This is a genomic window from Aeromonas sp. FDAARGOS 1415 (assembly GCF_019048365.1).
GTDB lineage: Bacteria > Pseudomonadota > Gammaproteobacteria > Enterobacterales > Aeromonadaceae > Aeromonas > Aeromonas taiwanensis.
The window spans coordinates 3,291,395-3,522,080 of sequence record NZ_CP077363.1 but is presented as its reverse complement, the minus strand read 5'-3'; the positions used below and the strand labels follow the sequence as shown (position 1 = coordinate 3,522,080).

The 230,686-nt window shown below is 63.3% G+C and carries 199 protein-coding genes, 5 tRNA genes, 1 other RNA gene, 1 pseudogene and 1 other annotated feature (2 of these 207 cut by a window edge); of the genes and pseudogenes, 109 read left to right on the top strand and 97 right to left on the bottom strand.

Annotation, left to right across the window (positions count from 1 at the left end; translation table 11 throughout):
- Positions 1–250: the 3' end of an acyltransferase gene (locus I6L45_RS16480; protein WP_216982658.1), read on the top strand. It extends 941 nt beyond the left edge of the window; only the last 250 of its 1,191 coding nucleotides appear in the window; its start codon lies off the left edge, out of view; it ends in the stop codon at positions 248–250.
- A gap of 83 nt (positions 251–333) precedes the next feature.
- On the opposite strand, the gene I6L45_RS16475 is transcribed toward I6L45_RS16480, so the two are convergent.
- Both I6L45_RS16475 and I6L45_RS16470 read right to left on the bottom strand, forming a co-directional pair.
- Positions 334–978, bottom strand: coding sequence for a glutathione S-transferase family protein (locus I6L45_RS16475; protein ID WP_216982657.1), 645 nt, complete (start codon positions 976–978; stop codon positions 334–336).
- Positions 979–1,077: 99 nt separating this feature from the next.
- A complete protein-coding gene (locus I6L45_RS16470) occupies positions 1,078–1,527 on the bottom strand; it encodes an EamA family transporter (protein ID WP_134694338.1) in 450 nt (149 codons plus the stop codon).
- A gap of 304 nt (positions 1,528–1,831) precedes the next feature.
- Here I6L45_RS16470 and selD point away from each other — a divergent pair, with 304 nt between their 5' ends.
- From selD to I6L45_RS16455, 3 genes are read left to right on the top strand one after another with little or no spacing between them, the layout of a single operon-like run.
- Positions 1,832–2,869 (top strand): selenide, water dikinase SelD, encoded by a 1,038-nt coding sequence (selD, locus tag I6L45_RS16465; RefSeq protein ID WP_216982656.1) that lies wholly within the window; start codon positions 1,832–1,834, stop codon positions 2,867–2,869.
- The gene (gene mnmH, locus I6L45_RS16460) at positions 2,866–3,996 is read left to right on the top strand and encodes a tRNA 2-selenouridine(34) synthase MnmH (protein WP_216982655.1); all 1,131 of its coding nucleotides are present in this window, start codon (positions 2,866–2,868) and stop codon (positions 3,994–3,996) included. Before selD ends, mnmH begins: the two co-directional genes overlap by 4 nt.
- On the top strand, positions 3,990–4,634 hold the full coding sequence (locus I6L45_RS16455; RefSeq protein ID WP_216982654.1) for an MBL fold metallo-hydrolase: 645 nt from the start codon (positions 3,990–3,992) through the stop codon (positions 4,632–4,634). The genes mnmH and I6L45_RS16455 overlap by 7 nt, the downstream gene beginning before the upstream one ends.
- Here I6L45_RS16455 and I6L45_RS16450 read toward each other — a convergent pair.
- The 7 genes from I6L45_RS16450 to I6L45_RS16420 all read right to left on the bottom strand — a co-directional run bounded on the left by I6L45_RS16450 (position 4,610) and on the right by I6L45_RS16420 (position 16,010).
- A complete protein-coding gene (locus tag I6L45_RS16450) occupies positions 4,610–5,626 on the bottom strand; it encodes an HD domain-containing phosphohydrolase (protein ID WP_043760556.1) in 1,017 nt (338 codons plus the stop codon). The genes I6L45_RS16455 and I6L45_RS16450 overlap by 25 nt on opposite strands.
- On the bottom strand, positions 5,623–8,787 hold the full coding sequence (locus I6L45_RS16445) for a response regulator (RefSeq protein WP_216982653.1): 3,165 nt from the start codon (positions 8,785–8,787) through the stop codon (positions 5,623–5,625). Before I6L45_RS16445 ends, I6L45_RS16450 begins: the two co-directional genes overlap by 4 nt.
- Positions 8,788–8,992: 205 nt before the next feature.
- Positions 8,993–9,280: a 50S ribosomal protein L25 gene (gene rplY / locus I6L45_RS16440; RefSeq protein WP_043760559.1), complete on the bottom strand. Its 288-nt coding sequence runs from the start codon at positions 9,278–9,280 to the stop codon at positions 8,993–8,995.
- Between the two features lie 162 nt (positions 9,281–9,442).
- Entirely contained in the window at positions 9,443–10,270 is an 828-nt protein-coding gene (locus I6L45_RS16435) for a hypothetical protein (RefSeq protein WP_216982652.1), read from the bottom strand.
- A 70-nt stretch (positions 10,271–10,340) separates the two neighbouring features.
- A complete protein-coding gene (gene hrpA, locus I6L45_RS16430) occupies positions 10,341–14,255 on the bottom strand; it encodes an ATP-dependent RNA helicase HrpA (protein ID WP_216982651.1) in 3,915 nt (1,304 codons plus the stop codon).
- A 178-nt stretch (positions 14,256–14,433) separates the two neighbouring features.
- Positions 14,434–14,856, bottom strand: coding sequence for a CBS domain-containing protein (locus I6L45_RS16425; RefSeq protein WP_043760572.1), 423 nt, complete (start codon positions 14,854–14,856; stop codon positions 14,434–14,436).
- A gap of 83 nt (positions 14,857–14,939) precedes the next feature.
- The gene (locus tag I6L45_RS16420) at positions 14,940–16,010 is read right to left on the bottom strand and encodes a helix-turn-helix transcriptional regulator (RefSeq protein WP_134694330.1); all 1,071 of its coding nucleotides are present in this window, start codon (positions 16,008–16,010) and stop codon (positions 14,940–14,942) included.
- 441 nt (positions 16,011–16,451) lie between these two features.
- On the opposite strand from I6L45_RS16420, the gene I6L45_RS16415 reads away from it, so the two are divergent.
- Complete coding sequence (locus I6L45_RS16415; RefSeq protein WP_210548713.1) at positions 16,452–17,774, top strand: YjiH family protein; 1,323 nt, start codon at positions 16,452–16,454, stop codon at positions 17,772–17,774.
- A 64-nt stretch (positions 17,775–17,838) separates the two neighbouring features.
- On the opposite strand, the gene I6L45_RS16410 is transcribed toward I6L45_RS16415, so the two are convergent.
- Positions 17,839–18,729: a LysR family transcriptional regulator gene (locus I6L45_RS16410; protein ID WP_216982650.1), complete on the bottom strand. Its 891-nt coding sequence runs from the start codon at positions 18,727–18,729 to the stop codon at positions 17,839–17,841.
- A gap of 97 nt (positions 18,730–18,826) precedes the next feature.
- On the opposite strand from I6L45_RS16410, the gene I6L45_RS16405 reads away from it, so the two are divergent.
- On the top strand, positions 18,827–19,693 hold the full coding sequence (locus I6L45_RS16405) for a pirin family protein (RefSeq protein WP_216982649.1): 867 nt from the start codon (positions 18,827–18,829) through the stop codon (positions 19,691–19,693).
- Between the two features lie 670 nt (positions 19,694–20,363).
- Here I6L45_RS16405 and I6L45_RS16400 read toward each other — a convergent pair.
- The 4 genes from I6L45_RS16400 to I6L45_RS16385 all read right to left on the bottom strand — a co-directional run bounded on the left by I6L45_RS16400 (position 20,364) and on the right by I6L45_RS16385 (position 24,524).
- Positions 20,364–20,693, bottom strand: coding sequence for a YbaB/EbfC family nucleoid-associated protein (locus I6L45_RS16400; RefSeq protein ID WP_005301028.1), 330 nt, complete (start codon positions 20,691–20,693; stop codon positions 20,364–20,366).
- Between the two features lie 125 nt (positions 20,694–20,818).
- Positions 20,819–23,287: a DNA polymerase III subunit gamma/tau gene (gene dnaX, locus I6L45_RS16395; protein ID WP_216982648.1), complete on the bottom strand. Its 2,469-nt coding sequence runs from the start codon at positions 23,285–23,287 to the stop codon at positions 20,819–20,821.
- Positions 23,288–23,468: 181 nt separating this feature from the next.
- The gene (gene apt, locus I6L45_RS16390) at positions 23,469–24,014 is read right to left on the bottom strand and encodes an adenine phosphoribosyltransferase (protein WP_043760588.1); all 546 of its coding nucleotides are present in this window, start codon (positions 24,012–24,014) and stop codon (positions 23,469–23,471) included.
- A 132-nt stretch (positions 24,015–24,146) separates the two neighbouring features.
- A complete protein-coding gene (locus I6L45_RS16385; RefSeq protein WP_043760591.1) occupies positions 24,147–24,524 on the bottom strand; it encodes a YbaN family protein in 378 nt (125 codons plus the stop codon).
- Positions 24,525–24,702: 178 nt separating this feature from the next.
- Between I6L45_RS16385 and dusC the strand changes: the two genes are divergently transcribed.
- From dusC to I6L45_RS16365, 4 genes are all read left to right on the top strand, one after another.
- The gene (gene dusC / locus I6L45_RS16380; protein WP_216982647.1) at positions 24,703–25,647 is read left to right on the top strand and encodes a tRNA dihydrouridine(16) synthase DusC; all 945 of its coding nucleotides are present in this window, start codon (positions 24,703–24,705) and stop codon (positions 25,645–25,647) included.
- A gap of 56 nt (positions 25,648–25,703) precedes the next feature.
- Positions 25,704–26,531 (top strand): AraC family transcriptional regulator, encoded by an 828-nt coding sequence (locus tag I6L45_RS16375; RefSeq protein ID WP_216982646.1) that lies wholly within the window; start codon positions 25,704–25,706, stop codon positions 26,529–26,531.
- A 75-nt stretch (positions 26,532–26,606) separates the two neighbouring features.
- Positions 26,607–27,572 carry a DMT family transporter gene (locus I6L45_RS16370; protein WP_216982645.1) on the top strand — a complete coding sequence of 322 codons (966 nt, stop codon included), beginning with the start codon at positions 26,607–26,609 and terminating at the stop codon, positions 27,570–27,572.
- An 81-nt stretch (positions 27,573–27,653) separates the two neighbouring features.
- The gene (locus I6L45_RS16365) at positions 27,654–28,022 is read left to right on the top strand and encodes an RNA polymerase-binding protein DksA (protein ID WP_043760602.1); all 369 of its coding nucleotides are present in this window, start codon (positions 27,654–27,656) and stop codon (positions 28,020–28,022) included.
- A gap of 163 nt (positions 28,023–28,185) precedes the next feature.
- Here the strand turns inward: I6L45_RS16365 and I6L45_RS16360 are convergent, their stop codons facing one another.
- Positions 28,186–28,839: a response regulator transcription factor gene (locus I6L45_RS16360; protein ID WP_216982644.1), complete on the bottom strand. Its 654-nt coding sequence runs from the start codon at positions 28,837–28,839 to the stop codon at positions 28,186–28,188.
- Positions 28,840–29,017: 178 nt separating this feature from the next.
- Here I6L45_RS16360 and I6L45_RS16355 point away from each other — a divergent pair, with 178 nt between their 5' ends.
- Both I6L45_RS16355 and I6L45_RS16350 read left to right on the top strand, forming a co-directional pair.
- Positions 29,018–29,311, top strand: a complete 294-nt coding sequence (locus I6L45_RS16355; RefSeq protein ID WP_216982643.1) for a PilZ domain-containing protein — start codon at positions 29,018–29,020, stop codon at positions 29,309–29,311.
- A 112-nt stretch (positions 29,312–29,423) separates the two neighbouring features.
- The gene (locus tag I6L45_RS16350) at positions 29,424–34,919 is read left to right on the top strand and encodes a cadherin domain-containing protein (protein ID WP_216982642.1); all 5,496 of its coding nucleotides are present in this window, start codon (positions 29,424–29,426) and stop codon (positions 34,917–34,919) included.
- Between the two features lie 266 nt (positions 34,920–35,185).
- Here the strand turns inward: I6L45_RS16350 and rnd are convergent, their stop codons facing one another.
- The 7 genes from rnd to I6L45_RS16315 all read right to left on the bottom strand — a co-directional run bounded on the left by rnd (position 35,186) and on the right by I6L45_RS16315 (position 42,698).
- On the bottom strand, positions 35,186–36,298 hold the full coding sequence (gene rnd / locus I6L45_RS16345) for a ribonuclease D (RefSeq protein WP_216982641.1): 1,113 nt from the start codon (positions 36,296–36,298) through the stop codon (positions 35,186–35,188).
- A gap of 98 nt (positions 36,299–36,396) precedes the next feature.
- Positions 36,397–38,073 carry a long-chain-fatty-acid--CoA ligase FadD gene (gene fadD, locus I6L45_RS16340; RefSeq protein ID WP_134695746.1) on the bottom strand — a complete coding sequence of 559 codons (1,677 nt, stop codon included), beginning with the start codon at positions 38,071–38,073 and terminating at the stop codon, positions 36,397–36,399.
- Between the two features lie 196 nt (positions 38,074–38,269).
- Positions 38,270–39,112, bottom strand: a complete 843-nt coding sequence (locus I6L45_RS16335) for an alpha/beta fold hydrolase (protein ID WP_216982640.1) — start codon at positions 39,110–39,112, stop codon at positions 38,270–38,272.
- The gene (locus tag I6L45_RS16330) at positions 39,112–39,630 is read right to left on the bottom strand and encodes a Slp family lipoprotein (RefSeq protein WP_043760612.1); all 519 of its coding nucleotides are present in this window, start codon (positions 39,628–39,630) and stop codon (positions 39,112–39,114) included. Before I6L45_RS16330 ends, I6L45_RS16335 begins: the two co-directional genes overlap by 1 nt.
- 54 nt (positions 39,631–39,684) lie before the next feature.
- Entirely contained in the window at positions 39,685–40,386 is a 702-nt protein-coding gene (gene tsaB, locus I6L45_RS16325) for a tRNA (adenosine(37)-N6)-threonylcarbamoyltransferase complex dimerization subunit type 1 TsaB (protein ID WP_043760613.1), read from the bottom strand.
- A gap of 92 nt (positions 40,387–40,478) precedes the next feature.
- Positions 40,479–42,389: an ATP-dependent DNA helicase gene (locus tag I6L45_RS16320; RefSeq protein WP_216982639.1), complete on the bottom strand. Its 1,911-nt coding sequence runs from the start codon at positions 42,387–42,389 to the stop codon at positions 40,479–40,481.
- A 66-nt stretch (positions 42,390–42,455) separates the two neighbouring features.
- Entirely contained in the window at positions 42,456–42,698 is a 243-nt protein-coding gene (locus I6L45_RS16315; protein WP_043760617.1) for a hypothetical protein, read from the bottom strand.
- Positions 42,699–42,888: 190 nt separating this feature from the next.
- Positions 42,889–43,013 (top strand) — a sequence feature (His leader region).
- A gap of 28 nt (positions 43,014–43,041) precedes the next feature.
- Between I6L45_RS16315 and hisG the strand changes: the two genes are divergently transcribed.
- From hisG to hisIE, 8 genes are read left to right on the top strand one after another with little or no spacing between them, the layout of a single operon-like run.
- A complete protein-coding gene (hisG, locus tag I6L45_RS16310) occupies positions 43,042–43,938 on the top strand; it encodes an ATP phosphoribosyltransferase (protein WP_043760619.1) in 897 nt (298 codons plus the stop codon).
- 12 nt (positions 43,939–43,950) lie between these two features.
- The gene (gene hisD, locus I6L45_RS16305) at positions 43,951–45,276 is read left to right on the top strand and encodes a histidinol dehydrogenase (protein ID WP_216982638.1); all 1,326 of its coding nucleotides are present in this window, start codon (positions 43,951–43,953) and stop codon (positions 45,274–45,276) included.
- Entirely contained in the window at positions 45,273–46,358 is a 1,086-nt protein-coding gene (gene hisC, locus I6L45_RS16300) for a histidinol-phosphate transaminase (RefSeq protein WP_210548680.1), read from the top strand. The genes hisD and hisC overlap by 4 nt, the downstream gene beginning before the upstream one ends.
- Before the next feature lie 12 nt (positions 46,359–46,370).
- Positions 46,371–47,504 (top strand): bifunctional histidinol-phosphatase/imidazoleglycerol-phosphate dehydratase HisB, encoded by a 1,134-nt coding sequence (gene hisB / locus I6L45_RS16295; protein WP_216982637.1) that lies wholly within the window; start codon positions 46,371–46,373, stop codon positions 47,502–47,504.
- Positions 47,504–48,124 carry an imidazole glycerol phosphate synthase subunit HisH gene (hisH, locus tag I6L45_RS16290; RefSeq protein WP_216982636.1) on the top strand — a complete coding sequence of 207 codons (621 nt, stop codon included), beginning with the start codon at positions 47,504–47,506 and terminating at the stop codon, positions 48,122–48,124. The genes hisB and hisH overlap by 1 nt, the downstream gene beginning before the upstream one ends.
- A 5-nt stretch (positions 48,125–48,129) precedes the next feature.
- Positions 48,130–48,897, top strand: coding sequence for a 1-(5-phosphoribosyl)-5-[(5-phosphoribosylamino)methylideneamino]imidazole-4-carboxamide isomerase (gene hisA / locus I6L45_RS16285; protein WP_216982635.1), 768 nt, complete (start codon positions 48,130–48,132; stop codon positions 48,895–48,897).
- A complete protein-coding gene (gene hisF / locus I6L45_RS16280) occupies positions 48,897–49,670 on the top strand; it encodes an imidazole glycerol phosphate synthase subunit HisF (RefSeq protein WP_134695755.1) in 774 nt (257 codons plus the stop codon). The genes hisA and hisF overlap by 1 nt, the downstream gene beginning before the upstream one ends.
- Positions 49,663–50,298, top strand: a complete 636-nt coding sequence (gene hisIE, locus I6L45_RS16275; protein WP_134695756.1) for a bifunctional phosphoribosyl-AMP cyclohydrolase/phosphoribosyl-ATP diphosphatase HisIE — start codon at positions 49,663–49,665, stop codon at positions 50,296–50,298. Before hisF ends, hisIE begins: the two co-directional genes overlap by 8 nt.
- A 173-nt stretch (positions 50,299–50,471) precedes the next feature.
- Here the strand turns inward: hisIE and I6L45_RS16270 are convergent, their stop codons facing one another.
- Positions 50,472–52,097: an acyl-CoA synthetase gene (locus I6L45_RS16270; protein WP_216982634.1), complete on the bottom strand. Its 1,626-nt coding sequence runs from the start codon at positions 52,095–52,097 to the stop codon at positions 50,472–50,474.
- 324 nt (positions 52,098–52,421) lie between these two features.
- Between I6L45_RS16270 and I6L45_RS16265 the strand changes: the two genes are divergently transcribed.
- A complete protein-coding gene (locus I6L45_RS16265) occupies positions 52,422–52,961 on the top strand; it encodes a glycine zipper 2TM domain-containing protein (protein ID WP_216982633.1) in 540 nt (179 codons plus the stop codon).
- A gap of 203 nt (positions 52,962–53,164) precedes the next feature.
- Here I6L45_RS16265 and I6L45_RS16260 read toward each other — a convergent pair whose 3' ends face one another.
- Positions 53,165–56,383 (bottom strand): ExeM/NucH family extracellular endonuclease, encoded by a 3,219-nt coding sequence (locus tag I6L45_RS16260; protein ID WP_254204338.1) that lies wholly within the window; start codon positions 56,381–56,383, stop codon positions 53,165–53,167.
- Positions 56,384–56,904: 521 nt separating this feature from the next.
- On the opposite strand from I6L45_RS16260, the gene I6L45_RS16255 reads away from it, so the two are divergent.
- The 4 genes from I6L45_RS16255 to I6L45_RS16240 all read left to right on the top strand — a co-directional run bounded on the left by I6L45_RS16255 (position 56,905) and on the right by I6L45_RS16240 (position 61,241).
- The gene (locus I6L45_RS16255) at positions 56,905–58,026 is read left to right on the top strand and encodes an ABC transporter substrate-binding protein (RefSeq protein ID WP_043760644.1); all 1,122 of its coding nucleotides are present in this window, start codon (positions 56,905–56,907) and stop codon (positions 58,024–58,026) included.
- 102 nt (positions 58,027–58,128) lie between these two features.
- Positions 58,129–59,181: an iron ABC transporter permease gene (locus I6L45_RS16250; RefSeq protein WP_043807981.1), complete on the top strand. Its 1,053-nt coding sequence runs from the start codon at positions 58,129–58,131 to the stop codon at positions 59,179–59,181.
- Positions 59,174–59,947 carry an ABC transporter ATP-binding protein gene (locus I6L45_RS16245; protein WP_216982632.1) on the top strand — a complete coding sequence of 258 codons (774 nt, stop codon included), beginning with the start codon at positions 59,174–59,176 and terminating at the stop codon, positions 59,945–59,947. The genes I6L45_RS16250 and I6L45_RS16245 overlap by 8 nt, the downstream gene beginning before the upstream one ends.
- Before the next feature lie 64 nt (positions 59,948–60,011).
- Positions 60,012–61,241 (top strand): MFS transporter, encoded by a 1,230-nt coding sequence (locus I6L45_RS16240; RefSeq protein ID WP_216982631.1) that lies wholly within the window; start codon positions 60,012–60,014, stop codon positions 61,239–61,241.
- 176 nt (positions 61,242–61,417) lie between these two features.
- On the opposite strand, the gene I6L45_RS16235 is transcribed toward I6L45_RS16240, so the two are convergent.
- The 5 genes from I6L45_RS16235 to fadI form a co-directional block, all read right to left on the bottom strand.
- Complete coding sequence (locus tag I6L45_RS16235) at positions 61,418–62,302, bottom strand: AEC family transporter (RefSeq protein WP_216982630.1); 885 nt, start codon at positions 62,300–62,302, stop codon at positions 61,418–61,420.
- 12 nt (positions 62,303–62,314) lie between these two features.
- On the bottom strand, positions 62,315–62,872 hold the full coding sequence (locus I6L45_RS16230; RefSeq protein WP_010674671.1) for a YaeQ family protein: 558 nt from the start codon (positions 62,870–62,872) through the stop codon (positions 62,315–62,317).
- A gap of 192 nt (positions 62,873–63,064) precedes the next feature.
- A complete protein-coding gene (locus I6L45_RS16225) occupies positions 63,065–63,205 on the bottom strand; it encodes a TIGR02808 family protein (protein ID WP_005301193.1) in 141 nt (46 codons plus the stop codon).
- A 250-nt stretch (positions 63,206–63,455) separates the two neighbouring features.
- The gene (gene fadJ, locus I6L45_RS16220; protein ID WP_216982629.1) at positions 63,456–65,603 is read right to left on the bottom strand and encodes a fatty acid oxidation complex subunit alpha FadJ; all 2,148 of its coding nucleotides are present in this window, start codon (positions 65,601–65,603) and stop codon (positions 63,456–63,458) included.
- Positions 65,603–66,913: an acetyl-CoA C-acyltransferase FadI gene (fadI, locus tag I6L45_RS16215; protein ID WP_134695766.1), complete on the bottom strand. Its 1,311-nt coding sequence runs from the start codon at positions 66,911–66,913 to the stop codon at positions 65,603–65,605. The genes fadJ and fadI overlap by 1 nt, the downstream gene beginning before the upstream one ends.
- A 183-nt stretch (positions 66,914–67,096) precedes the next feature.
- Here fadI and I6L45_RS16210 point away from each other — a divergent pair, with 183 nt between their 5' ends.
- The 11 genes from I6L45_RS16210 (at position 67,097) to I6L45_RS16160 (ending at position 79,434) form a co-directional block, all read left to right on the top strand.
- A complete protein-coding gene (locus I6L45_RS16210) occupies positions 67,097–68,047 on the top strand; it encodes a MoxR family ATPase (RefSeq protein WP_216982628.1) in 951 nt (316 codons plus the stop codon).
- A gap of 46 nt (positions 68,048–68,093) precedes the next feature.
- On the top strand, positions 68,094–68,984 hold the full coding sequence (locus I6L45_RS16205; protein WP_216982627.1) for a DUF58 domain-containing protein: 891 nt from the start codon (positions 68,094–68,096) through the stop codon (positions 68,982–68,984).
- Positions 68,969–69,514 (top strand): DUF4381 family protein, encoded by a 546-nt coding sequence (locus I6L45_RS16200; protein ID WP_216982626.1) that lies wholly within the window; start codon positions 68,969–68,971, stop codon positions 69,512–69,514. The genes I6L45_RS16205 and I6L45_RS16200 overlap by 16 nt, the downstream gene beginning before the upstream one ends.
- Positions 69,511–70,485: a VWA domain-containing protein gene (locus I6L45_RS16195; RefSeq protein ID WP_216982625.1), complete on the top strand. Its 975-nt coding sequence runs from the start codon at positions 69,511–69,513 to the stop codon at positions 70,483–70,485. Before I6L45_RS16200 ends, I6L45_RS16195 begins: the two co-directional genes overlap by 4 nt.
- Before the next feature lie 18 nt (positions 70,486–70,503).
- Positions 70,504–71,961 (top strand): VWA domain-containing protein, encoded by a 1,458-nt coding sequence (locus tag I6L45_RS16190; RefSeq protein WP_216982624.1) that lies wholly within the window; start codon positions 70,504–70,506, stop codon positions 71,959–71,961.
- Between the two features lie 50 nt (positions 71,962–72,011).
- Positions 72,012–73,529 carry a hypothetical protein gene (locus I6L45_RS16185; protein WP_254204395.1) on the top strand — a complete coding sequence of 506 codons (1,518 nt, stop codon included), beginning with the start codon at positions 72,012–72,014 and terminating at the stop codon, positions 73,527–73,529.
- 39 nt (positions 73,530–73,568) lie between these two features.
- Positions 73,569–74,159, top strand: coding sequence for a sigma-70 family RNA polymerase sigma factor (locus I6L45_RS16180; protein WP_216982623.1), 591 nt, complete (start codon positions 73,569–73,571; stop codon positions 74,157–74,159).
- Positions 74,152–74,895: a DUF3379 domain-containing protein gene (locus I6L45_RS16175; protein ID WP_216982622.1), complete on the top strand. Its 744-nt coding sequence runs from the start codon at positions 74,152–74,154 to the stop codon at positions 74,893–74,895. The genes I6L45_RS16180 and I6L45_RS16175 overlap by 8 nt, the downstream gene beginning before the upstream one ends.
- A 410-nt stretch (positions 74,896–75,305) precedes the next feature.
- A complete protein-coding gene (locus I6L45_RS16170) occupies positions 75,306–76,577 on the top strand; it encodes an outer membrane protein transport protein (RefSeq protein WP_216982621.1) in 1,272 nt (423 codons plus the stop codon).
- A gap of 251 nt (positions 76,578–76,828) precedes the next feature.
- A complete protein-coding gene (locus tag I6L45_RS16165; RefSeq protein WP_216982620.1) occupies positions 76,829–78,085 on the top strand; it encodes an outer membrane protein transport protein in 1,257 nt (418 codons plus the stop codon).
- A 116-nt stretch (positions 78,086–78,201) separates the two neighbouring features.
- Positions 78,202–79,434, top strand: a complete 1,233-nt coding sequence (locus I6L45_RS16160) for an EAL and HDOD domain-containing protein (RefSeq protein ID WP_210548648.1) — start codon at positions 78,202–78,204, stop codon at positions 79,432–79,434.
- Positions 79,435–79,493: 59 nt separating this feature from the next.
- On the opposite strand, the gene I6L45_RS16155 is transcribed toward I6L45_RS16160, so the two are convergent.
- Positions 79,494–80,657, bottom strand: a complete 1,164-nt coding sequence (locus I6L45_RS16155) for an acetyl-CoA C-acyltransferase (RefSeq protein ID WP_043760706.1) — start codon at positions 80,655–80,657, stop codon at positions 79,494–79,496.
- A 132-nt stretch (positions 80,658–80,789) separates the two neighbouring features.
- Between I6L45_RS16155 and I6L45_RS16150 the strand changes: the two genes are divergently transcribed.
- Positions 80,790–81,188: a MerR family DNA-binding transcriptional regulator gene (locus I6L45_RS16150; RefSeq protein ID WP_043760708.1), complete on the top strand. Its 399-nt coding sequence runs from the start codon at positions 80,790–80,792 to the stop codon at positions 81,186–81,188.
- A gap of 82 nt (positions 81,189–81,270) precedes the next feature.
- Here the strand turns inward: I6L45_RS16150 and I6L45_RS16145 are convergent, their stop codons facing one another.
- Positions 81,271–82,515 (bottom strand): dicarboxylate/amino acid:cation symporter, encoded by a 1,245-nt coding sequence (locus I6L45_RS16145; protein ID WP_210548645.1) that lies wholly within the window; start codon positions 82,513–82,515, stop codon positions 81,271–81,273.
- 268 nt (positions 82,516–82,783) lie between these two features.
- On the opposite strand from I6L45_RS16145, the gene I6L45_RS16140 reads away from it, so the two are divergent.
- The 3 genes from I6L45_RS16140 to I6L45_RS16130 all read left to right on the top strand — a co-directional run bounded on the left by I6L45_RS16140 (position 82,784) and on the right by I6L45_RS16130 (position 86,264).
- Positions 82,784–83,068 (top strand): pyrimidine/purine nucleoside phosphorylase, encoded by a 285-nt coding sequence (locus I6L45_RS16140; RefSeq protein ID WP_167576694.1) that lies wholly within the window; start codon positions 82,784–82,786, stop codon positions 83,066–83,068.
- Between the two features lie 159 nt (positions 83,069–83,227).
- Entirely contained in the window at positions 83,228–84,610 is a 1,383-nt protein-coding gene (locus I6L45_RS16135) for an L-serine ammonia-lyase (RefSeq protein ID WP_216982619.1), read from the top strand.
- A gap of 283 nt (positions 84,611–84,893) precedes the next feature.
- Positions 84,894–86,264 carry an L-serine ammonia-lyase gene (locus I6L45_RS16130; protein WP_134695780.1) on the top strand — a complete coding sequence of 457 codons (1,371 nt, stop codon included), beginning with the start codon at positions 84,894–84,896 and terminating at the stop codon, positions 86,262–86,264.
- A gap of 188 nt (positions 86,265–86,452) precedes the next feature.
- Here the strand turns inward: I6L45_RS16130 and I6L45_RS16125 are convergent, their stop codons facing one another.
- Positions 86,453–87,412 carry a lytic transglycosylase domain-containing protein gene (locus tag I6L45_RS16125; RefSeq protein WP_216982618.1) on the bottom strand — a complete coding sequence of 320 codons (960 nt, stop codon included), beginning with the start codon at positions 87,410–87,412 and terminating at the stop codon, positions 86,453–86,455.
- Positions 87,412–87,690, bottom strand: coding sequence for a YcgL domain-containing protein (locus I6L45_RS16120; protein ID WP_134695782.1), 279 nt, complete (start codon positions 87,688–87,690; stop codon positions 87,412–87,414). Before I6L45_RS16120 ends, I6L45_RS16125 begins: the two co-directional genes overlap by 1 nt.
- Positions 87,691–87,796: 106 nt before the next feature.
- On the opposite strand from I6L45_RS16120, the gene minC reads away from it, so the two are divergent.
- From minC to I6L45_RS16090, 6 genes are all read left to right on the top strand, one after another.
- Positions 87,797–88,522 carry a septum site-determining protein MinC gene (gene minC, locus I6L45_RS16115; RefSeq protein ID WP_216982617.1) on the top strand — a complete coding sequence of 242 codons (726 nt, stop codon included), beginning with the start codon at positions 87,797–87,799 and terminating at the stop codon, positions 88,520–88,522.
- A gap of 18 nt (positions 88,523–88,540) precedes the next feature.
- The gene (gene minD / locus I6L45_RS16110) at positions 88,541–89,353 is read left to right on the top strand and encodes a septum site-determining protein MinD (RefSeq protein WP_010674647.1); all 813 of its coding nucleotides are present in this window, start codon (positions 88,541–88,543) and stop codon (positions 89,351–89,353) included.
- A gap of 2 nt (positions 89,354–89,355) precedes the next feature.
- Positions 89,356–89,622 (top strand): cell division topological specificity factor MinE, encoded by a 267-nt coding sequence (gene minE / locus I6L45_RS16105; RefSeq protein ID WP_005301252.1) that lies wholly within the window; start codon positions 89,356–89,358, stop codon positions 89,620–89,622.
- Between the two features lie 172 nt (positions 89,623–89,794).
- Positions 89,795–90,121, top strand: a complete 327-nt coding sequence (locus tag I6L45_RS16100) for an HI1450 family dsDNA-mimic protein (protein ID WP_043760726.1) — start codon at positions 89,795–89,797, stop codon at positions 90,119–90,121.
- A gap of 53 nt (positions 90,122–90,174) precedes the next feature.
- A complete protein-coding gene (mtgA, locus tag I6L45_RS16095; protein ID WP_216984229.1) occupies positions 90,175–90,882 on the top strand; it encodes a monofunctional biosynthetic peptidoglycan transglycosylase in 708 nt (235 codons plus the stop codon).
- Positions 90,883–91,165: 283 nt separating this feature from the next.
- Positions 91,166–91,489 carry an HI1450 family dsDNA-mimic protein gene (locus I6L45_RS16090; RefSeq protein WP_134695784.1) on the top strand — a complete coding sequence of 108 codons (324 nt, stop codon included), beginning with the start codon at positions 91,166–91,168 and terminating at the stop codon, positions 91,487–91,489.
- Between the two features lie 46 nt (positions 91,490–91,535).
- Here I6L45_RS16090 and I6L45_RS16085 read toward each other — a convergent pair whose 3' ends face one another.
- Positions 91,536–91,847, bottom strand: coding sequence for a DUF1289 domain-containing protein (locus tag I6L45_RS16085; protein ID WP_216982616.1), 312 nt, complete (start codon positions 91,845–91,847; stop codon positions 91,536–91,538).
- Position 91,848: 1 nt separating this feature from the next.
- Positions 91,849–92,718, bottom strand: a complete 870-nt coding sequence (locus tag I6L45_RS16080; RefSeq protein ID WP_216982615.1) for a S1 RNA-binding domain-containing protein — start codon at positions 92,716–92,718, stop codon at positions 91,849–91,851.
- Positions 92,719–92,982: 264 nt separating this feature from the next.
- Here I6L45_RS16080 and I6L45_RS16075 point away from each other — a divergent pair, with 264 nt between their 5' ends.
- The 4 genes from I6L45_RS16075 (at position 92,983) to I6L45_RS16060 (ending at position 95,363) form a co-directional block, all read left to right on the top strand.
- On the top strand, positions 92,983–94,215 hold the full coding sequence (locus tag I6L45_RS16075) for a UPF0149 family protein (RefSeq protein ID WP_216982614.1): 1,233 nt from the start codon (positions 92,983–92,985) through the stop codon (positions 94,213–94,215).
- 151 nt (positions 94,216–94,366) lie between these two features.
- A complete protein-coding gene (locus I6L45_RS16070) occupies positions 94,367–94,837 on the top strand; it encodes a MarR family winged helix-turn-helix transcriptional regulator (RefSeq protein ID WP_043760742.1) in 471 nt (156 codons plus the stop codon).
- Complete coding sequence (locus I6L45_RS16065) at positions 94,834–95,022, top strand: DUF4250 domain-containing protein (RefSeq protein ID WP_134695789.1); 189 nt, start codon at positions 94,834–94,836, stop codon at positions 95,020–95,022. Before I6L45_RS16070 ends, I6L45_RS16065 begins: the two co-directional genes overlap by 4 nt.
- A 161-nt stretch (positions 95,023–95,183) precedes the next feature.
- On the top strand, positions 95,184–95,363 hold the full coding sequence (locus I6L45_RS16060) for a hypothetical protein (protein ID WP_043760749.1): 180 nt from the start codon (positions 95,184–95,186) through the stop codon (positions 95,361–95,363).
- A gap of 108 nt (positions 95,364–95,471) precedes the next feature.
- Here I6L45_RS16060 and I6L45_RS16055 read toward each other — a convergent pair whose 3' ends face one another.
- Entirely contained in the window at positions 95,472–96,059 is a 588-nt protein-coding gene (locus tag I6L45_RS16055; protein ID WP_216982613.1) for an FMN-dependent NADH-azoreductase, read from the bottom strand.
- A gap of 227 nt (positions 96,060–96,286) precedes the next feature.
- Here I6L45_RS16055 and I6L45_RS16050 point away from each other — a divergent pair, with 227 nt between their 5' ends.
- From I6L45_RS16050 to I6L45_RS16035, 4 genes are all read left to right on the top strand, one after another.
- Entirely contained in the window at positions 96,287–97,177 is an 891-nt protein-coding gene (locus I6L45_RS16050; RefSeq protein ID WP_216982612.1) for a DMT family transporter, read from the top strand.
- Positions 97,178–97,250: 73 nt separating this feature from the next.
- Positions 97,251–98,429 carry a formate-dependent phosphoribosylglycinamide formyltransferase gene (gene purT / locus I6L45_RS16045; protein ID WP_216982611.1) on the top strand — a complete coding sequence of 393 codons (1,179 nt, stop codon included), beginning with the start codon at positions 97,251–97,253 and terminating at the stop codon, positions 98,427–98,429.
- Positions 98,430–98,556: 127 nt separating this feature from the next.
- Positions 98,557–99,216: a hexitol phosphatase HxpB gene (gene hxpB / locus I6L45_RS16040; protein ID WP_216982610.1), complete on the top strand. Its 660-nt coding sequence runs from the start codon at positions 98,557–98,559 to the stop codon at positions 99,214–99,216.
- A 246-nt stretch (positions 99,217–99,462) separates the two neighbouring features.
- Positions 99,463–99,666: a CPXCG motif-containing cysteine-rich protein gene (locus I6L45_RS16035; RefSeq protein ID WP_005301298.1), complete on the top strand. Its 204-nt coding sequence runs from the start codon at positions 99,463–99,465 to the stop codon at positions 99,664–99,666.
- 94 nt (positions 99,667–99,760) lie between these two features.
- On the opposite strand, the gene I6L45_RS16030 is transcribed toward I6L45_RS16035, so the two are convergent.
- A complete protein-coding gene (locus tag I6L45_RS16030) occupies positions 99,761–100,372 on the bottom strand; it encodes a riboflavin synthase subunit alpha (protein WP_216982609.1) in 612 nt (203 codons plus the stop codon).
- 135 nt (positions 100,373–100,507) lie between these two features.
- On the opposite strand from I6L45_RS16030, the gene I6L45_RS16025 reads away from it, so the two are divergent.
- From I6L45_RS16025 to I6L45_RS15995, 7 genes are all read left to right on the top strand, one after another.
- The gene (locus I6L45_RS16025; RefSeq protein WP_005301307.1) at positions 100,508–100,714 is read left to right on the top strand and encodes a YaeP family protein; all 207 of its coding nucleotides are present in this window, start codon (positions 100,508–100,510) and stop codon (positions 100,712–100,714) included.
- Positions 100,715–100,866: 152 nt separating this feature from the next.
- Positions 100,867–102,246, top strand: a complete 1,380-nt coding sequence (locus tag I6L45_RS16020) for an MATE family efflux transporter (protein ID WP_216982608.1) — start codon at positions 100,867–100,869, stop codon at positions 102,244–102,246.
- 183 nt (positions 102,247–102,429) lie between these two features.
- Positions 102,430–102,506: transfer RNA gene (locus I6L45_RS16015), tRNA-Val, on the top strand.
- A gap of 11 nt (positions 102,507–102,517) precedes the next feature.
- Positions 102,518–102,594: transfer RNA gene (locus tag I6L45_RS16010), tRNA-Val, on the top strand.
- A gap of 17 nt (positions 102,595–102,611) precedes the next feature.
- Positions 102,612–102,688 (top strand) — tRNA-Val (locus I6L45_RS16005).
- Positions 102,689–102,725: 37 nt separating this feature from the next.
- Positions 102,726–102,802: transfer RNA gene (locus tag I6L45_RS16000), tRNA-Val, on the top strand.
- 39 nt (positions 102,803–102,841) lie between these two features.
- A tRNA-Val gene (locus I6L45_RS15995) sits at positions 102,842–102,918 on the top strand.
- 133 nt (positions 102,919–103,051) lie between these two features.
- Here I6L45_RS15995 and I6L45_RS15990 read toward each other — a convergent pair.
- On the bottom strand, positions 103,052–105,466 hold the full coding sequence (locus I6L45_RS15990; RefSeq protein ID WP_216982607.1) for a DNA polymerase II: 2,415 nt from the start codon (positions 105,464–105,466) through the stop codon (positions 103,052–103,054).
- 230 nt (positions 105,467–105,696) lie between these two features.
- Here I6L45_RS15990 and I6L45_RS15985 point away from each other — a divergent pair, with 230 nt between their 5' ends.
- Positions 105,697–106,575, top strand: coding sequence for a pirin family protein (locus tag I6L45_RS15985; RefSeq protein WP_216982606.1), 879 nt, complete (start codon positions 105,697–105,699; stop codon positions 106,573–106,575).
- 278 nt (positions 106,576–106,853) lie between these two features.
- Positions 106,854–107,162 (top strand): hypothetical protein, encoded by a 309-nt coding sequence (locus tag I6L45_RS15980; RefSeq protein ID WP_216982605.1) that lies wholly within the window; start codon positions 106,854–106,856, stop codon positions 107,160–107,162.
- Between the two features lie 150 nt (positions 107,163–107,312).
- Here the strand turns inward: I6L45_RS15980 and I6L45_RS15975 are convergent, their stop codons facing one another.
- From I6L45_RS15975 to I6L45_RS15960, 4 genes are all read right to left on the bottom strand, one after another.
- Positions 107,313–108,173, bottom strand: coding sequence for a PA4780 family RIO1-like protein kinase (locus I6L45_RS15975; RefSeq protein ID WP_043760776.1), 861 nt, complete (start codon positions 108,171–108,173; stop codon positions 107,313–107,315).
- 135 nt (positions 108,174–108,308) lie between these two features.
- A complete protein-coding gene (locus I6L45_RS15970; protein WP_043760779.1) occupies positions 108,309–109,304 on the bottom strand; it encodes a lipid A biosynthesis acyltransferase in 996 nt (331 codons plus the stop codon).
- Positions 109,305–109,445: 141 nt separating this feature from the next.
- Entirely contained in the window at positions 109,446–110,435 is a 990-nt protein-coding gene (locus tag I6L45_RS15965) for a lipid A biosynthesis (KDO)2-(lauroyl)-lipid IVA acyltransferase (protein WP_216982604.1), read from the bottom strand.
- Positions 110,436–110,656: 221 nt separating this feature from the next.
- Positions 110,657–111,637, bottom strand: a complete 981-nt coding sequence (locus I6L45_RS15960; RefSeq protein ID WP_216982603.1) for a TDT family transporter — start codon at positions 111,635–111,637, stop codon at positions 110,657–110,659.
- 104 nt (positions 111,638–111,741) lie between these two features.
- Between I6L45_RS15960 and I6L45_RS15955 the strand changes: the two genes are divergently transcribed.
- Complete coding sequence (locus tag I6L45_RS15955; RefSeq protein WP_216982602.1) at positions 111,742–112,626, top strand: LysR substrate-binding domain-containing protein; 885 nt, start codon at positions 111,742–111,744, stop codon at positions 112,624–112,626.
- An 81-nt stretch (positions 112,627–112,707) separates the two neighbouring features.
- On the opposite strand, the gene I6L45_RS15950 is transcribed toward I6L45_RS15955, so the two are convergent.
- The 4 genes from I6L45_RS15950 to I6L45_RS15935 all read right to left on the bottom strand — a co-directional run bounded on the left by I6L45_RS15950 (position 112,708) and on the right by I6L45_RS15935 (position 118,227).
- Positions 112,708–113,691: a Gfo/Idh/MocA family protein gene (locus I6L45_RS15950; RefSeq protein ID WP_216982601.1), complete on the bottom strand. Its 984-nt coding sequence runs from the start codon at positions 113,689–113,691 to the stop codon at positions 112,708–112,710.
- 61 nt (positions 113,692–113,752) lie between these two features.
- Positions 113,753–114,610 carry a deoxyribonuclease IV gene (nfo, locus tag I6L45_RS15945; protein ID WP_210548624.1) on the bottom strand — a complete coding sequence of 286 codons (858 nt, stop codon included), beginning with the start codon at positions 114,608–114,610 and terminating at the stop codon, positions 113,753–113,755.
- 226 nt (positions 114,611–114,836) lie between these two features.
- Entirely contained in the window at positions 114,837–115,877 is a 1,041-nt protein-coding gene (locus tag I6L45_RS15940) for a sensor domain-containing diguanylate cyclase (protein ID WP_216982600.1), read from the bottom strand.
- Between the two features lie 313 nt (positions 115,878–116,190).
- Positions 116,191–118,227, bottom strand: a complete 2,037-nt coding sequence (locus I6L45_RS15935) for a glycoside hydrolase family 3 protein (RefSeq protein WP_216982599.1) — start codon at positions 118,225–118,227, stop codon at positions 116,191–116,193.
- A 231-nt stretch (positions 118,228–118,458) separates the two neighbouring features.
- Between I6L45_RS15935 and I6L45_RS15930 the strand changes: the two genes are divergently transcribed.
- Entirely contained in the window at positions 118,459–119,469 is a 1,011-nt protein-coding gene (locus I6L45_RS15930) for an AraC family transcriptional regulator (protein ID WP_216982598.1), read from the top strand.
- Here the strand turns inward: I6L45_RS15930 and I6L45_RS15925 are convergent.
- Complete coding sequence (locus I6L45_RS15925) at positions 119,449–120,384, bottom strand: LysR family transcriptional regulator (RefSeq protein ID WP_216982597.1); 936 nt, start codon at positions 120,382–120,384, stop codon at positions 119,449–119,451. The two genes, I6L45_RS15930 and I6L45_RS15925, sit on opposite strands and share 21 nt — an antisense overlap.
- Before the next feature lie 118 nt (positions 120,385–120,502).
- Between I6L45_RS15925 and I6L45_RS15920 the strand changes: the two genes are divergently transcribed.
- The gene (locus I6L45_RS15920) at positions 120,503–121,261 is read left to right on the top strand and encodes an SDR family NAD(P)-dependent oxidoreductase (protein WP_216982596.1); all 759 of its coding nucleotides are present in this window, start codon (positions 120,503–120,505) and stop codon (positions 121,259–121,261) included.
- A gap of 116 nt (positions 121,262–121,377) precedes the next feature.
- Here I6L45_RS15920 and I6L45_RS15915 read toward each other — a convergent pair whose 3' ends face one another.
- Positions 121,378–122,811, bottom strand: coding sequence for a glycoside hydrolase family 1 protein (locus I6L45_RS15915; protein ID WP_216982595.1), 1,434 nt, complete (start codon positions 122,809–122,811; stop codon positions 121,378–121,380).
- Between the two features lie 160 nt (positions 122,812–122,971).
- On the opposite strand from I6L45_RS15915, the gene I6L45_RS15910 reads away from it, so the two are divergent.
- Both I6L45_RS15910 and I6L45_RS15905 read left to right on the top strand, forming a co-directional pair.
- Complete coding sequence (locus tag I6L45_RS15910) at positions 122,972–123,880, top strand: LysR family transcriptional regulator (protein ID WP_216982594.1); 909 nt, start codon at positions 122,972–122,974, stop codon at positions 123,878–123,880.
- 88 nt (positions 123,881–123,968) lie between these two features.
- On the top strand, positions 123,969–125,543 hold the full coding sequence (locus I6L45_RS15905; RefSeq protein ID WP_216982593.1) for a sensor domain-containing diguanylate cyclase: 1,575 nt from the start codon (positions 123,969–123,971) through the stop codon (positions 125,541–125,543).
- Between the two features lie 99 nt (positions 125,544–125,642).
- Here the strand turns inward: I6L45_RS15905 and I6L45_RS15900 are convergent, their stop codons facing one another.
- Both I6L45_RS15900 and fdhD read right to left on the bottom strand, forming a co-directional pair.
- A complete protein-coding gene (locus I6L45_RS15900) occupies positions 125,643–127,940 on the bottom strand; it encodes an FdhF/YdeP family oxidoreductase (RefSeq protein WP_216982592.1) in 2,298 nt (765 codons plus the stop codon).
- On the bottom strand, positions 127,924–128,709 hold the full coding sequence (gene fdhD, locus I6L45_RS15895) for a formate dehydrogenase accessory sulfurtransferase FdhD (protein ID WP_216982591.1): 786 nt from the start codon (positions 128,707–128,709) through the stop codon (positions 127,924–127,926). The genes I6L45_RS15900 and fdhD overlap by 17 nt, the downstream gene beginning before the upstream one ends.
- A 157-nt stretch (positions 128,710–128,866) precedes the next feature.
- Here fdhD and I6L45_RS15890 point away from each other — a divergent pair, with 157 nt between their 5' ends.
- The 15 genes from I6L45_RS15890 to I6L45_RS15820 all read left to right on the top strand — a co-directional run bounded on the left by I6L45_RS15890 (position 128,867) and on the right by I6L45_RS15820 (position 141,775).
- On the top strand, positions 128,867–129,745 hold the full coding sequence (locus tag I6L45_RS15890; protein ID WP_216982590.1) for a LysR family transcriptional regulator: 879 nt from the start codon (positions 128,867–128,869) through the stop codon (positions 129,743–129,745).
- 428 nt (positions 129,746–130,173) lie between these two features.
- The gene (ytfQ, locus tag I6L45_RS15885) at positions 130,174–131,133 is read left to right on the top strand and encodes a galactofuranose ABC transporter, galactofuranose-binding protein YtfQ (protein ID WP_043760823.1); all 960 of its coding nucleotides are present in this window, start codon (positions 130,174–130,176) and stop codon (positions 131,131–131,133) included.
- 90 nt (positions 131,134–131,223) lie between these two features.
- Positions 131,224–132,732, top strand: a complete 1,509-nt coding sequence (ytfR, locus tag I6L45_RS15880; protein ID WP_216982589.1) for a galactofuranose ABC transporter, ATP-binding protein YtfR — start codon at positions 131,224–131,226, stop codon at positions 132,730–132,732.
- A 1-nt stretch (position 132,733) separates the two neighbouring features.
- On the top strand, positions 132,734–133,756 hold the full coding sequence (ytfT, locus tag I6L45_RS15875) for a galactofuranose ABC transporter, ATP-binding protein YtfT (protein ID WP_216982588.1): 1,023 nt from the start codon (positions 132,734–132,736) through the stop codon (positions 133,754–133,756).
- Positions 133,749–134,756, top strand: a complete 1,008-nt coding sequence (gene yjfF / locus I6L45_RS15870; RefSeq protein ID WP_216982587.1) for a galactofuranose ABC transporter, permease protein YjfF — start codon at positions 133,749–133,751, stop codon at positions 134,754–134,756. Before ytfT ends, yjfF begins: the two co-directional genes overlap by 8 nt.
- 302 nt (positions 134,757–135,058) lie before the next feature.
- Positions 135,059–135,760: a winged helix-turn-helix domain-containing protein gene (locus I6L45_RS15865; RefSeq protein ID WP_216982586.1), complete on the top strand. Its 702-nt coding sequence runs from the start codon at positions 135,059–135,061 to the stop codon at positions 135,758–135,760.
- The gene (locus I6L45_RS15860; RefSeq protein ID WP_216982585.1) at positions 135,744–136,235 is read left to right on the top strand and encodes a hypothetical protein; all 492 of its coding nucleotides are present in this window, start codon (positions 135,744–135,746) and stop codon (positions 136,233–136,235) included. Before I6L45_RS15865 ends, I6L45_RS15860 begins: the two co-directional genes overlap by 17 nt.
- A 989-nt stretch (positions 136,236–137,224) precedes the next feature.
- On the top strand, positions 137,225–137,596 hold the full coding sequence (locus tag I6L45_RS15855) for a hypothetical protein (protein WP_216982584.1): 372 nt from the start codon (positions 137,225–137,227) through the stop codon (positions 137,594–137,596).
- Between the two features lie 61 nt (positions 137,597–137,657).
- Positions 137,658–137,960, top strand: a complete 303-nt coding sequence (locus I6L45_RS15850; protein ID WP_216982583.1) for a hypothetical protein — start codon at positions 137,658–137,660, stop codon at positions 137,958–137,960.
- A gap of 61 nt (positions 137,961–138,021) precedes the next feature.
- Positions 138,022–138,411: a hypothetical protein gene (locus I6L45_RS15845; protein WP_216982582.1), complete on the top strand. Its 390-nt coding sequence runs from the start codon at positions 138,022–138,024 to the stop codon at positions 138,409–138,411.
- A 24-nt stretch (positions 138,412–138,435) separates the two neighbouring features.
- Positions 138,436–138,942 carry an outer membrane beta-barrel protein gene (locus tag I6L45_RS15840; protein ID WP_216982581.1) on the top strand — a complete coding sequence of 169 codons (507 nt, stop codon included), beginning with the start codon at positions 138,436–138,438 and terminating at the stop codon, positions 138,940–138,942.
- Positions 138,943–138,959: 17 nt separating this feature from the next.
- Positions 138,960–139,343, top strand: coding sequence for a hypothetical protein (locus tag I6L45_RS15835; protein WP_210548604.1), 384 nt, complete (start codon positions 138,960–138,962; stop codon positions 139,341–139,343).
- A gap of 25 nt (positions 139,344–139,368) precedes the next feature.
- A complete protein-coding gene (locus I6L45_RS15830; protein WP_216982580.1) occupies positions 139,369–139,854 on the top strand; it encodes a hypothetical protein in 486 nt (161 codons plus the stop codon).
- Positions 139,855–139,930: 76 nt separating this feature from the next.
- Positions 139,931–140,365 (top strand): hypothetical protein, encoded by a 435-nt coding sequence (locus tag I6L45_RS15825; protein ID WP_216982579.1) that lies wholly within the window; start codon positions 139,931–139,933, stop codon positions 140,363–140,365.
- A 256-nt stretch (positions 140,366–140,621) separates the two neighbouring features.
- Positions 140,622–141,775 (top strand): IS3 family transposase gene (locus I6L45_RS15820; protein WP_216982260.1). Its coding sequence is split into 2 segments (ribosomal slippage): positions 140,622–140,859 and positions 140,859–141,775, totalling 1,155 coding nucleotides; the frame shifts between segments, so codons are not numbered across the junction.
- Between the two features lie 139 nt (positions 141,776–141,914).
- On the opposite strand, the gene I6L45_RS15815 is transcribed toward I6L45_RS15820, so the two are convergent.
- From I6L45_RS15815 to I6L45_RS15765, 11 genes are all read right to left on the bottom strand, one after another.
- Positions 141,915–142,640, bottom strand: coding sequence for a helix-hairpin-helix domain-containing protein (locus tag I6L45_RS15815; RefSeq protein ID WP_254204337.1), 726 nt, complete (start codon positions 142,638–142,640; stop codon positions 141,915–141,917).
- Between the two features lie 92 nt (positions 142,641–142,732).
- Complete coding sequence (locus I6L45_RS15810) at positions 142,733–143,893, bottom strand: site-specific integrase (protein ID WP_216982578.1); 1,161 nt, start codon at positions 143,891–143,893, stop codon at positions 142,733–142,735.
- Between the two features lie 97 nt (positions 143,894–143,990).
- Positions 143,991–144,087, bottom strand: an RNA gene (gene ffs / locus I6L45_RS15805) — signal recognition particle sRNA small type.
- Positions 144,088–144,189: 102 nt separating this feature from the next.
- The gene (locus tag I6L45_RS15800; RefSeq protein WP_043760931.1) at positions 144,190–144,978 is read right to left on the bottom strand and encodes a sulfite exporter TauE/SafE family protein; all 789 of its coding nucleotides are present in this window, start codon (positions 144,976–144,978) and stop codon (positions 144,190–144,192) included.
- A 92-nt stretch (positions 144,979–145,070) separates the two neighbouring features.
- On the bottom strand, positions 145,071–146,507 hold the full coding sequence (gene arcD / locus I6L45_RS15795; RefSeq protein WP_043760933.1) for an arginine-ornithine antiporter: 1,437 nt from the start codon (positions 146,505–146,507) through the stop codon (positions 145,071–145,073).
- Positions 146,508–146,875: 368 nt separating this feature from the next.
- Positions 146,876–147,634 (bottom strand): SDR family oxidoreductase, encoded by a 759-nt coding sequence (locus I6L45_RS15790; RefSeq protein WP_043760935.1) that lies wholly within the window; start codon positions 147,632–147,634, stop codon positions 146,876–146,878.
- A gap of 61 nt (positions 147,635–147,695) precedes the next feature.
- Positions 147,696–148,628 carry a 3-hydroxyisobutyrate dehydrogenase gene (mmsB, locus tag I6L45_RS15785; protein WP_216982577.1) on the bottom strand — a complete coding sequence of 311 codons (933 nt, stop codon included), beginning with the start codon at positions 148,626–148,628 and terminating at the stop codon, positions 147,696–147,698.
- A 40-nt stretch (positions 148,629–148,668) separates the two neighbouring features.
- Positions 148,669–149,769, bottom strand: a complete 1,101-nt coding sequence (locus tag I6L45_RS15780) for an enoyl-CoA hydratase/isomerase family protein (protein WP_216982576.1) — start codon at positions 149,767–149,769, stop codon at positions 148,669–148,671.
- Positions 149,762–150,559, bottom strand: coding sequence for an enoyl-CoA hydratase (locus I6L45_RS15775; protein WP_216982575.1), 798 nt, complete (start codon positions 150,557–150,559; stop codon positions 149,762–149,764). The genes I6L45_RS15780 and I6L45_RS15775 overlap by 8 nt, the downstream gene beginning before the upstream one ends.
- A gap of 134 nt (positions 150,560–150,693) precedes the next feature.
- Complete coding sequence (locus tag I6L45_RS15770; RefSeq protein WP_216982574.1) at positions 150,694–151,851, bottom strand: acyl-CoA dehydrogenase family protein; 1,158 nt, start codon at positions 151,849–151,851, stop codon at positions 150,694–150,696.
- Between the two features lie 38 nt (positions 151,852–151,889).
- Complete coding sequence (locus I6L45_RS15765) at positions 151,890–153,401, bottom strand: CoA-acylating methylmalonate-semialdehyde dehydrogenase (protein ID WP_216982573.1); 1,512 nt, start codon at positions 153,399–153,401, stop codon at positions 151,890–151,892.
- A 269-nt stretch (positions 153,402–153,670) separates the two neighbouring features.
- Between I6L45_RS15765 and I6L45_RS15760 the strand changes: the two genes are divergently transcribed.
- The 8 genes from I6L45_RS15760 to I6L45_RS15725 all read left to right on the top strand — a co-directional run bounded on the left by I6L45_RS15760 (position 153,671) and on the right by I6L45_RS15725 (position 165,161).
- Positions 153,671–154,819 (top strand): isovaleryl-CoA dehydrogenase, encoded by a 1,149-nt coding sequence (locus I6L45_RS15760; protein WP_216982572.1) that lies wholly within the window; start codon positions 153,671–153,673, stop codon positions 154,817–154,819.
- Positions 154,816–156,417 carry a carboxyl transferase domain-containing protein gene (locus I6L45_RS15755; RefSeq protein WP_216982571.1) on the top strand — a complete coding sequence of 534 codons (1,602 nt, stop codon included), beginning with the start codon at positions 154,816–154,818 and terminating at the stop codon, positions 156,415–156,417. The genes I6L45_RS15760 and I6L45_RS15755 overlap by 4 nt, the downstream gene beginning before the upstream one ends.
- A 10-nt stretch (positions 156,418–156,427) precedes the next feature.
- Complete coding sequence (locus I6L45_RS15750; RefSeq protein WP_043760949.1) at positions 156,428–157,282, top strand: enoyl-CoA hydratase-related protein; 855 nt, start codon at positions 156,428–156,430, stop codon at positions 157,280–157,282.
- Between the two features lie 109 nt (positions 157,283–157,391).
- On the top strand, positions 157,392–159,374 hold the full coding sequence (locus I6L45_RS15745; protein WP_216982570.1) for a biotin carboxylase N-terminal domain-containing protein: 1,983 nt from the start codon (positions 157,392–157,394) through the stop codon (positions 159,372–159,374).
- Positions 159,371–160,342, top strand: a complete 972-nt coding sequence (locus I6L45_RS15740; protein WP_216982569.1) for a hydroxymethylglutaryl-CoA lyase — start codon at positions 159,371–159,373, stop codon at positions 160,340–160,342. The genes I6L45_RS15745 and I6L45_RS15740 overlap by 4 nt, the downstream gene beginning before the upstream one ends.
- 75 nt (positions 160,343–160,417) lie before the next feature.
- A complete protein-coding gene (locus I6L45_RS15735; RefSeq protein WP_280634126.1) occupies positions 160,418–160,846 on the top strand; it encodes a MerR family DNA-binding transcriptional regulator in 429 nt (142 codons plus the stop codon).
- A 240-nt stretch (positions 160,847–161,086) separates the two neighbouring features.
- Positions 161,087–164,014: a DUF748 domain-containing protein gene (locus I6L45_RS15730; protein ID WP_254204336.1), complete on the top strand. Its 2,928-nt coding sequence runs from the start codon at positions 161,087–161,089 to the stop codon at positions 164,012–164,014.
- Positions 164,015–164,564: 550 nt separating this feature from the next.
- On the top strand, positions 164,565–165,161 hold the full coding sequence (locus tag I6L45_RS15725; protein ID WP_043760958.1) for a GPR1/FUN34/YaaH family transporter: 597 nt from the start codon (positions 164,565–164,567) through the stop codon (positions 165,159–165,161).
- A 66-nt stretch (positions 165,162–165,227) separates the two neighbouring features.
- Here the strand turns inward: I6L45_RS15725 and I6L45_RS15720 are convergent, their stop codons facing one another.
- On the bottom strand, positions 165,228–166,043 hold the full coding sequence (locus I6L45_RS15720; protein ID WP_216982567.1) for a zinc-dependent peptidase: 816 nt from the start codon (positions 166,041–166,043) through the stop codon (positions 165,228–165,230).
- Between the two features lie 18 nt (positions 166,044–166,061).
- Positions 166,062–166,499, bottom strand: coding sequence for a GNAT family N-acetyltransferase (locus I6L45_RS15715; protein ID WP_216982566.1), 438 nt, complete (start codon positions 166,497–166,499; stop codon positions 166,062–166,064).
- A 329-nt stretch (positions 166,500–166,828) separates the two neighbouring features.
- Between I6L45_RS15715 and I6L45_RS15710 the strand changes: the two genes are divergently transcribed.
- Positions 166,829–168,322, top strand: a complete 1,494-nt coding sequence (locus I6L45_RS15710) for a sodium:alanine symporter family protein (RefSeq protein WP_043760961.1) — start codon at positions 166,829–166,831, stop codon at positions 168,320–168,322.
- A gap of 91 nt (positions 168,323–168,413) precedes the next feature.
- Here I6L45_RS15710 and I6L45_RS15705 read toward each other — a convergent pair whose 3' ends face one another.
- Positions 168,414–169,220, bottom strand: a complete 807-nt coding sequence (locus I6L45_RS15705; RefSeq protein ID WP_216982565.1) for a crotonase/enoyl-CoA hydratase family protein — start codon at positions 169,218–169,220, stop codon at positions 168,414–168,416.
- A 158-nt stretch (positions 169,221–169,378) separates the two neighbouring features.
- Here I6L45_RS15705 and I6L45_RS15700 point away from each other — a divergent pair, with 158 nt between their 5' ends.
- The 5 genes from I6L45_RS15700 (at position 169,379) to I6L45_RS15680 (ending at position 175,677) form a co-directional block, all read left to right on the top strand.
- Positions 169,379–171,166 (top strand): putative nucleotidyltransferase substrate binding domain-containing protein, encoded by a 1,788-nt coding sequence (locus tag I6L45_RS15700; protein WP_216982564.1) that lies wholly within the window; start codon positions 169,379–169,381, stop codon positions 171,164–171,166.
- 13 nt (positions 171,167–171,179) lie between these two features.
- The gene (locus I6L45_RS15695; protein WP_216984228.1) at positions 171,180–171,806 is read left to right on the top strand and encodes a 3'-5' exonuclease; all 627 of its coding nucleotides are present in this window, start codon (positions 171,180–171,182) and stop codon (positions 171,804–171,806) included.
- 106 nt (positions 171,807–171,912) lie between these two features.
- On the top strand, positions 171,913–172,224 hold the full coding sequence (locus tag I6L45_RS15690; RefSeq protein WP_043760964.1) for a DUF485 domain-containing protein: 312 nt from the start codon (positions 171,913–171,915) through the stop codon (positions 172,222–172,224).
- Positions 172,221–173,876, top strand: coding sequence for a cation acetate symporter (locus I6L45_RS15685; RefSeq protein ID WP_043760965.1), 1,656 nt, complete (start codon positions 172,221–172,223; stop codon positions 173,874–173,876). Before I6L45_RS15690 ends, I6L45_RS15685 begins: the two co-directional genes overlap by 4 nt.
- Positions 173,877–174,084: 208 nt before the next feature.
- Positions 174,085–175,677, top strand: a complete 1,593-nt coding sequence (locus I6L45_RS15680; protein ID WP_210548562.1) for an ABC-F family ATPase — start codon at positions 174,085–174,087, stop codon at positions 175,675–175,677.
- 214 nt (positions 175,678–175,891) lie between these two features.
- Here the strand turns inward: I6L45_RS15680 and ppiD are convergent, their stop codons facing one another.
- The 6 genes from ppiD to tig all read right to left on the bottom strand — a co-directional run bounded on the left by ppiD (position 175,892) and on the right by tig (position 184,329).
- Positions 175,892–177,805, bottom strand: coding sequence for a peptidylprolyl isomerase (gene ppiD, locus I6L45_RS15675; RefSeq protein WP_216982563.1), 1,914 nt, complete (start codon positions 177,803–177,805; stop codon positions 175,892–175,894).
- A gap of 150 nt (positions 177,806–177,955) precedes the next feature.
- Complete coding sequence (gene hupB / locus I6L45_RS15670; RefSeq protein WP_005315375.1) at positions 177,956–178,228, bottom strand: nucleoid-associated protein HU-beta; 273 nt, start codon at positions 178,226–178,228, stop codon at positions 177,956–177,958.
- Positions 178,229–178,468: 240 nt separating this feature from the next.
- The gene (lon, locus tag I6L45_RS15665) at positions 178,469–180,823 is read right to left on the bottom strand and encodes an endopeptidase La (RefSeq protein WP_134694946.1); all 2,355 of its coding nucleotides are present in this window, start codon (positions 180,821–180,823) and stop codon (positions 178,469–178,471) included.
- Positions 180,824–180,963: 140 nt separating this feature from the next.
- Entirely contained in the window at positions 180,964–182,238 is a 1,275-nt protein-coding gene (clpX, locus tag I6L45_RS15660) for an ATP-dependent protease ATP-binding subunit ClpX (protein ID WP_043760970.1), read from the bottom strand.
- Positions 182,239–182,308: 70 nt separating this feature from the next.
- The gene (clpP, locus tag I6L45_RS15655; RefSeq protein ID WP_005324106.1) at positions 182,309–182,932 is read right to left on the bottom strand and encodes an ATP-dependent Clp endopeptidase proteolytic subunit ClpP; all 624 of its coding nucleotides are present in this window, start codon (positions 182,930–182,932) and stop codon (positions 182,309–182,311) included.
- Between the two features lie 86 nt (positions 182,933–183,018).
- Positions 183,019–184,329: a trigger factor gene (gene tig, locus I6L45_RS15650; protein WP_043760971.1), complete on the bottom strand. Its 1,311-nt coding sequence runs from the start codon at positions 184,327–184,329 to the stop codon at positions 183,019–183,021.
- 430 nt (positions 184,330–184,759) lie between these two features.
- Here tig and I6L45_RS15645 point away from each other — a divergent pair, with 430 nt between their 5' ends.
- Both I6L45_RS15645 and yfbR read left to right on the top strand, forming a co-directional pair.
- Positions 184,760–185,194 carry a YccF domain-containing protein gene (locus I6L45_RS15645; protein ID WP_043760972.1) on the top strand — a complete coding sequence of 145 codons (435 nt, stop codon included), beginning with the start codon at positions 184,760–184,762 and terminating at the stop codon, positions 185,192–185,194.
- A gap of 89 nt (positions 185,195–185,283) precedes the next feature.
- The gene (yfbR, locus tag I6L45_RS15640) at positions 185,284–185,874 is read left to right on the top strand and encodes a 5'-deoxynucleotidase (protein ID WP_216982562.1); all 591 of its coding nucleotides are present in this window, start codon (positions 185,284–185,286) and stop codon (positions 185,872–185,874) included.
- Between the two features lie 76 nt (positions 185,875–185,950).
- Here the strand turns inward: yfbR and lolE are convergent, their stop codons facing one another.
- From lolE to I6L45_RS15625, 3 genes are all read right to left on the bottom strand, one after another.
- A complete protein-coding gene (gene lolE / locus I6L45_RS15635; protein WP_134694949.1) occupies positions 185,951–187,192 on the bottom strand; it encodes a lipoprotein-releasing ABC transporter permease subunit LolE in 1,242 nt (413 codons plus the stop codon).
- The gene (gene lolD, locus I6L45_RS15630; RefSeq protein WP_167576576.1) at positions 187,192–187,890 is read right to left on the bottom strand and encodes a lipoprotein-releasing ABC transporter ATP-binding protein LolD; all 699 of its coding nucleotides are present in this window, start codon (positions 187,888–187,890) and stop codon (positions 187,192–187,194) included. The genes lolE and lolD overlap by 1 nt, the downstream gene beginning before the upstream one ends.
- A 79-nt stretch (positions 187,891–187,969) precedes the next feature.
- Positions 187,970–189,205, bottom strand: coding sequence for a lipoprotein-releasing ABC transporter permease subunit (locus tag I6L45_RS15625; protein WP_216982561.1), 1,236 nt, complete (start codon positions 189,203–189,205; stop codon positions 187,970–187,972).
- Positions 189,206–189,281: 76 nt separating this feature from the next.
- Between I6L45_RS15625 and I6L45_RS15620 the strand changes: the two genes are divergently transcribed.
- Both I6L45_RS15620 and mfd read left to right on the top strand, forming a co-directional pair.
- Complete coding sequence (locus I6L45_RS15620) at positions 189,282–189,857, top strand: hypothetical protein (RefSeq protein ID WP_043760977.1); 576 nt, start codon at positions 189,282–189,284, stop codon at positions 189,855–189,857.
- 48 nt (positions 189,858–189,905) lie between these two features.
- On the top strand, positions 189,906–193,367 hold the full coding sequence (mfd, locus tag I6L45_RS15615) for a transcription-repair coupling factor (RefSeq protein ID WP_216982560.1): 3,462 nt from the start codon (positions 189,906–189,908) through the stop codon (positions 193,365–193,367).
- A gap of 69 nt (positions 193,368–193,436) precedes the next feature.
- On the opposite strand, the gene fbp is transcribed toward mfd, so the two are convergent.
- Both fbp and I6L45_RS15605 read right to left on the bottom strand, forming a co-directional pair.
- Entirely contained in the window at positions 193,437–194,471 is a 1,035-nt protein-coding gene (gene fbp / locus I6L45_RS15610) for a class 1 fructose-bisphosphatase (RefSeq protein ID WP_043760979.1), read from the bottom strand.
- A complete protein-coding gene (locus tag I6L45_RS15605) occupies positions 194,459–194,677 on the bottom strand; it encodes a hypothetical protein (protein WP_216982559.1) in 219 nt (72 codons plus the stop codon). Before I6L45_RS15605 ends, fbp begins: the two co-directional genes overlap by 13 nt.
- Before the next feature lie 166 nt (positions 194,678–194,843).
- Here I6L45_RS15605 and I6L45_RS15600 point away from each other — a divergent pair, with 166 nt between their 5' ends.
- The gene (locus tag I6L45_RS15600) at positions 194,844–196,460 is read left to right on the top strand and encodes a peptide ABC transporter substrate-binding protein (protein WP_043760980.1); all 1,617 of its coding nucleotides are present in this window, start codon (positions 194,844–194,846) and stop codon (positions 196,458–196,460) included.
- Positions 196,461–196,509: 49 nt separating this feature from the next.
- On the opposite strand, the gene I6L45_RS15595 is transcribed toward I6L45_RS15600, so the two are convergent.
- The 3 genes from I6L45_RS15595 to sixA form a co-directional block, all read right to left on the bottom strand.
- The gene (locus I6L45_RS15595; RefSeq protein WP_216982558.1) at positions 196,510–197,430 is read right to left on the bottom strand and encodes a DMT family transporter; all 921 of its coding nucleotides are present in this window, start codon (positions 197,428–197,430) and stop codon (positions 196,510–196,512) included.
- 198 nt (positions 197,431–197,628) lie between these two features.
- Entirely contained in the window at positions 197,629–197,835 is a 207-nt protein-coding gene (locus I6L45_RS15590) for a DUF1107 domain-containing protein (protein WP_005324080.1), read from the bottom strand.
- A 133-nt stretch (positions 197,836–197,968) separates the two neighbouring features.
- Positions 197,969–198,436 carry a phosphohistidine phosphatase SixA gene (gene sixA, locus I6L45_RS15585; RefSeq protein WP_043760982.1) on the bottom strand — a complete coding sequence of 156 codons (468 nt, stop codon included), beginning with the start codon at positions 198,434–198,436 and terminating at the stop codon, positions 197,969–197,971.
- 162 nt (positions 198,437–198,598) lie between these two features.
- Between sixA and I6L45_RS15580 the strand changes: the two genes are divergently transcribed.
- Complete coding sequence (locus I6L45_RS15580; RefSeq protein ID WP_216982557.1) at positions 198,599–201,373, top strand: insulinase family protein; 2,775 nt, start codon at positions 198,599–198,601, stop codon at positions 201,371–201,373.
- Between the two features lie 322 nt (positions 201,374–201,695).
- On the opposite strand, the gene I6L45_RS15575 is transcribed toward I6L45_RS15580, so the two are convergent.
- Both I6L45_RS15575 and I6L45_RS15570 read right to left on the bottom strand, forming a co-directional pair.
- Complete coding sequence (locus tag I6L45_RS15575) at positions 201,696–202,343, bottom strand: thiopurine S-methyltransferase (RefSeq protein WP_216982556.1); 648 nt, start codon at positions 202,341–202,343, stop codon at positions 201,696–201,698.
- A 160-nt stretch (positions 202,344–202,503) separates the two neighbouring features.
- Positions 202,504–203,877, bottom strand: a complete 1,374-nt coding sequence (locus I6L45_RS15570; RefSeq protein WP_216982555.1) for a leucine-rich repeat-containing protein kinase family protein — start codon at positions 203,875–203,877, stop codon at positions 202,504–202,506.
- Positions 203,878–203,989: 112 nt separating this feature from the next.
- Between I6L45_RS15570 and I6L45_RS15565 the strand changes: the two are divergent.
- Positions 203,990–204,216 (top strand): annotated as a pseudogene (locus I6L45_RS15565) (methylated-DNA--[protein]-cysteine S-methyltransferase); the annotation flags it as partial.
- 256 nt (positions 204,217–204,472) lie between these two features.
- On the opposite strand, the gene I6L45_RS15560 reads toward I6L45_RS15565, so the two are convergent.
- The 5 genes from I6L45_RS15560 to I6L45_RS15540 form a co-directional block, all read right to left on the bottom strand.
- Complete coding sequence (locus I6L45_RS15560; RefSeq protein ID WP_043760986.1) at positions 204,473–205,054, bottom strand: GNAT family N-acetyltransferase; 582 nt, start codon at positions 205,052–205,054, stop codon at positions 204,473–204,475.
- A 670-nt stretch (positions 205,055–205,724) separates the two neighbouring features.
- Positions 205,725–207,314, bottom strand: coding sequence for a glutamine-hydrolyzing GMP synthase (gene guaA, locus I6L45_RS15555; protein WP_216982554.1), 1,590 nt, complete (start codon positions 207,312–207,314; stop codon positions 205,725–205,727).
- 84 nt (positions 207,315–207,398) lie between these two features.
- Positions 207,399–208,862 carry an IMP dehydrogenase gene (gene guaB / locus I6L45_RS15550; protein WP_216982553.1) on the bottom strand — a complete coding sequence of 488 codons (1,464 nt, stop codon included), beginning with the start codon at positions 208,860–208,862 and terminating at the stop codon, positions 207,399–207,401.
- Between the two features lie 252 nt (positions 208,863–209,114).
- Complete coding sequence (locus I6L45_RS15545) at positions 209,115–209,729, bottom strand: YitT family protein (RefSeq protein WP_254204335.1); 615 nt, start codon at positions 209,727–209,729, stop codon at positions 209,115–209,117.
- Positions 209,730–210,423: 694 nt separating this feature from the next.
- Positions 210,424–213,630, bottom strand: a complete 3,207-nt coding sequence (locus I6L45_RS15540) for an alpha-amylase family glycosyl hydrolase (RefSeq protein ID WP_254204334.1) — start codon at positions 213,628–213,630, stop codon at positions 210,424–210,426.
- A gap of 365 nt (positions 213,631–213,995) precedes the next feature.
- On the opposite strand from I6L45_RS15540, the gene I6L45_RS15535 reads away from it, so the two are divergent.
- Positions 213,996–214,904, top strand: a complete 909-nt coding sequence (locus I6L45_RS15535) for a DMT family transporter (RefSeq protein ID WP_216982551.1) — start codon at positions 213,996–213,998, stop codon at positions 214,902–214,904.
- A 107-nt stretch (positions 214,905–215,011) separates the two neighbouring features.
- On the top strand, positions 215,012–216,373 hold the full coding sequence (xseA, locus tag I6L45_RS15530) for an exodeoxyribonuclease VII large subunit (protein ID WP_216984226.1): 1,362 nt from the start codon (positions 215,012–215,014) through the stop codon (positions 216,371–216,373).
- A 59-nt stretch (positions 216,374–216,432) separates the two neighbouring features.
- On the opposite strand, the gene hutW is transcribed toward xseA, so the two are convergent.
- The 12 genes from hutW to pspA all read right to left on the bottom strand — a co-directional run bounded on the left by hutW (position 216,433) and on the right by pspA (position 227,491).
- Positions 216,433–217,806 carry a heme anaerobic degradation radical SAM methyltransferase ChuW/HutW gene (hutW, locus tag I6L45_RS15525; RefSeq protein WP_216982550.1) on the bottom strand — a complete coding sequence of 458 codons (1,374 nt, stop codon included), beginning with the start codon at positions 217,804–217,806 and terminating at the stop codon, positions 216,433–216,435.
- Positions 217,807–218,088: 282 nt separating this feature from the next.
- A complete protein-coding gene (locus I6L45_RS15520) occupies positions 218,089–218,577 on the bottom strand; it encodes an OmpA family protein (RefSeq protein WP_216982549.1) in 489 nt (162 codons plus the stop codon).
- Between the two features lie 33 nt (positions 218,578–218,610).
- Entirely contained in the window at positions 218,611–219,840 is a 1,230-nt protein-coding gene (locus I6L45_RS15515) for a diguanylate cyclase (protein WP_216982548.1), read from the bottom strand.
- Positions 219,837–220,385 (bottom strand): YfiR family protein, encoded by a 549-nt coding sequence (locus tag I6L45_RS15510; RefSeq protein WP_216982547.1) that lies wholly within the window; start codon positions 220,383–220,385, stop codon positions 219,837–219,839. The genes I6L45_RS15515 and I6L45_RS15510 overlap by 4 nt, the downstream gene beginning before the upstream one ends.
- 189 nt (positions 220,386–220,574) lie before the next feature.
- Positions 220,575–222,122, bottom strand: coding sequence for a transcriptional regulator TyrR (tyrR, locus tag I6L45_RS15505; RefSeq protein ID WP_043760995.1), 1,548 nt, complete (start codon positions 222,120–222,122; stop codon positions 220,575–220,577).
- A 142-nt stretch (positions 222,123–222,264) separates the two neighbouring features.
- The gene (locus I6L45_RS15500) at positions 222,265–222,603 is read right to left on the bottom strand and encodes a 4a-hydroxytetrahydrobiopterin dehydratase (protein ID WP_043760996.1); all 339 of its coding nucleotides are present in this window, start codon (positions 222,601–222,603) and stop codon (positions 222,265–222,267) included.
- A gap of 45 nt (positions 222,604–222,648) precedes the next feature.
- A complete protein-coding gene (phhA, locus tag I6L45_RS15495) occupies positions 222,649–223,443 on the bottom strand; it encodes a phenylalanine 4-monooxygenase (RefSeq protein ID WP_216982546.1) in 795 nt (264 codons plus the stop codon).
- Between the two features lie 168 nt (positions 223,444–223,611).
- Positions 223,612–224,634 (bottom strand): YcjF family protein, encoded by a 1,023-nt coding sequence (locus tag I6L45_RS15490; protein ID WP_216982545.1) that lies wholly within the window; start codon positions 224,632–224,634, stop codon positions 223,612–223,614.
- A 30-nt stretch (positions 224,635–224,664) separates the two neighbouring features.
- Positions 224,665–226,071, bottom strand: coding sequence for a YcjX family protein (locus tag I6L45_RS15485; protein ID WP_216982544.1), 1,407 nt, complete (start codon positions 226,069–226,071; stop codon positions 224,665–224,667).
- A 104-nt stretch (positions 226,072–226,175) separates the two neighbouring features.
- Positions 226,176–226,580: an envelope stress response membrane protein PspC gene (gene pspC / locus I6L45_RS15480; protein WP_043761000.1), complete on the bottom strand. Its 405-nt coding sequence runs from the start codon at positions 226,578–226,580 to the stop codon at positions 226,176–226,178.
- Positions 226,577–226,813, bottom strand: a complete 237-nt coding sequence (gene pspB, locus I6L45_RS15475; RefSeq protein ID WP_042075503.1) for an envelope stress response membrane protein PspB — start codon at positions 226,811–226,813, stop codon at positions 226,577–226,579. The genes pspC and pspB overlap by 4 nt, the downstream gene beginning before the upstream one ends.
- Before the next feature lie 3 nt (positions 226,814–226,816).
- Positions 226,817–227,491, bottom strand: coding sequence for a phage shock protein PspA (gene pspA / locus I6L45_RS15470; protein WP_043761001.1), 675 nt, complete (start codon positions 227,489–227,491; stop codon positions 226,817–226,819).
- A 196-nt stretch (positions 227,492–227,687) separates the two neighbouring features.
- On the opposite strand from pspA, the gene pspF reads away from it, so the two are divergent.
- The 3 genes from pspF to I6L45_RS15455 all read left to right on the top strand — a co-directional run.
- Complete coding sequence (pspF, locus tag I6L45_RS15465) at positions 227,688–228,734, top strand: phage shock protein operon transcriptional activator (protein WP_216982543.1); 1,047 nt, start codon at positions 227,688–227,690, stop codon at positions 228,732–228,734.
- Positions 228,735–228,864: 130 nt separating this feature from the next.
- Complete coding sequence (gene sapA / locus I6L45_RS15460) at positions 228,865–230,460, top strand: ABC transporter substrate-binding protein SapA (RefSeq protein WP_216984225.1); 1,596 nt, start codon at positions 228,865–228,867, stop codon at positions 230,458–230,460.
- 67 nt (positions 230,461–230,527) lie between these two features.
- Positions 230,528–230,686 carry the 5' portion of an ABC transporter permease subunit gene (locus I6L45_RS15455; protein ID WP_043761004.1) on the top strand. 801 nt of this gene lie beyond the right edge of the window, so the window shows 159 of its 960 coding nt (coding positions 1–159); the start codon lies at positions 230,528–230,530; its stop codon lies beyond the right edge, outside the window.

Genomic DNA, 230,686 nt, shown 5'->3' with positions numbered 1-230,686 from the left:
CTACCTGCTCCATGCCCTGGTGCTGCTCACCGGCTGCGAGCTTGTCCATTATCTGGCGCCCGAGTTCACCGCATGGTGGTATGCCCAGACCAATCCACTGTTGGGGTTGGCGGCGACCCTGTTGATGCTGGGGGTGTTGATCGCGCTCTCGGCGGTGAGCTATCACCTCTTTGAGCGGCCGCTACAGCGCAGGCTACGTCGCTGGCATCGCCCCGAGGGGTGGCCACGACCGGTGAAGCAGGAGGATTAACGGGAGGAATAGACAGACGCATAACGCTCTCTTACACAAAACAGGCCCGCGATGCGGGCCTTTTTATGCAAGAGGCAGCGATATCAATCTCGCTGTGGCACTCCCAAGGGGAAGTAGTGACGATAAGGCCTCGCCTCGTCCACCACCCGGACGATGCTGGGATGGGCCAGCAACCGGGCACGATAGCCCCGCAGCACGGCACAATCAGCCGGGATAGGGTGGGCCCAGTCGGCGTAAAAGAGCGAGGGGGCGGCAGCGCAATCGGCCAGGGTAAATCGCTCTCCCGCCGCCCAGCGGCGATCGGCGAGATGCTTGTCTAGCCAGGGGTAGATCCTGTCCAGCATGGCCCGCGCCTCGGCAACCCCGAGGCCGTCGCGCTCGGCCGCAGGTCGCAGCCGGTCCATCACCACCTTCTGCATGGGGGTCATCACATAGTTGTCGAACAGGCGATCCAGCATATGCACTTCTATGCCCGCCTCCCCCGCCGGCACCAGGGTGTTGGGGCCGGGATGGCGCAACTGCAGGTATTCGATGATGGTGCTGCTCTCGAGCAGGGTGCGCCCCTCATCCACCAGCACGGGGAAACGCTTGAGGGGCCAGAGGCTGGCGAGCTCGGCCTTCACCGAGGGGGCCTCCAGATTATGGTACTCGAATGACAGTGCATTCTCGTAGAGGGCGATCAACACCTTCTGGCTGTAGGACGAGAAGGGATGGGCATAGAGTTTCATCTCACCGGCTCCTTGTATTGTATTCCCTTGGTTGATGTCACCTTCACTTGAGCCATTCACCGTGGCGGTCATGACTCTTGTCGCGATGATGGCCCGCCGCTATGGCTCCTTGAGAGCGAGCACCATGACCCCGCTGGCGATGAGGGCGATGCCGAGCCACTCCCGCAGGGAGGGGCGCTCCCCCAGAAACAGGACGGCGAAGATCACCACCAGCACCAGGCTGAACTTGTCGATGGGGGCCACCTGGGCGGCGGTGCCCAGTTGCAGGGCCCGAAAATAGCAGAGCCAGGACGCACCGGTTGCGAGCCCCGACAGGCCGAGGAACAGCCAGCTGTGGGCCGGGAGCGTCAGCGGGTTGCTCCACTGCCGGGTGGCGGTCACATAGAGGCAGAGCAGCAGGAAGATGAGTCCGGTTCTGATCAGGGTGGCCAGATCCGCGTTGATCTGCGCTACCCCGACCTTGGCAAAGATGGCGGTCAGGGCGGCGAAGAAGGCAGAGAGCAGGGCCCAGCCAAACCAGTTCAGGGTGACAATGGATGAGTCGCTCATGATGATGCCTTGCAATAGGGGGTGAGCTAGTTGTAGCAGAGCCGGGAGATAACGAGGATATGGATACTCCTGCCTCGGACCAGGCCTCTTCCCCCTCTTAATTGCGAGTCGGATCCCTCATCCTCTTTGTGGCATAATGCCCCGTCCCGTGGCCTTTGGTGGCGCGGTCTGGGCCATCCCCACGCGGCATGCCCAGCCGATTTGTCATGCCACCAGGCTCACCCGTTTTCTGCGATTATCCGCGATACGATGACCGCACCCATATCGCACGCATCACGCGATGCTTGAACCAAGAGGGGTCAGTATGTCTGCCATTCGTCTCACCCAGTACAGCCACGGCGCCGGCTGTGGCTGCAAGATTTCCCCCAAGGTGCTCGACACCATCTTGAAGAGCCAGATCCCGGGCTTTGACGATCCCACCCTGATCGTCGGCAACAGCAGCAAGGATGACGCCGCCGTGGTGGACATCGGCAACGGCCAGGGCATCGTCTCCACCACCGACTTCTTCATGCCCATCGTCGATGATCCCTTTACTTTCGGCCGTATCGCCGCCACCAACGCCATCAGCGACATCTACGCCATGGGCGGCAAGCCCATCGTCGCCATCGCGATCCTCGGCTGGCCCATCAACACGCTGGCCCCCGAGGTTGCCCAGCAGGTGATCGACGGCGGTCGTCAGGTGTGTCACGAAGCGGGTATCTCCCTCGCAGGTGGCCACAGCATCGACGCCCCGGAACCCATCTTCGGCCTGGCGGTGACAGGCATAGTGCCGCTCAACGCCATCAAACAGAACGACACCGCCCAGGTGGGTGATACCCTCTATCTGACCAAACCCCTTGGCATCGGTATCCTCACCACAGCCCAGAAGAAGGGCAAGCTCAAGCCCGAGCACGAGCAACTGGCCCCCGAGGCCATGTGTACCCTCAACAAGATTGGCCAGCATTTCGCCGCACTGCCGGGCGTACACGCCATGACGGACGTGACCGGCTTTGGTCTGGCCGGCCACCTGCTGGAGATGTGCGAGGGTTCCGATGTATGCGCCCGCCTCGACTTCACGGCGCTGCCGCTCCTGCCCGAGGTGGATCACTACCTGGCAGAGGGGTGCGTGCCGGGCGGTACCCTCCGCAATCACGACTCCTACGGCCACAAGCTTGACGCCATGGATGAGCGTACCCGCAACATTCTTTGCGATCCCCAGACCAGCGGCGGCCTCCTGGTCGCCGTCGGCAAGGAGAGTGAAAACGAGTTTCTCGCCATTGCAGAGCAGGCCGGGCTGAGCCTCTCCCCCATCGGCCAGCTGCAGGCCCGCACCGGCAACCAGTTCATCGAGGTTGTCCTATGAGTGACCTGCCCCTGGTCAGCGATTACACCCGTATTTTCCTGGAGGACGTTCCCCTCATCGATCTGCGCGCCCCCGTCGAGTTCAAGGAGGGGGCCTTTCCCACCGCCGTCAGCCTGCCACTGATGACGGACGAGGAGCGTGCCCGGGTCGGGACCTGCTACAAACAGGAGGGGCAGGCTGCCGCCATCAGACTCGGCCATCAGCTGGTGGGGGGCGCGGTGCGCGCCGCGCGTCTGGATGCCTGGCTGACTCAGCTGCGCCAGCAGCCAGATGCCCTGCTCTACTGCTTCCGGGGTGGCCTGCGCTCGCAAACCGTTCAGCAGTGGCTGGCCGAGGCCGGTGTCACCCGACCCCGGGTGGCTGGCGGCTACAAGGAGCTGCGCCGCTTTCTCATCGACACCCAGGAGAGCGCCGCCGCCCAGTGCGGCTGGACCGTGCTGACCGGCATGACCGGCTCCGGCAAGACCCATATGCTGGCGCACATTGCCCAGGCGGTGGACCTGGAGGGCCATGCCCATCACAGGGGCTCCTCCTTTGGCCAGCTGCCGGGGGGCCAGCCCAGCAACATCAACTTCGAGAACCGCATCGCCATCGAGCTGCTCAAGCGCCGCCATCGGGGTGAAGCCCATTTCGTGGTCGAAGACGAGAGCCGCCTCATCGGCCGCTGCGCCCTGCCCCTGAGCCTCTATGAGGCCATGTGCCAGGCGCCTCTGGTGGTGGTGGAAGTTTCTCAGGAGGAGCGGGCCGAGCAGATCCGCATCGATTACGTGCAGGATCTCTGGCTGCGCTATCTGGAGATGTATGGCCAGGAGGCGGGCTGGCCGCTCTTTGCCGGCTACCTCACCGACGCCATGGCCCGCCTCAAGCGTCGCCTCGGCGACAAGGATCACCGCGAGCTGGACGGCCTGTTGCAAGCCGCCCTCACCGAGCAGGCCGAGACCGGGCAAACCGCCGCCCACCTGGTCTGGATCCAGCTGCTGCTGACCCGTTACTATGACCCCATGTACCGCTACCAGCTGGACAACAAGCGCGAGCGGATCCTGTTTCGCGGCGACCGGCAGGCCTGCCTCGCCTTCTTTGCCGAGCAACACGCCCTTCAACCTCACCAGGAGAGTCCCACATGTTGAAGTTCGAGGTGATCCCGGTCACCCAGTTCGCCCAGAATTGTTCCCTCATCTGGTGCGACGAGACCCACCAGGCGGCGCTCGTCGATCCCGGTGGCGAGGCGGACAAGCTGCTGGCTGCCGTCGCCAGGCGCGGGCTGACTCTGACCCATATCCTGCTGACCCACGGTCATCTCGATCATGTGGGTGCTGCGGCCCAGTTGCGCGAACGGACAGGCGTTCCCATCACGGGTCCCCACAAGGAAGACGCCTTCTGGCTCGACATGCTGCCCCAGCAGAGCCAGATGTTCGGCTTTGCCCATACCCCGTCTTTCACCCCGGATAGCTGGCTCACCCAGGGGGACAAGGTGCAACTCGGGCACTGCGAGCTGGAAGTCTATTTCTGCCCGGGCCATACACCGGGTCATGTCGTGCTGATCAGCCAGGCCGAACGCCTCGCCTGGGTGGGGGACGTGCTCTTTGCCGGCAGCATAGGCCGCACCGACTTCCCGCGCGGTGATCACGCCACCCTGATCCGCTCGATCAGCGAAACCCTGTTGCCGCTTGGGGATGACATTGTCTTCATCCCGGGCCACGGCCCCAGCTCCACCTTCGGGCACGAGAAGGCGAGCAATCCCTACCTGACGCAATCCATCTGGTAATCCCCCCGCGCTTCGCGGGCATCCCACTGGATCTTGAGGCGCAAGATCTCCGGCATGATCTCGAGAAAACGTGCGAGCAGCCGGGGATCGAAGTGCTGGCCGGCACCGTCACGCATGGTGGCCAGCACCCGCTCCAGGGGCCAGGGCTCCTTGTAGGGACGACGCACGCTCAGGGCGTCAAACACGTCGGCGATGGCCACGATCCGCGACGCCTCGGGGATCCCCTCGCCGCTTGTTCCTGCGGGGTAACCCGTGCCGTCCCACTTTTCGTGGTGATGCAGGGCAATCTCCGCCGCCATGCGGAAGATGGGTCCGTCCGAACGCTTCAAGATCTCGTAACCGATGCGCGGATGGGTACGCATGATGGCCCACTCCTCTTCGGTAAGAGGCCCGGGCTTCTTGAGGATGTGATCAGGGATCCCAATCTTGCCCATGTCATGCATGGGGGCCGCCAGCTCCAGCAGATCCGACTGTTCAGGGCTCCAGCCGACCGCGTCGGCCAGGGCCCGGGCATAGGCGGCCATGCGCCAGATATGCACCCCGGTGTCGGTGTCGTTGTAGTGACCCGCCTCGCTCAACATCACGATGGCGGTGCGGTAGCTGCGCTCGAGCTGCTCGAGGCGTACCAGAGAGAGATGGTTGCGCACCCGGGCACGCACCGTGCTCGGGCAGACCGGCTTGTAGATGTAATCCACCCCCCCCGCTTCGAACCCCTGGCTCTCGCTGTCTGCATTGTCACTCGCCGTGATAAAGAGCACCGGGATCCCGGCGTGAGCCGGATCGGCCTTGAGTCGGCGGCACACCTCGTAGCCGTCCATGTCGGGCATGCGCACGTCAAGCAGGATCAGCGCAGGCTCGTGGCGCTCGACGGCAGCCAGCCCCTCCTCGCCCCCCTTGGCGAAGAAGAGGTTGTACTCCTCCTTGAGGATTTGCCGCAGCAGTCCGAGATTGCTCGGCTCGTCGTCGATGATCAGCACGCGCGGTCTATTCATGGTGCAGACTCCTCCCGATCCCCCAGATACTCTTCCAGCGTGCGGGTCGCAAGCGGGATATCGAACAGCTCCAGCGCCGCACTGATCTCGTTCACCAGCTTGCAAGGCAGGTAACTCCTGGCCTGGCCCAGCGCAGGCTCTATCAGCTCCAGATCCTCGCTCACCAGGGCCTGATGCAAGGCGTGCAGGTACACCTCCTGCACCTCACCCTGAACCAGCGGGGAGTTGATGGCCCCCGGTTCGCGACCGGCATAGGTGTCGATGGCTTGCTGCGCCCGCTCCAGCGCCTCGAGGAAGGGGGGAATGAGCTGGCTGGTGTCGCCCCCCTGCTCGATGGCTTCGTTCAGTTCGGCGCTGATGCGTGCCACATCGGTGAGCGACAGGCTGCCTGCCACCCCCTTGATCTTGTGAGTCAGGCTCGCGGCCGCGTCAATCTCGTGCTGAGCGATGTAGTCCGGCAGCACGGTGCCGACCGCCATGTAGTCATCACGAAAGCGCCGCAGGTATTTGAGATAAACGGACGCTTCACCCCAGTTTCGCAGTCCGGTATCGATATCGATGCCAGCCACCGACTCCCGGGCAAAGTCGTTCACGGTGAGCGGTGCCACGCTGTCCGGCAGGTAGCGCAGCAGCGTCGCGATGAGCTGCTCCACATCGAGCGGCTTGGCGATGAAGTCGTTCATGCCAGAGGCCAGCGCCGCCTCGCGCTGATCCTTGAAGACACCGGCGGTGAGTGCCAGCACGGGGGTCTCCTCGCGTCCCGGCAGCTGGCGCAGGCGGCGGGTCGCCTCGTAGCCATCCATCACCGGCATCTGCACGTCCATGAGCACCAGATCGATGCGCCGCGCCGGATCGGCAAGACAGGCCAGGGCCCGCTCTCCGTCGATGGCGGTGATCACCTCGGCCCCCTCTCGCTGCAGCAGGCGGGTCGCCACTTCCAGGTTGATGTCGCTGTCATCGACCAGCAGTACGTGCACACCCGGCAGGCGCAGACGGCGCTGGCCGCTCTCCAGCGGTGCCACGTGTTCGCGCTTCTCGTGGATGAGGCGCGCCACCGCGTTGTAGAGACTGGAGCCGGTGACGGGCTTGTGCAACACCAGATCCACCTGATCCGAGCCGGGGCGGCGCATCAGCTCGTCCTGGGAGTAGGCGGTCGCCATGATGATGATGGGCGAGTGATCCTGCCGCTCGAAAGCACGGCGAATGGCGATGCTGGTCTCGAGTCCGTCCATGCCAGGCATCATCCAGTCGAGCAGGATCACGTCGAAACGCTCCCCCTGACCCAGCAAATGGTGCAGGGCCTGCTCACCGGACTCCACTACCCGTGACTGCCAGCCGAGGGAGCCCACTGTCATCGACAGGGTGTCGCGAGTCACCTGGTTGTCGTCGGCAATGAGCAGCGAAACGTGTTGCAGCCGCTCGTTGAAGGCCTCGGGCTGCCTCACCAGCGCCAGACGGACACGGAACCAGAACTCGCTCCCCTTGCCCAGTTCGCTGGTGACGCCGATATCCCCCCCCATCAGGCTCACCAGGCGGCGGCTAATGGTCAGGCCAAGCCCGGTCCCCCCGAAACGACGACTGGTGGAGGAGTCGGCCTGGGAGAAGGCATTGAAGATGTTGGCCTGTTGTTCTGGTGGAATGCCGATCCCGGTGTCGCGCACCCGAAACAGCAAGGTGGCCATGCCGTCCTGCTCGGCCTCCAGCTCGACCTTGACCTCCACTTCCCCACGTTCGGTGAACTTGATGGCATTGCCGGTCAGGTTGAGCAGCACCTGCTCGAGGCGAAGGGCGTCCCCAATCAGATGGCCGGCCTGCTCGGGGGCACTGCCCACCACCAGCTCGAGGTGCTTGTCGCCAACGCAGGTGGACATGATGGCCGCCACGTGATCCAGTACCTCCTCCAGGCTGAATGGCACCTGCTCGAGCTCGAGCCGGCCCGACTCAATCTTGGAAAAATCGAGGATGTCGTTGATGATCCCGAGCAGCGCATGCCCTGCCTGGTGGATCTTGCGAACCAGCGCACGCTGGCCATCGTCAAGCACTCCCTGCTCGAGCAGGTAGGTCACCCCCATGATGGCGTTCATGGGAGTACGGATCTCGTGGCTCATGTTAGCGATGAAATCCCCTTTGACCCGCGCCAGCCTGGCTGCCTCCTGCTGTGCCTGCTGCTCCCGACGCCAGCTGCGCACCAGCGAGGCCACTCCGATACCGAACAGCAGCAGCAAGGTGGCGCAGGTAGCCGAAATGCTCATCCAGATGTGAGTACGAATGGCCAGCAGCTCGCTGCGCGGCACCATGGAGGCGGCCTTCCAGATCAGCTGATCATGATTCAGTGCCGGGTACAGGGTGGTCCAGCTCCACAGCCCGTCGGCAGACTCGACCTGGCCGTTTGAGGCTCCCCAGAGCGTCTGCCAGGCCTGGGGAGAGGTCAGCCTCAGGGTAAGATCCGGGCGCTCGAGCATAAAACCCCACTCTTGTGCCGGATCGGGGCTGCGCAGCCAATACCCGTCCTGATTGAGCAGCATGGTATGGGCGGCAGCCTTGCCGCTGCTGTTGGCGAACTCCTTGAGCATACGGCCTGCCTGCACGTTGATAAGCAGCAAGCCCAGATCACGGTCCCCCAGGCGCAGGCGCTTGGCGATGCGGATCATGGGATTGAAGGGGCGATCGATCACCCCGTGTTCGACGTTGAGATCGAGCGGAGAGACGTAGATCCGCTCCCAGGGCAGTGCCATGGCATCGCGGAAATAGTAACGCTCTCCCTTGTTCTGCAACTGGTCGTCAGCCACACGCCGTAGATGCGGCCCCTGACGGTTGATGCGCACCAGCTCCATGCCATCCGGCGCCAGCCAGCGCACCTGGGCATAATCGGGATTACGGTTCATCAGAATGGTGAACTGGGCAGCCATGGTGTCACGTTCATTGCGACCCGCCGCCTCGAGCAGGAGGGGTTCTTCAGACATGCTGCGCACATGGCGTAGCGGCACTGCCAGCTCATCCTCGAGACGACCGCTGGCGAGTGCCAGGAAGGTGCTCTCATCGCTGCGAAGACGATAAAGTTCGCGCTCGATCAGTGCGTTTCCCAACAGATACCCCCCCACCAGGACCAGCACCATAATGGGTGAGAACAGCAGGAAATATCCCCGTATGATTCCCTTCATGACGGTCAACATTACCCCGTAGATGGACTTGTTCGAATACTTTATATGTGTCAGAGCACCACAACCGGTGTCCTGCTGTCAATCATGCCTACAAGTAAAGACCAATAGAGCTATTTGAGTATTTTATTTTTTGTCGGTAAAAATACAGCAAAAACAAAGAGGCCACCCGATTGGGTGGCCTCTTTACAGGAACGTTCGTTGCCGATTAGACGCGAACGAAGTCCAGGTGAACCAGCTTGTAACGTACCGGGTGACGCTGGATCGCCTTGACGTTAACTTTGACTTCTTCACCGTTGATGACCAGGGTCAGCTCGGAGGAGTAGAACTCCGGCTTCTCTTGGGCCAGGATCAGCTTTTTGTGGTCCAGGGTGATGGACACGGCTTCTTTGCCTGCACCGTAAACGATGGCAGGAACTTGGTCAGCATGACGCAGGCGGCGGCTCGCACCTTTCCCCAGGTCAGAACGGACTTCAGCTTGGAATACGAAAGACATAGTAAGTATCTCTTATAGATGAATGTATGGTGTTGACTGCGACCGGTCAGCACCTCGCAAAACGAGCGCGAATACTAGCATGGGCTCGGGGTGGATACAAGGGACGAACCGCGTGCCATCGTACTGGCGGATGCAGAGGCGTTCCCCTGCCCCGCACACACCTCAGCGCCCCTGCTCCAGGCGGGCAAACTGCTGCTGGCGCTGGGCCGGGCTCAGGGCGTCGAACTGCGCCAGGGTCTCCGCTTTCGGGCAATAGAGTCGCTGGCCGGTCTGCACCTTGATCCCCTTGCCCATGGCGGGACGGTTCTCCGCCACCAGCGCCAGTAGATAGCTGTAGGTGTCGGATCCGCTGCCCGCCTGTGCCTGCAACTGGCTCGCGATGCGCCAGAGGGTCTCCCCCGCCGCCACCTGATGGCAGACCCGCCCATCCCCCCCTGCCGCCGTGGCGGAGAGAGTCAACGTGGCGCCTTCTGGCGCCGGACTCGCCGTGGCAAGCTGTCCACTCCCGCCCGCCCTAGACAATGACGGCACCGCCAGCCTCGCCAGCAAGGGCTCCCCTTGCGCCATCCGCCCCCAGCCCCTCGTCGGGCCAGGCAGGGAGAATTCGGCGATAAAGGCACTGCTCCCTGACGCCTCGAAGGAGGGTTGATGCACTGCTGTCACGCTCTGCACCGGTTGGTGGGGCGCCATGCCATAGGCCATCTCGTCGATGCGTTTGAGCCTGGCCAGGTAGGCCTTGGAGAGCTGTGCCTCCCCCTCGAACAGATCGAAGGGGGGCACCAGACGGGCGGGAAACAGGATCTGCCAGTGGCCGTTCTTCTTCTTCGTCGCCAGCGGCGGGAACTGATTGCCCCGCCAGGCGGCGAAGATGGGCGGCACGGCGCGGTGCAGCGGATAGAATTCCGGATTGAGCTGCACCCAGGTTTGCTCCGCAATGGGCTGATAACCGCTGATGTTGACCAGCGCCACTCCCAACCAGATCCCCAGCATATGACGGTCTCCCTTGCCCGTTAATCCGTTCTGTTCTTATTACTATCCAATAAAACAGATAGATAGCAGCTTAGCACTGGGCGATGGCGCTCTGCACACGTTTATCCGAGATGGGATAAGGCGTCCCGAGCTGCTGGGCGAAGAAGGAGACTCTCAGCTCCTCGATCATCCAGCGGATATTGGCCACCTCGGGAGGGATCGGCTGAGATTTGGGGATCTTGGCCAGCAGCGCCTTGTATTCAGACTCCACACTCTGCACCTTGAGCATGTGGACCCTGTCCCGGTTCGGGTCGATGGCGAGCTTCTCCAGGCGCCGCTCGATGGCGCGCAGGTAGCGCAAGAGATCCGGCAGTCGCTGCCAACCGGTTTCGGTCACGAAGCCCTTGTGGATCAGCTTGTCGAGCTGCAGCTGGATGTCCGACATGGCGAAGGCGGTGTCGAGCTGCATCTTGCCCTTGAGCCGCTTCTTGATATCAAAGGAGAGGGTCAGCACTGCTTCCACTTGGCTTGCCACTTCCACCACGGCGTCGTTGAGCTCGGCGCGGACATACTCCTTGAGCGCCTCGAAGCCGGCTTCATCCCAGGCGAGCCCGCCATGCTGCTCGATGAGCTTGTCACAGCCGCAGGCGATGCAGTCGTCAATCAGCTCGGCCACCTTGCCAAAGGGGTTGAAGTAAAGACCCAGCTTCGCCTTGTTGGGCAGCTTCTCCTGCAGGTACTTGATGGGAGATGGCACCCCCAGCAGCACCAGCCGGCGCTGACCCGCCCACATCAGCTGCTGCTGGGCCACCGGACTCTCCACCAGCTGGATGGCGACCGAATCCTTCTGATCCACCAACGCCGGATAGGCCTTCACCTCGAATCCGCCGCGCTTCTGGCTGTACTCCTTCGGCAGCTCGCCAAAGCTCCAGAGGGTGAGGCCGGACTGCTCGATATCATCGTCCGCTACTTGCGACAGGGTCTCCTGCACCTTGCCGCGCAGGGACTCTTTCAATGCCTCCAGATCTTTCCCTTCCGCCACCTTCTTGTGCCTGTCGTCCACCACCCGGAAGGTGAGTTTCAGGTGATCGGGCACCGCGGTCCAATCCCAGGATTCGCGGGGAACAGCCACGCCGGTCATGCGACGCAGCTGGCGCTCCATTTCGTCCAGCAGCGGCCCCTGCTCGGGGTTGATGCTGGCGAGCAGGGCATCGGCATAATTGGGGGCCGGCACGAAGTTCTTGCGCATCGGCTTTGGCATCGACTTGATGAGGGCCACCAAGAGCTCGTGACGCAGCCCCGGGATCAGCCACTCGAATCCTTTCACCTCCACCTGGTTGAGCAGCGGCAGCGGAATATGCAGGGTCACGCCATCGGCGGCCTCCCCCGGCTCGAACTGGTAGGTCAGTTTCAGCTTGAGGCGCCCCTGCTGCCAGAAGTTGGGGTAGTCGAGATCGCTGATGTGGGCCGCATCCCCCTTCATCAGCATCTCTTTTTCGAAGTTGAGCAGCTCGGCGTCCTGCTTCTGCGCCTCTTTCCACCACTTGTCGAAGTGGCGGCTTGATATCACCTCCTCTGGCAAGCGAGCATCGTAGAAGCGGAACAGATCCTCGTCATCCACCAGGATATCGCGCCGACGGGATTTGTGCTCCAGCGCCTCCACCTCCGCCAGCAGCTTGCGGTTGTCGCTGAAGAAGCGATGACGGGTCTCGAAATCCCCCTCCACCAGGGCGCGGCGGATAAACAGCTCGCGGCACAGGGCCGGATCGATGCGGCTGAAGTTGATGGTACGCTCGTTGACCAGGGTCAGGCCGTAGAGGGTCACCTTCTCCTTGGCCATGACGGCGCCATTTTTCTTCGACCAGTGGGGGTCGCTGTGGTGCAGCTTGATGAGGTGGCCCGCCAGCGGCTCCACCCACTCGGGTTCAATCTTGGCGTTGATGCGGGCGTAGAGGCGGGAGGTCTCCATCAATTCGGCGGCCATCACCCACTTGGGCGGCTTCTTGAACAGACCCGAGGCCGGGAAGAGGTGGAAGCGGCCATTGCGGGCCCCCAGGAACTCCGGCTTCTCCAGATCCTTGTTGCCGATATGGCTGAGCAGCCCGGTCAGCAGGGCACAATGCACCGTCTTGAAATCCGCCGGCTCTGCATTGGCCTTGAAGCCGAGCTCCTTCACCGTCTGGCGCAGCTGGAAGTGAATGTCCTGCCACTCGCGCACCCTCAGATAGGAGAGAAACTCCTTCTGGCACATACGGCGGAACGGGTTGCTGCCAAGGGCATCCTGCTGATCTTTCAGGTAGTTCCAGAGATTCACAAAGGTGAGGAAGTCGGAATCCTTGTCCTCGAAGCGTCTGTGCTGCTCGTCGGCGGCCTGCTTCTTCTCCATGGGCCGCTCGCGGGGATCCTGAATGCTGAGGGCGGCGGTGATCACCATTACCTCGCTCAGGCAGCCGGTCTGCGCCGCACTGATCACCATCTTCGCCAGCCGTGGATCAAGGGGGATACGGGAGAGCTGGCGACCGGTGTCGGTCAGCTGCAGCTTGGCTTCGCGATCGCCGGTGGCTGGCAGCTCGCGCACCGCCTCCAGCTCTTTGAGCAGGGTCAAACCGTCCTTGATATGGCGCGACTCCGGCGGCTCCACGAAGGGGAACGCCTCCATATTGCCAAGGCCGAGCGCCAGCATCTGCAGGATGACGGACGCCAGGTTGGTGCGCAGTATCTCGGGGTCGGTAAAGGCCGGACGGCCGTTGAAATCCTCCTCGGAGTAGAGACGGATACAGATACCGTCCGCCACCCGACCGCAGCGGCCTTTACGCTGGTTGGCGCTGGCCTGGGAGACCGGCTCGATGGGCAGACGCTGCACCTTGGTGCGCCAGGAGTAGCGGCTGATACGGGCAGTACCCGGATCAATCACGTAACGGATACCTGGCACGGTGAGAGAGGTCTCCGCCACGTTAGTGGCCAGCACGATGCGCCGTCCGGCGTGGGGCTGGAACACCTTGTTCTGCTCGGCGTTGGAGAGACGGGCATAGAGCGGCAGCACCTCGGTGTCACGCAGGTTGAGCTTGCGCAGGGCATCGGCTGTATCGCGGATCTCCCGCTCGCCATTCATGAAGATAAGGATGTCTCCTAAACCTTCTCTAGCCAGCTCTTCCACCGCATCGAAGATCCCCTGCAGCTCGTCCCGCTCCTCCAGCCCTTCACTTTTATCACTGCTTTTTTTATCAACAAACAGTGGGCGGTAGCGCACCTCCACCGGGTAGGTGCGGCCGGACACCTCGATCACCGGCGCCTTGTTGAAATGGCGGGAGAAGCGCTGCGGGTCTATGGTGGCCGAGGTGATGATGACCTTCAGATCGGGGCGCCTTGGCAGCAGCTGCTTCAAGTAACCCAGGATGAAGTCGATGTTGAGGCTGCGCTCGTGGGCCTCGTCGATGATGATGGTGTCGTACTGGGTGAGCATCCGGTCGTTCTGGATCTCCGCCAGCAGGATACCGTCAGTCATGAGCTTGATGTGGGTCTGCTCGCTCACCTGATCGGTAAAGCGCACCTTGTAGCCCACGTAGTGACCGAGCTCGGACTCCATCTCTTCTGCGATGCGGGCCGCCACGGTACGGGCCGCGAGACGCCGCGGCTGGGTGTGGCCGATGAAGCCCTTCACCCCGCGCCCCAGCGCAAGGCAGATCTTGGGGATCTGGGTGGTCTTGCCCGAGCCGGTTTCCCCGGCGATGATCACCACCTGGTGCTCTTCAATGGCTTTGGCGATCTCCGCCTGCTTCTGGCTGACCGGCAGGTTGTCCGGATAGGTGACCCTGGGGACGCCCGCCAGACGGGACTGGTAGCGCGCCTGGGCCGCATCCAGATCGGCGGCGATGGTCTCGAGCACCGCACCCTGCTTGCCCTCGGGCAACTTCTTGACCCCGTGCAGACGGCTGGAAAGACGACGGGCGTCGAGGTTCATGCAGGCAGATAGACGGCGGCGCAGCGCCTCGATAGAGAGAGACAAGGTACGAATTCCTTAAAAGAGTGCCCATCAAGGGCATATCGATAGCTGGGGGAGATCCTAAAGAGCGAGGCTGGGCGGTGCAAGCCTTAAAGCGGGAGTGAGGGCATAACGGGTAGCGAGCCTGAATTCCGGCCATAAAAAGAGCAGGCACCTGCCTGCTCCTTACATACAACCGGTGTCAACCGTTGGCCTGGTGCACGAAGCAGGTGCCAAGCTGGGCGTGAATGGCCTGCATCACGTTGTGGCGGCTGATCACCCCGAGCAGGCGCCCCTCCTCCACCACCGGATAGATCTTGGGTTTTTGGCCCATCATCATCTCGGCCAGATCCAGGATGCTGGTGTCGGGGCCCACCGCCAGCACCTCCTTGCGCATCACATCCCTGACCTGGGCAACCTGTTCACAGTGATAGGCCTCTTTCAGCATGACGGCGATGCAATCCTGCTCGGATACCCAGCCAATCAGATGCCCCTGACTGTCCACCACGGGGCCGCCCAGCTGATGGCTGTTGAGAAACTTGGTGACTGCGCTTTGCACCATCATGTCCGCGCTGAACGTGATGGGCTTGGTCTGCATGTAGTCCCTTGCTTTGAGTGATTCCATGACGCTTCCCCCAACAGGCCTCCCCCGAGGGAGGCAAGAGCCGGACACTATGCCTGGCTCCCTCCAAGCATAGCTCGCAGCCGTCAGGAGATGGATTGCAGCAAGAGCAGCAGCTCGTTCTGGCTGTGACAATCGGTCTTCTTGAACACCCCCTTGAGGGTGGAGCGCACGGTTTCCACCTTGACCCCGCGCAGTTCGGCGATGTCGTTGCTGCTGTAGCCCTTGCTCATCAGCACCAGCAGCTCCTTCTCACCGATGGTGAGGGGGTACAGGCTAGCCAGCGCCTCGATATCGGGGTTGAAGGAGTGCTCGGGGTCTCGCAGCACCACCTCCACATAGCGCTCGAACCGGCTCAGACCGCTCATCAGGGAACACTGGATCAGCAGCGGCCTGAGATTGGCCTGACGGGGAATGGACATATAGGCGCTTGCTCCCGGCAACAAATAGGCAAAACCACTCAGGATCTCCTTGAGCTGGCGTTGCTGCTCTTTATTTTGCAAAGAGAAAATGCCATTGATGGCGCGCAGCTCCACATTTTCATCGGCGATGCGATTGAATGCCACATTGGAATAATGGATATGTCCCTTGTCATCTATGATGGCGCTGGGCTTATTATGGTTTTTCACCAGCTGCTGCAGCTGGTAGTTCTGGGTTTCCAGGGCCAGCAGATTCCAATAATGGTGGCTCCAGGCGGCGAGACCGGAATAGATTTCGGAGAGGGACGTGAGTTCCTGACTGCTGAAATCCTCCTGCGCCGCACCGCGGTAGCTGCACAGACTGCTAAGCCCCCGACCCTTGACCTGACAGACCCCCCCCGCCGCGAACTGGGCGCCGAAACTGGCCAGCAGCCCCACCGAGTTCGAGAGGGTATTGGCACTGACGATCCCCTGGCAGCCCTTGTCCAGATAATGATTGAACCACACATCCTGGCGATGGTGTTGCACATAGAACTGCTGCTGGGCCTCGGTCAGACCGCTGGAAAAAAGCTTTATTCCGTCGCTCTTGTCATCGTCCCGCAATAAAAACAGGGACGAACTGCAGGACACATCCGCACGAAATTGGTCGACGACCAGCTTAATGTCAGAATCATTAATACCGCACTCATATAACTGGCTGATATAGGGCGATATCCTTTCTTTCTCTAATGCCTTCACACCCGAACTCCTAATTCTTATTTTTATTGAAGGGGCATCTTACTCTGCAATGAGAAACTCGAAAAGTAGTCAAATGAATAAAGCCTTTATGACCAATTGATTAATGGTTATGAATAACGTCCATTCATGAAAAGAGTGAAAAAAGACGTGTCATGGCTCAGGTTTTCCCTGGAACCGGTCGCTTTAGGGCTCTTTACTTGTGATACCCGCCAGCTACCGCACATGCTGTCACGCACTTGAATGCGTGATTGATAAGTCTGCCACCTGCTTACACGCTGCCGACATCCCCCCTCCTCCTTACCCTGGATTCATATGAATTAAATGTTTCCGCCATGTTTGGTTTTTGTTTCTTTCCTATTTCCATTCCCGATGGCACTCGCTATTGTATATACAAATTCAGCCATCAACGGAGTTGAACCATGTGGACCACAAGGAGAGGAAATGGAACCTGAACGCGTACTCACGGCCCCGGCAGGTGCCGGGGCCGGCCTCAAGCTGCTGCTGACCAGTCTGCTCGGCATCGCCATCTTTTTCGTGCCCTTCGAACTGGGGGGCCGCAGCACCATACTGGTGGATCACCTGGCCGGCGCCCTGATAGCGCAGCGCCCTGTTGCCCTTGGCATCATTCTGCTGATCATCGCCTACGGCGCCATCACCCCCCTGCTGGATGGCCGCTGGCGCGCCCGCCCCATCGACCGGGTGCTGAGCCTGTTCAAGGTGCTCGGCCTGGTACTGGCCATCATGTACGTGGCAAACATCGGGCCCGCCTGGCTGATGACGCCGGACAGGCTGCCCTTCCTGTTCGACAAGCTCGCCATGTCGGTGGGCCTCATCGTGCCCATCGGGGCCATGGCGCTGACCTTCCTGCTCGGCTTTGGCCTGCTTGAGCTCATCGGCGTGCTGATGCAGCCCGTGATGCGCCCCCTGTGGCGCACGCCCGGCCACTCTGCCATCGATGCGGTCGCCTCCTTCGTGGGTAGCTACTCGGTGGGTCTGCTCATTACCAACCGTGTCTTCCTGGCGGGCAAGTACACGGTGCGGGAAGCCGTCATCATCGCCACCGGTTTCTCCACCGTCTCCGCCGCCTTCATGATCATCGTGGCCAAGACCCTCAACCTGATGGGTCACTGGAACTTCTACTTCTGGTCCACCCTGGTGATCACTTTCGTCATCACTGCCATCCTGGCCCGCATTCCCCCCATCAGCACCATGAACGATGAGGGGGAAACCGACGAGCCGCTACCTGTCGGCCAGAGTCGCTTGCAAGCCGCCCTCGCCTGCGGTCTGGCCCAGTCCAGCCAGGCGGATCCCGTGCTCAAACAGCTGAGGGACAACCTCAAAGACGGGCTGCAGATGGCCGCCGCCGTGGTGCCCACCATACTATCGGTCGGCCTGCTGGGCCTGCTGCTGGCGCAGCACACCCCGCTGTTCGATCTGCTGGGCTGGCTGCTGTGGCCCCTGACCTGGCTGCTGGCCCTCGGTGAGCCCCTGGAGACGGCGCGGGCTCTCTCGGCCGGGCTGGCGGAGATGTTCCTGCCCGCCATCCTGCTCAAGGATGCGGACTTGCTGGTGCGCTATGTGACCGCCGTGGTTTCGGTGAGCTCGGTGCTCTTCTTCTCCGCCTCCATCCCCTGCATCCTGGCGACCCGGATCCCGGTGAGCGTGGGGCAGCTGGTGGTGATCTGGCTGCTGCGCACCCTGCTTGGCATCTTCCTCGCCGCCCTGTGCGGACGACTCGCCCTGGCCATCGGCTGGCTTGGCTAAGCAATCAGACCCAAAACAACAAAGCGCCATCAGGCGCTTTGTTGTTAACGGGCAAGTTAAGCATTCACTCGAGCCATTTTCGCAACGTGATCGTGGCGAGAGCCACAAAGGCACGTAATCTGGGCGGCATGAAACGCTGCCTTGGATAGACGATATGGATAGGATCGGCCTTCCCCTGCCATTGGGGAAGAACAGCCACCAGTCTCCCCTCATCGCAAGCCTGGCGGCACAGATATGACGGCAAGAGTGCCACCCCCTCTGCGGCCAGCACCATGGTCATGATCAAACCGACATCGTTGATCAGTGTCTGCCGTGACAAAGGGACGGTCACGCTGTTGGCGGCCTCGTCCTGAAGATCCCAGGACTCTTTGCCCAGGGAGGTGAACTGCAGGCAGGCATGATGTCGCAGCGCCTGAGGTGCCTCTATCGCCGCCGCACTGGCAAGATAATCCGGGCTCGCGAACAGTGCCCAACGTGCAACGCCCACCGGCTTGGCGATCAGCGTCGAGTCCTTGAGAGGGCCGGTGCGGATGGCGACATCGACGCCTTCCGCGACCAGATCCACGTAGCGGTTCACCAGCACCAGTTCCACGTCGACCTTTGGCCACTGGCTGCGCATCTGCCCCAGAAGTGACGACAGGATCTGATCGCCGATATCAACGGGGGCCGTGATCCGCAGCAATCCGCAGGGCTCCTCCCGCGACTCGGTCATGGCAGCCTCGGCATCGAACACATGCACCAACCCGGCCGACGCGTGCTCGAAATAGATCTGTCCGGCCTCGGTCAGATGCAGACGACGAGTCGTCCGTTGCAAGAGCGTGACGCCCAGGCGCGCCTCCAGCATGGCCACCCGATGGCTGACCGTTGAGGTCGGCAACCCCAGCAGACGTGCTGCGGCACTGAAGCTGCCGGCCTGCACGACTTTGACGAATACAACGACCTGATTGAAGTCCATCTTCCAACTCAATAGAAAGTGTTTTCTGATTTAACCATCTAGTTGGACAGATGACCACTTCCTACACTGGTGCCATCGCTTCAACGGAGACACCGAGATGAAAGAACTGGCATTTATCAAGCGCAGCAATGGACAGCACTGGGTGGGTGACGGCTTCCCTGTGAGAAACATCTTCTCCTACCACGACATCGCCGAAGAGATCTCCCCCTTCCTGATGATGGACTACGCGGGCCCGGCCACGTTTCCGGCCACGTCTCATCGGCTCGGGGTCGGCCAGCATCCTCACCGCGGGTTCGAAACGGTGACCATCGTCTATGACGGCGGCGTCTCGCACAGAGACTCCTCGGGAGGTGGCGGCACCATAGGGCCGGGGGACGTGCAGTGGATGACGGCCGCATCCGGCCTCATCCACGAGGAATACCACAGCCCGGACTTTGCCAGGACTGGCGGCACCTTCGAGATGGTACAGCTGTGGGTGAACCTGCCCGCCCGTGACAAGATGGCGCCCCCCGGCTACCAGGGCATCACCGCAGGTGAGATCCCTCAGGTAACTTTACCGGATGGTGCTGGCGAAGTGCGCATCATCGCCGGGCATTTCGGCGAGGCCGCTGGCCCAGCCCGTACCTTCACCCCGATGAACGTCTGGGACCTGCGCCTGCACGCCCATCACAGGGTCACACTCTCCTTGCCACAGGGGCATACCACCGCCTTGTTCGTGCTCAAAGGGGCCATTCGTCTAGGCGACCGCCACCCGGTTCGCACCACCGAACTGGCGGTCATGGAACGCCGCGGCACAGAACTCGTGATGGAGGTCGAGGAGGAGACGACGCTGTTGCTGCTCAATGGCGCCCCCCTCAATGAACCCATCGTCGGTCATGGTCCCTTCGTCATGAATACCCAGGAAGAGATCGTGCAAGCCATCAATGATTTCAACAGCGGCCGTTTCGGCCAGATCGGGCGCTGAACCCTGAGTCCGGCAACAGAGGAACAGTGATCAGCCCCGTCCATGTCGGCGGTGCCAGACCCGGCATAGCCAAGATGACACGGACACCACACTGGCGCCTGTGCTGGCTGGCCTGCCCCTCGATAACGCGTCGGAAACGATCGAACGGCCAAGTACAGAGTGTGCTGCAACCACTATGAAATACTGGATCCCCAGCGTGAAGCAGCCTGACACCGGCCCCGGGAAACCGGGGCCTCTTGTTGGGCCACGGCTCGGTTACCCCCCTACTCCCGAGGCGTCAGCAAGAGACCCACTGTGAATGAAGACTTTCTCCCACCAGGTGTGCATGAGCGGGACGGGAGTGTGCTTACGCTCCCCTCTGGACCAGGTGAGTCAGGCCCCCTCAGACCAGCGCGCAAGAGAGTGAAACATGCTCGCGGGGTGCAAGGCACAGGACAAGTCAGCAGGAGCAGCGATACACGAAGCACATTCGGGAAGGGACGTTTGCCGTGCAGAGGCGAGCTCAGTCACAGTCCGGGCAGGATGGGGTAAAAACAAAACGCAGCGGGGACGGGGCAAACCGTATCCGCTGCGTCATGACGAGGCTCGACTACCCCTGATGTGGGGCGCGTACCTCTCTATCCGACAGAGCCATGAGGCATAGCCTCTTGACTCAACAGAAATGAGATCCTCAGAACGGCATCTTGAAGCCCGGGGGCAGTTGCATGCCGCCGGTCAGCTCGCCCATCTTGGCCTTGTTCTGCTCTTCCACCCGGCGCACGGCATCGTTGACGGCCGCGGCGACCAGATCTTCCAGCATCTCCTTGTCATCTTCCATCAGGCTGGGATCGATCTCGATACGACGCACGCTGTGGCTGCCCGCCATGGTCACCTTGACCATGCCGGCGCCGGCTTCGCCAACCACTTCCATCTGGGCCAGCTGCTCTTGCATTTTCTGCATGCGCTCTTGCATCTGTTGGGCCTGTTTCATCAGGTTACCCATTCCACCTTTACCAAACATAGATCGTCTCTCGTCTTGAAATCCGGCATCCAGCGCCGGGCTGTGGGTTCATCTGCCCTAAGTGGGGGCAGCCAAAGATCTTTTCAACCGGGGGGCTGCCCCCGGCACGGTTTTTTCATCGCCGCTCAGCGGCTCAGGGGCTCGATGCTCTCGGGATGGAGCACGGCGCCGAAGCGCTGCTGCAAGAATTGTACGTTGGGATCGGCCGCCAGATCCCGGCTCACCTGCTCGCGCACCCCGAGATAGAGGCGGTGTTCTATCTCGAGCGGCGTCTCCCGCTCGGGATCCGTGCCAAGAGTCACCTCGATCTGCACGGCCCCACCCAGTTCGGAGCCGATGATCTCGGCCAGATCGGCGCGGGCCTTGTCACTCACCAGATGGCGCTGCTCGGGTTTGAGCAGGAGCGATACCCGATCCCCCTCGCGGGTCATCACGGCGTTGATGGCCAGTTGACGCAGCCGGCCGCCCACCCCGGTACGGGCGATGAGTTCGGCCCAGGGGTCGCCGCAGTTGACCAGCAAGGAAGACGGGATCAGGCGGGCGACCTCCCCCTCCTCCTCGGGCTGCTCGTCACTCTCCAGCGCATCCCAGTCGATGGTCTCCATCACAGGGGCAGGCTGCGGCTCGGGTTCGCCCGGCAGCTCGGGGCCTCTCGGCAACTCGGGTACCACGGGCTGCGGCGCCGGCGCCACCCGCTGAGCCGGCGCACCGTCCAGATCCCAGGGGGGCAGATCATCTCCCAGGGGAGACGTCTCCGCGGGACGCATCGAGGCTGGCGTCACTGCCGGTGCACTTGGCTCGCCAAAGCCCTGGGCCAGGTACTCTTCATAGTCGTTGCCCCCCTCGTCATAGGCATCGAGAGGGGGAAGATCGTCATAACCACCCAAAGGCGCAGGTTGAGCTGCTGAGGCCGGCGTCACCTGGGGCGCCGGTGGCACCTCGGCCTGGCGCTGGGGAGCCGGCTTGACCGGTGCCACCCGAGAAGGGGTCGATGGCGCCGCCGCGGCCTCACCTCGCAGCCGGCTGCGCAGCAGATTGCGCTTGCCGAGCAGGCTCTGCATGCTGGAGATCCCCTGGGGCTCGGCAGACTCGACCGGTGCGGTGGTCTCGGGCACAGCCTGTGCTGCGGGGATTTGCTCGGGACGCTCTACCTGGGGCTGCGGGGCTGCGCCGACCGGCTCGCGAATGGCGGCCCCATAGCCCATGCCCGCTGCCTCCTGCATCAGCTCTTCCTGCTCGGCAAACAGGCGTGCGCTCTCCTCGTCGGCGTCGACAATAGCGGGCTCCGCCTCGGTCGTCTCCACGGCGAGCGCTGGCGCAGAGACAACGTCGGCCTGTGGCGTCGGCATCACGACCTCAGCCGGCGGCAGGCCCCCTACAAGCGGGGCCGGCTCAGCCCCTTGAGGCTTTCCCGGCAGGGTCGATACTGCCTCCCTCCCCGCCGCTGAGGGGACTTGCCCGGCCATGGCTGGCGGCAAGGCCGTCAGGTTGGCAGGGTGCATCACCTCACGGCGCGGCGAGAAGGCGAGCATCCGCAGGCAGGTCATCTCCAGCGCGGTACGCCCATCGGGAGCCCAGGGCAGATCCTTGCGCCCCCCCAGCACGATTTGATAGCAGAGCTGTACCTCTTCCGGGCTCATGGCCCCGGCCAGTTGCAGCAGGGCATCGGCATCCGCCCCCTGCTCCTGCACGCTGGCAGGCAGCAGCTGCGCCATGGCCACCCGGTGAAGCAGGGCTTCCAGCTCGGCGTGGAGCTGGTCGAAATCCGGCCCCAGGGTGGCAATCTCGGTGATCTTGGCCATGGTGGCCGGCGCATCCTGGCGCAGGATGGCCTCCAGCAGCTGGTGCAGGTGGTGATGATCGAGGGTGCCCAGCATGGTGAGCACGCTGTCCAGCCGCACGCTGCCGTTGCCGTGGGCCAGGGCCTGATCCGTCAGGCTCAGGGCATCGCGCATGCTGCCGTCCGCCGCCTTGGCCAGGGCCAGCAGGGCGCGTGGCTCGAAGGGTTGACCCTCCTGGTCCAGCACCCATTCGAGCTGCTTGGCGATCTGGGTCTGATCAAGACTCTTCAGATGAAACTGCAGGCAGCGCGACAGTATGGTAATGGGCAGCTTCTGGGGGTCCGTGGTCGCCAGCAGAAACTTCACATAGGGGGGTGGCTCTTCCAGAGTCTTGAGCAGGGCGTTGAAGCTGTGGCGCGACAACATGTGCACTTCGTCGATGAGGTACACCTTGAAGCGGCCACGGGCCGGGCGGTACTGGACGTTGTCCAGCAGCTCGCGGGTATCTTCCACCTTGGTTCGGGACGCCGCGTCGATCTCCAGCAAGTCGACGAAGTTGCCCTGATCGATCTCGCGACAGGTGTCGCACACGCCGCACGGGTGGCTGCTGATCCCCTGCTCGCAGTTGAGGCTCTTGGCCAGGATGCGGGCGATGGTGGTCTTGCCCACCCCGCGGGTCCCGCTCAGCAGATAGGCGTGATGAAGCCGACCCTGATCCAGGGCGTTGGTCAAGGCGGTCAGCACATGCTGCTGGCCTACCACTTGTTCAAACGTATGGGGGCGCCATTTACGCGCCAGAACCTGATAGCTCATAGATCTCGATGCTGGAAAACGAGGCATTGAGGCAGGATGCTAACACAAATGGGGGGCTGGCTGTATGGCCTATCGGCCGCCTTGGGAGGGATCGCTTGATTTTCAAACCGGTGCCCGTTCAGGCACCGGTTATCGGCAGATGGCAGCGTGACGAAGCCTGCCTGTCACGCACCTTCGCGGCTCAGGCGCCCGCGAGTTCCACCAGAGAGACCACCTTGACGCCAGCGGCGGTCAGGCGGGCATCACCACCGAGGGACGGCAGGGAGATGATGAAGGCGGCATCCGCCACTTCCCCGCCTGCACGGCGGATCAACTTGACGGTGGCATCGACGGTACCGCCGGTGGCCAGCAGATCGTCCACGACCAGCACCTTGTCACCGGGCACGATGGCATCGGTGTGCAGCTGCAGGGTGTCAGTACCGTACTCGAGGGCATAGGACTCCTCGATGACGCTGCGGGGCAGCTTGCCCGGCTTGCGTACCGGCACGAACCCCAGCCCCATGGCGTAGGCGACCGGTGCGCCAAAGATGAAGCCGCGGGCCTCGGTGCCGACAATCTTAGTGATCCCTTGATCACGATAATGGTCGGCCAGCAGATCGATGGTGGCCTTGAAGGCCTCGGCGTTCTCGATCAGGCTGGTGATGTCGCGAAACAGGATGCCCGGCTTCGGATAGTCGGGGATGGTCTTGATGCTCGCTTCGATAAACTTCAGGGTATCCGGATTCATTATTTGACCGCTTATTTTTGCGCCCAGACGTGGCGGCTATTGCAATGCCCGCCAGCGGGCAATAAAAAGGCCCGTCATGCAAACAATGACAGGCCGACTCCATAGCATTATTGCCGCAATAGCTTAGGGATTTCACTTCTTCATTGCAACTGGCTCCAGCACCGGCACGCGCATCAACCAGGTGAGCAGGATCACCATTATGACAACGAGCAGCAGCCTCACCCAGGGCAGCGGCACGACCAGCAGCGACACCGAGAAGGAGAGCAGGATGAAGATGATGGCCCGACGTCTGGCATGGCGGCGAATGCCGCGATACAGCTGCCAGTCCTCAATGGGGGGCCCGAACCAGGGATGGGCCAGCAGCCAGCGGTGAAACCGGGGAGACGAGCGGGCAAAGAGTGCCGCCGCCAGCAGCATGAAGGGGGTGGTCGGCAACAGGGGCAGGACTATCCCGAGTATCCCGGTGGCGAAGGCGAGCCAGCCCAGGGCCATCAGACACCAGCGTTTCATGGGTACTCCTCTGAAATGTATCTCTGCCTTTAGCCTAACAGAGTTGGCCCAAAAGCTGACAGCCTGGCCCAGGCAACGGCAGTCGATTGGGCTTATCGAGTGGGCAGACGGCTGACAACACCCGCCATTGTCACTACAATCTGCGCTCTTTTTTCTCCCCTTGTCTTCGGAAGCAGCTATGCGCGTTATTTTGGCCCCCATGCAGGGGGTGCTGGATCACCTGATGCGGGAGGTGCTCACCTCCGTCAACGATTACGACCTCTGCGTCAGCGAATTCATCCGGGTGGTCGATCAGCTGCTGCCCGCCAAGGTCTTCCATCGGCTCTGCCCCGAGCTCAAGCAGGATGGCAAGACCCGAGCCGGCACCCCGGTGCGGGTGCAACTGCTGGGCCAGCATCCAGAGTGGCTTGCGGAAAACGCGGTGCGCGCCATCGAGCTCGGCTCTCCCGGGGTCGATCTCAACTTCGGCTGCCCCGCCCCCACGGTCAACAAGAGCAAGGGGGGCGCCGTGCTGCTCAAGGAGCCCGAGACCGTCTATCGCATCGTCAAGGCGGTGCGTGAGGCGGTACCCGCCCACTTGCCGGTGAGCGCCAAGATCCGCCTGGGGTACGATGACAAGGCGCTCTATCTGGACAATGCCCAGGCCGTCTATCAGGGGGGGGCCGACGAGCTGGCCGTCCATGCCCGCACCAAGCGGGAAGGCTACAAGGCACCTGCCCACTGGGAGTACGTGGACGCCATTCGCCGCGCCCTGCCCATCCCCGTCACCGCCAACGGCGAGATCTGGAACCATTCCGATGCCCTGACCTGCGCCCGGGTCTCCGGTTGCGATGCCCTGATGGTGGGCCGGGGTGCCATCTCCCTGCCCAACCTCGCCAACGTGATGAAAACGGGGTGTGCCCACATGAGCTGGGACGAGGTCTTGCAGCTGATGGTGACCTATACCGAGCAGGATCTGGCGAGCGACAAGGCCGACTACTATCCGAGTCGCATCAAGCAGTGGTTCTCCTACATAGTGCGGGAATACCCCCAGGCCGACGAGCTGTTTCGCCGCATCCGCACCATCAAGACCGCAGACGAGATCCGCGCCGCCCTCGAGCGCGAGTGCGCCGCCCGGACCTAGTCTTGGCCGCCGCCACGCGGCGGCTTATGATATCGGCACTGTGACAGGAGGTCAGGATGCAGGGCGTACCGGTCAAGTTTACCCATCAGCACGACAGAGCCGATTTTCGCGCCCTGCCGGGACAGCCGGCGATTGAGCTCTACCGCGCCCACATCCAGCACCACACCTTCGACCCCCACAGCCACGAGGGATTTGGCCTCGGTGTCATCGAGTGCGGTGCCGAGCGCTTTCGCTATCGCGGCAGCCAGCTCCTGGCGGGCCCCGGCAGCCTGGTGCTGATGAACCCCGATGAACTGCACACCGGCGAGGCCGCCTGCGAGCAGGGGTGGCGCTATCGCATGCTCTATCTGCCCGCCGATCGGCTCGAGGCCATCAGCGGCGAGCGCGGCTGGTATTTCGCCGAGGCAGTGCGCAGCGCCCCCCAGGCCGCGCCCGTCCTGCAGGCGGCCCTCGACGCCCTCTGGCACTGCGACAGCGGGCTCGCCGCCGACGGCCTGCTGCTCAACGTGTGCGAGATCCTGCGTCCCCACGCCCGTACCCTGGCGGCCCCGCGCGAAGCGGCCCACCCCCTGGGCCGAGCCATCGACTATATGCAGGCCTGTTTCGCCCGCCCCATTACCCTGGCCGAGCTGGCCGGTGCGGTGAACCTCAGTCCCTACCACTTCCAGCGCAGCTTCAAGGCCCGCTTTCACGTCACTCCCCAGCAGATGCTGATGGCCATCCGCCTGCAGCGCGCCAAGGGGTGGCTGGCCGCCGGTCTGCCCGCCGCCGAAGTGGCCGCCGCCTGCGGCCTGGCCGATCAGTCCCACCTCAACCGCGCCTTCCTGCGCCGCTATGGCACCACCCCGGTACGCTACCAGAAACAGGTGCAGGCCGGCCGCTAAAGCGCAATCTGGTTCAATACGCCCCCTTCGCCGCCTGCTAGGCTGACCTCCTTCTTCTTCATTGGATATGTGATCATGTTGCTCGGAGTCTTGTTTGCCCTGCTGGCTGGCCTGATGTGGGGGCTCATTTTCGTCGCCCCCCTGCTGGTGGACGGCTACCCTCCCGCCCTGCTCGCCAGCGGCCGCTACCTCGCCTTCGGCCTTATCGTGCTGCCGCTCGCCTGGCGGGCCCGCAAACGCCTCGCAGCCCTCTCGCCCAGCGACTGGCGCGAGGCCCTCGCCCTCACCCTGGTGGGCAACCTTGTCTATTACTTCTGCCTGTCGGGGGCCATCTTGCGCATCGGCTCGCCCCTGGCGGCCATGATCATCGGCACCCTGCCTGTGGTCACCGCCCTGGCAGCCAACCACCTCTATGGCGAACGCGACGGGCGCCTCTCCCGTGCCCGCCTCTACCCGGCTCTGCTGCTGATGGGGGCCGGCCTCTATCTGGTCAACCGCGCCGAGCTGACCTGGCACGCCGAAGCGCGCACCGAGCAACTGTTCGGGCTCGCCCTGGCGGTGACCGCCGTGCTCTGCTGGACCTGGTATCCCCTGCGCAACGCCCGCTGGCTACGCGCACACCCGGGCCGCAGCCCGGCCGTATGGGCTACCGCACAGGGGCTGGTTACCCTGCCGGTGGCGCTCATCGCCTACCTCGGCAGCCTCGGTCACCTGGCCCTGAGTGCGCCGGAGTTCCCCCTGCCCTTCGGGCCGACGCCTTTGCGCTTCGTGCTGCTCATGGGGGCGGTGGGGCTCTTTTGCTCCTGGCTCGGCACCCTGTGCTGGAACGAGGCGAGCCAGCGCCTGCCGACCGTGCTGGTCGGGCCGCTCATCGTGTTCGAGACTCTGGCGGGGCTGCTCTACGCCTTCATGCTGCGCGGAGCCATGCCCCCCATGAGTACCCTGGTCGGTGTCGTCTGCCTGGTGGCGGGGGTGCTCTACGTGCTCGCCGGCAAGCCACAACCGCAGCCGGAAAAACGCGCCAAAGCACGGTTAACTTGACTCATGTCATCTTGATAAACTGCTTCTTTCCCTATACTGGCCGGGTTTTATGACTCGTCTTTGGGGGCTGCAGTGTGTGAAGTGACGCAAGCCCGGTTGGCCGAATGGCATGAGCGCCTTCTGACCGACTGGGCGCAAACAAGAGAAGAGCTGATGGGTCAGCTCAAGGCCTGTCGACAAGACGACTGGGCACAGAAGGTGGAGAATTGCGAGCGGGATCAACTGGTGGATCTGACCAGTCGCCTCGATCTGCCCAAGGTGGCGCAGAGCGTGGCGCGCCTCAAGCGGCTCGACGCCGCGCTTTGCCAGATGGATCTCGGACTCTACGGGCTCTGCTCCGACTGCGAGGAGCCGCTCGACATCGACCAGCTTGATCTGGATCCCACCCTGCAGCGCTGCCCGCGCTGTGAAGCCCGCTATCGCAAGGGATTTCACGCCCACGAACTCTGAGGGGGGATACCTCTCCCCTCGTTCATCCCCAGATTGCCCTCCTTGCCAAGACCCTGCCCGGCAGCCCGCAATGCAGGGAACAACCTCCTTTGCACAGTCCAGATCAGAGTGCGGCGGCTACCGTGAGCCGTGCGACCTTGACGGGTCTCCCGGGCCAGCGCTCCTATTCCGTCAGCGCATGTTTCTGCGCATAGGCATAGAGCCCCATGCGATTGCGCACCCCCAGCTTGGTGTAGATGGAGGTCAGGTGGTTGCGCAGGGTGTGCTCACTGATGTTCAGACGCGCGGCGATCTCCAGCGTGCTCGCATCCAGGCCCAGAGTGATGGCGACGATGGTCTGCCTCTCCTTGCGGGTCAGCCGCGCAATCTTTGCCTGTTCGGCATGACTCGCCCCCCTCTCCCGCGCAATGGTCATCAAAATGCGCTCGGTCGCGGCGCGATCCACCCAGTATTCTCCTCCATGCACCTTGCGGATGGCCTTGCACAGCACCTCGACCGACTCCCGCTTGCTGATGGCACCGCAGGCTCCGGCCAATACCGCTCTGTCCTGCAGATCCATGTCCTCCGTGGTGGCAATGGTCAGCACGCGCACCTGGGTGCCAGAGAGCAAGGAGGAGATCTGCTCCATGCCATTGTTGCCGTCCAGATCGAACAAAACGACATAGGTCTTGCCAGGCGCTATCCACTGCGCCGCCTCGGCGGGATCGGCCACACAGGCGATCACCTTCATCTCGCCGGGCATCGTATTGATCGCCCCGCACAACCCCCATGCGACTATCGGCAAGTCGCAGACCAAGATCACCTCGATGGCGTCCATACCCAGCTCTCCAAGCGCTGACAACGATGTGACAGGCATCCAGCCTGACAACAGTTTTCCCCCTCTTAAACTAGTCGAAATATCCTGGTTTTGTCCTAAGTCGAACAGCACTTTGTCCCGTATAAATCGGTCGGATTTTTCCATGTTTCGGCGCAAGCCCCTGACCTAGGCTATCTGCATGACAACGCCAACCCACACCAATGCTCGTCGACATGAGCGCGTCTCGGCGGTGCTGCCAATCCGGCTCTCGGGCCAGACGGGCTACACCCGGGACATCAGCATCGGCGGCTGTTACCTGCAACTCGAGGCCGCGGCCATGACTGACTGCGACGTCTGCTTCGAACTCGACATGGGCATGACACACGGCGCCATGACGATGCGCTGCTGCGGGCAGGTGGTGAGACGGGAGCAAGAGGGCTGTCTGACCGGGATAGCGGTCAAGATCAAGGAAATGCAACTCCTGGTGAGATAACCACGGGCAGTTGCTGTGAATGAAAGAGTGGCACGGTGCGCGTGCAGTTCGCCATTGACGGCAATCTTGCATCCATACCGAAGGATATTTCCGTTTCTGAAGGAACAGAACCATGGCTGACACCAACAAAAATGACTCTCTCTTTGGCAGCATCGGAGCCGACACCATCGATGGGGGCAATGGCAGTGACTTGCTCGATGGTGGCAGCGGGAATGATACCCTGCTGGGCGGCAACGGCGAGGATACCCTCTACGGAGGACTCGGTGACGACACCCTCTCCGGCGGAAACGGCCAGGATCTGATCTACGGCGGTTCTGGTAACGACCTCATCGGCACATCGCTGATCAACAGCGAGAACGGCAACGACGTCATTTACGGTGACGGCTGGGACGACTACCGGCAGCAGAGTCGAGCCGTTGCCGGCAACGATATCATCTACGGCGGTAATGGCTCGGAAACCATCTACGGCGATAACGGCGATGGCGGTGCTATTGGCGGCAACGACATTATCTATGCCGGCAATGGCAACGACACCGTCTATGGTGAAGGCGGCGACGATATTATCCAGGGCGGCAACGGCGCCGATATGTTGAGCGGCGGTAGCGGCAATGACATCTTCGTCTACCAGAGCGCCAACGAGTCCAGCACCAGCACCATGGATACCATTCGCGACTTTTCCGGTATCCGCGACAGTAACCCGGACAACGACAAGATCGATCTCCGCCCGCTGCTCGGCACCACCGACTTGAAGTGGGGCGACACCACGGCAACGGTCAATGGCGTGTGGTACGAACAGAACGCCGGACAGAATGCCACCTACGTCAAGGCCGATACCAACGGTGACGGCCAGGCCGATCAGGTGATCAAGCTCGACGGCCTCAAGGCGTTGAGCAATACCGACTTCCTCGGCGTACAGAACAACGGTCCCACCATCACCTCCAACGGTGGTGGTATCTTAGCCGCCCTAGCTATCGACGAAAACACCACTGCGGTCACTACAGTCACGGCCAGCGACCTGGATTCCGGGGCACTGCTGACCTACACCATAATCGGCGGTGTGGACGCAGGGCTATTCACCATAGATCCAAGCACTGGTGTCTTGTCGTTTATCAACGCGCCAGACAGGGAAAGCCCAAACGACAGCAACGGCGACAGCACCTATGAAGTGGTGGTGCGTGTTTCCGATGGCAGTGCCTTCGACGATCAGAACCTAAGCATCACCATCAACGATGTCGACGAGTTCGATGTCACCATACCGACCGACACCAACGCGGCCGCCAATGTCGTCGACGAGAACATTCCCATCGGCACCCTGGTCGGCATCACCGCCTTTGCCAGCGACGCCGACGCCACCAACAACGCCGTCACCTACAGCCTGTCCGGTAATCCCGGCAACCTGTTCACCATCAATGCCAATACCGGCGAGATCACCACCGCCGCCGCCATCGACCGTGAAGTCCTCGGGGCCAGCGTGAATATCCAGGTCACTGCCACCAGTGCCGATGGCTCCAGCAAGGCGCAGACCTTCACCATCGCCATCAACGATGTCGACGAGTTCGATGTCACCACACCGACCGACACCAACGCCGCCGCCAATGCCGTCGACGAGAACATCGCCATCGGCACCCTGGTCGGTATCACCGCCTTTGCCAGCGACGCCGACGCCACCAACAACGCCGTCACCTACAGCCTGTCCGGCAATCCCGGCGGCCTGTTCACCATCAATGCCAATACCGGCGAGATCACCACCGCCGCCGCCATCGACCGTGAAGCCCTCGGTGCCAGCGTGAATATCCAGGTCACTGCCACCAGTGCCGATGGCTCCAGCAAGGCGCAGACCTTCACCATCGCCATCAACGATGTCGACGAGTTCGATGTCACCACACCGACCGACACCAACGCCGCCGCCAATGTCGTCGACGAGAACATTGCCATCGGCACCCTGGTCGGTATCACCGCCTTTGCCAGCGACGCCGACGCCACCAACAACGCCGTCACCTACAGCCTGTCCGGCAATCCCGGCGGCCTGTTCACCATCAATGCCAATACCGGCGAGATCACCACCGCCGCCGCCATCGACCGTGAAGTCCTCGGGGCCAGCGTGAATATCCAGGTCACTGCCACCAGTGCCGATGGCTCCAGCAAGGCGCAGACCTTCACCATCGCCATCAACGATGTCGACGAGTTCGATGTCACCACACCGACCGACACCAACGCCGCCGCCAATGCCGTCGACGAGAACATCGCCATCGGCACCCTGGTCGGTATCACCGCCTTTGCCAGCGACGCCGACGCCACCAACAACGCCGTCACCTACAGCCTGTCCGGCAATCCCGGCGGCCTGTTCACCATCAATGCCAATACCGGCGAGATCACCACCGCCGCCGCCATCGACCGTGAAGTCCTCGGGGCCAGCGTGAATATCCAGGTCACTGCCACCAGTGCCGATGGCTCCAGCAAGGCGCAGACCTTCACCATCGCCATCAACGATGTCGACGAGTTCGATGTCACCATACCGACCGACACCAACGCGGCCGCCAATGTTGTCGACGAGAACATCGCCATCGGCACCCTGGTCGGTATCACCGCCTTTGCCAGCGACGCCGACGCCACCAACAACGCCGTCACCTACAGCCTGTCCGGTAATCCCGGCAACCTGTTCACCATCAATGCCAATACCGGCGAGATCACCACCGCCGCCGCCATCGACCGTGAAGTCCTCGGGGCCAGCGTGAATATCCAGGTCACTGCCACCAGTGCCGATGGCTCCAGCAAGGCGCAGACCTTCACCATCGCCATCAACGATGTCGACGAGTTCGATGTCACCACACCGACCGACACCAACGCCGCCGCCAATGCCGTCGACGAGAACATCGCCATCGGCACCCTGGTCGGTATCACCGCCTTTGCCAGCGACGCCGACGCCACCAACAACGCCGTCACCTACAGCCTGTCCGGCAATCCCGGCGGCCTGTTCACCATCAATGCCAATACCGGCGAGATCACCACCGCCGCCGCCATCGACCGTGAAGTCCTCGGGGCCAGCGTGAATATCCAGGTCACTGCCACCAGTGCCGATGGCTCCAGCAAGGCGCAGACCTTCACCATCGCCATCAACGATGTCGACGAGTTCGATGTCACCACACCGACCGACACCAACGCCGCCGCCAATGCCGTCGACGAGAACATCGCCATCGGTACCCTGGTCGGTATCACCGCCTTTGCCAGCGACGCCGACGCCACCAACAACGCCGTCACCTACAGCCTGTCCGGCAATCCCGGCGGCCTGTTCACCATCAATGCCAATACCGGCGAGATCACCACCGCCGCCATCGACCGTGAAGTCCTCGGGGCCAGCGTGAATATCCAGGTCACTGCCACCAGTGCCGATGGCTCCAGCAAGGCGCAGACCTTCACCATCGCCATCAACGATGTCGACGAGTTCGATGTCATCACACCGACCGACACCAACGCGGCCGCCAATGTCGTCGACGAGAACATCGCCATCGGCACCCTGGTCGGTATCACCGCCTTTGCCAGCGACGCCGACGCCACCAACAACGCCGTCACCTACAGCCTGTCCGGCAATCCCGGCGGCCTGTTTGCCATCGACCCTGCCACCGGCGTGGTCACCGTTGCCGCCGCCATCGACCGTGAAGTCCTCGGGGCCAGCGTGAATATCCAGGTCACTGCCACCAGTGCCGATGGCTCCAGCAAGGCGCAGACCTTCACCATCGCCATCAACGATGTCGACGAGTTCGATGTCATCACACCGACCGACACCAACGCGGCCGCCAATGTCGTCGACGAGAACATCGCCATCGGCACCCTGGTCGGTATCACCGCCTTTGCCAGCGACGCCGACGCCACCAACAACGCCGTCACCTACAGCCTGTCCGGCAATCCCGGCGGCCTGTTTGCCATCGACCCTGCCACCGGCGTGGTCACCGTTGCCGCCGCCATCGACCGTGAAGTCCTCGGGGCCAGCGTGAATATCCAGGTCACTGCCACCAGTGCCGATGGCTCCAGCAAGGCGCAGTCCTTCACCATCGCCATCAATGATCTCAACGACAACCTGGTACTTGGCCCGGCCGATAGCAATGGCGCCGCCAACTGGGTGGCAGAAAATGCCGCCATCGGCACCGAGGTCGGCATTACTGCCCAGGCTAGCGACGCCGATGCTGGCGGCCAGACCATCACCTACTCGCTAAGCAACGACGCTGACGGACGCTTCGCCATCAACAGCAGCACCGGCGTGATCACCGTGGCCGGCACCCTCGACTACGAAACCGCCACCAGCCACTCCATCACCGTGCTGGCCACCAGTGCCGACGGTTCGAGCAACAGCGCAGCCTTCATCATCGGCGTAACCGATGCAAGTGAGCCACCGACCACCGCGACCGACAACGTGATCACCAGCATCGCGCTGGGTACCGCCATCCTGATCCCGGAGTGGTCGCTGTTACTGAACGACAGCAGCAGCGGATATGGCTCGCTGGATGTTGTCAATGTTGGCACAGCCTCAGACGGCACAGTCACTCACTCCGCGGGCTCGGGAAGCGATGGCAGCGTCAGCTTCATCGATAATTCACCTGCCGGGGGTTCATTCAGCTATGCGGCCACCAATGGCACGCTGACCGGCGCAGCGGCAACAGTATCCATACTCCGAGACGGCTTAGGCAGCCTGGATGGCACGGAGGGTAACGAGATACTGATCGGCAGCAACAGCGCCAGCGAGACCTTGGTCGGAGGCCAGGGCAATGACGTGCTGCTCGGCGGCAGCAGCAACGGCGATATCTACCTTTTCGGTCTCGCCGATGGCACGGACATAGTCTGGGACAGTGACGGCAACAACGACGCCCTGCGGATCAACACCGGCTCACCAACCGACAGCACAGCATTGACAGCCCTCCACATCGAACGGGTCGGCAACAATATGCTACTCGAGATCAATGACACCCACATCACAGTTCAGAATCAGTTTGCCGGCGCACAAGTCGAAACCCTCACCTTTAGCAATGGCGGCACCATCAATGGTTACGCTCTGGGCACCGCTGCCTACACCCTGGTCGCCGACAACAGCACACCTCTGGACGGCAGCAACGGTGACAACGATCTGATCGCTTCTTCCTCAGGTGCTGAAACCCTGAACGGCCTGAACAAGAACGACTTGCTGTTCGGAAACAACGGGGCGGACGTTCTCAATGGTGGTGGCGGCAACGACCTCTTGCTCGCGGGCGGAGACAACGATGTGCTGAGCGGTGGGGATGGAAACGACGTGCTGGGCGGCGGTTCCGGCTCAGACCGTTTCGTGTTCATCAATACCGGAGCAAGCCATCTGGACTCTATCTTCGACTACAACTTCGCTGAGGGCGATAGCATCGACCTATCGGCCCTGCTGGATGCTAATTTCACCGCAGGGAGCCAAGAGTCGGATTTTGTTCGCCTGACGCAGTCAGGCAACTCGGTTACCGTGCAGGTGGATACCAACGGCGCCAGCGGCGGCGCCAACTTCGTGGACGTCGCTTCGCTGACCAATTACGGCACCAGCGGTAGTGACGTCGTGAAGATCCTATTCGAGGGGAATGACCATCTGCTGAGCATATAGCGGCACCATCGGGGGAGTCAGAATATAGTGCTGACGAATTCCACCAGTGACCCACTGACGGTCGATGGGAATAATACAGCAACCAACTTATAGGCTGACGCTGACCAAGCACAGGTTGAACATCGTATAAATACTCAGCATTGAGCTGAACGATACTGCGGGGGGACCGGCTTCCAGGATCTGGTCCTGTTGCAGGGCATCCTGATAAGCAAAAGCCCCGGCAGCACGGACTGCCGGGGCTTTTCTTCATCAAAGAAGAGGTGCCGTTACTGCGCCAGCAGGTGGCCTACCAGCTCATGGCGCCAGCCTTGCAGCAGCATGGGCTTGTCCGCCCGGGCCCGCTCTTCCTCGTTCATGCGCCAGCTCCAGGTGAAGTACTGGTGGATGATCTTCTTGCTCGCCACCAGCTCCGGCGGAATGTTACTGGCCTTGGCCTTCTCCTCCACCATGGCCTTGATGCGCTTGAGCTCGGCCTTGTACTGGGGGAAGTCCACCAGCCGGCGGATGGGCTCTGGCCAGCTCTCGGGGTCGCTCTGCTGGGCGGCGGCGACGATGTCCAGCATCCGCTTGCCGTGGATCTTGATCTCGATGGGAGAGAGCCCCAGCTCGTTGAGATCTCGCAGCGACCCGGGCCTGCGCTCTGCCACCTTGAACAGGTGCAGCTCCTTGACCACGAAGTTGAGGGCGAGATCCCGGCGCACCGCCTCTTGCTGGCGCCAGGCGGCCAGCTCACGCAGGATGGCCAGCTCGCGGCGACCCAGTTGCCAGGCGTTGACGATCTCGAGATAAGCCTGGCGGGGATCGCTCCCCTGGGTCTTGCGGGCGGAGTGGTTCTGGCACTCCTGCTCGAACCAGGCGAACTTGCCGCTCTCGCGCAGCTTGCTCATCACCTTGGCGTAGAGGGGCAGCAGATAGAAGACGTCGGCGGCTGCGTATTCCAGCTGACGAGGGGTGAGCGGGCGAGCCAGCCAGTCGGTTCGAGCCTGATCTTTCTCAAGCTCGACCCCGAGGAATTCGTTGACCAAGGCGCCAAAACCGACCGAGACGCCATGGCCCAGGAAGGCTGCCGCCAGCTGGGTGTCGTGCATCTGGTTTGGCAGATGACCCGCCTGATGCTGGATAAGCTCCAGATCCTCGCCGGAGGCGTGCAAAATGGCGATCTGCCCTGCCCGGCCGAGACGTTGCCACAAAGCGGAGAGATCGAGCGTCAGGGGATCCAGCAGGGCGAGGCGCTCGCCGTCATAGATCTGGAACAGACCGAGCTGGGGATAGTAGGTACGGGTGCGAACGAATTCGGTATCGATGGCCAGGGGAACGTCGGCCAGAGAAGCGAGATACTGATCCAGTTCGGCTTGCTGTGAAATGAGTTGATATTGCATCGTTGCCTGCACGTTGGTCGGACCCAGAAAGAAAAAACCGTGGATGCCCCACGGTTTTGCATAACGACAGCGCTCGTCTGCAGAGCAGTGCATGCCGGTTATTGCTTGGCAATCTCCTCGTCGCGCAGCACGCGTCGCAGGATCTTGCCCACATTGGTCTTGGGAAGTTCGTCGCGAAATTCTACCAGTTTCGGCACCTTATAGGCAGTCAGATGTTTACGGCAGTGGGCAATTATCTCTTCTTGCGCCAGCGTCGCGTCTTTCTTGACCACGAAGATCTTCACCTGTTCCCCCGACACCGTGTTCGGTACGCCGACGGCCGCCACTTCCAGCACCTTGGGATGGAGCGCGACCACGTCTTCGATCTCGTTCGGGTAGACGTTGAAGCCGGAGACCAGGATCATGTCCTTCTTGCGATCGACGATCTTGAAGAACCCCTGCTCGTCGCACACGGCGATGTCACCGGTGCAGAGCCAGCCATCCTGCATCACCTCGGCGGTGGCTTCGGGACGCTGCCAGTAACCGGTCATCACCTGCGGGCCGCGCACCTGCATCTCACCCGGAGCACCGCTCTGGGTGATGAGGTTCCCCTCGTCATCCACCAGGCGGATCTCGGTGGAGCAGACCGGCAGGCCGATGGAACCGTTGTAGTCCACCAGATCGTAGGGACAGACGCTCACCAGGGGCGAACATTCGGTCAGGCCATAGCCTTCCAGCAGCGGGGTGCGGGTCAGCGCCTTCCACTGCTCGGCCACCGCCCGTTGTACCGCCATGCCACCGCCGATGGTGAGCTTGAGCTTGGCAAAATCCATCTCCTGGAACTCGTCGTTGTTGACCAGGGCGTTGAACAAGGTGTTGACCCCGGTAATGCAGGTGAAGGGGTACTTCTTGATCTCTTTGACGAAGCCCGGGATGTCGCGGGGATTGCTGATGAGCAGGTTGTAGCCCCCAAGACGCATGAACAGCAGGCAGTTCACGGTGAGGGCAAAGACGTGGTAGAGCGGCAGGGCCGTGACCACGAACTCCTTGCCCCGCTCCAGCACAGGGCCATAGACGCCGAGGCACTGCTCGACGTTGGCGATCATGTTGCGGTGGGTCAGCATGGCCCCCTTGGAGAGACCCGTGGTCCCCCCGGTGTATTGCAGGAAGGCGATGTCCTGGTTGCTGATCTCCGGCTTGATGTACTGCAGGTAGCGCCCCTTGGCGAGGGCCTGGCGCATGGTGCTGGCGTGGGGCAGGTTGTACTTGGGCACCAGCTTCTTGACGTATTTCACCACGAAGTTGACGAGGGTCCCCTTGGCAAGCCCCAGGTTGTCCCCCATCCGGGTCAAAATCACGTGCTTGACCGGAGTCTCATAGACCACCTTCTCCAGGGTATGGGCGAAGTTGGAGACGATGACGATGGCCTTGGCGCCGGAGTCTTTCAGCTGGTGTTCCAGCTCGCGCGGGGTGTAGAGGGGGTTGACGTTGACCACCGTCATGCCGGCCCGCAGGATGCCGAATACCGCGATGGGGTATTGCAGCAGGTTCGGCATCATTACCGCCACCCTGTCACCCTTGCCGAGCTTGAGCTCGTTTTGCAGATAGGCGGCGAAGGCGCGGGACTGCTCTTCCAGCCGGCGATAGGTAATGGTTTGCCCCATGTTGACGAAGGCGGGCTGATCGGCGAACTGGCTCACCGACTCTTCAAACATCTCGACCAGAGAGCCGTATTGGTCTGGATTGATCTCGGCGGGCACCCCTTCTGGATAACGCTTCAGCCAGACTTTTTCCACGAACTTCTCCTGCATAACTCGCACCTGTGCGCTCACTGTGTTGCCTCCGTCCCTGTCACATCCAATTCAATCAATTGTTTTAAGTTAATGTTCTAATGCCGCCCATATTTACACAAGGCAACATCGATTAACAGCAAATTAACAACGAGAACTGTGAGGTAGAAGGCAAACCTGACATGATTCAAAGCCGACGATCCTACCGGATTTGACCGAACTTTTCGATATAAACGGCGGTTTCTGACGAATTTTCCATATGGAAATGGTGATTTCCCGCCACCTGCACCATCTCGATCTGCGCAAAGGCCCCTGCCCGCTGCCGCCACTGCTCCAGCAGCCAGGGGAAGCCCTGCTGGCCCCGGATAAAGAGCACCGGGCAGGCAATGGCCCGGATCAGCGCCTGGGCCTGCCCCTCGCTCATGCGAAGGGGGGAGAGATCGCGAAGACGGGGATCGCTGCGCCAGTACCAGCGCCCTGCCCGCGCCTCCAGCTGCCGCTCGCAGATAAGGCGCGCTGCTGCCGGGCTGATGTCTGCCACCTTGCAACGGGCCGCCACCGCCTCCTCGAGGGAGGCAAACCCGCTGGCGGCACGCTCGCGGGTGCGACTGCGATTGAGAATGGCCCTGCGAAGCTGCCCCGGCACCTCCTCGTCAGGCTGGCTCAAGGGCCCGAGTCCCTCCATCAGGATGAGTCGCTCCACCTGCTCGGGGAAGACCCCGGCATAGGCAGAGGCGATCAGCGCCCCGAGGGAGTGACCAAGCAAGGTGAACCTGGTCCAGCCCGCAGCCTGCACGATCTGGTGGAGATCATCCAGCCAGTCGACGAAGACATAGGGAGTGTGCTTGTGATCGGAGTGGCCATGGCCCGGCAGATCGAGGCAGACGAGATGAAATGCCTCAAGATGAGGGGCCAGGGGCAAAAAGCTGGCCCCGTTGTCGAGCCAGCCATGCAGGGCGACGAGCAGCGGTTGGCCCTGCCGACCGTTGTCCAGCAAGGCGACGCGGCGCCCGTCCGCCAGGGTGATGACGCGCTCTTCCATCATCACCAGCGGGAGTGGTGGCGCCTTGGCCAGAAGGGATCATAGAAGGGGTCGTAGAAGTAGGGGTCCACGTAGCGGATCTCCACCTCCTTCACCGGCGGCCACAGCTTGCTGGCGGTCACCTTGAGCACGGAGAAGCGATACTTGTGCTCCCCTATCTGGCTGTCCACCGGCTTGTCGATGGTGCCGAGCACCGTCAGACTGCGCCCCTTGGCGTAGAGGGTCGGGTCGATAAAGCCCTTCATGATGGCGAGGAAGCGCCCCGGACTCTGCTCGGTCTGGGTCGGCACACCGTTGGCCTTGAGGGGCAGATAGACCACCTCGACCACGCTCTGATCCTGCTCGTTGTGCACCGCCGAGATGACGCCGCTCCAGCGCGCAGGCTTGCCTTCCATCCCCTGCAGGGCGGGCTGATAGGCCACCAGCTGATCCGCCGGCTCATAGGCCAGCTCGTCGGGCACAGTGCTGCAGCCACCCAGCAGCAGCCCCACCAATCCCAGCACCATCACGGGTTTCATCATTTGCCTCTCCTTGATCCGCCTGCATCCGCCTCGGAGGGCGGGCAGCAGGTCACCTTATTCGCGACCCGGCAGTTTCTTCCAGGTCACCTTGTCGCGCAGATAGACGGGGGTCGCCTGCTCCACCGGCACCGCCTCGCCCGCCAACCAGGCAACCCGGGCCAGGGGCAGCATGTCCACCGCCGCTGGGAAGCGCACCTGGCTGGTCACCAGCTCATCGGCCAGCCCCTTCAGGCTCTCGCCATAGGTCTCAAACCCGGTGCCGACGCAGGTAACGCGCCCGGCCTGCTTGCCTCTGGCCTCGACCAGTGCGTCGGGGTGGCTCACCACCTCCTCGCCTACCAGTTGCATCTGCCCCGCGACTCGCTCGTAATGGCCGAAGTAGACCTCGTCCATGCGTGCATCGATGGCCGCCAGCACCCGCTCGGCCCCATCCAGACGGTGGGCGCCCTGGGCCATGGCTGCCAGGGTGGAGATGCCGATGAGCGGCACACCGGCGCCAAAGGCGAGCCCCTGGGCCACGCTGATCCCGATCCGCACCCCGGTGAAGGAGCCCGGACCCCGCCCGAAGGCAATGGCATCGAGTTGCTCCAACGATAGACCGGCCTCCTCCAACACAGCCTGAACCATGGGCAGGATTTTGCGGGTGTGATCCCGCGGCGCCTCCTCCCAGCGGGAGAAGACCTTGTCACCCACCATCAAGGCGGCAGAGCAGGCTTCGGTGGCGGTATCAACGGCCAGGATCTTCAACTCATCCATTCTTTTTATTCTCTTCACATCTATCGGTTAAATCGTCAGCATGGCCGTGGCCTGCCGTAAAATTTGTTCAGCATCGCTCAGATACTGCGGGCTCACTCCCGTGGCCCAAAGAAATCTCCCAGGGTCGCCAGCTCCCGTGTCCGTGGAATGGCGGGCAGGCTCTTGATGAAGGTGGCGCCGTAGGGTTTGTTGACCACCCGCGGATCACAGATGACCAGCACGCCGTGATCACTGCGATCACGAATGAGCCGCCCCACCCCCTGCTTGAGGGCGATCACCGCCTTGGGCAGCTGCAGCTCGGCGAAGGGATCCCCCCCCTTGAGCTTGCAGTCCTCCACCCGCGCCTTGAGCTGGGGATCGTCCGGGCTCGCAAAGGGCAGCTTGTCGATGATAACACAGGACAATGCAGCCCCCCGCACGTCTATCCCCTCCCAGAAGCTGCTGGTCGCCACCAGCACGGCACGGCCATTCTCGACGAAGGTCTTGAGCAGGCGCTGCTTGTTGTCCTCTCCCTGTAACAAGACGGTGCGACCTATCTCCCGGCGCAGCACCTCGGCCACCTGGCGCATCACCTGATGGCTGGTGCAGAGGAAGAAACAGCCCCCCGGCGTCTTGTTGATGAGGGGGATCATCAGGTTGGCGAGCTGCTCCCCCCGCCCGAAGGCATTGGGCTCGGGCAGGAAGCGCGGCACGCACAGGCGCGCCTGCTCGACGTAATCGAACGGGCTGTCGAGAACCAGCTCGGCGCTGCCGGCCAGCCCCATCTCGGCTACGAAGTGGGCGAAGCGATTGTCCACCGTGAGCGTCGCGGAGGTGAAGACCCAGGCCACCTCGGGACGCTGCACCTCGGCGCCAAAGCGCTCCGCCACCGAGAGCGGCGTCAGGTTGAGAGTGAAGTGCAGTCGCGAGCAGTCATACCAGTAGGAGAAGCCGGTCTGGTTGATGGCCAGCACCTCCCCCAGCCGGGTACGCAGCTCGCTGATCCGCTCGAAACAGTGGTCGAGCTGCTCGCCCCGCCCGAGCGCCAGTTTCAGCACCTCGTAACAGAGGCCGAGGGCGTCGTTGAGGCGGGCCAGTGCCTGACCCCAGAGCGGTTGGCGCAGCATATCCCGGGTGTTGCCACGCCCCCCTTCAACCCCGAAGGCGAGGCGAAGATCCTGACTGGCAATGGCGAGTCTGTCCGCCGCCTTGCCGAGCTGGGCCATGTCGTGGGCCTCGGCCCGGTAGGCAAGCTGGATATCCTGGGCCAGATCCTGGATGGTGCGGCTGCCCACCGACTTGCCGAAGTAGTTGCTGGCGATTTCGGGCAGCTGGTGCGCCTCGTCGAACACATAGACCTGCGCCTCGGGCACCAGCTCGCCAAAGCCGGTGTCCTTGACCGCCATGTCGGCGAAGAAGAGGTGATGGTTGATCACCACCACCTGGGCATCCATGGCGCGGCGCCGGGCAATGACCAGATGGCAGTCGTCGTAATAGGGGCAGTCGCGTCCCAGGCAGTTCTCGTTGGTGCTGGTGACGTGGGGCAGGATCTCGGCATTCTCCTGCAAGCCCGGAATGTCCCCCACGTCGCCGTTGTCGGTGGTGGTGGACCAGGACTTGACCTTGACCAGATCGCTCAGGATTTCCGGCTTTTGCAGGTGGGATTCGCTCAGGAGGCGGTTCATCCGCTCGATGCAAAGATAGTTGCTGCGCCCCTTGAGCAGGGCCACCGGCGGCGTGTAGTCGAGGGCCCCTGCGATGGTGGGCAGATCCCGGTAGAAGAGCTGCTCCTGCAGGTTCTTGGAGCCGGTGCTGATCACAACCCGCTTGCCGGACGCCAGGGCCGGCACCAGATAGGCATAGGTCTTGCCCGTACCTGTACCAGCCTCCACCAGCAATCGGCCGGCACTCTTGATGGCGCGCGCCACCGCCTCGGCCATCTCCAGTTGCGGCGCACGGGCCTTGAAGCCTTCGATGTGGCTGGCCAGAGGGCCGTCTGGCGTGAACAGGGTCTGGATGGTCAAAGGCGTATCCCGCAGCAAAAGCGGCATTATGCCAAAAGCGCGGAAAAAGCGGGACTGCTAATGCGGTCAGACGAAGAGATCGATCTGGTGATCCGGGTCCGGCTTGTGATCATCCTCCTGTGTCTTCGGCTGATCACGCTTCCCGGGATGATACCCCTGCTGGCGCGACTGGCCGCCATCACTGTCGGTGCCGATCTTGCGCAGCTGATGCTTCTGGCTGATCTGGGTCACCTCCCGCTTGATGTCCTCCGGGCTCGGCGTCGAGGGTGCGCGAGGCAAGATGGGGAATAACAGGTCCTGACTGGGCATGATGTCGCCTCCTCCGGTACGTCATTGTCTAGTTATCGACCAGAAAACCGTTTTCTCAACTTTAATCGCCCTGATCACATTTTTCGGTTGCTTTTTCTGTCAAGGCAGGTAGTTTAAATCGGGCGTCAACAACGACATCTGCATTGTAAAGGATTGATTACATCATGAAGTTCACCACCCTGAAGACTCATCATCACCACCATCATCCCGAATAGTCTTTCAGGAGGTTGACTGCTGGAAGACACTTAACTGGTGACTTCCAAAAGGACCGCAAGATTCATGAACCCTCGGAAGCACCCACTTCCGAGGGTTTTTTCGTTTTTGACTAGAAGGAAATCGAGCAATGGAAACACAACGTCTGCGCATCGCCATGCAAAAATCCGGTCGCCTGAGCCAGGACTCCCAGGCCCTGTTCAAGAGCTGCGGCCTCAAGATCAACCTGCGAGAGCAGCGCCTCATCGCCCATGTCGAGAACATGCCCATCGACATCCTGCGGGTGCGTGATGACGACATCCCGGGCCTGGTGATGGAAGGGGTGGTCGACCTTGGCATCATCGGCGAGAACGTGCTGGAAGAGGTGCAGCTCATCCGCGCAGCCCAGGGACAACCCTTCGCGGTCAAGACTCTCAAGCAGCTGGACTTCGGCGGCTGCCGCCTGTCACTGGCGGTCCCGGAAGATGTCAACTACACCGGACCCGAGTGCCTCGCCGGCAAGCGCATCGCCACCTCCTACCCGGGGTTGCTCAAGCGCTTCTTCGACGAGAAGGGCCTGGGCTTCAAGAGCGTCATGCTGGGCGGCTCGGTGGAAGTGGCCCCCCGAGCTGGCCTGGCCGATGCCATCTGCGATCTGGTCTCCACCGGCGCCACCCTGGAGGCCAACGGCCTGAAAGAGGTGGAGGTGATCTACCGCTCCAAGGCGGTGCTGGTGCAGGCCCCCAACCCCCTGTCGGACGCCAAGCAGAAACTCATCGACAAGCTGCTGCCCCGCATCCAGGGTATGCAGCAGGCCCGCGAGAGCAAGTACATCATGCTGCACGCGCCGAAAGACAAGCTCGAGGCCATCACCTCCCTGCTGCCCGGTGCCGAGCGCCCCACCATCATGCAGCTCGCCGGTGACACCAACCAGGTCGCCCTGCACGTCGTCTCCAGCGAGACCCTGTTCTGGGAGACCATGGAACGGCTCAAGGCCCTGGGTGCCAGCTCCATTCTGGTGCTGCCCATCGAAAAAATGATGGAATAAGGAAGGAACATCATGCAGACCCTGATCTGGAAGAGTCTTTCCCCCGCACGTCAGGCCGAGGCGCTGACCCGGCCGGCCTTGAGTGACGAGGCCGACATCGGCACCGTGGTGCGGGAGATCATCGCCTCCGTGCGCGCCCGGGGCGATGAGGCCCTGCGCGAACTGAGCCAACGCTTCGAACGCGCTCCCCGCGAGCAGTTGCGGGTGAGCGAAGCCGAGATCGACGCGGCCTGCGCCCGACTGGACGATGACATCAAGGGCGCCATCGCGGCAGCCATCGCCAACATCCGCACCTTCCACGCCGCACAGGTGCAGCCGGTGGTGCGGGTCGAGACCCAGCCCGGGGTCCTGTGCGAGTTGCGCACCCAGCCCATCAACCGGGTCGGTCTCTATGTGCCTGGGGGTAGCGCGCCGCTCCCCTCCACCGTGATGATGCTGGCCATTCCGGCCGCCATCGCCGGTTGCCGCGAGGTGGTGCTCTGCACCCCGTCGCCCGCCAGCGACGAGATCCTCTTTGCCGCCCGCGCCTGTGGCGTGCGACAAGTCTTCGCCATCGGCGGGGCCCAGGCCATCGCCGCCATGGCCTATGGCACCGAGACGATCCCCAAGGTGGACAAGATCTTCGGCCCGGGCAATGCCTACGTGACTGAAGCCAAGGGACAGGTCTCCCGTGACTGGCGCGGCGCGGCCATCGACATGCCCGCCGGCCCCTCCGAGGTGCTGGTCATCGCCGACGAGAGCGCCAACCCCGCCTTCGTGGCATCGGATCTGCTTTCCCAGGCCGAGCACGGCCCCGACAGCCAGGTGGTGCTGGTGACCACCTCCCCCCGTCTGGCCGATGCCATCAGCGACGAGCTCAAGGCGCAGCTGGCGCTGCTCAGCCGCCGCGACATCGCCGAGCAGGCTCTGAAGGCAAGCCTGGTGATCCTCTGCGACGATTTGGAGGAGGCCTGCGCCATCTCCAACGCCTACGCCCCCGAGCACCTCATCGTGCAAACCGAGGCGCCGCGCGCTCTGCTGGACAGGCTCGAGAACGCCGGCTCCATCTTCCTGGGGGCCTGGACGCCGGAGTCCGTGGGGGATTACGCCAGCGGCACCAACCACACCCTGCCGACCTACGGCTACGCCCGCACCTGTTCAAGCCTCGGGCTCGCCGATTACCAGCGCCGCTACACGGTGCAGGAGCTCACTGCAGAGGGCATCCGGGGCCTTGGCCCCATCGTCGAACGCATCGCCCAGGCCGAGGGGCTCGATGCCCACAAGAACGCCGTTACTCTGAGACTGCAGGCCCTCGCCGGCACGGCCCAAACCGGTACACAGCAGAAGGATTTGTCATGAGCATCGCCAATCTGGCCCGCCGCGTGGTGCGGGCCCTCACCCCCTATCAGTCCGCCCGTCGCATCGGCGGCAACGGCCACGTCTGGCTCAACGCCAACGAGGCCCCGCTGGCCTATCCCTTCACCGTCGAGGGGAGCCGCCTCAACCGCTATCCCGAGTGCCAGCCTGCCGAGGTGGTGAACGGCTATGCCGCCTATGCCGGGGTCAACCCGAACCAGGTGCTGGTGAGCCGCGGGGCCGACGAGGCCATCGAACTCCTGATCCGCACCTTCTGCGAAGCGGGGGAGGATCAGATCCTCATCTGCCCCCCCACCTACGGCATGTACGCCATCAGCGCAGAGACCTGTGGCGTCGGCATCGTGGAGCAGCCGCTCACGGCAAGCCGCCAGCCAGACTGGCCCGCCATCGCCGATCGCCTCTCTGACGTGAAGCTGGTCTTCCTCTGCTCCCCCAACAACCCCACCGGGGATCTGGTGGGCCGCAAGGGGCTCGTCGCCCTGCTGGAGAAGGCCCGGGATCGCACCATCATCGTCGTGGACGAAGCCTACATCGAGTTCTGCCCGGAGGCTTCCGTGGCGGATCTGCTCGCCCAGTACCCCAATCTGGTGGTCACCCGCACCCTCTCCAAGGCCTTTGCCCTGGCGGGGATCCGCTGCGGCTTCACCCTGGGGGATCCCGAGGTCATCGCCATGCTGGCCAAGGTGATCGCCCCCTACCCCATTCCGGAGCCCATCGCCCAGATTGCGGCCCAGGCGCTCTCCCCCATGGGGCTGGAGCTGATGCGGGAGCGGGTCCTGGAGCTCAACAAGCAGAAGGCCCTCATCAAGGCCGAGCTGACCCGCCTCCCCTGCGTCAGGGAGGTGTTCGAGGACAAGGGCAACTTCGTGCTGGTGCGCTTCATTGACGGCGCCGCCGTGTTCGCCGCCATGAAGGCTGCCGGCATCATTTTGCGAGATTTTTCCAGCAAGCCGGGCCTGGACAACAGCATCCGCATCACCATCGGGTATCAGGGCGAGATGGACGCCGTGCTCCAGGTGCTGCGCGAGCTCTGTGTCAACACCCCGTCTGCCGCCAGCGTATAAGGATGTAGAGAGATGAAGACCCCCTTTTTGTTTATCGACCGTGACGGCACCCTGATTGAAGAGCCGGTCACCGACAAGCAGGTGGACAGCCTGGGCAAGCTGCGCTTCGAGCCCATGGTGATCCCGGTGCTGCGGGAGCTCCAGGCCGCCGGTTTCGTGCTGGTGATGGTGACCAACCAGGACGGGCTGGGCACCGCCAGCCTGCCGCTGGAGAACTTCCAGCCTCCCCATGACCTGATGATGCACCTCTTCGAGTCCCAGGGCGTCACCTGGGAGCAGGTGCTGATCTGCCCCCACTTCCCCACCGACGGCTGCAGCTGCCGCAAGCCCCACCTCGGCCTGGTGAAAGAGTACCTGGCCTCGGGTCGCATCGACTTTGCCAACTCCTTCGTCATTGGCGACAGACAGACCGATCTGCAGCTCGCCGAAAACATGGGCATTCGCGGTATCCGCTACCACCCGCAGGATCACAACTGGCTCGCCATCCGTGATCAGCTGCTCTCCAAGGGGCGCGTGGCCGAGGTGGAGCGCTACACCAAGGAGACCCGCATCCAGGTGGCGGTGGATCTCGACAAGAGCGGCGGCAACCAGATTGCCACCGGTATCGGCTTCTTCGATCACATGCTGGATCAGATCGCCACCCACGCGGGTTTCCGCCTCAGACTCAAGGTGAGCGGCGATCTGCACATCGACGACCACCACACGGTGGAAGACGTCGGCCTGGCCCTGGGGCAGGCCCTGCGCCAGGCCCTTGGCAACAAGCGCGGCATCGGCCGCTTCGGCTTCGTGCTGGCGATGGACGAGGTGCAGGCGGTGATCGACGGCCGTCCCCGCGGCAGTGAACAAGCCCCCTCCCTGACCGAGCTGGACGTGGCCACGGCCCTGGATCTCAGCGGCCGCCCCTACTTCGTGTTCGACTGCCCGAATGGCTTTGGTCGCGACAGCGTGGGCGAGATGGCCACCGAGATGGTGCCCCACTTCTTCCGCTCCCTCTCGGACGCCATGGCCATCACCCTGCAGATGAAGGTGGGCAGCGGCAACACCCACCACCAGGTCGAGGCGCTGTTCAAGGGCTTCGGCCGCGCCCTGCGCCAGGCCATCCGGGTGGAAGGGAGCGAGCTGCCCTCCAGCAAGGGGGTGCTGTGATGACGGTGAGCAACCAGAAACTGGTCATCATTGACACTGGCTGCGCCAATCTTGCCTCGGTCAGGATGGCGTTCGAACGCCTCGGCGCGGTGCCGCAGGTCTCCCGCGAGGCGGCCGACATCGAAGCGGCCGACAAGCTGATCCTGCCCGGGGTCGGCACCGCCGTCGCCGCCATGAAGAACTTGAACGAACGGGGGCTGGTGCCGCTGATCCGCGCAGCCAGGCAGCCGCTGCTGGGCTTTTGCCTCGGCATGCAGATGCTGGCGGAAGCGTCCGAAGAGAGCATGAACGACGAGGGCGGGCTCATCGACTGCCTCGGCATAGTGCCGGGCAAGATCCGGCTGATGGAGGTGGGCAACCTGCGCCTGCCCCACATGGGCTGGAACCAGATTGAGCACGACGAGACACACCCGCTGCTCAAGGGCATCCCGAGCGGCAGCTACTTCTACTTCGTCCACTCCTACGCCCTGGAGGTGACCGGGGCAACGCTGGCCACCTGCGACTACGGCCAGCCCTTTACCGCCATCGTGGGGCGGGACAACTTCTTTGGCGCCCAATTCCACCCGGAGCGATCCGGCCCGGCCGGTGCCCGCCTACTGCAAAACTTTCTGGAGCTGTGACCGCCATGATTATTCCCGCAATCGATCTGATCAACGGCCAGGTGGTACGCCTCTACCAGGGGGACTACGGCCAGAAGACCGCCTACGGCGACAGCCCCCAGGCCCGCTTCGATGACTATGTCGCCCAGGGGGCGGCCCAGCTGCACCTGGTGGATCTCGACGGCGCCAAGGATGCCAAGGCGCGCCAGCTGCCCCTCCTCACCCGGCTGCTGGCGGCCACAGGCGCGCCGGTGCAGGTTGGCGGCGGCGTGCGCACCGAGCAGGACGTGGCCGATCTCCTCGCTGCCGGCGCCAACCGGGTGGTCATCGGCTCCACCGCCGTCAAGTCCCCGGACCTGGTGGCCAGCTGGATGGAGAAATACGGCCCCGAGCGCATCGTGCTGGCCCTGGACGTCAACATCGATGAAGAGGGCAATCGCCACATCGCGGTGGCCGGCTGGCAGGAGAACAGCGGCGTGACCATAGAAGCGCTGATCGAACGCTTCCTCCCCGTCGGGCTCAAGCACGTGCTCTGCACCGACATCAGCCGTGATGGCACCCTGGCCGGCACCAACGTCGCGCTCTACCGGGATCTCTGCGGCCGCTACCCGAGCGTCGGGTTCCAGGCCTCCGGCGGCATCGGCGGCATCGAGGACATAGAGGCCCTCAAGGGCTCAGGCGTGCGGGGTATCATCCTCGGCCGCGCCCTGCTCGAGGGCAAATTCGACGTGGCAGACGCCATCGCCTGCTGGGCGGTGCCCGCCGCCTCCACCACAGCCACAGGAGGCAACTGATGCTGGCAAGACGAATCATCCCCTGTCTCGACGTCAAGGATGGCGTGGTGGTCAAGGGCGTGCAGTTTCGTAACCACGAGGTGATGGGCGGCATCGTCGACCTCGCCCGCCGCTACGCCGCCGAGGGCGCCGACGAGCTGGTGTTCTATGACATCACCGCCTCGAGCGACGAGCGAGTGGTGGACAAGAGCTGGGTAAGCCGGGTGGCGGAAGTCATCGACATCCCCTTCTGCGTCGCCGGCGGCATCAAGAGCGTCGAGGATGCCCGCCAGATCCTGGAGTTCGGGGCCGACAAGGTTTCCATCAACTCCCCCGCCCTGGCCGATCCCCGCCTTATCACCCGCCTGGCCGAGCGCTTCGGCGTGCAGTGCGTGGTGGTAGGCATCGACTCCTACTTCGATGCACAGACCGGCCAGTATCAGGTCAAGCAGTTTACCGGTGACGAGAGCCGCACCCGCACCACCGCCTGGACCACCCTGGACTGGGTGCAGGAGGTTCAACAGCGAGGCGCGGGCGAGATCGTGCTGAACGTGATGAACCAGGACGGCATGCGCCAGGGCTATGATCTCGAGCAGCTCAAGCTGGTGCGGGCCGTCTGCAAGGTGCCGCTGATTGCCTCCGGCGGTGCCGGCGCCATGGAACACTTCCGCGATGCCTTCACCCTCGCCGACGTGGACGGGGCCCTGGCCGCCTCCGTGTTCCACAAGGGCCTCATCCCCATTCCCGAATTGAAACGCTGGCTGAAAACCGAAGGAGTCGCCATCCGTGAATAATCAAGCTGTAAACAACGACGTGTCCCTGGTCGAACGCCTGGACTGGACCAAGTGCGATGGCATGATCCCCGCCATCGTCCAGCATTCCCTAAGCGGCGAGGTGCTGATGCAGGGCTTCATGACCAAGGAGGCGCTGGAAAAGACCCTGGCCACCGGTCAGGTCACCTTCTTCAGCCGCAGCAAACAGCGTCTGTGGACCAAGGGGGAGAGCTCGGGTCATGTGCTCAAACTCGTCGCCATCACCACCGACTGCGATCAGGACTCCCTGCTGGTCGCCGCCGACCCCGTGGGCCCCACCTGCCACCTGGGTACCCCCTCCTGCTTTGACGGCCACCCGCTGCCGCCGCTCGGCTTCCTCGCAGAGCTGGAGCAGATCCTGGCCGCCCGCAAGGGGGCCGACCCGGCCACCAGCTACACCGCCAGCCTGTACGCCAAGGGCACCAAGCGCATCGCCCAGAAGGTGGGTGAAGAGGGGGTGGAAGTGGCCCTGGCCGCCATGGCCAAGGATCGGGAGGAGCTCATCAACGAATCCGCCGATCTGCTCTACCACCTCACCGTGCTGCTGCAAAACGAAGGGCTGGGGCTCAAAGACGTGGTCCAGCGCCTATATGAGCGCCACAACAAGTGATCAACGAATCCATGTTGACCCAGCTCTACCGCCTTACGGTGCTGCTGCAAAACGAAGGGTTGGAATTGAAAGATGTGGTGCAGCGTCTGTATGAGCGCCACAACAAGTAATAGACACGCCGAGATAAGCAACGGGCCCTGATGGGCCCGTTTTGTTTTACGGATGTGGGGACCTCAGCGGTCCAGCTGCTTTCGCAGCATAAATTTCTGCACCTTGCCGGTGGAGGTCTTGGGCAGGGGGGTGAAGATGATGCGCTTGGGGGCCTTGAAGTGGGCCATCTGCTCGCGGCAAAACGCGATGAGCTCCGCCTGGGTGAGCTCCCGGCCCTCCTTGAGCTTGACGAAGGCACAGGGCACCTCCCCCCACTTCTCGTCCGGCATGGCGATCACCGCCGCCTCGTCCACGTCGGGGTGGCGATAGAGCACGTCCTCCACCTCCAGGCTGGAGATGTTCTCCCCACCGGAGATGATGATGTCCTTGGATCTGTCCTTGATCTCCACGTAGCCGTCCGGGTGCCAGACCGCGAGATCCCCGCTCCGAAACCAGCCGTCCGCCATCGCCTCGTCGCTCGCCGCCGGGTTCTTGAGGTAGCCCTTCATGACGATGTTGCCGCGCAGCACTATCTCACCCATGGTCTTGCCATCCATGGGGACAGGCTCGCCGCTGACGGGGTTGATCACCCGCATCTCCCCCTGCAGGGGGGAAGCCACCCCCTGGCGCGCCTTGAGCCGGGAGAGGGTGGTGGCATCCTGCCCCTGCCAGCTTCTCTGGGGCTCGCACACCACGCAGGGGCCATAGGTCTCGGTGAGGCCATAGACGTGGGTCACGGAGATCCCCATGGCCTCCATGCCGGCGATCACGGTGGCGGGCGGCGCGGCCCCCGCCGTCATCGCCTTGATGGGGTGATCGAGCCCGCGTTTGAGGGCCGGATCGGCGTTGTTCAGCATATTGAGCACGATGGGGGCGGCGCAAAAATGGGTCACCTTGTGCTCGTGCAACGCCCCGTAGATGGCCGCCGCCTGCACATGGCGCAGACAGACGCTCACCCCGGCGGTCGCCGCCAGGGTCCAGGGGAAGCACCAGCCGTTGCAGTGAAACATCGGCAGGGTCCAGAGATAGACGGGATGCTTGGGCAGCTCCCAGGAGAGCGCGTTGTTGACCGCATTGAGGTGGGCACCGCGATGGTGATAGACCACCCCCTTGGGGTTGCCCGTGGTGCCGGAGGTGTAGTTGAGCGAAATGGCCTGCCACTCGTCCGCTGGCAGCCAGCCGGGCTCGTCCCCGTCCCCTTGTGCAACAAACGCCTCGTAGGTCAGTTCGCTGACCAGCTCCCCCTCCTCATAGAGGGGATCGTCGATGGCGATCACCAGGGGCTGGCTATCTATCAGGGAGAGCGCCTTTCGCACCAGGGCGCCGAACTCCCTGTCCACCAGCACCACCTTGCTCCGGGCGTGCTGAAAGATGAAGGCCATGGCGTCCGCATCGAGCCGGGTGTTGATGGTGTTGAGCACGGCGCCACTCATGGGGACCCCGAAGTGCGCCTCGAACATGGCCGGAGTATTGGGGGCGATGATGGAGACGGTATCCCCCTCTCCGATGCCGCGCAGGCGCAGGGCCGAAGCGAGCTGGCGACAACGGCGCTCGGTCTGGGCCCAGGTCTGGCGCAGGGGGCCGTGGATCAGGGCCGGGTAGTCGGGGTAGACCCGGGCCGCCCGCCCCAGGAAGCTCAAGGGGGTCAGTGCCTCGTAATTGGCGGGGGTCTTGCCAAGGCCGGTCTCGTAGATGTTCTGCTCAGTCATCGGGTTCCTTCCTCATAAGGTCACAAAGCGGATGGATCTCGCGGGTCCGCGCAACCGGGCAACCTTCCCTGGTATCACCCCGAGATTGGCCAAAAGGGTACCAAGGGGGGCGCACGCCCAGATATTAGCGAAACGTCTTAGGGCAGAGGCTGGCCTGCCCCCTTCCCTGCGTTTGTCGCCAATCGCCGACGCTCTTTTGCCATGGTCACTTTTTGCGCAGCCAGACTCTGTCGCAATGGAGGGGCAGATTGCTTGAGCCGAAGGGCCAAAATGCCAACAATGGCCGCAAGCCCCGCAACGGGCATCTGTACGAGGAGAGAAGCGATGAACACATCCATGTTGGCAGGTATCGGGATAGGAGTGGCCTCTGCACTGGCCTTGTCGGCGGCCGCCACCGGATCCATGTTTTCATCCGAACCCCAATTTGCCGAGGTGCTGGCCAGCAAGCCGGTGACCGAGACCATCAAGACGCCACGTCAGGAGTGCCGCAACGTCACCGTCACCCACCGCAAGCCGGTGCAGGACGAGCACAAGATCCTGGGTACCGTGGTCGGGGCGGCCCTCGGCGGCGTGGTCGGCCACCAGTTTGGTGGCGGCAGCGGCCAGAAGATCGCCACCGCAGCCGGTGCCGTGGCCGGCGGCTATGCCGGCAACCAGGTGCAGGGCAACATGCAGGCCGGTGACACCTACACCACCACGGAGCAGCGCTGCACGACGGTACAGGAGAGCAGCACCCGCACCCTGGGCTATGACGTCACCTACCGCCTCGCCGGTCAGGAAGGGGTGGTAAGAATGGAAAAAGCACCGGGCGCCACCATCCCGGTCAAGGATGGCAAGCTGGTACTGAGCAACGCGCAGGGTTGATACTCCGTTAGGAGCGCCCCGCCATGAGGAAGGCCCACCCGTCAAGGTGGGCCTTTTTCATGGCTCATCACAGGATCAGGGGAAACGCCCTTGTCGCCGGCATCTACTCACCCGCCGGTCCCGTCAACTATCCGGCCAATCAGCCAGGCGGTTCGCAACGAAAAGGGGCCCGCAGGCCCCTCATGTCAGATGTCATCACCACCTCAGCGGCGACCGAAGGGCCACCAGGACTTGTCGTTGTCCTGGATGTCGACCCGGGTCTGCTGGACAGCGCCCGGCTGGGCCCCTTTCAGCTTCTCGAGGTGCACGCTGAACTGCTCGGTGGGCTCGACAAACCAGTCATCGATGATCAGCACCTTGACCGACTTGCTGCCCCCCTCGCCCGCGGCCCAGCTCACCGACTGGCCGAGCCAGGGCAGGAAGTCCAGCCCCCAGCGGGCCGTGATCCCCTCGAGGCTCACCCTGGCACGGGCGGGCTTGCTGAGATCGCCGGTGCGCACCAGGGGGATCTCCACAAACCACTGCCCCTCGTTCACCGACATGGTGGGGTGAGCCAGGGCGATGGTGGACGGTGCCAGCTTGTCCTTGATGGTGATCAGGGTCTGGTGCTGATCCCCCAGAGCCGCGCCGCTCGCATCAAACAGCTCCAGGGTGAAGGTCTCATCCCCCTCGCGCAGGGTGTCGCTCTTCACCGGAATGCTGATGATCTGGCTGTCGCTCTCGCCCGCCCCCCAGTGCAGGGTGCCGGTGAAGGGCGCCACGTCGCTTGCGTCCGCGCTGCCGTAGACGATGCGATAGCTGACGCTGGCCTCCCCATAAGTGCCGTCGCGGCGGCTGACAGTCAGGGACAAGGTGCTCCCCTCCTCCACGCTCGCGGCGGCGCTCTCCAGCGCGATCACCCCGGCGGGGGGCAGCGGATACTGGATGGCCACCAGCACGGGATCGTGATCCGAGGCGCTGAAGGGCCCTTCGGATTTCGCCAGCTGGCCGCTGTACTTGGTGCCGTACTCGAAGAAGTTGCTCTCGGCGGAGTTGATGTGCCAATCCTCGATGCCGATCACCTTGGCCGCGAGGCTGGGATTGGCCAGGGCGTGATCCAGGTTGCCAAGCTCTCCCTCATAGCTGTAGGAGTAGGTGTCGGTGCCGTGGAAGCGGGTGTTGAGGTTCACAAAACCATACCCCTTGCCCAGGGCACTGCCGCTCTCCTCAAGGGGCTGACCCGCCAGGGTGGTGAAGGAGGCACTCATGATCTGGCGGGGTTGGGCCGCCGGATCATAGTCGGTCAACACCCGGATGGGATCCTCCATGCCGTAGGCGTTCATGTCGCCGATGAGCAGCAGATCCCCGGACAGATCCTTGAGGCTCTCCCCCAGCACCTTGGCGGCGGAGACCCGCAGCGCGTTGCAGTGGCCCTGGCCGTCCAGAGGATCCGCACTCACGTAGTCGGGGTAATCCTCGAAGCAGGCGGAGCCCTTGGACTTGAGGTGGTTGACCACCAGGGTCAGGGGCGCATCCCCCTTGGGCGAGCTGAAGCGCTGGAGCAGCGACTCGCGCATCCCCTGGTTGATGGTCACCGTCTTGCCGCTGGCGTCCTGCGCCTCGGCCTGCTGCATCGGCATCGCGATAAGGCTGGCGACCCCCTCGGGCGTCACGCTGGCAGGCCGGTAGATGAGGCCCACCGTGATGGCGTCGGTGCCAATCGGCTTGCCGTCCGGGGAGGCAATCCAGCGGTAGTGATCCGCCTCGTCCGGCTGGGCGGCGTTCAGGGCCGCCACCAGGTTGGCGATGGCGGAGTTGTCACCGTAGCCGTTGTTCTCGATCTCCATCAGCCCCACCACGTCGGCGTTGAGGCGGGTGATGGCGCTGACGATCTTGGTGCGCTGCAGCTCGAACTCCGCCACCGTCAGGGCGCCCCGGTTGCTGCCGGTGGGGTTGGCATCGCCCCCCACGACAGTGGTGAAGAAGTTGAGCACGTTGAAGCTCGCGACCCGCAGATCCCCCGCCTCGGCAAGCTCAGGGGTTTCCACCCGATCCCAGCCACTGTGATCTATCTGGCTCGCGTCGATGCGGTTGCTGGCCACCAGACGGAACAGGTTGTAGGAGTAGCCAAGCGCCCCCTCCAGCCCGTTGAGCTTGTCACCGATTCGCAGGTAACCGTCCTCGGCGTTGAAGCCGGGGAACCAGGGCAGCACGCCATCCGGCGCCTTGGCGTCGGTCTCCACCACCAGCTGGTTCTGCTGGTTGCGAAGGGCCCAGTTGCTTGCCTCCTCGCTCATGGCGGCAAACTTCTGGGTCGACTTGATGAGCGGCGCGCCATAAGAGAGCACCAGGTTGTTGCGCTTGCCGTCGTAGTCGAAGCTGAAGTTGCGGGTCACCACCAGGCTGGATGCGGGCACCAGCCGCACCTGCATCCCTTCGTGACGCTCCAGCAGCTCGGTCAGGCTCTCTCCTGCCACCGGCACCAGATCCACCGCCGCTGGCACGGCGCCGGCAGGCTGGGTCACCACCAGATCGTCGGCGTTGATCTGGGTCTGGTTGAAATACTCTTTCACCTTGCCCGAGACGCACACCTCGGCCCCCGGCACGACGGTGGCGTTGGCCTTGGTGGTGTAGACGAAGAGGCCGTCGGAGGTCGCCGGATCCCCGTCACCCTGCACGTCCTGGATGAAGAAGCCCTTGTAGAGGCCGCTGACCACCTGGGTCACCACGCCGCGGGTGGCATGGGCCTGCTCGGATTCAAACTTGCCGGCCGGCACCAGGGGGCTGCTGCTGCCGGGGCCCTGGATGGCGGGCACGGGCACCAGCTCGTCCACCGGGCAGACGAAGGCGGGCGGCTGGGTGCCATCGCAGGGGCCATCGCCGCTGCAGCCGAGGCCACTGGCGTCATCCTTGGGAGCGGCCACGTATTCCAGCGCCGGATCGAAGGGCGAAGCCGCATCGACCCGGCCCGTGGTGACGGTGGCCTTGCGGCGCAGGGTCATGTCCAGGGTCGAGACGTTGCCGGAGACCCAGGCCGTGCCGGGATCCACCCCCACCTGGCCGAAGCTGTCGACAAGCTCGCTGCCGCGATAGAGCACCAGGGCATCGTCACCGTTGAACACCAGGTTGCCGCTGGTCTGGGTCGCCTTGGCCAGGATCTCGGCGTTCGCGGAGGGGTTGGCCAGTACCAGGCTCGCACCCGGGGCCAGGGTGCCTTGCAGCGCCAGGCTGTTAGTGGGGGTGTCGGTGAGGGGTTTGCCGTTGGCATAGAGCGCCAGACGGTATGCGGAGAGGTCGATGACGCTGGAGCCCACATTGCTCAGCTCCACGGCCTTGTTGTTGCTGGATCCTTCCAGATATTCGCTGATAAGCAGTTGCGCCTGCGCCTGTCCCGTCAACGCCAGCCCGACGGCCAGCGCCACAAGAGAGTGTCTTCCTGACATGGTCAGTTTCCTTTTTTATTTGCTGATTATGTTATTGGCGCCCCGCGCATGGCGGGCCGCAGCACCTTGTTGCCTGTGGATCCCGGCCAGAGGCCGAAATCGCGCGTACTCTGCCCGTTTAGCGACGGAGTCGCTGGGAGCTGGCTAACAATGACAACAAATTGTTGCGTACAGGTGACGGGCAATACCCATATTGGTGGTTGGCACCCCATCAAGGTGCTGGGCCCGTCACAAGCTGTCGCCGGCTCCTGTTGGCCCTAGCTCCATGGTGGTGCCAAGCCCCGCCGGCAGCGCGACGCCCCCGTCCTCAGAACGAAAAAACAGCCCCCAATGGCGTCATACAGCCCCCTCACCGGAAAGTGGTTTCTATTGGAACATGATTTTATGCTGGCGGATCGGCCAAAAGGTAAAGACAGGCATAATAGGAGGGGAATCGCACAAACGTTTATTGCTTTTCATCTCCCGAATAGTAATAGTTCTCGCTTCTTTTTCTATCTCACCACACCCCGAGGTTTCACAAGATGTTTCGTCACCCCCTGGCAAAGTTGTTGTTGCTTGGTCAGCTCGCGCTGATGAGCTGGATGGTGCAAGCCGCCGCCCCCGCAGAAGTGGAGGATGTGATGGGCCGCAAGGTCTCGCTGACCCTGCCCGCCAGCCGCATCGTGCTCGGCTTCTACCCCGAGGATTACCTGGCGGTGGCCGGTGATGGCGGCGCCGATCGCCTGGTGGGCATGTCTCAAGGCTGGTTCGTCAAATCCCGCCCCGCTATCTGGTCTCTCTATGTCGCCAGCCTGCCGCAGCTGGCCAAGGTCCCCGACCTTGGCAACGTCCAGGATCAGAGCTTCTCCATCGAGAAGACCCTGGCTGTCAAACCCGATCTGGTGATCCTGGCGAAGTGGCAATACGAGGCCCTGGCCGCGGACTTGCCACGCCTCGAGCAGGCGGGGATCCCCGTGGTGGTCATCGACTACAACGCCCAGACCCTGGAGCGCCACATGGCGAGCACCCTGCTGCTTGGCAAGCTCACCGGCCAGGAGGCCAGGGCACGCAAGATGGCGGATGAATACAAGGCCACCATCGACACCATCACCTCACGCATCGCCGCGGCGAAGCGCAAGCCGCCCCGCGTCTACATCGAGCTGGGTGACAAGGGCCCGGCCGAGTACAGCTACACCTATGGCAAGGACATGTGGGGCGCCATGGCCCTGCTGGCAGGTGGCGACAACGTGGCGGCCCCCTTCGTCGATCGCTGGGGCCCCATTCACCCGGAGCAACTGCTGGCGAGCAAGCCCGAGGTGATCCTGATGGCGGGTTACGAGAGCGTGAGCAGCGCCGAGGCGATGCAGGTCGGCCAGGACATCTCGGCCCAGACGGTGCGCCAGCGCCTGCAAGGCTTCGCCGCCCGTCCGGGCTGGAGCGAGCTGCCCGCTGTGCAGCAGGGTCGCCTCTATGCGGTCTACCACGGCGCGACCCGCAGCATCATGGATGCCGCCCTCATCCAGTTCATGGCCAAGTCCCTCTACCCGGACCTGTTCCAGGATCTCGATCCCCTGGCCACCTATCAGGCGTTCTACCAGCACTATCTGCCCATTCGTCCCCAGGGCACCTTTATGCTGGGTATCAAGCAGGGTGAAGCAAACTAACGCCGGCAGTTCGGGCCTTGCCTGCCTAGGCAGAGCCCTCTGCATCATCTCTCTTCAATCTTTGTGGGCGCCCCTCGTGGCGCCCGAGTCAGGATCCTAACCATGAATGATTTGGCTGCCCTGCAGCAGACCCTCACCCGGCAGCGGCAACGGGAGCGCCGACGCTGGCGCTGGCTCCTGCTGCTCGCCCTGGTGCTGTGCATCACCCTGGTGCTCGACATCGCCACCGGCCCCTCCCTACTCGCCCTGCACGACGTGGTCGATGCCCTGATCTCCCCCGCCCAGGCCGACCCCATGACCCGCACCATAGTCCACGACATGCGCCTGCCCATCGCCCTCATGGCCCTGGTGGTCGGTGCGGCCCTCGGCCTTGGCGGCGTGCAGATGCAGACCCTGCTGGACAACCCCCTGGCGAGCCCCTACACCCTTGGGCTCGCGGCGGCGGCGGGCCTGGGTGCGGCGCTCGCACTCTATACCGGGGGGCTGGGGCTTCCTCCCCTGGTGGCCATTCCGGCCGGCGCCTTCATCCTCTGCATGCTGGCTGCGAGCCTCTTGTTCGGTCTGGCCATGATGCGCCACGTCAACAGCCAGACCCTGATCCTGGCCGGCATCGCCCTGCTCTTTTTGTTCCAGTCCCTGCTCTCCCTGCTGCAGTTCCTCTCCTCCCCCGAGCTCAACCAGCAGATCCTGTTCTGGCTCTTTGGCAGCCTGATGCGCACCACCTGGGACTCCCTGATCATCACCGCCGCCGTCACCCTGATCTGTACCGTGCTTATCTACCGGGACGCCTGGGCCCTCACCAGCCTGCGCCTTGGGGAAGCCCGCGCCCGCAGTCTCGGGGTCAACGTCGACAGGCTGCGCATGAAGACCCTGGTGCTGGTCGCCCTGCTGACCGCCACCGCTACCAGCTTCGTCGGTGTCATCGGTTTCGTCGGCCTGGTGGCCCCCCATATCGCCCGCATGCTGGTGGGGGAAGATCAGCGCTTTTTGATCCCCCTCTCCGCCCTGTGCGGCGCCTGCATGCTCTCGGCGGCCTCGGTGCTCTCCAAGTCCATCATTCCGGGGGCCCTCTTCCCCATCGGCATCGTCACCGCGCTCATCGGCGTGCCCTTCTTCATCTGGTTGATCCTCGGCAGGGGGCGTAAACGTGCTTGAAATATCCCGACTCTCCCTCTCCCTCGGCCAACAGACCCTGCTGCGGGAGCTCAGCCTCACCCTGCATCCGGGTCAGGTCCATGTGATCATCGGCCCGAACGGGACCGGCAAGACCTCGCTGCTGCGCGCCCTGTTCCGTGAGCTCGCCGCCGATGGCGGCGACATCAGCTTGGATGGCCAGAGCGCCCGCCAGATGACGATGGCCAAGTGGCGCCAGCAGTTTGGCTACATGCCCCAGAACATCCAGCTGGAGCTGGACCTCAGCGTCATCGAGGTGGTGGTGCTCGGGCGTCTCGACAGCCTCTCCATGCGCCTCGCCGACGAGGACATCCTGGCTGCCGGTCGCGCCCTACAGGCGCTCGGCATCGCCCATCTGGCGGATCGCCCCCTCTACTCCCTGAGCGGTGGCCAGCGGCAGATGGTGCTGTTCGCCCAGGTGCTGCTGCGCGATCCCCGCATCATGATGCTGGACGAGCCGGTCAGCGCCCTCGATCTGCACCACCAGATGCAGCTGATGGAGCACCTGTGCCAGCAGACCCGGGAGCAGCAGTGGATCACCCTGGTGGTGCTGCACGATCTCAACCTGGCGGCCCAGTTCGCCGATCAGCTGATCGTGCTGGCAGGGGGCGATCTGCAGGCCTTCGGCCCCCCCGCCCGGGTGCTCGACGCTCCCCTCATCGAGCGCCTCTATCAGGTGCCGGTGGAGGTGAGCCACGATCACAGCGGCATCCCCTTCCTGCGCACCGTGCGAAGACAGCCAGGATGAAGACGCCACACGGGTTTTGGCCGTCCGCCCCCTGCCCCCGGCGCTTCGCCCGGAGGGCATCCACATGAGCGGTGCCTCCTACTGGCGGGACTGGCAGGGCATGAGCCCGGCCGCCCGCCTGCTCATCACCAACGGGCTGGCCTTCAACCTCGGCTTTTACATGATGATGCCCTTCCTCGCCCAGCACATGGGCGCCGGGCTTGGCCTCGCCGGCTGGGCCTGCGGCCTCGTCATGGGGATGCGGGTCTTCAGCCAGCAGGGGCTCTTCCTGCTGGGCGGCACCCTTGGAGATCGCATCGGCTACCATCCCGCCATCGTCTGGGGCTGCCTGGTGCGATCCTTGGGGTTCGCGCTGCTCGGCTGGGCGGAATCCCTGCCCATCCTGCTGCTGGCGGCGACCCTGACCGGCTTTGCCGGGGCCCTGTTCACCCCCTGCGCCCAGGCCTATCTCGCCAGCGAGTGCCAGACCCCGAGCCAGCGGCAGCGCGCCTTCGCCCTGCACAATCTGGCCAGCCAGGCGGGCATGCTGCTCGGCCCCCTGGTCGGCCTGACGTTGACCCAGCAGAGCTATACCCTGACGGGGATCCTGGCGGCGAGCCTCTTCGCCCTGCTCGGGGTGCTGCAATACCGGGTACTTCCCAAACGCCCGGTGAGCCACCAGAGCCCGCGCGGCGCCATCTTGCGCCAATGGGGGGAGATAGTGCGCCAGCGCCCCTTTATGCGGTTCACCCTGCTGGCGGGCAGCTACCAGATCCTGTTCCACCAGCTCTATCTCGCCATCCCCGCCCATATCCAGAGCCTGCCGGACGCCACCCACCTGCTCGGCGGCGTCTTCACCCTCACGGCGGTGATCGGTGTCCTGCTCCAGCTCCCGGCCTCGCGCCTGGCAGAGCGCTGCCTGGGGGTGCCGCTCGCCATGGGGCTGGGAATAGGCATGATGGGGCTGAGCTACCTGGCCCTTCCCCTACTGGCCCTCTGGCCGACGGCGGGCGTCTTGGCACAGGTAGCCCTGCTTTCCTTGGGCTCCATCCTCTGCTTCCCGCTCTTCGCCGCCCAGCTGCCCCGCTACGCGCCCCCTGAGCAGCTCGGCAGCTACTACGGCTTCTATGCCAGCGCCGGGGGCTGCATGGCGCTCGTTGGCAACCTGCTGATAGGTGTCATGCTGGGGGATGCCGGCAGCCGCCCCGCCACCGCCATCTGGTGGCTGCTTGCCCTCGCCGGCCTGCTGGCCGGGGTTGGCCTCTATACCCAGCTGCGCAAGGATGACCAGCCACAACCGGCCACCCATCAATAAACAGGGCGGCCAAGGCCGCCCTTTTATTCCCTTCTCTTTCCGCACTCTGCCTTGTCCGGCTAACCGGAACGTATTGACCCGGTAAGAAACCGGGCCACGTTCGATTAACAAAGCATCATCGGACTCTCGCGATAGCAGTAAAAAGGACGCCATCAGGCGTCCTTGAAAAAACCGGGTCAACTCCCCAGATGCAGCGCCAGCCAGACCGCCAGGGGGATGACCACCACGGAGAGCGCATTGCCGCCGAGCACTATGCTGGCCACCTTGTCGGGCTGGCACTGGTACTGCTCGCACAGGATATAGTTGAGCACCGCCGGGGGCAGGGCCACCGAGAGCATCAGGAGCGGTATCCACTCTGGCTTGAGGGGCAGCAGCCAGACCGCCACCCCGAGGGCCAGGCCTCCCGCCAGCAGATAGAGCAGGTTGCACTTGAGGGCAAGCCCCAGGTGGCCCAACTCCCCTTCCATCAGGCGAATGCCGAGAGCAAACAGCATGAGGGGCACCGCTATCTGGCCGAGCAGATCCGCGCTGGTCACCAGGTATTCGGGCAGCGGGATATGCAGATTGGCCACCAGCAGGCCGGCGAAGGCGGCCCAGAGCACCGGGCTTCTCAGCCAGCCCCAGCGGGAGGTATTGGCGGAGAGGATGAACATGCCCACCGAGAAGTGGAGCAGGTTGGAGAGCACGAACAGGATGACGATGGCGCCGAGCTGCTGCTCGCCAAAGGCCAGCACCATCAACGGGATGCCAAGGTTGCCGGTGTTGCGAAACATGGCGGGCAGGATAAGCGCCGCCCGCTCTATGCCCTTGAGCCTGAGCAGGGAGAGCAGCAGCCCCGGCAGCAAAATCACCAGGGCACCGGCCGCGATGAGCGGCAGGTGCGCCGCCAGATCCAGCGGGTATTTCACCAGCGCCGAGAAGACCAGCGCCGGGCTGAACAGCTCGATATTGGCCCGGTTGATGTAACCCAGGTCGCCGCCCGGCCGCAGCCGCCCGTAGAGGGCGCCAAGGCCCGCCACCGCAAACACCGGGATGACGATATTGAGCAGCGCGCTGAACATGGGGGCTCCCGCTTACAGTTCCCGGGCCGGGCGGCCCATCAGCACCACGGGGTCCAGGGTGACCTCCTGGCTGCCGTTGCTGACCCAGAGCTGGCCATCGGAGATGGTGCAGGTAAGCTGCATGGTGCGCTCCACCATGGCCGCCAGGGGCAGGGTCTGGCTGTCGGAGAGCTCGATGACGCTCAGGTTGTCGTGCAGGCCGAGTTTGCCCTGGTTCTGCTTCCACCAGACGCTGGTGCCGCGCCCGCCGTAGAGGTAGAGCACCACCTGGCGGGAGCGGTTGCACGCCTTCTTGAGACGGCGCTCGTCGGGCTGACCCAGCTCAATCCAGAGTTCGATTTCGTCGGAGTAGTTCTTGCACCAGAGCTCGGGTTCGTCGTCCGCGGAGAGGCCCTTGGTGAACTCCAGCCGCTCGGCGGCATGCCAGGCGAAGGCCGCCAGCCGGATCATCATGCGCTCGTCGGTCTCGGAGGGGTGACGGGCCAGGGTGAGGGAGAAGTCCTGATACAGATTGCGATCCATGTCAGACAAGCTGATCTGGGCCTTGAAGATGGTTGCCTTGAGCGCCATAGAAGTCGTGAACACCTGATAAAAAGAGAAAGGGGGCGGACATGCCGGGCGCCAGTGTAATCAAAATGGCCGTCTGGTTCGACCGTCTTGCGCGCCCTTTTGCGTATCAGGGGGCGGGATAAGTGCTTCAGGAGACAGAAAAAACAAATGCCAGTCGTGAGACTGGCATTTGGCGGCATGAACGAGAGTGACTCACTTCTCGGCGGACTTGACCCCGAAGGCATTGAGCAGCAGACAGCAGGTCACTGCCACTGCTACGAACCCGCTCAGGAAGATAAAGGGCATGGCCCCATACCCCAATACAGTCCAGATGGTTTGTTCAAGCAGACTCATAGTGTGTCCTTCATCCAGTGAAATGGGTGTCCCTTTTGTGACGGGGTGAGCCCCGTTCCTGATGAGGCTATTTGACCTCAACCCGCGCCTGAGTCCTATGCCACCAAAGTAATAAATGGGGCACCTGTTTGCGCTAGATCAATAATTTAGTCCCTTGTCCCCTCGTTTTCCCCTTCTCCGGGCCCGGCACCAGGCAGAAAAAGCGAGGCAACCATGAGGTCGCCTCGCCAGCGCAGGGGCCAACACGCCATCAGTAGAAGGTCTGCTGCTCCGCCGCCATCGCTTTCAGCCGCGCACAGGGGGCGAATCGATCACCGAAGCGCTTCTGGTAGTGCTCGAGGCGCCCCACCAGGTACTCGATGCCGAGGGTGTCCATGTAGCGGAACGGGCCGCCCAGGAAGGGGGGGAAGCCGATGCCGAAGATGGCGCCGATGTCGCCGTCACGAGCCGACGCCACCACACCGCCATCCAGGGCCATGGCCGCCTCGTTGAGCATCAGCAGCACGCAGCGCTCGGCTATCTCCTGGCGGCCCAGCTTGGCCAGCGGCGTGACGCCGAGCACGTCGTAGACGCTCGCGTCCACCGTCTTCTTGCCCTCCTTGCCGGTGAGCTTGTTGCGCGGGGCCGCCTTGCCATAGAGGTAGAAGCCCTTGCCGTTCTTGCGCCCCTTGCGCTCATCCTCGAGCAGCTTGTCAAACGCCTTGGGCGCCTGGAACTGCTCGCCACCCAACTCTTTTTCGAGGATGGGGGAGATCTTGGCCCCCACATCGATCCCCACCTCGTCCAGCAGGGTGATGGGGCCGACCGGGAAGCCGAAGTCGAGCAGAGCGCCGTCCAGCACCTCCACCGGCTCCCCTTCCAGCACCAGGCGCGCCGCCTCGTTCATGTAGGGGGCCAGGATACGGTTGACGTAGAAGCCCGCCTCGTCCTTCACCACGATGGGGGTCTTGCCCTGGGCCCGGGCAAAGGCCAGGGTGGTGGCCACCGTCTCGGCACTGGTGCCGGCGTGGGGGATGATCTCCGCCAGCGGCATCTTGTCCACCGGGCTGAAGTAGTGCAGCCCCACCACCCGCTCCGGGTGCGCCGCCGCCGAGGCGATCTGGTGGATGGGCAGGGAGGAGGTGTTGGAAGCGAACACCGTGTGTTCACCGCACTCGCGCTCCACGTCCTGCACCATCTGGTGCTTGAGGTTGATATCCTCGAACACCGCCTCCACCACCATGTCGACCCGGTGGAAGCCGGAGTAGTCCAGGGTGCCGGTGAGCAGGCTCATCTGCTTCTCCAGCTCGCTGCGCAGCATATGACGGCGCTTGAGTTTCTTGGCCAGGATGTCGTAGCTGTAGCGCATGGCGTTGCCGATGCCGGCGCTCGCCACATCCTTGATCCGCACCGGCACCCCCGCCTTGGTGGCGGTGACGAAGGCGATGCCGCCCCCCATCAGACCACCGCCCAGCACGGCGGCATGACCCACCTTGCGCGGCGCGGCCCCCTGATAGCTCACCTCCTTCTTCATCTCTGTGGTGGCGAAGAAGAGGGAGCGCAGGGCGGCGGATTCCGGCGTCATCACCAGCTCGCCGAAGTGGCGGGCCTCGGCCTGCAGGCCGGCCTTCATCCCCTCCTCCACGCCGATGCGCACCACCTCGATGATGCGCTCCGGCGCCGGGTAGTTGCCGCGGGTCTTGGCCTTCACCCCCTTGCGGGCCTGATCGAACAACACCTTGCGACCGAGGGAGTTGGTCTCCAGCACCTTGCCCTGCAGATCCCGCTTCAGGCGGTGGCGCGGCTTGCCCTTCTTGGCGAGCTTGACGGCGGCCTCCAGCAGGATGGAGGGTGGCACCACGTCGTCCACCAGCCCCAGCTTCCTGGCTTGCTTGGCCCGAACCTGCTTGCCGGTCAGCATCAGATCCAGTGCCTTGGCCACGCCGATGAGACGCGGCAGACGCTGGGTACCGCCGGAGCCCGGCAGCAGGCCAAGCTGCACTTCCGGCAGCCCCAGCACGGATTTGCCGTGATCGGTCACCACCCGGCCATGGCAGGCGAGCGCCAGCTCCAGCCCGCCGCCGAGGCAGGGGCCGTGGATGGCGGCGATCACCGGGATCCCCAAGGATTCGATCTCGGCAAACACCTCCTGCCCGGCCCGGGACAGCGCTTCGGCGTCCTGGGCGCTGGTGCAGGCCGCCAGCATGGCGATGTCGGCCCCGGCGATGAAGGAGTCCTTCTTGCCGGAGACGATCACCAGGCCGATCAGGTCGCCGTTCCCCTTCACCTCGGCCAGCAGGGTGCGGATCTCGTCTGCAAACGAGGCCTTCAGGGTGTTCATGCTCTCACCGGGCACATCCATGGTGAGGATGCCGATGCCGTCTTTGCGAATATCCAGAGAAAAAGTCTTGGCACTCATCATTCCACCTCCAGCACCATGGCCGCACCCAGCCCACCCGCCGCACAGGCGGTGTTGAGCCCCAGTCCCCCTCCCCGACGCCGCAACTCGTGCAGGGTCTGGGTGATCATGCGCGCCCCGGTGGCGGCAAAGGGGTGGCCGTAGGCCAGGGAGCCGCCGAGCACGTTGAACTTGTCCATGTCCACCTCGCCGATGGCCTGATCCCGGCCCAGCCTGTCGCGGGCAAACTCGTGGCTGGCAAACATCTTGAGGTTCGCCAGGGTCTGGGCGGCGAAGGCCTCGTGCATGTCGATAAGGGTGAGATCGCCAAGGGTGATGCCGGCGCGGTCCAGCGCCAGCGGGGTGGCGTAGGAGGGCCCCATCAGCATGTCCTGCCACACGTCGATGGCGGAAAACGCGAAGCTGCGGATGTAACCGAGCGGCTCGAGGCCGAGCTCGCGGGCACGCCCTTCGCGCATCAGCAGCACGGCGGCGGCGCCGTCGGTGAGCGGGGTGGCGTTGGCGGCGGTCACCGAGCCGTGGGCCCGGTCAAACACGGGTTTGAGCTTGGCGTAGCTCGCCAGATCCGAGCTTTCACGGATGTTGTTGTCTCGCTCCAGCGGCGACTTGTAGGGGGGCACGTGGGCGGTGAACACCTCGCCATTCAACTTGCCCTGTGCCCAGGCCTCGGCGGCCAGGGTGTGGGAGCGGTGGGCCAACGCATCTTGCGCCTCGCGGCTGATCTGGTGGGTCTTGGCCATCTGCTCGGCGGTCTGCCCCATGGAGAGGCCGGTGGAGTATTCGGCTACCGCGGGCGGCACCGGCAGCAAGTCTTTCAGGCGCAGGCGGCGCAGGATGTTGAAGCGCTGCTGGAGGTTGCGCGCCTTGTTGAGATCCACCAGGGCGCGGGCCAGGGACTTGCTCACCCCGATGGGCAGCACGGAGGAGGAGTCGGCACCGCCGGCGATGGCGATGTCCACGGAGCCCGCCATGATGGATTCGGTGACGTTGGCCACCGCCTGGAAGCTGGTGGCGCAGGCGCGCGACACGCTATAGGCATCGGTACTGACGCTCATGCCGGTGCCGAGCACGATCTCGCGGGCGATGTTGGGGGCTTCCGGCATCTGCACCACCTGGCCGAACACCAGCTGGTCGATGAGCTTGGGATCGAGATCCGTGCGGGCGAGCATCTCGCTCACCACCAGTTTGCCGAGATCCACCGCAGGCACGCCGTGAAAAGCGGTGGCCTGCTTGGCAAAGGGGGTGCGCAGACCCGCCACGACGGCTATCCGTTCGCCCTGGCGAGTCGTCAGTTTCAATGGCTGTTTCATCCTGGCTCCTTGGGTTAAAAAGGCAGAGGTCAGACCTCATTGCGCCACATCTTAACAATCCACTCACAACTTTCATACAGCTGATTGAAACTAAATTGTTCCCATCTTGCCACCCTCCCTCGCCCTTGTGAGCCAACTGGGGTATAAAAAGATCAACTTCCATAAAAACAACGGGTTTATCGCATGGCAGCGGCCGAGTTCAGAGCACTTGGAGACTATCTGGGCAGCCAGATCCTGGGACAGGGCTCCCTCATCGAGGGACTCCTCATTGCCCTGTTATGTGAAGGACATGTGTTGATCGAGGGGGCGCCCGGTCTTGCCAAGACCCGGGCCGTCAAGGCGCTGGCCGGGGCCGTGGAGGGGCGCTTCGCCCGCATCCAGTTCACCCCGGATCTGCTGCCCGCCGATCTCACCGGCAGCGAGGTGTTTCACCCCCAGGACGCCAGCTTCGTCTTTCAACCCGGCCCCCTGTTCAACCACCTGGTGCTGGCGGACGAGATAAACCGGGCCCCGGCCAAGGTGCAGTCCGCCCTGCTGGAGGCCATGGCCGAGCACCAGATCACCGTGGGCAAGAAGAGCTGGCGCCTGCCCCCCCTCTTTATGGTGGCCGCCACCCAGAACCCCATAGAACAGGAGGGGACCTATCCCCTGCCGGAGGCCCAGCTCGATCGCTTCCTCCTCAAGCTGCTGGTGGATTACCCCAGCCCCGCCATGGAGCTCGCCATCCTCCAGCTCAACGCCCGGGGCGAGGCCCTGCCACCACCGCCATTGACCCTGAGCCAGGCCGACCTGCTCTCGGCCCGCACCGCCGTTCAGGGGGTACAGATGCAGGGGCGCCTCGAACACTATCTGGTGCAGCTGGTCTGCGCCACTCGCCCCGGCAGCGGCCTGTGCCCCGAGCTCGAGCCCCTCATCGCGGTGGGCGCGAGCCCCAGGGCCAGCATCGGCCTCGCGAGAGCGGCCCGTGCCCGCGCCTGGCTCGCCGGGCGCGACTTCGTGCTGCCCGAGGATATCCAGCACCTCGCCCCCGCCGTGCTGCGCCACCGCCTGATCCCGAGCTACCAGGCCCTCGCGGACAACCTGGACAACGAGGCGCTGATCGCCCTGCTGCTGGATGCCATCCCATGCCCCTGAGCCTCTGCCCGCCTGCGGTTGCCTCTGCCCCGACGATGCGCCAGCCATGACCGGACTCACCGCCCCCCGCGCCCATCCCGACATCGCCCTGCCCCTCGCCAGGCTGCTGGCGGTGCGGCTCTGGGCCAGATCGGGCGAGCGAGCCCGCATCCACCTGGCACACCAGGGGCGAGTGCGGCGCCAGCCGGGCCTGAGCTTTCGCGAGCTGCGCGTCTATCAGGCCGGGGACGAGGTGCGCCATATCGACTGGCGGGTCACCGCCCGTCTCGGCCGCCCCCACACCCGCCTCTACGGGGAGGAGCAGGAGCAGACCCACTGGCTGCTGCTGGATCTCTCCCCCGACATGTACTTCGGCTCCGGGGCGCAGCTCAAGGCGCGCCTCGGCTGCGAGCTCGCGGCCGCCCTGCTCTGGCAAGGGGAGAAGCAGGCCAACACCCTCGTCTGTCACGGCCTGGAGACCCGCCCTCTGCAACAGCACGGCTCCCTCATGCCGCTACTGGAGGCGCTCTGCCGCCACTACGAGGCGGGACTGGATCGCGCCCCCCTTAACCATCCTCTGGCTCACACCCTGGCCGGGCTCACCCTGCCCCATGGGGCCAGGCTGACCCTGATAAGCCACCACCAGCCGCTGGATCCGGGGCTGTGCAAGCAGTTGCAGCGCCTCGGTCAGCGCCACGACATCCACTACTGGCAGATCCGCGACCCCCTGGAGGCGACCCTGCCCGGACAGGGGCAGCTGGCGGTGGCCGCGGGCAGGCGCAGCGGCTGGCTCGATGGCGGCCTGGCCCGCTTTCGCGAGCGCTACCAGAAGGCGGCCAGGGAGCAGGCGGCAACCAGTCAGCAGCAACTGATGCCCCTGGTGACGCGCCTCTATCGCCTCGACAACGGCGAGCCGCTGCAGCGCCAGTGGCAGGAGGGCGGATGTCGCCTGTTTTGAGCGCCGAGCCGCGCCCCCCTCAACCCGATGTACCGGCCTCCCCGGTGGAGCCAGCCTTGCAGGCGATCCAGGCAGAGCTTCGCGACATCCACCCGGGTGCGCCGCTGGAAGAGGCCCCTGATCCCCGCCTGGCGGCCTGGGGCGGACTGCTGCTGACGCTGCTCGCCCTCTGGCTCGCGGCCACCCTGGCACGCACCCTCTGGCGCCAGCGCCGCTGGGCACGCCAGCTGCTCTGGCAGGGGGAGGATCTCGTGCCTCGGCTGCACGCCGCGCTGCGGGAGGCGGCCCTCGCCCGCTGGCCCGAGGCGGGTCCCCTGCAAGGAGAGGCCTGGCTCGCCTGGCTCGATCGCAAGGGCGGGAGCGACTTCAGCCTGTTTGCCGGACAGTGGCCGCACTGGCTCTATGGCGCGGCGCAGCCGAACGAGGCAGAGCGCGCAAGGCTTCGCCGCGCTTACCTTCGATGGGGACGCCGCTGTGTCGCCACGCCGCGGCTGACCCGGATACGCCGGCCCGACGGGGGGAAGAGATGATCCTCGCCTGGCCCTGGTTCGCCCTCGCCCTCGTCCTGCCGCTGCTGGTGCGTTTCGGCCTGCCACCCCTCGCGGGTGACAGGGGCCGCACGCGCCTCTCTCACGGCGGTTTTCCCCTGCTGCATCCCCAGGGGGGGCAGCCCGTCTGGCGCATGGCGCTCTGCTGGTGTGCCCTGGTGCTGGCCCTGTGCCGCCCCCAATGGCAGGAAGCGCCCGTCATCCACTACCAGAGCAGCCGGGATCTTATCCTGGCGGTGGATCTCTCCGACAGCATGCGCACCCAGGACATGCTGGACGAGGGGCAGCAGAAGGACAGGCTGGCCGCGGTGCGCCAGCAGATTGCCGGGCTCATCGCCTCGCGCCCGGGCGATCGCATCGCCCTCATCGTCTTCGCCGACCACGCCTACCTGCTCTCCCCCCTGACCCAGGAGACCCGGGCCCTGCTCGCCCTCACCCAGGAGCTCGACTTCGATCTGGCGGGGCGCACCACGGCCCTCGGCGAGGCCATACAACTGGCCCGCCAGCACGCGGATCCCGCCCGCCCCACCGCCCTGCTGCTGGTCACGGACGGGCGCAACACCTCGGGCAACGCGGATCCCCTGACCGAGGCCAAACGGGCCGTGGCCGCCGGCATCCGCCTCTATACCCTGGGAGTGGGCGCCGACCCTGACACCTTTGCCCATCCCCTTGGGGAGGAGGACCCCAGCGCCGAGCTCGATGAACCTTTGCTCCAGCAGCTGGCGGCCCTGGGGCAGGGGCGCTATTTTCGCGCCCGCAGCCAGGGGGATCTGGCCGCCATCAACCAGGCCATCGACACCCTGGAGCCCCTCGCTCGCCCCCGGATCCTCGCACGCCCCCACCTGGAGCTCTACCCCTGGCCGCTGGCCCTGGCCTTGCTGCTGCTGGCGTGGCCAGGGCGCTGGCAGTGGCCGGCACGCCCGCAACCGTCACGGGAGCGGCCCCATGAATAAGCGTCAAGGAGCTTCTTCATGGAGCTGATCCTGCTGCGCCCGCTCTGGCTGCTGGCCCTGATCCCCTGGCTGTGGCAGGGATGGCGGCGCCGTCACCAGCCCGGACTGCTCTCCCCCGCCATGCAGGCCTATCTGCTGCCGTCCCGGCACCGGGCCATTCCCTGGCTCTGGCTCGCCTGCCTGCCGGTGATCCTGGCCCTCGCGGGCCCCGCCCTGCGCCAACAGAGCCTCCCCATCCAGAGCCCGGCGCTCGATCTCTGGCTGCTGGATCTTTCGGACTCCATGCTGGCAGAGGATCTGCCCCCCGACAGGGCGACCCGGGTCCGGCTGCTGCTTCAGGAGATGCTGGCCAGGGAGGATGCGCGGCCATCGCCCCATCCCCTCGGCCTCATCCTGTTTGCCGGGGATGCCTATCTCGCCATGCCGCCGACCCGGGATCATCAGGCCATTGTCCTGCTGCTGCCGGACCTGCGCCCGGCCATCATGCCCGTTCAGGGCAGTGCACCGGAGCGCGCCGTGGCCCTGGCCCTTGCGCAGATCCCATCAGGCCAGCCCGCACGCCTGCTGCTCGTCACCGACGGCCTGTCCCAAGCCCAGCGAGATCGCATCGCCGCCCTCTGGCCCTGTCTTGACACCCTCTTCTGCCCCCAAGGGGCCTCGCCCCGCCTCGACATCCTGCTGGTCAACGCCGGCAAGGAGGCCAGGCTGCCCCCCGTGCCCGCCGAACGCAGGTCACTCGGTCGCGCCCTGAGCCGTCCCCTGCCCGCCCCCGACGAAGGGGCCATGGCGCGCCTCGCGGCCAGCACGGGGGGCAGGCTCCAGTGGCTGCAAAACGGCGTGCCCCGCTTTGCCCCGCTGCCCCTGGGCCAGACGCCGACCCAGGGCCAGTCCCGGGATCTCGGCCCCTGGCTGCTGCTCCCCCTGCTGCCTCTGGCGCTCTTGGCCCGCATCGGTGCGCACTGGCTGCTGCTCATCGTGGTGAGCCTGCCTCCGTTCCCCCTGTTGGCAGCCTCCGTCTCTTGGCAGGATCGGCAGGGTTGGAGCCCCTTCCAGCAGGGGCACTATGAGGAAGCGGCCCGCACCTTCCAGGATCCCGTCTGGCAGGGCAATGCCTGGTATCGGGCCGGCGACCATGCCAGGGCCGTCGCCGCCTATGGCCGGGCCGACAGCGCCACCGCCCATTACAACCGGGGCAATGCCCTGGTCTGGCTCGGGGATCTCGACGCGGCCGAGCAGGCCTATCTGGCCGCCCTCAAGCGCGAGCCCGGCCACCAGGACGCCCTGTACAACCTGGCGCTGCTGCGGGCCAGACCACCCGAGGAGGCCCCCTCGCCGCCAGCCCCGGGGACGCGTCCCGAGCCAGCCGATGCCTCGGAAGAGCCCCGTCCCCCGGCGCCACCCGTGCTGCTGCTGGAGCAGCGCCTGCGCAAGGAGGCCCAGCGCCGCCCCCTGATCAAGGTGGAGGAGCCCTGGTGATCACGAGCATCCCCTCACGCCTGAGGTGCGCTGGCACGGGCCTGTCGCAACTGTGCTGGCTGCTGCTGATCCCCCTGCTCGCCTTCCCGGCGCTGGCCGCGCCCCCACGGGCCGAGCTGCTGCCGGGGGCGAGCGAGCGCGACTGGCTGCTCATCATCGAGGCCGACGGGGTGCTGCACGATGACGCGCTCGACCTCCAGCCTCTGCTGAGCCAGTTTGCGGTGGGGCGGGTCAGCATTAGCCGCGCCAGCACCCAGATCAGCGACCTGACCCGCTGGCAGATCCCCCTGCACCTGCTGGACACCAGCCCGAGCCGGGTGCCGCCCCTCGCCCTCGGGGCCGGGCTTACCCCAGAACTGGCCGTGCCGACGGGCACCCAGACGGGCTCGGCGGCCACCCTGGTGCCTCGGCAGGATCGGATCTTCTCTCCCGTCGAGCTCCAGGCCCAGGTACTGCATCAGGGCCCGCTCTACCCGGGTAAGCCCTTCATCTATCAGCTGACCCTGTGGCTGCCGGCCAACCTGGACACCCCCAACCTCGGCGAGCCCATCGCGCCCCCCTTCACCATTCGCCGCCTCGGCGACGATCGCTGGGAGTCCCCTGCGAGCCCCGGCCTGCCGGGGCGTCTCACGCGAAAATGGCTGCTGCAGGCCAAAGCGCCCGGGCTCCATCCCGTCGAATCCCCCCGCTTTCAGGGGCGGTTGCCGCATCAGGACGAGGCTGGTGCGACCGCGCCGGGGAAGGCGGGAGATCTGCTGTCCGCCAGAGCGGCGACCCTCTTTATCAAGGTGGACAAGGCCCCCCTGGAGCCGGTGGCGAGCAGTCTGGTGCTGCGCCAGCACTTCAGCCCGGCGAGGGCCAGAGTCGGTGAGCCGGTGATCCGCACCCTCACCCTGGTGATGGAAGGGGGGGATGGCAACCGCCTGCCTCCCCTGCCGGCACCGCCCCTGCCCGCCGGCCTCTCCATGAAGCCGGACGGCGAGCAGCAGCAGGAGCGTTTCGTGGCCGAGGGAGCGCTGCGCGTCGAGCGCCAATGGCGCCAGGCCCTGACGGCCGGGGCGGCGGGCCGTTATGAGTTGCCGGCCCAGAGCCTGCGCTGGTTCAGCACCCAAAGCGGGCGCATCGAAGAGGTGCGGCTGCCGGCCCACACCCTGGTATTCGAAGAGGGGGCGAGCGAGGAGGTAGACGCTGGGCCGGGCTCCTCCCCGGACAGCCTCCACTGGGTGGGATGGGCACTCCTGCTGCGCGCCTTGTGGCGGCGCGGGCCACGCTGGCTCGCCTTCTATCGCCTGCAGCGTGCCCTTGCCGCCCGTGCGCCGGACGCGGCCAGACAAGCCCTGCTGGCCTGGGCATCGCTGCGCTGGGGTGCCCCCTGCCAGCACCTTGCCAGCCTGCCCTGCCATCGGGATCCCGTCATGGGCCCCCTGCTCGATGCGCTGGATCGGGCCTGTTTCGGCCCGCCCGGGGGAGACATGCCTCACTGGCAGGCCCTCGCCCGGGGGCTGTGCGCCCGGGAAACTTTTGCGATAGCCTATGGTCTTGGCACGCTGGCGTGGCGACGCTTCTGATGCCTGCCACGAGCCACTCATGAACAAGGACACCCCTTCATGGCGTTAGGTTTTTTTAGAAAAAAAAATGCGGGAACGGGAAAGGATCCCTCGACTAGTCCGGTCTATCAGGAGATGGCAGACAAACAAATCAAATACGAGGCCCTGGTGCACGCCCTGCACGGGGACATCTACCGCTATGCCTACTGGCTGTGCCGGGATCCGCAAGTGGCCGAAGACCTGGTGCAGGAGACCTTCCTGCGCGCCTGGAAGGCGATCGACACCCTGCAAGACGACAAGGCAGCCAAAGCGTGGCTCATCACCATCTTGCGGCGGGAGAATGCCCGGCGCTTCGAGCGCAAGCAGTTCGACCTCATCGATCTCGACGAGCATCCCCAGAGCGATCCGGGCGCGCTGCACAACGAGCAGGAGATGGAACACGAGTGGCTGAGGCGCCACATCGCCCGCCTGCCCGCCGAATATCAGGAGCCCCTGCTGTTGCAGGTGCTGGGGGGATTCAGCGGTGAGGAGATCGCCGAACAACTCGGCCTGAACAAGAACACCGTCATGACGCGGCTGTTTCGGGCCCGCAACCAGATAAAAGAGGCCATGGAGTCTGCGGCTCAACAGAGAGGACACACCAATGGATGAGCTTGAATTTCGCCGCCGGGCCATCACCCATCCTTCGGACAAGGACCCCGCCTTCCTCGAGGCGGCAGAGATGTCTCCTGCCAATCGCAAGCACCTGGAGGAGATGAAGCAGCTGGATCGCACGCTGCGCCGCACCCTGGAGGTGGAGGTGCCGACCGGACTGGCCGAGCGGATCCTGCTCAGGCAGGCGATGGAGGCAAATGACGAGGTGGTAATTCCCCTTCCTCCCCCGGCCCCGCGCACCGGCTGGCGATCTGTCGCCATCGCGGCCTCGGTCGCCTTCCTGCTCGGCATGGGAACCCGCTGGATAAGCTGGCCCCCGGCCGTGGAGCCCCTCTCCCTGGCCCAGATCGCCATGGCCCACGTCTACGGGGAGGAACCCTTCATCCACAATGTGGACGAGAAGGTGAGCCTGCAGACCATCAACGCCAAGATGGAGAAATATGGCGCCACCCTGACGGACATGCCGGGCATGAAGGTCACCTATGTCAATCACTGTGCCTTCTATCAGGGGCCGGCACTGCACATGGTGATCCAGGGCAAGATGGGGCCGGTCACCCTGTTCCTGGTGCCCAAGCATCTGCCACTGGCGATCCAGCCCGATTTCGCCGATGGCCGGCTCAAGGGGGAGATATTGCCGCTCAAAGGAGCCAACATGGTGCTCATCGGCGACATGCAGGAGTCACTCGCCCCGGTCGCCCGCCAGCTGGAGTCCCGCCTGCAGTGGTCCATTTAACAGACCTTAACCCCGGCTGACCCGGTCCGGCCGTTCGCCATGCCACAGGCAGACACCTTAGTTGTCTGCCTGTTCATCTCAAAATCCCCGCACGTTCCTGCTCATTGCCCACTCGAACTCACATTTCTGCCAATTTTTTTGAATGACACAAACGAAACCTTTTGTATCTTATTTATCCAATAATGGATAAAACAGACCAATAAAGCGGCTGATTAAAACAAATGATTAACATAATGGAAACTTTTATGTATTCTGCTGTCACTGGTCTGATTTCTTACCTCCTACCAGATCCATAGAATCACGCCAGAAATGTATGGGAAGAAGCTGACATAACAACGGATCTTGTCGTCTACAGGGGCCAAAGAGCCCGGATGTCGACAAAAAATCTGCTTACAAAACGAGAGAACACTATGACGACTGCCTTTTTCAAGAAAAGCCTGATCGCTGCGGCCGTGACCCTGGCCAGCACCCAGACCTTCGCCGCCGCGTTCCAGCTGAACGAGCACTCGGCCTCCGGTCTGGGCCGTGCCTATGCAGGTGAAGCCGCCATCGCCGACAACGCGGCCGTGCTGTCCCGCAACCCCGCCGCCATGACCACCTTCGACAAGATGGCAGTGTCCGTGTCCGGTACCTATATCAAGCCCGACGTGGATGTGTCTGGCGACATCTATGCCGGCTCCAACAAGCTGACCCCGGCCAGCGAGAGCAACATCGCGCCCGATGCCTTCGTGCCAGCCAGCTACTTCATCCAGCCCCTGAACGATCAGTGGGCATGGGGGATCGGTCTCTTCTCCAACTACGGTCTCTCCACCGAGTACACCAAGACCTTCGCGGCCGGTGCCGGTGCCGGTGATACCGAGCTGCTGACCCTGAACATCAACCCCAACATCGCCTACCGCGTCAACTCCAACTTCAGCGTGGGCGCCGGCATCAACGCCGTCTACGCCGAGGCCGAGCTGAACCGCTATGCGGGTGCCCTGGCTGCCGCCATCCCGGGCGCCAACGCCGATACCCGCCTGGCACATTTGAAGGGCGATACCTGGGGCTTTGGCTGGAACGTCGGCACCCTGTATGAATTCAACGAGAACAACCGCCTCGCCCTGACCTACCGCTCCCAGGTAGACTTGAGCTTTGACGGCGACTTCCAGGGTGCCACCTCCGGCAACCGTGTCGTCGACGGCAACCTGAAGCTGGATCTGCCCGCCCAGGCCGAGTTTGCCGGTTACCACCGCCTGAACCAGCAGTTCGCGGTGCACTACTCCGTCAACTGGACCGACTGGAGCGCCTTCCAGGAGCTCAAGGCCACCAGCAACGCCTGCGCCAACGGTGTCTGCCTGCAGAAAGACGAGAAGTTCAAGGATTCCGCCCGTTACTCCCTGGGTGGCACCTGGTACGTCAACCCGTCCTGGGAAGCCCGCATCGGCTTCGCCTACGACAACAGCCCGATCGAGCCGGAATACCGCAGCCTGAGCATCCCCGACTCCGACCGTATCTGGTACAGCGCCGGCGCGACCTACCACATCAACCCGGACATGAGCGTCGATTTCGGCATGGCCTATCTGGACGGCAAGGAAGTGGACGTGAACGAAGGCCTGCGCAGCCACAGCGATGCGCTGCGCTGGAAAGGCACCTCCCACGGCAACGCCCTGCTGGCTTCCGCCCAGTTCAACATGAAATTCTGATTTTCATGTCATCGAAAAGAGCGCCCCCGGGCGCTCTTTTTTTATCCTGACGACCCTTCTCAGCGCACACTTGTAGCAAACAAGTGTACTCTTTTCGTTTTTTATCAACCTGTTACAGACATACCTTTCAGCATTTAATCCCGTTTTTCCCGCCCAGACCCCGCCCCGGTTGCCTTACTGGTCGTACCATATAAAATCCCGCCCCCAACCGAATAACAGAATGAGCACCCAGTTCATCCCGAGGAAAAACCATGCATTCGACCATCAAACCTTCCCTCATCGCCCTGGCGCTGCTCTCTGGCCACGCCCAGGGGGCCGGCTTCCAGCTGGCGGAGCAATCCGCCACCGGCCTTGGGCGCGCCTTCGCAGGCGAAGCAGCCATCGCCGACAATGCCAGCGTACTAGCCCGCAACGCCGCCGCCATGACCCGCTTCGAGCGCACCGCCTTCTCCGGTGGCGTCATCCATATCCGGCCCGACGTCAACATCGAAGGCTCGACCCGGGTGCCCACCGCCCTGGGGCCGGTGGCGCTCGACGCCAGCGCCCACGACATCGCCGGCAATGCCTGGGTGCCCAACGCCTACCTCGTCCTCCCGCTGAATGAGCAGTGGTGGCTGGGCCTGTCGGCGACCTCCTACTATGGCCTCGGCGTCCAGATGCCGGACAACTACAACGCCGGCCACTTCGGCAACGTCTCCGACATCAAGACGGTGGATCTCGGGGCTTCCCTTGCGTATCGCGTCAACCAGCACTGGTCCGTGGGCGGCGGGCTCGGCGCCATCCACGGCGAGGGGGAAGTGGGGGGCACCTTCCCCTCCAACAACAAGATCGCCAAGCACCTCAAGGGGGATGGCTGGGCCCTTGGCTGGCACCTGGGTACCCTGCTGACCCTCTCGGAGGCGACCCGCATCGGCCTCTCCTATCGCCACGACGTGAACCTGCCCCTCTCCGGCGACGCCGTCGGCACCGACCTGCAGGGACGCACCTTCACCGACACCGGCAGTCTGGATCTGCCCCTCCCCGCCACCGCCGAGCTGGCCCTGTTCCATCAGCTGACCCCGGCCCTGGCGCTGCATTCGAGCATCAACTGGACCAACTGGAGCAAGTTCGTGCAACTGGAATCCGGGCTCGATCACCACGGCACCATGCACATCAAGGACGAGCACTGGCAGGACAGCTGGCGCTACGCCGTCGGCCTGACCTATCGGCTGTCCCCCCAATGGCAACTGCGCTCAGGGATGGCCTACGATCGCAGCCCGGTGCCCGCCGATCGCCGTACCATCTCCATTCCGGATTCCGACCGGATCTGGTACAGCGCCGGCGTGGGCTACCAGATCGATCGCAACCTATCCCTGGATCTGGGTCTCACCATGATCGACGGCAAGCAGGTCGAGGTGAACGAGACCATGCAGCTCAAGCCCGGCATACCGCAGACCACCTCCACCTTCCGCGGCACTTCTGAAGGGGATGCCTGGCTCGCCGGCCTGCAGCTCAACTACCTCTTCTGATCCAGGGCTCTGCGCCACGGCACTCTGCCAGTTGTTGACCGCCTCGACCCGCTCGACACTGGCATAGTGATCCGCTTCACCATAGAATCAGACCTGCCCTCATGGTGGAGAGATGCATGTATTCCTATGTAGCCAGGCAGCCCATTCTGGATCGGGACTTGAAAACCCAAGCCTATGAACTGCTGTTTCGCGACAGCCTGGACAACGTCTTTCCACCCATCTCCGCACAGCAGGCCACCTCCCGACTGGTGGCCGAACAATTCGTGCAGCAGAACATCGATCAACTGCTGGGGGATCACCCCTGCTTCATCAATTTCCCCTACTCCCTGCTGCTGGACGGCCTGGCCGAGTGCCTGCCCCGGGACAAGGTCGTCATCGAGATCCTGGAGGACGTCGACCCCGATGACGCCCTGCTGGCCAAGGTGATCCAGCTCTACGAGCTGGGCTATCGCCTGGCGCTGGACGACTTCACCCTGGTCTATGCCTGGGAGCGGTTTCTGCCCTATATCCACATCATCAAGTTCGACTTACGCAGCACCTCCATCTCCAGCATCGAACGCTTCATGGCGAGTCACCGCCACCTGCCCCTCACCTATCTCGCCGAGAAGGTGGAGGACGAGGCCGAGTTCGAGCGGATGAAGCAGCTCGGGGTCCAGCTGTTCCAGGGCTTCTTCTTCAGCCATCCCCAGATCGTGCAGCAGGCCGCCATGCCGCCGGCCCAGCTGGTGGTGATGCAGCTGCTCAAGGTGGTCAACCAGGCCGAGCCGGATCTGGACAAGATAGAGTTGCTGCTCAACCAGGATCTCTCCCTCTCGTTCAAGCTGTTGCGCTACATCAACCACCTCAAGGGTTTTCCCCAGCCCATCGCCTCGTTTCGCCAGGCCGCGAGCGCGCTGGGTCATGTTCAGCTCAAGCGCCTGGTGGCCCTCATCGCCGCCACCAGCGCCGGCCACGACAAGAGCGCCGAGCTCCATCAGATGTCCCTCGTCCGGGCCCGGTTCTGCGAGCTGCTGGCCCAGACCCATGCCCCGGCCCAGCAGGCACAGCAGGCCTTTACCACCGGGCTCTTCTCCCTTCTGGACGTCTTGATGGGACAACCCCTGGAGCAGCTGCTCGGCTCCCTCCCCCTGACAGACGAGGTGCGCACCGCCCTGCTGGAGCGCAAGGGAAACCTCGGGTTCTACCTCACCTTTTGCGAGGCTTACGAGCAGGCCGACTGGCAGCGGATCGCCGCCAATACCGCCCGCCTGGGGCTCAACGAGGAGAAGGTCAGCCACCTCTATCTGGCCGCGACCACCTGGGTCAACCAGCAGCTTGAGGCCATGGAGGGCGAGTCAGCCCCCCCATAAAAGAAAAGCCCCTCCAGGAGGGGCGTTCATGCTGGTTGCGCGGACACCGGGCCCGTGCGTCAATCCACCTCGATGGCCATGGCCGTCGCCTCGCCACCCCCGATGCACAGGCTTGCCACCCCCCGTTTCAGTCCACGGGTCCGCAGGGCGTGAGTCAGGGTCACCAGGATGCGGGCGCCGCTGGCCCCGAGGGGATGGCCCAGCGCGCAGGCGCCGCCATTCACGTTCAGCTTCTGATGGGGGATCTGGCACCCCGCCATGGCCAGCATGCTCACCATGGCGAAGGCCTCGTTCACTTCGAACAGGTCCACCTCCTCCACCGACCAGCCCACCCGGGCCAGCAACTTCTCGATGGCACCGACGGGGGCACTGGTAAATGCCGCCGGCAGGGCGGCATGGCTCTGGTAGCCCACCACCCTGGCCAGCACCGGCGCCCCCAGACGCCTGGCCGTGTCGGCCCGCATCAGCACCAGGGCCGCCGCCCCGTCCGAGATGGAGCTGGCATTGGCTGCGGTGATGGTACCTGTCTTGCTGAAGGCCGGCTTGAGGGTGGGTATCTTGTCGGGCCTCGCCTTCCCCGGTTGTTCATCCTCCGCCAGCAGCAGGGTCTGCGCCGCCATCACCGGGGTCAGCTCGGCCCCGAAGGCGCCGCTCTGCTGAGCCGCCAGGGCCCGCTCCAGGGAGGCGATGGCGAAGGCATCCATGTCGGCACGGGTCAGTCCGGCCTTATCGGCACTCAGCTGGGCATAGTGACCCATCAGGTGCCCCTCGTAGGCATCCTGCAAACCGTCCAGGAACATGTGATCCAGCACGGTCGAATGGCCCATGCGAAAACCGCTGCGCGCCTTGTCCAGCAGATAGGGGGCGCGGCTCATGCTCTCCATGCCCCCCGCCACCACCACCTCGACCTCCTCCAGGCGCAGGGCATCCGCCGCCAGCATGACTGCCTTCATGCCGGAGCCGCACACCTTGTTGAGGGTGGTACAGGGCACGCTGTCCGGCAGGCCGGCCTTGAGCGCCGCCTGACGGGCCGGCGCTTGCCCGACCCCGGCGCTGAGCACGTTGCCCAGATAGACCTCATCGACCCGCTCCCCGCCGATGCCCGCCGCCGCCAAGGCGGCGCGAATGGCACAGGCGCCGAGCTCGGGTGCACTCTGGGAACTCAGGGCCCCCTGGAACGCCCCCATGGGGGTACGTTTGGCCGCCACAATCACGATATCCATCGATAGCACTCTCCTTGTTACATTGGGATAACATATGCCGCCGCCGCCACCGGAACAAGACTTGCGGGGAAGTTGACGTTTGGGTAAGGTGCCAGCCTGCATTGACAACCAGATGACAGCCAAGATAGCCCTATGACCAAATCCAAGGATGACACCCGTACCTTCAGCATCAGCGAGCTGGCCCGTGAGTTCGATGTGACCACCCGCAGCATCCGTTTCTATGAGGATCAGGGGCTACTGAACCCGACCCGCCAGGGGCAGACCCGGATCTACAGCCGTCAGGACAGGGTACGTCTCAAGCTGACCCTGCGCGGCAAGCGCCTGGGATTCAGCCTCGCGGAGATCCGCGAGCTGTTCGATCTCTATGACGCGGACAAGAGCAGCCGCTCCCAGTTGCAGACCATGCTGGGACTGGTGGCCGACAAGCGGGAGGCGCTGCAACAGCAGCTGGAAGACATCCAGATAGTGCTGCTGGAGCTGGAGGCAGCCGAGCAACGTTGCCAGCAGGCCCTGACCCAGCTCGCTCCCTGAATCGCGAGCGGCCGGGAAGCGTACAAAAAGAGAGAGGGAGGCGTGATGCCTCCCTCTTCTATTGGTGACGGAAGACCCGGTCTCAGGCCTCCTTGCTCCAGCGGTCCGGATCGTAATCCGGGCTGTAGCGGTCGACGATGATGGCACAGGCCGCATCACCGGTGATGTTCAGCGCGGTACGGATCATGTCGAACAGACGATCCAGCGCGAACAAGAGCGGCAGACCCTCGATGGGGATACCGGCAGCCAGCAGCACGGCGACCACCAGGAAGCTCGGACCCGGTACACCCGCCTGACCGATGGCACCCAGGGTGGAGGTGACGATGATCGCCGCCCAGGCACCCATGGAGAGATCGATGTTGTAGACCTGGGCGAAGAAGATGGCGACCAGACCGTAATAGATGGCATTGCCGCTCATGTTGATGGTGGCGCCCAGCGGCAGCACGAAGGAAGCGGTGGCGTTGGTCACCTTCAGATCATGCTCGCAGGTCTCCATGTTGACCGGCAGGGTCGCCATGGAAGAGGCGGTGGAGAAGGCCACGATCTGCGGCTTCTTCATCGCGGAGAAGTACTTGCGTACCGGCGTGTTGGAGAAGAAGGCAACCAGCAGCGGGTAGACCACGAAGCCGAAGATGAGGATGGCGGCGACATAGACCACGAACAGCTTGAGCACCAGGGTCAGCACGTCGAAGCCGTAGGTACCGATGGCGTCGGCCATCAGACCGAAGACCCCGATGGGAGCAATCAGCATCACCTTGTTGATCATCCAGACGAAGGCATCCACCAGGGTATTGAGCCCATCCACCAGCGGCTTGGCGCGCTCGCGGGGCTGCTTGGCCAGGGCGATCCCGAGGAACATGCAGAATACCAGGATCTGCAGGATGTTCGCCTCGTTCAGGGCGCTGAACACGTTGGTCGGGATCATGCCTAGCAGGGTGGCCACCGCATCGGGCAGTTCGCCCTTGTCGGCGTAGTCACCGGAGAACATGGCGGCGGTAGCGCCGAAGTCGACGCCGACGCCGGGCTTGAAGATCTGTCCCATCACCAGGGCCAGGAACACCGCCAGGGCGGAGGTAATGAGGAAGAAGGCGAGCGTGGTGACGCCTATCTTGCCTGCAGCCGGGCTGGCCCCCAGGTTGGCGGCACCGGACAGGATGGCAACCGCCACCAGCGGGATCACCAGCATCTTGATCAACTGGATAAACAGGGTGCCGAACGGCGCAAACACCGTGGCCTGCTCACCCATGAGCGCACCGGCCAGCGCACCCAGCACCATGGCAACCACAACCTGGAAGCCGATGTTTTTGATTAATCCTTTCGTTAACACAGAATGTTCCTTTATTTAGCAATTACTCACACTTTTGCAGCGTAAATGACCACCCAGAGCGTCAAATCCTCTCCATTGCTCTGGCGGTGCGCTTTATCTCATATTTGCTTCCCGTTTTACATCAGAATCCGTTACGGAATTGCATTGATAACTTTATGAGAAAGTAAAGATTCAAAGGAGACACGGCCATTTTTCCTCCTTTCACCATGACAAGATCCGAAACTCTGTGCTACGTTGGCTCTGCAAACGTGCATACAGGGAAGAAAAGATGCTGAAAGTTAACGAGTATTTTGACGGAAATGTTAAATCCATCGGTTTCGAGCAAAAAGGCGACAAAGCCACGGTCGGCGTGATGGAAGCGGGCGAATACCTGTTCAACACCGCCGCTCCGGAGCGCATGACGGTGATCAAGGGTGCCCTCACCATCCAGCTGGCCGATGAAGACGAGTGGCATACCTACCACCAGGGCGAATCCTTCGACGTGGCCGGTCACTCCTCCTTCAAGCTGGAAGTGAAGGTGGCCACCGCCTATCTGTGCGAGTTCCTCGACTGATAGCCCCCCGCCATGGGATCCCTGACCGGCTCCCATGGCGTTTCTCTCCCGCCCCTTGCCCCCATTTCCCCACCATCATCACACGCCACTACTTATCCTCTTTTCATCGACTACAAAAAATTTACAATGTTTAGACGAAATCCATAACTGGAGTACGTCATGATCAGTGTCTTCGACCTGTTTTCCATCGGGATAGGTCCCTCCTCCTCCCATACGGTGGGACCGATGCGGGCTGCCTGCGCCTTCGTCCACACCCTCAAGCAGCACGCACTCCTGACCCGCACCGACCGCGTCGTGGTCGAGTGCTACGGATCCCTGGGCCAGACCGGCAAGGGACACGGTACCGGCAAGGCCATCATCCTGGGGCTGGCCGGGTTTGAACCCGAATCCGTGGACATCGAGGCCATCCCCGCCTTCCTCGAACAGGTGGAAAAGAGCCAGAACCTGCACCTCGGGGGCGAACAGCCCAGCGCCTTCCCCCGCATCGGCGCCATCCTCTTCAACCGGCGCAAGACCCTGCCCGCTCACTCCAACGGCATGACCCTGCGTGCCTTCGAGGGTGACACCCTGATCTTCGAGCAGACCTACTACTCCATCGGGGGCGGTTTCATCATCGAGGAGAGCCACTTCGCCAACGCCCGGGAAGAGGCCGCACGCTTCGATACCGCCCACCCCATCCCCTACCCGTTCGAGAGCGGCGCCGAACTGCTTGAACAGTGTCAGGAGAGCGGCCTCTCCATCTCGGGGCTGATGCTCGCCAACGAGAAGGTGTTTCGCAGCGAGGCGGAGATCAAGGCGGGCCTGCGCAAGATCTGGCAGGCGATGCAGGGCTGTGTCGAGCGCGGCTGCAAGAGCGAGGGGGTGCTGCCCGGCGGTCTCAAGGTGAAGCGGCGCGCCCCCGCCCTCTACCGCCAGCTCTGCGGCGAAACCAGCTTCAACAAGGATCCCCTGATGGTGATGGAGTGGGTCGACCTGTTTGCCCTGGCCGTCAACGAGGAGAACGCCGCCGGTGGCCGGGTCGTGACGGCCCCCACCAACGGCGCCGCCGGCATCATCCCCGCGGTGCTGCACTATTACGATCGCTTCGTGCGCAAGGTGGATGACGAGCTGCTGATGCAGTACTTCCTCACCGCCGCCGCCATCGGCATTCTCTACAAGAAGAACGCCTCCCTATCAGGGGCCGAGGTGGGTTGTCAGGGCGAGGTGGGGGTCGCCTGCTCCATGGCCGCCGGCGCCCTGGCCGAGCTGCTGGGGGCCAGCCCCGCCATCGTCGAGAATGCCGCGGAAATTGGCATGGAGCACAACCTGGGGCTGACCTGCGATCCCATCGGCGGCCTGGTGCAGGTGCCCTGCATCGAGCGCAACGCCATGGGGGCGGTCAAGGCGATCAATGCCGCCCGCCTCGCCCTGCGGGGCACCGGCGAGCACAAGGTGTCGCTGGACAAGGTGATCAGGACCATGTGGGAGACCGGTAACGACATGAAGACCAAGTACAAGGAGACGGCCCGTGGCGGCCTCGCCGTCAACATCACCGAATGTTAATGTGACGTAAACGAGCCACATATGGCGCTCTCATACCCGGCCTCGCCGGGTATTTTTTGGCAAAACGTTTGCCCAGCGCTTAACAAAATGGATAACCATCAAAATAAATTTTATACTCGCGCCACGAATTCAACAAAAATAGATCTGTTTCAACTTTTTTTAGGTATTGAGCCGTTACACTGTGGTTATTCGGTTCCTTGGCCTTTGTGATGACAGACAGTCCCATGGATCCCCTTTCTGCAAGCGGGCATGGCGCCCCCTTCTACCCTGAGGTAATTGTTACATGATCAGCGTTTTTGATATCTTCAAAATCGGTGTTGGCCCCTCCTCTTCCCACACTGTCGGCCCCATGAAGGCAGCCAAACAGTTCGTGGATGAACTGCGTGCTGGCGGCAAGATCCGTGACATCACCCGGATCCAGGTCGATGTCTACGGCTCCCTCTCCTGGACCGGCAAGGGTCACCACACCGACACCGCCATCATCATGGGTCTGGCGGGCAACCTGCCGGAAAATGTCGATATCGACGCCATCCCCGAATTCATCTCCCGTGTCGAGCAGACCGGTCGCCTGCCCATCGGCCTGCACTGCCATACCGTCAGCTTCCCGAAAGGCGCCATGGTCTTCCATGACGAGGCCCTGCCCCTGCACGAGAATGGCATGAAGCTGACCGCCTTCATCGAAGACGACGCCATCTATAGCAAGACCTACTACTCCATCGGCGGTGGCTTCATCGTTGACGAAGAGAACTTCGGCAAGAGCGACAGCGGCGACATGGCCGTCAGCTTCCCGTTCAAGAGCGCGGCCGAGCTGCTCGCCCACTGCGGCCAGAGCGGCCTCTCCATCTCCGCCCTGATGATGGAGAACGAGAAGTGCTTCAACACCCCGGAAGAGATCTACAAGAAGCTCGGCAAGATCTGGACCACCATGCGTGAAGGGATCGAGCGCGGCTGCCGTACCGAGGGCGTGCTCTCCGGCCCGCTGCGCGTGCCGCGCCGCGCCGCGCCCCTCTATCGCCAGCTGACCACCAACGAGAACCTCTCCAACGATCCCATGAACATCGTGGACTGGGTGAACATGTTCGCCCTGGCGGTCAGTGAAGAGAACGCCGCCGGTGGCCGCGTCGTCACCGCCCCGACCAACGGTGCCGCCGGTATCATCCCGGCCGTGCTGGCTTACTACGACAAGTTCATCCAGCCGGTGGGCCGCGACGAATACACCCGCTTCTACCTGGCCGCTGCCGCCGTCGGCATGCTCTACAAGATGAACGCCTCCATCTCCGGCGCCGAAGTGGGTTGCCAGGGTGAGGTGGGTGTCTCCTGCTCCATGGCCGCCGCCGGCCTGACCGAGCTGATGGGCGGCAGCCCGGAGCACGTCTGCGAAGCCGCCGAGATCGGCATGGAGCACAACCTGGGTCTGACCTGCGACCCGGTTGCCGGCCAGGTTCAGGTGCCCTGCATCGAGCGCAACGCCATCGCCGCCATGAAGGCGGTCAACGCCTCCCGCATGGCCCTGCGCCGTACCTCCAAGCCGCGCGTCTCCCTGGACAAGGTGATTGAGACCATGTACATCACCGGCAAGGACATGGACTCCAAGTACCGCGAGACCTCCCGTGGTGGCCTGGCCATCAAGGTGATGCAGGTTGCCTGCGACTAACTCCGGATCGCACTGACATGAAAAAAGCGGGATATGTTCCCGCTTTTTTTTTGGTCTTTATTTCACGGGCTTGTCGGGAAAGCCCAGATTCAGGCCGCATGAAATAAAGGGACAAGGAGAAACACACAGGAGCAGCGGCCCGAGCGGGTGGCCGGGAGGCATGCATCAGATGAGGTTACGAGAGACGGCTATTCCACGATGCGATCGGCCAGGGTGCCGACGGCCACCACGAAATAGGGGGAGCGATTCCAGTGGCGCAGCACCCGGTAATTGTCATAGGCGAGGTAGCTGCGCCCGTGAATATCGTCCGGCCGGATAAGGGAGGCCTGCATGTCGGCCTTAGGAAGCTGGGAGCCATCCTGCTGGCGTACCCCGAGGGCCTGCCAGTCGTGCAGCGACTTGCGCACTGCCAGCCCGATCAGCGCCGGGTCAAGGGAGTCTGGTACCCTCACCCGCCGCCCCCAGGTCTGATCCTCGCGCCAGCCATTCTTGTGCAGATAATTGGCTGCCGAACCAAACACATCCGCGAGATTGCCCCAGAGATCCTTCCTGCCGTCCCCGTCCTGATCCACCGCGTATGCGAGAAATGACGAGGGCATGAACTGCACCTGCCCCATGGCCCCCGCCCAGGATCCCTGGAAGGCGGCAGGGCTCACATGCCCCTGCGCCAGGATGTGCAGGGCATCGAACAACTGCCCCTTGAAGAAAGCCTCCCGCCGCCCTTCCCAGGCCAGGGTGGCCAGGGAAGAGATCAGGGGATAATGACCGGTGATTTTGCCGAAATTGGTTTCTATTCCCCACAAGGCGACAATAAAACGGGGCTGCACCCCATATTCCCGCCCTATTTTTGTGAGCAACGGCAAATGCTGGCGATATAAGGTTTTGGCCTGCTTGACTTTCCATTCCGGGACGGCGCGTGGAATATATGTGTCCAGCGTCAATTTGAATTCCGGCTGATTTTTGTCGTGCTTGATCGCCGCTTCCACCAGCCGGACATCGGCAAAGGCGGCAGTCACCGTCGCAGGCGGGATGCCTGCCGCCAAAGCCTCTTCTCTGAGGCTCGCCACATAGTGGTCGAAATCGACGCCGGCCAGCACGGGGGACCCCAGCAGGGCCCCCAACAACAGCAGTGCCGACCGGCCCGGCATCAGCAGGCGCCCTTCAACTGCGCCTTGTGCTGCTCCAGCAGGTTTTCCGGCGGAGGCGGTACCTGCAGATAGAAGCCCTGGCTCTTCAGGGCGGCCATCACCCGCTCGGTCGAGGCCAGCCCCAGGGGCTTGGCCGGATCCAGCTTGGTCATCAGCACCAGCTCGGGGCGCCCAAAGGTACTCATCAGCACCTCGGGGACGCGGGAAAAATCCTCTCTTCTTTCAATAAAGAGATAGGTCTCGGCTTTTTTGCGACTTTTATAGACTGCACACAACATGGAACTTGATATAATCCGACGGGTTTATTGCCTCTGGTGGTGGCAAACTATAACATCGGGAATTGAATAACAATAACGTATTGCCGTCTCGGTTCGGGGAAGATTCATGGTTGAACGCGATAACGAATTGAAAGGGACTACCTTCACTATTTCTGTGTTGCATCTCAGCGATGGCAATCTGGCCCGGATCAGACAACTGCTGGAGGCCAAGGTCGCGCAGGCCCCCCAGTTTTTTAATTGTGCCCCCCTCGTCCTCAATGTGGAACGCCTCACCGAGATCCCCGATTTCCAGCAGCTCAGGGAGCTGGTCGAGTCGGAAGACTTCGTGCTGGTCGGCATCACGGGGACACGGGACGAGGCAATGAAGACGGCGGCCAAGGCGGCCGGGCTCGCCGTCATGGTATCGGGCAGGAGCCGCAAGGCAGATCCCGAACCCGTGGCGCCCGCACCGGCCCCCGAACCCGTGGTGGCGGCCCCCGTCGCCCCCGTTCCAGCCCCCCTGGAAGCCAGCAAGGTCCACGTCGGCCCGGTGCGCTCCGGCCAGCAGATCTATGCCGCCGGTACCTCCCTGGTGGTACTGGGCTCGGTGAGCCCGGGCGCCGAGGTCATCGCCGACGACAGCATCCATGTGTATGGTGCCCTGCGTGGCCGGGCCATCGCAGGGGCCAAGGGCAATCCCAGGGCCCGCATTTATTGCCAGCAATTGCAGGCCGAGCTGCTCTCCATCGCGGGCACCTTCCAGCTCAGCGATGCATTGCCGGCAGGCCTTATCCAAGAGCCAGTCCATATCCGGCTGGACAACGAACAACTTCGTATAGACCGAATCAAATAGAGTTACAAGGAAGCGAGAATGGCGCGAATCATAGTCGTTACATCGGGCAAAGGTGGCGTTGGCAAGACCACAACCAGCGCGGCCCTGAGTACCGGTTTAGCCCAGCGTGGCCACAAGACAGTGGTCATCGATTTTGACATTGGCCTGAGAAATCTGGATCTCATCATGGGCTGCGAGCGCCGCGTGGTGTATGACTTCGTCAACGTCATCAACGGGGAAGCAAACCTCAACCAGGCCCTCATCAAGGACAAGCGCTGCGAGAATCTGTTCATCCTGCCCGCCTCCCAGACCCGGGACAAGGATGCCCTGACTCGCGAAGGGGTCGAGAAGATCCTGGATCAGCTGGCGGAGATGCAGTTTGACTACATCGTCTGCGACTCCCCCGCCGGCATCGAGTCTGGCGCCCTGATGGCGCTCTACTTTGCCGACGAGGCCATCGTCACCACCAACCCGGAAGTCTCTTCCGTGCGCGACTCCGACCGCATCCTCGGTATCCTGGCCTCCAAGTCACGCCGTGCCGAGCGCGGCGAAGACCCCATCAAGGAGCACCTGCTGCTGACCCGCTACTGCCCGACCCGCGTCAACCGCGGCGACATGCTGAGCGTGCAGGACGTGCAGGAGATCCTGGCCATCAAGCTGCTCGGGGTCATCCCGGAGTCCCAGGCGGTGCTGCGCGCCTCCAACTCGGGGGAACCGGTCATCCTGGACAAGGAGTCCGATGCCGGTCAGGCCTACGAGGACGCCGTCGCGCGTCTGCTGGGCGACACCAAGGATTTTCGTTTTCTGGAAGAAGAGAAGAAGGGCTTCTTTAGCCGACTGTTCGGGAGTTAAGCATGTCATTATTGGATTATTTCCGTTCCAACAAGAAACAGAGCACCGCACAACTGGCCAAAGAGCGGTTGCAGATCATCGTCGCCCACGAGCGTTCATCCAGAGGGGGGCCGGATTACCTGCCCCAGCTCAAGCAGGATATCCTCGACGTGATCCGCAAGTATGTGGAGATAGACCCTGACAAGATCACGGTCCAGCTCGACAAGAAGAGTGACGAGCTGTCGGTACTGGAGCTCAACATCACCTTCGCCGACGACAAGAAGGGATGAGCTGACGCCCCATGCGTGACCCCTTCCCCCAATGAAGACCGGATCCTGTCCCAGGGTCCGGTTTTTTATTGGTGCCTGGGCATCTCGCCAAGGGCGGCACGGCCAGCTAGAATACCGCGCACCACGGGGTCTGCCGACGGCGCCCCTCCCCTTTATCTGGAACACAGGTCTTATGTCTTTGAACGACGAAATGCACAGTGTCGAGGAACTGCTCGACACCGCCCTCGAACTCTTCATGGAGCTGGCCTCCGACAACCTGCCGGAGCAGGAGATTGCCCGCTTCAATCAGGAGTTCAACGACCGCGGCCTGCTGGCGGAAACCGATCCCGCCGATGACTGGGCGGCAGACGTCGGCTTTGACGTCAGCGATGCCGAGTATATCGAGGTCTGGGTCGGCCTTGGCAACGAGCAGGAAGAGTACGAGCACCTGTTCGCCCGCATGCTGCTCTCCCGCCGTGTCGACGAGAAGTTCTGCCACATCGAATGGCTGCCCCAATAATTCCGGATCCCGATGATCCGCGCCACTATGACTGGGAGCCGGAGTCTGACGAGGTGCCGCCGTCCCGGGTGCGTCGTCTGCTGAGCTGGCTCGGCAAGCTGCTGCTGGCCGCCTTCCTCAGCACCATTTTCTCCGTGGTGGCGCTGCGCTTCATCGATCCGCCCATGTGGACCTGGCGCCTGGAGCGGGCGCTGTTTCCCCCCGCCAAGGTGGCGGAGGTGAAGCACGACTGGGTGCCGCTCGAGCAGATCTCCCGCGAGCTGCAGCTGGCGGTCATCGCCGCCGAGGATCAGCGCTTTGCCGAGCACCACGGCTTCGACATGGACGCCATCAGCTCCGCGCTCAGGCACAACCAGCAGAGCCGGCGGGTGCGCGGTGCCAGCACCCTCAGCCAGCAGACGGCCAAGAACCTCTTCATGTGGAGCGATCGCAGTTTCCTGCGCAAGGGGATCGAGGCCTGGTTCACCCTGCTGATGGAGCTGGGCTGGGACAAGTCCCGCATCCTCGAGGTGTATCTGAACATCGTGGAGTTCGGGCCCGGCATCTATGGGGCCGAGGCCGCCGCCCGGCACTACTTCGGCAAGCCGGCGGCCCGTCTGACCCGCTATGAGGCGTCCCTGCTGGCGGCTGCCCTGCCCAACCCCTGGCGCTACCGGGTCAAGCCCCCCTCGCCCTATGTGCAGCAGCGCTCGGCCTGGATCCGCCGCCAGATGAGCCAGCTTGGCCAGATCACCCTGACCCGGGTCCACGAGGCAGGCTAGGCACGTCGGCGGACTCGGGCAGCGGGCCCAGATGCCCGCCAACGGTCTGCCGATGCAGCGGCAGATAGTGCCACCACCAGGTCTCCCGCCGCCGCGTGATCCGTCGCCTGTGCTGTCGTCGTTTCATACTGCCCGCACGCCTCGCCATGCCGCCCATGCTGGCGGCTCTGTTAACCTTACCCCCTGAGCCCGTCATTTGACAGTGCGCCGTGCCGGGCCCGGGCTGGCTGCCACTCCCAATACTTGTTAAAGTGGCGAACCTGGACGTATCTGGAGTGATTTCATGGAACAACGTAGCCCGGATCAGCTGGTCGAGTGGGCCTATGATCAGTTTCTGGAGCAGGCAGCCGACATGCTGGCCCCCGAACAAATCGTCGACATCACCCTCGAGTTCGAGCAACGTGGTGCCGTCGAGGCCACCCTGCCCAATGCCGACTGGTCGACCGAACTCGGAGTGCCGGTCGACATGGCACGTTGGGCCGAGGTCTGGGTCGGCCTGCTGGATCATCAGGAGGAGTTCGAGGTGATCTACGCCACCTTCCTGTTGCCCCGGGATCAGAGCGAGCACGAGGTGCACGTGCGCTGGCACCGTCAGCAACAGGCATAAAAAAGGCGCCCCAGGCGCCTTTTTCGTGTCCGTCGTTCCAGCCCCGTCAGGGACGGGCGGCGATGGCCTTGGCCAGACAACGCCGGCACCAGCAGGCGCTCGCCTCGCTCATGGGCAGGGCAGGCAGCTGGCTGCACCAGCAGCGCTCGATGGGTTCCCCCGCCGACACGGCGCAGAACGCCGGCTCGCCACACCCCGGGCAGGCATGGGTGCTCTTCGAGCCATTGAGCTCGGCCATGCGGGCGAGCTGGGCTTCGCTGTCCATGGCAGACCACTGACCGATCTCGGTCAGGGTGCGGCCGCAGCCGAGGCAGAGCCCGTCCTTGGCCCGACAATCGCCGATGCAGGGACTCGGCACCTTATTCGCCTTCCCCGGTGTGCTCTACCACGAGACGGATGCTGTGCTCCTCGATGACGATCTTGCCCTGCTTGTAGAGCCCGCCGATCGCCTTCTTGAAGGTGCCCTTGCTCATGTTGAACATCTTGTAGATGAGCTCGGGATCGCTCTTGTCCCCCACCGCCAGGCTCCCACCCTGCTTTTGCAGGCGCACCAGGATACGCTCGCCCGCATCGTCCATCCGGGCCAGTCCCGGCTTTTGCAGGGCCAGATCCAGCTTGCCGTCTTCACGCACCTGTTTGACCCAGGCGGTCAGCGGCCGCCCCGTCATCACGCGGCCAAACACCTCGTTCCTGAACAGCATGCCTGCGTACTGGCCGTTGACCACGGCCTTGATGCCAAGAGGGGTGTGCTCGCCCGGCAACGCCGTCACCTCGTCCCCGGCCTTGAAGGGGGGGTCGATGCGCAGGAAGCGCTCGAGGCGGCTGGTGCCCACCATACGCCCCTCGTTGTCCAGCATCAGGTGCACCAGATAGGTGTGCCCCACCTGCATCGGCTTGTTCTGCTCGCGGCTTGGCACGAACAGATCCTTTTTCATGCCCCAGTCGAGGAAGGCCCCGATCTTGTTGGCGTTGACCACCTTGAGGCCGACGATGTCACCCACCATGGCGAAGGGCTTGTCGGTGGTGATCACCGGCTCGCAATCGGCGTCCAGATAGAGGAAGACGGTCACCTCGCCCCCTTCGACGACGCCTTCCGGCAGCTGGCGCTTGGGCAGCAGCAGCTCGCCGTATTCTTCGCCAGCCGCCAGCCAGGCGCCGCGATCCTCGATCTCAACGACGGTGAGGGTGTTCATCTTGCCAATCTGTAACATGGTGATCTCTTCTTTCAATATCCGGGTGGGCCGGCACTCACGGCCCGTCAATAGAGGTGCCTCGCCGCCATCCCATGGGAGAGGACGGGCTTGTTTCTCATGCTGGCGCGCATGTTACCCCAGAGCGGTGGCGGGACCTAGCCCCGCGCCCCGCCGCGCGGACTATTTTCGCGCGCTCCGGCGACCAGATTGGCGATATTAGCATCATTCAATCGCATCTTTGCTGCAAATACCCCCACTTTTAGGTAGACTTCGCGGCCGTCAAATCCGGAGGAAGCGTCGATGAACCCAGCCACTCGTACCCGTCATCTCAATCAGTGGATCCAGACCCACAGCGGGCAGGACATGAGTTACCCGGCCCTGCACGGCTTTCTCTGTGCCCGCCTGACGGGGCCAACGGCCCCGGACTGGCAGGCCCCATTGGCCGGCCTGCTGCCCCATGACGCCGAGCTGGACGAGAAGAGTGCCGAGGCGCTGCACCACCTGATCGCCGAGCTGGAAGCCCAGGCTGACGACGCCCAGCTCGTGCTGCCGAGCCAGTGCCGCCTCTCCAGCGAGACCCCGGAGCAGGTGTTCGAGCAGAGCCATCCCCTCGGCCAGTGGAGCTACGGTTTCAGCCAAGGGGTCGCCTGCTGGCCCACCCCGACGGATCTCAACGACCCGGCGACCCGCCATCGCTTCAGCCTGGTGGCGGAGCTCTGCCTGTTTCGCGACAGACCCATGGCCCAGATGCTGCACCAGGCCGCAGCCAGCGAGCTGCCCTTCCTCGATTTTTGCAAGCGCCAGCGCCAGCAGATGAAGACGGCCCTGAACCTCTTGCTGAGCCAGGATCACTACGAGGCCCAACCCGAGGAGGCGGCGCTTCCCGAGAACGACCAGACCCGCCAGTGGCAGCAATGGTTCGAGCAGGCAGCCAGTTGCCGCGATCCCCTCGCCCGTCTCCCCTGGTTTGAGCGCATCGTGGCCGATGCCACCCCCCTGTTCGACGAGGCGTTCTGGCGGCAGTACGCAGGCCATGGCTGGCAGGCCCCCGAGGCCCGGCCCCTGATCGCGGCCAGGGCGGGGCGGGCCGACTGCCTGCTGCGCCTGGGACAGCTGACACAGGCCAGGGAGGAGTACCTTGCCCTGCTCGCGCTCTGCCTCGCGGACGAGCCGGGTTGCCGCCATGCCCTCTCCAGCCTCTATGCCTGGCAGGGGGAGTGGGACGCCCTGCAACAGCTCCTGATTCGCTTCGATGAAGCCTCCTGCTGGCTGCTCTACAACCGGGCGCTGATGAGTTTCGTCTGCGAGGGAGAAGAGGCCGCACGCCCCCATCTGGCCGTCGCCCTTGCCGCCAACCCCCATGTGCCCGCCGCCCTGCTGGGCCAGCGCAAATTGCCCAAGCAGGAGCCTCGCCACTGGCAGGGGGGCAGCCGCGACGAAGCCGCACTCTATGCCTTGCAGAGTCGCGAAGCCTGGTTGACCCATCATGCCCTGATCTGGTTGCGTCACGCCGTCGGCAAGCAGGCCAGTTGAGACCCCGATTTTTCTTTTCCATGATGCAACACGTGCGCAACCGCACATTTTTCTGGTGCCTGGTCGGACAAATGTGCCTGTCTTACGTATCATCAAGTTCAAAGTATCAAGAGAAACTGCACCCGATGCAGCCGCCACAGCAGGATGTCATATGTCGAAAATCATAGAGCTGCTCGCGCACTACCCTCCTTACCAGCTGGTCCACGCCGCTGAGATGGTGCGCGATACCTTTGAACAGTTTTATCAGCAGCGGTACCAACTCACCGTGCCGCAATGGCGCCTGATGATGGTGCTGGGCCCCCACTACCCCATCAGCCAGAAAGAGCTGGTGGAGGCGAGCGGCATGGACAAGGTGCGGATCTCCCGCGAGATCCATCGTCTGGTGGAGAAAGGCATCCTGTTCACCGAGAACAGCGTGCAGGACAAACGCATCAGCCTGGTCTCCTTCACACCGGCCGGGCTCACCCTGTTCCAGCAGCTCAAGACCGAAGCGGGCAGCTGGCAACACACCCTCACCGACTACCTGCCGGCCGAGGCGCGCCAGAACATCCGCGTGCACCTGCAAAGCGTCAGCGACGCCATCGAACAACTCCACCTGCTGGATAGCGAGCAACAGCCATGAACCTGAACAACTTTGCCACCATGGACGTCAACATGCTGCTGAGTCTGGTCAATATGAAGCTGCGCGATCACTACGCGGATCTGGACGATCTCTGCCGGGCCCAGGATCTCGACAAGGAGGCCCTGATCGCCCGCCTTGCCAGCGGGGATTTCCACTACCAGCCTGATCAGAGGCAGTTCAGATAGGGATCCGGATCACAACCCGACCCATGAGGCTGGTCACGGCGGCAAAAAATGCTATGGTGATGGCTACCCGGTCAACGAACCCACGGCAAGGCGTATGGATACATCTTGCTGTCACAGACCGCGGTTAGCCTTCCGTTCACGCCAGCAGCCAAGGATGACCCATGATGCGCCTGACCCGTTCGACCAGCCTGATCACCCTCAGCATCCTGCTGATGATCAGCCTCTTCTCCCCCCAATTGCCAGACAGCGCCGAACAGTGGTTGACGACCCTGCTCCTGGGCTCCCTGGTGGCGGTCTGCCTGGTGATCGGCAGCGGTTGCCGCCATTTCCTGCAGGACTGACGATTCGCCCTCTGGCGATCAGCCTGTTCAGTATCCAGACAAAAAACAACGCAGCCCATGGGCTGCGTTGTTTTTTCAGGCTGTCCGGGGTTTCCCCCGTCTAAGGCATCAGTAGGCCAGGGTTTCCAGCTGCTCCTTGGCCTGCTCGATCCCCTTGGCTTGCGCCTCCGGACCCATGCCCATGCCTTCGGCGTAGATGAAGTCCACCTCGTTGATGCCGATGAAGCCCAGCACGGTGCGCATGTAGGGGGTCACCAGATCGGTGGCGTTGCCTACGTGCATACCGCCGCGGGGGCTGACCACCAGGGCGCGGGTGTTCTCCACCAGGCCCACCGGGCCGGTCTCGGTGTAACGGAAGGTCACGCCGGCACGGGCCACCAGGTCAATCCAGTTCTTCAGCTGGGTCGGGATGTTGAAGTTGTACATGGGGGCCGCGATGATCACCAGATCGCTCGCCTTGAGCTCGGCAACCAGTTCGTCGGACTGGGCCAGCACGGCCAGCTGACGCTCGCTGAGGTTCTCGCCGCCGCGCAGGCCCATGGCCAGCTCGCCGTCCAGTACCGGCAGGTTCAGGGTCGCCAGATCGCGCACCTTGATGGTGTCACCCTGGCGATCGGCCAGATAGCCGTCGATCAGGGCGTTGGATTGGGAATACTGGCCCAGGATGCTGGACTTGAGTACGAGGATATTGGCCATGGTGATACTCCATTTGATTGTCAATTGAACAGCCAGGCTGTCGATGGAGGTCACTATAAAGATTGAGATTCAAGCCTGATAGCGAAAATAGATGCTCAAGTTGTTCAAAATTTTTGATGCTAAGGCACTCCAGGACTAAGTGCAGTACTCACCGAGCGCTCTGCCCTTGGCAGGGCAAACGATTGCCGTTATGATCCGCCGCACTTTTTTTAAGTGACACGGATCCCATGACCTCCTCCCGCAGGCACTCCCCCTTTACCAGCGCCGTCTGGATGATGGTGGCAGGCCTCTGCTTTGCCGCCGTCAACAGCCTGAGCCAGTATGTCAGCTTCAGGCTCGGCCTCCCCTCGACCCAGGTCGCCTTCCACCAGTATCTGATTGCCCTGATCTGCCTGCTGCCCTGGCTCGTTCGCCACGGCTTGCGTCAATCCCTGATGACGAACCAGCTGCGCCTGCACCTGCTGCGGGTCGCCCTGGCCGTGGTCGGTATCCAGTTCTGGCTCTGGGCACTGGCGGTGCCCGTCCCCATCTGGCAGGGGATCGCGCTCTTGATGACCTCGCCGCTGTTCGCCACCCTGGGGTCGGCCCTCTTTCTCAAAGAGCAGGTGAGCCGGGCCCGCATTCTCGCGACCCTGGCGGGGTTTGTCGGCGCCATGCTGATCCTGGCGCCCTGGACCGACGACTTCAGCTGGGCCTCCTTGTTGCCGGTGGCGGCGGCCCTGTTCTGGGCCGGCTACTCCCTGCTGGTGCGCTATCAGGCGGCGAGCGAATCGTCCCATACCATCGTCGTCTACCTGCTCATCTTCAGCACCCCGTTCAACGCCATGCTGGCGCTGCCGGAGTGGCAGTGGCCGACCCAGGCGCAGTGGCTGCTGGTGGCCGCTTCCGGCGTGCTGTCGGCCCTGGCCCAGATGTCCATCGCCCGCGCTTACAGCGTGGCGGAGGCCTCCTTCGTGCAGCCCTTCGACTTTGCCAAGCTGCCCATGAACGTGCTGGCCGGCTGGCTGGTGTTCGGCTGGGCGCCTCCCGGCCGATTGTGGCTGGGAGCCGCCATCATCATCGGTGCCATCACGCTGCTGACCCATCTGGAGCAGCGCACCACCAAACCCGTTTCCTGAGGTACGCCATGCGTGCCTCTTTTTTTGCTCACCCGGATCAGCCCCGCTGATCCTCGACCTCAGGAGAGATAACATGTTTGGAACCGCTACCCGCCCCGGCGCCACCCGCGCCCTGCTGCTGGGCTCCGGCGAACTCGGCAAGGAAGTCGCCATCGAACTGCAACGGCTCGGCATCGAGGTGATCGCCGCCGACCGCTACGCAGGCGCCCCCGCCATGCAGGTGGCGCACCAGGCCCGCGTGCTGGACATGCTGGACGGCGCCGCCCTGCGCGCCCTGGTGGCCGAGATCCAACCCGACCTCATCATCCCCGAGATTGAAGCCATTGCCACCGATACCCTGGCTGCCCTGGAGCAGGAAGGGGTCAGGGTAGTGCCGAACGCCCGCGCCACCCAGCTCACCATGAACCGGGAGGGGATCCGCCGCCTCGCCGCCGAAACCCTGGGGCTGCCCACCTCCACCTACCGCTTCGCCCAGAGCAAGGAGGAGTTTGTCGCCGCCGTCGAGGCCATCGGCCTGCCCTGTGTGGTGAAGCCGGTGATGAGCTCGTCTGGCAAGGGCCAGAGCCTGCTGCGCGATCTCGCCAAACTGGACGAGAGCTGGACCTATGCCCAGGAGGGGGGTCGCGCCGGTCGCGGTAAGGTGATCGTCGAAGGCTTCGTGCCCTTCGAGTACGAGATCACCCTGCTCACGGTGCGTGCCGTGGACGGCATCCACTTCTGCGATCCCATCGGCCATCGTCAGGAGGATGGCGACTACCGCGAATCCTGGCAGCCCCAGGCCATGAGCGAGCTGGCCCTGGCTCGCGCCAAGGAGGTGGCGGCCAAGGTGGTCGAGGCTCTCGGTGGTCACGGCCTGTTCGGGGTTGAGCTCTTCGTGCGAGGAGACGAGGTGTGGTTCAGCGAAGTCTCCCCCCGCCCTCACGACACCGGCATGGTGACCCTGATCTCTCAGGACCTCTCCGAGTTCGCCCTGCACGTGCGCGCCATCCTGGGGCTGCCCATCGGCACCATCACCGCGTTCGGGCCGAGCGCCTCCGCCGTGGTACTGCGGGATGGCCACAGCCAGGACATCCGCTATCAGGGGATCGGCGAGGCGCTAGCCCTGGTGCCGGGTGCCCAGCTGCGCCTCTTTGGCAAGCCGGAGATCGCTGGTCGCCGTCGCCTCGGGGTGGCGCTGGCCCGCGGCCAGGACTGCCGGGAAGCGGTGGAGCAAGCCAAGGCGGTTGCCGCCCGGGTCGAGGTCCTCTTCTGATCCCGTTGCATCGGCGCACAACACAAACGCTTGTCGGCATGATCTGGCGCAAGGGGCAGGCGACTGCCCCTTTTCCATTGAGGCGCCTGCCGTATAATCCCCCCTTCACCTCTGTCAGGAGTACAAGATGTTAGCTGCCGTGATCTTCGATATGGATGGCGTTCTGATCGACTCGGAACCCTTTTGGCAACGGGCCCAGATGGCCGTGTTCTCCGAGTTGGGTCACCCCCACACGGAAGAGGACTGCAACTCCACCATAGGGGTGCGCATCGATCAGCTGGTGGCCCACTGGTATCGACTGCGCCCCTGGAGTGGTCCCAGCCAGGACGAGGTGGTACAGCGCATCCTGAATCAGGTGATCACCCTCATTCTGGCGGAAGGCGAGCCCAAGGCCGGCGTGCTGGAGGCCCTCGACCTTATCGAGGCGCAGGGCCTCAAGATCGGGCTTGCCACCTCCTCCCCCTTCGCCATGGTGGACGCCGTCCTCGGCAAGCTGGGCATCCAGGATCGCTTCATGGCGGTGCACTCCGCCGAGGTGGAGCGCTTTGGCAAGCCCCACCCGGATGTCTACATCCACGCCGCCGAGAAGCTGGGGGTGGACCCGGTGCACTGTCTCGCCATCGAGGATAGCTTCACCGGGCTGCTGGCCGCCAAGGCCGCCTCCATGACGGCGCTGATCGTGCCGGACCCGGCCCTGGTCGGCGATCCCCGCCTGGCCATCGCCAACCACGAGCTGTGCTCCCTTGTCGAGCTGGACGCCGAGATGCTGGCCAGCTGGGTCGGGTGATCCGCGTATTGGCCATCGCCAACCACGAGCTGCGCTCCCTTGCCGAGCTGGACGCCGAGATGCTGGCAAGCTGGGTCGGGTGAGCCCCAAAACGGTACCCTGGTGCCTGAGCCGTCGACCTCATCCGTGGGTGACCTCGCCTCTCCCTTGATCAGGGTCATAAACGTGCGCTTGCTCGCGGTCAAGGCCACGCGACCCAACTAGAATCAGGGGAGAAAGGCGGCCCAAGGGCCCGAGGAGGTCACCATGATCGAGTACACCAGCAAGCGCATCGTCTGCCCCCACTGCGGCCATCACACCCGGGTCGAGCTGGATGCCAGCCAGGGGGATCAGGAGTTCTACGAGGATTGCATGGCCTGCTGCAACCCCATCCACCTGCGGCTGCACAGGGACGAAGCCCGTGACTGCCTGCAACTCTTCGTGGATGCCGACGACGAGCAGATGTTCTGAGCCACCCTATCGCGGGGCAGAGAAAGACAAAGCGGGACCCGATGGGTCCCGCTCTCCTGTGCGCAACAACAGCCTCGGCGGCCGTGTCCGGCGCTTATTGGCGTGCCGCCAGCACCCGCTCCACCGTGTCGACGATGGCCTGGGTCTGGGGATCGATCTCGATGTTGGTCTGCCAGCCCGCCTTGACCCAGCCGAGGTTGGTACGGGCCAGGGTCTCGGGGATCAGGTTGACGCAGAACTCGCTGCCACGTACCTCACCCACGGTCAGGCTGATGCCGTCGATGCCGATATACCCCTTGGTCAGCACGTATTTCATGAGTTCGGGGGCGAGGCGATACCACACCTGGCGGTTGTTGGGGGTGTCGATGACCGAGGCCACCTGCGCCGTGCCCATGATGTGGCCGGACATGGCGTGACCACCGATTTCGTCGCCAAAGCGTGCGGCCCGCTCCACATTGACCTTGTCCCCGACCACCAGCTCCCCGAGGTTGGTGAGGCGCAGGGTCTCCTGCATCAGATCGAAGCTGACCAGATCTCCCTCCACCCGGGTGACGGTGAGGCAGCAGCCGTTATGGGCCACGGAAGCCCCGAGCGCCAGCCCCTCGCCCCAGGCCGGACTCGGCATGCGGATCACATGGGTGCGAAAGTTGGGTTTCGCCTCGATGGCCACCAGTTCGGCGGTCCCCTGTACTATGCCGGTGAACATGTGTCTCTCCACGCTGTGACAAATTTGTCGGCAGGTTACCCCTCGCCACCGTGCAAGACAAGGCTGCCGGCTGACAAGAACGAGCGCGATCGCTATAGTGACCCCATTCAATCTAGGCTTAACGAGGAAATAAAAATGCAGGTATATCAATGCTGTGAAGCCATTCGCATCGCCTACAACCAGATTGGCTCCGGTGAACAGGGCTATGTGCCCCAGGCCATCGCCGCCACCATCCGGGCGCTCAACGCCGTGGCCTCCGACGAGCGGGTACCGGCGGATCTGCGCGAGCAGGCCGCCTATGCCGCGGCCAACCTGCTGATCAGCGATCACGAGGACGCCTGATCACCGGGTCAAACTACGCCGCCGACCTTCCCCGTTGGCGGTTTTTCAGGCTAGAATGACACCCCCGCATTTTGCCTCCTCAGGACGAGGAGGCAAAAGCCCATCTCTCTTACCCGCTCTTTCTCTTTTATCTGATCCACTCGGAGGTGTCAGTGCAACGTTATTGGTCCGAGGCGAGGCAGCTTATTCGTCTAGCCAGCCCCATACTGGTAGCCCAGGTGGCCCAGATCGCCATGAACTTCGTCGATACCGTGATGGCGGGACAGGTGAGCGCCGTGGATCTGGCCGCCGTGTCGGTGGCCTCCAGCTTCTGGCTGCCGGTCATCCTGCTGGTGCAGGGCATCATAATGGCCCTCACTCCCATCGTCTCCCAGCTCAATGGCGCCCGCAAACAAGACGAGGTGCGCCCCGCCGTGCACCAGGGCTTCTGGCTGGCACTGATGGTGACGCCCATCGCCATGGTGGCGCTCTACTTCAGCCCCCTGGCGCTGCAGTTCATGGACGTGGATCCCGTCATGGCGACCAAGACCGCCGGCTACCTGCACGCCATCCTGTGGGGGCTGCCCGCCTTCGTGCTGTTCCAGGTGCTGCGCAACTTCAGCGAGGGGCTCTCCCACACCATGCCGACCATGGTGATCGGCTTCGTCGGCCTCGCGGTCAACATCCCCGCGAACTACATCTTCATCCACGGGCACTTCGGCATGCCGAAACTCGGCGGGGTCGGCTGCGGCGTGGCCACCGCCATCGTGCTCTGGGCCATGCTGCTGGCGATGATCCTCTATGTGAAGTTCTCGTCCCACTTCCAGAAGATCAACCTCTTCGCCCACCTTGCGCGCCCCAACGGCAGCCGGATCTGGCGCCTGTTCCGCTTAGGGTTTCCCATCGCCATGGCCATCTTTTGCGAGGTGACCCTGTTTACCGTGGTCGCCCTGATGCTGGCACCCTTTGGCGCGGAGACGGTGGCGAGCCACCAGATAGCGCTCAACTTCTCCAGCCTGGTCTTTATGCTGCCGCTGTCGATTGGTGTCGGCGTGACCATCCGGGTCGGTCACAACATAGGGGAAGGCCAGCCGGATCAGGCCAGGGTCGCCGCCCGCACCGGCCTGATGCTGGGCATGGGGGTGGCCGCTGCCACCGCCGCTCTCACCGTGCTGCTGCGCGAGCCCATCGCGGGGATCTACACCGACGACATGCAGGTAATCGGCCTCGCTGCCACCCTGCTCTTCTTCGCCGCCATCTACCAGATCTCCGATTCGGTGCAGGTGGTCGCGGCGGCGGCCCTTCGCGGCTACAAGGACACCCAGGCCATCTTCTACGTCACCATCGTCGCCTACTGGGGCATGGGACTGCCCACCGGCATGATCCTGGGACTGACCGACTGGGTGGTGCCGCGCATGGGGCCCCAGGGCTTCTGGGTGGGCTTCATCGTCGGGTTGACCAGTGCCGCCCTGATGCTGGGAGCGCGCCTTCGCGTCATCTATGGCCGCTTCGCAAGCCCTGCGGCCTGCACCGCCCTTTCCCGGGCGCAATAGCGGGGAAAGTGACCCTGCCCGGTGGCAAGCTCGCCTGTAAAATCAACAGGCTGCGCAAGAACTGGGCAAACAGTCTCCTTTGTGCGTGTCCCTTGTTGACAGCCCTGGGGGCCATGGGTAGTATGCCGACCACGCCAGCAATGCTGGCGGGATAAAACGGGTTTTCAATCCGGTTTATGAAGTGGGTTTATAGCTCAGTTGGTTAGAGCACTACCTTGACATGGTAGGGGTCGTTGGTTCGAATCCAATTAAACCCACCACTTTTCGTGATGCGTCCTTAGCTCAGCTGGTTAGAGCACCACCTTGACATGGTGGGGGTCGGTGGTTCGAATCCACTAGGACGCACCATCACGAAATCCTGTTATGCGTCCTTAGCTCAGCTGGTTAGAGCATCACCTTGACATGGTGGGGGTCGGTGGTTCGAATCCACTAGGACGCACCATAACAGTTTGAATAAATTGCAGATGTGAATTTGATGTGGGTTTATAGCTCAGTTGGTTAGAGCACTACCTTGACATGGTAGGGGTCGTTGGTTCGAATCCAATTAAACCCACCACTTCACTGCAACGAAGCACAAAGTCGCCTTGCGCACCCTGCGTCCTTAGCTCAGCTGGTTAGAGCATCACCTTGACATGGTGGGGGTCGGTGGTTCGAATCCACTAGGACGCACCATTTTATGAAAAGCCCGCTCCCTGAGCGGGCTTTTTGCATTGCCCCCTTCCCCACGGCGAAGCCCGTATTTCATCAAGAGGCACCATGGCGGCAAAGGTGGCCGGCCACTGGCCAGCCAGTTTCCCCCTGGCCGTCAGAAGAGATCCAGCTGCTGACCGCAGATCCGCTCGAACGACTCGCCGACAAAGGGCAGGATGGCATCCGCAATCGGCTTTAACTGCTTGTCGATGTAGTGCTCGTAGTCGATGGCGCTGCGCCGGTATTCCAGCGGTTCCGGCCCGTTCAGGGTCACCAGGTAGGCGATGGTGCCCCTGTGCTGGTAGCGCTGGGGCTGACCGCGGCGCAGGTTCTCCTCGTCGGCCAGGCGCGCCGCCCGCACATGGGGCGGCACGTTTTTCTGGTACTCCTCGAGCTTCTGGCGCAGCCGCTTGCGATAGACCAGCAGATCGTCGTGCCGGCCGGCCCGGGTCTCGTCCACCATGGTGCGCACATAGCCGCTGGGATCCTGGTCGTGAAACACCATCTCGTAGAGGCGGGTCTGGAACGCCTTGGCAAGGGGCGTCCAGTCGGTGCGCACCGATTCCAGCCCCTTGAACACCAGATGTTCTTCCTCCCCTCGCCCCTCATCCTGTTTTCCAACCAGGCCGGCGTAACGCTTCTTGCTCCCCTTCTCCAACCCGCGAATGGTGGGCATCAGGAAGCGGCGGTAGTGGGTCTCGTACTGGATCTCGAGATGGCTCGGCAAGTCGAACTCTCGCCTGATCAATGCCGTCCAGTTGTCGTTGATCATCCTCGCGAGATGCTGGCCAATCTCGTCCGCCTGCTCTGGGCTGGTATGCCCCGCCAGATGCACGAAGGTGGAATCGGTGTCGCCATAGATCACCTCATACCCCTCCCCCTCTATCCACTCCCGGGTCTGCTGCATGATGCCGTGACCGCGCAAGGTAATGGAGGAGGCGAGGCGCGGATCGTAGAAGCGGCAGCCCCCCGAGCCCAGCACCCCATAGAAGGAGTTCATGATGATCTTGATGGCCTGGGAGAGCGCCTTGTTGCTGGCGGCCTTGGCCCTGTCCCGCGCCGCCCAGAGGGTCGCGATGAGATCCGGCAGGAAGTGGCGGGTGCGGGAGAACAGGGCGCCGCGAAACCCCGGGATGGCGTGCGCGGGATCCTGCAACCCCTCCACCAGCCCCATGGGATCGATGCAGAAGGTGCGGATGATGCTGGGATACAGACTCTTGAAGTCGAGCACCAGCACGTGGCGATAAAGCCCCGGCTTGGAGTCCATCACATAGCCACCGGGGCTCGCGAGCCCCCCGTCGGCGGGCAGGTTGGGGGCCACGTAGCCGCCGCGATGGAGCCGTGGCAGATAGAGGTTGGTGAAGGCCGCCACCGAGCCACCTACCCGGTCGAGCTCGAGGCCGGTGAGGGAGGCCCGCTCGATGGCAAAGGGGATGAGGTGGCAGAAATCGAAGATCTCCCACACCAGCTTGCAGTCTTCCAGGTTGTAGCGAGCCAGCGCCTCCTTGTCGGAGTGGAACAGCTCGGTGATCTTCTCCCCCCGGTTCGCCACGTCCTCGATATCCTTGCCACGCCCGAGCAGTTCGCTCGCCACCGCATCCAGGCTATAGCTCGGGAACTGCCAGGTGGCGCTTTTCAGGGTGTCGATGCCGTCCAGCACCATGCGCCCGGGGATGATGACGTTGCCAGTCTGGGGATCGCCACGGGAGGATCGCCAGAAGCAGAGCTCGCGCCCCCGTCCGAGCCGCAGCCGCCGTTTGTAGAGCTCGGCACGGCGCAGCAGCAGGCGAAAGTCGAAGTTGACCACGTTCCAGCCGATGACGAGATCGGGATCGTGCCGCTGGAACCAGCTCTCCAGAGCCCCCAGCAGGGCGTTCTCATCCGCCACCCACTCGACCCGGGTGCCCCAGCTGTCGCTGTCCGCCTCCGGGGCACCAATCATGATGACCCGCGCATCCTCGGGGCTGTAGAGCCCCACCGAGAAGAGGGCCCCGTCCATGGCGCACTCCACGTCCAGGGATACCCAGGAGAGGGTCGGTGTCACGGTTTGGGGGGCGCAGCGCGCCTCGCTCACCTCCCAGTAACCCTGCCTGCCTCCCTTGCGCCTCGCCTTGCCGCCAAAGCGCACCCCGGCAGTGATGAAGCGCTCCATCAGGAAACGCTCCGGCAGCCGGATGTCCGCCTCGAAGTGCTCCAGACCACGGATGAGCAGCAGCTCGATGGCGCGGTGGAAGGCGCTTAGGGTGGCAAAGTAGCAGCCCACCACCTTGCTGCCCTCGAAGGTGTGCATGGGCAGGCGGCGAAAACGCCCCCTCACTCCGGCGCCCTTGAAGAGCTCGGCCGCCTCCTCCAGATGGCGCTCCGGCAGGAAGAAGACCGGCTCCTGCCCAGGCACCACCAGCCGCACCGGCCCCTGTTCGCTCCAGAGCCACATCACGATTTCGGTGCGGCCGTGTACGTCCCGGCCATGACGGGTCAGGATGAAGCCATCGGCGGGTGGAGTCACGGAGGGGGGCTGGATCTCGGTCATGCAGGCTGTCGGGCTCAAGGCTGGGATGGGACTATTGTACGTTCATACAGTGCCTTGCCGCAATTGCCCTGCCAGGAGGCCTTCGCCTGCCATCCGGCACGGGATTGGTGCATAGTAGCCTTAGTGTCAGCTCATCGCCGCCTGTGCTGCGCCGTCGCCAATCAGAAGCGTTGCGGCGATAGGCCGCCAGAGCGGCTATCTTCTTCCTTTCCCCACACAAGGAGCACCCCATGACACATGAGTGGCAACGCATTTCTTCCCGCCTCACCGACGTGGGCGGCATCCCGGTGGCCCGGGCCATCCCGGTCAAGGAGCGGCGCACCATAGGGCCCTGGTGCTTTCTCGACCATATCGGACCGACCCGCTTCGCACCCGGCGCCCCGGGGCTCGACGTGGGCCCCCACCCCCATATCGCCCTGCAGACCTTCACCTGGATGCTGGAGGGGGAGATCCTGCACCGGGACAGCCTTGGCAGCGAACAGGTGATCCGCCCGGGCCAGGTCAACCTGATGACTGCCGGGCGCGGTATCGCCCATACCGAGGAGTCCCTCCCGAACCAGCCCGATCTGCATGCCGCCCAGCTCTGGATAGCGCTGCCGGAGGAGGATCAGCATACCAGCCCCCGCTTCGACCACTACCCCAGGCTCCCCCGCTGGCAGGAGGGGGAGATCACCCTGACCCTGCTCATCGGCGAGCACGGGGGATATAGCGCGCCCACCCTGCACTTCTCCCCCATCCTGGGACTGGATCTGCACGCCCCCGCTGGGGGACGGCTCACCCTGACCCTGAACCCCGCCTTCGAGCACGGTCTCTTCCCGCTGCAAGGGCAAGCGAGCATCGCAGGGGACGCGCTCGAGCTGGAACAGCTGCTCTATCTGCCGCCGGGCAACCGGGAGGTGGCGGTCGAGCTCAGCCCGGGTGCCCGCCTGCTGCTCATCGGAGGCGAGCCCCTGACCCAGCCGCTGCAGATCTGGTGGAATTTCGTGAGCTTCGACCGTGAGGCCATTCGCACCGCCGCCGCCGACTGGGAGCGCGGCGATCCGCGCTTTGGCGAGGTGCAGGGCTATGCCGGCCCCCGCCTCCAGGCGCCGCCCCTGGCCGGGATCTAGTCCCCGCCGCTGAAAAGCAAAAGAGCGCCCATGGCGCTCTTTTGACTCAATGGAGGTGCCCCTCAGCCCTCGCTCGTGCCGTGGGGCCTGGTGATGCGCCGCTTCCCGGCATCCAGCCCACGACATTCCTCTCACCGGGCGACAAACCTGAGCGAGGCCGACTGGCCGCCACGGCCTCTCTCGACTGAGGGCAGCCAGCAGGCTCTGCTGCACCATTGGCACAAGCGGGTCAAACAGGGCAGACTACGGGCTCTTTTGATGACCACCCAGGACTGTCTATGGATTTCTCTCCCCTCTATCACGCCGGCGCGGCGCTCTCTATCCAGGCGCTGATCGGATACCGTCTTGGGCACTGGGGATACGGCGGCCTCTTGGGGTGCATCTGGTTTATCGCACGGGAGCAGACGCAGGCAGAATACCGCTGGATAGCCCTGCTGGGAGAGGGGCGACGGATCAACATGCCCTGGTGGGGCGGATTCGATCCCAGGGTCTGGGATCTCGGGAGCATTCTGGATTTCATGGTGCCGATGGCCTTGTGCACCCTGGTGTTCGTGGTGGCACGGCGCCCTTGTCGGCAAGTTTGCTGATCCGCCTCGTTAACCGGGCCGGGCACAGCGCCAACCAGAAGAGGGGCCCTGACGGCCCCTCTTCTGGTTCTGTGCTCAATACCCTTGCGGCGCCAAGATGGCCGGCCCTCTCATACGGAAGGCTGAGGCAAGGGACGCCTCAGACTCGCATCAGAACCCTTCCTCCTGCTCCGCCTGCTGCCTGGCCCGCCGAGCCATGGCCTCGGCCTGGGCGCTCTCTATCTCGTGCAGCACCCCGTCCAGATCGACGGCCTCCCGGCTCTCCTCGAACAGGCCGGTGAGCTCGGTCTCGGGGCCCAGCTTGCCATCTTCGAACAGGGCCCACATCTCCCTGGCGTAGCGGGTCTTGAGCAGCTCGGGCGCATACATGCCGTAATAGTTGCGCATGTTGTTGACGTCCCGCTCCAGCATGGCCTTCGCCTGGTTGTTGGCGGCGGCATCCACCACCTGGGGCAGGTCAATGATGACCGGGCCCTGTGCGTCCACCAGCACGTTGAACTCCGAGAGGTCACCGTGAATGAGGCCGGCGCAGAGCATGCGCACCACGTAGCGGATCACCTTGCCATGGTCGATGAGCGCCTGCTCCCGGGTGAGCGCCACGTCGTTGAGACGGGGAGCCACGTTGCCGTCTGCATCGGTCACCAGCTCCATCAGCAGCACGCCATCCAGACAGACATGGGGTCTGGGCACCCGCACGCCGGCGGCGGCCAGCTTGAACAGGGCATCCACCTCGGTGTTCTGCCACACCTCCTCGTGCTGCTGGCGACCGTACTTGGAGCCCTTCTCCATGGCCCTGGCGTTGCGACTGTTGCGCACCCGGCGTCCCTCCTGGTAGACCACCGCCTGCTTGAAGCTGCGCTTGGAGGCCTCCTTGTAGACCTTGGCGCAGCGGATCTCGTCCCCGCAGCGCACCACGTAGACGTCGGCCTCCTTGCCGCTCATCAACCGGCTGATGACCTCGTCCACCAGGCCGTCATCAACCAGAGGCTGGATTCGATTCGGAATTTTCATTAACGCCCTGTCACCCTCTTCACGGCATAGTTGCCTCTGTTTGTCCCCTGACCGCCATGGTCATCTCTGCAACCGGAGCATGCGGTGCCAGCGCCATCAGGTCAATAAAAACGGCCCGCAGACGGGCCGTGTCGATCAAGGCTCGGGGGGCAACCCCTGGCGGATGCGGCGGATCCCCTCCTCATAGAGACCATCTTTCCCCAGGTTGTCCTCCTGGGTCTCGAAGATCTTGAGAAACCACATGTACTGCTCGGGGAAGCGGGTCAGTTGCAGCTCCACCATGCGGTTCATGAGGTTGACGTCCGCCTCCAGGTCCGCCGTGGGATAGGGATCGAACGGCGGTTCAATCTCCATCCGGTAGCAGCCCTCGTCCTCGTCATAGCAGGCGAGGATCGGCACGGCCCGGGCACCGGTCAGCTTCACCAGCTTGGGCAGGGCCGGCAGGGTCGCCTTGGGGTGGCCGAAGAAGGGCACGAAGACGCTCGCCTCGCGGCCATGATCCTGATCCGGCAAGTAGAAGAAGCTGTCGCCACCGCGCAGGGCCTTGATGGCGGGCTTGATGCCGACGCTGCGCTCGTACACCCTGCCCCCCTTGCTGCGCTCGCGGTTGATGTACCAGTCGAACACCAGATCCTTGGGGCTCTTCATCATTGTGCACAGGGGCACCCCCTCGTCGGTGATGAAGCGGCCTATCATGTCCACCGCCCAGGTGTGGGGCACCACGAAGATCATGGGACGACCGGCTGCGCGCTCGGCCTCCACATGTTCCCAGCCCCGCACCTTGATGCGCCCCTTGAGGAAGGCGGGGCTTCGCCAGGTCAGCTCGCCAAACCCCATGAAAGTCTTAAGACCGACCCGGATCGATTTCAGCAGCAGGGCCTGACGACCCGCCTCATCGAGCTCGGGAAAACAGATCCTGAGGTTGGTATCGGCAATGTAGGCCTGCTTTCTGGAGAACCGCAGCAGGGTGGGCGCCAGGGCGTTGGCCAGTTTGTCCCGGACTCTGGCCGGGATCCAGGCCAGCAGGGAGAGCAGGGCTATCGCCAGCCAGCTGCCCCACAGACGGGGGTGCAGCAGGCGAAGATGAAAGGAGGTGTCAAACACCGGGTCTTGTGCGGACATGGTCGCCATCGAATCATCGAAACAGACCGTTATTTTAGTGATCCTGACATTTTTTTCTACCCTGCCCTGCGTCGGCCCCTGACGCCAAGTCACTGATCAGACTAGTTAGAAACAAAAAGTGGCCCGCATGGGACCACCTTTGAAGGGCGCTCAGGGGTGAGGGGCCAGGCCCCGGCGAATGCGCCGGATCCCCTCTTCATAGAGGCCATCCTCCCCCACCTGGTCCTCCCGGGTGTCGAAGATCTTGAGGAACCACATGTACTGGCCGGGGTCGCGGCGCAGCTGGCGCTCCACGCTGTCATTCATGCGGCAGGTGTCCGCCAGCAGATCCTCGCTCGGATAGTCGGCGTAGGGGGCCTCTATCTCCAGCCGGTAGCCGTGCGCCGCCTCGTCGTAGCAGGCCAGCACCGGTAGCGCCCGGGCGCCGGTCAGCTTCACCAGCCGTGGCAGGGCCGGCAACGTCGCTTTGGGGTGGTTGAAGAAGGGGGCAAACAGGCTCGCCTCGCGGCCGTGATCCTGATCCGGCAGATAGAAGAAGCTCAGGCCCGACTTCACGGCCTTGATCACCGGCTTGATGCCGGCGCTGCGCTCGTAGACGCGGCAGCCGTGCCGGGCCCGTGCGCCATTGATGTGCCAGTCGAACACCGGGTTGCGGGCGCTCTTCATCATGGTGCACATAGGCAGGCCCCGCTGGGCGAAGTAGTAGCCTGCCGCGTCGATGGGCCAGCTGTGGGGCACCACCAGGATCACCGGCCGACCGGCGGCCTGCTCCGCCTCGATATGTTCCCAGCCACTGACCTGGATCCGCCCCATCACGTGGGCGGGACTGCGCCAGGTGAATTCGCCAAAGCCCAGCAGGCTCTTGAGGCCGACCCGGATGGAGGTCATCAGAATCGCCTCCCGCTCGGCCTCGCTCTTGTCCTTGAAGCAGATGGCGAGGTTGGTCCTGGCGATGTAGATCTGCTTCTTCGAGATGGCGCACACCAGGGGGGCCAGGGCATCGGCCAGACAATCCCGCCAGCGCGGAGGCACGAAGGCAAGCACACCGATGGCGCCGAGGGCGAGCCAGCTCAGCCAGTAACGGGGATGCAACAGGCGGGTCTGGAAACGGGCGTCAAAAACGGGATCAGATGAGGACATGAAAATTGAGCAATAGATAGAGGTGGGATAATGGCGGCCATCCTGACAGGTATTACCAGTTAACGCCAACTGAATGTCACCTGTATGACCAGGTATTTAAGCGGGATCACGGATTGACAGCCGACTCATTTACCCCATCTGTCTTCCCCTCCCCGCCCCTATGTGTGGCATGCGACGAACCCCGCAAGGTGGGGTCCGTGACAGGATAACAATACGTGACATCAGCGGCGTGCGGGCACCTCCAGCACACCGGTCTGACCTGGGGGCAGGAAGAACATCAGGTAGCGCAGCGACACGTAACCCACCACCAGGGTCGCCACCCCCAGTTCCAGATAGGCCAGCTGATGGAGCTGCCAGGCGTAGTCGGCAGCCTCTGGCCACTGCGACAGCAGCTGACTCACCTTGAACAGGGCGGTGGCGCCGATCACCAGCGGGAAGGTGAAGGCGGCATAACCCGGTGAAAAAGGCAGGCGCAGCAGCTTGATGAAGGCCAGGTAGATGATGCCGGTCATCAGCACGGCGATCCCGAGCAGCACGGCCACCAGCAGCAGCGACGGATCCGGGCTCACGGTCAGGTAGCCGGCGAGCGACAGGCTGGCGGGGGCGGCCAGGATGGCGATGGTCGGCTTGGCGGCGTCCGGCACCTCGTGACTGAAGATGAGGCGATAGAGCATCAGCGGCAGCATCAGGGCGTAGCAAAGCATGCCGAACCAGAGCAGGCCGTTGGCCAGCGCGGCGTATTGACCGCCCGGGAAGGCGACGTCTGCGACGATGATCCCCACCGGCGGCACGAACCAGCTCGGCACCATGTGGTGAATTTCAAACGCCTTGGCCCTGTGCCAGACGAAGGTAGCGAGAAATGCCAGGTGAATGATCACCGCAAACAACCAGAGCCCCTGGCCCAGGGTCGGAGCCAGCAGACCGACCGCCTTGGAAACCACCATGGTGCCCATGGCATAGGTGGGCACCACGCTGCCGACCACGGGGTGGGCGAGATCCTGCCACAGCAGGCGCGGGTGCAGCAGGAACTTGAAGGTGAGGATCAGCAGCAGGACGGTGGCGATGGCGGCCCCCAGCAACTGCAGGCGGCCATCGAACTGGCCGGCATTTTCCCAGGCCCAGCCAAGGCTGGCGATCCCGAGTGCCAGCCCGGCCATGGGGGTCGGGGCCTGGCCCAGAGAACGACGGGTGCGTGCGATCATCTCGGATACCCTCTTGTTTGGTGACGATGACCATAGGATAAAGAGGGCTCATCGTTTACGATATCTAAATGAATTGAATTACACGTTTAGGAAAACCAAACAACATGAAGCTGACCCTGCAGCAACTCAAGGTATTTGCCACCATCGCCCGCCACGGCAACCTGGGGCAGGCGGCCAACGAGCTCTGCCTCAGCAAGGGGGCCGTCTCCCAGGCGTTGCAGGAGCTGGAGCGCCAGCTCGGCACTCCGCTGTTCGATCGGGTGCATCCCAGGCTCCAGCTCAACAGCGAGGGACGGCTGCTGCAGCCGGCCGCCGAGGAGATGCTGACCCGGATGCAGGAGATTGAGCAGCTGTTCAGCCCGGATGCCGAGCCCAGCGGCCAGTTGCGCCTGGGAGCCAGCCAGACCATAGGTAACTACCTGTTGCCCAGCCTGCTGGCCGGCGGCGCCGGGGATCAGGGCGCCGCCCCCAGGGTCACCATCGCCAACACCCACCTGCTGTGCCACGCCCTGGCCCACTTCGAGCTGGATCTGGCGCTCATCGAGGGGGAGAACCACCACCCGGAGCTGGTGAGCGAGCCCTGGCTCGAAGACGAGATGCTGATCATCGCCCCGCCCCACCACCCCCTGGCTGGCGAGGCAGAGCTGCCGCTTCAACGCCTCGCCGACGAGACCTGGGTGCTGCGCGAGCACCAGTCAGGCAGCCGCGAACAGTTCGAGCAACAGATCCAGCCCCGGCTGCCGCGTTGGCGAGCGGGGATCGAGCTCAACACCTTGGAGGCGGTGATGCTGGCGGTGGAGAAGGGGCTCGGCATCTCCTTCGTCTCCCGCCTCGCAGTTTCCGATCGGCTGCAGCAAGGCCGTCTGGTGGCCCTCACCCCGAACCGCCGCTTCCCCCGCCAGCTCTCCCTCGCCTGGCACAGACAGAAGTTTCACTCTGCGGCCCTGCGCCGCTTCCTCGCCTTCTGCCGCGCCCAGTCCCTCCCCTGATCCTCGATGGCGGATACAAAAAAGAGAGGGCGCCGGTGCGCCCTCTCTTTTTGCGTGGGAATGCCGGCCAGGTGCCTGACTTCACCCCTTCTCCTTGAGCCCGGCCTCGACCCAGCCCAGCACCCGCCGCGTCAGGGCGTGGGGCAGCCAGGGGGAGTCCAGCAGCCGGTGGCGCAGGCAGTCGGCGAAGTGATCCGCCTCGTGCTGCATGCCGCCCCCCTCCACAGGCAGGTAGATGTCTGCCGGCCAGGCGGCCGGCGCCTTCTCCCCCTGCCAGCGAATGTGCTGGGGATTCCACCACTTGCCCTCGACGAGCAGGGACCAGCCCTCCCCCTCCAGCCAGGCATCCCGGTCGAGATCCTCGGTGATGGAGGCGCCAAGCTCCGCCTGGAAGGGGGTGTCGAAGGTGAAGCGGGCCGTCAAGTCCACCTCTCCCGGGGCCCGCACCAGGGTGACCTCGGGGATGCCACAGGTCAGCCCAAGCCGCTCGCAGAAGACGGCATAGAGCCAGAGCGGATAGACCCCCACATCCCAGGCGGCGCCGCCATCCAGCGCCGGATCGAACAACTTGCCGACCGGTGGCTGGGCCGAACCGAAGGCCGCGCACAGGCGGCGGGGCGCCGGCAGCAGCGGCAGGCGTTGCAGCAGGGCGCGCATGGCGGGGAAGCACATCACCTTCATGGCTTCCAGCAGCAAGAGGCCGCGTTCATGGGCAAGCGCCACCAAAGCATCCCACTCCGCCACCCGGGTCACCGCCGGCTTCTCCACCAGCACGTGCTTGCCCGCCAGCAGCATCTGCCTGATCAGGGGGGCATGCTCGGGGTGGATCACTGCCACATAGACGGCCTCCACCTCGGGGCTCTCGGCCAGTGCCTGATAGCTGCCATAGGCAAGGGGCAGCCCCAGTTCATGGGCGAACTCGTCGGCCCGCTGCTGATCCCGGGCGGCGATCGCCACCACCTCAGCGCTCCTGGCGTGCAAGTTGACGTCGCGGCAAAAACGCCGGGCGATGGCCCCCGCTCCGGCAATTCCCCAGCGCAGCGGCGCCCTTCCCTCTTCCTGCATCTTGCCTCCTCACTCCTCTGTGGATGGACGTCGACCCCGGCCTGGCAACGGAAACAAGACGTCAGGCAATGGCCTGGGCGCCCTGCAGACTGCGCAGCCAGCTTATCTCCTCTCCCCAGATAGTTTCGTCTATGGTTTCGAGGATCAGCGGGATACCGTTGAAACGGTCGTCGTTCATGATGTGGTGGAACACCGCCTCTCCGAGATTGCCCTCCCGCAGGCTGTGGTGGCGATCGACCCGGCTACCGAAGGTACACTTGGCGCCGTTGATATGCATCCCCTTCAGGTAGTCAAAGCCCACGATGCGGTCGAAGTCCTCGAACACGGCGGCGCAGGACTCAGGGGTGCGCAAATCATAGCCGGCGGCGAAGGCGTGACAGGTGTCGAAGCAGACGCCGACACGGCTCTTGTCCTCCACCCCCTCGATCAGGGTGGCCAGGTGCTCGAACGACCAGCCGAGGTTGGTGCCCTGGCCGGCAGTGTTCTCGATCACCGCCGTCACCCCTTCGCTTCGCTCCAGCGCCCAGTTGATGGACTCGCTCACGAGCTTGAGGCTTGCGGCCTCGGGGATCTGCTTCAGGTGGCTGCCGGGGTGAAAGTTGAGGTAGCAGAGCCCGAGCTGCTCGCAGCGCTTCATCTCGTCCAGGAAGGCATCCCGGGACTTGGCCAGAGCGTCGGGATCCGGGTGGCCCAGGTTGATGAGGTAGCTGTCGTGGGGCAGGATCTGCTCGGGGCGAAAGCCTCCCTTCTCGCAGGCCAGCTTGAAGGCGCGAATGCTGGCCTCTGACAACGGTGCCGCCTGCCACTGGCGCTGGTTCTTGGTAAACAGGGCGAAGGCGTTGGCCCCGATAGCCTGGGCACGGGCGATGGTGTTCTCCACCCCGCCGGCCGCACTGACGTGGGCTCCGATAAATTTCATCTCATCTCCTCTGCGCTGTTGCCTTGTGCCCTCCTCGCATGTCGCAAGGCCAGAGCATCCGTAATGGGGCGCCATTATGCCCAAGCCACTCCCCTGCGCCAAACCGGGATTGTCGATGGCCGCCATAGAAAAGGCGCCCGCAGGCGCCCTGATGACAATCGATGTGGCGATCTCGCACCGCCCGGGATGGAGCGCCCGGGACTGTGTTCCCGGGCGTCAGGCCTGGCTAGAGATGGCACTCCACCCTGTTGCGGCCATTTCGCTTCGCGGCATAGAGTGCGCTGTCGGCACGCTTGAGAATGGCGCTGAGATCCGAGTCCTGATGAGACAGGGAAGAAAAGCCGATACTGGCCGTCAGTTTGATGATTTCTCCGCCGTACTCGATGACCTGGGATTCGATGACGGCACGAATATTGTCGAAGATGGCCAGATTATTATCGGGGTGACTGCCCGTGACGATAATGGCAAATTCTTCCCCGCCAATACGGGCAAACATATCCTCTGACCGCATATTTCTTTTGACGACACTGGCGACCTCTTTGAGGGCATGATCCCCCGCATCGTGACCATATTTGTCGTTCAGACTCTTGAAGTGATCCAGATCCAGTATCCCGACGGCGAGCGGTATATCCGTCAATCGGGACAATATCAACCTGCGCTCCCCCTCGTTCATGAAGGCGCGACGATTGGCAGTATCCGTGAGGTAATCGGTGGATGCCTGATGCTCCATCTCCGTCACCTGAAGGTGCAGCTGGATATTGAGAGCCAGCCAGTTTGCCAGGCACTGCAATATGATCGCGTCCTCGACGGTATAATGGGTCTTCTCATGGTGCGCGACATTCAGGGTACCGATGCATCTGGTTCCCTGGATCATGGGGGCATCCATGCAGCACCCCATGCCGTGCCGGGACAGGATGACACAGTCCTGATCGCTGGATGCCGTCAAGTCATCACAGATCGCCAGCATGCCGGAAGAGAATACCCTTCCCACCATGGTGCCCTCCACCGGGACCAGGGATTCCATGGGAATGGCGTTGTTGCCCATCACGGCATAGAGCCGCAATGAGGTCTCGCTCTCCTTGATGGTGATGCTGGCTCTCTCGGCCGAGAAAATGTGGAAAATCCAATTGGCCATCACATTCAACACATCTTGAAGGGATGCAGCCTGAGTCAGATCCTGAATAAAGGAAACCGGAACAGTGATCTTTTTGCCAGGGCCAACTTTAGACAAAAAATGAGGATCAAATATTCTGTCGTTATGATGCATGTCTACCTCACACTGCTTTTTTATTACTGTTTCACTTCGCCCTGTTCCGCAGCAACCAAACGTTCGGGAGTCCCCCAGCGCTCCCGGTCAGAGTATAACAACTATGTATGATCTGAAATGTTTGTTATTAAGAAGCACTGTTGAGTGGACGAACAACAACCAAATATAAACAAGATTAACAGTAGAGAGCGCCATGAGAACGTTATCATGGCCAATATGGCAAAGGCCGGGGGACGGCCCGCCATTGGCACCCCGCCGCATGCCATGAAAAAGGCGCCCTCGGGCGCCTTGGAGATAGTCAGATATGCTCTGCTCAATAGGCCAGACCGGCCCCATAGGGATAGAGGGGGCTCAGGGAGTCCTTCGCCACATCCGGTGACTGGTTCAGCACCGCCTGCCAGCTGGAGGGCAGCTCGAAGGGCAGCTTGCCGCGCGCCTTCTGCGTGCCGCTCATGACATCGAACAGGGCCTGATCCAGGGCGCCGAAGTTGGCGAGCAGCACCTTGGCCGCCGGTGCCACCTCGGTCAGGATAGCGGGCCTGTCCAGATAGATGGAGAGCACCAGGGGTACGCCAGCCTGCTCGATGGCCTGGATGGCGGCCAGGTCGTCCGCCCCCTGATAGACCCCCTCGTGGGCCGTCTCCTGCACCACCTCAGCCTGGCTGGCGAAGCCGAGCTGGCCGAAATGGACCATGCCGAAGGGGAAGCGGGGATCCTGCTCGTTCGGGGTGTTGACCCGCGCGATGGCGAGATCGGCCTCGGCCAGGCTCGTCACGACGGTGTAGCCGTTGGCCCTGGCCACTTCGGCATTGACGTTATACAGGTAGACCCGCTTGCCATCTGCCTTCAGCGGCAGTAATGCCCCCTCGTTCTTGAGCAGCACATGGGCGGCGGATTGTGCCGCCTGGGCCTCCTTCTGGAAGGCGTCGTTGCCCACCAGGGTGACCGCCGCCTGCACGTCCACATAGGGGTTTTCAAAGAGACCCAGCTCGAATTTCTGCTCGAGAATGCGTTCAGCCGATGACGTGACCGCCGCCTCCGTCACCAGACCAGCCTGCACGGCCGCCAGCAGCGGCGCTGGATCCTCCACCCCGCCAAACTGGTTCACCCCGGCGTCGATGGCCTTGGCATAGCGCTCGGCCTTGGAGAGCTTCTCCACCCCCCAGGACATGCCAAAGGGCACGGTCCAGGGGCTCACGCCGGCATCCACCTCCGCCTGGCTGAGCCCCTCCTCACAACGGGTGGGACAGTCGTTGACGATACCCCAGTCGCTGAGCACCACCCCGGAGAAGCCGAAGTGACCCCGCAGCAGGTCGGTGAGGATCTGGCGGTTGAAGCCAAACCCCACCTCCTCTATGGTCTGCCCTTCGTAGGTCAGCCCCTCTGGCAGGGCGTAATAGGGCATCACGGCGGCCACCTTGGCCTCGAAAGCCCCCTCGAAGGGCACCAGGTGATAGGCGAACTGTCCACCGGGATAGACCTGCTCCTTGCCCCAGGGATTGTGCGCATCCAGCCCATCCTTCTGGGGGCCGGCCCCGGCGAAGTGTTTGACCACGGTGATGACGCTCTCCTTGCCTATGCCCTCGCTCCCCTGCTGGAAGCCCTCGATGTAGGCCTTGACCAGGGACTTGGCGAGCTGGTTGTCCTCGCCGAAGGTGCCGTTGATGCGGCCCCAACGCGGCTCGGTCGCGAGATCCGCCTGGGGCGAGAGGGCCTCGTGGATGCCGACGGCACGATACTCCTGGCGGGCGATGTCGCCGAAGCGCTGCACCAGGGCGGCGTCGCCGATGGCGGCGAGCCCCAGGGTCTCCGGCCACTGGGAGAAGGCGCCGGCGCCAATGCTGGTAGCCTTGGGATCATGGGTGAAGTGGTTGCGGGGATCCGTGCTGACCGTCATGGGGATGCCGAGCCCCACCCCTTCCAGGAGGGCCTGCAGGGTGTTGTTGTCCTCGGCGATGGCCGCGGGATCCCCGGCCATGCGGGTGATGAAGGTATTCACACCATCGGTGCGCAGCATCTTGTCCATGGCGTCGAGGTTGACCCGCCCCTCTGCGTCCAGCACCAGGGTACCGTGCATCATCAGCCCCGCCTTCTGGGCCAGGGTGAGCCTGCCCACCAGATCCCGGGCCCGCTCGGCGGCGCCGAGGCGCCAGTCCTCGTAGGGGGTCAGGGTTCCGTTGCCATCGAGATCCTTGAACTGCAGGCCGTTCTGCTCGATCAGGGCGGCGGTGCGATGGCCCAGGGTGGGTTGTGTCGGCTTGGGGGTGGAGTCGTTGTCGTTGCACCCTGCCAGCAGCAGGGCCCCTATGCTCAGGGCCAGACGAGTCAGGGCGAGCGGATGGTGTTTCATTATTGTGACCTTCCTTGTGTGTGTAGGTCCGGCCACTCTATGCAAAAGCGGCTGCCCTCACTTGCCCGCAGGGTGCAGGAAATTGCCGGTTGGGAGCAGATGCGAAAAGTGTGAAAAGGGTTGCAGGGTTACTCTTGGTTACAATTTTGAAACATGAAGCCGGCGCTGGCTCACGGCAATTTGCCGCCGCAGGGGGATGATGGAGGGCCACTGCCGACAAGGATTTTTGCCGTGAAAACAGTCTCCAACCGGATAGCCCAGCTCTGCCTCACCCACTGGCAGGCCCAGGGGCGGGATCCGGACCATCTCCTGCTGGGTGCCGGCATCGCGCGCGAAGAGTTGCTGCTTCCCCAGGGACGGATCGATAGCCAGCGCCACTTCCGGCTGCTGGCCCAGGCGGCCCCCCATATGAGCAGCCACCAGTGGGGCACGCCCCCCACCCTCACCGGCCTCTTCACCCACTTCCTGCCGCTCGGGAGCCTCTGCTGCAATGGCGCCAGCCTGCGGCAGGCCCTGCACTTCTTCCTGACCTACCGTCCCCTCATCGGCGAGAGCGACCGGATCGCGCTGCGGGAGGAAGGGGGCGAGGCCAGGCTCAGCTACCACTCGGAATCCGATCACCCGGACGTGGTGGCCCTGAGCAGCCTGGCGAATCTGGGCCATCTCTATGCCCTGCTGCAGTTCTACCACCCGGGCGAGGGTCAGCTGGTCCTGCCCGCCCTGATCAGACCCGACCTGTGGCGCCAGCTGTCGGCCTGGCTGGGGGATCGCCTGCTGCGGGGTCAGGGGTTCGAGCTGCGCTTCCCCTCGGCCCTGCTCGATCTCGCCCATGGCAACTGCAATGTCCCCCTGCAGCCCCTGCTGCTGGAGGAGCTCGACCGCCAGATGATCCAGCTGCGCCCCAGCCCCCGCTACCGGGATCGCGTGCTCGGGCTCATCCGCCAGCGGCTATGGCAAGAGGGTCTGGACGCGCCGCCCCTGCTCGCCACTGTCTGCGAGAGCCTGCGGCTCACCCGCTGGACCCTCAACCGTCATCTGCGGGAGGAGGGCTGCCACTTCTCGGCCCTGCTGGAGCAGGTGCGCCGGGAGGAGGCGTGCCGCCTGCTGCAGGATCATGCCCTGCCCCTGCAGGAGGTGGGGGACAGACTCGGCTTTGCCAGCCAGAGCAGCTTCACCCGGTTCTTTCGGACGGCGTTCGCCCTCTCCCCCCGCGAGTTTCGCTCAAGACGCAGCCACCTCTGATCCCTCTGCCAGGGTGCGGCTGATCAACTCCCCCAGCCAGTGGATGAAGAGCTGCACCCGCGGCGCCAGCTGGCGGCGATGGGCATAGAGGGCGTGGATGGGGAGCGGTGGCGGCTGCCAGCCGGGCAGTATGCTCACCAGCTCACCGCGCGCCAGCAGCCCCTCCACCCCCACCCTCGGCATCTGGATAATGCCAAGCCCCGCCAGCGCCGCCGCCAGGTAGGTCTCGCTGTCGTTGACCATCAGGGCCCCCGTCATCGGCAGCAGGGTCCGGCTGCCATCTTCGTCCCGGTACTCGAACCCGGGCTCCCCGCGCCCCTGTCCGGCGCCAAAGCCGGAGCCATAGTGCACCAGCCGGTGATGAGCCAGATCGGCGAGGCACTGCGGCACCCCGTGGCGGGCCAGATAGGCGGCGCTGGCGCAGTTGATCTGGCGATAGTGGCCGAGCGGCCGCGCCACCAGGCTGGAGGGCTCGAGCGCCCCGACCCGCACCACGCAGTCAAACCCTTCGCGCACCAGATCCACCCGCCGGTCTGTGCTGCTCAGCATCAGCTGCAAGCCGGGGTGCTGCGCCAGAAACGCGGGCAGCGCCGGGATGACCAGGTGGCGGGCCATCCGGCTCGGCATGTCGACCCTCAGCTGGCCCGAGATCTGGCCCCCCTGGCGAAACAGGCCGTCAAACTCCTCCATGTCCGCCAACAGCTCCCGGCATCTGGCGTAGCAGAGCTGGCCGTCCGTGGTCAGTTGCACCCGCCGGGTGGTGCGCAGCAAGAGCCGGGTCCCCATGCGCTCTTCCAGCCGGCGGATGGCCGCGGAGAGAGTCGCCTTGGGGATGCCCGTCTGCTCGGCGCAGCGGGTAAAGCTCTCCAGCTCGGCGACCCGCACGAACGCCCTCATCGCATCCAGTTGATCCATGATTGTCTCTTTAGATGGAACAGTCCTTTCATTATCACGCTATTTATCCGCTTTGAAAGGAACAATACAGTGATCCCGTCGGCTCACCCCGAGCCCTTGCCCTGACAGGAGTCACACCATGACCAGACCCATCGCCCTCATCACAGGGGCCAGCCGCGGCCTTGGCAAACACGGCGCCCTGGCCCTCGCGGCCAAAGGCGTCGACCTCATCATCACCTACCGCAGCCAGGCCGAGGAGGCCGAGGCGGTGGTGGCCAGTGCCCGTGCCCTCGGCGTGCAGGCCCATGCCCTGGCCCTGGACGTGGGCGAGAGCGCCACCTTTGCCGCCTTCGCCGAAGAAGTGACCCGGCTGCTCGCCCGGGAGTGGCAGCGTACCCGCTTCAATTTCCTGGTCAACAACGCCGGCATCGGCATTCACGCCAGCTTCGAGCAGACCACGGAGCAGCAGTTCGACACCCTGCTCAACATTCACCTCAAGGGCACCTTCTTCCTGACCCAGGCGCTGCTGCCGCTCATCCAGGACGGTGGGCGCATCCTCAACCTCTCCACCGGCCTCACCCGCTTCGCCATGCCGGGCTACGCCGCCTACGCCACCATGAAGGGGGGCGTGGAGGTGCTGACCCACTACCTGGCCAAGGAGCTGGGCCCCCGGGGCATCGCCGTCAACGTGCTCGCCCCCGGCGCCATCGAGACCGACTTTGGCGGCGGCGTGGTGCGCGATGACAAGCAGGTGAACGCCTTCCTCGCGAGCCAGACGGCCCTCGGCCGGGTCGGCCAGCCCGACGACATCGGGGGCGCCATCGCCGCCCTGCTCTCCGACGACAGCCGCTGGATCACCGCCCAGCGCATCGAGGCCTCCGGGGGCATGTTCATCTGATCCCCTGGCTCCCCATAACACACAAGGCCCCCTCGGATGAGGGGGCCTTGTGGCATTCAGGGCGGACTTGAGCCCGGGAGCGGATCACTGGCGGCGCTCAGCCCTCCCGCCGTGAGTCACAGATCCTTGCCGCCGGAGGCGATCACCTGGCGGTACCAGTGGAAGCTCTCCTTCCTGACTCGGCGCAGGGACCCGCCCTGCTCGTCCCGGTCCACATAGACGAAGCCGTAGCGCTTCTGGTAACCGTTGAGCCAGCTCAGGATGTCGGTGAAGGACCAGGCGCAGTAGCCCAGGAGCTCGACCCCGTCCTGCATCGCCTCCTGGCACGCCTTGACGTGGCTGCGCAGATAGTCGATCCGGTAGGGATCCTGCACCCTGTCGCCGGCCTCCAGCTTGTCGAACTCGCCGAGGCCGTTTTCGGTGATCATCAGCGGCAAGGCATAGCGGGACGAGAGGCGACGCAGGGCGATGCGCATCCCGGTGGGGTCGATGGCCCAGTCCCAGTTGCTGGTCTCGAGATGCGGGTTCGGGGTGGTCCGGTAGAGACCCGGCACGCCGCTGGACGGCGTGGTGCCCTTCTGCCCCGTGGTGTTGATGCGCTGCATGGTCTGACCGCCGAGCGGGTTGTCGGTGTAGGTCAGGGTGTAGTAGTAGTTGACCCCGATGTAGTCGGGCGTGCCTTCGCGCAGCAGCGCCAGGTCTCCCGGCAGGATCTCGGGGGCCTCGCCGCTCTCCTTCAGGTAGGCGAGCGCCGCCTGGGGGTAGCGGCCGAAGCAGTAGGCATCCAGCCACCAGTAGTTGGTGAACTCCTCGGCATTCTCGAATGCCAGCATGTCCGCCGGGGCGCAGGAGGCCGGGTAGGCGGGGGAGTAGGCAAAACTCGGTCCGATAAGGCCGTTTGGCACATGCTCACGGAACGCCTTGATGACCCGGGCATTGGCCAGAAACGCGATGTGGTTGGCGGCGAAGAAACGCTTCCTGTCCTGCACTGCGGGCGGATGGGTGCCGAGCTGGTAGGCGTTGGTCAGGTTGTAGTTCTGCTCGTTCAGGGAGACCCAGTACTTCACCTTGGCGCCGAAGCGCTTATAGAGGGTCACGCAGTAGCGCTCGAAGTCGTCGATGATGCGCCTGTCTTCCCAGCCGCCGTACTCGTCCTGCAGGGCCTGGGGCAAGTCCCAGTGGTAGAGGGTCAGCACGGGCTCGATGCCGTGGGCCAGCAGGGCGTCGATGAGCCGCTCGTAGAAGGCAAGTCCCGCCTCGTTCACTTCGCCCCGGCCGGTCGGGTAGATGCGCGGCCAGCTCACCGAGAAACGGTAGGCCTTGAGCCCCATCTCGGCCATCAGGGCCACGTCCTCTTCCACACGGTGGTAGTGATCCACCGCCACGTCCCCGTTGCTGCCCTGGAAGGTCTTGCCCGGCAGCTTGGTGAAACTGTCCCACACCGAGGGGCCCTTGCCGCCTTCGTCCCAGGCCCCTTCCACCTGATAGGCGGCGGAGGCGGCCCCCCAGAGGAAACCGTTCGGGAAATCGTTGAACTTGTGGTGATGCATCTGGTGTTGCTCCTTCTGCGCGGATGGAACCAACCATCCCGGATAACCCGACCCCCCTTGGGGTCGAAATGAATTGGCATCAGCATCCAACACTTCTAAAATTCCGTCCAATGACAAATATGACCACTCAAGATTCCAAACAGGAATCAATGGAGGCACTATGGAGCTACGGGATCTGAAGGCCTTCGTCACCCTGGGGGAGGTGATGCACTTTGGCCAGGCGGCGGCACGCCAGCACGTCACCCAGTCGGCCCTGAGCAAGCAGATCCGCCGCCTGGAGGCGGACCTTGGCGGCGAGCTGTTCGAGCGCAATGCCGGCAGCACCCGCTTCACCGCCCTGGGACGCGCCCTCTACGGGGAGGCCTGTACCCTGGTGGCCCAGAGCGAGCAGCTCGCCCGCAGCGCCCGCGACGTGCTGGCGGGCAATGGCGGTACCCTGCGCATCGGCTTTGGCGTCGCCACCAAGCTGCTGGTCCCCGCCGCCATCGCCCGCTTTCGGGCCAGCCGCCCCGGGGTCGCCATCGAGCTCAACGATCTCTCCACCCATCACCAGTTGCTGGCGCTGGCCGAGGGCAGGCTGGATCTCGGCTTCTGCCGCCTGCCCGCCCCCAAGGGCTGGCACTGCCTGCCTGTGGTGCGCGCCCATTTCGTCGCCGTGCTGCCTGCCGCCTATCAGGGGGTGAAGGGGTTGTCGGATCTGCTGGACAAGCCGCTGGCCATCCTGCGCCGGGACAAGGCCCCCTCCTTTCACGATCAGTTCGTGCACTACCTGGCCCAGAGCGGGCTGCGTTTTCAGGATATCCAGTACGTGAACGACTTCGCCGCCGGCATTGCCACCGCAGCGGCCGGCATCGCCTGGACCCTGGTCCCCTCCTCCACCACCATAGAGCACCCCGATGTGATCACTCTGCCCCTGGGGGAGCCCGAGGCGAGCTGGATCATCGGGATCATTCGCCCGCCGGGCAATGACAACCCCCTCATCGCCCCCTTCTGGCAGACGGTGGCCGAGCTCGGGGACCAGAGCCTGGCGACAGCCGGTGACGAAAACGCACGGCAGAGTGCCACCTGAGTGCCACATTAAGGGTGGCGTTGCGTGGCCCCCACCCTTAGAATCGTGCCACCCTGCCAGGCACCCACGACAAGGATCCGTTTCTTTCATGCACTCTCACTGGTTGCTGAGGTTTGATCTTCATCGCCTCATCCTCTCCCTTGCCGTCATCGGCGTGCTGGCCACCTTCGGCAACAGTTTCTACGCCATCCACCAGGCTCAGCGGCAACTGCTGATCGACAACACCCTGGAAGCGAACCGGGTCTATGCCGCCAAGCTGGCCGCCTCCGCCGATGCCATGCTGAGCGCCGCCCAGGGACAGCTCGCCTACAGCGCCAGCCAGCTCGCCCCCCTGCTGCAGGCCGATGACATCGCCGGACTCGAGCAGGAGGTGACCCAGCTGCGCAGGCGCACCAACACCTTCAACTCGGTGGCCGTGGTCAACACAGACTCCACCATCATCGCCGTCTCCCCCGAGACCCTGAATGTGAAGGGGGCCAAACTCACTTCCCCCAATGCCCGCCGCACCCTGAAGAACCAGAAGCCGGTCATCTCAGACCCCCTCGTCTCCCTCTCCGGCAACTACCTCATCAGCCTCTCCTACCCCGTCTTTGCGGCGGATGGGCGCTACCTGGGCTATGTCGCCGGCACCATCTACCTGGAGTCCGCCAGCGTGCTCTCCCACCTGCTGGGCCAGCACTACTACCAGGATGGCTCCTATCTCTATGTGGTAGATCGCCAGCGCACGCTCATCTACCACCCGGATCCCGAGCGCATCGGCCAGAAGGTGGGGGCCAACCGGGTGGTGGACGAGGTGTTGCAGGGTGAGCAAGGGGCATTGGCCGTGCGAAACTCCGACGGGAACGAGATGCTCTCGGGCTTCGCTCCGGTGACCGGTGCCGGCTGGGGCGTGGTGGCACAGCGTCCCCGCAGCGCCACCCTGGCGGGGCTCGATCAGCAGATGATCGGCATCCTGAAGGGGATGGTTCCGGTGACCCTCTTCATCCTCTTCTTCATCTGGCTCTCTGCCACCATCATCGCCAGGCCGCTGCGCCAGCTGGCCAACCGGGCCAGGCTGATGGATCAGCAGGAGGCCGCCACCAATATCTCCGGTATCCGCGCCTGGTACTTCGAGGCCGCCCAGCTCAAGCACGCCATCCTCAAGGGGCTGGGGCTACTCAACACCAAGATCGACAAGCTGCACACCGCCAGCCACACCGACCCAATGACCGGCCTCTTCAACCGCCGGGCGATGCAGCAGATGCTGGATGGCTACCAGGACGAGCACCAGCCCCTGGCCGTGATCGCCCTCGACATCGACCACTTCAAGAGCATCAACGACCGCTTCGGCCACGACGTCGGGGATGCCGTTATCATCGCGCTGGCGGATCTGATGCGCCAGGAGCAGCGCGCCGGGGCCGCCCTGTGCCGCAGCGGCGGCGAGGAGTTCCTGCTGCTGCTGCCCGGGGTCTCCCTGAGCCAGGCCGCAGCCATCGCCGAGCGGCTGCGCACCCGGGTGGCCAGCCATGAGATGGAGACGGCAGGCCACATCACCCTCTCCCTCGGGGTCGCCCACTGGGGGGCGCAATCGGGGGATCTCGCCGCCGTGCTCAAGCAGGCGGACAAGGCGCTCTACGACGCCAAGCACGGAGGCAGAAACTGCGTGGTGGTGGCGTCAGACTGATCCGCCCCGTCGGTCCTGAGCGCAGGATGCTTCTGGGCTCGCCATAAAAAACCCCTGCCATGGCAGGGGTTGAACAAGGCCGGGAGCGGGAGTGGACGATCACACAGTGACCGCGAGGCTCTCGACCTCTGCCTTGCTGGGGGTCACCAGCACGGGCACCGACTTGGAGGTAGGGGTGAAAGAACCCTCCCCGATGCTCTCGATGGCCACCAGGGGGTTGGTCTCCGGGTAGTAGGCCGCGATGTTGCCCCGCGGGATCTCGTAGAAGATGACGCTAAAGCCCTGCACCACCCGCTCGCGCCCGTCGTTGCAGATGGCCGCCATGTCCACCCGCTGCTCCTCGGCAAGCCCCAGCATGCGGGCATCCTCCTCGTTCATGAAGACCACGTTCCGCCGCCCCTTGATGCCGCGATAGCGATCGTCCATGCCATAGATGGTGGTGTTGTACTGATCGTGGGAGCGCAGGCTCTGCAGCAGCAGCACGGGCTCGCCCACCATCTGCTCCGCGTGGCTGGTGCATTCGGGCAGGATGGAGGCCGGCAACCGGCTCGCCCTGAATTCGGCGCGTCCGCTTGGGGTGTTCCAGCGCAGCAGGGCGGCACTGTTCTCCAGGTGGAAGCCGCAGGGCTCCTCGATGCGGCGGTTGAAGTCGCCAAAGCCCGCGATGGTCTCCTCGATGAGATCCCGCAGCAACCCGTAGTCATCCCGCAGGGCCAGCCAGTCCACCCGCTCGCTGCCGAGCGTCGCCTCGGCCATGCGCGCGACTATGTCGATCTCGGAGAGGCAGAGCGGCGAGACGGGCTCGTTCATGCCGGTGGAGGCGTGGACCATGCTGAAAGTGTCCTCCACCGTGATCTTCTGGACGCCGGTGCGCTGCAGATCGAGCTCGGTGCGACCCAGACAGGGGAGGATCAGGGCATCTTTTGACACCATGAGGTGGCTGCGGTTGAGCTTGGTGCTGATCTGCACGTTGAGCTCGCTCCTTCGCATCGCCTCATAGGTGAACTCGGTATCCGGCGCCGCGGCCGCCAGGTTGCCCCCAAGGCACACCAGCACCTTGCTCCTGCCGCCGTGCAGGGCCTTGAGCGCCTCGTAGACGTTGTGCCCCGGCGTGCGCTTGAACCCCACCGGGAAGCGTCGCTCCAGACGATCGAGGAAGGCGGCGTTGGGTTTCTCGTTGATCCCCATGGTGCGGTTGCCCTGGACGTTGCTGTGACCGCGCACAGGACAGAGCCCGGCCCCCGGCTTGCCGATCTGGCCGCACATCAGGTGCAGGTTGACGATCTCGCGAATGGTGTCGACCGAGTGCTTGTGCTGGGTGATCCCCATGGCCCAGCAACTGATCACGCTCTCGCTACGCGCGAAGATCTGCGCCGCCCGGGTGATCTCCTCGCGACCGAGCCCTGACTGCGCCTCTATCTGTGCCCACTCGGTGGCCTTGACATGCTCAAGGTAGCGCTCAAAGTGCGCCGTGTGCTGCTCGATGAAGGCGAGATCGATGCGCCCCCCCTCCTCTTCCAGGATGTACTTCGCCATGCCGCGAATGGCCGCCATGTCGCCGCCGAGCTTGGGCGTGAGGTACTGGTGGCTGATGGTGGTGGCCGCCGGGGTCAGGAGCTCCGCCGGGCTCTGGGGGCTCGCGAAGCGCTCGAGGGCCACCTCTTTCAAGTTGTTGAAGGTGACGATCTGACACCCCTGGCGCGCCGCCTTGCGCAGGGCGTTCATCATGCGCGGGTGGTTGGTGCCCGGGTTCTGGCCGAACACGAAGATGGCCTTGGCGGCGTCGAAGTCATCGAGCACCACTGTACCCTTGCCCACCCCGACGGACTGGATGAGCCCCACGCCGCTCGCCTCGTGACACATGTTGGAGCAGTCCGGGAAGTTGTTGGTGCCAAAGAGGCGGCCGAACAGCTGATAGAGGTAGGAGGCCTCGTTGCTCGCGCGTCCCGAGGTGTAGAACTCCACCTCGTCGGGGCTGGCCAGGCTGCTCAGCTTGTCGGCGATGATGGCAAATGCCTGATCCCAGCTTATCGGCTCGTAGTGATCGGTCGCCGGGTTGTAGCGCAGGGGCTCGGTCAGTCGCCCCTGGTATTCGAGCCAGTAGTCGCTCTGGGTGGCGAGGCGGCGCACCGAATGTTCGGCGAAGAAGTCGGCCCCCACCGTCTTGCCGGTGGACTCCCAGGCCACCGCCTTGGCACCGTTCTCGCAGAACTGGAAGGCCCCCTGCTTGTTGTCACCCCAGGCGCAGCCCGGGCAGTCGAAGCCGTCGGTCTGGTTGACCCGCAGCAGGTTCTTGATGTTCTGCCGGGTCTTCTGGCTGCGCAGCACCTGCTTGAAGGTGGACTGCAGGGAGGAAAAGCCGCCGGCCTTGGCCGGTTTCTCAATATGACTGGACATGGGAGTCTCCGAACTGATCCTGGGCGCGGGGGCTGGCATAGCAGACCGGGGCATCGGATCGGGGCACATGAATGAGGGTCAGGTTGTATTTCAACGCCAGCCGCACCGCGAGCTGGCTGGGAGAGGCAAGGCTGATGAGGTGAGCGGCGCCAAATTGCACCGCCTTGTGAATGAGTTCGCTGCCACAGCGGCTGGTGATGGCCAGGGTGGCCGCCCGCACGGGCTGGCGCAGCTGCATGCCGATGAGCTTGTCCAGGGCGTTGTGCCGCCCGATGTCCTCCCGGCAGGCCAGGATGGCGCCCCGCTCGTCCAGGGCCAGGGCGGCATGAAGGGCCCCGCTCTGGCGGGCCTTGCACTGCCAGGGGGCGATGCGATCGCGCAAGTCCCGCAGACGGCCGGTGTCAAAGGGCTCGGCCGGGGGCAAGGGGGTCAGTGCGGGCAGCGCATGCTCCATGGCCTCCACCCCGCAGATGCCGCAGCCGCTCGCCCCGGCCAGGCGGCGCTTGCGCTGCCCCAGGGCCGCCAGACAGCGGTTGGCGATGGTGATGTCGAGCACGATGCCGTGCTCGGACGGGGTGCTCTGGATGTCGTGCACATCGTGGTTGCCCCCGATGATGCCCTCCACGAACAGGAAGCCGATGGCAAAATCGTCGAGATCGTCCGGGGTGGCCATCATGACGGCGTGGTTGATGCCGTTGATGTTGACAGACACGGCCACCTCTTCCACCAGCTCATCCAGCCTGGGCAACCGTGAATTGATAGGGATCATACGAGACGCTTATAACGTGTATTCGGGCCTCAAGTTTAGATAAGCCGGCGGGTCAAAACCAATGAAACAAATCTATCCACCCATAGAGAAGTTCTATTGCCATCCCCATGTCGATTGATTAACTTTGTCAGCCACCGCCCCTTCCGGCCCTCCCAACATGAACATCAAGCAGCTGCACTATTTCCACGAGCTGGCCCAGCACCGTCACTTCGCCAAGGCGGCCAAGGCCTGCTTCATCACCCAGCCGACCCTGTCGGCCAGCATCACCGCCCTGGAAAAGTCCCTCGGCACCGAGCTGGTGGTGCGCAACAGCCAGTTCGTGGCACTCACCCAGGCGGGGGAAGTGGTGCTGCGCCACGCCGAACGGATGCTGCAGGAGCAGGACGCCCTGCGCCAGGAGCTGAGCCTGTTCAGCGGCGGGCTCTCGGGGGCCCTGCGCATCGGCGTGGTGCCCCAGTCCAGCATCGACATCATGCCGCTGCTCAAGGGGTTCAACGACGCCTTCCCCAACGTCAGCCTGCACCTCAGCGTGATGACCCACGGCACCCTGCTCCAGCAGCTGGATCTGCACCGGGTCGACATCGGCCTCGGCTTTGACGAGCTGCTCACCGAGCACCAGCGCCGGGCCCTCGACGTCCAGCTGCGCCACCCCAACCCCATGGCGCTGCTGGGTCCCCTGCCCCCGCACCTCGGCGAGCACCAGCCCCTGAAGCTGGCGGACTTGCAGGATCTCCCCCTGATCCTGCCGAGCAGCACCATGCAGTTTCGCCGCTACCTCGATGACGCGGCCGCCCGCCAGCAGCTCAGCCTGCGGGTGGTGCTGGAGACCGACTCCCTGTTCCACCTGGTCAACGGGGTGAGCCACGGGCTCGGCCGCGCCGTGGTCAGCGCCGGCATCGCCGCCACCGCCAGGCGGCTGTTCCAGCTGCCCTGCCACCCCCTGAGCGATGCGAGCGCCGGCACCATCGCTTTCATCACCCGCAAGCACAGCGTCACCCCCGCCATGAAGGCGTTTCTCGCGCAGGCCGACACCTGAACCCGGCGGGTGGCCGTGTTGGCCGCCCGCGCGCGTTCTGACATGGCGGACACGAGCCATGCCCGCTCAGCCCAGCTTTTTCTCCCGACTTCGAGGTGCTGCTGCGCCCGTTCCTTTACCACCAAGGAGCCAACCCCTCGTCCTTGAGCCTGGGTGTTCCTTCAGGCGGAAACGACCCGCCACCGTGCCTCTCGCCCTGCACGACTCTGGACACAATGGTCGCCGACAAAAATAAATATGCAGAAAAATCAATGCAGCCCCCGCCTGAGGTATGAACTCTTCTGCTGTTTGTATGAAGCATCGTGCTGCTGAAAACTTTCTGTGAGCCACCTCCCGTCGTTAAATTCGCGAGCCTATAACCTTGACCCGAACAATAAAAACCTGACGCGATCCGGTTTATTTCACCATGCATCACAAAGGAGTGTCACATGTATAAGAAAGTGAAACTGGCGGGCATTATCAGCACCCTTATTCTCTCTGCCTCCGCTTATTCTGCGGACATGACGGTGGGGTTCTCACAAATAGGGTCTGAGTCCGGCTGGCGGGCGGCAGAAACCTCGGTGGCCAAGAGCGAGGCACAGAAACGCGGCATTACCCTGAAGATTGCCGATGCCCAGCAGAAACAAGAGAACCAGATCAAGGCCATTCGCTCCTTTATTGCCCAGGGCGTGGACGCCATCTTTATTGCCCCCGTGGTGCAGACAGGCTGGGACCCGGTATTGCAGGAAGCAAAAGAGGCCGAGATCCCCGTGTTCCTGCTGGATCGCAATATCACGGTCAAGGATGACTCCCTCTTCATGACGGGGGTCGCCGCAGACAGCGTCCACGAAGGAGCGGTGGCGGCCAACTGGCTCATCAAGCAGCAGGATGGCAAGCCCTGCAACGTCGTTGAATTGCAAGGTACCGTCGGGGCCAGCGTGGCGCTGGACCGCAAGAAGGGCTTCCTCGATACCGTCGCGGCCGTGCCCACCATCAAGATCATCCGCACCCAGTCCGGCGACTTCACCCGCAGCAAGGGCAAGGAGGTGATGGAGAGCTTCATCAAGGCGGAAAACGGCGGCAAGAATATTTGCGCCGTCTACGCCCACAACGATGACATGGCCATCGGGGCCATTCAGGCCATCAAGGAAGCGGGGCTCAAACCGGGCAAGGATATCAAGATCATCTCCATCGACGGCGTGCCGGATATATTCAAGGCGATGATAGCAGGTGAAGCCAACGCCTCGGTGGAACTCACGCCGAATATGGCTGGCCCCGCCTTTGACACCCTGCTGGCCTATAAAAAAGATGGCACCCTGCCTCCCAAACAGATCAAGACAGAGTCCAAATTGTTTGAGCCGGAGAGCGCCCAGGCCCAGCTCGAACTGAAAAAAGACATGGGCTATTAATACCGGCCACCCTCTGAAACAGCCTGTCAAATAACACGCCATATATGCCCGAGTGCTTATATGGCGTGTTATATCGGAGAGCCCATTTCCATGTCAGAAAACAATCGCGATGTCCTGTTGCACGCCCGGGGGATCTGCAAGGCCTTTCCCGGGGTACGGGCCCTGCACCAGGTGGATTTTTCCCTGCGACGGGGGGAGATCATGGCGCTGCTCGGCGAGAACGGGGCCGGCAAGTCCACCCTGGTCAAGACCCTCACCGGCGTCTATCAGCGTGATGCGGGACGCATCGAGCTCGATGGCGTCCCCATCTCCCCGACGGACACAGCCCACGCCCAGCGCCTGGGAATAGGCACTGTCTACCAGGAGGTCAATCTCCTGCCCAACATGTCGGTGGCCGACAACCTCTTCATCGGCCACGAGCCCCGCCGTTTCGGCTTCATCGACCGGGCCGCCATGACCCGGCAGGCCAGCGCCATCATGGCCAGCCACGGCTTCGAGATGGACGTCACCCTGCCCCTGGGTCACTACTCGGTCGCCATGCAGCAGATCGTGGCCATCGCCCGGGCGGTCTCCCTGTCCGCCAAGATCCTGATCCTGGACGAACCCACCGCCAGCCTCGACACCAGCGAGGTCCAGATGCTGTTCGCCCTGATGAAGAGCCTGCGGGATCGGGGGGTGAGCCTGGTCTTCATCACCCACTTCCTCGACCAGGTCTACGCCATCAGCGATCGCATCACGGTGCTGCGCAACGGCGAGCTGGTCGGCACCCGCGACACCCAGGCGCTGCCGCAACTGGAGCTGGTCAAGATGATGCTGGGGCGCGAGCTGGACGACAACGCCCTCAAGCGGGCGGGCAAGACCCTGCGCAGCAGCCAGCCCATGGTGTCGTTCAGGGACTATGGCAAGCGCGGGGTCCTTGCCCCCTTCAGCCTCGACGTCATGCCCGGGGAGATCGTGGGCCTGGCCGGCCTGCTCGGATCCGGTCGCACCGAGACCGCCGAGCTGATGTTCGGCATAGTGCCGAGCGACAGCGGCGAGTGCCGGGTGCGGGACAAGCCGGTGACCATCCGCAGTGCGCGCCAGGCCGCCGCCCACGGCTTCGGCTTCTGCCCGGAGGATCGCAAGAGCGCCGGCATCATCGCCTCGGCCTCGGTGCGGGAAAACATGGTGCTGGCCCTGCAGGCCCAGCGGGGCTGGCTGCGCCCCTTGTCTCGCAAGGAGCAGGACGAGATCACCGCCCGCCTCATCGCCCAGCTGGCTATCAAGACCCCGGGGCCGGAGCAGCCCATCCAGTTTCTCTCCGGGGGGAACCAGCAGAAGGTGCTGCTGGCCCGCTGGCTGCTGACCAAGCCGCAGTTCCTGATCCTGGACGAACCCACCCGGGGCATCGACGTGGGGGCCCACGCCGAGATCATCCGACTCATCGAATCCCTCTGCGCCAACGGGCTGGCCCTGCTGGTCATCTCCTCGGAGCTCGAAGAACTGGTGGGCTACGCCGATCGGGTGATAGTCCTGCGCGATCGAAAACAGGTGGCAGAGCTTGCAACGGACGCCCTCAGCGTCCCTGCCATCATGAACGCCATTGCATGCGAGGCCTGATATGACGTCATCCACTCTTCCCCTCTCCAAGGGGACCAGCCGCCCCCGCCGGCCCTGGCCCACGGGCTCGGCCCAATGTGTCGCCCTGGTGTGCGTGCTGCTCATCAATGCCCTGGTCGCCGACAACTTCTTCGCCATCCACATCCAGGATGGCCGACTGTTTGGCAGCCTCATCGACATCCTCAACCGCTGCGCCCCCGTGGCCCTGCTCGCCCTCGGCATGACGCTGGTCATCGCCACCGGCGGCATCGATCTGTCGGTGGGGGCCGTGATGGCCATCAGCGGGGCCACCATGGCCAGCCTGGCTACCGGCGGTCACAGCCTGCCGGTCATTCTCGCCTCCGTCATCGGGGTGGGCCTCCTGTGCGGCCTGTGGAACGGCCTGCTGGTGGCGGTGTTCAAGATCCAGCCCATCGTCGCCACCCTGATCCTCATGGTGGCAGGCCGGGGCATCGCCCAGCTCATCACCGAGGGGCAGATCATCACCTTCAACAACGACGCCCTGGCCTGGATCGGCAGCGGCGCCCTCTTCTACCTGCCCACCCCGGTCATCATCACCCTGGGGATGGCCCTGTTCATCTGGCTGCTGACCAAGCGCACCGCCCTCGGCCTCTTCATCGAAGCGGTGGGGATCAACATCAAGGCCGCCAAGAACGCCGGGCTCAACACCCCCATGGTAGTGATCGCCACCTACCTGCTGAGCGGTATGATGGCCGCTGTCGCCGGCATGATAGTCGCCGCCGACATCCGGGGTGCCGATGCCAACAACGCCGGGCTCTGGCTCGAGATGGACGCCATTCTGGCGGTGGTGATAGGAGGCACCTCCCTGATGGGGGGGCGCTTCAACCTTGCCCTCTCCCTGATCGGCATACTGATCATCCAGGGGGTGAATACCGGGATCCTGCTCTCCGGCTACCAGCCCCAGTGGAACCAGATCGTCAAGGCCATGGTGGTGCTGGCGGTGCTCGTCATGCAGTCGCCGGCCCTCAATCACCTCTTCCAGCGAGGGACTCGTCATGTTTAAGCGCAACCTCCCCCTGATGGTGACCATCATGGTGTTTCTGGTGGGCTACCTGCTCTGCCTGGCCTCCTTCCCCGCCTTTCTCTCCACCCGCATCATCTGCAACATACTGACGGACAACGCGTTTCTGGGGATAGTGGCGGTGGGCATGACCTTCGTCATCCTCTCGGGGGGCATCGATCTGTCGGTGGGGGCCGTCATCGCCTTCACCGGCGTGCTGCTGGCCAAGCTCATCGGGGATCTCGGGGTCAGCCCCGTGCTGGCCATCCCCCTGGTGCTGGTGCTGGGAGCGGGCTTCGGCGCCCTCATGGGCTGGCTCATCGACACCCTGAAGATCCCCGCCTTCATCATCACCCTGGCGGGCATGTTCTTCCTGCGGGGGGCCAGTTTCCTCATCTCCGAGCAGTCCCTGCCCATCGATCACCCCACCTTCACCTACCTGTCGAGCCTGTCGTGGAAGATACCGGGGGGCGGTCGCCTGAGCCTGCTGGCCCTCATCATGCTGGCGGTGGTGGTCTTCGGCATCCTGCTCGCCAACCGCACCCGCTTTGGCAACAACGTCTATGCCATCGGCGGCAATGCCACCTCGGCGGCCCTGATGGGGATCTCGGTGCGCCGCACCACCATCCGCATCTACCTGCTCTCCACCACCCTGGCGACCCTGGCGGGCATCGTGTTCGCGCTCTATACCTCGGCGGGCTATCCGCTCGCCGCGGTCGGGGTGGAGCTCGATGCCATCGCCGCCGTGGTCATCGGCGGCACCCTGCTGAGCGGCGGGGTGGGCACCGTCTTCGGCTCCCTGTTTGGGGTGCTGATCCAGGGGTTGATCCAGACCTACATCAACTTCGACGGCACCCTCAGCTCCTGGTGGACCAAGATCATCATCGGCCTGCTGCTGTTTAGCTTCATCGCCCTGCAGCGCCTGCTGATCCTGGTCTCGGAACACCGCAAGGCCAACAAGTCCGGCCCCTTCAAGCGCCAGGCCGCCGCCCAGCCCGAGTGATGCTCCCGGCCCTGCTCAAGCCAGGCAGTGGCACGGGTAGCAGCGGCAACCGGGACACAGGCGAGCGTGAAGGAACACGCTCGCTTCGGGTACCGTCGCCTTCTCCTGCCTTGTGCCCTGACACCCTGTGTTCACCGACGAGGGCGCCACGTACTCGCATAGGGTATCAAACAGAAACACGGCCCGTTATCTCTCACTCGCGTCCAGGCTAGGCGCACAGGAGTTCAGCCCTGCACGGTATTTCTTTTTTACATGAGTCACGCTAGCCTAATACGCTAAGTTCGCCGTTATCAGGTTTTATCGTGACATTACAATATATTTCCCCCAAGCAACTCTGGTTTGGCAGTTGCCAGCTTGATTGCCTCCACCGGTCGCTCAAACGCAGCGATCAGGCGAAGGAGATCCGGTTGCCCAGTGCTGAAACGCTGTTGTTTGCTTTTATGCTGGAGCATGCCGGGGAGCTTCACGATAAAGAACATCTATTGTTCATAGGCTGGGAGGGGCGGCCGATCAGCCCCAACTCGCTGACTGTTGCCATTGCCAATCTTCGTCGCCATTTGCTGGGACTGGACATGGAGCTGGAGATCAGAAGTATTCCCAAGAAGGGTTATATTCTGAATCTGATGGTCCCCCTCGAACGCTCTCCCCAACCCGAGTATGAAATATCCGCCCCAAGAGCTCAGGAAACACCTTCTTCTGCATCTCGACTACCGGAATCTACTTTCTGGCTTAAAAGAATACTATTGTCTGTCAATGTGCTCTCGCTCACCTTGCTGGCATTATTAGGATTAATATCCGCATCCGAATGGCTGACGGTGGATTGTCAGGATGATAATGGCAATATCATCTGCGCTCTGGATACCGAACAAACCCAGACAAGAGATCAACTTACCCTGGATGAAAGCGGTGACACGCTTTGGCTTATTTCAGGTCCGGTTAAGATAAAGTTGAGTCAACGAAACATTCTCAATTTACGAGAAGAGAAAAATGAAGAAAGTCACTAAGGCAATATCCCATTGGCTACTCTGGTTACCACTCAGCCTGCTCGTGTTGATTGTCACCGCCATTTCAATTGACAGCTTTGGCTGTAATTATGAAATGAAGATGAACACCGCAGGTATAGATTATCAGGGAGTCTGTCGTTGGGGCATGCTCAGTATCATTGAGGAAGAACCGGCGACGAAAGCCAAGTGGCAGGTAGACGGCTGGCAGGTTGCTTTCATGAATCAATTTATTTTTTTCGTTTCCGAGAGACGACAGTTGAATAAGGGGAATGGCCAGCACTCAGCACTTAACAATTACAACCAGCTCCAGTCAGACTATACCATCGTTAATTACACTTGGGTTCCACTCACAAAAAACCATATCGCCATGTTCCAAAAAACGCCGCACCATGACGTTATCCTGGTACAGCAGAACGGCTGGTTCAGTTTTTCCCATAGGTTGTTTCCTGCCACACCATTGCTTGGCAATAAATAGGGAGCGTCTCTGCCCTTCTCACATGTTATCCAGATACGGAGTTGTTCTCTTTCAATATTTACTTCCCCCTGTCGTAGCCTTGATATTCCCTCTCACGGGGGCTGCGACAAAAGTCGGTCGTTGGTTTCTCAACCCCAGGTGACCTCTATATTCTTGTTCCACTCTCCGGCCGCTCAAGCACGGCCTGCGTGTTTTACGCGCCCACATGCATCATCACCTCTCCCACCTGACCGTCGCAGGTTTGCAGACGAATTGACCCGCCATCAGCCCCTCTCTCCCCCCTGGCCACGCGCCACACTCGGGGTTCTTTCCCACCTCTTCGCGTCTATGAAGTGGCATCCATTTTACAGTTAAAATTAAAACCATTTAAAATCAGTGTTTTGCTAAATTTTTATGGCTTTTTATGACTATGGAAAGCCCCTGACCCTGCCTATCATACACATAACAGGTGATGTCCCTTCTCAAGTAGCTGAAGGCGGTGGCAGGGTCCATCGAGGTCACCCATAAGGATGAGCCAGCACAAGGGAGGTGGGAGTAGCAAATACCATTATGAGGTGTTGATATCATGAGAGCGTCTACATTATCCCTGGCCGTGTCAGTCATGTTTTCCATCGCAGCGTCTGGCTGCGCTTCGACTGACAATATCTCTGCAACCGATAGATTCCTGTTATCCAGTGCAACGGGAGCGATCCTGGCCGGTATGACAGCTCCGGCTCACCATCCACATGATAATGCCCAGCATGAATATGTTGATCAACATGGCAATATACAACACGGTCGCGTTTACAAGGATCGGGATGGCAACTATCGCCATGAATGATGACAGCCCTTTCCGGGAATGAGTCTATCCCGCAGGGTAACATGGAAATACGAAACGCGTAGCATGGGTTGGCAGATAATCAAGCAGTGCCACGCTCATACCATGATAACTCGAAAGCACATTTCTATTTCTACTGACCATTAATAAAGCATCAATATTTGAGAATAACATGAAGAAACAAAACATTTATTTAATGACCATATTCCTGCCAGTCTTTTTGATGATGAGCCCAGTGACTCACGCAGCAGAGAAGACTCCTGTAGAGGTTCTGGAAAGTGACTTTGGCAACATCGCCATTGTGAATCAATTCCAGTCGGATATGGTATCCGCCACAAAGACAACATTGGCCGATGATAGCTATCACAGGATCCCCTTGGATAGCCCGGAGGTCCAACAATGGTTTCTTGATATTACCAAGCTCTACTGGCATGGCAATATTGAACTGGATGACTATGTGTTCTTGGGAAAAAATAAATTTCCTGCCTATGAAGACTCGTTCAGAAAGTTCGCAAAAAACTTGAATCGCATGACGGAGAAATAACCGACTGTCACACATAGAATGTGCATTAATTACTACTCGTACCGAATTGATAGGATATACCATGAAAAAATTACTTTGCATCTCCATGATTTCATGCTCTCTCATCCTGGCCGGATGCGCGGACATCGATCATATGTCGACTGGCCAGAAAGTCTTGTTGGGTGCCGCTGCTGCGGCGGCCGTGGGTGGAATAGCCTATGGTGTTCATAAAAACCATAAGGCAGAACAAGAGAGCGAACGGGCTAACCGTGCAGAACATAATAAATCTCGGGCCCATAACGCCAGACACAGTGATATGGCAAGCCGCGGTAATAGTTGCCAGGAATGGCATGGCCATATTGAATGCGCTCCTGATCAGAATTGACAGCCCATTTTGAGATGGCATTTATAATCATCTACATCGTCTGGTAATACGGATTTAAATTATGTTTTTTTATCGTCTCGCACTGCCTTTACTGTTGGCCATGTCCATGGACTACGCATCTGCCGCAGATAAAACCTACGATGTGCATTTCTTGAAGGGTACGACAGGGATATCGTATCAAGATGTAGTGATTAAACGTGATGCCAACGCTTACAGACTGCGTGGCAGGGCAGAACAGAAACTGAAAGTCAGATTGTCCTTGAGAGACCAGGAAGCAACCTATTTCAATATCACCACGCTTGACGGTGTCAGTCTTTATGACGGCTCCAGTGAAGGCAACCGTGCCAGCTTGTTATTGCCCTATGATGGTGATTTCATCATTCACGTTTTCAATATGGGGGACAACATAGATAAACGAGTTCCCTACCAACTCTCGATAAGCCTCGAATAGCTATTTCTTAAAAAGGCAAAAACAATGAACAAAGTATTATACAGCATGCTGACGAGTGCGCTTTTGGTGACGACCTGTGCAAGTGCTGAACCCTATATCGGTAGCGGATTTCAGCATCTTCATAGCCAACTAGATGGCAAAAATACCTACGGATTTTTCATTCAAGGAGGATATGATCTTGGGCTGATGGATATCAGTGTCAGCACAGGGAAAACGACAGGAAGTGGACACAGCTATGTTGATATGCAAGGAGATATACACAGCACCCAGACAGATATCTCTTTCATGGATCTGGGGATAGGCCATCGGTTTGATATTGCCGGCTTATCTGTTATGCCACGCATTGGGGTCGCGAAACTGGATCAACATGGTCAGAAAAACTCCGCCATAGAATATGGCCTGACGTTAGGTTATCTAATCACAAAAAACCTGGAAATCAGTGCCAGCTATAATTATATGGATGCATCCCCTGTCCAAGGTAAGAACGTCGATGCGGATGGTTTTGATATTGGTGTTAACTATCACTTTTGACATGCAGGATCCTTCCGATGAAACATATAATCCTCCTGACCAGCCTGACCTGTACCCTCTTGGCAGGCTGCGTCAGTCAATATGACGAAATGAGGTCTAAAGGCTATAGCCAAGCCTATGCGCAAGGGTATGAAGATGGTTGCCACAGTGGCAATCAGGCTGCAGGCAGCTATCTGGATACCTATACCAAGAACGATGCGCAATTTCGTAAAGAGCCCGACTATGCCAATGCATGGCGTGATGGATTTAATATCTGCCAAGCCAATATGCAAAGAACCATAAAAGATGCGGAGAAAGCCACAAAAAAACAGCCGCATGACAAAAGACAGGATGACTATTATCGAAAAATGGAACAAGAGGCCACCCGTGATATAGATACCAGCGGCCTGTCTGGTTATTAATTCCCTTACTCTGCAGGAACTGAACATGAAATTGACTAAAACTGCGTTATTGATGGGCGTCTTGCTGACCTCCTCCATCGTCAATGCCAATCCTCAAGCCGCCTGTAACGACGCGCTTAGCGACCGTGGATATGGTGATGCTGTACAAAAACGAGTCCAGATCATGGACTCCCGCTCAGGTACCTCCGTCACCGGGCAGCTATCACGCAGCAATGGCGATCGCTTCGAATTCAGCTGTGTCCTGGATAGCCAGGGGGGATTAATGGATGTTCTGGTCAACCCGCTTCCGGGCAACAAGCCATCCTCTCGAACCCTGGGCCGCCACGCCTTGAGCAACTGTGTTCATGAAACTGCCGCAGAGTGGGAGGTCAGCCCCAAGGCAGTGGAAGCCGGTCGTGCCCAATACACTGGTGATGGCATGTTCGACGTTGAGATGCGAGGTGATAATGGCAATGTTGCCGTCTGCACCGTCGAAGAAGATGGCACTGTTCGCGCAATCATGAACGATTGATCATCCTCATTCAGATGGGGCATGCGAGTGCCCCTATGTTTGGGGTCTCTTCTCTCTCACCACCAGGATATACCTCATGTTATCGAGACTTTTTACCGGCTTGATGAACAAGTGTTTGCAGAGGCGTGGCTATATTGGCTACATGCTCCTGTTATTTTTTATTGTTCTCTCCGCATTAATGACTACCTTGGGCACAGGTACCCTGGCACATGACTTAATTGCCAGCAACATTGCAAAAATGGCAATGCCACTGATAGCAGGCATGGTGGCGTTATTTTTATTGGTCGGCTATGCGAATATCAATCTGGCCGTCATGAGAGCCCGTGACATTGGTTTACGGGGGAGATATTTGTTCCTGTTCTCTGTTGTTTTCTTGATCTCTACCTGTACCCCGATACTCAGCGAGGATCTGCATGGCAAGGATCTCTTCAATGGCTTGCATGGTTTACTTGTACTCTTCCTTGTTGTCATGCCGAGTGGCCTATTTAAAAAAACACCTCGCCAGAGTTGAGCCTGACGCGATTTATTTCATGCAATCAGCCGAGGCAATGGCAATACGTTCAGAAGCTATTTAGCACTGACACATTATTCAATATCGTTATCATGACCTATTGCCCCATAATTATTTATTTGCAGTATTAAAACAGTCCCCTTACGGGGTGCACCATAGATGGTTTATTCTCGGCAATATCATGACCACAGTGTGAATCGCCCCTACTTTCCTAGACACCCCAAGAGCCTCAAACTGAGGTCATTCAGGAGGTGTTATGAGCAAACAGCAACGTTACACGGAAGAATTCAAATTGGCCGCCGTCAAGCAAGTGACTGAGCGGAATTACCCAGTGGCAGAGGTTGCTGAGCGGCTTGGTGTTTCCAGCCATAGTCTTTACGCCTGGATCAGGCGCTACAGCCAACCCGACGTGCAGCAACAGCATGACTCCAGCCAGCAAGCCGAAATTAGGCGCCTCAAGGCTGAACTGCGCCGCGTCACCGATGAGCGAGATATCTTAAAAAAGGCCGCCGCGTACTTTGCCAAGCTGTCAGGGTAAGGTACGCCTTCATCCGGGAGCACGCGTCCACATATCCCATCCGCAGACTGTGTCGAATGATGAATGTCCACCCGAGCGGTTATTACGCCTGGCAGCTCCAGCCTTTATCTGCCCGAGCCCTGGAAGACCAACGCCTCCTGGGCCAGATCAAGCAATGTTGGCTAGAAAGCGGGGGCGTCTATGGTTATCGTAAGATCCGGGATGACCTGCGAGAGATGGGAGAGACCTGCGGGAAACACCGGGTGGCGCGATTAATGCGTCATGAGGGTTTACGTTCACAAACCGGTTATCGTCGCCGTCCCGGTCATTATGGTGGCCAGCCGGCAGTGGTTGCACCGAATCATCTTGAGCGCCAGTTCGATGTGACTGAGCCAAATAAGGTCTGGGTAACGGACATCACTTATATCCGAACCCATGAAGGCTGGCTCTATCTGGCCGCAGTATTGGATTTGTTTTCACGACAAGTCATTGGTTGGTCAATGAGGCCAAGGATCGACCGAGAGCTAGCCATCAGCGCGTTACTGATGGCGGTGTGGCGACGGCGACCTGAGCAGGAAGTGTTGGTTCATTCCGACCAAGGTAGCCAGTTTAGCAGCTATGACTGGCAGGATTTTTTGCGGGAGCACCGGCTCAAGGCCAGCATGAGCAGACGTGGTAACTGTCATGATAACGCGGTGGCGGAGAGTTTCTTCCAGCTCCTAAAACGCGAGCGGATCCGACGTAAAACCTATGCGGATCGCGAGGAGGCCCGGCGGGATGTGTTCGATTACATTGAAATGTTTTACAACCCCAAGCGTCGGCACAGTTTCAACAACGGGCTATCGCCAGTAGAGTGTGAAAAGCAATATTTCGAACGGCTCAAAAGTGTCTAGAGAAGCCGGGGCGATTCACCCAGCACAGGGAATACTCGCCTTTCAGCAATCCCCAGCCCAGGCTCCACACATACAAGTTTCATCAGCACCTAAGCATTACTTGGAGCTTCTGAAGAGCACTCTGGTTGTACTCCATTTCCTACCTTCTTGCAGGCTTCCCCTTCCTCGGATGTGCTTGTGACGAGCTGGAGGTCAAACATGGCGAACTTCTTGAACGTTCTTCGAATTTCGGCTGTTGGATGATGGTGGTGTTTTCCCAATTATCAGCAGGTTCACCAGGTAAGACTCCGGAGAGTAAAAAATGCTCTCCCTGAGGAGAGCTCATAAACTCGAACAATTCGCTCTTGGCTTTTTCGGCGGTAGCCAAGAGGGAATGCAAGGTTTCTCTGTTGTCCTTGATGGTGTTGGCTGCCATCGCCAGATAGCTGATTGCTTCCTGACAACTGACCTCCGAGGTCAACTCAAATCGTGACAGGAAATGATGGACCAGCTCATTTCTTAACTCTACCAATTGTTTGAGCCTTTCGTTCATCCATTCTCCGTCTTCCAGGCCAAAACTGAAGCGGAAGTAAGCTCGACCGTTCAGAGCATCATCATCAATTTCTTGCTCATCCTCCAACGTCGTTCTCTGGTTCCACTGGCCAACTAATTGGCCCATAGTCTTAAACCCTAACTCTTGGCGGTAGCGTTCTACGTTACCAGCCAACTCATCGGAAAACCCACTCACCTTCAGAGTGGGCAGAGTTGCTTTGAGCATCAATTCAAACTGCTGCAACTGGAGGAGGCATCGCCCGTACTCCAATGCAATTTGCTCTTTTAACTCATTCAAATCAGGTTGTGCCTTATCAGGCCTCTGGTGTTCCACTGGTGCTCTTCCTTGTGCTCATCAGCATCTAGCTAAATAGTGATTTCTTCTTAGGTTGAAGTACATACGAGATGCTCTCCAAGGTAGTACGTTCACAGTGCCGCTTCTATAGCTGCTTGTAGCTTCTCAACGGCTACCCCACCACCGTACCGATCATAGCTAATGGCACCATTGGTATGACCCAAAATGGCGGCTGCGTACTGTAACGGTACCCCATGATCCTTCAACTCTGTTGCTACGGTATGCCGCAAGCTGTGGAAGTCTTTGTCTACCGGGCGATGACGACTGAACCATTGACCCCATAGATGGCTGTAACCGTCCTGTCGATGAGGTAATTCAGGGAATAAACGCCCTCCTGCCCTTTCCTGCACGAAGTCGATAAAGCCACCAGCAATTAGCGAGGAGTGAATAGGGATCAGGCGAGCACTGTTGACCGTCTTGAGCTTCTGGTCTGGGCGATTGTCCCTGATGTTCAGGCACCATACCCCGTCGACCTGTTGCACATCGTCCGCGTACAACTGGCAAATCTCATTGGCTCTCGCTCCGGTATACAGGCCGAGCAACGCTATCCACTTGCGGTATGGCTCCTGCTTCTTCGCCCACTGGATCAACCGCTGTTTCTCCGCAGATGTGTACCCGCTGCGAGAATTGACCTCTTTGACCCGTTGTAGCTTGAGCCCTGCGAAGTGATTAATGATGCCCTCGTGGTGATTGCCCAGCCAGACGAACAACAAAGAGAGTTTCTGGAGATACTTGTTGATAGTCGTCGGGCTCTTGCCTGAATTCAGCAATTCGTCCTTGAACTTGACCACATCGGCCTTGCTGTAAGCGGTGGGAGATCTATCCCCCAGAGCCTTGATGAAGTAGCCGATGTAGTTCTTCTGATTACTGAGCTCTTTGGGTGCCCAAGACAACGTCTTCTCTTTCAGATAACGCTCACTGAGTTCTGAAAGTACAGGGGATGCAATGGCAGAAGGAGCCGCAGGGACTGACTGAGGGGCTGGCTTGGTCGCAGATGGTGTCTGTTGCTGTAGCCGCTGAGGCTCCGGCAGGGAGCTTGGCTGAGGTTCTGGCTGGACAGCCGCAGTTTTTACCCAAGAACGCGCACAGGCAAGCATCTGAGCCACCTGTTCACGAGCGACCAGCTTGTCCCGAGTACGGAGAGATTTCTTGATGTCTTTGCGGCGGCCACATGGGAGCACAGTCACCTTACGGTAGTACCAGATACCTTGCGGAGAGAGCCAGAGATTCACTTAGAAGACTCCTGATCCATCCACACAAAGTGGATTACCAAGAGGTCTGAAGAGGGTGATTAGCTGTAACTTATTGATTTACAAAAACAAGTGGTGGCCCTACCAGCCACATCCCGGCACTCGAGTCCCCCGCCTTGGCTGCTACCTTCCGGTCCTGACCAGGTCGACGGGTTATCAATGCGAGAGGACCAATAGGACCACCGGCGAGGAGAATAGGCAAACTGGCCGGTCAATGCAATGGCTTTCTGCCGCAGCGCGAGCCGTTCGCCTTATTTTTCAACAATCTGGCCAAGGGTTCAGCTAAACAGCATGAATTTGGCCCCCACCACCAGCATCAGGAGGGCGAAGGCCTGCTTGAGCCGTGCGGGTGACAGCCGGTGTGCCAGCCTGGCGCCAAACCGGGCGAACTGGGTGCTGGTGAGTACGATGCCCACCAAGGCCGGCAGATAAATGTAGCCGGCACTCCACTCGGGCAGATCGGGGTTCCCCCAGCCGGCGTAGAGGTAGCTCAGGCTGCCCGCCAGGGCGATGGGCATGCTGCAGGCGGCGGAAGCCGCCACGGCGTTGCGCATGGGCACCGAGTTCCAGCTCAGATAAGGCACGGTGAGCGAGCCGCCGCCGATGCCAAAGAGGGCCGACATCCAGCCGATGATGCTGCCCGCGATCCCGGTGCCAACCGGTCCCGGCATGCGACGTTCCGCCTTGGGCCTCAGGTTGAGCCCCATCTGCAGCGCCATGGTCCAGGCGAAACAGCCGATGATGATGTTGAGGGTGCTGGCACTCAGCAGATTTGCCGTCATGCCGCCGAGCCAGGCCCCGAGCAGCATGCCCGCCCCGAGGCGCCGTATCATCACCCAGTCGACGGCCCCCGCCTCCTGATGGGCTCGCAGGGAGCTGAAACCGGTGAAGATCATGGTGGGCAGCGAGGTGCCGAGTGCCAGGTGGGTGATGATCTCCGGGGCCACGCCCTGGGCGTGGAAGCTCAGCACCAGCACGGGCACTATGATGAGCCCGCCCCCGATCCCGAACAGCCCGGCCAGCATGCCCGCGAAGGCCCCCAACACCAGATACCCCACAAACAGCATAAAATTTCCTTCGCTAATAAATTGGCGGTCGACTCGACCGCCAATACCCATAAAAAAAGAGATGGCGCCAGGCCATCTCTTTATTGTGCCGATTAATGAAGGGGAATGGTACCGTCCATCACCTTGTAGAAGGCCAGCACGGCGCAGCCGAGCAGGGCCGCCGTCATCCCCTGCTCCAGCCGGTTGAGGCTGCGCAGGCCGTGGTGCTGGCGCGCCTTCCAGTAGATGAAGATGCCGGGGCTGTAGAGCAGCGCCACCAGCAGCAGGTACTCCACCCCCGCCGCATAGACCAGCCAGCAGCCGTAGGCGGTGGCCACCAGGGCCAGCAGCAGGTCACGCTTGCGCTGATGGGGCTGCTGCTCGTAGGTGGTGCCCTGGATCGCCAGCTTGAGCCCGTAGGCGCCGGAGAAGACATAGGGCACCAGGGCCGCCGAGGTGGCGATGTTGACCAGCGCCAGGTAGGTGCTGCTCTGGAAGTAGATGATGATGAGGAAGATCTGCACCAGGCAGGTGGAGCACCAGAGCGACACCTGGGGCGAGCCGTTCTTGTTCTCCTTGGCGAACCAGGCCGGGAAGACGCCGGTCTTGCCCGCGATGTAGGGCACTTCCGCCGCCAGCACGGTCCAGCTCAGCAGGGCCCCCATCACGGAGATCACCAGGCCGATGTTGATGAGCCAGGCGCCCCAGGGGCCAACCACGGCTTCCAGGATCATGGCGGTGGAGGGGTTCTTGAGGGCCGCCAGCTGCGGCTGGTTCATGACCCCCAGGGAGAACAGGGTGACCATGACATAGAGCGCCAGGGCGCCCAGCAGGGCCAGCACGGTGGCGCGGCCCACGTCCTTGCGGTGGCGGGCACGGGCGGAGACCACCACGGCCCCCTCGATGCCGATGAAGACCCAGAGGGTCACCTTCATGGTGGACTTGACCTGATCCATCACGGAGCCGAGCTCGGGGCTCCCCTGCCCCCAGAGATCCAGGGTGAAGGTCTCCATATTGAAGGCGAGCAGGATGGCGACGCAGAAGACGATGAGGGGCACCATCTTGGCGATGGTGGTGACGATATTCACCAGCGCCGCCACCTGGATGCCGCGCAGCACCAGGGCATGCACCGACCAGATGAGCAGGGACGCGAGGGTGATGGCGATCGGGGTGTTGCCGTCACCAAAGATGACGTTGTCCGGCGTATCGAAGAAGTAGCTCAGGGCGCTGAACACCACGATGGCGTAGGAGACGTTGGCCAGCAGCTGGCACAGCCAGTAGCCCCAGGCTGCGTTGAAGCCGACGAAATCACCGAACCCTGCCTTGGCGTAGCTGAAGATGCCGCCATCGAGATCCGGACGGCGCATGGAGAGGTTCTGGTACACCAGGGCGAGGCAGATCATGCCGATCCCCGTGATGGTCCATCCCAGGGCGACGGCCCCGGCACTGGCATGCGCCGCGATGTTTTGTGGCAGACTGAAGACCCCGGCACCGACCATGGAGCCGATCACCAGCGAAATGAGGGCACCGAGCCCCAGTTTCTTGTCCATCTCAAACCTGTTTTCTTAGGCGGCGGCTGAGCATCCGTATTCATACAGCGCGCGACATGGGAGGGGCGAAAGATCCGTACCCCGTGAAAAAGGCGGCAACTATATTGCATGACTATTCCGACCGCAATCCTTCGCAGCGCCAATCACGCACCGTCTTGACCGCGCGCAATTCTACAGCACTCACTCACCTCGCCTGTGAGCTGGTTCAAATTAAGAGAGACCCGTTGATCTTTCACGTTTTTCCATGATGTGACCCGGGGTTTTTAGGAAAAAGGCTGCATGGCTATTCATCCCTGCGGGCTGCAGGCACTGCTCATGAAAACGCCCCGGGATCCGGGGCGCAGTGGTCATCATGATCGAGGCCGGGGCTAGAGCCGCAGTCCCCCGTCTATCTCGATCATCCGACCCGACAGGTAGTCGTTGGCGAGGATGAACTGTACCGTGTGGGCCAGCTGCGCCGCCTCCCCCAGGCTTCCCACCGGGATGGCCTGCTGCATGCGGGCCATGGCCTCGGGCTTCATGGCCGCCGTCATGTCGGTGGCAAACACCCCGGGGGCGATGCCCATCACCCGGATGCCGTGGCGGGCCAGCTCCCGCCCCCAGGTCACCACCAGGGAGGCTACCCCCGCCTTGCTGGCGGCATAGTTGCTCTGGCCCATGTTGCCGGCCCGGGCGATGGAAGAGATGTTGATGATGACACCCTGCCCTCCTCGCGCCATCAGCGCCGCCCCCTCGCGGCCGCACAGGAAGGTACCGGTGAGGTTGACGTCGATGACGGCCTGCCACTGGGCCAGGCTCATCTTCTCCAGCAGTTCTCCCTCCTTCACCTTGATGAGCATGCCGTCGCGCAGGATCCCGGCGCAGTTGATGAGGCCGTGCAGGACGCCGAACTGCTCGTCGATGGCGGCGAAGGTCGCCTCCACCTCGGGCTCGCTCGCCACGTTGCAGACGAAGAGGGCGCAGCGGCCGTCACGGCTGCGCACCTCGGCCTCGGTCACCTCCAGATCCGCGCGGTTGACGTCGATGAGCGCGAGCACCGCGCCCTGCTCAGCGAGGCTCAGGGCGATGGCGCGGCCGAGCCCCCTGCCCGCCCCCGTGATGGCGATGACCTTCTGCGTGATATCCATGGATGCTCCTTGCCGGTTGCCCGGCCATAAATGGGTGGATAAAGGGGATGGCCGCGCCGGCTCAACCCGCCTTGGTCTGATCCAGCTCCGCCTCTCGATAGAGTTCGACGATGCTGGAGAAATCCCGCGTGTCCGGTCCCTTGGCCGCATGCAGGTTGAACAGGTTGCGGGCCAGGGCTCCCATGGGTACGGCGCTGTGGGCATGTTCGGCAAGCGCCATCGCGAGCCCCAGGTCTTTCACCATCAGCCGGGTCATGAAGCCCCCCTGGTAGTTGCGCGACGCCGGGGCATTCTCCATCACCCCGGGCCAGGGGTTGTAACGCTCCAGGCTCCAGTTGTTGCCCGAGCTCTTGCCCATGATGGTGGAGAGGACGGCGGGATCCAGCCCCTCCTTCACCCCGAGGGCAAGGGCCTCCGCGGTGCCCGCCATGTGGATGGCGAGCAGCATGTTGTTGCACATCTTGGCGATCTGGCCCGCTCCGAGCGCCCCGGCGTGGAACAGGTTCTGCCCCATGGAGGCGAGCACGGGCCTGGCCGCCTCGAAGTCCGCCGCCTCGCCGCCAACGATGAAGGTCAGCGTCCCTGCCGCAGCGCCGGCCACGCCCCCCGAGACAGGGGCATCGATGAAGCGGATGCCGCGCGACTTCGCCGCCTCTCCCACCCTGCGGGCCGAGGCCACGTCTATGGTGGAGCAGTCGATGACCAGGGTGCCCGTGGGCAGGGCCGCCAGCAGATCCTGGCCGCCCTGCTCACCGCTACCTTCGCCCAGCCAGAGGCTGCGCACATGCTCCCCTGCGGGCAGCATGCTGATGACCAGATCGCAGTCGCTCACCGCTTCCCGGGCATCGGCGGTCGCGATGCAGCCGGCGGCGATCGCCCGGCTCAGGCTCTCCGGCACCAGGTCGAACACCTGTACCCTGTGCCCCGCCCGGACCAGGTTGGCGGCCATGGGCCCCCCCATGTTGCCAAGCCCGATAAATCCAATCCTTGTCATGATCTGCTCCTTGATATGTTCCGTTCGTGCGTCCCGCGCCTCAGCAGGCAGGGCTCAGGGGATTTTTCCCCTCGGGCCAGCGGTAGAAGGCATCCAGCCAGGCCTCGCCTGCCTGAGGCGCCTGCCAGCGGGGAGATTTGTCCTTGTCGATGAGCAGCGCCCGCACCCCTTCCACGAAGTCACCTCTGAGCACGCAGTTGACCGAGAGCGTCAGCTCGTCGGCAAACACCTCGGCCAGGGACTGGCGGCGCGCCTGCCAGAACTGGCGCCAGAGGATGGCGCGGCTGATGGGACTGCCCCCCTGGCAGGTTGCCCGGGCCTGGGCCAGCGCCGGTTCATCCAGCTCGGCGCGCACCAGCCTCTCCAGCACCCCTTGCAGGGAGCGGCCAGCCAGGAGTGCATCGATGCGGGCCTGATGGGGCAGGATCACGGGGGCCGGCAACGCCTGGCCGAGCCCACGCTGCAAGCCGGCGAGGAGCCCCTCTATCTGTTCGCTGGCGTCGGCGGACCAGTCGAGGGCGGCGAGGCGCGCCGGCAGCTCCGCCCGCTCGTGGCTCGCCATGGCGTGATCCGCCAGACCCAGGCCGATGGCATCCGCCCCGTTGAAGCGGGCACCGGTGAGGCCGAGCCAGAGCCCGAGACGCCCCGGCATCCGGCTCAAAAACCAGCTGGCTCCCACGTCCGGGTAGAGGCCTATGGTCACCTCCGGCATGGCGAACAGGCTCTTCTCCGTCACCACCCGGAACGCGGCCCCGGCGAAGAGGCCGATGCCCCCCCCCATGCAGATGCCGTCTGCCACGCAGATGAGGGGTTTGGTGTAGCGGTGGATGTGATGATCGAGCCGGTACTCCTGCTCGAAGAAATCGCGGGCGTAGCCGAACAGCTCCGACTCGCTCGCCTTCTGCTTGCAGTAATAGAAGGAGCGGATGTCGCCGCCGGCGCAGAATGCCTTCTCGCCGGCCCCCTGCAGCAGCACGCAGACGATGGACGGGTTCTGCTCCCAGGCGGTGAGCGCCGCCTGCAGCAACTGGATCATCTCAAGGCTCAGGGCATTGAGGGAGGTGGGGCTGTCCAGGGTCAGGACGCCAATCTGGCGGCCATCTGCGGTGGGATGGGTCGTGACGACGACGGGCTCACTCATGGGCCTCTCCCCTGGGCTTGTCATAGTGCCAGTGCGGGACACGCTTCTCGAGGAAGGCGGCCACCCCCTCGCGCTGGTTGGCATCCTCAAACAGCTCGAGGAAGAGGCTGCGCTCGCGCGGCAGCGCCGCATCACGATGACCGCTTCGCCCCTGGTTGATGAGGGTCTTGCAGGCGCGCAGGGCGCTCGGGCTCTGGCGCTCCACCAGCCGGGCCATCTGGTGCGCCGCCTCCCAGGCGTGCCCCTCCTTGACCACCTCCTCCACCAGCCCCATCTCGTAGGCCAGGGTGGCACTCACCTTCTCGCCACAGAGGATCATCCGCTTGGCCCAGCCCGGCCCCACCAGCTCGGTGAGGCGCTGGGTACCGCCGGCGCAGGGCAGGAGCCCCACCGAGGCCTCCGGCAGCCCCAGCTTGGCCTGCTGCTCGGCGATGCGGATGTCGCAGGCCAGCGCCACTTCCAGTCCGCCCCCCATGGCATAGCCATTGATGGCGGCGATGCTGACCCCGTGGAAGCGGGCCAACGCCTCGAAGGCGCGGCCGAAGGCCTCGGCCACGTCGCGGGCGTGCTCGACGTTGCCGTCGGCGAACATCTTGAGATCGGCGCCAGCGCAGAAGAACTTGTCACCGGCACCGCGGATCACCAGGGCCACCACGTCGGGGCGGCTGTCCAGCTCCACCATCATCTGCAGGAAGGCCTGCAGGCTGGCGAGGGTCCAGGTGTTGGCAGGCGGGTGGTCGAGGGTGATATAGGCCACGTGACCTTGGTATTCGAGCCTGATCCTTGTCATTGCATCGTCCTTGTCATTGAAACCTGCCCATGATAACAGAGTTGAATGGAGCCAATATTCGACGCACTCACACAACGGGCGGCGAGAGGGTCAGTGGATCCCTCCACCCGGGCCAGCAAGCTCGCCTTCCCCGGCTAACCCAGCGACAGACCGGGATCCGCCAGCAGGCGGCGGGCGATGATGAGGCGCATCACTTCGTTCGTCCCCTCCAGAATACGGTGTACCCGGGTGTCTCTCAGGTAGCGCTCCAGGGGGTACTCGCGGATATAACCATAGCCGCCAAAGAGTTGCAGAGCCTCGTCGCAGACGCGGTGGCCCACGTCAGTGGCAAAGCGCTTGGCCATGGCGCACCAGGCGCTCTTGTCCGGACTGCCTTCATCGAGCCTGGCGGCCGCCTGGCGCACCAGCAGCCGGGCGGCGGCGAGCTCGGTGGCCATGTCGGCGAGACGGAACTGCACGCTCTGGAATTCGCTGATCGGGTGACCAAATTGCTGGCGTTGCTGCACATGGGCCAGGGCATCGTCGAGAGCCTGCTGGGCGGTGCCCACCGAGCAGGTGGCGATGTTGATGCGCCCGCCATCGAGCGCCTGCATGGCGAATCTGAACCCTTCCCCCTCCTGCCCCAGCCGGTAACGGGCAGGGATGCGCACGGCGCTGAAGTTCACCTCCCGGGTGGGCTGGCTGTTCCAGCCCATCTTCTCCTCCGCCTTGCCGTAGCTCACCCCCGCCGTCTCGGCCGGTACCATGAAGGCGGAGATCCCCTTCGCCCCCTCGCCACCGGTGCGGGCCATCACCACCAGCACCTGGGTGCTGCCCGCCCCCGAGATGAACACCTTGCTGCCGTCGATGACGTAATCATCGCCATCGCGCAGGGCGCGGGTCTTGAGGGCCGCCGCATCGGACCCGGCCCCCGCCTCGGTGAGGCAGTAGGAGCCCAGCAGCTCGCCGCTGGCGAGCCTCGGCACCCACTCCTCGGCCACCTCGGGAGGCAGCCAGCTGCCCAGCATCCAGCTCACCATGTTGTGAATGGTCAAATAGGCCGTGGTGGAGGTGCAGCCCATGGCGAGGCGCTCGAAGATAAGACTCGCATCGAGGCGCGGCAGGCCGAGGCCGCCGTACTGCTCCGGGGTGTAGAGGCCGCAAAAGCCGAGTGCCGCCGCCTGCTTGATGGTTGGGACGGGAAATTCGTGCTCCTTGTCCCAGCGCGCGGCGTGGGGCTTGAGCGCCTCCTCGGCGAAGGCGCTGGCCGCCTCGACGAACGCCTGCTGATCCGGGGTCAGGTTAAAATCCATCTTGTCTGCTTCCTTGTTGTCTCGATCGTTCGGGCCACTCAACGCAGCTGTATGGTCATGTTGGGGCCGGTGGGAATGTCTTCGTCGAACCAGCGCTCGGTCACCGTCTTGGTCTCGGTGTAGAAACGCACCGCCTGCTTGCCGTAGGCGTGCAGATCCCCGTAGAAGGAGCCGCGCCAGCCGGTGAAGGAGAAGAACGGCAGCGGCACCGGGATGGGGACGTTGATCCCCACCTGGCCTACCGCCACCTCGTGGCGGAACTTGCGGGCAGCGGCGCCGCAGCCGGTGAAGATGGAGGTGCCGTTGCCATAGGGGTTGTCGTTGATGAGGGCGAGCGCCTCGTCGAGGCTGCCGACCTCCAGACACACCAGCACGGGCCCGAAGATCTCCTCCCTGTAGATGCGCATCTGGGGCGTCACACCGCGAAACAGGGTCGGCCCCACCCAGTTGCCCACCGGGTAGCCGGGCACGTCACAGAAGCGCCCGTCCAGCAGGCACTCTGCCCCCTCGGCGATCCCCGCCTCGATGAGCCCCTCCACCCTGACCTTCGCCTCCGGGCTGATGAGGGGGCCGTAGGCGGCGTCGGGATCGTGCCAGACACCGGGCTTCACCCTGGCAAATTCGGCGGCGAGCTCCGGGATCCACTCCCGGGCTCCCCCCACGAACACCGCCACGCTGATGGCCATGCAGCGCTGGCCGGCGGCGCCGACCCCGGCCCCCACCAGGTTGCTCAGCACCTGCGCCTTGTTGGCGTCCGGCATGATCACCATGTGGTTCTTGGCACCGACGAAGCACTGGGCCCGCTTGAGCTGGGCGGTGGCGGTGCGATAGACATGGGCCCCGACCCGGGCCGAGCCGACGAAGCTGACCGCCTTGACGTCAGGATGGTTGAGCAGCGCATCCACCTGCTCGGCGCCGCCGTGCACCACCGAGAGAATGCCCCTGGGGGCCCCTGCCTCCATGAACAGCTCGGCCAGGCGCATGGGAGTGAGGGGATCCTGCTCCGAGGGCTTGAGCACGAAGCCGTTACCGCAGGCCACCGCCAGCGGGAACATCCAGAGCGGGATCATGGCCGGGAAGTTGAAGGGGGTGATGCCGACGCACACCCCGAGGGGCTGCACCCAGGAGTGGCCGTCCACCCGGCGCGCCACGTTGCCCATGGTCTCCCCCAGGGTCTGGCTCGCGATGGCGCAGGCCTGCTCCACCACCTCGATGCCGCGCCACACGTCCCCCCTGGCGTCCGCCAGGTTCTTGCCGGTCTCCTGGGCCAGCAGGGTCGCCAGCTCGTCGTGGTGCACCTTCAAGAGGTGCTGGTAGTTGAACATCACCCGGGCCCGCTCGGAGGCTGGCACCTCCCGCCACGACAGATAGGCATCGTGGGTGGTACGTACCGCGTGCTCGATCTCGGCAGGGGTGGCCTTCGGCACCCGCGCCAGCAGGCTCTGATCCGCCGGGTTGCTGACTTCAATCCACTGCTCGCTCGCGGATGGATAGGGCTCGCCGCCGATATGCAGCGGCAGATCCCCGAACTGGGTATGGTGTTGGCTCATGCCGCCCTCTCCTCTGGTTGGCAGAAAGTGGCCGGGCACCGCAAGTCCGCCCCCCTCATGCACACGCTGATCATCATGTTCGCTCCTTGCGTTTCCCACCCGAAGGGAGCCCCTTGCGGTCGGCGGGCAACGAATTTACCTTAGACTAACAACTCATTTACGTTTACGCTAACGTAAACTTAAATCACAAATGGACTGACCAGTCCCCCTGCACCAGGCGAACAAGGTTGAGTCCCAACAATCGAGACCCAAGCACAAGGAGAGCACGGATGCATGCCCTGATGGATGAGACCCTCCAGGCCCTGACCGAACAGGTCGAAGCCTTCTGCCGACAAGTGATCGCGCCGCGCGCCGCCGAGATCGATCAGAGCAACGCCTTCCCCCGAGATCTCTGGCCCGCCATGGGGGATCTGGGGCTGCACGGCATCACGGTGGCGGAGGAGTATGGCGGGGTGGACCTCGGCTATCTGGCCCACGTGCTGGTGATGGAGCAGGTGAGCCGCGCCAGCGCCTCGGTCGGCCTCTCCTACGGCGCCCACTCCAACCTCTGCATCAACCAGATCCACCGTCACGGCACCCCGGATCAGAAGGCGCGCTACCTGCCCCTGCTGGTGAGCGGCCAGCACGTGGGGGCGCTCGCCATGAGCGAGCCGGGGGCCGGCTCCGACGTGGTGAGCATGCGCCTGACCGCGGTGCGCGAGGGGGATCACTTCGTGCTCAATGGCAACAAGATGTGGATCACCAACGGCCCCGATGCCGACACCTTCGTCATCTATGCCAAGACGGATCCCGCCGCCGGCCCCAAAGGCATCTCCGCCTTTATCGTCGAGGCGGGCACCCCGGGATTTTCCACCGCCCAGAAGCTCGACAAGCTCGGCATGCGCGGCTCCAGCACCTGCGAGCTGGTATTCCAGGATTGCCGCGTGCCGCAGGAGAATCTGCTGGGTCCCCTGCACGGCGGGGTCAAGGTGCTGATGAGCGGTCTGGATTACGAGCGGGTGGTGCTGGCGGCCGGGCCGCTCGGCATCATGCAGGCCTGTATGGACGTGGTGCTGCCCTATGTGCGCGATCGCAAGCAGTTCGGCCAGCCCATCGGCGACTTCCAGCTGGTGCAGGGCAAGCTCGCCGACATGTACACCCGCCTCGCCAGCAGCCGGGCCCTGGTCTACTCGGTGGCGGCTGCCTGCGACAAGGGGCGCACCAGCCGCAAGGATTGCGCCGCCGCCATCCTGTTTGCCGCCGAAAATGCCACCCAGATGGCCCTGGACGCCATCCAGCTGCTCGGCGGCAACGGCTACATCAACGAATACCCCACCGGCCGCCTGCTTCGGGACGCCAAGCTCTACGAGATAGGTGCAGGCACCTCCGAGATCCGCCGCTGGCTCATCGGCCGCGAGCTGATGGGAGAGAATGCATGAGCAGGATCCACTCCCGCCTCGACAGGGCCAGCCCCGACTACGAGGCCAATCAGGCCGCCATGCAGGTCCTGGTCGACGATCTCAACGCCCGCCTGGAGGAGATAGCTTTGGGCGGCGGTGCGGCCAACAACGCCCGCCACCAGGCCCGCGGCAAACTGCTGCCCCGCGAACGCATCAACCAGCTGCTGGATCCGGGCTCCCCCTTCCTCGAACTGTCTGCCCTGGCGGGCTGGCAGGTCTATGACGAACCGGTGCCCGCCGCCGGCATCCTCACCGGCATCGGCCGGGTCTCGGGGCGCCTGTGCATGCTGGTGGTGAACGACGCCACCGTGAAGGGGGGCACCTACTACCCGCTCACGGTGAAGAAACACCTGCGCGCCCAGGCCATCGCCGAGCGGCTGCGCCTCCCCTGCCTCTATCTGGTGGATTCCGGCGGTGCCTTCCTGCCCATGCAGGACGAGGTCTTCCCCGACCGGGAACATTTCGGTCGCATCTTCTACAACCAGGCGCGCATGTCGGCCCAGAACATCCCCCAGCTGGCGGTGGTGATGGGACTGTGCACTGCCGGTGGCGCCTACGTGCCCGCCATGGCGGACGAGTCCATCATGGTCAAGGAACAGGCCACCATCTTTCTGGCGGGCCCGCCCCTGGTCAAGGCGGCGACCGGCGAGGAGATCAGTGCCGAGGACCTGGGGGGCGCCGAGGTGCACTGCGCCCACTCCGGGGTAGCGGATCACATGGCCAGGGACGATGCCCATGCCCTGGCCATCGCCCGCACCCTGGTCACCCATCTGGGCAATGAGCCGGTAGAGACCAACCCCGGCTACGAGCCCCCCTGCCATCCCATCGAAGAGCTGTACGGCCTGGTGGGCACCAGCCTCAAGCGCCCCTATGACGCCCGCGAGCTGATCGCCCGCCTGGTAGACGGCTCGGACTTTGACGAATTCAAGGCGCTGTTCGGCACCACCTTGGTCACCGGCTTCGCCCGCATTGCCGGCATGCAGGTGGGGATCCTCGCCAACAACGGCGTGCTGCACAGCGACAGCGCCCAGAAGGGGGCCCACTTCATCCAGCTTTGCAACCGGCGCGCCATCCCGCTGCTCTTCCTGCAGAACATCACCGGCTTTATGGTAGGGAGTCAGGCCGAGCGGGACGGGATCGCCAAGCACGGCGCCAAGCTGGTCACCGCCGTGGCCTGCAGCAGGGTGCCCAAGATCACCCTGATCGTCGGCGGCAGCTTTGGCGCCGGCAACTACGGCATGTGCGGCCGCGCCTATGAGCCGGACTTCCTGTTCAGCTGGCCCAACAGCCGCATCTCCGTCATGGGGGGCGAGCAGGCCGCCGGGGTACTGGTGCAGGTGCGCCGGGACAAGCTGGCTGCCGAGGGCAAGGCGCTGAGCGAGCAGGAGGCGGCCGCCATCCGCGCGCCGGTGATCGCGCAATACGAGCGTCAGGGTCACCCCTACTACGCCAGCGCCAGGCTCTGGGATGACGGCGTCATCGACCCGGCCCAGAGCCGCACCGTGCTGGCCCTGGCCCTGGCGGCATGCCAGGGGGCCGAAAGTGGCCCGGAACAGTACGGCATCTTCCGGATGTAAGGAGTGCAACATGTCAGACCCGCTCTGCAATGACCCCCTGGCCCATTTCCGGCTGGAGCGCCACGGCCCGCTCATCGAGCTGGTGCTTGCACGACCGGCCCGCCACAACGCCCTCGACGCCGATCTGATGCAGGGGCTGCTCGACTGCCTCGACGATCTCGCCCACTGCCACGGCCAGCCCCTGGCCGAGCGTCCCCACGTGCTGCTGCTGCGGGCCGAGGGGCCGCATTTCTGTGCCGGCGCCGACCTCAACTGGATGCGCAAGATGGCCCAGGGGGAGTTCGACCCCAGCTCCTTTGACAAGAATCGCGAGGATGCCCGGGTGCTGTCGCATCTGATGCAGGCCCTCGACACCCTGCCCTTCCCCACGGTGGCCCTGGTGCAGGGGGCCGCCTACGGCGGGGCGCTTGGCCTCGTCTGTGCCTGCGACATCGTGCTGGCCAGCGACGATGCCCGCTTCTGCCTCTCGGAGGTGAGCCTGGGGCTGGTGCCTGCGGTGATCAGCCCCTACGTGGTGCGCGCCATGGGAACGCGCCAGGCCCGCCGCTACATGCTGAGCGCAGAACCCTTCGATGCCATCACCGCCTGTCGGCTCAACGTGGTGCACCGGCTCTGCCATCCCGATCAGTTGCTGGCAGAGGGGCGCGCCATGGCACTGCGCCTGTGCCAGAACGGCCCGGAGGCGATGAAGGAGACCAAGCGGCTGCTGGCTGCCATCGAGGCGCACCCAGGCCCCCAACACGAAGAGAGGACGGTCGAGACCATCGCCCGGGTCCGGGTCGGACTCGAGGCCCAGGAGGGGATCCAGGCTTTCTTCGACAAGCGCCCCCCGAGCTGGCGCCCCCGTTTCAAGGACGAAACATGACTCAATACCACCCTATCCAGCGCCTGCTTATCGCCAACCGCGGCGAGAATGATCGCTGTGCACATCACGACATCGGGCCACTGTGCAGCCTTATGAACGAGGAGCAACAATGACACATCAGGCTCCTATCCAGCGCTTGCTCATCGCCAATAGAGGCGAAATCGCCGTGCGCATCATCAAGACAGCGCGGCGTCTCGGCATCCACACCATCGCCCTCTATTCGGACGCCGATGCTCATGCCATGCATGTGCGTGAAGCCGACGAAGCCTGGCATCTGGGCCCGGCCCCCGCCCGGGAGAGCTACCTCGACACCGCCAAGGTGTTGCGCATCGCCAAGGAGGCCAGGGCCGATGCCGTTCACCCGGGGTACGGCTTCCTCTCGGAGAACAGCGACTTTGCCACCGCCTGTGAGCAACGCGGCCTGCGCTTTGTCGGTCCAAGCGGCGCCGCCATCCTCGCCATGGGGGACAAGTCCGGCGCCAAGGCGCTGATGGAGGCGGCCGGGGTGCCCGTGCTGCCCGGCTATCACGGCGCCGATCAAGGCCTGGCGGTATTGCGTGATCAGGCCAGGCTCACCGGCTTCCCGCTCCTTATCAAGGCGGCCAGTGGCGGCGGCGGCAAGGGGATGCGCCGGGTCGAGCAGATAGAGGACTTTGACGAGGCCCTGGCAGCGGTCAAGCGGGAGGCCCTGGCGGCCTTCGGCGATGATCAGGTGCTGCTGGAGCGCTACCTCCCCCGCGCCCGCCACGTGGAGGTACAGGTGTTTGCCGATACGCAGGGCAACGCCATCTACCTGGGGGACAGGGACTGCTCCTTGCAGCGCCGCCACCAGAAGGTGATCGAGGAGGCGCCGGCGCCGAACATAGCGCCAGCCCTTCGCCGCGCCATGGGCGAGGCCGCCGTAGCCGCCGCCCGGGCCATCAAATATCGGGGTGCCGGCACCGTCGAATTCCTGCTGTGCGGGGAGGAGTTCTTCTTCATGGAGATGAACACCCGGCTGCAGGTGGAGCACCCGGTCACCGAGGCCGTCACCGGCCAGGATCTGGTGGCCTGGCAACTGGCGGTGGCCGAGGGCAGGCCGCTGCCCCTCACTCAGGAGGAGGTGGTGCTGCGCGGCCACGCGGTGGAGGCGCGCCTCTACGCTGAAGACGTGGCCGCCGGCTTCCTGCCGGCGAGCGGCCCCATCCATTGGCTCGACTGGCCCCAGGGAGTGCGCATCGATACCGGTGTCGCCGCCGGTGACGAGGTGAGCCCCTATTACGATCCCATGATCGCCAAGCTGGTCGCCCACGGGGATGACAGGGCCCAGGCCTTCGCCAGGCTGGCCGACTCCCTGGCGGTGCTGGATCTCGGCCCCCTGGCGCACAACGGCCCCCTGCTGCTGCGCCTGTGCCAGGACCCCGAGGTGCTGGCCATGAGCCACCACACCCAGTGGCCCATCCCCACCACGGCCGAGCCCGTCCCGCCCCTCGCCTGGTCGCTCGCCACCCTCTGGCTGGCCAGCCGCATCGGCCCCTCCCCCTGGCAGCAGGCCCCCGGTTTTCGGCTGGGGGCGACCAGGAGCTTGACGGCGGCGGTGCGCATCGGTGACGAGGTCAGGGTGCTGACCCTGAATGAGCGTGCGGGCACCCTGCTCTGGCAAGGGGAAGCGCAGGCCTACGAGCTGGGGGCCCATCACATCCGTCTGCAGCAGGCGGGACGCTGGCAGCGCTACCCCCTATACACCCTGGCCGAGGGAGACTATGTGTTGCAGCTGGCCGGCCAACGCATCCGTTTCTCGGCCGATGATCAGCGCCACCAGCATCACCATGATCAGGGCGCGGATGCCACCAAGGGCGCGATCGCCCCCATGCACGGCATGGTAGTGGCGCTCCTGGTCGAGGCCGGCCAGCCCGTCACCCGGGGTCAGCCCCTGCTGGTGATGGAGGCGATGAAGATGGAGCACATCTTGCGAGCGGATCGGGACGGGGTGATCGCCGCCCTGCCCTGCCGCCAGGGGGATCAGGTAAGCCAGGGCACTCTGCTGGTGCACTTTGCCGCCGATGATGAAAAAGATGAGAAAGACGAGCAAGAGCAAGGAGACGCGCCATGAACAAGGAGATCCACCTCCCCGTCGACCGGGTCAGCCTGGTGGAGATGGGGCCGCGGGATGGTCTGCAAAACGAGCCTCGCCTCCTCTCGCTGGGGCAGCGTCAGGCCTTCATCGAGCGCCTCGCACAGTGCGGCCTGCAGCGCATCGAGGTGGGGGCCTTCGTCTCCCCCAAAAAGGTACCCCAGATGGCGGATTCCGCCGCCCTGTTCGAGGCGCTGCCCCGCAGGGGGCCGACCCGTTACGGCGCCCTGGTCCCCAACCTGCAGGGCCTGCAAGCCGCCATCGCCGCCCGCGCCGATGAGATAGGCCTCTTCACCGCCTGCTCGGACGGCTTCACCCGGGCCAACATCGGCGTCGGCGTGGAGGAGTCCCTGATACGCTTCGCCCCCCTGGTGCAGGAGGCGCGTCGCCTTGGCATCAAGGTGCGGGGCTATCTCTCCACCGTCATCGCCTGCCCCTTCGACGGGCCGACCAAGCCGAAGCGGGTCGCCGCCCTGGCCGAGCGCCTGCTGGATCTCGGCTGTCACGAGATATCCCTCGGCGACACCATAGGCGTCGGCACCCCGGGCACCGTGGCCCCCATGCTGGACGCCGTGTTGCACGAGGTCCCGGCCGGGCGCCTCGCGGTGCACTTTCACGACACCTATGGCCAGGGGGTGGCGAACCTGCTGCCGGCGCTGGAGCGCGGCATTCGCACCATCGACTGCTCGGTGGCCGGGCTCGGCGGCTGCCCCTATGCACCGGGGGCGTCGGGCAACATTGCCTCGGAGGAGGTGGTCTACCTGCTGCACGGCCTGGGCATGCAGACGGGAGTAAACCTGGACAAGCTGGCAGCCACCGGCCAGTGGGTGAGCGAGCTGCTCGGCCGCCCCAACGGCTCCCGGGTCGGTCAGGCCCTCCACGCCAGGGCCCGCCAGTCACCACCGGAGCGGCAAGAAAGACCACTAGGAGCGCCCCATGCAGGATGATCCCGTGAGCGCCGTCCCCGAGGGCGGCCAGGCGCCAGCCCTATGCCCCCCTTCCCCCCTGTTGGAGGCCAGATCATGCAGGACAACCCCATGAGAGCCGGCAGCTTTGGCGGCAAGGAGAGAACCTACAGCATCTCCGAGCTCGCCCAGGAGTTCGACGTCACCCCCCGCACCATCCGCTACTACGAGGACGAGGGGCTGATCACCCCGGCCCGGGAGGGGCAGACCCGCATCTACAGCCACAAGGACAGGATCCGCCTCAAACTCACCCTGAGGGGCAAGCGGCTCGGTTTCAGCCTGGCGGAGATCCGCGAGCTGTTCGACATGTACGACACGGACCGCTCCAGCCGGATGCAGCTGCACTCCATGATCCAGCTCATCGAAGCCAGGCGCCACTCCCTGCGCCAGCAGCTCGAAGACATCCAGATGGTGATGGCCGAACTCGACGCCGCCGAGCAGCGCTGCATCCACTCCCTGGGTGGCTTGAAAACCGACGCGGATTGACAGACTCTGGGGGTATCTCGCCCCCGGAGTCTCCTATGCCGCAGTCGTCCCCAGGTGCCGGCAGGCACCCGCCCCCCCCCTGAGGCCAAAGCACGTCCTCTGGTGCGCGGGAGCAAACGCGCATCACCACGGCTGTGCAAGCTTTCCCCATCCTGGTCAGAGTGCGGCGCACCTCATGAGCCCATCCCATGATTCCATCGCGATTAATTGCTACCATATGCGCATCAAATGGAGACCGTCATGCTCAAGCCCCTGCCTGCCCGCCTGTTGCGCTACGCCCTCTATCTCTGCGCCAGCCTGCTCATCTGCGTCACCATACTGCTCTGGCAAGCCCCCAATCTCATCCAGCGCCATCTGCCTGGCTGGCTCGCCACCCACTACGGTCTGCACCTCACCCTGGGAGAGATTGACGTCGGGCTGCGTTCACCCTCCCTCACCCTGGGCCCCACCACCCTGCTCGACGACGAGCAACGGGTGCTGGTGGCGTTCGAGGGGCTGCGCCTCATTCCCGAGGTGAAAGAGAGCTGGCGACAGCGCGCCCTGGTGCTGGCGGAGGCGACCCTGACCGCCCCCCGGGTGGATCTGGTTCGTCTCCCTGACAGCAAGGGGCAGGCTCGCTTCAATCTCACCGAGGCACTGGCCCCCTTGCTGGCGCAGATGCAGACTCCGGCAGGGCCGGCAACCGGCGCCGCGCCTCTGGTGGTGACTGTCGCCAAGCTGGCCCTGACCCAGGGACAACTCCAGTACAAAGACAGTCGCAAGCAGAGCAGCACCGGCTGGGTGCCCCCCCTGACTCTCACCGACCTCGAGCTGACGCTCCCCGGCTTCTCCAGCGCCCAGGGCGCCCTCAATCCCTATCGACTCAGCGCCACCCTCAACCAGAAGAGCCCCCTCAAGGCGGAAGGCGAACTCGACATCATGACGGGGGCCGGCAAGGGGCAGCTCAGCCTCGGTAAGGTGGCCATCGCCCCCTTCGCCCCGCTCTGGGCCCCCTATGTCAAGGCCAGGCTAGGCAAGGGAGAGGCCAGCGCCGAGATCGCCTATCGACTCACTCCGGGCAAACAGGGGCTCGGCTGGCAACTCTCGAAGGGCAAGCTGACGCTCTCCAACTGGCTGCTCAAGGGTGACAAGGGGGGCGAGTTTGCCCGCTTCAACCGCCTGGCCCTCACGGGGATCCGGGTCGACGGCACCAAGCAAACCCTGGAGATGGACGCCGCCACTATCAAGGCGCCGGCGCTCGTCGCCGTCCTCGACGGGCAGCAGCGGCTGGATCTGGCCGATCTGCTGATCCCCCAGCCGGCCTCCAAACCCGCCAAATCATCAGCAAAGAAATCCACCAAGCCAGCGGCCAAACACTCTGCCACGACAGCCAAGCCCTGGCGCTGGACCCTCAAGCAGACCCGCATCGAGCAGGGTAGCCTCAAGCTGACCGAATCCAGCAGTGGCAAGCCGTTGGTGCGGGATATATCCGGTCTCGCGCTGACCCTGGGCGCCCTCGGCAGCCAGCCCGGCCAGAGCACTCCCCTAGCCCTCAGCGCGGCCCTCGACACCAGGACGACGGTGGCGTTTGACGGCACCCTGGGGCTGGCCCCCTTCACCCTGAATGGCGCCATCCGCCAGCAAGGCCTGCCCCTCACCCTGGCGCAACCCTATCTGCAGGATCTGCTGCGCATCAGCGTGCGGGACGGCGAACTCGCCAGCCGCATCAAGCTGGCGCTGGCCACCGATGAGCAGGGCACCCTGAACAAGCTGGACATCAGCGGCGGACTCGACATCGCGCGGCTCAATGTGCTGGATCGGGCCGACAACCAGCGCCTGCTGCAAATTGACAGCCTGCAGCTGAGCGGCCTGCACTATGACGGCATCCGCCAGCAGGTGAAGATAGCCGACGTCCTCCTGACCAAACCCTTCGCCCGCATCGAGATAAACGAAGAGGGGATCACCAACGTCCAGCAGTTGCTGCTGCCCCAGCCGACCAGCAAGGAGAGCGGCCCCGCTCCCCGCATCCTCATCGACCAGATCCGCACCGCCCAGGGCAACCTGCGCTTTGCCGATCGCAGCCTGAGCCCGGAGTTCGTGGTGGACATCGCCTCCCTCGAGGGCCAGAGCCGCCACATCAGCAACACGCCGGGCCAGCGCTCCGAGATCGCCTTCAACGGCAAGGTGGACAGATACGCCCCCGTCACCATCCGGGGCGGCGCCAACCTGCTCATCGAGGATCCCGTGCTCGACGTCGCCGTGGCCTTCAATAACCTGGAGCTCACCACCTTTACCCCCTACTCCAGCACCTATGCGGGCTATGCCATCGACAAGGGGCAGCTCTCCATGAAGCTCAACTACAAGCTGCAGGGCAACCGGCTGGAGGGGGACAACGACATCACCATCAAGAAGCTGCAGCTCGGGGAGAAGGTGAAGAGCGAACAGGCCAGGGATCTGCCGCTCGGGCTTGCCATCGCCCTGCTGAGCGACTCAAGCGGTGTCATCAAGATGAACCTCAAGGTGAAGGGAGATCTGGATCAGCCGAATTTCAGCCTCGGCAACATCTTCTGGGATGTGCTCGGCAACACCCTCAGCAAAGCCATCACCTCTCCCTTCTCTCTGCTGGCCTCCCTGACGGGCGGCCCCCAGGATCTCGACGAGCTTCCCTTCCTGCCCGGGGATCCCAGCCTGACCCCGACCCAGCAGGGCAAGCTCACCACCCTGGCGCAGGCCCTCAAGGACAGGCCCAAGCTCAGCATGAACATTCGCGGCAAGGTCAACTTCCACGAGGAGCGCCCCATCCTCCAGCACCAGAAGCTGGAGCGGGCGCTGGCCAAGCTCACCGGCAGCCCGGTCGATCTCGATTTGCTGGAGCAGGACCCCGCCATGCAGAGCGCCCTGGCAGAGGCCTATGAGGCCAAATTCAACGAGGATCTGGACACCCTGGCCAGCCGGCTGCAACTGGCCGAGCAGAGTCCGGCCCTGCGCACCCAGGCGGTGATCCTGCTGCGGGACCAGCAGCTGATCACCGCCAAGTCCCTGCGAAACCTCGCCATGCGCCGCGCCCAGAACACCAAGGAGTACCTGGTCGATACCCAGGGCATAGCGCCGGAGCGCCTCTTCGTGCTCGACAGCCAGGTAAAGGAGACAGACAAGGAAGCCAAGGTTGTGCTGACCCTGGACGACTGACCCAAAAAGGGGAGCCAAATTGGCTCCCCTTTTTGTTGGGAGGCCCGATACCCCGGGTGGCGCCTCGCCGGTTCACCGCTTGACGTCACTCCCTTTCTTTACTGGCGGCCACGCCTCTTCCCTCCCTTGACCCCCTCGCAAGAGTTCCCCCGTCCGCCTCCGAGTGGCCGGCAGAAAAGGGCATGCCGCTTGTCTGGGAGTCAAGGTGAGAGAAATGGTGGTAAGCATCTCTTGTCTGATGGCATATCAGATGTTTTTTTGTACCAAACCCTGATTACATTCAAGTCCCGCAGCGCCCGTTCGCTGCCAGCGGGGTCACTGCCCCATTCGTTACCCAGTTTCATTTCCGACGTAAAAAACACAAAAATGCAACGAAGAAAACGTTATTCCTTCACGTGTTGCCTACCGTAATCCCACGAATGGTTGGCTGCGTAAAATTTTGTGTCATTTTTTTACCGTTTCAGCCCCTTCCCCCCTTGCCCGGGGCCAAGAGGCTGCCTAAAATCCCGCGTCTTTTATCAACCCCACCTCTATTGTTGGAGAACACCACGTGAGCGAAAAATTGGCCAACCCTGCCCCTCTGGGTCTGATGGGTTTCGGTATGACCACCATTCTGCTGAACATCCATAACGCAGGTTTCTTCCCCATCAGCGCCATGATCCTGGCCATGGGTCTGTGCTATGGCGGTCTGGCCCAGATCATCGCCGGCATCATGGAGTACAAGCGTGGCAACACCTTCGGTGTCACCGCCTTCATCTCCTACGGCACCTTCTGGTGGAGCCTGGTGTTCCTGCTGGTGATGCCGACCATGGGTCTGGCCGAAGCCACTCCCCACGCCTACATGGGCTGGTATCTGCTGATGTGGGGCGTCTTCACCCTGTTCATGCTGGTCGGCACCGTCAACTTCCCGCGCGTGAAGCAGTTCGTGTTCGCCTCCCTGACCGTGCTGTTCTTCCTGCTGGCCGCCCGTGACTTCACCGGCAGCACCCTGATCGGCACCATCGCCGGCTTCGAAGGCATCATCTGCGGTGCCAGCGCCATCTACCTGGCCATGGCCACCGTGATCAACGAGCAGTTCGGTCGCACCGTGATGCCCATCGGCGAGCAGAAGAAAGCCGCTCCCGCCCAGCTGAAAGCCGCTGCCTGACAGGCATGCGACATCGCTTGTGAAAAAGGCACCCTCGGGTGCCTTTTGTCTATCTGTCGTCGGTGGCTAGAGCGGCTCCTGCTCCGCTGTGCCTCCCGCCAGCAGCCGGGTAGCAGGGAAGCGATCGGCGGGCTGCTGCCCATAAAAGTGGGCCAGCTGCTCGTAGACGGCGGGATAGACGGCGCGCAGGCGCAGCGGATCGGTGAAGAAGCTCTCGCTGCACACCGCGAAGAACTCGGCGGGGTGCGAGGCGGCATAGGGATCGATCTCGGTCACCTCCCCCCTGGCCAGCTGCTCGTTCATCTCGTCGAATGCCTGCTGCAACACCCGGGTCCATTGCCGTGGATCCATGCCGGCCGGCAGCGGCGGCGCCCCGTCCGCATCCCCTCCCAGCATGTCGAGCTTGTGGGCGAGCTCATGGATCACCAGATTGAAGCCATCCCAGTCCCCATCCTGCTGCAGCTCGCTCCAGGCCAGCACCAGCGGCCCCTGGGGCCAGGATTCGCCGGCGTTCTCCTCTTCAAACTCGCTCACCAGCCCGAACTCGTCCTGCACCTCCTGACGGCGGGTGACGGGCTCGGGGATGATGATCACCTCGTGGAAACCGCGATACCAATCCATCCCCAGATGCAGGATGGGCAACACCGCCTGCAGAGCCAGCACGCCTTGCTGTCGGGGACTCAGTTCGACACCAATCTGGGTGATCGTCTTGCGCGAGAGGAAGAGGTGCGCCAATGCGATCAGCTTTTCCTCCTCCCCGGCGGGAAGCCCCTGCAGGATGGGGACGGCCGCCAGGGCCTGCCGCCACTCCTGTTCCCCCGGGAGCGCACGCTCCATGGGGGATGCACCACCAAATACCGCTTTCAACCTGGACCAGAACACTGGGACTCCTCTTGCCAATCAGACCGCTTTCACAAAGCGTTTCGGGCGCTCGCTATAGCCTTGCGCCAGATAAAAACGGTGCGCCCCTTCGCGCTTGAGGCTGCTGGAGAGCTCCAGCTGGCAGCACCCCAGGGCCGCAGCCCGCTGCTCTGCCACCGCCAGCAGCAGGGCGCCTATCCCCTCACCCCTTGCACCCTCATCGACAACCAACGCCGAGATCAGGCCCCAGGCTGGTGCAAGGTGCATGGGTTGCAGCCGATGCCACACCAGCACACCCTGGATACGGCCATGAAGGGTCGCGACCAGCACCTCCCGGGCCGGATCCGGCTCGGCCAGGCGCACGGCCACCTCGCCGTCAGGGTTCGGGTAGCCCAACTGGGCAAACAACACCGACAACGCGGCCCCATCCTCCCCCTCGGCGGGGCGAATGGTGCAGTCATTTTCCTTCGTTGTCATCCTGGCCTCCTATTTGCATTATGCCCCCTGGGCCCCTGGACCTGAAAAAGATGCAGATGATGGGTAAGTACCGAACCTTGTCCAGTTCCATTCATCGTTTGTTAATGTCAATTCACAAATTAACAAAGAAACAACACTTTTCACTAGGAAGGACCTGTACAAACCGATATGTTGAATCCCGCGGACCATCCAGTCGAAAGTCCTGCACTATGTGTTGAGTGACGTGTTGAGTGACGTGTTGAGTGACCCCCTTGGTCACCACCTATTTCAATGTTAAGGGAGCGAGGCACAGACCTCGCCAAGACAGCGCAACAAAGGAGTTGTTGTACATGAATGAGATCGTCAATGCCATCAATGGCGTGATTTGGAGCCCAGCGCTCATTTACCTGTGCCTGGGGGTAGGCCTCTACTTCTCCCTGCGCAGCCGGTTCCTGCAACTGCGCCACATCAAGGAGATGGTGCGCCTGATGTTTGATGGCAAGAGCACGGATGCAGGTGTCTCCTCCTTCCAGGCCCTGGCCATGACCCTGGCCGGTCGCGTCGGTACCGGCAACATCGCCGGTGTGGCCACCGCCATCACCTTCGGCGGCCCGGGCGCCCTGTTCTGGATGTGGATGGTGGCCTTCCTCGGCGCCAGCTCCGCCTTCGTGGAGTCCACCCTGGGTCAGGTCTACAAGGAGAAGATCAACGGTGAATACCGCGGCGGCCCGGCCTTCTACATCGAGAAAGGGCTCGGCATGAAGTGGTACGCCTGGACCTTCGCCATCGCCACCATCTTCGCCTGCGGCGTGCTGCTGCCGGGCGTGCAGGCGAACTCCATCGGCTCCAGCCTGCAGACCGCCTTCGAAATCGACCCGAACGTGACGGCCGCCGGTCTCGCCCTGCTGCTTGGCTTCATCATCTTTGGCGGCGTCAAGCGCATCGCCAACTTCGCCAGCACAGTGGTGCCCTTCATGGCGCTCGGCTACATCATCGTCGCCTGCGTCATCATCGCCCTGAACATCGGCCAGCTGCCGGGCGTGATCCTGCTGATCTGGAAGAGCGCCTTCGGGATGGAAGCCGGCTTCGGTGCCATTCTGGGCCTGGCCATCATGTGGGGCGTCAAGCGTGGCGTCTACTCCAATGAAGCCGCCCAGGGTACCGGCCCGCACGCCTCCTCCGCCGCCGCGGTGAGTCACCCGGCCAAGCAGGGCCTGGTGCAGGCGTTCTCCGTCTACATCGATACCCTGTTCGTCTGCTCCGCCACCGGCTTCATGCTGCTCATCACCGGCCTGTACAACGTGCAGGGTCCGGATGGTGCCGCACTCTACACCGGCATCGCCGGCGTGGCCGCAGGCCCGGGCTATGTGCAGACCGCCATGGAGAGCATGATGCCGGGCTTCGGCAACTCCTTCGTCGCCATCGCGCTGTTCTTCTTCGCGTTCACCACCATAGTGGCCTACTACTACATCGCCGAGACCAACATTGCCTACATCAACCGCAAGATCAACCGTCCCTGGCTCACCTTCCTGCTGAAACTGGCACTGATGGCTTCCACCGTTTACGGCACCGTCAAGACCGCCGATCTCGCCTGGGGTCTGGGTGACATCGGGGTCGGCCTGATGGCCTGGCTGAACATCGGCGCCATCCTGCTGCTGCAAAAGCCCGCCTTCGCCTGCCTGAAGGACTATGAAGCCCAGAAGGCCATGGGGCTGGATCCCGTGTTCCATCCGGAGAAGCTTGGCATCAAGAACGCCGACTACTGGACCGGCCGCCGCTCCGAGCAGAACCTGCAGCAGGAGCAATCCGGCCACCCGTTCGAGCCGGATCGCGAACCCACCTGATCCCCTGACAAACAAGCAGATAAAAAATGGCAGCCTCGGCTGCCATTTTTTTTGATCCATTTTGATTGGGCCAGACGGGTGAGCCACCCGCTCAGAGGGCGTTGCGCCTCGGCCCGAACGGCAGACGCCAGTGCAGCAGGCTGTTGAGGGTAGCCCGCCACTGGTTGGGGCGCCCCAGGATCTGCTTCTGCAACCGGGTCTCCTCTTTGAGCATGGCCTCGTCACTGCGAGCCCAGGCCTGGGTGTAGAGCTGTTTGATGCCCGCCAGCGCATCCGGCGACTTGGTGATGAGGGTTCGGGCAAATGCCCGCGCCTCCTCCAGGGGATCCGCACACACCCGGCTCACCAGCCCGAGCGACTTGGCCTCGGCGGCCTCCAGCTCGCGCCCGCTCATGGCAAGCTCCATGGCTGTGTCCATCCCCATCAGGTTGCGCAGGGTGACGCTGCCGCTCATGTCGGGGATGATGCCCCATTTGATCTCCATCACCGAGAAGCGGCAATCCGGGGTACTGAAGCGAAAATCGGCGCCGAGCGCGATCTGCAGCCCGCCCCCGAAGCAGACCCCCTGGGTCACGGCGATCACCGGTACCGGCAACTGGTGCCAGCCATAAGCCACCCGCTGGGCCAGATTGGTCGCCTCGTCCGCCTCGCGCTTGAGGATCTCCAGCGCCGCCACCGGCTGCCTCAGCATGGATTTCACATCCAGTCCGGCGCAGAAGGCCCGCCCCTCCCCGTGCAGGATCACCGCCCGCAGCCCTTTCTGTCGGGATACCTCATCGAGCGTCTCGTCGATGGCGCTGAACATGGCGCGATCCAGCGCGTTGAGCTTGTCGCCCCGACTCAGCATCACCTCGGCGATACCGTCCTGAAACACCCATTTGACCCTTGGTCTTTCCATCTCCTTCTCCGTCTCTTTCCTTGAACTGGTCATACCACAACGTTACCAGAGTGTTACCGGCAGGTACAGGAAGGCCTCTGCCGCTCTGCGACTAAAGTCGGCTGGCCCGGCTCCGGCGCCTTTGCCAGACTGGCCCCATGGTCACGACGGAGCCTGTCATGTCACTGTTGTTCAATTTTGCCCGCCCGCCGTTCGACTGCCTGGACGACGAGGCCCGCCAGCGTCTCGGCCGGCACCTCAGCATCTGCTACTTTCGCGCCGGCCAGACGGTGCAGAGCCCGGGGGACGAGCCCGCCGGCCTCTACCTCATCATCAAGGGGGCCGTGGAAGAGTCGGCCCCCCACCAGTCGTTTGGCGACTATGGCGAGGGGGACATGTTCGACGTCCGTGCCCAGTTCGACGGACGCTGCCGCCACCGCTTCGCCGCGCTGGAAGACACCCTCTGCCAGCTCATTCCCCGCTCCGTCTTTCTGACCCTGTGTGACGAGCACCCCGACGTCGCCCGCTACTTCACCGCCACCCTGGCCGATCGCCAGCGGGAGCAGGAGCGTCGCGGCCAGCTCGGGCAGCAGAACCTGGCGGAGTTCATCCTGACGCGCATAGCGCCAGGCCACCTGCAGGCGCCGCTCATCGTCGACGGCCGCCTGTCCCTGCTGGCCGCCACCGAAGCCATGGTGGCCAAGGGCACCGACTGCCTGCTCTACCCCGCTACCGACGGCAGCCTGAGCCTGGCGACCCGCAAGACCCTGCTCCATGCCCTCACCCTCAAGGGATTGCCGCTCACCACGCCGTTGGCGGTGCTGACCCCCACTCCGCTGATAGGTCTGCCACTGGAGAGCTATCTGTTCGATGCCCTCCTGCTGATGACGCGCCACCGCATCAAGCGCCTCGTCATCTGGCAGGGACAGGAGGTGGCGGGCATCCTGCACCTGACCCAGGTACTCGGGCTCTTCTCCGCCCACTCCCACGTGCTCACCCTGCGCATCGCCCGGGCCGACTCGCCGGCGGCTCTCGAGGCGGTGGCCCGGGAGCAGCAGCAGCTCGTGCGCTCCCTGTTCGCCCAGGGGATCCACACCCTCTTCCTGATGAAACTCATCGCCACCATCAACGAACAGCTGATCGCCAGGGCCTTCGCCCTGGTGATCCCCCCAGAGCAGCAGGAGCAGGTCTGCCTGTTGATGCTGGGTTCGGAGGGGCGGGGCGAGCAGATCCAGAAGACCGATCAGGACAATGCCCTGATCCTGCCGGACGCATCGGACTGGCCCACCCGGGAGGCGGATCTGGCCGCCTTCAGCGCCCTGCTGGCGCGCCTCGGCTATCCCCCCTGTCCGGGGCATGTCATGGTGAGCAACCCGGACTGGGTGAAGGAAGGAATTCAGTGGCAGGGGCAGATCGAGCGGGCCTGCGTGCGGGCCAGCGAGGAGGATCTGCTCTGGCTGGCGACCCTGGCCGATGCCCAGGCCATCGCCGGGGAGAGATCCCGGCTCGCCCCCGTCGCCCGCGCCCTGCGGGCACACCTGGCCGATAGGCCGGATCTGCTGGCGGAGATGGCACGGGCCGCCGTCGCCTTCCACGCCCCCCTCACCCTCTTTGGCCGGCTGGAGCAGGATCCCGAGGGGCTGGATCTCAAGCGGGGCGGCCTCTTCCCCCTGGTGCACGGGGTACGGGTGCTCTCCCTGGAGGCGGGGATCCTGGAGACTTCGACCACGGGGCGCATCGATGCCCTGGTCGCCCAGGGGCGCCTTAGCAGCGACTATGGCGCCGATCTGGCGGAGGCCTTCCGGCTCTTCATCCGGTTGCGGCTGCGGGCTCAGCTGCAGGAGGGGGATGGACGGGTGCGCGTGGCCGGGCTCGGCCACGGTGAGCGTGATCTGCTGCGCCACGCCCTGCATCGGGTGAAGAAGTTCCAGCAGTGGCTCACCTTGCACTTTCGTCTGAGGCAGTGAGGCATCCATGGGCATCGTGAGCCGCTGGCGCCGCTACTGGTACGGGCGCGCCTTCCTGCAGGGGGAGTTCGCCCCCCTCTTCGGGCCCCCTCCCGCCGACGAGTGGGTGGCCCTGGATCTGGAGACCACCAGCCTGGATCCCGAGCGAGCCGACATCGTGGCCATCGGGGCGGTGTGCATCCAGGGCAATCGCCTGCTGACCGGGGAGGCGCTCTCCTTGCGAGTGCAACCGCCCCCCAGCCTGAACGCACAGTCGGTGACCATCCACGGCCTGCGCCACCAGGACCTGCAGCAGGGCATGCCGCTGGAGGCCGCACTGCGCCAGCTCCTCGCCTTCATCGGCCCCCGCGAACTGGTGGGTTATCACATCCCCTATGATCTGCGCATCCTCAACCTCGCCTGCCAGCGGCTGTGGGGGCTGAGGCTCCCCCAGGAGGGGGTGGAGGTGAGCCGGCTCTATCACGACCGGCTCTACCGGCGCTATCCCGACGCCGTCATCGACCTGCACCTGGCCGCCATCTGCCACCACCTCGGGCTGCCCCCCCTGCCCCCCCACGACGCCCTGGCCGATGCCATCGCGGCCGCCCTCATCTTTGTCCGCCTGCACCAGGGCGGCCCCCTGGCTTATCCCAAAGTCTAATTGTCCGAAAATAACATTTAATTCACATTTTGCTTACATGAGCAGCCTGCTGCTCGGTAGGGACACCCTTCATTCACAGCGGACACAACCGTCACGGAGAACTGCAATGGAACAGCAACACTATCTGAGGATCCAGCAAGATCCCAATTTCCAGGCGCTGGTCGCCAAGCGCCAGCGCTTTGCCTGGACCCTCTCCATCCTGATGCTGGGGCTCTACCTGGCGTTCATCCTGCTCATTGCCTTCGCCCCCGGCTGGCTCGGTACCCCCCTGAGCGAAGGTTCCAGCATCACCCGCGGCATCCCGGTCGGGATAGGTCTCATCCTGTCGGCCTTCGTGCTGACCGGTGTCTATGTGTTTCGGGCCAACGGCGAGTTTGACGAGCTGAACAACAAGATCCTCAAGGGAGTGCAATCATGAAAGGCAAGTCTCTGCTGCTGTTGACCGGTCTGGTCTCCACCCCGCTGCTGGCGGCCGATGCCATCAGTGGCGAGGTACAACGCCAGCCCCTGAACATCTCGGCCATCGTGATGTTCGTGGCCTTCGTGGCCGCCACCCTCTTCATCACCTATTGGGCCTCCAAGCGCAACCGCTCCGCCTCCGACTACTACGCCGCTGGCGGGCGCATCACCGGCTTCCAGAATGGCCTGGCCATTGCCGGTGACTACATGTCCGCCGCCTCCTTCCTCGGCATCTCCGCCCTGGTCTACACCTCGGGTTACGATGGCCTCATCTACTCCATCGGCTTCCTGGTGGGCTGGCCCATCATCCTGTTCCTGATCGCAGAGCGGCTGCGCAACCTCGGCAAGTACACCTTCGCCGACGTGGCCTCCTACCGCCTCAAGCAGACCTCGGTACGCAGCCTCTCCGCCAGCGGTTCCCTGGTGGTGGTGGCGCTCTACCTCATCGCCCAGATGGTGGGGGCCGGCAAGCTCATCGAGCTGCTGTTCGGCCTGCAATACCATGTGGCCGTGGTGCTGGTCGGCATCCTGATGGTGCTCTACGTGCTGTTCGGCGGCATGCTGGCCACCACCTGGGTACAGATCATCAAGGCGGTGATGCTGCTCTCCGGCGCCTCCTTCATGGCCATCATGGTGATGAAGTCCGTCAACTTCGACGTCGGTGCCCTGTTCAGCGAAGCGGTCAAGGTCCATGCCAACGGCGCGGCCATCATGAGCCCGGGTGGCCTGGTCGCCGACCCCATCTCCGCCATCTCCCTGGGTCTGGCGCTGATGTTCGGCACCGCCGGCCTGCCCCACATCCTGATGCGCTTCTTCACCGTGAGCGACGCCAAGGAAGCCCGCAAGTCCGTGTTCTATGCCACCGGCTTCATCGGCTACTTCTACATCCTGACCTTCATCATCGGCTTTGGCGCCATCCTGCTGGTCAGCACCAACCCTGACTTCAAGGACGCCACCGGCGCCCTGCTGGGCGGCACCAACATGGCGGCGGTTCACCTGGCCGATGCGGTGGGTGGAAGCCTGTTCCTGGGCTTCATCAGCGCCGTGGCCTTCGCCACCATACTGGCGGTCGTGGCAGGTCTGACCCTGGCGGGTGCCTCCGCGGTCTCTCACGACCTCTATGCCTGTGTGCTCAAGCAGGGCAAGGCCAACGAAGCCGACGAGCTGCGCGTCTCCAAGATGACTACCCTGGTCCTGGGTGTGGTGGCCATCGGCCTGGGCATCCTGTTCGAGAAGCAGAACATCGCCTTCATGGTGGGCCTGGCCTTCTCCATCGCCGCGAGCTGCAACTTCCCGGTGCTCTTCCTCTCCATGTTCTGGTCCCGCCTGACCACCCGTGGCGCCGTCTATGGCGGCTGGCTCGGCCTCATCAGCGCCGTGACCCTGATGGTGCTGGGCCCGACCGTGTGGGTGAAGGTACTGGGTCACGCCCAGGCCATCTTCCCCTACGAATACCCGGCCCTCTTCTCCATGGCGCTGGCATTCATCGGGATCTGGTTCTTCTCGGTGACCGACAAGTCCCAGGCAGCCTCCGACGAGCACGCGAAGTTCTTCCCGCAGTTCGTTCGCTCCCAGACCGGGCTCGGTGCCTCCGGCGCCTCCGCCCACTAAGATCCACTCCATGCCTTCAAGCCGGCCCTGTGCCGGCTTTTTTCATGGCCGCCCCTTCGGCTCCCCCCGAAAGGCGCCGCAGTCCAGAGGGCGGCTTTGTCGTGAAACCTTCGCCCCTGCAATGGGGCCAGATCACAGTTCCTGCTAAAACTTTTGGGGGATCTGTGCCATAATGCGCGCCATTTGACAGACCAACCGGGACATTCCAGTGCTTTCAAGCAACAACATCACCATGCAGTTCGGCGCCAAGCCGCTGTTTGAGAACATCAGCGTCAAGTTTGGCGGCGGCAACCGCTACGGCCTCATCGGCGCCAACGGCTGTGGCAAGTCCACCTTCATGAAGATCCTCGGCGGCGATCTCGAACCCACCGGCGGCAATGTGAGCCTGGATGTCAACGAGCGCATCGGTAAGCTGCGCCAGGATCAGTTCGCCTACGAAGAGATGCGCGTGCTGGACGTGGTCATGATGGGCCACACCGAGCTGTGGGCCGCCATCGCGGAACGCGACGCCATCTACGCCAACCTGGAAGCAACCGACGACGACTACATGAAGGCCGCCGAGCTGGAAGGCCTGGTCGCCGAATATGACGGCTACACCGCCGAGTCCCGCGCAGGCGAGCTGCTGCTGGGTGCCGGCATCCCCATCGAGCAGCACAACGGCCCCATGAGCGAAGTGGCCCCGGGCTGGAAACTGCGGGTACTGCTGGCGCAGGCGCTGTTCTCCAACCCCGACATCCTGCTGCTGGACGAACCGACCAACAACCTGGACATCAACACCATTCGCTGGCTGGAGCAGGTGCTCAACGATCGCGAGAGCACCATGATCATCATCTCTCACGACCGTCACTTCCTGAACTCCGTCTGCACCCATATGGCGGATCTGGACTACGGCGAGCTGCGCGTCTACCCGGGCAACTACGACGAATACATGCTGGCTGCCACCCAGGCCCGTGAGCGCCTGCTGGCAGACAATGCCAAGAAGAAGGCCCAGATCGCCGATCTGCAGTCCTTCGTCTCCCGTTTCAGCGCCAACGCCTCCAAGTCCAGCCAGGCCACATCACGCCTCAAGCAGATCGACAAGATCAAGATTGAGGAAGTGAAGGTCTCCAGCCGGCAGAACCCCTTCATCCGCTTCGAGCAGGATAAGAAGCTCTATCGCAACATTCTGGAGATCGAAGGCGTCTCCAAGGGTTATGGCGAGGGCCCCCTGTTCAAGGGCCTCAACATGATGCTGGAAGTGGGCGAGAAGGTCGCCATTCTGGGTACCAACGGGATCGGTAAATCCACCCTGATCAAGACGCTGGTGGGTGCACTGGCGCCGGATACCGGCACCATCAAGTGGTCCGAGAACGCCCAGATCGGTTACTACGCCCAGGATCACGCCGAGGACTTCGACACCGACCTCAACGTGTTCGACTGGATGGCCCAGTGGAAGCAGGAGAACGAAGACGAGCAGGCGGTACGCTCCGTGCTGGGCCGTCTGCTCTTCTCCCAGGACGACATCAAGAAGCCGGTCAAGGTGCTCTCCGGTGGTGAACAGGGCCGCATGCTGTTCGGCAAGCTGATGATGCAACGCCCCAACATCCTGATCATGGATGAGCCGACTAACCACCTGGACATGGAATCCATCGAATCCTTGAACCTGGCACTGGAGATGTACAAGGGCACCCTGATCTTCGTCTCCCACGACCGTGAGTTCGTCTCCTCCCTGGCGACCCGCATCCTGGAGCTGACCGAAGATGGCATCCGCGACTTCGGCGGCACCTACGAGGATTACCTGCGTACCCAGGGCGTCGTCTAACCCACCCCGCTTTCGCAGTGACAACCGGCGCCCAGGCGCCGGTTTTTTTATGTCTGTTGGCACTTGAGATGCTGACCAGAAAGCCCCCTGGGTGTTGTTCCCTTCCCCGACTCATCCTCGAGCAGAGTGGGCAGCACGCCCCCTCCTGCCGCTTGCAGATAAAAAAACGGCTCCATATAGGAGCCGTTTTCAACGGTGGATGGGCCGGTCTGACTTATTCGACCGCGGCTTCCACATCGGTGAAGTACTCAATCTTGGCTGCCTTGCGCAGCTCGTCGATGAGCGACTTGTAATCCGCCTGAGCCTTGCCCTGGCCCAGCTGCCCTTGCAGCAGGCTCACCATCTGGGATGGCTCCTTGGTCACGTTGACCTTGTCCAGGGCCACCACCACGCGGTCACCGTTGGCTTCGGTCACCAGCTCGACGCTAGGCTTGCCATCGGTCGGATGAGGCATGCGGAACGCCTGGGCCACCAGGTTCTGATCCATCTCCTGGGCGAAGCGGGCCACACCGTTGTGGGTCTCCACCTTCAGCCCCAGGGCGGTCAGATCGGCCTGGATGTCCTCGCCGGCATGGAGCTTGTCCAGCAGACCCTGCGCCTTGCCACGGGCCACTTCGCTCGCCTTGTCGTGCTTGATGGCCGCGATCACCTGCTCTTTCACCTCGGCCAGTGGTTTGGCCGCTCTGGGCTGGTGACCCATGATGTGCAGCACCAGGGCCTTGCCATCGGAGAGTTCGATGACGTCGGAATTGGTGTTGTCATCGCGCAGCTGCTCGGAGAAGGCCACGGAGAGCACCTTGGGATCATTGAGCGGCGCCGGGGCATCGGCCTGGCTGAAGTAACCGGTGGACTGCACCTTGAGGCCCATGGTCTCTGCGGTCAGATCCAGGGAGTCCGGGTTCTCGAAGCTGCTGTCGGCCATCTTCTGCTGCTCGGCAAAGAACTGCTCCTTCGCCTTGTCAGACTGCAGGCGGGCGATGGTGTCGCTCATCACGTCCACGAAGGGTTTGGTCTTGGCGGGCTCGACGCCCAGCAGCTTGATGACGTGGAAGCCGAACGGGCTCTTGACGACGGCGGAGAGATCCCCAACCTTGGCCAGCGCAAAGGCGGCTTTCTCGAAGGCGGGATCCATCACCCCTTTCTCGAACCAGTCCAGCTCGCCGCCCTTCTTGGCGGAGAAGGTGTCGGAGGAGCTGGCCTTGGCCAGCTCGGCAAAGTCTTCGCCGCCCTTGGCCTTGGCCAGGAGCTCGTCAGCCTGCTTCTCGGCGGCCTTCTCATCCTTGCCGAACGGGATCAGGATGTGGGCCACCTGGCGGCGCTCGGCACGCTGGAACAGGTCCTGATGCTGATCATAGTAATCCTGGGCATCCTGCTCGGTGACCTTGATGTTCTTGCCAAGGGCAGCAGCGTCCAGCAGCAGGTAATCGACCTTGACCGTCTCGTCGTTCATGAAGCGGTTGCTGTTGGCCTTGTAGAACTGCTCAATCTCCGCATCGCTCACCTCGATCCCGTCCACATAGGCAGACGCGGCCAAGCGCACCAGACGCAGATCCCGGGTCTGATTGTAGAGCCGGTCGAGTTGCTCGGCTTCACCCTTGAGGGCGAACTCGGAGCCCAGCACGGCGCCCATCAGTTGCTGACGTACCATGTCCTGGCGCAGGGAGTCGCGGAACATCTCCGGCGTCATACCGGCACGACGGATCAGCTGCAGGTAGCGCTCGTTGCTGAACTTGCCGTTTTCGGCGAATTCCGGCATGGCGACGATGGCCTGCTTGATCTGCTCGTCACTGACGCGCAGGCCGAGTGTACGAGCCTTGTCATCGATCAGTGCCTGATCGATCAACCGATCCAGCACGCCACGACGGAACTGTTTCATGTAGTCGGGGTTCGCAGCCAGCTGGTTGAAGGCCTCACCCATTTGGGATTCCATGCGGGCCCGCTCGTTGCGGTAGGCATTCTCCAGTGCGGGGGCACTGATGTCATTGCCATTGACGGTGGCGGGGGCGGTACGTGCCGGGCCATTGAGGTAGCTGCCTACACCGGCCAAGGCAAAGGAGAGGATGATGAGGCCCAAGATAACCTTGGCTACCTTGCCCTGCGCCCCTTCGCGTAGTTTATCCAACATCATGTTTGTACTTATGCTCCCGAACTCGATGGGCGTAAATAATGAAAAGGCGCACCGATTGCGATGCGCCTTGGTCAATCAGTATGAGGGAGAGCCCTCTCACTTGTCTGGTCAAAGACCAAGGACGGTGCCGATGTGATATCAGCGACCGGCTTAGTTGACCGCGTCTTTCAGGGCCTTGCCGGCTTTGAAGGCAGGAACTTTACCGGCGGCGATTTCGATGGTCGCACCAGTTTGCGGGTTACGGCCGGAACGGGCAGCACGCTCGCGCACGGCGAAAGTACCGAAGCCAACCAGAGCAACCTGGTCACCCTCTTTCAGAGCTTCGCCCACGGCGTCAATGAAAGCATCCAGCGCACGACCAGCGGCAGCTTTGGAGATATCAGCACCGTCTGCAATCTTGTCAATCAGTTGAGATTTATTCACTCTTATATTCCCCTTTTATCGAACATCGCTGCGGCGCTGATTTCCCTGGCCACAACAAGTGGAGGTTTTATAACAAGCCTCCTGATCAGTTGCAAGTGACAATCTGGCGCAAACCCGCGCCACATCACGCCTTGCGACTCATCATGAGTACCCGATCGGTGGTCAAGGCTACTTCCGTTGTCCGGCGCATGCAAGCCTTAACCACCCCCCGAATGCACCAAATTTGCGGCGCATCAACATTTACACGACAGAAACGCGTTCGAAACCCTGCGGATTCTCTTGCAACGCCAGTGCAAGCACCTCGTCAATCCAGCGAACCGGATAGATTTCAAGGTCTTGTTTGACGTTTGCCGGGATCTCCTCGAGGTCCCGCTCGTTCTCTTTCGGGATCAGCACCCGCTTGATGCCACCGCGGTGAGCCGCCAGCAGCTTCTCCTTGAGCCCCCCGATGGGCAGCACTTCGCCGCGCAGGGTGATCTCGCCGGTCATGGCCACATCGGCGCGCACCGGGTTGCCGGTCAGGCTGGAGACCAGGGCGGTACACATGGCGATACCGGCGCTCGGACCGTCTTTCGGGGTGGCCCCTTCCGGTACGTGCACATGAATGTCGCGCTTCTCGTAGAAGTCGGCGTTGATGCGCAGTTTCTCCGCTCGGGCCCGCACGACCGTCATGGCCGCCTGGATGGACTCCTGCATCACGTCCCCAAGTGAACCGGTGTAGGTGAGCTTGCCCTTGCCCGGCATGTTGGTGGTCTCGATGGTGAGCAGATCGCCCCCCACCTCGGTCCACGCCAGCCCGCACACCTGACCAATCTGGTTCTGGTCGGTTGCCTTGCCGTAGTCAAAGCGCTGCACCCCGAGGAACTCCTTGAGGTTCTCCTGATTGACCTGAACATGCTTGATGCTCTTGTCCAGCAGGATGCGTTTGACTGCCTTGCGACAAATCTTGGAGATCTCGCGCTCCAGGCTGCGTACCCCCGCCTCGCGGGTGTAGTAGCGGATCACCCCGATCAGCGCCGAATCCTCGATGGTGATCTCGGAAGGCTTCAGGCCGTTGCGCTGGATCTGCTTGGCCACCAGGTGCTGCTTGGCGATGTTGAGCTTCTCGTCCTCGGTGTAACCGGACAGGCGGATCACTTCCATCCGGTCCAGCAGCGGACCCGGGATGTTCATGGAGTTGGAGGTGGCCACGAACATCACGTCCGACAGGTCATAATCCACTTCCAGATAGTGATCGTTAAAGCTGCTGTTCTGCTCGGGATCCAGCACCTCCAGCAGGGCGGAGGCGGGATCGCCACGCATGTCCGAGCTCATCTTGTCGATCTCGTCGAGCAGGAACAGCGGATTCTTCACGCCGACTTTCGCCATCTTCTGGATGAGCTTGCCGGGCATGGAGCCGATGTAGGTACGACGGTGACCGCGGATCTCCGCCTCGTCGCGCACCCCGCCCAGCGCCATGCGCACGTACTTGCGACCGGTCGCCTTGGCGATGGACTGACCCAGGGAGGTCTTGCCCACCCCGGGAGGCCCGACCAGACAGAGGATGGGGCCCTTGAGCTTGTTCACCCGCGCCTGCACCGCCAGGTATTCGAGGATGCGATCCTTGACCTTGTCCAGGCCATAGTGATCCGCGTCCAGCACCTCTTGCGCCTTGCCCAGGTCCTTCTTGACCTTGGAGCGGGCCTTCCAGGGCACCTGCACCATCCAGTCCACATAGCTGCGCACGACGGTGGCCTCGGCGGACATGGGGGACATCATCTTAAGCTTGGCGAGCTCGGCCTGCGCCTTCTCGCGCGCATCCTCCGGCATCCCCGCCTCTTCAATCTTGCGATTGAGGGCTTCGAATTCATCCGGGCTGTCTTCCAGCTCACCCAGCTCTTTCTGGATGGCCTTCATCTGCTCGTTGAGGTAGTACTCCCGCTGGCTCTTCTCCATCTGTTTCTTGACCCGGGAGCGGATGCGCTTCTCGACCTGCAGCAGGTCGATCTCCGACTCCATCATGGCCATCAGAAACTCGATGCGCTCGGACACGGAGGCGATTTCCAGCACCTTCTGCTTGTCTTCGAGCTTGAGCGGCATGTGGGCAGCCATGGTATCGGCCAGGCGCGCCGCGTCGTCGATCGCCGAAATCGAGGTGAGCACCTCGGGCGGGATCTTCTTGTTGAGCTTGATGTAGCCTTCGAACTGGCCGATCGCGGAGCGCACCAGCACATCCTGATCCTTCTCCTCGATGGGGGCGGATGCGATGTACTGCGCCTCGCCGACGAAGAAGTCGCGATCGTCGATCATCCGCTCAAGGCGGGCACGCTGGCCCCCTTCCACCAGCACCTTGACGGTGCCGTCCGGCAGCTTGAGCATCTGCAGAATGTTGGCCACTGTCCCGACGGAGAAGATCTCCTCCACCGTTGGCTCGTCAGTCGACGCATCCTTCTGGGCCACCAGCAGAACTTTCTTGTCCTGCTCCATGGCCGCTTCCAGACAGCGAATGGATTTTTCCCGCCCCACAAAGAGTGGAATGACCATGTGGGGGTAAACCACCACGTCACGAAGAGGCAGGACGGGAATCTCGATGCGTTCTGAACGCTCTAGGTTCATATATGTCCTCTCGGCTTGTTATACCGTTGGCAAAGCGCTTGGCTGAGTATATGGGGGCGCAAAGATGAGATTCAATCGCCTTGGCCGTAAAAAGCATGAAAGGGGCAAAAAGCCCCTTTATGTGATTAAAAATCAGACAGTTACTCTGAGGCTGCAGCCTGAGTCTCGGGATTGTCGTAGATCATCAGAGGTTCGGAGTCCCCCTTGATCACCGTCTCGTCGATCACCACCTTGCTGACCCCTTTCAGGGACGGCAGATCATACATGGTGTCGAGCAGCACGGCCTCGACGATGGATCTCAGACCACGTGCACCGGTCTTGCGCTCCATTGCCTTGCGCGCGATAGCGTTCAGGGCGTCATCACGGAACTCCAGCTCGACCTCTTCCAGGGCGAACAGCGCGGCATACTGCTTGGTCAGCGCATTCTTCGGCTCTTTCAGGATCTGGATGAGGGCAGCTTCGTCCAGCTCGGTCAGGGTCGCCACCACCGGCAGACGGCCGATGAACTCGGGGATGAGACCGTACTTGATGAGATCTTCCGGCTCCACCTTGGCAAAGTTCTCGCTTAAGGTCGCCTTGGCATTCTTGGATTTGACATCTGCGCCAAAACCGATACCAGTGCCCTTGACGGAACGCTGCTCGATCACCTTGTCCAGCCCGGCAAAGGCACCGCCACAGATGAAGAGGATCTTGGAGGTATCGACCTGCAAGAACTCCTGCTGCGGATGCTTGCGACCACCCTGGGGCGGTACGGAGGCGATGGTGCCTTCGATCAGTTTCAGCAGTGCCTGCTGCACCCCTTCCCCGGACACGTCGCGGGTGATGGAGGGGTTGTCCGACTTGCGGGAGATCTTGTCGATTTCGTCGATGTAGACGATGCCGCGCTGGGCCTTCTCCACGTCGTAATCGCACTTTTGCAGCAGCTTCTGGATGATGTTCTCCACGTCCTCGCCCACGTAACCGGCTTCGGTCAAGGTGGTGGCGTCAGCCATGGTGAAGGGGACATCCAGCAGACGAGCCAGGGTTTCAGCCAGCAGTGTCTTGCCGCTACCGGTCGGGCCAATCAGCAGGATGTTGGACTTGCCCAGCTCCACACCACCGGACTCGCTGCCGCTGCGCAGACGCTTGTAGTGGTTGTAGACGGCCACCGCCAGCACCTTCTTGGCGTACTCCTGCCCGATCACGTAGTCGTCCAGATGGGCACGGATTTCATGAGGGGTCGGCAGCTCGCTACCATCGCGCTTGGGAGAGATCTCGCGGATCTCCTCGCGGATGATGTCGTTGCACAGCTCGACACACTCATCACATACGTAGACGGAAGGGCCAGCGATCAGCTTGCGCACTTCATGCTGGCTTTTGCCGCAGAAAGAGCAATAAAGCAGCTTGTCGCCCTCACCCTTGCGTTTCTCTGTCATTCAGCGACCTCGTTTTATCAATAGAGGATGGATCGTCCTGTTGAGTTTACAACAGGACGGGATACCCTGCTCAGCCGCGCTGGCTCAGGATGCCGTCAACCAGACCATAGGCCACGGCCTGCTCCGCCGACATGAAGTTGTCACGGTCGGTGTCGCGCTCGATGGTGGCCATGTCCTGACCGGTATGGAATGCCAGACGGTCGTTCAGGGTATTCTTGATCTTCAGGATCTCCTGGGCATGGATCTGGATGTCAGATGCCTGACCCTGGAAGCCGCCCAGCGGCTGGTGGATCATCACCCGGGCGTTGGGCAGGCAGAAACGCTTGCCCTTGGCGCCACCGGCCAGCAGGAAGGCCCCCATGGAGCAGGCCTGCCCCATGCAGACTGTGCTGACGTCCGGCTTGATGAACTGCATGGTGTCATAAATGGACATACCGGCCGTGACAGCCCCACCCGGGGAGTTGATGTAGATGCTGATGTCCTGATCCGGGTTTTCGGACTCCAGGAACAGCAGTTGGGCCACCACCAGGTTCGCCATGTGATCTTCCACCTGACCGGTCAGGAAGATCACCCGCTCTTTGAGCAGACGGGAATAGATGTCGTAGGAACGCTCCCCTTTCGCGGTTTGCTCTACCACCATAGGGATGAGCGCATTGCGTGGGGATTCAGTCACATCGTTATAGTTCTTGTACATAAGGCATTGTCCCTAAAATAAAATGGCCCGAGTGGAGATCACACGAGCCATTATACTTAACAGTTTTGACCTTAAGTCAAATGATCTTAGGCAGCGGCACCGGACTTGTTGATCACTTCGTCAAAGGCAACTTCTTTCTCGGTCACTTGCGCTTTGGACAGGATCAGGTCGATGGCTTGATCTTCGATGGCCAGGTTACGAACGCCGTTCAGCATCTGTTCGTTCTGCTGGTAGTACTCGATCACTTCCTTCGGATCTTCGTAGGCAGTGGCCATGGACTCGATGATGCTGGTCACACGGGCGTCGTCAGCCTTGATCTCGTTGGTACGGATGACGTCACCCAGCAGCAGACCTACGCGTACACGACGCTCGGCCTGAGCCTGGAACAGCTCGGCAGGCAGTTCCGGCGCGTTGCCGCCCTGGAAGCCACCGAAACGCTGCAGAGCCTGCTGACGCAGGGTGTCGATTTCCTGGGCAACGGCAGCCTTCGGCAGATCGATCAGGTTGGCTTCAACCAGACCGTTCAGTACCTGCTCTTTCACGCTGTTTTTCAGGGCTTGAGCCAGTTCGCGCTCCATGTTCTTGCGCACTTCGGCCTTCAGCTCTTCAACGCTGCCGCTCTCGATGCCGAAACGCTTGACGAACTCTTCGGTCAGCTCGGGCAGGATCTGCTCTTCAACCTTGTGCAGCTTGGAGGCAAACTTGGCAGCCTTGCCCTTCAGGGCTTCAGCGTGGTAGTCGGCCGGGAAGGTCACGTCGATGGTGAACTCGTCGCCCGCTTTCTTGCCCAGGATGGCGTCTTCGAAGCCCGGGATCATGCGGCCAGCGCCCAGTTCCAGGGAGAAACCTTCAGCCTTGCCACCGTCGAACTCTTCACCGTCGATGGAACCGACGAAGTCCAGAGTCACGCGCATGCCATTGGCTGCAGCGGCGTCGGTTTCAGACCAGGTAGCGTGCTGCTTGCGCAGGGTGTCGATCATGTTGGCCAGATCGGCATCCTTGACGGAGGCAACCGGCTTCTCGACCTTGATGCTCTCCAGACCGGCAACTTCGAACTCCGGGTACACTTCGAACGTGGCGGTGAATTCGAAGTCCTGACCTTCTTTGATCTCTTTCGGATCCATGGTCGGGGCACCGGCCGGGCTCAGTTTGTTCTCGATGATGGCCTTGATGAAGTTGTTCTGCATCATTTCATCGGCAACGCGGGCATGTGCCATGGCGCCGAACATCTTCTTGATGATGGCAACCGGAGCCTTGCCAGGACGGAAACCGTCGATGCGACGAGTCTTGGCCAGGCCATTCAATTCTTTGCGCACGGCGGCGTCAACGGTAGCAGCCGGTACAGTGATGGTAAGACGGCGTTCCAGACCCTGGGTTGTCTCTACAGAAACTTGCATTCTTTTACCTCGTTCAACTCAGCACTGTGTGCTGACCCTTTATTGCCCCCGGGCAAGCCCGGAGTCTTCCTGTTTATAAAGACAACGACTGTCTTTGTGATGAGAAAAAATATGACGCGACATTATAGCGGCGTGCAGTGGTCGCGTCGAGCCGCACATCCCCCATCCGGGGCGCAGACGGCACAATTTGCGCAAGACTCTCTCCTATATGGGGAGGCCTTGCACCGAGTTCAAGCATTGCATCCGCAATAATTTGCACTGGCTCACTCTTTTATGCGCCAAACCGGGCTTTTTCATTGCCATTGCCCGCCAGCCCGTTCTTTCGCTGGTCTCCTGCGACCCAAATTGTCCACCAATTCGCCTGTGCCATTGCGTCCCCCGGCCCGGCTCGCTATGGTGACAGCCAATTTACGGTTCTGGAGTCCGCAACATGTCCTTTTTCCGCTTCTTGTTCAATTTGCTCTGGTTCGTCCTGGGAGGCGTCTTCATGGGACTCGCCTGGTGGCTGGCCGGTCTGCTCTGCTTCGTGTCGCTCATCGGGATCCCCTGGGGACGCGCCTGCTTCGTCATCGGCACCTTCACCTTCTTCCCGTTTGGCAAGCAGGCGGTGAGCCGCAAGGCCATGACGGGCCAGAGCGACATCGGCACCGGTACCCTGGGGCTGATTGGCAACATTCTCTGGTTTGTGCTGATCGGCGTCTGGCTCGCCATCGGCCACATCGCCTCGGCGCTGGCCTGTTTCGTCACCATCGTCGGCATCCCGTTCGGCATTCAGCACCTCAAGCTGGCCCTCATCAGCCTGGCCCCCATCGGCCAGATGATAGTGACCAACCAGGAGGCCGAATCGGGCCGCTATATCCGCTGAACAAGAATGCGCAACCGGGCGATGCCAGGGATGTGAAAAAAGGGCAGACTAGGGTCTGCCCTTTTCATTGTCACCCGTTGAGGTCTTTCATGCTGCCCAGCCACTTCTTCGCCAACCTCGCCCGTATGCGGCTCATCTACCGCTGGCCGCTGATGCGCAACATCCAGCCCGAGAACATCGCCGAACACAGCCTGCAGGTGGCCATGGTGGCCCATGCTCTGGGGCTCATCAGCAATCGGCTGTTCGGTGGCCAGGTGGACGCCAACCAGGCCGCCGTCATGGCCCTCTATCACGACAGCAGCGAGGTGCTGACCGGCGATCTACCCACCCCGGTCAAGTACTTCAATCCCGAGATTGCCCGCGAATACAAGAAGATTGAGCTGGCCGCAGAACAGCGCCTGCTGGGCATGCTGCCGGCGGAGCTGGTGGAGGACTTTCGCCCCCTGCTCGACTCCGGCGCCCAGGACGAGGGGCTGGCCCGCCTGGTGAAGGACGCAGACACCCTCTGCGCCTACACCAAGTGTCTGGAGGAGCTGAGCGTCGGCAACCGGGAGTTCGAACCGGCACGCAAGCGTCTCGAACAGATGCTGGAATCCCGGATGAACCCCGCCATGCGCTACTTCATCGATGTCTTCGTGGCCAGCTTCTCCCTGCCCCTGGACGAGCTGAACGCCCACTGACCCCCCACCAATACGAAGGGCCCGCCGGCATTGCCGACGGGCCCTTCTTTATTTTGTCGCCGTGGAGGTGTCCGGATCAGTGTCCCAGCTCCCGGGACGGTACCAGACCACTCGCCCGCCAGGCGGGGTAAAGGGTCGCTACCAGGCTCATCAAAATGGCCGCACTGGTGACGATGACCAGATCCTGCATGTGCAGCTCGGTCGGCAGGAAGTCGATGAAATAGATGTCCGGGTTCAGGAAGCGATGGCCGATCACCCCTTCGATGGCGCTCAGGATCTGGGTCAGCTTGCTGGAGAGCAGGCCGCCGAGCAGGGCGCCGAGCAGGGCACCCGCCACCCCGTTCACCATCCCCTGAATGACGAAGGTGAGCCGGATCTGGCCCGGGCTCGCCCCCATGGTCTTCAAGATGGCGATTTCGCTGCGCTTCTCGTTCACCGCCATCACCAGGGTGGAGACGATGTTGAAGCAGGCCACCGCCACCACCATCAGCATCACCACGTACATCACGGTTCGCACCATCTGGATATCCTGATAGAGGTAGCCCTGACGGCTCATCCAGCTGCTGATGTAGACGTAGTGCGGGAACTTCTGGGCGGCCGCCACCGTGATGGACTGGGCCTTGAGCACGTCGTTCACCTTGAGGCTGAAGCCCTCCACGGCGCTGCCCATGCCGGTCATGGCCTGGGCGTCCGCCAGGTGCATGAAGCCCAGTACGCCATCCAGCTGACCGCCGATCTCCAGCAGCCCCACCACGGTGAGCGTCTCCCGCTTCGGATTCTTGATACCGGTGGCATCGCCGCCCTGGGGCAACAACAATGCCACCGAGTCACCAATCTTGACTCCCAGCTTGTCGGCAATGGTCTTGCCGAGAATGAGGCCGTGCTCGCCTGCCTGCAACTCGCGCAGGCCGCGGCCCGTCATGTAGTTGCCCGCATCGGACAGGTTGGCTTCCAGCTCCGGCAGCACGGCGCGCACCTGCGCCCCCTTGAGGGCGGAGCCGTGCTCCAGCAGGCCGTCCAGACGAATGACCGGAGCCGCGGCCACGACGCCCGGCTGGGCCAGCAGGTAGTCGCGCAACCTCGGCCAGTCAGGCAGAGGGGCCTCCATGCCGATAAGCTCCCCGTGGGGCACCACGGAGAGCACCCGGTTCTTGAGCTCCCGCTCGAACCCGTTCATGGCGGAAAGCCCCAGGATCAGCGCCATCACCCCGAGGGCAATGCCGATCAGGGAGGAGGCCGAGATAAAGGCGATGAAACCGTTGCGACGGCGGGAGCGACTGTAACGCAGGCCCAGGAACAGGGGCAGCGGCTTGAACATCAGGCGACCTCCGCCATGATGCCGCTCACCAGGGTCACCCGGCGGTGCAGCTTGGCAGCCAGGCTCAAGTCATGGGTCACCACCACGAATGCGGTGCCGAGCTCGCGATTGAGCTCGCACAGGAGTTCGTACACGGCGGTGGCGCTGGCGTGGTCCAGGTTGCCGGTGGGTTCGTCCGCCAGCACCAGGCTGGGTTCGTTGACCAGGGCTCGGGCGATAGCCACCCGCTGGCGCTCACCGCCGGAGAGCTCGGAAGGGCGATGATGGAGTCGGTGAGAGAGCCCCACCCGTCCCAGCATCCGGCTCGCCTTCTCGGTGGCGACGGCCACCGACTCACCGGCGATCAGCAGCGGCATGGCGGCGTTCTCCAGCGCGCTGAACTCGGAGAGCAGGTGGTGGAACTGGTAGACGAACCCCAGCTCCCGGTTGCGGAACCTGGCCTGGGTACGGCTGTCCCAGCCATGGATATCCTGCCCCTTGAACAGCACGGTGCCGCTGGAGGGGTTGTCGAGCGCCCCCATCAGGTGCAGCAGGGTGGTCTTGCCCGAACCTGAGCTACCCACCACCGCCAGCATCTCCCCCGGGGCGACGGACAGGTCGATCCCCTTGAGCACCTGGGTCTCCAGATTGCCTTCCTTGTAGACATGGTTGAGGGCCTGGCAGCGCAGCAGCGCCTCGCAGGACTGGGGTTGATTCATACAGGAGGCTCCACTTGCACCAGAAACTACGCCGGTAATCACACCGGATGTCACAACAGAAGATGAATGATTCACAGCACTACTCATACCGTAATGCCTCGGCCGGTTTGACCCGGGCAGCGCGGGCCGCCGGATAGAGGGTGGCACTGAAGCTCAGCAGCACGGCCCCCAGCAAGATGGTCACCACCTGGGCAGGCTCGACGGTGACCGGCAGGCCTGCGCCACCGGCCGCCATATAGAGGTTGAGCCCCACCACATCGAGCAGGGGGTTGAGGCCGAAGCAGAGCGCCAGCCCCGCCATAGCGCCAAACAGGGCGCCGATGACGCCACTCGACGCCCCCAGCACCATGAAGATCTTGACGATGCCGGATTCACTCATGCCCATGGTGCGCAGGATGGCCACCTCCCCCTCTTTATCGGTAACCACCATCACCAGGGCGGAGAGGATGTTGAAGGTGGCGACCGCGATGATCAGCACCAGCATCAACCCCATCATCCGCTTCTCCATGGCCACCGCCTGGAACAGCTCGCCGCGCTCGCGGCGCCAGTCCTGCCAGTCCAGACCGTCGGGGAGAGCTGTCTTGATCACCTCGTCGGCGGCGAAGGGATCGTCCAGCCAGAGGCGAATGCCCCCCACCTTGTCATCGGTCAGGCGGAGCATGCGCTGGGCATCGCCCAGGGCGATGAGCGCCACCTGGCTGTCCACGTCGGCACCGACCCCGAAGATGCCGGAGACGGTGAAGAGGCGCTGGGCCGGGACCCGGCCAAAGGGTGTGAAGCGGGTGCCTTCGGTCAGGATGAGACGCACCTGGTCTCCAATGGAAACCTTGAGCCGGCTCGCCACCCCCTGCCCCAACACGATGTGGTATTCACCGCGCTGCAGGCTGTCGAGGCGCCCCCCCAGCATCTGGGCGTGCAGGATGTCATCCTTGGGCCAGCGAGCGGGATCGATCCCCTGTACGTTCACCCCGGTCAGCTGGCCGGGGCTTTGCAGCATGCCTTCACTGTCGAGCATGGGGGCCGTGGCCACCACGTGGGGCAAGCGGGCCAGATCGGGCAGGCCCTCTGGCTCGGCCTCGATGCGCCCGGCCTGATTGGTCACCACCACATGGGGGATCACCCCGAGGATCCGCCCCTTGAGCTGCCCCTCGAACCCGTTCATGACCGAGATGACCACCATCAGGGCGGCGACCCCGATGGCGATGCCAAAGGTGGAAAACAGGGAGATAAAGGAGACGAAGCGGTTACTGCGTCGCGAGCCTGCGTAGCGCAGGCCGATGGCCAGCGACAGTGGCTGAAAAAGTCCAGTCTTCAAGGATATCTACGTTGCCAACGAAATAAGATACCGGATAATAAAGGCAAACAGACTATGACAACAAGGGATAGCCTCCATGCAGGAACAGTTCTTCAGCGTCACCCATGCCATGCCGGTCAATGTGATCCCAATGCCGGCCGACTTTCATCTGCCGACGCTGGAAGCCCTGGAGGCCGAGTTGCCCGAGCCCTTTCGCATCGCCTCCGCCATCACCTCCATCGATCTGGTGAGCAGCCGGCTGATCCGCAACCAGAACGAGTCCATGCACGATCTGGTGGAGATCATCAACCAGCAGTCCCGCAAGATCGACATGATCATGGGCTATGTGCTGGCGGCCCAGGATCATCCCGAGCATCGCTTTCATACCCTGCGCTTTGGCGCAGGTCAGCTCACCTACCTGCACCCGCGTCAGGGTCACGGGGAGCCGCCTGCACTGCACCAGATAGTGCGGCTCAAGATCTTCCTGCGGGAAGAGGCCTCGGCCGTCTACTGCTATGGGGAGGTCAAGCAGCGGGAGGCCGGGGAGCACGGCACCCACGTGGTGCTCGACTATGTGCGGATCCGCGAGGATGACCGGGAGCTGCTGGTGCGCGCCAGCCTCCATGTGCAATCGAAGCAGCTCAAGCTGCGTGCCCAGGAACGCCAACGCTAACCTCCCCCACGTCAACGCCAACTGAACGCCAACATTTAAAAGAATGCCATGATGCCAATGACACTCCCCGCCTTGCCCGCCAAAGCGGGCCAGAAGTTAACGTTCGGCCAGCTGGTCGGCAGCAGCCTGGCACTGGTTGCCGCCCGCCTCACCCGGGAGGCGGACAGACCCGTCCTGCTGGTGACTGCCGATACCCCGAGCGCCCTGCGCCTCGAACAGGAGCTCGGTTTCCTGCTGGCTGACCAGGATTGCCCCGTGCTGCTGTTCCCGGACTGGGAGACCCTGCCCTACGACAGCTTCTCCCCTCACCAGGACATCATCTCCCAGCGCCTCGAGACCCTCTACAAGCTGCCACAGATGCGCTGCGGTGTGCTCATCGTGCCCATCTCCACCCTGATGCTGCGCACGGCCCCCCAGGCCTATCTCGACAAGTACAGCCTGATGGTGAAAAGCGGCCAGCGCCTCAACCTGCAGCAGCTGCGCGGTCGCCTCGCCGAGGCGGGCTACGTGGCGGTGGAGCAGGTGCTGGAGCACGGCGAGTTCGCCGCCCGCGGCTCCCTGCTGGATCTCTTCCCCATGGGGAGCAGCCGTCCCTATCGCATCGACTTCTTCGACGACGAGGTGGACTCCATCCGCCCCTTCGACCCCGAGAGCCAGCGCTCCAGCGAGCCGGTCAAGAGCGTCAGCCTGTTGCCCGCCCGGGAGTTTCCCACGGACGAGGGGGCCATCGAGCTGTTTCGCGGCCAGTTCCGCGAGCAGTTCGAGATCTCCCGAGCCGAGGGCTCCATCTACCAGGAGGTGAGCAAGGGGCGCTGGCCCGCTGGCATCGAGTACTATCTGCCGCTCTTCTTCAGCCATACCGCCAGCCTGTTCGACTACCTGCCAGGCAACACCCTGCTGCTCACCGTGGGGGAGATCTACCCTGCGGCCCAGCGCTTCTGGAACGACATCGGCCAGCGCTATGAAGACAGGCGCTGGGACAACACCCGGCCCCTGCTGCCTCCCCAGCAGATCTATCTGCCGGTGGAGGAGCTGTTCGCCGCCCTCGGCCACTATGGCGCCGTGCGCCTGCAGGAGGCGGCTGGCGACGGTGGCGCGGGCCAGCATGATCTCCCCCTCGCCCCCCTGCCCGAACTGCAGCTCGACCACAGCAAGGAGCAACCCCTGCTGGCCCTCGACCAGTTCCTGCAAGGCTTTGCCGGGCGCACCCTGTTTGTGGTGGAGTCCGAGGGGCGACGCGAGGGGCTCGGCGATCTGCTCACGCGGATCGCGCTGCAACCCAGGGAGTTCCCCTCCCTCGAGGCCTTCCTCTCGAGCAACGTGCGCCACGGGATCCTGGTCTGCCCGCTGGAGCGCGGCTTCCTGCTGCAAGAGGCGGGGCAGGAGGCCCTCGCCCTCATCACCGAGAGCGAGCTACTGGGTGGCAAGATCCGCAGCCGACGCGCACGGGAGAAGAACAAGAACCTGAGCTCGGATGCGGTCATCCGAAACCTGGGCGAGCTGACCCAGGGCCAGCCGGTGGTGCACCTCGATCACGGGGTCGGCCGCTATCTGGGGCTCGAAACCATAGACGCGGGGGGCCTGCCCACCGAGTTTTTGACCCTGGAATATGCCGGTGGCGACAAGCTGTTCGTGCCGGTCACCAGCCTGCACCTGATCAGCCGCTACACAGGGTCCGACAATCCGCCCAGTCACAAGCTTGGCGGCGAGGCCTGGGTCAAGGCGCGGCGCAAGGCGGCCGAAAAGGTGCGCGACGTAGCGGCCGAGCTGCTCGATGTCTACGCTCACCGCGCGGCCCGCGCCGGCTTTGCCTTCAAGCACGACCGGGAGGCCTATCGCCAGTTTGCCGCAGGCTTCCCGTTCGAGGAGACCGACGATCAGCTCAACGCCATCAACGCCGTGCTCGGCGACATGTGCCAGGCCAAGAGCATGGACCGCCTGGTGTGTGGCGACGTGGGCTTTGGCAAGACCGAAGTGGCGATGCGGGCGGCGTTTGTGGCCGTGCACGGCGGCAAGCAGGTGGCGGTGCTGGTGCCCACCACCCTCTTGGCCCAGCAGCATTACGACAACTTCCGCGACCGCTTCGCCAACTGGCCGGTGCGGGTGGAGGTGCTGAGCCGCTTCCGCTCCGCCAAGGAGCAGAGCGCGGTGATGAAGGAGATGGCCGAGGGCAAGGTGGACATCATCATCGGCACTCACAAGCTGCTGGGCGCCGATCTCACTTTCAAGGATCTGGGGCTGCTCATCGTCGACGAGGAGCACCGCTTCGGGGTGCGCCAGAAGGAGAAGATCAAGGCGCTCCGCGTGGACGTCGATATCCTCACCCTCACCGCGACCCCCATTCCGCGCACCCTCAACATGGCGATGTCCGGCATGCGGGATCTCTCCATCATCGCCACCCCGCCCGCCAAGCGCCTCGCCATCAAGACCTTCGTGCGCCAGCACGAGCCTGCTGTGGTGCGCGAAGCGGTACTGCGGGAACTGAAGCGTGGCGGCCAGGTCTACTACCTGCACAACGACGTGGAGAGCATCGAGAAGTGTGCAGCGGATCTTGCCGAGCTGGTGCCGGAGGCGCGCATCGGCATCGCCCACGGCCAGATGCGCGAGCGGGAGCTCGAGCGGGTGATGTCGGACTTCTACCACCAGCGCTTCAACCTGCTGGTGTGCACCACCATCATCGAGACCGGCATCGACGTGCCGAGCGCCAACACCATCATCATGGACAGGGCGGATCACCTCGGTCTGGCCCAGCTGCACCAGCTGCGGGGCCGGGTCGGCCGCTCCCACCACCAGGCCTATGCCTACCTGCTCACCCCCCATCCCAAGCTGATGACCAAGGATGCGGCCAAGCGGCTGGAGGCCATCGCATCGCTCGAAGATCTCGGCGCCGGTTTTGCCCTGGCGACCCACGATCTGGAGATCCGCGGCGCCGGCGAGCTGCTGGGCGACGATCAGAGCGGACAGATCGAATCGGTCGGCTTCACCCTCTACATGGAGATGCTGGAGCAGGCGGTGGAGGCGCTCAAACATGGCAAGGAGCCGTCGCTGGAACAGCTCATGAGCCAACACACCGAGGTAGAGCTGCGCCTGCCGGCCTTGCTCCCGGACGACTACATCCCGGACGTCAACATGCGGCTCTCCATGTACAAGCGCATCGCCAGTGCGGCGGACGAGCAGGAGCTGCGCGAACTCAAGGTGGAGCTGATCGACCGCTTCGGCCTGCTGCCGGAACCAACCAAAACCCTGATGGAGCTGGCCGCCTTCCGCCAGCGTGCCACGGCCCTTGGCATTCGCCGGGTGGAGATGAGCGAGCGCGGCGGCTATCTGGACTTCACCCAGGAGACCCGCGTCAACCCGGCCTACCTGGTCAAGCTGCTCTCCGAGCAGCCGCGCATATACAAGATGGACGGGCCGACCCGGCTGCGCTTCCAGGTGCCGACCCAGGAGCGGGCCATGCGCCTCAAACTGGTGGACGGTCTGTTGGCGGATCTCGCCCGCAACAGCCAGTGAGCTGACTGCTTGCCCAAATAGAAACGGGAGCCATCATGGCTCCCGTTTTTTATCCCGTGACGCTGGCCGTCATGCCTGGCTGGCCGGGTCCTCGTGAGCGGAGAATTCGCGCATGAAGGCCTCGGCGCGCTCCACCATCTTGGTGGACCCCACGAAATAGGGGGTGCGCTGGTGCAGGGCGGTAGGCTGGATATCCATGATCCGGCCGAAACCGTCGGAGGCCTTGCCCCCCGCCTGCTCCACCAGGAAGGCCATGGGGTTGCACTCGTAGAGCAGGCGCAGCTTGCCGTTCGGGGAGTTTGTGCCGGACGGATAGATGTAGATGCCGCCCTTGAGCAGATTGCGGTGGAAGTCGGAGACCAGGGAGCCGATGTAACGGGAGGTGTAGGGTCTGTGGGTCGCCTCGTCACGCTCCTGGCAATATTTCAGGTACTTCTTCACGCCATCCGGGAACTTGATGTAGTTGCCCTCGTTGATGGAGTAGATCTTGCCCTCCTCCGGGATGCGGATGTTCTCGTGGGAGAGGCAGAAGCAGCCGATGGAGGGGTCGTAGGTGAAGCCGTTGACCCCGAAGCCGGTCGTATAGACCAGCATGGTGGAGGAGCCGTAGACCACGTAACCGGCGGCCACCTGGCGGTTGCCCGGCTGCAGGAAGTCTTCCAGGGTCACGCCGGCCCCCGGCTTGCTGACCCGGCGATAGATGGAGAAGATGGTTCCGACCGAGACGTTGACGTCGATGTTGGAAGAGCCGTCCAGGGGGTCGATCAGTACCACGTATTTGGAGTGGCGGGAGAGCTCGGAATCGAAGGAGACGAAGTCCTCTTCCTCCTCGGAGGCCATGCCACACACCTCGCCACGGGCTTCCAGCGCCGCCTTGAAGCGTTCATTGGCGTAGACATCCAGCTTCTGCTGCACTTCCCCCTGCACGTTTTCGGACCCGATGGAGCCGATAATGTCCGCCAGCCCCGCCTTGTTGATCTCCCGGTTCACCACCTTGGCGGCGAGGCGAATGGAGCTGAGCAAGGAGGTCAGCTCGCCAGTCGCGGTAGGATAGTCCGCCTGCTTTTTGACGATGAATTCGCCCATGGTGATCATGTTTCGCATTCTTGTTCCTTTAAGATCGTTTCCGTTGGCCGTTGAAAACGTTTGCAGATCTCGGCAAAAAAAGTGCCGATCTTCGGCAGCGTTGTTTTGTAACCTAATGTAACGCGTGTTTTTTGTTTTTGCAGCGAATTAAGGCGCTGTTTAAATCGCCAGAAAGCCCCTGTGGAGTGGGCTTTTCGGGCACCAAAAGAGGTCTCGAACGACATCTTTTGGCATCTTAATTCGTGGCAAGAAGACAACCCTGCCTCACCCGATGCCGTTCACCCCCATCCGGTCCTTTTCCCGTCCCCCCTGCCGGCCCCCTCTTGAGATCTCGCCATCGATCCCGCACACTGGCCCGGCTTTGGAAGCAAAAAAACATAAGGATATTCAATGAAAAGGACTCTCATTGCCGGCGCGATCACCGCCCTGCTCTCCCTGCCTGCCCTGGCCGCCCAGGTGCCTGAAGGCACCCAGCTGCTGCCCAGTGCCCAGCAAACCTTCGTCCGCAATATCGGCACCGAACCCGCCTCCATCGATCCCCAGATGGTCGAAGAGAGTGCGGGCAGCGACATCGTCAACGATCTGTTCGAGGGGCTCTACACCCTGGATGGCAACGGCAAGCTGCAGGCGGCGGGGGCACTGGGCTACGAGCTCGACGCCAGCGGCACCGTCTACACCTTCAAGCTCAGACCCGATGCCAAATGGTCCAACGGCGAGCCGGTGACGGCGGCAGACTATGTCTATGGCTGGCAGCGGGCGGCGGATCCCAAGAACGCCTCCAACTACGCCTGGTTCATCGAGCTGACCGGCGTGCTCAACGCCGGCGACGTCATCCAGGGCAAGCAGAGCCCGGATGCCCTGGGGATCAAGGCGCTGGATGACCACACCCTGCAGATCACCCTCAAGGCCCCGGTTCCCTTCTTCCTGAAGACTCTCTCCCACTACACCACCTTCCCGGCCCCCAGGGCCACCATAGAGAAGTTTGGTCATGAGTGGGTCAAGCCCGGCAACATCGTCTCCAATGGCGCCTTCGCCCTCAAGGAGTGGACCCCGAACGAGCGCCTCATCGCCGAGCGCAATCCCCACTACTGGGACAACCAGCACACCGTGCTGAACAAGGTGGTCTATCTCGAGATCGTCTCAGATACCGCGGCCTACAACCGCTATCGTGCGAGCGAGCTGCACTACACCACCTATCCACTGGAGCAGTATCAGCAGATCAAGCGCCAGAGCCCGGACGAGCTGGTCAGCGCCCCCATGCTCGCCACCTACTACTACGTGTTCAACACCCAGCGCAAACCCTTCGACGATGTCAGGGTGCGCAAGGCGCTCTCCCTGGCCATCGACCGGGACACCATCACGGAGAAGATCCTGGGACAGGGGCAACTCTCGGCCTTCAGCCTGACGCCGCCGAGCGTCGACGGCTTTGAACTCAAGCGCCCGGCCAGCGAGCTGATGAGCAAGGAGGAGCGGATCAAGCAGGCCAAGGCGCTGCTCGGCGAGGCGGGTTACGGCCCGGGCAAGCCCCTCGAGGTGGACATCCTCTACAACACCAACGAGGGGCACAAGAAGATAGCGCTGGCCATCTCCTCCATGTGGAAGCACAACCTGGGGGTCAAGGCCGAGCTCAACAACATGGAGTGGAAGACCATGGTGTCGGCCCTCAACGAAGGGGACTTCGGGGTGAGCCGCTACTCCTGGAACGGGGACTACAACGATGCCTCCACCTTCCTCGACATCATGACCTCCAGCAGCAGCGCCAACAGCGGCAAGTGGTTCAACAAGGAGTACGACGCCCTCCTGGCCAAGGCCCATGACGCCAAGGATCCGGCGGAACGCAACCGGCTCTATCAGCAAGCGGAGGTGCTGATCGACGAGGAGGCCCCCATCGCACCGGTCTACTTCTACGTGAAATCTCGCCTGCTCAAACCCAACGTCAAGGGCTACCCCTATCACAACCCGCAAGACCTGGTTTATGCCAAGGATCTCTATCTGACGGCGCAATAACCCGCGCCCCGGACAGCAAAAGACCGCCTTCGGGGCGGTCTTTTTTATCTCAATCCTCCTGACAGCTCGCCATCGCCAGCCTGGCCCGCCGGCGCACCACCACGGGCTTGACCAGCAACTGTGCCAGCAGGACCCCCATCAGGGTCATGCCGCCGCCGATGAGGTGATAGCTGGTGAGCCGCTCCCCGAGCCAGGTGATGGCGAGCGCCGCCGTCATCACCGGCAGCAGGTTCATGAAGATGGCGGTGCGGCTTGCCCCCAGCAGGGCGATACCCTGCATCCAGAGCCAGGGGGAGAGCGCCGACGTCGGGATCCCCGCATAGAGGATGAGCCAGAGGGCGCTGCCATCCGGCCAGTGCCCGTCCACCAGCAGATAGAAGGGGGTAAGAAACAGGAGGCTGCACAGCACCTGGCCATAGAGCATGGACCAGTTGTCGAGCCCCAGATCCCAACGCTTGAGCAGCACGCTGTAGAGCGCATAGGTGGCCGCCGAGAGCAGCATGTAGACGAAGCCGACGTGGATGCCCTGGGTCAGCAGACGGCTCGGATCCCCCTGCCCCAGCAAGATGGCCAGCCCCATGAGGGAGATGACGCCCCCCAGCAGGGCGCCCCAGGTGGGCCGCTCGCGCAGCAGCCAGATGCTGAGCAGCACCGTCATCAGCGGGGTCAGCCCCATCATCAGCCCGATCTCGGTCGCTCCCAGGGTCTGGGCCGCGTAATAGCCGAACGTCTGGTTGAGTACCATGCCGAGCAGGGCCAGCGCCGCCAGCTTCGAAAAACCGGCCCGCAGTTTGCCACGCACCCGCCAGGCACGGCGCGCAAGAAACGGGGTCAGCACCAGGGCCGCCACCATCCAGCGCGACCACGCCAGGGCCGCCGGAGAGAGTACGCCGACCGCCAGCTTGCTGACGATGCCATTGCCGGCCCAGATGGCCATGCAGGAGAAGGGAAACAGAAAGGCCAGAGGCATCGCGATATCCAGAGAAAGGAGGCGGGTATTTCGCGGGAGTATAGAGAGGCAAACGGGATAAGCAAGCACTCTGATGCGGGGGCGGCGATGTTGCGTCAACCCGGATGAAGGCGGCACTGCCGGCCTTCCCCAGGCTCATCAAGCATCATGCCCGCACAGGGCGGGCATGATGGGGGAAAAGGGTCAAGCCAGGGTGGCTCAGGCAGCGTCCATATGGAGCCTAGAAATCAGTTCGTTGACCTCGAGCACCGTCTGGCGATGGGGAATGTCGGCTTGCAGCGGCATCATCAGCAAGCCCGACTGGAAGTCGAAGCGCCCCCTGCCATGGATGTAAATACGCCCCTTGAAGAAGGTTTTGACATGTTTTGCCACCATCAGTGGCAGGTACTTCTTGAATACTCTCATCGTTTGCAACCTCTTGCAGTTGTATCCGTATGACAGCAGCTTATGCGCAATAATTCCGTTAAAATTATATAAAAAACCGGAAAAATCGACTCTCTCTTCCCCAAAAAACCATCTTGTAACTTTTTATTAACTTTTAACGTATTGTATGCGGTCCTTCCAGCCAGAGCAAGGCCCCCTTGCCATCTTGCCACTCGATGCAGGCAAGACCGGAGGTGGCAAACATGGGCGCACCCGCAGCCGGGCAGAGGCTCTGCACCAGATACCCCACCAGCGGCAGATGGCTGACCATGAGGATGTTGTCGTGCTCCGCCGCCAGCGCGGTGAGGTAGCTCGCCACGAAGGCCGGATCGCCATAGGGCGTGATCTCGCCGCTCTCCTCGACCTTGCGGGCCTTGGGCAGCTCGGGCGAAATGGCCTGCCAGGTCTGTCTGGCACGCAGGTAGTTACTGTGGATCACCAGGCTCAGGGAGCCTGTGAGCTGAGGAGCCAGCCAGCATGCCATATGGATGGACTCTTCGATGCCTTGTTCGGTCAGTGGACGCTGTTCATCAGTCTTTGCGTTCATGCCAGCCTGGCCATGACGCATGATGTAGATTTTCATTACAACCTCGCCCAGGGGGCCTGTTTAAATAGCGGGGGGATCTTACCCCGCCATGCCGGGGGAAACAATTGCGCTACCTCTCAGAAAAGGGTTTGCCTCGTGAGATAGCGGGGTCGATAATCATGTTTAAATTCAAATAAATTCACCGCGAGCCACGCCCCAATGAGCCCATATGCCAGTCCCAACGACCATCGGCGGTATCACTATCTGGAGCTGGCAAACCGGCTCAGGGTCTTGTTGATCTGCGATCCCCAGACCGACAAGTCGGCCGCCTCCCTGGCCGTCAACACAGGTCACTTCGATGACCCGGTCGATCGCCAGGGCATGGCCCACTTCCTTGAGCATATGCTGTTCCTCGGTACTCGTACTTATCCCAAACCCGGCGAGTATCAGCAGTTCATGAGCCGCCACGGGGGGAGCAACAACGCCTGGACCGGCACCGAGTTCACCAACTTCTTCTTCGACATCGACAACGGCTTCTTCGAAGCGGGGCTCCATCGTTTCTCCCAGTTCTTCATCTGCCCCACCTTCGATCCCAAGTGGGTGGACAAGGAGCGCAACGCGGTCGACTCCGAATATCGCCTCAAGCTGCAGGATGACGTGCGCCGCAGCTATCAGGTGCACAAGGAGACGGTCAACCCGGCCCATCCCTTCTCCAAGTTCTCGGTCGGCAACCTGGACACCCTGGCGGATCTGCCGGGGCGAGACCTGCGCTCCGACCTTATTGCTTTCTACGAAACGCACTACAGTGCGGATCGCATGGCGCTGGTCATGATTTCGCCGGCCTCCATCGACACCCAGCTGGCCTGGTGCGATCGCTTCTTCAGCACCATTCCGGATCGCCACCTGGGCCCCCCGGCCCTGTCGGCGCCCCTCTACCGGCTCGATGATCTCGGCATCCGCATCCAGATCAACCCGGTCAAGGAGACCCGCAAGCTGGCCCTGACCTTCCCGCTGCCCAGCGTGGATGCCCTGTACGACAAGAAGCCCCTCACCTTCCTGAGCCACCTCATCGGCTACGAAGGGGAAGGCAGTCTGCTCTCTCTGCTGAAAACGAAGGGCTGGGTCAACCAGCTCGCCGCCGGCGGCGGCATCAGCGGGGCCAACTTCAAGGACTTTGGCGTGAGCTTCGGCCTGACGCCCCTCGGGCTTGACCATGTGGACGACATCATCGCCGCCCTGTTCGGCTATCTGAAACTCATCGAGCAGGATGGCGTCCAGGCCTGGCGCTATGACGAGAAGCGCAGCGTGCTGGAATCCGCCTTCCGCTTCCAGGAGCGGGGCCAGGCGCTGGATACCGCCTCGGGGCTGGTGCTCAACCTGTTCAGCTATGCGCCGGACGATCTGCTCCATGGCGACTACATGATGCGCGAGTTTGACGAGCCCCTCATCCGGCGCTTCCTCGCCAAGCTGACCCCCCACAACCTGAGGGTGACCATCCAGGCGCCTGAGGTGAGCACGGATCGCCTGGCCCGCTGGTATCAGACCCCGTACAGCGTCCAGACCATCACGGAGGCGGAGAAGATCCGCTGGCAGCAGAGCCAGCCTGATCCCGCCCTGCACCTGCCGGCGCCCAACCCCTTTATCAGCAGCCGTCTCGATGCCCGCCTGCCGGCACTGGCCGCCGACATGCCCGCCTGCCTCATCGACAGGCCCGGGTTCCGCCTCTGGCACCTGCACGAGCATCTGTTCGGCGTGCCCAAGGGCAGCCTCTACATCTCCATCGACAGCGAGCACGCGGTCAGGAGTCCGCGCCACATCGCCATGGCACGGCTCGCAGTGGAGCTGCTCACGGACCACCTCAATGCCCTCACCTACCCGGCCGAACTCGCCGGGCTCGGCTACCAGATCTATGCCCATCAGGGTGGCTTTACCATCAACCTCAGCGGCTTTGCCGACAAGCAGCCGCTGCTGCTCGACATGATCCTCGGCAACCGCACCCTGGGTTACCCGGATCCGGCCCGCTTCAGCGAGATCAAGGAACAGCTCATTCGCAACTGGGAGAACCAGTCCAAGACCCGGCCCATCTCCCAGCTGTTCAACCAGCTCACCAGTTTGCTGCAGCCGAACAACCCGCCGTTCGAACAGTTGCTGCGCCACCTGCGCACCGTCGAACTCGGCGAGATGCCCGCCTTCGTCTCCCAGCTCTTTGCCGAGGTACACATTGAAACCCTGGTGCACGGGGACTGGACGGCGGCCGAGGCCCTCGAGCTTGCGTCCCTGCTGGAGCGCCACCTCGGCACCAGCAGCCAGCCCAGCGCGGAGACCCGCCGCCCCCTCATCTCCATTCAGGACAGGGGCACCCTGATTCGCGAGCAGGGATGCGAGCATGAAGACTCGGCGCTCCTGGTCTACTACCAGTCACGCACCACCCGGGCGCGGGATCTCGCCTGCTTCACCCTGGCCAACCACATCATGTCCTCCACCTTCTTCCACGAGCTGCGCACCCGCCAGCAGCTCGGCTACGTGGTGGGGGCCGGCAACCTGCCCCTCAACCGCCATCCCGGCCTTATCTTCTATATCCAGTCGCCGGTGGCGGGGCCGCAGATCCTGCTGGACGCGGTGGAGGAGTTCATCGACCTCTTCCCCCTGGCCATGCTGGAGTTCACCGAGCAGCAGTGGCAAGACAGCAAGGCTGGCCTGCAGGCCCAGCTGAGCGAGCGGGACGCCAACCTGCGCAGCCGTGGCCAGCGGCTCTGGGTCAGCATCGGCAACAAGGATCTGGGCTTTGATCAGCGGGAGCGGGTGTGCGAGGAGGTGGGCAGGCTCAGCCGCGCCGACCTGGTGCGCTTCATCACCCAGCTGAGATCGCGCACCTCGGATCGCCTGATCCTCTGCAGCTATGGTCTCGGCCACGAGCACGACGAGCGGATCACCGGCCAGTTCATCGACGATCCCAGGGCCTTCAGGCTCAACAGCGCCACCTTCGAGGCCTGAATCCGAGGCCTGAATCGGCTCCTTGCCCACTCTCCGTCCGGGGCCATCCGGGCAATAAAAAGCCGACCCCTGGGGGTCGGCTGGAAATACCATAAACAATTGCGACCTGAGCCGCCAAAAGTGAACATGAGCGTGAAAATCAGACACTGGGTTGATGGTCGGCCGGATGGTTCAAACCAGAGCGCATCGGTCGGCACCAGCAGTGATTGAGAAACAGCCTCATCTTAGGCACTCCCCTGATTTTCCACGTTGATCTATGTCAAAGGAGGTAAAAAAGGTCGCCTGCCCGCGACCTTTCTCCAACCTGGGGCCGAGCGTCTTCTCAACCCCGGCGGATCAGGCGATAGGCCACTTCATCGAAATAGGAGAGCTGCCCGGCGAGCACCCTGGGGTGATCCAGCTCCGCCGCCCGCCCCAGCACCTCCACGCTGAAGTCGCGCTCGAACAGGGTGCGCACCTCCATCTCTCCCACCGAGAACGGCGGCTGTAGCTGCTGCTCCGGCTGGTACTCGAGAGTCACCAGCAGAACTTGTCCCCTCGCCTCCACGAGGCGGCTCATCAGGGCGGCATACTGGCGGCGCATCGCCGTCGGCAGGGCGATGAGGGCGGCCCTGTCATAGACCAGTCGATAGCGACGGCCAAGCTCCGGGGCGGCGAAAAAATCCCCCTGATAGATGCGAAGATGATCGTGCTGGTAGCACTGATAGGGACCCTGCTCGCTTGTCTCGGCACTCAGGTTGTTCTCGGCGAAAAACTGGGTGACGGCGAGCTCGGAGAGCTCGAAGCCGTCCACCGGATGCCCCTGCTCCCGAAGCCAGAGCATGTCGCGGGACTTGCCGCACAGGGGGACCAGCACGGGTTCATCCCCCTGCTGGGCCGACCACCAGGACTGCAGCCAGCGGTTGAAATCTGCCTGATGAAAGCCAATCCGGTTCTCTTTCCACTTCTGATGCCAAAACGCCGCTTCCATCCTCTTTCTCCCGTCATCTGCAATGATGCATCACTATCACAACTTCACCGAAGCGGTGCAAGCCCCGCACCGTCCGTCCCCCACCCTTTTTGCAAGACACGCCGTGAGCGCCCTGGACGTGGCCCCGCAGTCTTGAAAGAGGTGACTCCCGGCCGGAGGGTCATACCGCCACCGGCTCGGCCGCAAGCCGGGCCTGCGCAGCGTCGAGCCGCGCGGCAATACGGGCAAAGGTGGGGCGTCGGGACGGCACCTCGTAGAGGCACTCCCCGACCAGCTCGCCGAGCCCCGCCAGCGCCTCGTGCTTGTCGGTGCTGCGCACCAGCAGCTCCTCCAGCAGGCAGCCGAAGGCCCTTACCTCCAGGCGCTCCAGCCGCCCGGCCAGCGCCTCATCGGCTTGGTCGTAACAGGAGGCGGCGCCAAAATCGCCGAGCAGCACCCGGCTCTGTGCTTTTTCTTGCCCCTTCCCTTGCCCTTGCACAGAGTGCAGCAGGTTATGGGCATAGAGATCACCGTGCAGGATGCCCCGCCCGTGCAGATGTCGTGCGGCGCTCACCACCCCCTGCGCCAGGTTGAGCAGCGCGGCGGGGGTGAAGCGCACGCCGTCCGGGTAGATGTCACGGGTGCAGGAGTCCAGACTCGGCGGCCCCGCCAGATTGACAAAGTCCGGGGGGATCAGCGCCATCACCAGCGCCGGGATCCCGGAGGGGTGATCCCCAACCCGACCCACCACGCCGACCAGATGGGGATGGCGACCGGCGGCGAGCGACACCGCCAGCTCGCAGCGGGGCAGCCCATCGCTGGTCACCGCTCCCTTGAAGAGCTTGACCGCCACCGCCTCGGCTTGTGCCTGCCCCTTCAGCTCGGCGCGATGGATGACGCCAGACGCCCCCTGCCCCAGCCACTCGCCCAGGGTCAGGTCATCCCAGGGGATGTCGGCCACCGAGGCGCACTGCTCGAGCCGGCGCTCCTGCCGGTCGCTGAAGGGGTTGCCCGCGTAGGCCAGCCAGCTGAGGCGCGGCAGCGCCAGCAGCCAGTCGGGGAAGGCCTCGAACCGGTTAGCGGCGATGCGAAGCAGCTCCAAACGGTGGCAGTGAGCGAGACTCTTGGGCAGGGTGCGCAGGCGGTTGCCCGAGAGCATCAGCTTTTGGAGATCAGTGCACCGACCCAGCTCATCGGGCAACTGCTCGATGGCATTGTCAGTCAGAATGAGCCAGCGCAGTCTGGCGGGCAGGGAGGCGGCCGAGACGGTCGCGATGCGGTTGGCCTTGAAGCCCACCATGGTGAGCGCGGGGCAGCGCCCCAGCACCTCGGGCAGGTCGGTAAAGCGGTTCTCGGAGCAGAAAATGATGCGCAGTTTGCTGAACTCGGCCAGCGCGTCCGGCAACTCGCTCAGCTGGTTACCGGTGAGATCCAGCACTTCCAGCGTCTCCTTGAGGCTCAGGATCTCGGGGGGGAACACCGCGAGGCCTTCAGCGAGTTTCAGGTGGCGTGCGCCGCGCAAGGCTCCGGAGCGCAGCTGTTCCAGGGTATGCATAAATTCGTCTCTATCGGGGTGGCCGGCTCACGGCCCTCGGCACCAGCGGGCAGCGGCCCGATGGCAATAAAGGAGGGGCATTATAAGGAATGGCGGCCAGAGATCCCCTGTTTTGTTGCAGATCCCGCCAGCCAGGGTGGTGAGCTACGCCCAGTGGCGAGCACCGTCGGCAATCCCAAGGCCGCCCGCGCCGTGGGGCAGGCGGTGGGCGTCAACCCCGTCGCCTTGATGATCCCCTGCAACAGGGTCATCCAGCAAAACGGCAGGCTCGGCGACTATCACTGGGGCGAGCCCCGCAAACAGGCGATACACGCCTGGGAGGCGGCGAGGTATGAGTGAATTCGGCCCTTTATGGGTTACTTGATAAGGGGAAAGGGCACCCCTAGTCACGAGATAGCTGGCCATTGAGGGCCCTGGATAACCATCCGGCAATATTAAGTGGGGAGGTCAGATGGGTCGGGGCGAAGAGTGACCCTTTAGTTGAATTGGAGACGGAACATGATGGCCATTCAGACCACCCCCCATCGGATTGACCAAGCCCGTAGGATGCCACAAGCCCCCCCCATGGCATGGATGGAGAGCGAAACAAGCGGGGTCAATCGCCGGGTTGGCTTTCGCGTTTACCAGCACTCGCACCTTCCATTATTTTCTCAAACCGGAACATCTCATCGTCATCTCCTTTGCCATCAAGATGGTGTGAGAGCTGATGAGGGTCTGGATGGTACTTGTTGTAGAAATCGACAATGTTGAAACCACATCGGTTAACGTAGAAGTGAATATTCCGTTTCTCAAAATATGGCGTCACCGTTTCCCACACTTTGGTGAGAGGAAACGCGTGTTCAATCGCATGCCAGGCTTTAAGGCCCAAGCCTTTGCTCTGTTGGCTCGTCGCGATGAAAAAGAATGACAGGGAGTTGCGACCGCTCTTCTGGTCTATCACTAGCACGGCTCCGCCAACACGCTGTTCGGCTGCCATGATCCAGTATGTAACGGCCCCCTTGGTGTGAAATGACTGTTCAATATCTTCATCAGAAGGAATGGGCTCTTCAAGTGGGTGTCCAAAGTCTGCCTCTGCCGCCACGCGAAAGGCATCCTGCAAGGCGAGCTTGAACTCGGGAAGGCTGCCAGGATCAGCCTCCAGAAGGCTTATGTTTACGTTCTCTTCTGATCCTTTCACTTAATTCATCCCCAACCGATATCCCATGAACATTAAACGACAAAAGAGTGCACCGACCTAGATTGGTAGCATGATTGAAATACCCATAGCTGTGCAACGCCCATTACCAAGCCCCCACATTTGGTTAAGGGGGGGATTTTAGCCGGTCCCCCCCGAATCACGGCCAAGTTACCACCCGGAAGCCTTCCGTCTGCTGTCTTTAACCCACTCAGTGTCTCTGGTTCATCGGCGACTCCAGAGAGACCATATCCAGACGGATATCCTAGCGAGCGAAAGAAACAAGACAAAACAGAAGGTGGGCGTTTCCCAAGCCAGATCAAGAAATTACCCCGTCTTGGGGGGGGGCGCATCAGCCGCTCGCATCACCCTCTTGCATCAAGATGGGGCATCGAAGCGACGGGGATCCGGTTCCATTGCCCGTATCGCTCCTGACGAACAAGACTTTATCCCCCTCCCCCGTCTGGATAAACAACAGCCTGCCGCCTTGTGTGGATGCGATAGATGAGGTGCTTCCTATCGACTCGGGCACTCACCACGGCAACGTTGGCAACAGGGTCTCCATCCCCCGCGCCAGGGGCAAAATTTTCTCGCAAACGATTGGAAAAAGAAAAGGCGCCCCAAGGGCGCCTTTTTGACAGTTTTGCGTGAACGCTGGAAGAGGGGTTAACCCTTATTCCCATTCGATGGTTGCGGGCGGCTTGCCGGAGACGTCGTACACCACGCGGGAGATGCCGTTGATCTCGTTGATGATGCGGTTCGACACGTGGCCGAGGAAGTCGTACGGCAGGTGAGCCCAGTGGGCGGTCATGAAGTCGATGGTCTCGACGGCGCGAAGCGCAATGACCCAGTCGTACTTGCGGCCATCGCCCATGACGCCGACGGAGCGCACCGGCAAGAAGACGGCGAACGCCTGGCTGACCTGGTTGTAGAGGTCGGCCTTGCGCAGCTCTTCGATGAAGATGGCGTCAGCCTTGCGCAGCAGATCGCAGTACTCTTTCTTCACTTCACCAAGCACGCGCACACCCAGGCCCGGACCCGGGAAGGGGTGACGGTAGAGCATGTCGTAGGGCAAGCCGAGTTCGAGGCCGACACGGCGCACTTCGTCCTTGAACAGCTCGCGCAGCGGCTCCACCAGACCCATTTTCATCTCTTCCGGCAGGCCGCCGACGTTGTGGTGGGACTTGATGACGTGAGCCTTGCCGGTCTTGCTGGCAGCGGATTCGATGACGTCCGGGTAGATGGTGCCCTGGGCCAGCCACTTGGCGTTCTTGAGCTTCTTGGACTCGTCGTCGAACACTTCGACGAAGACGCGGCCTATGGTCTTGCGCTTGGCTTCCGGCTCGTCGATGCCCGCGAGAGCGGAGAGGAAGCGCTCTTCGGCGTCGACCTTGATGATGTTCAGGCCGAAGTGATCGCCGAACATGTCCATCACCTGCTGGCCTTCGTTCAGACGCAGCAGGCCGTTGTCGACGAAGACGCAGGTGAGGCGATCGCCGATGGCGCGGTGCACCAGCATGGCGACCACGGAGGAGTCGACGCCGCCGGAGAGGCCCAGGATCACTTCGTCGTCACCCACCTGCTCGCGGATGCGGGCAACGGCGTCGTCGATGATGGTGGCCGGGGTCCAGAGGCATTCGCAGCCGCAGATGTCCTTGACGAAGTGCTCCAGCATGCGGGCCCCCTGACGGGTGTGGGTCACTTCCGGGTGGAACTGCACGCCGTAGAAGCGCTTGGCTTCGTCGGCCATGGCGGCATGGGGGCAGGTCGCGGTCTGGGCGATGGTGGTAAAGCCGGCGGGGATCTCGGTGACCTTGTCGCCGTGGCTCATCCAGACATCCAACAGGGCATTGCCGTTGTCGGCAATGGCATCTTCGATATTGCGCAAGAGGGCGCTGGCCTTGCCAGACTGACCCAGCACTTCGACCTGGGCATAGCCGAATTCACGCAGGTTGGAGGACTGCACCTTGCCGCCGAGCTGCTCGGACATGGTCTGCATGCCGTAGCAGATGCCGAACACCGGCACGCCAGCGTTGAACACGTACTCGGGGGCGCGCGGGCTGCCCGCCTCGGTCACGGATTCCGGGCCGCCGGAGAGGATGATGCCGCTCGGGTTGAACTCGCGGATCTGCTCTTCGGTTACGTCCCAGGCCCACAGCTCGCAGTAGACGCCAATTTCACGGACGCGACGGGCGATGAGCTGGGTGTACTGGGAACCGAAATCCAGGATAAGGATGCGGTGGGCGTGAATGTCTTTAGTCATTTTATTCCTGCATCAGGCTGATGTTGTCACAAAAAGCACGGGATAAAAAAAGGGTGGAAAAACGGGGCGCAGAGCCCCGTTTCATCAGCCCATCCGGTAGTTGGGGGCTTCTTTGGTAATGGTCACGTCGTGCACGTGGGACTCTTTCATCCCGGCGCCCGAGATGCGCACGAACTCGGCCTTGGTGCGCATGTCGTCGATGGTCGCGCTGCCGGTCAGGCCCATGGAGGAACGCAGGCCACCCATCTGCTGGTGGATGATCTCCTTGAGGCGGCCCTTGTACGGCACGCGCCCTTCGATCCCTTCCGGCACCAGCTTGTCGGCGGCGTTGTCGGTCTGGAAGTAGCGGTCGCTGGAGCCCTTGGACATGGCACCCAGGGAGCCCATGCCGCGGTAGGACTTGAAGGAACGGCCCTGGTAGAGCTCGATCTCGCCCGGTGCCTCTTCGGTACCGGCGAACATGGAGCCCACCATGACGCAGCTGGCACCGGCGGCGATGGCCTTGGCCACGTCACCGGAGAAGCGGATGCCGCCATCGGCAATCACCGGCACGCCGGTGCCTTCCAGGGCGTCCACGGCGTCGGAGATGGCGGTGATCTGGGGCACGCCCACGCCGGTCACGATACGGGTAGTACAGATGGAGCCCGGGCCGATACCGACCTTGACGGCGTTGACACCCGCTTCCACCAGCGCCTTGGCGCCGGCGCCGGTGGCGACGTTGCCGCCGATGATTTGCAGGTCAGGATAGGCTTCACGGGTCGCCTTGATGCGATCCAGCACGCCCTGGGAGTGGCCGTGGGAGGAGTCAATCAGCAGCACGTCCACACCGGCTTCCACCAGGGCGGCGACGCGCTCTTCGTTGCCGGCACCGGCACCGACGGCGGCACCGACACGCAGACGGCCACGCTCGTCTTTACAGGCGTTGGGCTTGCGCTCGGCTTTCTGGAAGTCCTTCACGGTGATCATGCCCTTGAGCTTGAAGTCACCGTTGACTACCAGCACCTTCTCGATGCGGTGCTTTTGCATCAGGGCCACCACCTCTTCGCGAGGAGCCCCTTCACGCACGGTCACCAGACGATCTTTCTGGGTCATGATCTGTTCGACGGTCTGGGAGAGGTCAATCACGAAGCGCACGTCACGGCCGGTGATGATGCCCGCCAGCTGGTTGCCGTCAGTCACCACGGGGTAACCGGCGAAACCGTTCTTGTGGCTCAGCTCCTTGATCTGGGCGATGGTCATGTCAGGGCGCACGGTAACGGGGTCGCTGACCACGCCGCTCTCGTACTTCTTGACCTTGCGCACTTCGGCAGCCTGCTGCTCGATGGACATGTTCTTGTGAATGAAGCCGATACCGCCTTCCTGGGCCAGTGCGATAGCCAGACGGGCTTCGGTCACTGTGTCCATGGCAGCGGAGATCATCGGGATATTCAGCGAGATCGCAGACGTGAGCTTGGTACGCAGGTCGGCGGTATTGGGAAGAACAGTGGAGTGGGCTGGAACCAACAGTACATCGTCGAAGGTCAGCGCTTCTTTGGCAATCCTGAGCATGGCAATATCTCACCGTTGTGGAAGTGGGGGTGTAAAATATTGCCGACAAATTTTACTCATGCATTGGGCAGTGGTAAAGAAGTTTTTTGAATTTTTTATGGCGTAGCCCGATTTAACGCCACCAACTGGGCAAAAAACCAATAAATTCAGCCGTAACCATGCCGTTTTTCCCGACAAGATGATCTTTTTTGCCCTTGGGGTCATTTCTGCCCCGAACCCGTCACGGCAGCATTTTTTAACAACCCCTTCCCCTCAGCTTCCCTGATAGCGACCCGGCTTGTGCCAGTTCATCAGCATGGCGTTCATGGCGAGTGCGCTTAAGGTGGACCAGAGCAGCAAAGAGAGCGGCAGCGTGAGCAGGGAGAGCGCGAAGACCAGCACATCCAGCACCATCTGGCTCTTTCCTGCGTTGATGCCGCTGCGCTTCTGCAGCCAGAGCGTCACCACGCCGGTGCCCCCCACGGAGGCGTTATGGCGCGCCAGAGAGAGCACCCCCATGCCGAGGAAGGTCCCCCCCACCAGGGCCGAGAACAGGGGGTGGACATAGCTCACCGTCAACAGCAGCGGCACCGCCTGGGTCGCCGACGAGAGGGCGACGTTGACGATCAGCGTCTTGACCATGAAGGCCCGCCCCATGGTGACGTAGCAGAACAGCAAAAAGGGCAGGTTGACCAGGAAGAACAGCACCCCGATGGGCAGGCTGCTGACATGGGCGAGCAGCAGGGCGATGCCCGCGATGCCGCCGGTGATCATCCCCGAGCACTTGAGCAGGTTGAGCCCCACGGCGATGAACATGACGCCGAGCACCATGCCGTAGACATCGTCCTTGAGGGTATGGGCCAGCCCCTTGTGCGCGGGGGGCGACATGACCATTTCACCTTCCATATGACTCCTTAACCAGGGTTGATAGTGGCATCCGTTGCCTGCAAGCAAGGGCGGTTTATCGGGAATGGCGGCGGCGCGTTCGCCATGACGCCCCTGCCCCCGACCTTGCAGCCCGCAGCCCGGGGCTGCCCCCATGATGGGCATCACCAGACACAGCAAAAAGAGCGCCAATCAACACAAGAGTCCGGAATAGCATTAAAAATCGAATTTAAATTCCGCAATGAACGCTGAAAACAGGTTGATCGTACCACCTCGGGGATCGGCAACCCTACCGAATCAGCATGTTTACCCTGATATCCCAATAACATGCCTCGCTCACACCTAATAAAACCGTTTATCCGGTAGATAATGCTGATTAGGCGCCACTTGATAGCATGGATGGTGCACATGATGCGGGGGCCATGGGGGCGATACGGCGTGTTTCTTCGGGGCGGGATCCAGAGAGCAATGTCGAGGGTATGCACCACATATGTGCAAATGCACCAATATAGAGCAATTCAGGCTCGCACGCTGGCCTCGCTGGCGCTGTCTGTACGCAGACTCCCCTTCCTTGTCCTGCCTCGCGCCTCGCGACATCGATCCATGCCACTGCTCCGCCATCCATTCGCACCCTATATCCACCCCATAAAAAAGTCGGCCCGAAGGCCGACTCGTTGCACGCTGAGACGAGCATCCCTTATTTGAGGTATTTGCCGTCGGCCCCCACCTTACCCGGGCCGTTCAATACCCAGACCCGCGCCGAGTAGGCGGGCACCGCGAAGCTCAGGCTGCCCTTGCTGACGCTCTGACTCGCGCCGGTCACGGCGTCCGTGTAGGTGCCGTTCTTCAGGCCGCTCAGGCTTATCTGCTGGGCCGAGTTGGCCGCGAGGCCCACGGCGGCGTAGCTGCCTTCGGCGCTGAGATCACGCACGAAGCTGATGCCGCTGCCCCACTCGTTCACCTGGCTCATGGGCGCCTTTTGCAGGGCCGGCACCGCCTTGCGGATCTGGTTCAGGCGCTTGATGTGCTGGTAGAGCGGGTGGCTCGGGGTCGCCGGGTTGTCCAGCACGTCCCCGTAGTAGGCGCGGCCGGTCTGATCCACCGTCATGGTGGCCCCGTCGATGTCCTGGGGCTTGCCGGCCTGGAACATCACCTCCTCCCCGTAGTAGAGGGTCGGGATGCCCCGCGCCGTCCAGAGCAGGTTGTAGGTCATGGCCGCATTGCCCTCTTCCCCGCCGTAGCGGTACTTGAAGTCGTTGTCCGGCCCCACGTCGTGGTTCTGGAAGAAGGTGATGAGCTTGGTGGCATCCCCGTAGACCCAGTCCATGGCGAAGATCCCCCCTACCCCGCCGAAGCTCCCCTTGGTGACGTTGTCACGGAAGGTCGAGAAGAGGGAGAAGTCCAGCACCGAGAGCCCCGAATCGCCCCCCGCGCGGGGATCCGCCGGGTTGGCCGTGGTGCGGGTGTACCACCAGGGGCGGATCACCGCCGAGGCGTTGTCATTGGCCAGCTCCGAGCCCCAGCCCGTGCCCTTGACCAGGTTCTCGCCAAAGACGAACAACCCCGGCTTGTGGGCCTGCCAGTCGTGGACATAGGTCAGCAGCTCGTCCCGCTCGATGTGCTTCAAGGTATCGATGCGAATCGCATCCACCCCCATGTCGAGGTACTGGTGGATGGCGCCGTTGAGGTAGTCCTTGACGTTCTGGTTGCCGGTGGCGAGATCGATGCAGTCCCCCGCCATGTGTTTGCGCTGCAGGGCGAGCGGGCTCTCCCAGTCCCCGCCGGACATGAAGCCGTCCAGGTGATACCAGGCGGGATCCAGGGTCTGGGCGTCGATGCCGAAGAAGCGGTTGGGGTTGTAGCCAGCACTCGGCACAGTGGCGCCTGTCTTGGGGTCCACCAGGGGCTGGGTGCCCGCCGGATCGGACTGGCAACGGGCCTTGTACCAGTCGGGAGCCGCCGGGTTGTCGTCGTCACAGCGGTTGGCACTGGCGTAGTCCCCGAGGTTGCCTTGATAGGGGCCGTTGTTGATGAGCCCCTGGCTAGACCCCGCCGGCACGTAGTACTTGATGGGCAGGCGATCGATCCAGGTCTTGCCGCGCAGGCCGTACTGGCTGGAGTGGTTGATCACCACGTCCTGGATCACCTTGATCCCCTTGGCGTGGGCCGCCTGGATGAACTCCCGGTAGCCCGCCCCCGGCGACTCCAGACGGGGATCGACCCGGTAGAAGTCGTAGGCGTGGTAGCCGTGATAGTCGAGGCCGGAGCGGTTCTCCACCGGCGGCGTCACCCAGATGGCGGTAAAGCCGAGATCCTTGATGTAATCGAGCTTGGCGATCAAGCCCTTGAAGTCGCCGCGCCACTGGGGATCCCCGGCCTTGTAGCGATCCCGGTTGTAGTAGTTGTTGCCGGCATCGCCATCATAGAAGCGGGCCGTCAGCAGGAAGTAGATGCTCTCGGCGCGAAAATCGCCGCTCGCCACCCCCTGCTCGCCGATGACGTACTCGAAGCGCTGCTCCCGCTGGTTGCCGCTCTCGTCCACCGCCAGGGTACGGATCACCAGATCGATGCCGCTCCCCTTGTCGCTCGCCACCAGGGGCTGGCCGCTGTAGCGCGCCGACGCCGTGGTGGGCTGGCTGCCGTCCGTCGTGACATAGACGGCGGGGGCGCTGTCCTGATCGTCGCTCACGCCGAGCACCACGGACTGGGCATCCAGATAGCTCCCCGGCGCCGGGGTGGCCGTCACCGTGGGTGCCTGCACGTCGGCCCCCGCCAGGGTCTCGAGTTCAACGGCCTTGCGCTGGCTGTCGAAGCAGATGCGATAGCGGGTGTTGGCGCTGACCAGGTAATCCTGGGCCGGATAGGCCTCGGTCCAGTCCCCCTTGTGGTCAATCTTGAAGCGGGGGTTGGTGCTGCCGAACGCCTGCTCGGTGCAGAAGGTGGTGCCATCCTCGCTGGTCATGGGGGTGAGGCCCCAGTTGTTGGGGGTGCCGCGGAAGTACCAGCTGTCGCCGGTCTGTCCGGCGGCCACCACCACGCTCACGCTGCTGCTGCCCTTGGCACCCTGATCGTCCGTGACCGTCAGGCCATAGGTGAAGGTGCCCGTCTGCGCCGTGTTGACGGCGATGCTCTCCGTGCTCTCGCCGCTGCTCCACAGGTAGCCGACGATCTGGCCGTCCGGATCCGTGGAGTCACTGCCACTCAGGGTGAGCGCCTCTCCCTGGGCCACGTTCACCGTGCCCCCCGGGGTGATGACAGCGAGCGGCGGCTGGTTGTCGTCCCCGAGCGGGGCGATGCTGTAGGCCAGGGTCTGATCATTGACCTGAAGGCGCACCGTGCCGGTTCCGCTCCACAGGATGTCGCCGCCACTTTGCTCCAGCACGCCATCGCCGTTGCTGTCCCCGAAGTTGACGGCCCAGTCGCCAGCCTGATCAAACTTCAGGCGCTGGTTGGCCACGCCATCCATGTAGGCCTCGGCCTGCCAGAGGTGATCCGCCACCAGGGTCATGGGGAGGCTGGCCCAGCCGTTGAAGGTGCCGCGCACATTGAGCTGCGGCAAGGTGCTGGCAAACCCCGAGGTCTCGCAACTGGCGACCGCGGTGGCGCTCACCGCCTGGGTCGTGGCGTTGATGCGGATCTGGTACGCCGTGTTGGCATTGACCACATAGTCGGCCGCCGGGTAGCTCTGCTGCCAGTTGCCGTACCTGTCTATCTTGAAGCGCGGCCCGCCGCTGGCGTCGCCGCTCACGAAGCGCTGGCAGGTATCAAAATTGACGCCGTCGGTCGACGCCATGGCGGTCGCCGCCCATCCATTCGCGGTGCCCCGGAAGAACCACTCCGCCGCCATCCCGGGCGGCGTGATCATGGTCCCCAACAATCCGGCCACGAGTATCCATCTAGCCATTGATAGTCCTTTGTTTTTCATTGTTTTGTGTGTGACGCCGGTGTGCCCCGGCATTCCCCCATCCGCTACATTCCCGCCTTCAGATGAGCCCGACCAGTCTAGAAGCCGCCGTGGTCGATTCGTGACCACAAGGCACAAAGTGTGACCGCCATCGACCAGGAAATAGGCTGTATGTGATTGATAGCGCTTTCATTTCTGGGGATGGGGTCAAACTTCCCAGGATAGAGAGGCGCTCCCGTGACGGCCGTATCGGGGGGTATGATCAGCGCTCCGCACGGCGCCGTTGCCATTGGGAGCGCTTGCCGCCATGATGCAGGGCCGCCCTTGCCATCCCGGGCACCGGGCGGCTCATTCAAGGAGAGACGATGAGACCATCGGATTATGGGAGGCTGCTGGCGCTGGCAGCCATCTGGGGCGCCAGCTTCCTGTTCATGCGCATCGCGGCGCCGGCCTTCGGCTCCATCAACACCACCTTCCTGCGGGTCTTCTTCGCCCTCATCGGGCTCGCCGCCATGCTCCTGCTGCTGCGCACCCCCATGCAGTTTCACGGCAAGCTGAAAGCCATCATGGTGCTCGGCATCATCAACTCCGGCGTGCCCTTCCTGATGTACGCCGTGGCGGCCCTCTGGCTGCCCGCCGGCTACTCGGCCATCCTCAACGCCACCACGCCCCTGATGGGGGCCCTTATCGGCTTCTCCTTCTTCAACGAGCAGCTCGGACTGCGCAAGTGGGCCGGGGTCATGCTGGGGCTGGTGGGCATCGGGCTCATCACCACCACGGGGGAGGTCGACCTGAGCGGTCAGCTCGCCATCGGCGTGCTCGCCTGCCTCATCGCCACCGCCTGCTACGGCTGCGCCGGCTTCCTGACGAGGCGCTGGATCACCGAGCGGGGCGGGTTGGACGCCAAGCTGGTGGCCTTCGGCAGCCAGATCGGGGCGGTCCTCTTCCTGCTCCCCTTCTTCGCCTACAGCCTGACGAGCGGGCCTGCCGTCGACTGGGCTCAGCCTGGGGTCTGGGCCAGCGTGCTGGCGGTCGGGCTTCTCTGCACCGCCTTCGCCTATCTGCTCTATTTCAGGCTGATCGCCGACATCGGGCCCCTGCGCTCCCTCACGGTCACCTTCCTCATCCCGCCGTTTGGCATCCTCTGGGGTTATCTGGTGCTTGGCGAAACCCTCACCGGCGGCTTCGTGCTCGGCGGCGCCGTGGTCTGCCTCGCGGTCTGGCTGGTGACCAGCCCCACCAGAGCCGCCAAGCCGGCCAAGGCGCAAGCCTAGGCTGAGCGTCATCTGCCGGGCTCCATGGCTCGGCAGATGGGCGCAACTGGGGTAAGATGACCCCCATCGTTTCTCCCGCCCCGGCGGACACCACAGCAGGGCCAGCCTTGAATCAGCTCAACCAATCCAGCCAGAACAAGCAGCAGATCTTTACCGTCACCCGCCTCAACAGCGCCGTGCGCATGATCCTGGAGCAGGATCTGGGACTGGTGTGGCTGACGGGGGAGCTCTCGAACCTCGCGATGCCAAGCTCGGGCCACTGGTACTTCTCCTTGAAGGACATGTCGGCCCAGGTGCGCTGCGCCATGTTCAAGGGCAACAACCGCCGGGTGCCGTTCCGCCCCCAGGACGGCATGCAGGTGCTGGTGCAGGCCCGGGTCTCCCTCTATGAGCCCCGGGGCGACTACCAGCTCATCATCGAATCCATGCAGCCCGCCGGGGACGGCATGCTGGCCCTGCGCTTCGAGGAGCTCAAGCGCCGCCTCGGGGCCGAGGGGCTGTTCGACGAGGGAACCAAGCGCCCCCTGCCCCGCGAGCCCCGCGCCGTGGGTTTGGTCACCTCGGCCACCGGCGCCGCCCTGCACGACATGCTGACCGTCTTGCGCCGCCGCGCCCCGGACTTGCCCGTCTTCATCTACCCGACCCAGGTGCAGGGCAGCGCCGCCACCGCCCAGATCGTCTCGGCGATCATGCTTGCCAACCGGCGCGCCGAGGTGGATGTTCTCATCGTCGGGCGCGGCGGCGGCTCCCTCGAAGATCTCTGGTGCTTCAACGAGGAGGCGGTGGCCCGTGCCATCCACGGCTCCGCCATCCCCGTGGTGAGCGCCGTGGGTCACGAGGTGGACGTCACCATCAGCGACTTTGCCGCTGACTTGCGCGCCCCCACCCCCTCCGCCGCCGCCGAGCTGGTGGCGCCGGACAGGAGTGCCCGCGCCCAGCGCCTCGTGCACCTGCGCCAGCGGCTCACCCAGGCCATGAACCGCCACCAGACCGCCGCCCGCCACGGCTTCGCCCTGCTGCAAAAGCGACTCGACCACCAGGATCCCAAGCGTCGGCTGGAGCAGCAGTCCCAGCGCCTCGACGAGCTGTCCACCCGCCTGCAGCAACTGCTGGCAAGCCGCCTGCACCAGGGGGAGCGACGCCTGGCCAATCTTGAGCTGCGCCTGCAGGCCAAAAGCCCCGAGAAACTGCTGGCCGCCGGCAAACGCCGCCACCAGCTCGCGGAGGAGCGGCTCCACGCCCTGATCGCCCGGCGCCAGGATGTGGCCGGGCACCGCCTCGCCATGCTGAGCGCGCGCCTCGACGGGGTCAGCCCGCTGGCCACCCTGGGACGCGGCTACGCCATCGTACGCACCCCGACCGGCGAGGTGATCAGCCGCGCCGCCCAGGTGAACGTCGGCCAGCACCTGGTCACCACCCTGGCCGAGGGCCAGCTGCGGGTGCGCGTGGAAGAGGTGCACAACCAGTAACGAAAGGGGGGCCGTCAAGCGGCCCCCCTTTCTTTCCCTCCTCGTCTGGCCCCTGCCAGCTACCCCCGCGAATGATGCCGAGTCCCGCCCGGATGAACGGCGGGGGTCGCCGCCTCTCCTCCCAATGGGTTTGACTGCAGATATTCGAACAAGCCCGCTTGCAGATTGACGTTCCAGAAGCGCCCCGCCAGGGTGAGCTCAAGCCGCGCCAGACCGAGCTCTGCCAGCCCGTGCGCCTGCCAGCGCTCGAACAGCGGCAGCAGATGGGCCCGCAGCGGCGCAGGCAGGCGTGCCAGATCCAGCCAGCCCGCGTCCAGGGCGCCCCGCAGCAGACCGTCGATGCGCCCATCGGGGTTCGGCCCCATCACCATGCCAGGGGGGCGTCGCCCTTCGGCCAGCGCCTCGTGCCAGGCGGCCAGATCCCGCCCCTGCATCAGGCCGTGGCCGTGAATGTTGCCCCCCGCCCCCGCCCCGAAGGGAAGGATCTCGGCGCCGCACTTCGCCATCTGGTTGTAGCGGCTGCGCTCGGCGGGGGTGCGCCGCCAATGGCTGCTGGAGAGGCGCTGCCAGCCTCCCGCCTCCAGCATTTGGGCGCCATGGGCATACATGGCAGCCCGCTGCGGGCCATCGGCGGCCCAGCCCAATGCCCCCTTCTCCCCGGCGCGGGCCAGGTTGGTGCCCGCCATGGCGATGAGCTGGTAGAGATCCACCCCGTGCACGCCGCTCGCCATCACGTCCGCAACGTCCTGACGCCACACGAAGTCGCCCTGCCCCGGCAGACCGAAGATGAGATCCGCCACGATGACGGCCTCGTCGTGGCGGGACAGCGCCTCCAGCCGGGCCAGCAGGGTTTCCCTGTCGTCGAAGCGGGCCGCCTGCTGGCGCACGCGGGTATCAAAACTCTGCACGCCGAACGAGAAGCGGTTGAAGCCCCCCGCCAGCGCGGCCTCCCACTTGGCGTCATCGAAACCGTTGAGGCGCCCCTCCAGGGTCAGCTCCACATCCGAAGTCAGGGGGAAGCGACCAATGGCATTGGCCAGCAGAGCCAGATCGTCCGCCGCCATGTCGGTGGGCGTGCCCCCGCCCACATAGACGGCGGAGAAGGGCCGGCTCTGCACCAAGGGGGTCTTGGCCGCCCGTGTCAGCTGCTCGCAGAGGGCCGCCATATAGCGGCTCATGCGCGCCGGATTGGCGCCATTTTCGAAAAAGGTGCAGAAGCTGCAGCGCTTGCGGCAAAACGGGACGTGGACGTAGAGCGCCCGCGCCTCGGCCTCGCTCGGCTGCTGCCACCAGGCCTGCCAGCCCGCTTCGTCGAGCATCAGGGGCCCGGCACCGCCGCGGCTGGCGTGGGCTGAGGTCTTGGCGGTGAAGGCGAATGCGAGGGGATCCGGGGTCGCAAGACCCGTCATGGTCGGGGTAAACAGGGGGGTCATCACTGTGGCTACCATCTGCAAATAATACAAATGATAACCAATATCAATAAAACTACCCTTGTGCTGGATCAAGTTCGGGACCCGGGGTGCTCAGCCAGGATCCTCAGATGCAGAAGAGATTCAACACCCTCGAAGCGGGTACGGAAACAGCGGGATGAATAGAAGAAAGGGAAGGAAAATGCTGGAGGAGGAAGAGAGCCACTCCCCGGCAGGAGAGTGGTATCACACACGCAGTCAGACATCAGAGACAGCCTCGTCATGCCGACGCAGGGACAAAATGGCTCAGCCGTTGTCGATGACGATGGCGACCCGGCGATTCTCCGCTCGTCCGGCGGCGGTGCCGTTGTCGGCGATGGGCGCCGCTTCACCCCGGCCGCGGATATCCAGGTTCGCAGGTGGCATGCCCACCGACATCAGGACATCGGCCACGGAGCGGGCCCGTTTGAGCGAGAGCTGCTCGTTGTAGCTCGCCTCCCCGTTGGAGTCGGTGTGGCCGTCCACCCTGGCCCGGTTCAGACCGACGCCGATGAGGGTCTTGCCAAGACGCTCCACCACCAGGCGGGTCTGGGGAGTGAGGGCCCCGACATTGTTGGCAAACAGCACCTTGTTGGAGATATCCAGGGTCCAGCCCTCATCGGTCAGCTGAAATCCCTGCTCCCTGAGGGTGGCGATCTGCTCCGCCGTGAGCCCCTGGGGCGCACTCTGACACCCGGCCAGCACTCCCAGCAGCAGCGCAACAAGCCCCGTTCTCAGCACCTTCAAAATGATCATTGTTATGGTCCTTTCACTATGTCTGGTTCAACTTCACGTGGTTCTCCTGTGTGCTTCTTCCTCCTTACGTTGTCGTTTGGCTTGATACATGGCGTCGTCGGCGAACTGCAGCAGGGCCTCCGCCGTCTCCCCCTGCTCGGGGTAGAGGGCGGCGCCGATGCTGATGCCCACCCCGAGGTGGCGGCCGTCGCTCAAGACCACAGGGGTGCTCATCCCCTGCTGGATACGCCCCATCACCTCGTGCACCTCGCGCTCGTCCCAGATCGGGGCGAGCAGGATGACAAACTCGTCGCCCCCGAGGCGGCACACCAGATCCATCGGTCTGAGCTGGTGCTGCACCCGCCGCGCCAGGGCGATCAGCACCTCGTCCCCCACTCCGTGTCCCAGGGTATCGTTGATCTGCTTGAAGCGGTCACAGTCGAGGTAGAGCAGGGCGAAGCGCTCCTGATCCCCCTGGATGGCCTGCCCCAGCCGCGCCTCGAACAGGGCCCGATTGGGCAGGCCGGTCAGGGCGTCGTGGGTCGCCCGGTGCAACAGGCTGGCATTCTCCCGCTTCTGGTGGGCCTGCCAGGCCTCCAGTTCGTCGAGCAGGGTGTTGAAGTCCTCCCCGAGCGCGTGCAGCTCGGCGATGTTGGCCGCCGGCACCCGCTGCTTGAGGGCGCGCTGGCGACTGACGCTGTAGGCGACCTCGGCCAGGGCCTTGAGGGGGGTCGTGATGGAGCGCTGCATGCGCCGCGCCACGTGGAGAGCCCCGAGGATGCTGAGCAACAGGCACACCAGGGTCGCCAGCAGGGTCTGCAGCAGGAAGCGCAGCAGATATTGTCCGTGCCCCACCAGGTGCACCCGGGCTATCTCCCGGCTCTCCCGCACCATGGCCACTTCCACCGGCCCCGGCAGGATCAGGCGGGCCAGGTGCTGCTCCAGGGTGGTCCAGGGGGTGGTGATGGCACGGCGCCAGCTTGCCAGCACCTGGCCGTCGGGCAGCACTATGCTGGCGCTCGCGATATCCTCCCGGGAGGTGATGGTCTCCAGGGCATCTTTCGCCGCCTCCTCGTCATCGAACACCACGGCGGCCTCTGAGGTGTAGCTGATGGCGCGGGCCACCAGCTCGAGGTTGTGATCCGCATAGAGGCGCAGCGCCAGCAGCGCCGTGATGGTCAGGAACAGGCCCGCCATGCAGACGGCGGTCAGGGAGATCATCATGTGGGTGCGGCCCAGGCTCTGTCGCAGGGTGAGCCTGGGGCTTGCGGGTGCAGTCGTCATCGTGCGCCCTCGTCAGCCTTGGCGAGCTTCAGCACGGCCGGGTGCACCCGCACGCCGCTGCGGGCGAGCGCATCCAGGTTGACCCGAAAGCGGACCCGATCCGTGTCCGGCTTAAGGCAGAAGACGGCGTCGGCGACGCACTCCCTGCTCTGTTCGCTGATGCTGAGGATGGCGTGCCCCTGCAGTCGCTCGAACAGGGGGAGACGCTGCTCCGGGGCCAGCACCCCCAGATAGATCACATCGCAGCGCCGGACCAGCGCCTCCTCGTCGAGCCCGTAGCGATGCACCTCCACCGGGCGACCGTTGGCCTGCCGCACGATGGCAAAGAGGGCGCCGGCATATTCCGTCGGGGCTGCGATGCAGAGCCGAAGCGTTGCTGGCTCCTTGGGCCAGCGGGTGTAGCTGAGGATGTCGAGCACGGTCTGGCGCACCAGCTCGCTGCGAAGCTCGGCCGAGGTCGCCGCCACGGCCGCATTGGCCAGCACCAGCGTGCAGCCCAGTGGCAACAGCCACACAAAAATCCGGATGAAAGACAACAACTGCATGATGTCCGCACTTATGTTTACGTCGACAATGGGGTGGGCCGACGCCCATGAAGGGATTGCCTGAAGGGAGTCGTACCGAGCTTATCAGCCCGAAGGGGTTGCCCCATCCGCCCGCACGCAGGGTGCGTCACGGGGTGTCGCAGTGCCGCCCGGGGTGCGCGTCAGCGCACGCCACGGGCAGCTCAACCGCTACTTCTTGCCAATCCCGTACTCGCGCAGCTTGTTGGCGATGGCGGTATGGGAGACGCCGAGCCGCTTGGCCAGCTGGCGGGTGGAGGGGAAGGCCGGATAGAGGCGCTCCAGCAGGCGGCTCTCGAAGCGCTTCACCGCCTCGTCGAGCCCCCCTTCGAACCACTCGTCGATAAGGGGCATGGCATCGGCCGCCACCGGCAGATCCACGTGCTCGGGGCCGAGCTCGTCCCCTTCCAGCAGCGTCATGGCCCGGTAGAGGCAGTTGCGCAGCTGGCGCACATTGCCCGGCCAGCGGTAGGCGGTGAGGTACTCGGCCATGTTGCGGGTAAAGCGCGGCTTGGGGCGCTGCAACTCGCTGGCGAAGCGGGCGACGAACTGCTGGGCCAGGGCCATGATGTCCGCCTTGCGCTCGCGCAGTGGCGGCAGCGCCAGGCTGAGCACGTTGAGGCGGTAGTAGAGGTCTTCCCGGAACTTGCCCTCGTGCACCAGATCCAGCAACTGCTTCTGGGTGGTGCAGATGAAGCGCACGTTGACCCTCACCTCCTGCTCGTCGCCGACCCGGCGAAAGACCCCGTCCTGCAGCACCCGCAGGAACTTGGTCTGCAGATGAGGGGACATGTCGCCGATCTCGTCCAGCATCAGAGTGCCGCCGCTCGCCAGCTCCAGCACCCCGCGCTTGCCCTCGGTGTTGTTGCCAAAGGCGCCGGGGGCATAGCCGAACAGCTCGCTCTCCGCCACGTTGTCCGGCATGGCGGCACAGTTCAGCGCCATGAAGGGGTGGCTGGAGCGCAGGCTGGCGCCGTGGCAGGCGCGGGCCAGCAGCTCCTTGCCGGTGCCGGTCTCGCCGACGATGAGCAGCGGCGCATCCTGCATCGCGAGCTTCGCCGCCTGGGCCAGCACCTCCTTCATCTTCTGGCTCTCGGCCTGCAGGTGTTCAAAGCCCCCCACCTCCACCGCGTGCAGGGCGCTGAAGTGCATGCCGACCCGGCGGGCGGACTTGAGTACCACCACGGCGCCGGCCAGAGCCTGCCTGCCCTTCTCCTCGGCCACGAACAGCGGCATCAGATCGCCGAGGTACTCCTCGCCGCCGAGGCTGAGCTTGCAGGTCTGGGGCTTGATCTCGCTCGCCTCCAGCCAGCGGGCGAAGGAGAACCCCTTGACCAGGGAGCCGAGCGCCACGCCGCGCACCTCTTCCGGCGGCAGCGCGAGGGTGGTGAGGGCGGCCTGGTTGGCCTGGGTCACCCGCCCCTTGCTGTCGAGGGAGAAGACCAGATCGGGCAGCGCCTTGAGCAGCGCCTCAATCTCGTGGTGCTCCCGTTCGGAGGGCATGTAGGGGATGGTCTTGACGTCGTAGACGCCGGGAATGCGGCGGATTTCCGGCATCAGGTGCTGGAAATCCCGGAACTCCAGCTCGGGGAAATTGAGATAGATGATGCCTGAGGTATCGATTTCGATGCCGCGCAGATCGATGTTGTGCTCCACCAGTCGATCGAGCAGTTCCCGGGTCAGGCCCAGGCGGTCTTCACAGCTGACTTCAAGACGCATTCGGCACACACTTCCTAGCTAACATTCTGAATGACCGGATAATACAGACTCGATCCCGCCAGTGCGAGCGCTCCCCCATAAAAATGCGGGCCCACCCCGTTTTCACCGGGCGGGCCCATCTTGTGCCGTGTTTTTGCGGCGATTACTTCAGCAGCTCGTCCGTGCGCGCTGCCATGATGAAGTCGTTGCGGTGCAGCCCGCCAATCTTGTGGGTCCACCAGCTCACGGTCACCTTGCCCCACTCCGTCAGGATCGCCGGATGGTGGAACTCCGCCTCCGCCAGCTCGCCGAGGCGGTTGGTGAAGGCCAGCGCCTCCTTGAAGTTGCGAAACACAAATTCACGCCTGAGCTGCAGCTCGCCGTTGACCACCAGGGGTTGCCAGTCGGGGATGAGGTGCATCAACTCGCCAAGCTCCTGCTCGCTCACCTTGGGGGCATCGGCGCGGCACGCCTCGCATCGTTGATTCGCCAGTTCGGACATTCGGGACTCCTTTCATTATTGAAACAGGGGGGACATGAAAACGGGTTAACTCGCCTGCTTGCCGGAAACGGGTGCATAACGTGGCGGACGCAGGCCGAGGCGACGGGCCTGGGCCACGGCGTCCATGATGGCCTGCGGCGACAGACGGTAAAGGGTGTCGAGATCCTGCAGCACGAAATAGACCGGCTGCATGATGTCGATGCGATAGGGAGTGCGCAGGATCTCCAGCAGATCGAAGGGCTGCAGCACGGGTTTGCCGGAGAGCGCATACGCGGTCTCGCCGATGGAGGAGAGGATGCCGCCCCCGTAGATGCGCAGCCCCCCCGCCCCCTGCAACAAGCCAAACTCCACTGTGAACCAGTAGAGCCGGGCCAGATAGACCCGCTCCTCCTTGCTGGCGTTGAGCCCGAGCTGGCCATAGAGGTGGGTGAAATGGGCGAACGCGGGGTTGGTCAGCATGGCGCAATGGCCGAAGATCTCGTGGAAGATGTCGGGCTCCTGCAGGTAGTCGAGCTCGTCCCGGCGGCGGATGAAGGTGGCCACCGGAAACTGGCGATCCGCCAGCAGGGAAAAGAAGCGATCAAACGAGATGAGGGCGGGCACCGCGGCCACTGACCAGCCGGTGGCGGGGGTCAGGGCGGCGTTGATTTCATCGAGCTGCGGAATGCGATCCCGGGGCAGCGCGAGCCGTGCCAGACCCGCCCGGTATTCGTCACAGGCCTTGCCTTCCAGGGCCGCGAGCTGGCGCTCGATCAGGATCTGCCAGGTGCCGTGCTCCTCGTCCGTGTAGTGGATCCTGCCCTGTTCATCCGGCTGATGCGCCGTGTAGAGACTTGCCATGAGTGCTTCCATCCTCTGGGTGCCGCCCCGCCATCCGGGTGCTGACTGGCCGCTTGACCATGGGATCACTGTAACGGTTTGCCCCTCAAAAAAGCAGCCGACCCCGAGGTCGGCTGATTTTGACAATTGTAAATATTTTGTGACATTCACGCCCTGATGCCGACGGGCTCACGCCTTGTTGAGATAGCCCGCCAGCTGGCCGATGAGCCGCTTTCTCAGCTCGCCCAGCTTCGGCTTCTCGTCGGCACACCAGGGGAGCGGACGGCACGCCTCCATGGTGCGCAGGCCCAGGCGGGCAGTGAGCAGCCCGGCCCCCACCCCCTGCGCTGCCCGGGCGGAGAGCTTGGCGGTGAGCTCGGCTCCCAGCAGATCCATGCCTACCTCGGTCACCAGCTCGGTGGCACCGGCGTAGAGCATGTTGCGAAACACCTGGCGAATGAGACGAATGCGGCTCCAGTAGCCGAGCTCGATGGCGTAGACATCGGCGATGTCCTCGATCATCCGCAGGTTGCGCCACAGCATCAGCATCATGTCGACGGTGGCGAGCGGGCTCAGGGCCACCAGCACGGCGGCCTCCCCCGACCATTTCGCCACCCTGGCCTGGGCCAGCTTGTCCCGCTCGGTCAGCACCAGCTGGCTGTAGAGGGTCAACACCTCCCGATCGCTGTGGCTCTCGTCGAGCTGGGCGAGCCAGGTACGATACCCCTCCCGCCCCTTGTCACCGCTGCGCTCGGCCAGCTGCTCGCAAAACGCCTGCCCCTGCCCGACCCCCTGATGGGCGAGCAGGTCTTCGGCCCGCGAGCGCACGTCCTGACGTTTCTTGAGGGTGCGCAGGCGCAGCCACTCGCGCCCCACCATCCCGGCAGTGCCCACCACCACCAGACCGGAGGCGATCAACCAGGCCCCGCCCCAGAACGGCGAGGAGGCAAACTGCTCGGTGAGGAAGAGGCCGAACTGGCCCAGGGAGAGCAGGCCGACCGCCCCCAGCCCCCAGGCCAGCAAACGATGGCGGCGACGCGGCCTGACGGTGAGGGCGGGCTCGACCTCGGTCAGGGCATCGAGCTCCTCGAGGCGCTCGAAGCTCTCCTCCTCCAGCCGCTGGGCAGGGGCAGGCGGTCGCTCTTGCGCCGCCTGGGCGGGTTCCAGGATCACCTTGCCTTGCAGCGGTGCCGGTTTGATCTGATCGTTCATCGTGTTGTCTGCTCCTTCGGGCGGTGCCGGTTATTCGAGGTGATCCCCGAGCAAGAACTCCAGCGCCGCATCGAGCCGGATATGGGGCAGCGCCTCATGGGCGCTCATGGGCAAAGGGCGAAACCCCTGAAAATCGAAACCCTGGGTGTGCCACCACTGGGCGGGCGGGATCTGGGACGGCACCTCCCCCGGGAAGAGCAGCAGCGGATCGCCGGCCAGGCTGGTGCCGCGAATGGCCGGGAACTCGCGGCCATTCGCCTGCCCCTTGCCCACCTCGGTGGCCTTGATGGCGGCGAGGGCCAGACACTCGGTCTCTATCCCCTCGAAGCGAGCCTGACCCCGGCCACGGCTCACCAGGTGCTGCAGCAGGGAGACCAGGGGCCCGTGCTGCTCCGGCGTGACGTGATCCGCCTTGCTCGCCACAAACAGCAGCTTGTCGATGCGCGGTGCGAAGAGCCGGCGCCACCAGTTGCTCTTGCCGTAGGCGAAGCTCTCCATGATGCGGGCAATGGCCTGCTGCATGTCGCCAAAGCTGGCGGCGCCGGCGTTGAGGGGTTGCAGGCAGTCCACCAGCACGATCTGGCGATCGAAACCGGCGAAGTGCTGCTCGTAGAAGCCCTGCACCAGGTGCTGCTTGTACTGCTCGAAGCGCTGCTTGAAGGTGGCGTAGAGGGTACCGTCAGCAGGAGCCTGGGCCGGGGCATCCCAGACCCAGGGCACGAACTGCAGCAGCGGCGCACCGGCATACTCCCCCGGCAGCACGAAGCGCCCCGGCTGGATGAGGTGCAGACCGAGCTCCCGCTTGCAGGCGTGCAGGTAGTCGGTATAGCGGGCGGCCAGTTCGCTGGCGGCCCGCTCCTCGAAGGCCTGCTCCGCCTGCCAGCCGGGGGTCAGCCAGCCTGCCGCCAGGGCCTGCAGTTCGGGGCGGCGCAGCTGCTCGCGCACCTGCTCGCTCCACTGGGCGTAATCGAGCTCGAGCAGGGGCAAGTCCAGGAGCCACTCCCCCGGGTAGTCCACCAGATCCACGTAGAGGGTGGAGATCTCCCCTAGGTGCCGGCGCAGCGGGTGGCGAGTGCGGTAGCGGATTTCGAGTCGCACCTCGGCCACCCCCCGGGTTGGCTCGGGCCAGGCCGGCGGCTCGCCAAACAGAGAGTCGAGGCCACGCTCGTAGGGGAAGGTCGGAATGTGGGCATTCTGCTGGGGCACCCGGCGGGCCCCCAGGATCCGCCCCTGGCGCTGGGCATCCCAGAGGGGCAGCCGGCCGTCGATGGCCGCGTGCTCCAGCTGGTTCACCAGGGCCGTGATGAAGGCGGTCTTGCCGCTGCGGGAGAGGCCGGTGACCGCCAGCCGGATGTGGCGATCCCGGGCCCGGTTCACCACCTCAAAGGCCCTGTGCTGCAGCACGGACCAGGAGTGTTCGAGTTTGTTGCGTATCAAGGCGGGTCTGTCTCCCCCTGTTGTCACCTCTGGGTGGCCCCGGCAGCGTCATGAGAGGGGCCATGAGACGGGCCGCGAGGCGTGTGCCGCGCGGCCCGGGGTCGTTACAGCTTGTTGAACTCGCGCTGCAGGGTGAACTCCTTGGAGGTCACCAGCTTCTCGAGCCGCTGCACCCTGGGCTCCAGGGTGTCGAGCTCGCGGGCGATACGGCCCAGCGCCTGATGGGGGGTGATGCCCGCCTGCCAGGTGCGCGCCTTCATGCGCACCTCGGCAAACTCCCCCTCCTGCTCCCCGTAGAGGGTGACCGGCTTCTTGTCGAGCAGGAACCAGGCGGCGATGTACGCGGTGAAGGTGATGAAGCCGGCGAAGATGAGGCCGCTGATGGCCAGCAGCCGCACGATCCAGGTCTCCACCCCGAAGTAGTCGGCAAGGCCGGCACAGACCCCGGCAATCTTGCCCTGCTGGGGGTCACGATAGAGGTTGCGTCCCTCTCTGCTCCACTGTGTCATACCCTGCTCCTCCAGCCCGGGACCTCGGCATCCAGGATCGACTCAAGGGCACCGACCCGCTCCTGCATCTTCTCGGCACGGGCCAGCAGCCCCTGCAGCTGTTCCCGCTCGCTGTCGGCAAGGCCGGCACCGATCCGCCCCTTGGCGCGGTAGTGCAGCACCAGCCAGATGGGGGCCACCACCACCATGAAGACCACCATGGGAACCATCAACACACCCAGCAGATCTTCCATCTGTTACTCCCCCTGTTTGCTGTCACTCTGACCGAGCTTCTGGCGCATGGCCTCCAGCTCGCGGCTGATCTGATCGTCCGCCTCCAGCTCGGCAAACTGCTGGGCGAGCGCCTGATCGGACTGACCCAGATCGGCGCGGGCCTCCATCTCGTCGATGCGGCGCTCCATGCGTTCGAACTTGCTGACCACGGACTGGCTGCCGCCACGGGCCACCTGGCTCTGCACGTTCAGCCGGCTGCTGGCGGCCTCGCTGCGAATGGCCATCGCCTTCTGGCGGGCACGGGCATCTTCCAGCTTGGCTTCCAGCTGGCGGATCTCCTCCCCCAGCTTGTCGATGCCGCTGTCCACCGCCTGCAGCTCACGCTGCAGCGCATCGGCGAGCTCGGTCTGCTTGCTCTTCTCGATGAGGGCGGCGCGGGCCAGATCCTCGCGCCCCTTGGTCAGGGCCAGCTCGGCCTTGCCCTGCCACTCGGCTACCCGCTCCTGATGGCGGCTGACCTGACGGCCGATCTCTTTCTGGTTGGCGAGGAAGCGGGCCAAGTTGGAGCGCTCCTTCACCAGTTCATCTTCCATCTCCTGGATGATGAGACGCACCATCTTCTGGGGGTCTTCCGCCTTGTCGAGCAGGGACGTCAGGTTGGAGTTGATGATGTCGGCCAGGCGGGAAAAAATGCTCATGATTGTACTCCTGTGATAGGCATCGGGTTGTTTCTCCATTGACAATGGCAACTTGTGTGCCAATCTGGAACAATTATTAACTTGTTGATTTATATGGGCACTCTCGCGGGGATTCAAGTGCCTCGGAAACAAGTGATGATTAAAATAACCAACTTTTGGTAAGATTAACCAGATTTTTCAACGAACAGGGGCAGGGATGACCACGGCCACGGAGAGTCTGTTGGGTGAGTCCAACGCGTTTCTAGAAATCATCGAGCAGGCCTCGCGCCTTGCGCCGCTGCGCAAGCCCGTGCTCATCATCGGCGAGCGGGGAACCGGCAAGGAGCTCATCGCCCACCGCCTACATTATCTCTCGGATCGCTGGGATCAAAGCTTTGTCACCATCAACTGCGCCACCTTGAGCGAGAGCCTGCTGGAAACCGAGCTGTTCGGCCACGAGGCGGGATCCTTTACCGGGGCCGCCAAGCGCCATCAGGGCCGCTTCGAGCGGGCCGACGGCGGCACCCTGTTCCTCGACGAGCTGGCCACCACCAGCGCCCGGGTGCAGGAGAAGCTGCTGCGGGTCATCGAGTACGGTGAATTCGAGCGCGTCGGCGGTGCCAAGGCCCTCAAGGTCGACGTGCGCCTGGTGTGCGCTACCAACGAGGATCTGCCGGCGCTGGCCGACAAGGGGCAGTTTCGCCACGATCTGCTGGACCGGCTGGCGTTCGACGTCATCACCCTGCCCCCCCTGCGGGAGCGGCGCGAGGACATCCTGATGCTGGCGGAGCACTTCGCCCACGGCATGACCCGGGAGCTGGGCTACCCGCTGTTCGCCGGCTTCTCCCGCAAGGCGACCCAGCTGCTGCTGGACTACCCCTGGCCCGGCAACGTGCGGGAGCTCAAGAACGTGGTGGAGCGCAGCCTCTACCGCCAGGGCAACCCGCAGTTGCCGCTGGCTGAGCTGGTACTCAATCCCTTTGACTCCCCCTGGCGCCCCCGCACCGCCGGCAAGGCCGCGCCCGTGGCCAGCGAGGCGGCGCCGGTGAACGGGGCCCAGGCCCCCGGCCTGCCCCTGGATCTCAAGGGGGCGGTGGCGGAATACGAGATTAATTTACTCAAGCAAGCGATGCAGCAATCCCAGTATAATCAGCGCAAAGCGGCCCAATTGCTGGCCCTGAGCTACCACCAGTTCAGGGGCATGCTGCGCAAATACCAGCTGCTGGACGGGGATGAGAACGGTGGCAACCCGGAGATGGGCTGATGAGCCTCCTCTGTGCCGGCGGGCATCACGGTGCTCGCCACCCCGATGGGAGTGCCTGCCAGCCAGGTTCCCGCAACGCGCCCGCCCTCTGGCGGGCAACTTTGTCTGAAAACATGGTTCCAACATGAGAATGCTAACCCCGCTGCTGCTCGGCTTCCTGGTCCTGGTCAGCGGCTGCCAGAAACGCGACGAGGCCTCCAGAACGGGGCTCATCTATTGCGCCGAAGGGGCACCCCGAACCTTCAATCCCCAGATGGCCAATGCGGATCCGACCCTGGATGCCAGCGCCCGCCCCCTCTACGATCGCCTGCTCGAGGTGAATGCCAATACCCTCGGCATCGAAGGGGCGCTCGCCACCCACTGGCGCGTGAGCGATGACGGCCTCTCCTATGCCCTGACCCTGCGCAAGGGGGTGACCTTCCACCGCACGCCCTGGTTCAGCCCGACACGCCACTTCAACGCCGACGACGTGTTGTTCACCTGGCAGCGCCTGCTCGATGAGCACCACCCCTACCACAACGTCTCCGGCGGCGAGTACCCCTACTTTTACGGCCTGGGGCTCGGCAGCCTCATCAAGCGGGTCTACAAGAAGGGCCCTCACCAGGTGGTGTTCGAGCTGAACCGGCCGGACGCCTCCTTCCTCGCGACCCTGGCCAGCGACTACGCCATCGTGCTCTCCGCCGAATATGGCGAGCAGATGGCCAAGGCCGGCACCCCGGCGCTGCTGGACAGCCGCCCCATCGGCACCGGCCCGTTCAGCTTCAAGGAGTATCGCCACAACGAATTCGTGCGCTACCTGCGCCACCCCGGTTACTGGGGCGGCGAGGCGAAGGTGGAGCAGCTCATCTACGACATCACCCCCAAGTCCTCCAAGCGTCTGGCCAAGCTGCTGACCGGCGAGTGCGATGTGATGAGCACCCCCTCCGCCAGCCAGCTGTCGGTGATAGGCAAGGACACCCACCTCAATCTGTCGGTGCAGTCCGGGATGAACGTCGCCTTCCTCGCACTCAATACCCGCAAGGCACCATTCAACAAGGTGCAGGTGCGCCAGGCCCTCGCCAGCGCCATCAACGTGCAGAACCTGCTGCAGGCGGTCTATTTCGAGACGGGCCAGAGCGCCGCCAGCCTGCTGCCGCCGCTCTCCTGGGGCTATAACCCCTCCCTGCCGCAGCGCAAGCCGGACCTCAGGCTCGCACGCCAACTGCTCAAGGACGCAGGCTACCCCAACGGCTTCGAGATGCAGGTGCTGGTGCAGCCCGGCGCTCGCCCCTACAACCCGGACGGCCTCAAGACCGCCCAGCTGATGCGCAGCGATCTCGCCAAGATAGGGGTGAGCCTCAAGATAGTGCAGCAGGCCTGGCCGGTCATCGAGACCCGGCTCGCCCGGGGGCAGTACGACAGCCTGCTCTCCGGCTGGATCGCCGACAACGCGGACCCGGACAACTTCTTCCGCCAGCTGCTGAGCTGCGCCGCCGTGGAGCGGGGCAACAACTACAGCCGCTGGTGCAGCCCGGCCTTCGATCAGCTGCTGGACGATGCGGTGACCACCCCGCAGCTCGCCTTCCGCCTGCGCAACTATTACTATGCCCAGTCCCTGCTCAACGAGCAGTTGCCGCTCATCCCGCTGGCCCATGCCCTGCGCACCCAGGTGAGCCGCAACGACGTCCAGGGACTGATGCTCATGCCCTTCGGCGGCACCACCTTCAACCAGGCCTATCGGGAGTGAACATGTCGGATATCCATCCCATCGGCGGCGCTCGCCCGGCGGCACGGCCGCACCTGGAGGCATAAGCATGTTCTTCTATATCCTGCGCCGCATCACCCTGCTGGTCATCACCCTGCTGGTGCTGACCCTGGGGGCCTACCTGCTGGAGTTTCGCCTCATCACTCAGGTGCTGGACTTCTGGCACGGCTACCCTGACTTTCTGCAGCGGATCTTCGCGGGGGACTTC

Coding starts and splice junctions, on each gene's coding strand:
- I6L45_RS16415 (WP_210548713.1), top strand. CDS start 16,452: ATGGAACCTGAACGCGTACTCACGGCCCCGGCAGGTGCCGGGGCCGGC.
- I6L45_RS15510 (WP_216982547.1), bottom strand. CDS start 220,385: ATGCAGTTGTTGTCTTTCATCCGGATTTTTGTGTGGCTGTTGCCACTG.
- I6L45_RS15985 (WP_216982606.1), top strand. CDS start 105,697: ATGACACATGAGTGGCAACGCATTTCTTCCCGCCTCACCGACGTGGGC.
- I6L45_RS16425 (WP_043760572.1), bottom strand. CDS start 14,856: ATGGAATCACTCAAAGCAAGGGACTACATGCAGACCAAGCCCATCACG.
- I6L45_RS15850 (WP_216982583.1), top strand. CDS start 137,658: ATGAAAAAATTACTTTGCATCTCCATGATTTCATGCTCTCTCATCCTG.
- pspB (WP_042075503.1), bottom strand. CDS start 226,813: ATGGAAGATCTGCTGGGTGTGTTGATGGTTCCCATGGTGGTCTTCATG.
- I6L45_RS15575 (WP_216982556.1), bottom strand. CDS start 202,343: ATGGAAGCGGCGTTTTGGCATCAGAAGTGGAAAGAGAACCGGATTGGC.
- I6L45_RS16155 (WP_043760706.1), bottom strand. CDS start 80,657: ATGGATATCGTGATTGTGGCGGCCAAACGTACCCCCATGGGGGCGTTC.
- I6L45_RS15735 (WP_280634126.1), top strand. CDS start 160,418: ATGCAGGACAACCCCATGAGAGCCGGCAGCTTTGGCGGCAAGGAGAGA.
- tyrR (WP_043760995.1), bottom strand. CDS start 222,122: ATGCGTCTTGAAGTCAGCTGTGAAGACCGCCTGGGCCTGACCCGGGAA.
- I6L45_RS15940 (WP_216982600.1), bottom strand. CDS start 115,877: ATGCATCATAACGACAGAATATTTGATCCTCATTTTTTGTCTAAAGTT.
- I6L45_RS15515 (WP_216982548.1), bottom strand. CDS start 219,840: ATGACGACTGCACCCGCAAGCCCCAGGCTCACCCTGCGACAGAGCCTG.
- I6L45_RS15490 (WP_216982545.1), bottom strand. CDS start 224,634: ATGAACGATCAGATCAAACCGGCACCGCTGCAAGGCAAGGTGATCCTG.
- I6L45_RS16055 (WP_216982613.1), bottom strand. CDS start 96,059: ATGGCCAATATCCTCGTACTCAAGTCCAGCATCCTGGGCCAGTATTCC.
- ytfQ (WP_043760823.1), top strand. CDS start 130,174: ATGTATAAGAAAGTGAAACTGGCGGGCATTATCAGCACCCTTATTCTC.
- sixA (WP_043760982.1), bottom strand. CDS start 198,436: ATGAAAATCTACATCATGCGTCATGGCCAGGCTGGCATGAACGCAAAG.
- apt (WP_043760588.1), bottom strand. CDS start 24,014: ATGAATCCGGATACCCTGAAGTTTATCGAAGCGAGCATCAAGACCATC.
- I6L45_RS15690 (WP_043760964.1), top strand. CDS start 171,913: ATGGAACAGCAACACTATCTGAGGATCCAGCAAGATCCCAATTTCCAG.
- guaA (WP_216982554.1), bottom strand. CDS start 207,314: ATGACTAAAGACATTCACGCCCACCGCATCCTTATCCTGGATTTCGGT.
- I6L45_RS15685 (WP_043760965.1), top strand. CDS start 172,221: ATGAAAGGCAAGTCTCTGCTGCTGTTGACCGGTCTGGTCTCCACCCCG.
- I6L45_RS15750 (WP_043760949.1), top strand. CDS start 156,428: ATGTCAGACCCGCTCTGCAATGACCCCCTGGCCCATTTCCGGCTGGAG.
- I6L45_RS16070 (WP_043760742.1), top strand. CDS start 94,367: ATGTCGAAAATCATAGAGCTGCTCGCGCACTACCCTCCTTACCAGCTG.
- hisF (WP_134695755.1), top strand. CDS start 48,897: ATGCTGGCAAGACGAATCATCCCCTGTCTCGACGTCAAGGATGGCGTG.
- I6L45_RS16360 (WP_216982644.1), bottom strand. CDS start 28,839: ATGGACGCCATCGAGGTGATCTTGGTCTGCGACTTGCCGATAGTCGCA.
- I6L45_RS16250 (WP_043807981.1), top strand. CDS start 58,129: ATGAATGATTTGGCTGCCCTGCAGCAGACCCTCACCCGGCAGCGGCAA.
- I6L45_RS15730 (WP_254204336.1), top strand. CDS start 161,087: ATGCTCAAGCCCCTGCCTGCCCGCCTGTTGCGCTACGCCCTCTATCTC.
- mfd (WP_216982560.1), top strand. CDS start 189,906: ATGATGCCAATGACACTCCCCGCCTTGCCCGCCAAAGCGGGCCAGAAG.
- I6L45_RS15960 (WP_216982603.1), bottom strand. CDS start 111,637: ATGATCGCACGCACCCGTCGTTCTCTGGGCCAGGCCCCGACCCCCATG.
- I6L45_RS16435 (WP_216982652.1), bottom strand. CDS start 10,270: ATGCTGGGGATCTGGTTGGGAGTGGCGCTGGTCAACATCAGCGGTTAT.
- I6L45_RS15840 (WP_216982581.1), top strand. CDS start 138,436: ATGAACAAAGTATTATACAGCATGCTGACGAGTGCGCTTTTGGTGACG.
- I6L45_RS16350 (WP_216982642.1), top strand. CDS start 29,424: ATGGCTGACACCAACAAAAATGACTCTCTCTTTGGCAGCATCGGAGCC.
- I6L45_RS15830 (WP_216982580.1), top strand. CDS start 139,369: ATGAAATTGACTAAAACTGCGTTATTGATGGGCGTCTTGCTGACCTCC.
- pspA (WP_043761001.1), bottom strand. CDS start 227,491: ATGAGCATTTTTTCCCGCCTGGCCGACATCATCAACTCCAACCTGACG.
- lolD (WP_167576576.1), bottom strand. CDS start 187,890: ATGAATCAACCCCAGTCCTGCGAGGCGCTGCTGCGCTGCCAGGCCCTC.
- I6L45_RS16475 (WP_216982657.1), bottom strand. CDS start 978: ATGAAACTCTATGCCCATCCCTTCTCGTCCTACAGCCAGAAGGTGTTG.
- mnmH (WP_216982655.1), top strand. CDS start 2,866: ATGAGTGACCTGCCCCTGGTCAGCGATTACACCCGTATTTTCCTGGAG.
- pspC (WP_043761000.1), bottom strand. CDS start 226,580: ATGACACAGTGGAGCAGAGAGGGACGCAACCTCTATCGTGACCCCCAG.
- I6L45_RS16175 (WP_216982622.1), top strand. CDS start 74,152: ATGGATGAGCTTGAATTTCGCCGCCGGGCCATCACCCATCCTTCGGAC.
- I6L45_RS16225 (WP_005301193.1), bottom strand. CDS start 63,205: ATGAGTCTGCTTGAACAAACCATCTGGACTGTATTGGGGTATGGGGCC.
- I6L45_RS15800 (WP_043760931.1), bottom strand. CDS start 144,978: ATGCTGTTTGTGGGGTATCTGGTGTTGGGGGCCTTCGCGGGCATGCTG.
- I6L45_RS16195 (WP_216982625.1), top strand. CDS start 69,511: ATGATCCTCGCCTGGCCCTGGTTCGCCCTCGCCCTCGTCCTGCCGCTG.
- hisA (WP_216982635.1), top strand. CDS start 48,130: ATGATTATTCCCGCAATCGATCTGATCAACGGCCAGGTGGTACGCCTC.
- selD (WP_216982656.1), top strand. CDS start 1,832: ATGTCTGCCATTCGTCTCACCCAGTACAGCCACGGCGCCGGCTGTGGC.
- I6L45_RS15950 (WP_216982601.1), bottom strand. CDS start 113,691: ATGCAGGAAGAGGGAAGGGCGCCGCTGCGCTGGGGAATTGCCGGAGCG.
- dusC (WP_216982647.1), top strand. CDS start 24,703: ATGCGCGTTATTTTGGCCCCCATGCAGGGGGTGCTGGATCACCTGATG.
- I6L45_RS16370 (WP_216982645.1), top strand. CDS start 26,607: ATGTTGCTCGGAGTCTTGTTTGCCCTGCTGGCTGGCCTGATGTGGGGG.
- I6L45_RS15770 (WP_216982574.1), bottom strand. CDS start 151,851: ATGGATTTTAACCTGACCCCGGATCAGCAGGCGTTCGTCGAGGCGGCC.
- I6L45_RS16315 (WP_043760617.1), bottom strand. CDS start 42,698: ATGCCCAGTCAGGACCTGTTATTCCCCATCTTGCCTCGCGCACCCTCG.
- pspF (WP_216982543.1), top strand. CDS start 227,688: ATGACCACGGCCACGGAGAGTCTGTTGGGTGAGTCCAACGCGTTTCTA.
- I6L45_RS15980 (WP_216982605.1), top strand. CDS start 106,854: ATGGATTTCTCTCCCCTCTATCACGCCGGCGCGGCGCTCTCTATCCAG.
- I6L45_RS16255 (WP_043760644.1), top strand. CDS start 56,905: ATGTTTCGTCACCCCCTGGCAAAGTTGTTGTTGCTTGGTCAGCTCGCG.
- I6L45_RS16455 (WP_216982654.1), top strand. CDS start 3,990: ATGTTGAAGTTCGAGGTGATCCCGGTCACCCAGTTCGCCCAGAATTGT.
- I6L45_RS15535 (WP_216982551.1), top strand. CDS start 213,996: ATGAGACCATCGGATTATGGGAGGCTGCTGGCGCTGGCAGCCATCTGG.
- I6L45_RS16140 (WP_167576694.1), top strand. CDS start 82,784: ATGCTGAAAGTTAACGAGTATTTTGACGGAAATGTTAAATCCATCGGT.
- I6L45_RS15975 (WP_043760776.1), bottom strand. CDS start 108,173: ATGAAAATTCCGAATCGAATCCAGCCTCTGGTTGATGACGGCCTGGTG.
- dnaX (WP_216982648.1), bottom strand. CDS start 23,287: ATGAGCTATCAGGTTCTGGCGCGTAAATGGCGCCCCCATACGTTTGAA.
- I6L45_RS15790 (WP_043760935.1), bottom strand. CDS start 147,634: ATGGATATCACGCAGAAGGTCATCGCCATCACGGGGGCGGGCAGGGGG.
- I6L45_RS15990 (WP_216982607.1), bottom strand. CDS start 105,466: ATGACCGAGATCCAGCCCCCCTCCGTGACTCCACCCGCCGATGGCTTC.
- I6L45_RS15755 (WP_216982571.1), top strand. CDS start 154,816: ATGAGCAGGATCCACTCCCGCCTCGACAGGGCCAGCCCCGACTACGAG.
- purT (WP_216982611.1), top strand. CDS start 97,251: ATGTTTGGAACCGCTACCCGCCCCGGCGCCACCCGCGCCCTGCTGCTG.
- I6L45_RS16120 (WP_134695782.1), bottom strand. CDS start 87,690: ATGTTGTGTGCAGTCTATAAAAGTCGCAAAAAAGCCGAGACCTATCTC.
- I6L45_RS16205 (WP_216982627.1), top strand. CDS start 68,094: ATGACCGGACTCACCGCCCCCCGCGCCCATCCCGACATCGCCCTGCCC.
- I6L45_RS15715 (WP_216982566.1), bottom strand. CDS start 166,499: ATGACAACGAAGGAAAATGACTGCACCATTCGCCCCGCCGAGGGGGAG.
- I6L45_RS16405 (WP_216982649.1), top strand. CDS start 18,827: ATGAAAGAACTGGCATTTATCAAGCGCAGCAATGGACAGCACTGGGTG.
- I6L45_RS16450 (WP_043760556.1), bottom strand. CDS start 5,626: ATGAATAGACCGCGCGTGCTGATCATCGACGACGAGCCGAGCAATCTC.
- I6L45_RS15900 (WP_216982592.1), bottom strand. CDS start 127,940: ATGTCCAGTCATATTGAGAAACCGGCCAAGGCCGGCGGCTTTTCCTCC.
- arcD (WP_043760933.1), bottom strand. CDS start 146,507: ATGGACAAGAAACTGGGGCTCGGTGCCCTCATTTCGCTGGTGATCGGC.
- fbp (WP_043760979.1), bottom strand. CDS start 194,471: ATGCGAAACATGATCACCATGGGCGAATTCATCGTCAAAAAGCAGGCG.
- sapA (WP_216984225.1), top strand. CDS start 228,865: ATGCTAACCCCGCTGCTGCTCGGCTTCCTGGTCCTGGTCAGCGGCTGC.
- I6L45_RS15910 (WP_216982594.1), top strand. CDS start 122,972: ATGGAGCTACGGGATCTGAAGGCCTTCGTCACCCTGGGGGAGGTGATG.
- I6L45_RS16240 (WP_216982631.1), top strand. CDS start 60,012: ATGAGCGGTGCCTCCTACTGGCGGGACTGGCAGGGCATGAGCCCGGCC.
- I6L45_RS15825 (WP_216982579.1), top strand. CDS start 139,931: ATGTTATCGAGACTTTTTACCGGCTTGATGAACAAGTGTTTGCAGAGG.
- I6L45_RS15545 (WP_254204335.1), bottom strand. CDS start 209,729: ATGTCGCCCCCCGCGCACAAGGGGCTGGCCCATACCCTCAAGGACGAT.
- I6L45_RS16410 (WP_216982650.1), bottom strand. CDS start 18,729: ATGGACTTCAATCAGGTCGTTGTATTCGTCAAAGTCGTGCAGGCCGGC.
- I6L45_RS15835 (WP_210548604.1), top strand. CDS start 138,960: ATGAAACATATAATCCTCCTGACCAGCCTGACCTGTACCCTCTTGGCA.
- I6L45_RS15765 (WP_216982573.1), bottom strand. CDS start 153,401: ATGAGCCAACACCATACCCAGTTCGGGGATCTGCCGCTGCATATCGGC.
- I6L45_RS16170 (WP_216982621.1), top strand. CDS start 75,306: ATGACGACTGCCTTTTTCAAGAAAAGCCTGATCGCTGCGGCCGTGACC.
- I6L45_RS15595 (WP_216982558.1), bottom strand. CDS start 197,430: ATGCCTCTGGCCTTTCTGTTTCCCTTCTCCTGCATGGCCATCTGGGCC.
- I6L45_RS16270 (WP_216982634.1), bottom strand. CDS start 52,097: ATGACTGAGCAGAACATCTACGAGACCGGCCTTGGCAAGACCCCCGCC.
- I6L45_RS15570 (WP_216982555.1), bottom strand. CDS start 203,877: ATGCATACCCTGGAACAGCTGCGCTCCGGAGCCTTGCGCGGCGCACGC.
- I6L45_RS16035 (WP_005301298.1), top strand. CDS start 99,463: ATGATCGAGTACACCAGCAAGCGCATCGTCTGCCCCCACTGCGGCCAT.
- I6L45_RS15780 (WP_216982576.1), bottom strand. CDS start 149,769: ATGAGTGAGCCCGTCGTCGTCACGACCCATCCCACCGCAGATGGCCGC.
- fdhD (WP_216982591.1), bottom strand. CDS start 128,709: ATGATCCCTATCAATTCACGGTTGCCCAGGCTGGATGAGCTGGTGGAA.
- I6L45_RS16135 (WP_216982619.1), top strand. CDS start 83,228: ATGATCAGTGTCTTCGACCTGTTTTCCATCGGGATAGGTCCCTCCTCC.
- lon (WP_134694946.1), bottom strand. CDS start 180,823: ATGAACCTAGAGCGTTCAGAACGCATCGAGATTCCCGTCCTGCCTCTT.
- ppiD (WP_216982563.1), bottom strand. CDS start 177,805: ATGATGTTGGATAAACTACGCGAAGGGGCGCAGGGCAAGGTAGCCAAG.
- I6L45_RS15500 (WP_043760996.1), bottom strand. CDS start 222,603: ATGTCCGAACTGGCGAATCAACGATGCGAGGCGTGCCGCGCCGATGCC.
- I6L45_RS15920 (WP_216982596.1), top strand. CDS start 120,503: ATGACCAGACCCATCGCCCTCATCACAGGGGCCAGCCGCGGCCTTGGC.
- I6L45_RS16210 (WP_216982628.1), top strand. CDS start 67,097: ATGGCAGCGGCCGAGTTCAGAGCACTTGGAGACTATCTGGGCAGCCAG.
- I6L45_RS15600 (WP_043760980.1), top strand. CDS start 194,844: ATGAAAAGGACTCTCATTGCCGGCGCGATCACCGCCCTGCTCTCCCTG.
- tig (WP_043760971.1), bottom strand. CDS start 184,329: ATGCAAGTTTCTGTAGAGACAACCCAGGGTCTGGAACGCCGTCTTACC.
- I6L45_RS16230 (WP_010674671.1), bottom strand. CDS start 62,872: ATGGCGCTCAAGGCAACCATCTTCAAGGCCCAGATCAGCTTGTCTGAC.
- I6L45_RS15845 (WP_216982582.1), top strand. CDS start 138,022: ATGTTTTTTTATCGTCTCGCACTGCCTTTACTGTTGGCCATGTCCATG.
- I6L45_RS16165 (WP_216982620.1), top strand. CDS start 76,829: ATGCATTCGACCATCAAACCTTCCCTCATCGCCCTGGCGCTGCTCTCT.
- I6L45_RS16060 (WP_043760749.1), top strand. CDS start 95,184: ATGATGCGCCTGACCCGTTCGACCAGCCTGATCACCCTCAGCATCCTG.
- tsaB (WP_043760613.1), bottom strand. CDS start 40,386: ATGGATGAGTTGAAGATCCTGGCCGTTGATACCGCCACCGAAGCCTGC.
- hisB (WP_216982637.1), top strand. CDS start 46,371: ATGAAGACCCCCTTTTTGTTTATCGACCGTGACGGCACCCTGATTGAA.
- I6L45_RS16050 (WP_216982612.1), top strand. CDS start 96,287: ATGACCTCCTCCCGCAGGCACTCCCCCTTTACCAGCGCCGTCTGGATG.
- I6L45_RS16400 (WP_005301028.1), bottom strand. CDS start 20,693: ATGTTTGGTAAAGGTGGAATGGGTAACCTGATGAAACAGGCCCAACAG.
- I6L45_RS15935 (WP_216982599.1), bottom strand. CDS start 118,227: ATGAAACACCATCCGCTCGCCCTGACTCGTCTGGCCCTGAGCATAGGG.
- clpP (WP_005324106.1), bottom strand. CDS start 182,932: ATGTACAAGAACTATAACGATGTGACTGAATCCCCACGCAATGCGCTC.
- I6L45_RS16355 (WP_216982643.1), top strand. CDS start 29,018: ATGACAACGCCAACCCACACCAATGCTCGTCGACATGAGCGCGTCTCG.
- I6L45_RS15705 (WP_216982565.1), bottom strand. CDS start 169,220: ATGGAAAGACCAAGGGTCAAATGGGTGTTTCAGGACGGTATCGCCGAG.
- I6L45_RS15590 (WP_005324080.1), bottom strand. CDS start 197,835: ATGAGAGTATTCAAGAAGTACCTGCCACTGATGGTGGCAAAACATGTC.
- lolE (WP_134694949.1), bottom strand. CDS start 187,192: ATGTTCAAGCCGCTGCCCCTGTTCCTGGGCCTGCGTTACAGTCGCTCC.
- I6L45_RS16265 (WP_216982633.1), top strand. CDS start 52,422: ATGAACACATCCATGTTGGCAGGTATCGGGATAGGAGTGGCCTCTGCA.
- hutW (WP_216982550.1), bottom strand. CDS start 217,806: ATGACCCCCCTGTTTACCCCGACCATGACGGGTCTTGCGACCCCGGAT.
- phhA (WP_216982546.1), bottom strand. CDS start 223,443: ATGGCAAGTCTCTACACGGCGCATCAGCCGGATGAACAGGGCAGGATC.
- I6L45_RS15710 (WP_043760961.1), top strand. CDS start 166,829: ATGAATGAGATCGTCAATGCCATCAATGGCGTGATTTGGAGCCCAGCG.
- I6L45_RS15580 (WP_216982557.1), top strand. CDS start 198,599: ATGAGCCCATATGCCAGTCCCAACGACCATCGGCGGTATCACTATCTG.
- I6L45_RS15855 (WP_216982584.1), top strand. CDS start 137,225: ATGAAGAAACAAAACATTTATTTAATGACCATATTCCTGCCAGTCTTT.
- ytfT (WP_216982588.1), top strand. CDS start 132,734: ATGACGTCATCCACTCTTCCCCTCTCCAAGGGGACCAGCCGCCCCCGC.
- hisG (WP_043760619.1), top strand. CDS start 43,042: ATGGAAACACAACGTCTGCGCATCGCCATGCAAAAATCCGGTCGCCTG.
- I6L45_RS15965 (WP_216982604.1), bottom strand. CDS start 110,435: ATGTCCTCATCTGATCCCGTTTTTGACGCCCGTTTCCAGACCCGCCTG.
- I6L45_RS16090 (WP_134695784.1), top strand. CDS start 91,166: ATGGAACAACGTAGCCCGGATCAGCTGGTCGAGTGGGCCTATGATCAG.
- I6L45_RS16260 (WP_254204338.1), bottom strand. CDS start 56,383: ATGTCAGGAAGACACTCTCTTGTGGCGCTGGCCGTCGGGCTGGCGTTG.
- I6L45_RS15520 (WP_216982549.1), bottom strand. CDS start 218,577: ATGATCATTTTGAAGGTGCTGAGAACGGGGCTTGTTGCGCTGCTGCTG.
- I6L45_RS16075 (WP_216982614.1), top strand. CDS start 92,983: ATGAACCCAGCCACTCGTACCCGTCATCTCAATCAGTGGATCCAGACC.
- I6L45_RS16030 (WP_216982609.1), bottom strand. CDS start 100,372: ATGTTCACCGGCATAGTACAGGGGACCGCCGAACTGGTGGCCATCGAG.
- minC (WP_216982617.1), top strand. CDS start 87,797: ATGGTTGAACGCGATAACGAATTGAAAGGGACTACCTTCACTATTTCT.
- I6L45_RS15915 (WP_216982595.1), bottom strand. CDS start 122,811: ATGCATCACCACAAGTTCAACGATTTCCCGAACGGTTTCCTCTGGGGG.
- I6L45_RS15890 (WP_216982590.1), top strand. CDS start 128,867: ATGAACATCAAGCAGCTGCACTATTTCCACGAGCTGGCCCAGCACCGT.
- I6L45_RS15775 (WP_216982575.1), bottom strand. CDS start 150,559: ATGACAAGGATCAGGCTCGAATACCAAGGTCACGTGGCCTATATCACC.
- minD (WP_010674647.1), top strand. CDS start 88,541: ATGGCGCGAATCATAGTCGTTACATCGGGCAAAGGTGGCGTTGGCAAG.
- I6L45_RS15540 (WP_254204334.1), bottom strand. CDS start 213,630: ATGGCTAGATGGATACTCGTGGCCGGATTGTTGGGGACCATGATCACG.
- guaB (WP_216982553.1), bottom strand. CDS start 208,862: ATGCTCAGGATTGCCAAAGAAGCGCTGACCTTCGACGATGTACTGTTG.
- mmsB (WP_216982577.1), bottom strand. CDS start 148,628: ATGACAAGGATTGGATTTATCGGGCTTGGCAACATGGGGGGGCCCATG.
- I6L45_RS16235 (WP_216982630.1), bottom strand. CDS start 62,302: ATGTTCAGCGCGCTGCTCAATATCGTCATCCCGGTGTTTGCGGTGGCG.
- minE (WP_005301252.1), top strand. CDS start 89,356: ATGTCATTATTGGATTATTTCCGTTCCAACAAGAAACAGAGCACCGCA.
- hisH (WP_216982636.1), top strand. CDS start 47,504: ATGACGGTGAGCAACCAGAAACTGGTCATCATTGACACTGGCTGCGCC.
- I6L45_RS15970 (WP_043760779.1), bottom strand. CDS start 109,304: ATGGCGACCATGTCCGCACAAGACCCGGTGTTTGACACCTCCTTTCAT.
- I6L45_RS16065 (WP_134695789.1), top strand. CDS start 94,834: ATGAACCTGAACAACTTTGCCACCATGGACGTCAACATGCTGCTGAGT.
- I6L45_RS15745 (WP_216982570.1), top strand. CDS start 157,392: ATGACACATCAGGCTCCTATCCAGCGCTTGCTCATCGCCAATAGAGGC.
- yjfF (WP_216982587.1), top strand. CDS start 133,749: ATGTTTAAGCGCAACCTCCCCCTGATGGTGACCATCATGGTGTTTCTG.
- nfo (WP_210548624.1), bottom strand. CDS start 114,610: ATGAAATTTATCGGAGCCCACGTCAGTGCGGCCGGCGGGGTGGAGAAC.
- fadI (WP_134695766.1), bottom strand. CDS start 66,913: ATGAAACAGCCATTGAAACTGACGACTCGCCAGGGCGAACGGATAGCC.
- I6L45_RS16470 (WP_134694338.1), bottom strand. CDS start 1,527: ATGAGCGACTCATCCATTGTCACCCTGAACTGGTTTGGCTGGGCCCTG.
- I6L45_RS16375 (WP_216982646.1), top strand. CDS start 25,704: ATGCAGGGCGTACCGGTCAAGTTTACCCATCAGCACGACAGAGCCGAT.
- I6L45_RS16025 (WP_005301307.1), top strand. CDS start 100,508: ATGCAGGTATATCAATGCTGTGAAGCCATTCGCATCGCCTACAACCAG.
- I6L45_RS16200 (WP_216982626.1), top strand. CDS start 68,969: ATGTCGCCTGTTTTGAGCGCCGAGCCGCGCCCCCCTCAACCCGATGTA.
- I6L45_RS16160 (WP_210548648.1), top strand. CDS start 78,202: ATGTATTCCTATGTAGCCAGGCAGCCCATTCTGGATCGGGACTTGAAA.
- I6L45_RS16445 (WP_216982653.1), bottom strand. CDS start 8,787: ATGAAGGGAATCATACGGGGATATTTCCTGCTGTTCTCACCCATTATG.
- I6L45_RS15740 (WP_216982569.1), top strand. CDS start 159,371: ATGAACAAGGAGATCCACCTCCCCGTCGACCGGGTCAGCCTGGTGGAG.
- I6L45_RS15925 (WP_216982597.1), bottom strand. CDS start 120,384: ATGGATCAACTGGATGCGATGAGGGCGTTCGTGCGGGTCGCCGAGCTG.
- I6L45_RS15605 (WP_216982559.1), bottom strand. CDS start 194,677: ATGTCGTTCGAGACCTCTTTTGGTGCCCGAAAAGCCCACTCCACAGGG.
- rplY (WP_043760559.1), bottom strand. CDS start 9,280: ATGTCTTTCGTATTCCAAGCTGAAGTCCGTTCTGACCTGGGGAAAGGT.
- I6L45_RS16125 (WP_216982618.1), bottom strand. CDS start 87,412: ATGCCGGGCCGGTCGGCACTGCTGTTGTTGGGGGCCCTGCTGGGGTCC.
- I6L45_RS16385 (WP_043760591.1), bottom strand. CDS start 24,524: ATGAAACGCTGGTGTCTGATGGCCCTGGGCTGGCTCGCCTTCGCCACC.
- I6L45_RS15955 (WP_216982602.1), top strand. CDS start 111,742: ATGAAGCTGACCCTGCAGCAACTCAAGGTATTTGCCACCATCGCCCGC.
- clpX (WP_043760970.1), bottom strand. CDS start 182,238: ATGACAGAGAAACGCAAGGGTGAGGGCGACAAGCTGCTTTATTGCTCT.
- I6L45_RS15645 (WP_043760972.1), top strand. CDS start 184,760: ATGTCCTTTTTCCGCTTCTTGTTCAATTTGCTCTGGTTCGTCCTGGGA.
- I6L45_RS15620 (WP_043760977.1), top strand. CDS start 189,282: ATGCAGGAACAGTTCTTCAGCGTCACCCATGCCATGCCGGTCAATGTG.
- rnd (WP_216982641.1), bottom strand. CDS start 36,298: ATGCAATATCAACTCATTTCACAGCAAGCCGAACTGGATCAGTATCTC.
- I6L45_RS16330 (WP_043760612.1), bottom strand. CDS start 39,630: ATGATGAAACCCGTGATGGTGCTGGGATTGGTGGGGCTGCTGCTGGGT.
- I6L45_RS15760 (WP_216982572.1), top strand. CDS start 153,671: ATGCATGCCCTGATGGATGAGACCCTCCAGGCCCTGACCGAACAGGTC.
- I6L45_RS16100 (WP_043760726.1), top strand. CDS start 89,795: ATGTCTTTGAACGACGAAATGCACAGTGTCGAGGAACTGCTCGACACC.
- hisC (WP_210548680.1), top strand. CDS start 45,273: ATGAGCATCGCCAATCTGGCCCGCCGCGTGGTGCGGGCCCTCACCCCC.
- I6L45_RS16180 (WP_216982623.1), top strand. CDS start 73,569: ATGGCGTTAGGTTTTTTTAGAAAAAAAAATGCGGGAACGGGAAAGGAT.
- I6L45_RS16150 (WP_043760708.1), top strand. CDS start 80,790: ATGACCAAATCCAAGGATGACACCCGTACCTTCAGCATCAGCGAGCTG.
- I6L45_RS15700 (WP_216982564.1), top strand. CDS start 169,379: ATGTCACTGTTGTTCAATTTTGCCCGCCCGCCGTTCGACTGCCTGGAC.
- yfbR (WP_216982562.1), top strand. CDS start 185,284: ATGCTGCCCAGCCACTTCTTCGCCAACCTCGCCCGTATGCGGCTCATC.
- I6L45_RS15905 (WP_216982593.1), top strand. CDS start 123,969: ATGCACTCTCACTGGTTGCTGAGGTTTGATCTTCATCGCCTCATCCTC.
- fadJ (WP_216982629.1), bottom strand. CDS start 65,603: ATGAGTGCCAAGACTTTTTCTCTGGATATTCGCAAAGACGGCATCGGC.
- I6L45_RS16130 (WP_134695780.1), top strand. CDS start 84,894: ATGATCAGCGTTTTTGATATCTTCAAAATCGGTGTTGGCCCCTCCTCT.
- hisD (WP_216982638.1), top strand. CDS start 43,951: ATGCAGACCCTGATCTGGAAGAGTCTTTCCCCCGCACGTCAGGCCGAG.
- I6L45_RS16335 (WP_216982640.1), bottom strand. CDS start 39,112: ATGATGGAAGAGCGCGTCATCACCCTGGCGGACGGGCGCCGCGTCGCC.
- hxpB (WP_216982610.1), top strand. CDS start 98,557: ATGTTAGCTGCCGTGATCTTCGATATGGATGGCGTTCTGATCGACTCG.
- I6L45_RS16190 (WP_216982624.1), top strand. CDS start 70,504: ATGGAGCTGATCCTGCTGCGCCCGCTCTGGCTGCTGGCCCTGATCCCC.
- ytfR (WP_216982589.1), top strand. CDS start 131,224: ATGTCAGAAAACAATCGCGATGTCCTGTTGCACGCCCGGGGGATCTGC.
- I6L45_RS15860 (WP_216982585.1), top strand. CDS start 135,744: ATGAAGAAAGTCACTAAGGCAATATCCCATTGGCTACTCTGGTTACCA.